Here is a 227220-nt window from a genome sequence, read left to right as displayed (position 1 = left end):
CCTGGCCGACCCGCTGGAGCGCGAACGGCTGCGCCAGGTGTTCGAGCGCGGCCTCGGCGAGGTCATCGGCCATGTGCTGCCCCTGGCCCGCAGCGCCGCCGGCGATGCCTGGGAAAGCAGCAGCTGGTTCCTTCGCGACGAGCACTGCCGGCTGATTCCGGGCGACTCGCCCCTGGGCTACCGCCTGCCCCTGGACTCCCAGCCCTGGGCCCGCGAGACCGACTACCCCTACGTGAACCCGGCGGACCCGAGCCAGGCCTTCCCGCCCCTGCGCCAAGCCGCGCAGATTCGCCGGCAATTGCAGGACGGCGCCCGTAGCCCCCGGAACGAGGACCGCGCGCCGGGCCGTTTCGAGTCCGCCGCCGGGATCACCCGCACCGCGCTCTGCGCCGAGCCCCGGGATGGCCGCCTGTACCTCTTCATGCCTCCCCTGTCGGAGCTGGAGGCCTACCTGGAACTGGTGTCCGCCATCGAGGCCACCGCCGCCGAGCTGGCCTGCCCGGTGCTGCTGGAAGGCTACGAGCCTCCGGGCGACCCGCGCCTGAACCAGTTCCGCGTCACGCCCGATCCGGGCGTGATCGAGGTGAACATCCACCCCGCGGCCAACTGGGAGGAGCTGGTGGAGCGCACCGAGTTCCTCTACGAGGCGGCGCGGCAATGCCGCCTGTCCAGCGAGAAGTTCATGGTGGATGGCCGCCACGTGGGCACCGGCGGCGGCAACCACTTCGTCCTCGGCGGCGCCACCCCGGCGGACTCGCCCTTCCTGCGCCGTCCCGACCTGCTGCGCAGCCTGGTGAGCTACTGGCACAACCACCCCTCGCTGTCCTACCTCTTCTCCGGCCTGTTCATCGGCCCCACCTCCCAGGCTCCGCGTGTGGACGAGGCGCGCAACGACGCCCTCTACGAGCTGGAGGTCGCCTTCGCCCAGATGCCCGAACCCGGCGCCGACTGCCCGCCCTGGCTGGTGGACCGGCTGTTTCGCAACCTGCTGGTGGACGTCACCGGCAACACCCACCGCGCCGAGTTCTGCATCGACAAGCTCTACTCGCCCGACAGCGGCAGCGGTCGCCTCGGCCTGCTGGAGCTGCGCGCCTTCGAGATGCCGCCCCACGCGCGCATGAGCCTGGCCCAGCAACTGCTCCTGCGGGGCCTGGTGGCGCGCTTCTGGAGCGAGCCCTACCAGCCGCCGAAGCTGGTGCGCTGGGGCACCGAGCTGCACGACCGCTTCCTCCTGCCGCACTTCGTCCGCCAGGATTTCGACGACGTGGTCCACGAGTTCAACGCCGCCGGCTACCCGCTGCGCAGCGAGTGGTTCGCGCCGCATTTCGAGTTCCGCTTCCCGAAATACGGCGACTTCCAGGTCAAGGGCATCGACCTGGAGCTGCGCCAGGCGCTGGAGCCCTGGCACGTGCTGGGCGAGGAGGGCGCCAGCGGCGGCACCGTGCGCTATGTGGATTCCTCGCTGGAACGGGTGCAGGTCAAGGTCAATGGCGTGGCGCCGGACCGCTACGTGCTCACCTGCAACGGCGAGCCGGTGCCCCTGCGGCCCACCGGCCGGGTCGGCGAATTCGTCGCCGGGGTGCGCTACCGCGCCTGGCAACCGGCCTCCTGCCTGCAGCCCACCATCGGCGTCCAGGCGCCGCTGGTGTTCGACCTGGTGGACACCTGGATGCAGCGTTCCCTGGGGGGCTGCCAGTACCATGTGGCGCACCCCGGTGGCCGCAGCTACGATAGCTTCCCGGTGAACGCCTATGAAGCGGAGAGCCGGCGCCTGGCGCGGTTCTTCCGCCACGGCCACACCCCGGGCAGGCTCCAGGTGGCCGCACCGGTGGTGAGCGACGAACTGCCGATGACCCTCGACCTGCGCCGCGTCTAGTCGGGCGAGGGTACGCCCGGTCGGCCCCGTGGCGACCGGGCGCCCCGTCGTCCGCTACAGTTTTCCCTGCCGCCCCACTGCCGAGCTTCCTGATGTCCGACCTGCTAGCCCACTACCCGCTCACCGCCACGGCCTACCACGAACTGCTGGACGCTTCGGGCCAGGTACGTCCGCACTGGCGGCGGCTGTTCCGGCAGCTGGAACGCAGCACGCCGGCGCAGATGCGCCAGCGCCAGGAGCTGCTGGCGCGGCAGATCCAGGAGAACGGCGTCACCTACAACGTCTATGCCGACCCCAAGGGCACCGACCGTCCCTGGGAGCTGGACCTGCTGCCCAACCTGCTGTCGGCCGAGGAGTGGCAGCCCATCGCCGCCGGCGTCGCCCAGCGGGCGCGCCTGCTCAATGCGGTGCTGGCGGACCTCTACGGCCCGCAGGCCCTGCTGGCAGAAGGGTTGCTGCCCAGCGAGCTGGTCTACGGCCACCCGAACTTCCTCTGGCCGTGCCAGGGCGTGGCGCAACCCGGCGGCATCTTCCTCCACAGCTACGCGGTGGACCTGGCCCGCGACGCCGACGGGCGCTGGCACGTGCTGGCGGACCGGACCCAGGCGCCCTCCGGCGCCGGCTACGCCCTGGAGAACCGCCAGATCGTCGCCCGCGCCTTGCCGGAGCTCTACCGCGACCTGCGGGTGCAGTACCTGGCCGGCTACTTCCGCACGCTCCAGGAAACCCTGATCCGCCAGGCCCCCGGCGACGGCGAGACGCCCCTGGTGGTGCTGCTGACGCCGGGGCGCTTCAACGAAACCTATTTCGAGCACCTCTACCTCGCCCGCCAGCTGGGCTTTCCCCTGGTGGAAGGCCACGACCTGACGGTGCGCGACGCCACGCTCTACCTCAAGACCCTGGGCGGCCTGAAGCGCGTCCATGCGGTGCTGCGCCGCCTCGACGACGATTTCTGCGATCCCCTGGAACTGCGCACCGATTCCGCCCTCGGTGTGCCCGGGCTGCTGGATGCCGTGCGCCAGGGCCGGGTGCTGGTGGCCAACGCCCTGGGCAGCGGCGTGCTGGAGTCCCCCGGGCTGCTGGGGCTGCTGCCGCGGGTGAGCCAGCGCCTGCTGGGTGAAGACCTGCTGCTGCCCACGCTGCCCACCTGGTGGTGCGGCCAGGGCGACCTGCTGGACAAGTCCCTCGACGGCCTCGCCGGCCTGGTGTTCAAGCCGGCGTTCCCCTCCCAGAGCTTCGAGCCGCTGTTCGGCCACGCCCTCGAGGACGGCGCCCTGGACGCCCTGCGCCGGCGCCTCCAGGCCCATCCCCACGCCTACGTGGCGCAGCGCATGGCGCAGCTGTCCCAGGCGCCGGTCTGGCAGGGGGACGACCGGGGCGGCGAGCTGCAGTCCCGGGCCATCGGCATGCGCGTCTTCGCCGTCGCGGGGCGTGACGGCAACTACTGGGTCATGCCCGGCGGCCTGACCCGCGTGGCCTCGGCGGCGGACGCCGAAGTGGTCTCCATGCAGCGGGGCGGGGCGAGCAAGGACACCTGGGTGCTGGCCGACCTGCCGGTGGTGGGCGAGCCCCTGCGGCCGCGCACCCTGGGAGTGCGCGACCTGATTCGCCAGGACCCCTACCTGCCCTCGCGGGTGGTGGAGAATCTCTTCTGGTTCGGCCGCTACAGCGAGCGTTGCGACGATGGCGCGCGGCTGCTCCGGGTCGTGCTGTCGCGCTATGTGGACGCCGATGGCGACGAACGGGCGCTGCAATCGGCCCTGCGCCTGGCCAGCGCCATCGGCCTGCTGCCCGCCGGCGAAGAGCCCCTGGAAGCGCGCCTGCTGGCGGCCCTGCTGGACGACGGCTGGCTCAGCGGCGTCAGCGCCAACCTCAGGCGCCTGCACTGGGCGGCGGCCCAGGTGCGCGGGCGGCTGTCCCGGGAGAACTGGAACGCGGTGCTGGAGCTGAACCGCGAGGCCCAGGCCCTGGACCCGGCGCGCATGGACCTGGGCGAGGCGCTGGAATTCCTCAATCGGCTGCTGATGTCCCTCTCCGCCCTGTCCGGATTCGCCCTGGACGACATGACCCGTGACGATGGCTGGCGTTTCCTGATGATCGGCCGGCGCATCGAGCGCGTGCAGTTCTACGCCGAGGCCATCGCCGGCTTCCTCGAGGACGGTTCCGCCTGGGATCAGGGGGCACTGGAATGGCTGCTGGAGCTGGGCAACAGCACCATCACCTACCGGTCCCGCTACCTGGCATCGCCGCAACTGATTCCGGTGCTCGACCTGCTCCTGCTGCACGACCAGAACCCCCACGCCCTGCGCTTCCAGTTGCAGGCGCTGGAGCGTTCCCTGGGGCGCCTGCACCAGGAATTCGGCGCACCCCAGGAGGTGCTGCTGAGCGGCCTGATCGGCCGGCTGCTGGCCTTCGACCTGGGCACCCTGGAGAACCCGCTGTTCGGCAATGAAGGGCTGGAGGAAGTGCTTGCCGGACTGGCCGGGTTGCTGCGGGACATCGCCCAGGCCGTCGCGCAGGTCTCCGACCGCCTCGGATTGCGCTATTTTGCCCACGTCGATGACGTCAGCCAGCAAACGGTATCCACCTGATGCACGCCCACGCCCCAGCCCCCATACCCGCCCAGGGCGCCCGCTACCAGGTGTTCCACGACACCCATTACCGCTATTCGGCGCCGGTGTCCCTGTCCCAGCAACTGGTCCACCTCTGGCCCCGGGACTGCCCCTGGCAGCTCTGCAGCGACCGGCAACTGCTGATCGAGCCGGAGCCCACCCTGCGCCGGGACCTGCTGGACGTGTTCGGCAATCCCCTGACCCGGCTGGCCTTCGAGCGCCCCCATGACGAACTGCAGGTCAATGCCCGCCTGCAGGTGGAGGTGCTGCCACGTGGCCCGCTGGAGCTGGCCGACTCACCGCCCTGGGAGGCGATTCCGCAGCGCCTCGCCTTCAGTGGACGGCCCCTGGCGCTGGCGGAGCTGGAAGCCTGCCGCTACCGGGTGGAGTCGCCCTATGTGCGGATCAAGCGGCAGTTCAGCGACTTCGCCGCCGGCTGCTTCCCCGCCGGCCGTCCCCTGTTGCAGGGCGTGTCGGCGCTGATGGAGAAGATCTTCAGCGAGTTCGCCTTCGATGCCGAGGCCACCCAGGTCGCCACGCCGCTGACCGAGGTAATGGAGCGCCGTCGCGGCGTCTGCCAGGACTTCGCCCACCTGATGCTCGCCTGCCTGCGCTCCCGTGGCCTGGCCGCCCGTTACGTCAGCGGCTACCTGCTGACCCAGCCGCCGCCGGGCCAGCCCCGACTGATCGGCGCCGACGCCTCCCACGCCTGGGTCTCGGTCTACTGCCCGCACAATGGCTGGGTGGACTTCGACCCCACCAACAACGTCCTGCCCAACCTGGAGCACATCACGCTCGCCTGGGGCCGCGACTTCTCCGATGTCTCGCCCCTGCGCGGCGTCATCCTCGGCGGCGGCAGCCACGATCCCGAGGTGCGGGTCACCGTGATGCCGCTCTGGGAGCTCGCCGTCTGAATCCTGCGGCGCCCCGTCGGCTGGCGCGCGTTTTGCCCACGAAGTGCTAGCGTTTCCGGAGCCACTTCTCTCCTGCAGGGTGCTTCGCCATGGATGAAACAACCATCGTCAATGTGGGTACCGAGAAGGTCAGCGCGTTCATGACCACCGTCATGCAGTACGCCACCACCTTCGGCGTCAAGATCCTCGCGGCCATCGCCTTCTGGGTGATCGGCCGCTGGCTCATCGGCTTCGCGGTCGGCCTGGTCCAGCGCTCCCTGGAGCGACAGAAGGTCGACCCCACCGTGCTGCGCTACGTGGGGTCCTTCATCACCGTCACCCTGAACATCCTCCTGGTGGTGGGCATCCTGGGCTATTTCGGCATCCAGACCACCAGCCTGGCGGCGCTGATCGCGGCGGTGGGCCTGGCCATCGGCATGGCCTGGTCCGGGCTGCTGGCGAACCTGGCGGCCGGCGGCTTCATCATCGTCCTGCGGCCCTTCAAGGTCGGCGACTTCATCTCCGCCGGCGGCATCACCGGCACCGTGAAGGAGATCGGCCTGTTCGCCACCAGCATCAACACCCCGGACAACGTGATGACCCTGGTGGGCAACAACAAGATCTTCAGCGACAACATCCAGAACTTCAGCCACAACGCCTTCCGCCGCGTGGAGCTCAAGGCCCAGCTGTCCGGCGCTGCCGACTGGCAGGCCGCCGCCGCGTTGCTCAAGGCGCGCATCGCCGCCATTCCCAACGTGCTGGCGGACCCGCCGGTGGATGTGGAGATCCTCGAATTCAACCTGGTGGGCCCGGTGCTGGCGGTGCGGCCCTATTGCCATAACGACGCCTACTGGCAGGTCTACTTCGACACCAACCGGGTGATCAAGGAGGCGCTCGGCACCGACTTCCCGGCGCCCATGCCGGCCCAGACCATCATCGTCCAGCAGCCGCAGGCCTGACCTGCCCCCTCTTCCTTCGGGAGAGGGTTGGGGTGAGGGGAACCGTTGCGCGAGCAGGGGTTCCGCCTTGTCCCCGGGTTTCATCCAGGCGCTACGGGCAGTCTTCCTCGAACCGCAGGTGCAGGATGGGGAAGGGCTTGCCCGAGCCGTCCACTTCCGAACGGGCGTACTGGACGAACCCCAGGTGTCGGTAGAAGCCCATCGCCTGGGGGTTCTGCTCGTTCACGTCGACGCTGCGGGCGCCTCCGGCAAGGGCGTGAGCCATCAAGGCCCGGCCGATGCCCCTTCCATGGCAGGCGGGGTCGACGAAGAGCATCTCCACCTTGTCGTCGGCCGTGCCGACGAAGCCCAGGATGCGGCCTTGGGCATCCCGCAGGCAGGCCAGGCGCACCGAATCCAGGTAGGCGTCGCGGACCAGCGGCTTGAAGAACTGGATGTCATCCTCGCCGAGGAAATGGTGGGTGGCGCGCACCGCGGCCTCCCAGACTTCGGTGAGGCGCTGGCGGTCGGCGGGGGAGAGGGCGTTCAGGGTTTCGATCGGGGTGGTCATTCAATTCACCAGTGGTGTTTGCGTCGGTTCCATCGGTAGAGCAGGCGGGCGAAGGCCTTGTAGCCCAGTTGGGCGAGGCCGTGGATCAGCGGCAGGGAAAACAGCCGGGCCTTCCAGCGCTCCTTCGGCGAGTGGCGCCAGAGCACGATGAAGGCGTCCAGGCCCATGCGCTTTACGCCCCGTTCGTCCAGCAGGTGCAGGCGTTCACGGACGTATTCCAGCGTTTCTCCGATTTCCGTCACCGCCGCGTTGTCCTGGTGGATGTCGGCCCATTCCACCTGGCAGGCGGTGGTCTTGTCCTTCTGCGCCTCTATGCCGGCCCGGCACACCGGGCAGGCGCTGTTGTAGAAGACCTTGATGCGCGCGTCGTTCGCCATGGCCGGCTCCTGGTCAGCGTGGGGCCGACAGAGTGTAGGACCGCACGCGGGCGGCTGTCGCCGGGGTCAGTGGGGCTTGCGGTCGACCCATTTCGGCGCGCTGCTGGGGCGCCAGGCTTCCAGGCGGTCCAGCAGGGTGGCGGGGTGGCCACCCACCTGCAGCATGCCGCGATGCTGGTCGCGGACGAAGCGCTCTTCCACCAGGTGGTCGAGAAAATCGGTGAGCTTGTCGTAGAAGCTGTTCACTTCCAGCAGGCCCAGGGGCTTGCTGTGGTAGCCCAGTTGGCCCCAGGTCCAGACCTCGAACAGCTCTTCCAGGGTGCCGAGGCCTCCGGGCAGGGCGATGAAGGCGTCGGACAGCTCGGCCATGCGGGCCTTGCGGGCGTGCATGCCGTCCACCACTTCCAGGCGGGTCAGGCCCTTGTGGCCGATTTCAGCGTCCATCAGGCTCTGGGGAATCACCCCGATGACCTCGCCGCCGGCCGCCAGGGCCGCGTCCGCCACGGTGCCCATCAGGCCCACCGCGCCACCACCGTAGACCAGGGTGATGCCGCGCTCGGCGAGGGTATGCCCCAGCAGGGCGGCGGCCTCACGGTAGATCGGCTTGGCGCCGGGGCTGGCGCCGCAGAACACGCAGATGGATCGCAAGGTCATGCCGGGGACTCCTGGGGCGAAAAAAGCGCGCAAGAGTACCGGCTTCGAACCCAGGCTCCAAGCTGTGCGGATGGTCAGCTTCCGAACGGTAGGCCCCGCTGCGGGAGGTGAGGCTCAGTCGGCGGTGGCGCCACAGGCCCCGGCGGCGTAGGCGGCGAGCAGGCTTTGCAGGAAGTTCATGGTGCGTCTCCGGGGAGGGGGGAATGACGCAAGCCTAGACGGGCGGCGGGGGCGCCGCCCTTAGATTCTGTCCATGACGGCCATAGCTCAGGCCAGCTTCAGCAGCTCCGCGGCGGTCATCCCCGACAGCCCCAGCAGGCAGAGGCCGCACGCCAGGTAGGTGAGACGGTGCCAGAGGCTGGACGCGGCGCGGCGGAACCAGTCCACCAGGCCGGCGCAGATGAAGCACCAGAGCAATGAGGAGAGCATGAAGCCGGCGAAGAACACCGCCAGGTGGGTCGGCGTCGGCTCGGCCACGCCGATGGCGGCCATGGCGCCCCCCATGGCGGCCCAGTAGACGATGTTCTGCGGGTTGGTCAGGGACAGCGCGGCGCCGGAGGCGAAGGCCCCGCCGCTGGCGCCGCCGTCATCCGGCGAAGGTTGCGGGGGCCGGCGGGCGTCGCGCAGGGATTGCACGCCCAGCCAGGCCAGGTAGAGGGCGCTGGCGATGGTCAGGGGATAGCGCACCATGGCGCTGTCCAGCAACAGGGCGAGGCCGGTGAGGCCCAGGGCCGCCCAGGTGGCGTCCCCCACCAGGGAGCCGATCTGCACCATCAGCGCCGGCCGGTAGCCGTCCCGCAGGCCGCGCCGCAGGGTTTCGCTGAACACGGCGCCGGGAGCGGCGTTGAAGATGAAGCCGAGCAGTACGGCGGCGAGGAAGAAGGACAGCATGGGACGGGTTTCCGGTGGAGGGACGCCTATCCAAGCAGTCCGGCGAAACGATGGCAATGGGACGGGTGCGAAAATCCGTGCCCCGTGCCCGCAGGATTCCTTTTGCGACTGAAAGCGTCGCCTCAGTCCTCCTGGTCCAGCTGCTCCAGCATCCAGCGGACGAAGTCGCGCACCTTGGGCACTTCCGCCGCGTGTTCCGGGTAGGCCAGGTGATAGGCGTTGCGGCTGGGCATGGGGTGGTCCCAGGGGATCACCAGCTTGCCCTCGGCCAGTTCCTCTTCCACCAGGAAGCGGGGCAGCAGGGCCACGCCACAGCCGGCCTGGGCGGCGCGGATACACATGTAGGAGGTATCGAAGCGGGGCCCGTGGTAGCTGTGCTCGGTATGCCGGTCCTGGCTGAGGAACCACTCGTGCCAGGCCTCAGGCCGGGTGGCGTTCTGCAGCAGCACCAGCTCGGTGAGCTGGGTGGGTTCGGTGAAGGGCGTGGCCGGCATCACGCCGGGGGCGCAGACCGGCACCACTTCCTCGCTGAACAGGCGGATGCACTCGGCGCCGGGCAGGGCGCCCTGGCCGAAATAGAAGGCCACGTCGCTGCGACCCTGGGCCAGGGCGTCGGGCTCCAGTTCGTTGCGCAGGTCCAGGTGGATGTTGGGGTGGCGCAGGCGCCAGCCCTTCAGGCGGGGGATCAGCCAGCGAGCGCCGAAGGTGGGCGGCGTGGCCACCCGCAGTACCTCGGTCTCGCCGCCGTAGGACAGCATGTAGTGGGTCGACATCTCCACCTGGGCGAGGATCTTGCGTACCTCGGTGAGGTAGAGGGAACCGGCCGGGGTCAATTGCAGGCGACGCCGCACGCGGCGGAACAGCAGGTGCTGGAGCAGTTCTTCGAGCTGCGCCACCTGCTTGCTGACGGCGCTCTGGGTCAGGCTCAGCTCGTCGGCGGCGCGGGTGAAACTGAGGTGCCGGGCCACCGCCTCGAAGCATTGCAGGGCGGTGATCGACGGCATGTGGCGTTTGAGCATCGGGAAACTCGCGTGGCAGTGCGCAGCATGAATTTTCGGAATGATATGTGTCGGAAAGGTTGCTTGTTGGCAAGCCCTTTTCGCGGCTATTACTGACGCCCATCCGATTCGGCACCGAACCGGTAGGAGCGGGCTGGTCCGCGAAGCCTTCGCCCGCGAGCCGCTCCTGCAGGGTCAGTGCCATTACTCGCCGAAACAGGAGTTCCCATGGTTGCCGCGCTGCTTGACCGCCTCGGTGTCGATCCCTCCCTCTACAGCCAGGGCGATCACGCCGTTCACTCACCCATCGACGGCAGCCGCATCGGCACCGTGCGCCTGGTGGGCAAGGTGGAGGTCGAACAGGCCGTCGGGCGTGCCGCCGAGGCCTTCCAGGCCTGGCGCAAGGTGCCGGCGCCGCGCCGTGGCGAACTCATCCGCCTGTATGGCGAGGCCCTGCGCCAGCACAAGGCCGAGCTGGGCGAACTGGTGTCCTGGGAAGCCGGCAAGATCACCCAGGAAGGCCTGGGCGAAGTCCAGGAAATGATCGACATCTGCGACTTCGCCGTCGGCCTGTCGCGGCAGCTGTACGGCCTGACCATCGCCTCCGAGCGCCCGGGCCACCACATGCGCGAGACCTGGCATCCCCTGGGCGTGGTGGGCGTCATCAGCGCCTTCAACTTCCCGGTCGCCGTGTGGAGCTGGAACACCGCGCTGGCGCTGGTCTGCGGCAACCCGGTGGTGTGGAAGCCGTCGGAGAAGACGCCGCTGACCGCATTGGCCTGCCAGGCCCTGTTCGAGCGCGTGGCGAAGGACTTCAGCGAGGCCCCGGCGCACCTGTCCCAGGTGGTGATCGGCGCCCGCGAGGCCGGCGAGGCCCTGGTGGACGACCCGCGCGTGGCCCTGGTCAGCGCCACCGGCAGTACCCGCATGGGCCGCGAGGTGGCGCCCCGGGTGGCGGCCCGCTTCGCCCGCAGCGTGCTGGAGCTGGGCGGCAACAACGCCATGATCCTCACCCCCAGCGCCGACCTCGACCTGGCGGTGCGGGCGATCCTCTTCAGCGCCGTCGGCACCGCCGGCCAGCGCTGCACCACCCTGCGCCGGCTGATCGCCCACGAATCGGTGAAGGCGGAGATCGTCGAGCGCCTCAAGGCGGCCTACTCGAAGGTCCGCATCGGCCACCCGCTGCAGGGCAACCTGGTGGGCCCGCTGATCGACCGGCAGAGCTTCGAGGGCATGCAGCGCGCCCTGGAGCAGGCCCGCGCCGAGGGCGGCGTGGTCTTCGGCGGCGAGCGCCAGTTGCAGGACCGGTTCCCCGAGGCCTGGTACGTCTCCCCGGCCATCGTCGAGATGCCGGGCCAGAGCGCCGTGGTCTGCCATGAAACCTTCGCGCCTATCCTCTACGTGGTCGGCTACCAGGACTTCGCCGAGGCCATCGCCCTGAACAACGCCGTGCCCCAGGGCCTGTCCTCCTGTGTCTTCACCACCGATGTCCGCGAGGCGGAGCTGTTCCAGTCGGCGGTGGGCAGCGATTGCGGCATCGCCAACGTCAACATCGGCCCCAGCGGTGCCGAGATCGGCGGCGCCTTCGGTGGCGAGAAGGAAACCGGCGGCGGCCGCGAGTCCGGCTCCGACGCCTGGAAGGCCTACATGCGCCGCCAGACCAACACCGTGAACTACTCCCACGAACTGCCCCTGGCCCAGGGCATCACCTTCGACTGACCCGCAGAGCCCTCGCCGATCGGGGAGGGCGGCACCCCCGTGCCTAAGGAACGCCCCATGACGCTGCGCCAGGAATGCCTCTGGGAACAGCTGACCCCGCAACCGCCCGCCGGACCCGAGCTGAAGGGCGAGGTGCGTGCGGACGTCTGCGTGATCGGCGCCGGCTTCACCGGCCTCTCCGCCGCCCTGCACCTGGCCGAGGCCGGGCAGCGCGTCTGCCTGCTGGAGGCCCACAGCCCGGGCCACGGCGGTTCGGGTCGCAACGTCGGGCTGGTCAACGCCGGCCTGTGGATTCCGCCGGACGAGATCGAGGCGGGCCTCGGCCACGAGGTGGGCGCACGGCTCAACCGCACCCTCGGCGCCGCGCCATCCCTGGTGTTCTCCCTGGTGGATCGCCATGCCATCGATTGCCAGTTGCGCCGCGAAGGCACCCTGCACATGGCGCACAACGCCCGTGGCCAGGCCGACCTCGCCAGCCGCTGCGAGCAATGGCAGCGCCGTGGCGCCCCGGTGGAACTGCTCACCGGCCAGGCCTGCCGCGAGGCGACCGGTACCGAGCGCATCGCCGCCGCGTTGCTGGACCGGCGCGCCGGCACCCTCAACCCCATGGGCTACACCCGAGGCCTGGCCCGCGCGGTGCGCGCCCTGGGCGCCCAGCTGTTCGAGCGCTCCCCGGTGCAGCGCCTTGAGCGCCAGGGCGCGGACTGGTGCGTCATCACCGGGCAGGGCAGCGTGGTCGCGCCCCGGGTGGTGATCGCCTCCAACGCCTACACCGAAGGCCAGTGGACCGAACTGCGCCGCCACTTCTTCCCGGGTTACTACTACCAGGTGGCCTCCCGGCCGCTCGCCGGCACCGCCGCCGACCGCATCCTGCCGGGCGGGCAGGGCTCCTGGGACACCCGCCAGGTGCTCAGCAGCATCCGCCGCGACGCCGAGGGGCGCCTGTTGCTGGGCAGCCTGGGCAATGGCGCGGGCAAGCCGGCCTGGTTCCTGAGGGCCTGGGCCGACCGCATCCAGCGGCACTACTTCCCCTACCTGGGCAAGGTGGAGTGGGAATGCACCTGGACCGGCTGCATCGATTTCACCCCCGATCACCTGATGCGCCTCTACGAGCCGGCGCCCGGCCTGCTGGCCTTCACCGGCTACAACGGGCGCGGCGTCACCACCGGAACCGTAGTGGGCAAGGCCTTCGCCGACTTCATGCAAAGCGGCGACGAGCGGGTCCTGCCCATGCCTTTCCAGCCCATGCGCGCGGTCGCGGCGGCGGGGCTCAGGAGTTCGTTGTACGAAGCGGGTTTCTCGCTCTACCACGCGGGCCAGTGCCTGCGCGTGGTGATCTAGCCGATGGCGTCGACAGCGATGTGCCGCGGCGTGACGCAGGTCGCAAAGAAGTGCGCCCCTGTGGCTGTAAGCGCAGGCTTAGTTTCTGCAGGATGGGAGGACGAAACGGGGGGACAGTGACAGTGCAGTGTGGGAAATTTCGCGCACCAAGCGTGTGCAAATAAGTACCGCGAGTCTATTGTTACCTGACGTGCTGGCACACTGGTGTCAGGCGACTGTCGGATTCGCCCGGAAGTTTATTGGTTAAAACTGTAAGGCATTGATTTTAAATAAGAAAAATAAAATACGAGGAGGTGGGATCAGCCTTTTTGAATGCGGGAAAACAACAAGAATTAATGGCACGCCACTTGCTGAATACAAGCGCTAACCCTAAAAACCTCAGGAGCAAAACTCCATGTCGCAGAAGATTTACAGAAAAGGCTTTCTGGCTCTCGCGGTTACCGCCGCACTGGGTATTTCTTCCTTCGTACAGGCCGATGTCGTCATCGGCGTCGCCGGCCCGCACACCGGCGCCAACGCGTCCTTCGGTGAACAGTACTGGCGCGGCGCGTCCCAGGCTGCCGAAGACATCAACGCCGCCGGCGGTGTCAACGGCGAGAAGATCAAGCTGGTGAAGGCCGACGACGCCTGCGAACCGAAGCAGGCCGTCTCCGTCGCCAACCGCCTCGTTGACCAGGACAAGGCCATCGCCGTCGTCGGCCACTTCTGCTCCTCCTCCACCATCCCCGCCTCCGAGGTCTACGACGAAGCCGGCATCATCGCCATGACCCCCGGCTCCACCAACCCCGCCGTCACCGAGCGCGGCCTGTCCGGCATGTTCCGCATGTGCGGCCGTGACGACCAGCAGGGCATCGTCGCCGGCGACTACATCGTCGACGTGCTGAAGGCCACCAAGGTCGCCATCATCCACGACAAGGACACCTACGGTCAGGGCCTGGCCGACGCCACCAAGGCGCAGCTGGCCAAGCGCGGCGTGAAGGAAGTCCTGTACGAAGGCCTGACCCGTGGCGAGAAGGACTTCAACGCCCTGGTCACCAAGATCCGCGCCTCCGGCGCCGAGGTCGTCTACTTCGGTGGTCTGCACCCCGAAGCCGGCCCGCTGGTCCGCCAGATGCGCGAGCAGGGCCTGACCGCCAAGTTCCTCTCCGGCGACGGCATCGTCACCGACGAACTGGTCACCACCGCCGGCGGCCCGCAGTACACCAAGGGCGTGCTCATGACCTTCGGCGCCGACCCGCGCAAGATCGAGGACGGCAAGGCCGTGATCGAGAAGTTCCGCGCCGGCGGCTTCGAGCCGGAAGGCTACACCCTCTATGCCTACGCCACCCTGCAGGCCCTCGCCGCCGGCTTGAACGGCGCGGGCGCCAATGACCCGGCCAAGGCCTCCGAATGGCTGAAGAGCAATCCGGTGCAGACCGTCATGGGCAAGAAGGAGTGGGATTCCAAGGGCGACCTGAAGGTCTCCGACTACGTGATCTACGAGTGGGATGACCAAGGGAAGTACCACCAGCAGTGAGTGGCGGCCAGGATCGGCTGAGCGTGTCCCGCTCGGTGGATCCTGATCCGGCACCTGATTTAGCTCGGCTGACTGGCCTGACGCCATCCGCGTCCGGCCGGTCGGTGCATTCCGGGAAACTGCTGAAGTCCTTATCCGCTTGAGCCGGGAGTCCGCTCCCGTTCTGGTCATTCAGTGGTACCCGTCTGATTCCACTCGCGGGGGCCGGCCGAACCCAAGGCCGGTCCTCCAAAAGACGAGACAGTGAGATGGACGGCATCATCCTGCAACAGCTGATCAACGGGCTGACCCTCGGGGCGGTCTACGGCTTGATCGCCATCGGCTACACCATGGTTTACGGCATCATCGGCATGATCAACTTCGCCCACGGCGAGGTGTACATGATCTCCGCCTACATCGCCGCGATCACCCTGGCCATCCTGGCCTTCTTCGGACTCGAATCCTTCCCGCTGCTGATCCTCGGCACCCTGCTGTTCACCATCTTCGTGACCGGCGTCTACGGCTTCGTGATCGAACGCATCGCCTACAAGCCCCTGCGCAACTCCACCCGCCTGGCGCCGCTGATCTCCGCCATCGGCATGTCGCTGATCCTGCAGAACTACGTGCAGCTCAGCCAGGGCGCCCGCCAGCAAGGCGTGCCCACCCTGCTGGACGGCGCCATCAAGTTCCATGTCGGCGAAGGCTTCGTGCAGCTCACCTACACCAAGGTGTTCATCCTGGTGGCGGCCTTCCTCGGCATGGCGCTGCTGACCTACATCATCCAGCGCACCAAGCTCGGCCGCATGTGCCGCGCCACCCAGCAGGACCGCAAGATGGCCTCCATCCTCGGCATCAACACCGACCGGGTCATCTCCTACGTCTTCGTCATCGGCGCCGCCATGGCCGCCCTGGCCGGCGTGCTGATCACCATGAACTACGGGACCTTCGACTTCTACGCGGGCTTCATCATCGGCATCAAGGCGTTCACCGCCGCGGTGCTCGGCGGCATCGGCTCGCTGCCCGGCGCCATGCTCGGCGGCATCATCCTCGGGGTCGCCGAGGCGCAGTTCTCCGGCATGGTGAACACCGACTACAAGGACGTGTTCAGCTTCTCGCTGCTGGTGCTGATCCTGATCTTCCGTCCCCAGGGCCTTCTGGGCCGCCCGCACGTCGCCAAGGTGTAACCATGTCCTCCGCCATTGCCAGGAAACCCCTGGATCTCAAGAAGAGCCTGGTCGACGCCGTCATCGCCGGCCTGCTCGCCCTCATCGTCTTCGGGCCCGTCATGGGCGTGGTGCTCGACGGCTACGGCTTCAACCTGGAGTTCGGCCGTGTCGGCGTGATGATCGCCGTGGTCATGGTCGGCCGCTTCCTCCTCAGCCTCTACCTGCAGACCGCCCGTGGCGAGGCGCTGACGCAGCGCATCGAGAGTGCCGGCTCCGGCGTTCACGTGCGCGATCCCGGCTACCAGAGCCGCTTGCGCTGGATCATCCCGCTGCTGGTGGTGGCCGCGGTGATCTTCCCCTTCTTCGCCAGCAAGTACCTGCTCACCGTGGTGATCCTCGGCCTGATCTACGTGCTGCTGGGCCTGGGGCTGAACATCGTGGTAGGCCTCGCCGGCCTGCTGGACCTGGGCTACGTGGCCTTCTACGCCATCGGCGCCTACGGCCTGGCGCTGGGCTACGAGCACCTGGGCCTGGGCTTCTGGACCGTACTGCCGCTGGCCGCCCTGGCCGCCGCACTGGCCGGCGCCATCCTCGGCTTCCCGGTGCTCAGGATGCACGGCGACTACCTGGCCATCGTCACCCTCGGCTTCGGCGAGATCATCCGCCTGGTGCTGAACAACTGGCTCAGCTTCACCGGCGGCCCCAACGGCATGTCGGCCCCCAGTCCGACCCTGTTCGGCCTGGAGTTCGGCCGCAGGGCCAAGGAAGGAGGGGTGCCGATCCACGAGTTCCTCGGCATCGCCTACAACCCCACCCTGAAGTTCGTGTTCATCTACGGCGTGCTCTTCCTCACCGTGCTGCTGGTGCTCCACATCAAGCACCGGCTCACCCGGATGCCGGTGGGGCGCGCCTGGGAAGCCCTGCGCGAAGACGAGATCGCCTGCCGCGCCATGGGACTCAACCACGTGCTGGTGAAACTTTCGGCCTTCATGCTGGGCGCCTCCACCGCCGGCCTCGCCGGGGTGTTCTTCGCCACCTACCAGGGCTTCGTGAACCCCTCGTCCTTCACCTTCTTCGAATCGGCCCTGATCCTCGCCATCGTGGTCCTCGGCGGCATGGGCTCCACCGTCGGCGTGGTGATCGCCGCCTTCGTGCTCACCGTGGCGCCCGAGTTGCTGCGGACCTTCGCCGACTACCGAGTCCTGCTCTTCGGCCTGCTTATGGTGGTGATGATGATCTGGCGACCACGTGGCCTGATCCGTGTCAGCCGTGCCGGTTTCGCCCCGCGTAAAGGAGTCGCCCCATGAGCAGCGAAAACATCCTCAGCGTCGAACGCCTGATGATGCACTTCGGTGGCATCAAGGCGCTCAACGACGTCAGCCTGGAGATCAAGCGCGGCTCCATCTCCGCCCTGATCGGCCCCAACGGTGCCGGCAAGACCACAGTGTTCAACTGCCTGACCGGCTTCTACAAGGCCACCGGCGGACGCATCCGGCTCAATGCCCGGGGCGTCAGCACCGATGTCATCAAGATCCTCGGAGAGCCCTTCCAGCCCACCGACTTCGTCAACCCGGCGCAGTTCGGCAGCCGCCTCTGGTACAAGATGTTCGGCGGTACCCACCTGGTGAACCGCGCCGGCCTGGCGCGCACCTTCCAGAACATCCGCCTGTTCAAGGAGATGTCGGTGGTGGAAAACCTGCTGGTGGCCCAGCACATGTGGATCAACCGCAGCCTGCTGGCCGGCGTCTTCAACACCCCGGGCTTCCGCAAGGCCGAGGACGACGCCCTCAACCACGCCTTCTACTGGCTGGAAGTGGTGGACCTCACGGACTGCGCCAACCGCCTGGCCGGCGAACTCTCCTACGGCCAGCAGCGCCGCCTGGAAATCGCCCGGGCCATGTGTACCCGGCCGCAGATCGTCTGCCTCGACGAGCCGGCCGCCGGCCTCAACCCGGCCGAGACCGAGGCGCTCAGCCGGATCATCCGCAAGCTGCGGGACGAGCATGACCAGACCGTCCTGCTGATCGAACACGACATGGGCATGGTGATGAGCATTTCCGACCACATCGTGGTGCTGGACCATGGCGAGGTGATCGCCCAGGGCACGCCCTACGATATCCGCAACGATCCGAAGGTGATCGCCGCCTACCTGGGCGCCGAAGAGGAGGAAGTGGCATGAGCGCGCCCCTCCTGGAGTTCAAGGACGTCGACGTCTTCTACGGCCCCATCCAGGCCCTGAAGAAGGTCAGCCTGCACATCGACGAAGGCGAGACGGTGAGCCTGATCGGCGCCAACGGCGCCGGCAAGTCCACCCTGCTGATGTCCATCTTCGGCCAGCCCCGCGCGGCCTCCGGCACCATCGTCTACCGGGGCACCGAGATCACCCACAGGTCCGCCCACTACGTCGCCTCCAATGGCGTCGCCCAGTCGCCGGAAGGGCGCCGCGTGTTCCCCGACATGAGCGTCGAGGAAAACCTCCTGATGGGCACCATCCCCGTCGGCATGGACCACGCGGACGAGGACATGCAGCGCATGTTCGAGCTCTTCCCGCGCCTCAAGGAACGCCGCAACCAGCGGGCCATGACCATGTCCGGCGGCGAGCAGCAGATGCTCGCCATCGCCCGGGCGCTGATGAGCCGGCCCAAGCTGCTGCTGCTGGACGAACCCTCCCTGGGCCTTGCGCCCATCGTGGTCAAGCAGATCTTCCAGACCCTCAAGGAACTGGCCCAGACCGGCATGACCATCTTCCTGGTGGAGCAGAACGCCAACCACGCCCTGAGGCTCTCCGACCGCGCCTACGTGATGGTCACCGGCGAGATCCGCATGAGCGGCACCGGCGAGGAGCTGCTGGGCAACCAGGAGGTGCGCAACGCCTACCTCGGAGGCCACTGACCGCGCGCCTTCCCCCTCGCCCTCCGGGAGAGGGCGGGGGAGGGAGGAGGGTCCGCGCTCGACTTCCCCAAGGAGACTGCCATGCAATCCCTCCGCTTCTTCACCAACGCCGAGGTCGCCTCGACGCTGGCTTATCCACAGCTGATAGAGGCCCTCCGCCACGGCCTGGCGAACCCCGCCGAGGCGCCGGTGCGGGCCACCCACGCCTTGCCGGACGAGGCTTCGCTGCTGTGCATGCCGGTCTGGCGGAAGGGCCAGGGCGTCGGCGTCAAGCTGGTCACCGTGTTTCCCCACAACGGCGCCAAGGGCCTGCCTTCGGTGTCGGCCCTCTTCACCCTGTTCGACGACGCCACCGGCCAGCCCCTGGCGGTGATGGAGGCCTCCGAACTCACCGCCCGGCGCACCGCCTGCACCTCGGCACTGGCCGCCAGCGCCCTGGTGCGCCACGACGCCAGCCGCCTGCTGGTGGTGGGCACCGGCACCCTCGCGGCGCACCTGGTGCGCGCCCATTGCGTGGTGCGCCCCTATGCACGCGTGGAACTCTGGGGACGCCGGCCGGAAAAGGCCGCCGAACTGGCGCGCAGCCTGGCCGCGGAAGGCTACCCGGTGCAGGCGGCCAGCGACCTGCAGGCCAGCGCCCAGCAGGCGGACTGCATCAGCTGCGCCACCACCTCCACCTCGCCGCTGATCCTGGGCGACTGGCTGCACCCCGGCACCCACCTGGACCTGGTGGGCGCCTTCCTGCCCAGCATGCGCGAGACCGACAGCGCCGCCGTGGCCCGTTCACGCATCGTCGTCGACACCCGCGCCGGCGCCCTGGAAGAGGCTGGCGACCTGCTGTGCGCCATCGCCGAAGGGGCCATCACCGAACAGAGCATCCACTTCGAGCTCACGGACCTGCTTCACGGCCGGGGCCATCGCCAGACCAACAGCGAGATCACCCTGTTCAAGTCCGTGGGCCACGCCCAGGAAGACCTGGTCGCGGCACGGCTTGTGCTGGCCGCGGCGGGCGAATCCTAGCGGCCCGGTATCCCCTCGCCCTCCGGGAGAGGGAAGCCGGAACGGCTGGGTGGCGCGTCTTCCGTCCATTGCGGCGGTGCGCGCGGGCACCCTGCAGGTCGAGCACGGACAGCCCCCTCTCCCTCCGGGAGAGGGTTGGGGAGAGGGAGGCGGGAGCGGATTTCTGTCCCCATTCCCTGTGCAGCACCCTGTGGATAACCTGGTGGCAGTCTTCCCAGGCGGCCAGTTCACGCCGGCTGCAAGCCGTCGATCAACTTTTGCCCAGTGCCTGGCAAATCCCTTGAAAACAGTGACTTGGCGTTTTTCACCAAGGTTGCCCCAGGCGCGGCCACTTGTCGCCGCACGCTGTGCGGAAAGCTGTGGATAAGCTTGGGAATAACCGCTGCGGGGCCCATGGCCGCTGGGCTGGCGCCGGTTGCTCGTTTTTTCGTCAGCGGCGGGATCATCGGGATCGCGTAACCTATGCCGGTCTTATCGCAACGGGCCCGTGCCCCAGAGCAAGGAGAAGAGCATGACTTCCACTGTTTTCATCACCGGCGCCACCTCCGGATTCGGCGAGGCCTGCGCCCGCCGCTTCGCCCAGGCCGGCTGGTCGCTGGTGCTGACCGGCCGCCGCGCCGCCCGTCTGCAGGCCCTCAAGGACGAGCTGTCGGCACTGACCGATGTGCACACCCTGGAACTGGACGTGCGTGACCGCAAGGCCATGGAAACCGCCATCGAGGGGCTGCCGGAGCGCTACGCCAAGGTGCGTGGCCTGATCAACAACGCCGGCCTGGCCCTGGGCGCCGACCCGGCGCCCAAATGCAGCCTGGATGACTGGGACACCATGGTGGACACCAACATCAAGGGCCTGATGTACAGCACCCGCCTGCTGCTGCCGCGCCTGATCGCCCACGGCCGTGGCGCCAGCATCGTCAACCTCGGCTCCGTGGCGGGCAAATGGCCCTACCCGGGCAGCCACGTCTATGGCGCCACCAAGGCCTTCGTCGCCCAGTTTTCCCTGAACCTGCGCAACGACCTGGTGGGCACCGGCGTACGGGTCAGCAACATCGAGCCGGGCCTTTGTGAAAGCGAGTTTTCCCTGGTGCGCTTCGGCGGCGACCAGGCCCGCTACGACGCCACCTACGCCGGCGCCGAACCGATCCAGCCCGAAGACATCGCCGAGACCATCTTCTGGATCATGAACCAGCCGGCGCACATCAATATCAACAGCCTGGAGCTGATGCCGGTGAGCCAGACCTGGGCCGGCCTCTCTATTCATCGCTCAACGACGTGATGCGGGTGGACCGCCCCAGCAGTTGCAGGGCGCGGTCAGGGTAGTCGGTGATCAGCCCGCTGGCGCCCATGTCCAGCAGGTGCCGCATCGCCGGCTGCTCGTTGATGGTCCAGAGCTGCACCGCCAGGCCCCGCTGCCGGGCGGTGTCCATCAGCCCGGGGCTGGCCACCCGCAGGTTGCCGCTGTGTTCGGGGATCTGCAGGGCCTGGTAGGACGGGCTGACCAGGCCACCGAGGCCGATCCAGTCCAGGGCCACCAGCAGGCGCACGGACGTGGGCCCGGCCGCGGTGGCGACCTCCGGGCAGAGGGAACGGAAACGCTTCAGGCTGCGCTCGTAGAAGCTGCCCACCAGGACCTTGTCCCGTTGCCCGTGCGCCTTCAGCAGGTCGCAGAGGGCATCTTCCATGCCGACGTCCGGCACCTTGATCTCCACCACCTTGGGGTAGTCCGGGAAGCGTTCCAGCACCTCGGCGAAGGTGGGGATGCGAATGCCCTGGCCGCGATAGGGATGGCTCTCGCCGCCGTCGGCGCTCCAGCGGTAACCGGCGTCCAGGGCCCGCACCCGGTCCAGGTCCAGCTCGGCGATGGCGCCGCTGCCGTTGGTGGTGCGGTCCACCAGGGCGTCGTGCAGCACCACCAGTTGGCCGTCGCGGCTCAGGCGCAGGTCCATCTCCAGCATGTCCACCTTGAGGGCGGCGGCGCGCTCGAAGGCGAACAGGGTGTTCTCCGGCCAGAGGCCGCGTCCGCCACGATGGGCGATCACCAGGGGCGCCTCGCCGAAGCCGGCGAGTACCGCCGGCCGCTGCGCCGGGCGGCTGGTCAGGGCCAGGGCCAGCAGGGCGACGGCCAGGAGAAGAAGGGGAGCGAGACAGAATCGGGCGAAGCGCTTCATGTTGTTGTTATCCGCAGGGGCGTGGACGGGCGTGCCGAATCAAACGCGGGGACTATGACAAAGACATGAAGGTGGGGCGAGGGGCGGAACGGCGCGATGTGAGCCGTGCCCATCGATTGCCCGGCGCGCCCCGGATCGATGGGGTTCGCCGAGCTCACCCCATCGCCTCTGGTGGCTCAGCCCGCCAGCAGCCACACCCCGGCGCCGGCCGAGGCGCCACCGGCGAGGCGTACCAGCGGCGCGGCGGCCCGTGGCAGGGCGCGGACCAGGCCGTAGCCGGCGGCGTGCAGGGCGGCGGTGGCGGCGACGAAACCGGCGGCGTAACCCCAGGGGCTGGCCAGGTCCGGCAGCTCCAGTCCGTGGGCGACGCCGTGGGCCAGGGCGAACAGCGCGGTCAGGCCCAGCGCCAGCCACAGCGGCGGACGCACCGCCAGGGCCACCAGCAGGCCGAAGGCCAGGACGGAGCCGGCGATGCCGGTTTCCATCAGGGGCATTTCCACGCCGGCGAAGCCCGCCAGGCCGCCCAGCAGCAGGGTGCCGACGAAGACCAGGGGCAGCGCCCAACGGGCCCGGCCTTGTTGTTGCGCGGCCCAGAGGCCGACCGCCAGCATGGCCAGCAGGTGGTCGAGGCCGGCGATCGGGTGGGCCAGGCCCGCCGCCAGGCCGGAGTGATCGTGCCCGGCGTGGGCGAAGGCCAGGGCCGGGGTGAGGAACAGGGCAATGGCGAAGAGGGATTTGCGCAGGTTCATGGTGAAGCTCCTTGTTCACATGAGAGCGAGCGTGGCAGTCGATCACCCTCGCTCCCCCAGTCCCTCTCCCAGAGGGCGAGGGGTGATTGAAGTCAGGCCGTCAGCAGGCCCTGTGTCTCGATGAAGGCGATGATCTCGTCCAGTCCCTGGCCGACCTTTTGGTTGCTGAAGACGAAGGGGCGTTCGCCGCGCATCTTGCGGGCGTCGCGGTCCATCACGTCCAGGGAGGCGCCGACCATCGGCGCCAGGTCCACCTTGTTGATCACCAGCAGGTCCGACTTGCAGATGCCGGGGCCGCCCTTGCGCGGCAGCTTGTCGCCGGCGGACACGTCGATCACGTAGATCGTCAGGTCCGAGAGCTCCGGGCTGAAGGTGGCGGACAGGTTGTCGCCGCCGGACTCCACCAGGATCAGCTCCAGGCCCGGGAAGCGGCGGTTGAGCTGGTCCACGGCCTCCAGGTTGATGGACGCGTCCTCGCGGATGGCGGTGTGGGGGCAGCCGCCGGTTTCCACGCCGATGATCCGCTCCGGCGCCAGGGCCTCGTTGCGCACCAGGAACTGGGCGTCTTCCTGGGTGTAGATGTCGTTGGTCACCACGGCCAGGTTGTAGCGGTCGCGCAGGGCACGGCAGAGGGCCAGGGTCAGGGCGGTCTTGCCGGAGCCTACCGGGCCGCCGATGCCGACGCGCAGGGGTTGGCTGTTCATGGGTGGGTTTCTCCTAGGATCGGAACAGACGGCTGTACTGGCGCTCGTGCGCCATGCTCGCCAGGGCCAGGCCGAAGGCGGCGCCGCCCCAGTGGTTCGGTTGAATCTCGCTGGCCGTGCGCCGCGCCTGGTCCAGCTGCGGCAGCAGGGCCGAGGTGAGGCGCTGGGCGGCCTGCTGTCCCAGGGGCAGGGTCTTCATCAGTACCGCCAGCTGGTTTTCCAGCCAGCCCCAGAGCCAGGCGGCCAGGGCGTCCCGGGGCGGAATGGCCCAGGCGCGCGCGGCCAGTGCCCAGGCCACGGCCAGGCCGGGCTCTCGCAGCGCGCGGAGCAGGGCGCGGGCGGCGTCATCCTGTTCGGGCAGGTCGTCCAGCAGTTGTTGCAGGGAGTAGCCCATCTGCCGGCTTTCCAGGTGCAGTTCGCGGGTCTCGCGGCTGGCGCGGTGCTGGTCCGCCAGCTGCTTCAGGCGTTCCCAGTCCCCGGCGGCGGCGGCTTCGCAATGGGCCAGCAGCAGGGGCGCCTCGAAGCGCGCCAGGTTCAGCGACAGATGGTCGCCGATCCAGCGCGCGGCACTGTCCGGGTCGTGCACCAGGCCACTGTCCACGGCCAGCTCCAGCCCCTGGGAATAGCTGTAGCCGCCGATGGGCAACTGGGGGCTGGCCAGGCGCAGCAGCTGCCAGGCGGCCAGCGAGGGTGCGCCCTCGGTCACCTGCGCACACCGAACTGATGCAGGCGCGGCGCGTAGTTGAAGTCCGCCTCCAACTGATGGGAATGGTGATGGCCACCGCCGTAGGCGCCGTGCTCGGGCTGGAAGCCGGCTTCCACCGCCTCCACCCGCGCACCCAGCTGCTCCAGCATGGCCTGCAGCACATAGTCGTCCAGCAGGCGCAGCCAGCCGTCGCCCACCTGCAGGGCCACATGGCGGTTGCCCAGATGATAGGCGGCGCGGGTGAGTTCGAAGGCGTTGGCGCAGGTGACGTGGAGCAGCGCCTCGGGGCGGGCGCGCACGCGCACCACGCGGCCGTCCTGGGCCTTCAGGAAATCGCCGTCGCGCAGGGGCGGCTGGCCCCGTTCGAGGAACAGGCCGACGTCCTCGCCCTTGACCGTGAAGCAGCGCAGGCGGCTCTTGCTGCGGGCCTCGAAGGTCAGCAGCAGCTCTTCGTCCCAGCTCGCCTGGGCTTCTGTTCGTTCGTGGATGACCAGCATCGGGTGAATCCGGCAGTGTGCAATGCCGGGGCTAGAGCAAGGGGCTTGCCAAGATGGCGGAGGGCCTGATTGGCCGGGGCTTGCGCCTGGCGATGCCTGACGCTGGGGCGTTGCGCGGGTCCGAAATGGTGCGCGGCGCACCGCTGCGGTGCGTCCATCCTGGCGAGTCGGTCAGTTTTCCGGCTTGCCGGGCCCCATCCAGTGCTTGCCGCCGATCATGATGAAGCGCAGTTGCTGGGTGACCTTGCTGGCGGGCAGCAGGTGCGGCGGCAGGTTGTCCGCTGGCGGGTCGATCAGTTCCGGCAGGGTGGCGAACACCGTCTTCACCACCAGGTCCGCCACCAGGTCAAGGCCCTCGTCGTCCAGCTGCGGCATGCGCCTGATCAGCTTGAGGTCGGCGGCCAGGTCGTCGGTGATGCGCTGGCGCAGGGCGCCGATGGCCTGGCGCACCGGCTGCGAGCCGCCGTACTGCTCGCGGGCGAGGAAGAGGAACTGCCCCCGGTTGGCGGCCACCGCATCGAGGAAGATGCGCACCGAGGCCTCGATGATCCCGCCCAGCTCGAACTCGTTGTGGCGCACCATGCGGATGGTGGCGCGGAAGGTCTCGCCCACTTCCTCCACCAGGGCGAGACCCAGCTGGTCCATGTCGCTGAAGTGGCGATAGAACCCGGTGGGCACGATACCGGCGGTGCGGGCCACTTCCCGCAGGCTCAGGCTGCCGAAGCCACGACCGCTGTCCATCAGGAGGCGCGCGGCGTCCATCAGGGCGTGGCGGGTCTGCTGCTTCTGTTCCGAGCGTTGGGTCATGGGACGCGGCCGATTGCGAGGGTGCGGCGCACTCTAGCAAATGGCCTTCGCGGGCGTCGAACCCCGATCCGCAGGGCCTGTCCGAGCGTCACAAACAACAAGCCCGGCATCCGCCGGGCTCTGGGTTTGTAGCGCCAGGGTCCCTCAGCTGACGCGTTGGGCCTGCAGCAGACGGTCGGAGCCGCCTTCGGCGATGCGGTGGGCACCGGTGCGGTCGGAGCCGCCTTCGGCGATGCGGTGGGCACCGGTGCGGTCGGAACCGCCTTCGGCGATGCGGTTGGCACCGGCGCGATCTGAGCCGCCTTCGGCGATGCGGTTGGCGCCGGTGCGGTCGGAGCCACCTTCGGCGATGCGGTGGGCACCGGTGCGATCGGAGCCACCTTCGGCGATGCGGTGGGCACCGGTGCGGTCGGAACCGCCTTCGGCGACGCGATCCAGGACCATGAAGCCGCCTTCGGCTGCGACCGGCTCGTTGACCTGGATGGAGGTGCTTTCCTTGTACTCGCCCAGGATGGGTTGCGAGTCCGCCGGCAGGGCGAAAGCGGTGCTGGTCAGGGCGGTGAAGATCAGGGCGGCGAAGGCTTGGGTTTTCATGTTCTGGGCTCCTCTTGGGGGGCTGGAAACTGGGTACGGAGTCAATCTTACGGACGGCCTGTCGATTAAAAAGTGAACACTCGCGATAGAGCGCATCGACGCCGTTGATAGTTGTAGAAAGCCTTTATAATCAAGGTCTTGCGTCCTTTCTTGGGCCTTTGTAAGCGAGGCCTCCGAACTATATAGGGAGCATCCCCGAGGGATTCAGGGTCGATAGCTCATGGACAACAGGGCACGCCGAAGGGGCGGTCGTGGGAAAAGGGGAGAGGCACATGACACGAGGTCTTCGCATCCTGGCCAGGTCGCTGGTGGCCCTGGTGCTGCTGCTGGCGGCCCTGCTGGTGCTGGTGGATACCTTCGACTGGAATCGCATCCGGCCGGCCCTCAATGAGCGGGTTTCGGCGGAGCTGGGGCGTCCGTTCGCCATCGAGGGCGACCTGCGCCTGAGCTGGCAGCGGGAAACCGGGGAAGGCGGTTGGCGCGCCTGGGTGCCCGGGCCCCGTTTCGTGGCGCAAGGGCTGCGCCTGGGCAATCCCGGGTGGGCCAAGGGCGGGGATTTCGTCCGCCTGCAGCGGGTGGCGTTCCGCGTCGACCCCCTGCCCCTGCTGTGGCGCCAGTTGAGCATCCCGCGCATCGACCTCGCCGGTCCCGAGGTGGAGGTCCGGCGAATGGCCGATGGCCGCAACAACTGGAGCTTCGAGTTGCCGGCCGACCCCGGCGCCGGGGAGCGGCCCTCGGGCTGGAGCCTGGACATCGGCACCATCGGCTTCGACAAGGGGAGGGTGAAGGTGGACGACGCCCTGGGCGGTACCCGCCTGGATATCCAGGTCGATCCCCTGGGCAAGCCCATTCCCTTCGGCGATCTGCTCCCGGCCAAGGGCGTGCGGCCCGCCACCGTCAGCGCCCAGGACTACGCCTTCGCCTGGCGCGCCAAGGGGCGCTACCAGGGCCAGCCCCTGGAAGGCAGCGGCAAGCTGGGCGGGCTGCTGGCGCTGCAGAACGCCGATCTGCCCTTGCCCCTGCAGGCCGAGGTGCGTGCCGGCGGAACCCGCATCGCCGTCCTCGGCACCCTGACCGATCCGCGCCGACTCGGCGCCCTGGACCTGCGCCTGCAGCTGTCCGGCCCGAGCCTGTCCCAGCTCTATCCGCTCACCGGCGTGACCCTGCCGGACACGCCGGCCTATTCCACCGACGGCCGATTGGTGGCGAAGCTGCGGGAACCCGGTGGCGCCGAGTTCCGCTACCAGGGCTTCAATGGCCGTATCGGCGGCAGCGATATCCGGGGCGACCTCCGCTTCGTCGCCGGCCAGCCCCGGCCACGGCTCTCCGGCTCGCTGACCTCGGAGCGACTGCGGCTGGTGGACCTCGGGCCGCTGATTGGCGCCGACTCCAACGCCGCGCAGAAGGCCCGGGGCGCCGAAGGCCGGCAACCGGCGGACAAGGTGCTGCCGGTGGAAGTGTTCCGCACCGACCGCTGGCGGGCCATGGATGCCGACGTGTCATTCAGCGGCAAGCGCATCCAGCACAGCGAGCAACTGCCCCTCACCGACCTCTCCACCCATGTGCGGCTGGAGGATGGCCGACTGCGCCTGGAGCCCCTGCGTTTCGGCGTGGCCGGCGGCGTCCTGGACGCCGTCCTGCTGCTGGATGGCCGCCAGGTGCCGTTGCGTGGCCAGGCACGCCTGGATGCCCGGCGCTTCAAGCTGAAAGCGCTCTTTCCCAGGGTCCAGGCCATGGGCAACAGCTTCGGCGAACTGAATGGCAAGGCGGATATCCGCGGAAGCGGCAATTCCGTGGCGGCCCTGCTGGGCTCGGCCAATGGCGATGTGCAGGTGCTGGTGAACGACGGCACCATCAGCCGCAACCTGCTGGAGATCGCGGGCCTCAACCTGGGGAATTACCTGATGGGCCGGCTGTTCGGCGACGATGAGGTGGCGATCCATTGCGCGGCGGCGGACCTGGGGCTCAAGGACGGCCTGATGACGCCGCGCCTGTTCGTCTTCGACACCGAGAACGCGGTGGTCCAGGTGGACGGCACGGCCAACTTCCGCAACGAACGCCTGGACCTGTCGATCACGCCGGATGCCAAGGGGCTGCGGGTGTTCTCCCTGCGCTCGCCGCTCTACGTCCGAGGGACGTTCAAGCATCCCGAGGCCGGGGTGCAGACGGTGCCGCTGGTGGTACGTGGGGCCGGCATGCTCGCCCTCGGGGTGGCGGTGGCTCCGGCGGCGGGACTGCTGGCCCTGGTGGCGCCAGCGGCGGGGGGCGGCGAGCAGGGCAATGCCTGTGCGTCCCTGCTGAAACGGATGGACAAGCGCTAGCAGGCGGTTGAAAGGCTATCCGGGGTTGCCGGCGCGGCGTTGAAAGCAGGCTCGACAGGCCCGAGCTGCGCTTTATCGCCTCGCCTCGGCTGCCTCGCCAGGCGCCTCTAGAGCTGTTCGCGCTCCGCCTGTTCGCGCTGGCCGCAGGTCATGAAACCCTTGTGGCGGACACGACCGCTGCTGTCGAAGCTGATGTGATAGGGCTGCTGGTGGCCCTTCTCGTTGAGGATGTAGTTGTTGCAGGAGCCGGGGTGCACGCTGCGCTGGACGATGGACGAGGGACGGCCGCCGATGATCAGCACCTGCTGCCGGCTCATGCCGGGCTCCACGTCCCGCACCAGGGGCTGGTCATGGAAGGTGATGTAGTCGGTCGGGTTTTCGATCTTGCTGGCGCAGCCCGCCAACGATGCCAGGGCGCAAGCCGTGACAAGCGCTCGCTTGTACATCCGGGGTCCTCGTGGGTTAACGCAGTTGAATCACTGCGGTTGGAACACGGGAACGCGGCCAGAGTTCGCGGCGAAATGTCAGGATGTGAACCAGGCGATGGACGGCATTGCGCCAGTAGCTGGCGAATGGCCCGGGAATCGGCTGGAGCCCCCGGTCCACGGGGGCTCGGCGGAGTCGATGGTGAACTGATGGCGCGGCGGGAGATGCGCCATCGGCTGGCTCAGTAGCCGCCGCTGGACTCCCTCGCCTTCTCCCGCTCCACCTGCTCCCGCTGCTCGCAGGTCATGAAGCCCTTTTCCTCTACCCGGCCGCTTCCATCGAAGCTGACGTGGTAGACCTGCTGGTGGCCATCCTGATTCAGGACGTAGTTGTTGCAGATCCCGGCGTTCACCCTCCGACGCATCGAGGAGGAGGGAGGGCCGCCGATGGCCAGGACCTGTTTCTCGGTCATGCCGTCTTCCACCTGCTTGACCAGCGGCTGGTCGCGGTAGGTGTAGAAGTCCGTGGGGTTTTCCATCTTGCCGGCGCACCCGGCCAGGGTGGCCAGGGCACAGCCCAGGATCAGCGCGTGCGATTTCATGTCGGCATATCCCTGTCTGGCGCGGGGAAGCCCCGCGATGGGAAAGAGCCTAGACCGTTGGTCGGGCCCGGCCGTGAGGGCCGGGCCGCTTTGCCGATGAACGGTCAGCCGTAGCGTTTCTTCGCCTCGATGGCCAGGCCGCTGCCGATGCTGCCGAACAGGTGGCCTTCCACCAGGCGGGCGTTGGGCAGCATGGCCGCCACGCTCGAGCGCAGGGCCGGGATGCCGCTGGAGCCCCCGGTGAAGAACAGGGTATCCACCTGGTCCGCCTGGAGGCCGGCTTGCTCCAGCAGGCTGGTGACGCTGGCACGGATGCGCACCAGCAGGTCGTCGATGGCGTCCTCGAACAGCGGACGGCTCAGGTCCACGGCGAGGCCGGGCTCGACGCGGGCCAGGTCGATGCGGCGGCTGTCGGCTTCGGTCAGGACGATCTTGCTCTCTTCCACTTCCATGGCCAGCCAGTGGCCGGCGCGCTGCTCGATCAGGCTGAACAGGCGGTCGATGCCGGTGGTGTCGACGATGTCGTAGCGCATGTTCTTCAGCGCCAGCCGGGATTTCTGCGCGTACACCGCGTTGATGGTGTGCCAGGTGGCCAGGTTCAGGTGGAAGCTGGTGGGCATCGGCGCCTCGCTCTTCATCCGGCTGCCGTAGCCGAACAGCGGCATCACGCCCTGCAGGCTGAGCTGCTTGTCGAAGTCGGTCCCGCCGATATGCACGCCGCCGGTGGCCAGGATGTCGGCCTGGCGGTCGGCCAGGTCGCGGCGCTCCGGCGACAGCCGCACCAGGGAAAAGTCCGAGGTACCGCCGCCGATGTCGACGATCAGCACCAGCTCTTCGCGCTGGATGTTCCGCTCGTAGTCGAAGGCCGCGGCGATGGGCTCGTACTGGAAGGACACCTCCTTGAAGCCGAGCTTGTTGGCCACCGCCACCAGGGTGTCCTGGGCTTCGCGGTCGGCCTCGGCATCGTCATCCACGAAGAACACCGGACGACCCAGCACCACCTGGTCGAAGCCCTGTCCGGCGCTCGCTTCGGCGCGCTTCTTCAGCTCGCCGATGAACAGCCCCAGCAGGTCCTTGAACGGCAGCGCACTGCCCAGCACCGTGGTCTCGCTCTTGAGCAGGGGCGAGCCCAGCAGGCTCTTCAGCGAGCGCATCAGGCGCCCCTCGTAGCCCTCCAGGTACTCGTGCAGCGCCTGGCGGCCGTAGGCCGGGCGACGCTCCTCGGTGTTGAAGAAGACCACCGAGGGCAGGGTGACCTTGTCGTCCTCCAGGGCGATCAGCGGTTCGGTGTCCGGGCGCCACCAGCCGACGGTGGAGTTGGAGGTGCCGAAGTCGATGCCCAGGGCCTGGGCGGGGAGGGCGTTGCTCATGTCGCGGGGTTCCGGGAAAAAACGGCCGCGCAGTTTACGCGAGCGCATCGGACGGGTCAGCGCAATTCGTCGTGGCGGCGCCACCGGGCGGCTCAGACATAGGCCAGCAGCCGCCCCGCCGACATCACCCCGCACCAGATCAGGATCGACGACGCCACCTGCAGTCGCCCCAGGAGGGGAGGGCGTCGGTCCCAGTCCGCCAGCCGCGCCGCCCACAGGGCGCGGAACAGCAACGCATTGCCGATGCCCAGCGCCACCAGCAGCAGCTTCAGTTGCAGGAGCGCGTTACCGAGCAGCGGGCCCGCGTCGGCGGCGAACAGGCCGAAACCGGTGATCAGCAGCAGCGCCAGCCCGGCGATGCCGATGGGGGTCAGGCGGCGCGAGGCGGCGTCCACGGGAATCTCCCGGGCCAGGCCCAGCAGCCGCAGATCCAGCAGCACCATGGTGCCCAGCAGCATCACCAGCCCGGCCAGGTGCAGCAGGTTGGCGGCCGGGTAGAGCAGCGTGGACGTCCGCATCAGCTCCCCGAAAGCGGAGGCCTCCAGGCGCTGGGCCCAGGGCAGCAGCCAGTCCACGGCCGTGGCTCAGCGCAGCTCCACGGTGCGGCCGTCGACCATCACCCGTTCGGCGCGGATCTCCGCCGTGCCGTCCTTGCGCGGGTAGCCGACCAGGGTGATGCGCTTGCCGGGCATCAGGTCGGCTTCCGGCAGTCCACGGGCCGCCATGCGGCTGATGGGGGCGAGGACCACGTGCCACTCGCGGCCCTGGTAGTCGATGGTGATGTGGGCGTGGGGGTTGCGGTACGAGAGCGTCTTGACCGGCGCCTCGATGGTCAGGGTCTGGTCGGCGTCGTAGGCGCTCCAGCCGTGGTGGGCGAAGGCGGCGGTGGCCCCGAGCACCAGGGCGAAGAAGGCGACGAGCAGGGCGAGCTTTCTCATGGCGTGAGCCTCCAGTCAGCGACCCGGAAAGCGTAGGCGCTTCGCCGGCACCTCGCCGCCCCTGGGATGGGTGGAGCGGAGCGATACCCATCGAGCGAGCTCCGCCGAGAATGCGTTGGCTCGTTCAGCCCATCCACCCCAGCGTCAGCGCCGCCAGCACCAGGTAACGCCCGGCCTTGGCCAGTATCACCAGCCCCAGGAACACCCAGAAGGATTCCCGCATCACCCCCGCCACCAGGGTCAGCGGATCGCCGATCACCGGCATCCAGGACAGCAGCAGCGACACGCGTCCGTAGCGGTGGTAGAAGCGCTGGGCCTTCTCCATCTGCGCCGGCTTCACCGGGAACCAGCGGCGCTCGCGGAAGTGCTCCACATAGCGCCCCAGGCACCAGTTCACCAGGGAGCCCAGCACATTGCCGAAGGTGGCCACGGCCACCAGCGCCCAGGCGGGCTGGGCCTTGGCCAGCAGCAGGCCGACCAGCACCGCCTCGGATTGCAGGGGCAGCAGGGTGGCGGCGCCGAAGGCGGAGAGGAAGAGGGCGGCGTAGGCGGTGAAGAAGGTCAACGGAGGGCGGAATCGAAGTGCCGGGGGGCGGTCAGTCTAACCCTTCCGGCCTGGCGGTTCCCGCTGTTGGGCATCAAGACATCCTCGATGGCGCACTCGTCCGCTCGAGACGTTTTCTTGGCCCCCGGACGCTTTTTGCGGGTTTTGGCAAGCACCTTGAAAGGGTGAACCCTTAAAATGGGCGCCGTCTGACAATGGAAAAACGGGGGTTCCGGTTCCAGAGTTAGGGAATCGGCCCATCCTGACCCCCACTGATATCGGGTGCCTTTATGCAAAGAGCTTCTCACCACGAGTTGCGCACGGCCTTTCGTGCGTTGCTGGACTCGGATTCCTGCTTCCACACCGCTTCGGTGTTCGACCCCATGTCCGCCCGCATCGCCGCCGACCTCGGCTTCGAAGTGGGCATCCTCGGCGGCTCGGTGGCCTCCCTCCAGGTGCTGGCCGCGCCGGACTTCGCGCTCATCACCCTCAGCGAGTTCGTCGAACAGGCCACCCGCATCGGCCGCGTGTCGCGCCTGCCGGTGATCGCGGACGCGGACCACGGCTACGGCAACGCCCTCAACGTGATGCGCACCGTGGTCGAACTGGAGCGCGCCGGCATCGCCGCGCTGACCATCGAGGACACCCTGCTGCCGGCCCAGTTCGGCCGCAAATCCACCGACCTGATCAGCGTCGAGGAAGGCGTCGGCAAGATCCGCGCGGCCCTGGAGGCCCGAGTCGACCCGGACCTGGCCATCATCGCCCGGACCCACGCCGGTGTGCTCAGCACCGACGAAGTGATCAAGCGCACCAAGGCCTACGAAGCGGCCGGCGCCGACGGTATCTGCATGGTGGGCGTGGCCGACTTCGAACACCTGGAAGCCATCGCCGAGCACCTCAACGTGCCGCTGGTGCTGGTCACCTATGGCAACCCCAAGCTGCGCGACAACGAACGCCTCGCCCGCCTCGGCGTACGCATCGTGGTCAACGGCCACGCCGCCTACTTCGCCGCCATCAAGGCCACCTACGACTGCCTGCGCGACCAGCGCCAGGTCGCCACCGGCGAAGAACTCACCGCCACCGAACTGACCCACAAGTACACCCAGCCCGAGGACTACATCGTCTGGGCCGAGGCCTTCATGAACGTGAAGGAGTAGGCCCCAGGCCGACCTCCGCTTGTCGCCCGCCGACCCCGCCCCTTGCAAAAGCCCCGGCCCTGACCCCAAATCGATGTCATGTGAGTCTTGATCCGATCAGGAGGCCAGCATGGCAAGCGGATGGGCCGGCGACGGCGCGGTCCAGGAACAGATCGACAGCACCATCGAGGACGCCATCGCGCGGGCGCGCAGCCAGTTGCCCAAGGGCGAGAGCCTGACGCACTGCGAGGAATGCGATGCCGTCATTCCCGAAGCCCGCCGCCAGGCCGTCCCCGGCGTGCGCCTGTGCGTCAACTGCCAGGCCGAACACGACCGCGAACAGGCCGCCTACACCGGGTACAACCGGCGGGGGAGCAAGGACAGTCAGTTGCGGTAGTCGTGGAGGCGGGGCTGGCACGTTCATTCCTTGAGCGCTGAAGGCAGGAACTCCAGTTCATAGGTCATCGAGGCTGACTTTCACTCCCTTTTCATGGCTGCGGCTGCGGACGATTTCCGCCAACGCCTGATCATCGAGATGATCCAGCAGTGCCTCGAAGGTCTCGGCTGGAACCATGTAGGCCATCACCCTGTTGTGATTGAGTACCGCGACCGGAGCACCTTTGGCACCAGAAACCACGGCCGAGGGGTTCTTCTTGAGTTCGGAAACGCTGACAGCGACATCGGCGAGAACGTTCTGCATGAGTCTGGCTCCTGAATTTAGTGCCGTATTTTGGTCTTGATTAAGGTCGCATTCAACCCGTCCGGCAGCAGGCCGCCGGACGGGGCGGGTGGCTAGAGGTTATCCAGCAGGCGGCGGAGCACGCCGCTTCGTCTGGCCGGTTGCGTGTCCATCGGCATCAGGCAGGGCACATCCACGAAGCGCACCCAGATATCGTCCTGCCAGTGCAGGGTGGAGAGGTCCGTGTCGACCCAGCGCAGCAGCTGGCGGCGGGGCGCTTGTGGGTGCTCGTTCACCGAGTCCCGCAGCGTGGGTATCACCTCCCGCACCAGCCAGCGGCGCAGGCTCGGGTGTTCCGGGTGGCGGAAGTGCTGGAGCAGCGAGAAGAGCGCCGCATCGCTGATCAGCCAGGTCTGCGCCTCGCCGGTCTGGGTCGACAACCATTCGCGCCGCTTCAGGTCGGCATCCAGACGGTACTCGGCGAGTTGCTCCACGCGACGCCCGATCAGGCAGCCCACATCGTGGGCGGCGAACCAGGGCTGGCCGTCGATCATCAGGGCGCGCAGCGGGCGTTGGTAGCGGAGGAAAACGAGGGGCGTGCGAACGTCTTTGTTCATGGGTGTAGCTCCTACTGAAGGTTGTCAGGAGCTGCCGCCATTCGCCGTCAATCGAATGGGTGGCAGACCACGCAGGGTTGACGGACCGGCAGTAGGGACCGGCAGACCACGAGGATCTCCCTGCGCGATCTGCCATAGAGCGTGCCGTGTAAATGCTACGGCTGTACCAAGGCCTGCAATCGCTCGAAGAGCGTTCGCATGCGCTGGTGGGCGCAATCGCGCCTACTGGACTGGGCCGTCAAACCCGGTCACGGGATTGACCGTGACGGGGCGGACTGTAGCGAGGCGGCAGTGGTGCCGCAAGGTGCGTTGCCCTTCGGATAACGGCACCCTGCGGCGGGAGCGTTATTGGGGAGACCTTTGTCGGAAATGGCGGCAGGAGATGATCAGGATGCCATCCGCCTCGATCAGGAAGACCAGGCTGTAGGGAAACTGCTGGAGCAACGCCCGTCTGGCTTGGCCACGGACCAATGGGTAGGCCTGGGGAAATCGGACGATTCTGTCCAGGCAGTCATCGAGGGCTTCGAGGAATCGGCCGCCCAGGCCGGCGGCGCAGTGTTCGTACCAGGCCAATGCGTCCTGCAGTTCCAGTTCGGCCTCCTGCCGGAACCGGATCTTCACTCAAGCCTCGCCCACAGTTTCTTGCGCACGTCCGTCCAGTCGACGGCGGTCTCCGGGGTTGCCTGATGTTCGGCCAGGCGACGGTCGATTTCGCGGCCTTCATCCTCGGTGAGCGGCGGCATGCTCTCGGGGTGGGCGGCAACGCTTTCCCAGAGGTCTTCGGCCAACTGGATACGTTCGGCCGGAGAGAGCTTGAGCAGTTCGTCGGGCAGGGGGGAATGGTAGCGGGGCATGGCGACCTCCTGAGCCTGGCTGGACTGCGGAATCCTAGCATAGCGCCGCCACCGTTCCGGCATCCCTCTCCCGGAGGGAGAGGGGGCTCCCCTGCGGCGGCGAGGGCTTCAGAACAGGAAATAGCGCTGGGCCATGGGCAGCACGTCCGCCGGTTCGCACCAGAGCAGCTGGCCGTCGGCTTTCACCTGGTAGTTCTGCGGGTCGACCTCGATGGTCGGGGTGTAGTCGTTGTGGATCAGGTCCTTCTTCTGCACGGTGCGGCAGCCCTTCACCACGCCGATCTTCTTCTGCAGGCCCAACTGGGCGGGGATGCCCGCGTCGAAGGCGGCCTGGCTGATGAAGGTGATGCTGGTGGCATGGCGGCTGCCGGCAAAGCTTCCGAACATCGGCCGGTAGTGCACCGGTTGCGGAGTGGGGATGGAGGCGTTGGCGTCGCCCATCAGGCTGGCGGCGATGGCGCCGCCCTTGAGGATCAGGCTCGGCTTCACGCCGAAAAAGGCCGGGCGCCAGAGCACCAGGTCGGCCCACTTGCCCACTTCCACCGAGCCCACTTCGTGGCTGATGCCGTGGGTGATGGCCGGGTTGATGCTGTACTTGGCGATGTAGCGCTTGATCCGGAAGTTGTCGTTGCCGGGGGCGTCTTCGGGCAGTGGGCCGCGCTGCTTCTTCATCTTGTCGGCGGTTTGCCAGGTGCGGGTGATGACCTCGCCGACGCGGCCCATGGCCTGGCTGTCGGAGCTGATCATGCTGAAGGCGCCAAGGTCGTGGAGGATGTCCTCGGCGGCGATGGTCTCGCGGCGGATGCGGCTTTCGGCGAAGGCCACGTCCTCTGCGATGCTCGGGTCCAGGTGGTGGCAGACCATGAGCATGTCCAGGTGTTCGTCGATGGTGTTGCGGGTGAAGGGCCGGGTCGGGTTGGTGGAGCTGGGCAGCACGTTGGAGAAACCGCAGGCCTTGATGATGTCCGGGGCGTGGCCGCCGCCCGCGCCTTCGGTGTGGTAGGTGTGGATGGTCCGGCCCTTGAAGGCGCCCAGGGTGGTCTCGACGAAGCCCGACTCGTTGAGGGTGTCGGTATGGATCGCCACCTGCACGTCGTACTGGTCGGCGACGCTCAGGCAGTTGTCGATGGCCGCCGGTGTGGTGCCCCAGTCTTCATGCAGCTTCAGGCCGATGGCGCCGGCCTTCACCTGCTCGATCAAGGGCTCGGGCAGCGAGGCGTTGCCCTTGCCGGTGAAGCCGATGTTCATCGGGAAGGCGTCGGCGGCCTGGAGCATGCGCGCCATGTGCCAGGGGCCCGAGGTGCAGGTGGTGGCGTTGGTGCCGGTGGCCGGTCCCGTGCCGCCGCCGATCATGGTGGTGACGCCGCTCATGAGCGCCTCTTCGATCTGCTGCGGGCAGATGAAGTGGATGTGGGTGTCGATGCCGCCGGCGGTGAGGATCATGCCCTCGCCGGCGATCACCTCGGTGCTGGCGCCGATGGCGATGGTGACGTCGGGCTGGATGTCCGGGTTGCCGGCCTTGCCGATCGCCGCGATGCGCCCGTCCTTCAGGCCGACATCGGCCTTGACGATGCCCCAGTGGTCGATGATCAGCGCGTTGGTGATCAGGGTGTCGACCACTTCGGCCGCCAGCAGCTGGCCCTGGCCCATGCCGTCGCGGATCACCTTGCCGCCGCCGAATTTCACTTCCTCGCCGTAGGTGGTGAAGTCCTTCTCGACTTCGATCCACAGGTCGGTGTCGGCCAGGCGCACCTTGTCGCCGACGGTGGGGCCGAACATGTCGGCGTAGGCTTGGCGGGAAATCTTCATGCTGGTTCCTGTCCGTAGGATGGGTTAGCCACGCAGTGGCGTAACCCATCGATTGTTGGCTGATGGGTTTCGCGTTGCTCTACCCATCCTACGAATGCGTTTCTAGGGTGATCAGAGGTCGCCCATCACCCGTCCGGCGAAGCCGAATACGCGGCGGGCGCCGGCCAGGTCCACCAGCTCCACCTCGCGGCTCTGGCCGGGCTCGAAGCGCACGGCGGTGCCGGCGGGAATGTTCAGGCGCATGCCCCGGGCCGCGGCGCGGTCGAAGGCCAGGGCGTCGTTGGTCTCGAAGAAGTGGTAGTGCGAGCCGACCTGGATCGGCCGGTCGCCGGTGTTGGCCACGGAAAGGGTCAGGGTGCGGCGGCCGGCGTTGAGTTCGATCTCGCCGTCCTGGATCTGGTATTCGCCGGGAATCATGGGATCACTCCAGGATCAGTTGCATGAAGGTCAGGTCCAGCCAGCGGCCGAACTTGCGCCCCACCTGGGGCATCTGCCCGGTGGTGACGAAGCCGAGGCGCTGGTGCAGGCGGATGGAGGCGGCGTTCTCCGCTTCGATGGCCGCCACCATCACGTGCAGGCCGGCGGCGCGGGCGCGCTGGATCAGCGCCTGCATCAGGGCGGGTCCCAGGCCCTGGCCGCGCTGGTCGCCACGCACGTACACCGAGTGCTCGACGGTGTGGCGGAAGCCTTCGATGCTGCGCCAGGTGCCGTAGCTGGCGTAGCCGAGAACCTCACCGGCGTCGTTCAGCGCCACCAGCACCGGGAAGCCGGCGGCGGTGCGCTCGGCCAGCCAGTCGCGGCGGTTGGCGAGATCCACCCGGGTTTCGTTCCAGATCGCCGTGGTGTGTTCCACGGCGTCGTTGTAGATGGCGAGGATGCCGGGCAGGTCGGTCTCTCCTGCATCACGAATGATCATTTTTCAGGTCTCCAGGAAGTCGTTCAAGGCCGTAGCGAGCGCAGCTCAGGCAAGGCGCAAGTCGACGAGGATGCGGAGTTGACGCCTGTCAATGAGCAATCCGAGGCGACTTGCAACGCAGCGTGGGCAAGCGCAGTAGGCATGGGACGACTTCCTCAGGCGATGGGTTGGTGGACGGTTACTAACTTGGTGCCGTCGGGGAAGGTGGCTTCGATCTGGATCTCCGGGATCATCTCCGGCACGCCTTCCATCACCTGGTCGCGGGTCAGCAGGGTGGTGCCGAAATGCATCAGCTCGGCCACGGTCCGGCCGTCGCGGGCACCCTCCAGCAGGGCGGCGGAAATGAACGCCATGGCTTCCGGGTAGTTGAGCTTCAGGCCACGGGCCAGGCGGCGCTCGGCCACCAGGCCGGCGGTGAAGATCAGCAGCTTGTCTTTCTCGCGGGGCGACAAATCCATCTCAGGTACTCCAGATTCTCGGGGGCTTGGCCTCGCGGCCGAGCAAGGCAGGGCGCAACAGGCGCCAGAGTTCGATGAGCCAGGCGCGGGCCTGCAGGGCCTCGGGGGCCAGGCAGCGGGCCAGCACCAGGCCGGGCAGTTGGGTGAGGTCGCCGCGACCCTGGCAGGACCGCTCGCGGCAGCGCTCCAGCAGCTCGGGGTCGATTTCGCCGGTGGCGATCAGGGTGGCGAACACCGGGGCGCCGGCCAGTCCGATGGGCGAATCGAGCAGGCCGTCGCCGCCGATGATGCGCTGGCGCTCGTGCCAGATCAGCGCGTCATCGCGGCGGATGTCCAGTCGCGCCTGGAAGTGGCCACTGGCGAAGCGCTCGCCGGCGGCGGGGCGGCCGAGGGCGACTATGTCCCAGTGGAACAGCCGGGCGTCGCCGTGCAGGTCGATGCGGGTGTGCAGTTCGGCCTGGGCGCCGTCGTAGAGGATGGTCTCCTGGGGCAGCCACTCCAGGGTGGCGCCGGGCCGGATGTCCAGGTGAATGGCCTGATGCGCCGGGGCGCTGGCGCGGTACCACTTGGCGGCGCCGGGGCTGGTGAGCTGGACCCAGCTGGCTTCGCCGGCGCGGGCGCGGATGTCCAGCCGGTCGCCACCGGCGATGCCGCCGGGCGGGTGGACGATGATGTGCTGGCAGACCTCCGGGCCTTCGGCATGGAGGTGCTTCTGCACCCTCAGGGGGCCGAGGTGGCGGCGATGCACCGGAATGGTGCGATCGCCCTGGCGAGCGTAGGCCAGCTCCAATTCGGCGGGCCAGCTCGGCGTGAACAGGGCGGCAGGCAGGTTCATGGTGCGGTGGCGTTTCTCGGAATAGTTGACCGAGTGGGCAAGCAAGAGGCGTGCCCCGAACCCATTCGGTGCAAGGCGGCCCGCTTCAGATGGCCACCAGTCCCCGCACGCCGTCGGCTTCCATGGTGGCGCCGCGTCCCTGCTGGATGATCTCGCCCCGGCTCATCACCAGGTACTGGTCGGCCAGTTCGGCGGCGAAGTCGTAGAACTGCTCCACCAGCAGGATGGCCATGTCGCCGCGCTCGGCCAGTTTGCGGATCACCGCGCCGATCTCCTTGATCACCGAGGGCTGGATGCCTTCGGTGGGCTCGTCGAGGATCAAGAGGCGCGGCTGGCTGGCCAGGGCGCGGCCGATGGCCAGTTGCTGCTGCTGGCCGCCGGAAAGGTCGCCGCCCCGGCGGTGCTTCATTTCCCGCAGCACGGGGAAGAGTTCGTAGATGGATTCGGGCACCGCCTTGGCCTGGCTGGCGGGAAAGCGGGAGAGGCCCATCAGCAGGTTCTCTTCCACGCTGAGCCGCCCGAAGATCTCGCGCCCCTGGGGCACGTAGGCGATGCCGGCGTGGACCCGCTGGTGCGGTTTGAAGCCGGTGATGGCGCGGCCCTCCCAGTTCACCGCGCCTTCCCTGGCCGGGACCAGGCCCATGAGGCACTTCAGCAGGGTGGTCTTGCCCACGCCGTTGCGCCCGAGCAGGCAGGTGACCTCGCCGATCCGCGCCTCGAAGGAGAGGCCCCGGAGGATATGGCTGCCGCCGTAGTACTGGTGGAGCTGGTCGACTTTGAGCATGTCGATGTCCTTGTTGCCTTGCGGTGCGATTCGGTGCGCGCGGCGCACCCTACGAGTGACGCCGTGCCGGGTAGGGTGCGCCGTGCGCACCGTTCTGTTCAGCGGCCCAGGTAGACCTCGATCACCTGTTCGTTGGCCTGGACCTGGGCGAGGGAGCCTTCGGCCAGGACGTGGCCCTGGTGCAGCACTGTGACGTGGTCGGCGATGGTGCCGACGAAGCCCATGTCGTGTTCCACCACCATCAGCGAGTGCTGGCGTGCGAGGCCCTTGAACAGCTCGGCGGTGAACTCGGTCTCGGCGTCGGTCATGCCCGCCACCGGCTCGTCGAGCAGCAGCAGTTGCGGGTCCTGCACCAGCAGCATGCCGATCTCCAGGAACTGCTTCTGGCCGTGGGAGAGCAGGCCGGCGGGGCGCTGGCGCGAGCCGTCCAGGCGGATGGTGGCGAGCACCTCGTCGATGCGGTCCTTCTGCTCGCCGGTGAGGCGGGCGCGCAGGCTCGCCCACACCGACTTGTCGGTCTTCTGCGCCAGCTCCAGGTTCTCGAACACGGTGAGTGCCTCGAACACCGTGGGCTTCTGGAACTTTCGGCCGATGCCGGCCTGGGCGATCTCCACTTCGCTCATGCGGGTGAGGTCGAGGGTTTCGCCGAACCAGGCCTGGCCGGTGTCGGGGCGGGTCTTGCCGGTGATGACGTCCATCAGGGTGGTCTTGCCGGCGCCGTTGGGGCCGATGATGCAGCGCAGTTCGCCGACGCCGATGTAGAGGTTCAGCTCCCGCAGGGCCTTGAAGCCGTCGAAGCTGACGCTGATGTCCTCCAGGGTAAGGATGGTGCCGTGGCGGGTGTTCAGGCCCTGGCCGGCGGCGCGACCGACGCCGAGTGCGTCGCGGCCGCTGCCGGCGTCGCGGTTGGGGGCGAGGATGGGTTCGAGCATGAAGTCCGGGGTGGCGCGCATCACTTGCCCTCCTTCTTCAGCAGGCCGATCACGCCCCTGGGCAGGTAGAGGGTGACGAGGATGAACAGGGCGCCGAGGAAGAACAGCCAGTACTCGGGGAAGGCCACGGTGAACCAGCTCTTCATGCCGTTCACCAGGCCCGCGCCCAGCAGCGGACCGATGAGCGAGCCGCGCCCGCCCAGGGCCACCCAGACGGCGGCCTCGATGGAGTTGGTGGGGGACATCTCGCTGGGGTTGATGATGCCCACCTGGGGCACGTAGAGCGCGCCGGCCAGGCCGCAGAGCACCGCCGACAGCACCCAGATGAACAGCTTGTAGCCGCGCGGGTCGTAGCCGCAGAACATCAGGCGGTTCTCGGCGTCGCGCAGGGCGGTGAGCACCCGGCCGAACTTGCTCCGGGCCAGGCGCCAGCCCAGCAGCAGGCTGCCCACCAGCAGGGCGACGGTGGCGAGGAAGAGCAGGGCGCGGGTGCCGGGGGCGGTGATGTCGAAGCCGAGGATGCGCTTGAAGTCGGTGAAACCGTTGTTGCCGCCGAAGCCGGTCTCGTTGCGGAAGAACAGCAGCATGCCGGCGAAGGTCAGGGCCTGGGTCATGATCGAGAAGTAGACGCCCTTGATCCGCGAGCGGAAGGCGAAGAAGCCGAACACCAGCGCCAGCAGGCCGGGGGCCAGCACCACCAGGCCCAGGGCCCAGAGGAAGTGCTGGGTGCCGGCCCAGTACCAGGGCAGTTCGGTCCAGGCGAGGAAGCTCATGAAGGCCGGCAGGCCGTCGCCGGCGCTCTGGCGCATCAGGTACATGCCCATGGCGTAGCCGCCGAGGGCGAAGAACAGCCCGTGGCCGAGGGACAGCAGCCCGGCGTAGCCCCAGACCAGGTCCAGGGCCAGGGCGACGATGGCGTAGCAGAGGATCTTGCCCACCAGGGTCAGGGTGTAGGCCGAGACCTGGAAGGGGCTGTCCGCCGGCAGCAGGTGCAGCAGCGGCAGGGCGATGAGCACGGCGAGCACCAGCGCGCCGACGCCCAGGGTGACTCTGGGGCCGGCCTTCTGTGCGGCGGTGAGGGTCAGTGGCTGGTTCATCAGTCGATCACCCGTCCTTTCAGGGCGAAGAGGCCCTGGGGCCGCTTCTGGATGAAGAGAATGATCAGCGCGAGGATGAGGATCTTGCCCAGCACGGCGCCGATCGAAGGTTCCAGGATCTTGTTGGCCACGCCCAGGCCGAAGGCGGCCATGACGCTGCCGGCCAGTTGGCCGACGCCACCGAGCACCACCACCAGGAAGGAGTCGATGATGTAGCCCTGGCCCAGGTCCGGGCCGACGTTGCCGACCTGGGACAGGGCCACGCCGCCGAGCCCGGCGATGCCGGAGCCGAGGCCGAAGGCGAGCATGTCCACCCGGCCGGTGGGCACGCCGCAGCAGGCGGCCATGTTGCGGTTCTGGGTGACGGCGCGGACGTTGAGGCCCAGGCGCGTGCGGTTCAGCAGCAACCAGGTCAGGGCCACCACGAACAGGGCGAAGCCGATGATGACGATGCGGTTCCAGGGCAGGACCAGGTTGGGCAGCACCTGGATGCCGCCGGACAGCCAGGCCGGGTTGGCCACCTCGACGTTCTGCGCGCCGAACACCACCCGCACCAGCTGGATCAGGATCAGGCTGATGCCCCAGGTGGCCAGCAGGGTTTCCAGCGGGCGGCCGTAGAGGTGGCGGATCACCGTGCGCTCCAGGGCCATGCCGATGGCGGCGGTGACGCAGAAGGCCACCGGCAGGGCCACCAGCGGGTAGAGGGCGAGCAGGTCGGGGGCCAGGCGCTGGAAGGCGAGCTGCACCACGTAGGTGGTGTAGGCGCCGAGCATGAGCATTTCGCCGTGGGCCATGTTGATCACGCCGAGGAGGCCGAAGGTGATGGCCAGGCCAAGGGCGGCCAGCAACAGGATGGAGCCCAGGGACAGGCCGCTGAAGGCCTGGCCGAGGAGTTCGCCCAGCAGCAGCCGGCGCTTGACCTGGGCCAGGCTGGTCTCGGCGGCGGTGCGCACGGCGGTATCGGTTTCCACTGCGGGGTCCAGCAGGGCTTCGAGGCGGGTGCGGGCCAGCGGGTCGCCGGTTTCCCCCAGCAGGCGCACGGCGTTCAGGCGCACCGCCGGGTCGGGGTCGACCAGTTGCAGGTTGGCCAGGGCCAGGGACAGGGCATCGCGCACGGCGCCGTCTTCCTCGACCACCACGCGGGCGTTGAGCAGGGCCAGTTGTGCGGGCTTGGCGCTCTTCTGCAGCTGGCGCGCGCCCGCCAGTCGCAGGGTGGCGTCAGGGGCGAGCAACTGATGGCCGGCCTGGGCGGTGATCAGCAGGCCGCGCAGGCGGTTGTTCAGGCGCAGCTTCTTCGGCGTGCCGATGGGCGCGGCATCACCTTCGGCGGCAACGAAGGCGCCGTCCCGTTCGATGAAGGCCTGCTTCGCGTCGATGGCGAAGCGGCCCTGCTGCAGGGCGTCCAGCAGGGGCTGGCGCGCGGCGTCGGGCTCGGCGGCCCAGCGTTCCAGCAGCTTCGCCTGCTGCGCCGGGTTGGCGGCGGCGAAGTCGTTGGCGTCGCCGGCCCGGGCCGCCAGGGGCAGCAGCAGGGCCAGGGCGAGGAGGATTCGGTAGAGGGCTGTCGACATTGGGCGGTCCTGGTTCATGGCGCGAGGAGAGGTCTGTGCCGGCTGACACCGCCCTCACCCCCGCCCCCTCTCCCATGGGGAGAGGGGTGACGTGGCGTCGGACACCGAGCTTCCCCGTGACTCCGAACGGTTCCCCTCTCCCTTCGGGAGAGGGGCTGAGGGTGAGGGTGTCCTGATCCAGCTCAGTTCGTCTTCACCGCGTAGTCCGGCTTCTTGTCGTTGCCGGGGATGAAGGGGCTCCAGGGCTGGGCGCGCAGGGGGCCTTCGGTCTGCCAGACCACCGAGAACTGACCGTCTTCCTGGATCTCGCCGATCATCACCGGCTTGTGCAGGTGGTGGTTGGTCTTGTCCATGGTCAGGGTGTAGCCCGACGGCGCGGCGAAGGTCTGGCCGGCCAGGGCCTCGCGCACCTTGTCGACGTCGGTGGTGCCGGCCTTCTCGACGGCCTGGGCCCACATGTGGATGCCGACGTAGGTGGCTTCCATGGGGTCGTTGGTCACGGCGGTCTGGTAGTTGGGCAGGTTCTTGGCCTTGGCGTAGGCCTTCCACTGCTCGACGAACTTGCCGTTGACCGGGTTATCCACCGACTCGAAGTAGTTCCAGGCGGCCAGGTGGCCCACCAGCGGCTTGGTGTCGATGCCGCGCAGTTCTTCCTCGCCCACGGAGAAGGCCACCACCGGCACGTCGGTGGCTTCCAGGCCCTGGTTGGCCAGTTCCTTGTAGAAGGGCACGTTGGAGTCGCCGTTGACGGTGGAGATCACCGCGGTCTTGCCGCCGGCGGAGAACTTCTTGATGTTGGCGACTATGGTCTGGTAGTCGCTGTGGCCGAAGGGGGTGTAGACCTCCTCGATGTCCTTGTCGGCGACGCCCTTGCTGTGCAGGAAGCTGCGCAGGATCTTGTTGGTGGTGCGCGGGTAGACGTAGTCGGTGCCCAGCAGGAAGAAGCGCTTGGCGCTGCCGCCGTCCTCGCTCATCAGGTATTCCACCGCCGGGATGGCCTGCTGGTTCGGCGCGGCGCCGGTGTAGAAGACGTTGGGGGAAAGCTCCTCGCCCTCGTACTGCACCGGGTAGAAGAGCAGGCCGTTGAGCTCCTCGAACACCGGCAGCACGGACTTGCGGGACACCGAGGTCCAGCAGCCGAAGACCACATCGACCTTGTCCTGGGTCAGCAACTGGCGGGCCTTCTCGGCGAACAGCGGCCAGTTGGAGGCCGGGTCCACCACCACGGGTTCGAGTTGCTTGCCGTTGACCCCGCCCTTGGCGTTGATCTCGTCGATGGTCATCAGGGCCATGTCCTTGAGGGAGGTCTCGGAGATGGCCATGGTGCCGGACAGCGAATGCAGGATGCCGACCTTGATGGTCTCGGCCGCCTGGAGGGTCCAGGACATGCCCATGGCGGCAATGGATGCGGAAAGGGTGAAGGCCTTGATCAGGCTGCGACGTTGCATTGGGCGATCTCCGTTCTGGTCCAGCTTCTTGAATTGACTGCGTTCGGTGATTGTTCTTGGGGCAGTGTTCAAAGGGTCTTCCACGTCACCCTTGGTCGGGCTGCGGACGTTGCCGAGCGCTGTGCAACATGTGCAGGGTGATCTTGCGTACTTCAGCCTTGCTGACTTCGATGTGGGTCTTCAGCAAATGCTGTGCCTCTTCGCGGTTTCGATCGGCGATCGCCTGGAGAATCGCCCCGTGCTCGGCATAGGTGGCCTCGATGCGCGGGGCCTGGGTGAAGTCCAGGCGGCGGATGATGCGGATCTTTTCGCTGACTTCGCGGTGGATACGGGCCATTTCCCGGTTGCCCGCCGCTTCCACCAGTTGGCAGTGGAAGGCCTCGTCCAGGCGCGAGACTTCCGGGCCATCGTTCAGGCGCTCCCGCACCACCCAGGTGCGCGCGAGTCGGTCCAGTGCGTCCGGCTGATCCGTCGCGGGGCGCTGGCAGAGCCGGCGCACGGCCTCCAGTTCGAGGACGATGCGCAGCTCGTAGAGCTCTTCGAAATGCTCGAAGTCGAATGCCTTCACCTGCCAGCCACTGCGGAAGCGCACCTCCAGGTAGCCCTCGCGCTCCAGGCGGTGCAGGGCCTGGCGCACCGGGGTGCGGCTGGCGGCCATGCGTTCGGCCAGTTCGCCTTCGCTGAAGCGGTCCCCGGGGAGCAGGCGGAACTCGCCGATATCGGCCTTGAGCCGGGCGTAGATGCTGCTCGACAGGCTTTCGGGGCGCCCTTTCCTGGCGCTGGCCGATGTCATGCGTCAGCGCGCCTGGCTGGCGATGAAGGCGCGCCAGCCGCCGAAGCCGGTGATGTCGCGGGCGCCGTCCAGGGCGTAGGGCTCGCAGATGAAGCCCTTCACCCAGCGACCGTCGGCCAGTTGCAGGTTGCCGATGCCCAGCGGTGGCGGGATTTCCGCGACGAATTCGCCGAAGCGCGCCTGGGGGATATCCCAGAGCTCGACGATGATCTCGGCGCCGTCTTCCGCCACCCGTGCCAGGCCCGGCTTGGGCGGCAGGGTGCCGGGGAGGGCATAGAGGCGGTATTGGGCGGCGCTGGTGGTCTGTTCCACCAGCACGGCATCGCGGCTAGTGAGCTGGAAGTTCAGCGGCATGCCGCTGAGGTGGGCGCCCACCACGGCGACCCGCACGCTGCCGGGGGCCGGCGCCGGGTTCGTCGCCTGGGACGGCAGGGGGCGGCCGGTGGCGCCCAGGGGCAGGGCCAGGGCCTCTTGCCAGCGCTGGCCCAGGGCCGCCAGGGCGCTGTCGTGCCAGGCGGGGGCGATCAGGGTGATGCCGGCCGGCAGGCCATCGGCGCGGAAGCCGGCGGGCAGGGCCAGGGCGGAGAGGTCGGCGAGGTTGGTGAAGTTGGTGTAGGTGCCGAACTGGCTGTTGAACAGCACCGGTTCGGCGTCCATTTCCGCCAGGGTGCGCAGGGTGGGCGAGGTGGGCACCACCAGGGCGTCGAAGCCGGCCAGGGCATCGTTGATGCGGCGGCTCAGTTCGGCGCGGATGTATTCGGCCTTGTAGGCATCACAGGCGCTGTACTTGTGCCCGTTCTCGACGATGCCGCGCACCACCGGGTTGATCGCTTCAGGGGGCACGTCTTCCACGGCGACGCTGCGCTCGGCGACCCAGGGGCCGTAGTAGAGCTGTTCGGCCAGTTGCCGGAAGGGCGCGAAGTCGATCTCCTCCAGTTCGGCACCCAGTTCGCGCAATCTGCCCAGCGCCGTCTCGTAGACGGCCTGGTTCCGGCTGTCGCCGAAGAACTCGGGGTTGGCCGGCACCGCCAGGCGCGGCTTGGCCGGCATGCCGACCTTGGCGCTGTTCGGGTTCTGGCGGCTGTAGGCGTCGGCGGCGTCATAGCCACCGGCGATGTTGGCCACGACCAGGGCATCGCTGACGGTCAGGGCGAACACCGAGATGCAGTCGAGGCTGCGGCAGGCCGGCACCAGCCCGGTGTTGGGCAGCCAGCCCTTGGTGGGCTTGAGCCCGACGATGTTGTTGAAGCCCGCCGGCACCCGGCCGGAACCGGCGGTATCGGTGCCGAGGGAAAAGGGCACCAGGCCCCGGGCCACGACGCTGGCGGAGCCGGAGCTGGAGCCGCCGCTGATGTAATCCGGGTTGAAGCTGTTGGGCACCGCGCCATAGGGCGAGCGGGTGCCCACCAGACCGGTGGCGAACTGGTCGAGGTTGGTCTTGCCGATGAGGATGGCGCCGGCGGCCCTCAGGCGGGCGACCACGGTGGCGTCCGCCCTGGCCTCGTAGGCGAAGTCGGGGCAGGCGGCGGTGGTGGACCAGCCGGCGGCGTCGATGTTGTCCTTGATGGCGAAGGGCACGCCGTAGAGCGGCAGGCGGTCCCGCTGGCCGTCCACGGCGTCGAGGCGCGCGGCCAGTTCGGCCAGTTGGGCGTCGAGCTGTTCGGCGCTGGCCAGGCTGATCCAGGCGTTGTCCTCGAGCGACAGCCGCTGGCGCAGGGCGTGCAGCAGGTCGGCGGGGTTCAACGGCTCGCGGTAGGCCTGTCGCCAGTCGGCCAGGGTGAAGGCGATGGGGGCGTCGGACATGCTCTGGGGTTCCATCTTGTATCCAAGTTGGAATCACCCGAGCAACGATGGTGCCAGTTTTCAGAACACCCCTGTTTCCGGGCGTTCAGGCGGTTCATGGCGCTGCGGCCGGGCCTTGCGGCGGTGGGCGGTGCACCGCAGTGGGGACCGCCGTGCATGCCGATGGTGCGCCCATCAGCCATGGCCCGCATGGGTTTCGTGCCTCGGCCCATCCTGCGGAGCTACCGGCGGCGCCTGGGGTCAGGGCACCAGGTAGTTCTTCACGCCGGTGAAGATGATCTGCGCCGCCAGGGCGCAGACGAAGAGGCCCATGAGGCGGCTGACGATCTGCAGGCCCTGGTCGCCGAGGATGCGCTCGATGCGGTCGGAGAGGTAGAGGATGGCGCCCACGGTCACCGAGGCGATGGCGATGGCGGCCAGCGCGGTGAGCTTGTCGTCCCAGTGCACGTGGCCGGCGCCCATCACCAGCATGGCGCCGATGGTGCCGGGGCCGACGGTGAGGGGGATGGTCAGCGGCACTATGGTGACGTCCTGCTGGACGTTGTCGGCCTGCACCGCCGGCTTGCCCTGGGCCATGCCGAGGGCGGAGATGAACAGCACGGTGCCGGCGCCGATGCGGAAGGCATCGATGGTGATGCCGAAGACGTTGAAGATGGCCTGGCCGAAGAGGTAGAGCAGGGCGCTGGCCACCAGGGTGCCGAGGGCGACCTTCCAGGCGAGCTTCTTGCGCTCCTTCACCGTGTAGCCACGGGTGAGGGCGATGAAGCAGGAGAGCACGAAGAAGGGGCTGTAGAGCACCAGCATCTTCAGGTACAGGCTGGACAGGCTTTCGAGCATGCAGGGGCATCCATTCAGGGGGCTGGCGGGCCGCTCGCTCAGTGTAGAGGCTGCACCGCCGTTGGGCGCGCCAGTGTAACGCCGGGCCGGGTCTCGGCTATACCTTCCCCACCGGATTGTTGCATCGCCCTGGGAGCGGCCGATGGCGCGCATCGCCTTTACCCCCAACCTGCAGCGGCACCTCGAAGTGCCGGAGGTGACGGTGGACGCCCGCTCCGTGGCGGATGCGCTGGAGGCGGCCTTCGTCGCCAATCCCCGGCTGCGCAGCTATCTGCTGGATGACCAGGGACGCTTGCGCCGGCATGTGGCGATCTTCGTCGATGCCCGGCAGGTGAACGACCGGCAGCGGCTGTCCGACCCGCTGGGGCCGGACAGCGAAGTCTTCGTGGTACAGGCGCTGTCCGGCGGCTGAGCCGGGACAAGGAGAGGGACCATGAGCCGTTGCATCCATGTGGCGACCCGCAAGGGACTGCTGCGTTTCGAGGACGAGGGCGCCGGTTGGCACCTGGCCCGCCAGGATTTCCTCGGCGAGCCGGTGAGCATGGTGCTGGAGGACGTGCGCGACGGCGCGCTCTACGCGGCGCTGCATCTGGGGCACTTCGGCCCCAAGCTGTGGCGCTCGCGGGATCGGGGCCAGCATTGGGAGGAGTTGCCCGCGCCGGCCTTTCCGGCGGCGGACGGCGACGATGCGCCTTCGGTGGAGATGATCTGGTGCCTGGAGGCCGGCGGTTTCGACCAGCCCGGCACGCTCTGGGCGGGCACGCTGCCCGGCGGGCTGTTTCGCTCCCAGGACCACGGCGCCTCCTGGGCCCTGGTGGAGAGCCTGTGGCAGCGGCCGGAGCGGGCCCACTGGTTCGGCGGCGGCTATGACCAGCCGGGCATCCACTCCATCAGCGTCGATCCCCGGGACAGCCGTTGCCTGACCCTGGCGGTGTCCTGCGGGGGCGTCTGGCACAGCGAGGACGAGGGCCTGAGCTGGAGCTACCGCACCCGGGGCATGCGCGCCGCCTACATGCCGCCGGAGCGCGCCGAGGAGCCGGAAATCCAGGACCCGCACCGCCTGGTGGCCTGCCCGGCGAACCCCCAGCGGCTCTGGGTGCAGCATCACAATGGCATCTTCACCAGCGAGGATCGCGGGCTGAACTGGCGCGAGATCACCGAGGCGGGGCCTTCCACCTTCGGCTTCGCGGTGGCGGTGCACCCCACCGACCCTGATTGCGCCTGGTTCGTCCCGGCGATCAAGGATGAATGCCGGGTTCCGGCCGACCAGCGCCTGCGGGTGACCCGCACCCGGGACGGCGGCGGCAGCTTCGAGGTGCTGGAGCGGGGCCTGCCCCAGACGCTGTGCTACGACCTGGTGTACCGCCACGGCCTGGATGTGGACGACGATGGCCAATGCCTGGCGATGGGGTCCACCACCGGTCACCTCTGGCTGTCCGAGGACCAGGGGGAGAGCTGGAACCTGCTGGCGGGGCACCTGCCGCCGATCTTCGCGGTGCGCTTCGGCTAGGGGAAGGGGCGCTGTCGAAGGCCCGCCGCCTAGTGGGTGTGCAGCGCCTGGCCTTCGCGGCTTTCCTTGTCGGCCACCCAGTACTGGATCAGTTCCCGCAATTGCGACAGCTCCACCGGCTTGGCCATGTGGCCGTCCATGCCGGCCTGGCGGGCGCGTTCCTTGTGTTCGCTGAGGATATGGGCGGTGAGGGCCACCACCGGGGTGCGGGTGCGCTGTTCCTGGCGCTCCCAGGCGCGCAGCAGTTCGGTGGCGGTGAAGCCGTCGAGCACGGGCATCTCGCAGTCCATCAATACCAGGTCGTAGTGCCGGGCCTTCATGGCGTTGAGGGCTTCCTCGCCATTGCTGGCGGTGTCCGGCTCCAGGTTGAGCTTGCTCAACATGCCGCGGATGACCTTGGTGGAGATGCTGTTGTCTTCGGCCACCAGGATGCGGAAGTCATTGGGCACCTGGAGCGGCTCGCTGACCTGGGAACCCGGCAGGGAGAAGGCACCGCCGGCCCTGCGCTGGTTCAGTTCGTCCGCGAGGGTGGTCTTCAGGGTGTAGCCGGCCACCGGCTTGGCGAGGATGCGCTTGATGCCGGCGTTGCGGGCGATGATCTTGCTCGGCGCGTTGCTGATGCCGGTGAGCATGATGATCAGGATGTCGTGGTTGAGGCTCGGGTCTTCCTTGATCTTGGCGGCCAGTTGCATGCCGGTCATGCCGGGCATGTCCTGGTCCAGCAGGACCACGTCGAAGTACTCCCGCAGGTGCGCCTTGGTGCGCAGCAGGGCCAGGGCTTCCTTGCCGGAGGGCACGGCGCTGACCTGCAGGCCCCAGGCGCTGCATTGTTGCAGCAGCACCTTGCGGCAGGTGTCGTTGTCGTCCACCACCAGCAGGCGCGCGCCTTCCAGCGGGCTGTCGAGGTCGGCGGCGGCGCGGATCAGGTACTGGCTGTCCAGGGGCAGGGTGAGCCAGAGCGTGCTGCCTTGCCCCGAGCCGCTCTGGATGCCGAAGTCGCCCCCCATCAGGCGCACCAGCTGGCGGGCGATCACCAGGCCGAGGCGCCCGCCGAGCTTGGAGGTGGCGAGGAAGTCGCTGGTCTGCAGTTCGGCGTTCAGCAGCGCCTCGCGCTCGGCCGCCTCCAGCGGACGGCCGCTGTCCTGCACGGCGATGCGCAGGCGCGGCGTGCTGGCACTGTTGTCGAGGGCGACGACGAGAAGGATTTCGCCCTCGTCGGTCTGCTTGAAGGCGTTGTCCAGCAGGCTCAGGAGGATCTGCCGCAGGCGCGTGGGATCGCCGCTGACGACCCGGGGAACCTGGGGCTGCATGAAGCTGATGAGCTCCACCCGCTGCTGCTCGGCCTTGGCGCGGAAGATGTCGAGGCAGTCGTCGATCAGGGCGTTGAGGTCGAACTGCACGTCATCCAGTTCGATCTGCCCGGACTCCAGCTTGGAGATGTCGAGGATTTCGTTGATCAGCGTGAGCAGTTCGTTGCCGGAGCTGTGGATGGTCTGCACGTAGTCCCGTTGCTTGGCCGACAGCGGCGTGCCCAGCAACAGCTCGGTCATGCCCAGCACGCCGTTCATGGGGGTGCGGATCTCGTGGCTGATCTTGGCGAGGAACTCGCCCTTGGCCTTGAGTTCGGCGGAGTTGGCGGCCTTGGCCCGGCTGGCGCGGAAGACTTCCATCTGGATGCGCCGCTGGCGCTCGCTCAGGGCCATGCTGAGCAGCATGCCGCTGAGGGCGCAGATGGTCAGGAGGGCGTAGGCCAGCCACTCGGACTGCAGGCGCCAGTAGCCGAACAGCGCCGGCAGGGCGCCGAGGATGGCGAGGCAGAACAGGCCCAGCGCCAGGGTGAAGAGGCGGGCCGGAGGATAGCCCTGGTGCCAGTGGTGGGCGGCGAGGCTGAACATGCTGAGGCTGGCGATGGCCGACAGCACGTAGACCAGTTGGTTGAACTGCAGCTCGGTGACGATCAGCAGCAGGGTGCCGGTCAGGCCGATGAGCACGATTTCCCCCAGCAGCAGGCCGTTCAGCCAGGTGCCGGGGGTGACCTTGTGGAAGAAGCTGAGGGTGAAGGCCAGGGCGCAGATCATCGCCAGCAGCATGGAGAGGTTGGCGATCTGCGGCTGGGCCCCCTGCCAGTCACCCAGCCAGGGCGAGGCGATGCCCAGCAGGCTGAGTCCGGTGACCAGCAGGCAGGCCTGGGCGGCGGCCAGCCAGAGGCTGACGGGGGCCCGGGAATAGGCGAAGCGCATCAGGTTGTAGTAGACGAGCATGCCCAGGCCGCCGAGCATCAGCCCGAACAGCAGCGGGCGGCTGTCGTCGGCGGCCATCTGGGCCGCGGGCTGCAGGGACAGCGTGGGGCGCAGGGCGTGTTCCGAGGCCATGCGCAGGTAGAGGTCCAGGGGTTCCTGCGCCAGGGGCAGCGGCAGGAGGAAGTCGCGGCTGGGCAGGGGCCGTTCGCTGTAGGGCAGGCGGCTGCCGGTACGCTGGTGGGCGATCAGCTCGTCGCCCTTGAGGACGTAGAGGTCCAGGTAGGACAGGTAGGGCGCGAAGACCCTCAGCAGCTGTTCCTGCTGGTGGGGCGGCAGCCGGTAGTGCAGCCACAGGGCGCTATTGCCGCCGGGGGTGTAGAGCTGGTCGAGATGGGTCGGGGAAAACTGGGAGAGGGCCCGCTGGGCGCGAACATCCTCCAGTTGCAGGCTGGCGCCCGGATCGAGCAGAAGGCTCCATTGCCGGTCTTCGGCCGCCTGGGCAGGCAGCATGTAGAGAAGGACCAGCAGCAGGCTGGCGATCAATCCTGTGGCATTCCTGAGCCGATGCACGGGCGAGGTCCCTTCGTGGGTGAGTGGCCGGATTATAGCCAAGCGCCTGGGTGCGGAATATGACCGGGGCGGCCGCTGTCGGGCGGTCCGCCCCGGTCTTCAGGTCCCTGCCTGATCCTTACCCTTCGCCGCGTTCGCGGGCGATGGCGCGGTAGCCGATGTCCTTGCGGTAGAAGCAGCCGTTCCAGCGGATCTTCTCCGCCAGGCGGTAGGCCTGTTGCTGGGCGTCGGCCACGCTGGCGCCGATGGCGGTGGCGCAGAGCACGCGGCCACCGGCGGTGACGATCCGGCCGTCCTTCTGCGCGGTGCCGGCGTGGAACACCTTGCCGTCGAGCGCGGCGGCGTCGTCCAGGCCTTCGATCAGGTCACCCTTGGCGTAGTCGCCCGGGTAGCCGCCGGCGGCCAGCACGACGCCCACGGTGGGGCGCGGGTCCCAGGTGGCTTCCACCTTGTCCAGGGCCTGGGCCAGGGCGGCCTCCACCAGCAGGACCAGGGAGGATTCCAGGCGCACCATGATGGGCTGGGTTTCCGGGTCGCCGAAGCGGCAGTTGAACTCGATGACCTTGGGCGCGCCGGCCTTGTCGATCATCAGGCCGGCGTAGAGGAAGCCGGTGTAGACGTTGCCTTCCTCGGCCATGCCGCGCACGGTCGGGTAGATGATCTCGTCCATCACGCGCTGGTGCACGGCCGGGGTCACCACGGGGGCGGGGGAGTAGGCGCCCATGCCGCCGGTGTTGGGGCCGGTGTCGCCGTCGCCGACGCGCTTGTGGTCCTGGCTGGTGGCCATGGGCAGCACGTTCTTGCCGTCCACCATGACGATGAAGCTGGCTTCCTCGCCGTCGAGGAACTCCTCGATCACCACGCGGGCGCCGGCGTCGCCGAAGGCGTTGCCGGAAAGCATGTCGCGCACGGCGTCCTCGGCTTCGGCCAGGGTCATGGCGACGATCACGCCCTTGCCGGCGGCCAGGCCGTCGGCCTTGATCACGATGGGCGCGCCCTGCTGGCGCAGGTAGGCCAGCGCCGGCTCGACTTCGGTGAAGTTCTGGTAGTCGGCGGTGGGGATCTGGTGGCGGGCCAGGAAGTCCTTGGTGAAGGCCTTGGAGCCTTCCAGCTGGGCGGCGCCGGCGGTGGGGCCGAAGATGGCCAGGCCGCGCGCGCGGAACAGGTCCACCACGCCCTTCACCAGTGGCGCCTCGGGGCCGACGATGGTCAGCTGCACGTTCTGCGCGGCGAAATCGGCCAGTTGCTCGATGGCCAGCACGTCGATGGCGACGTTCTCGCACTTGGGCTCAGTCGCGGTGCCGGCGTTGCCCGGGGCGACGAAGACCTTGGCGACGCGCGGGTCCTGGGCCACCTTCCAGGCCAGGGCGTGTTCACGACCGCCGCTGCCGATGATCAGTACGTTCATTGCGTTTTCCTCAAGGAGGCGGGCCAGGGGCCCCGATGGTGGATGAAAAGAGCGTCATCCACCCTACGTAAATGGGCGACCCCGGAGTCGAGGTCGCGATCGGGCAGGCGAGTGCCTGCCCGAGTGCGGCCTTCAGTGGCGGAAGTGGCGCATGCCGGTGAACACCATGGCAATGCCAGCCTCGTCGGCGGCGGCGATCACTTCGTTGTCACGCATGGAGCCACCCGGCTGGATCACGGCGGTGATGCCGGCCTTGGCGGCGTTGTCGATGCCGTCGCGGAAGGGGAAGAAGGCATCGGAGGCCATGACCGCGCCCTTCACTTCGAGACCGGCGTGCTCGGCCTTGATGGCGGCGATGCGGGCGGAGTTGACGCGGCTCATCTGGCCGGCGCCGACGCCGACGGTCTGGCGGTTCCTGGCGTAGACGATGGCGTTGGACTTGACGAACTTGGCCACTTTCCAGGCGAAGATCAGGTCATGGATTTCCTGCTCGCTCGGCGCGCGCCGGGTCACCACCTTGAGGTCGGCGGCGGTGATCATGCCGATGTCGCGGCTCTGCACCAGCAGGCCGCCGTTGACGCGCTTGAAGTCCCAGCCCGGGGCGCGCTCGGCCGACCACTCGCCACATTCCAGCAGGCGTACGTTGGCCTTGGCGGCGACCACTTCGCGGGCGGCGGCGGAGACCTTCGGGGCGATGATGACTTCGACGAACTGGCGATCGACGATGGCCTGGGCGGTTTCGGCATCCAGTTCGCGGTTGAAGGCGATGATGCCGCCGAAGGCGGATTCGGTGTCGGTGGCGTAGGCCAGGTCATAGGCCTTGCGGATGCCGCCCTCGTCTTCCGGTACCACGGAAACGCCGCAGGGGTTGGCGTGCTTGACGATGACGCAGGCCGGCTTGACGAAGCTCTTCACGCATTCCAGGGCGGCGTCGGTGTCGGCCACGTTGTTGAAGGACAGTTCCTTGCCCTGCAGCTGGGTGGCGGTGGCGACGCTGGCCTCGGCCGGCCGGGCTTCCACGTAGAAGGCGGCGCTCTGGTGCGGGTTTTCGCCGTAGCGCATCTCCTGGGCCTTGATGAACTGGCTGTTGAAGGTGCGCGGGAAGGCGCCACGGCCTTCGGTGGAGAGGGTGTCGCGGGCCTGGTCGATGGTGCCCAGGTAGTTGGCGATCATGCCGTCGTAGGCCGAGGTGTGCTCGAAGGCCTTGAGGGCCAGGTCGAAGCGCTGGGCGTAGGTCAGGCCGCCGGCCTTGAGGCCCTCGAGGACGCCGGCGTAGTCGCTGGCGTTGACCACGATGGCGACGTCCTTGTGGTTCTTCGCCGCGCTGCGAACCATGGTCGGGCCGCCGATGTCGATGTTCTCGATGGCGGTGGGCAGGTCGCAGTCAGGCTTGGCGACCGTGGCTTCGAAGGGATAGAGGTTGACCGCCACCAGGTCGATCGGCTTGATGCCGTGCTGGTCCATCACCGCGCCATCCAGGTCGCGACGGCCGAGGATGCCGCCGTGGATCTTCGGATGCAGGGTCTTCACGCGGCCGTCCATCATTTCCGGGAAGCCGGTGTAGTCGGCGACCTCGACGGCGGCGATGCCGTTGTCCTTGAGCAGCTTGTAGGTGCCGCCGGTGGAGAGGATCTCCACGCCGAGGGCTGCCAGCTCACGGGCGAATTCGACGATGCCGGTCTTGTCGGAAACGCTGATAAGGGCGCGGCGAACGGGAAGGCGAAGGGTTTGGTCGGTCATAACGTTTCCATCGATGAGAAGACGCTGGAGGCCAGTGGCCGAAGGCTGGAGTGCAGAAGCGGGTCCGGCTTTCAGCGTTCAGCGGCCTGTTCGGCGTTTAGAGGAGGTCGTACTGCTTGAGCTTCTTGCGCAGCGTGCCGCGGTTGAGGCCGAGCATCTCGGAAGCCTTGGTCTGGTTGCCCTTGACGTAGTTCATCACGGTTTCCAGCAGTGGCGCTTCCACTTCGGAAAGCACCAGGTTGTACACATCCGTCACGGTCGCGCCCTCAAGATGGGCGAAGTAGTTGTGCAGTGCCTTCTCGACGCTGCCGCGCAGGGTCTGACCCTCCGCGGTCGGTGCCGTCAGGTGCTGCTTCAGGTTGGCGTTGTCGCTCACGGGTGTTGCCCCATCAAAAAAATTCTCGGTCATCGTCGTCATGCGGCCTTTTCCCCTTCGTTGTGACGCTCGGCGAAAAACTCGCGAACGTTGGCGCACTGCGCGTCCGTGGACTCCAAACGATTGAACTTGGCGCGAAACTCCCTGGCGCCGGGCAGGGTTGCCAGGTACCAGCCGACATGCTTGCGGGCGATGCGTACGCCCATCACTTCGCCGTAGAAGGCGTGCAGTGCGGCCAGGTGCTCCAGCAGTATCCGTTCCACCTCGATCAGCCCCGGCGCCGGCAGGATCTCGCCGGTGGCCAGGTAATGCGCGATCTCGCGGAAGATCCAGGGTCGCCCCTGGGCCGCTCGACCGATCAGCAGGGCATCGGCGCCGGTGGCGTCGAGGACCTGTTTCGCTTTGTGCGGCGAGTCGATATCGCCATTGGCGAAGACCGGGATCGACACCGCCTGCTTGATGGCAGCGATGGTGTCGTACTCGGCTTCGCCGGTGTACAGGTCGGCGCGGGTCCTGCCGTGGACCGCCAGGGCCTGGATGCCCGCCTGTTCGGCGATCCGCGCCACGGTGATGCCGTTCCTGTTCGATCGATCCCAGCCGGTCCTGATCTTCAGGGTGACGGGTACGTCGACGGCCTTGACCACGGCGTCGAGGATGGCGGCCACCAGGGCCTCGTCCTTCATCAGCGCCGAGCCGGCGGCCTTGTTGCAGACCTTTTTCGCCGGGCAGCCCATGTTGATGTCGATGATCTGGGCACCGAGCTCGACATTGGCCCTGGCCGCTTCCGCCAGCATGTCCGGGTCGCCCCCGGCGATCTGGACGGAGCGGGGCTCCGGGTCCCCCTCATGCAGCAGGCGCAGCCGGGATTTGCGGCTGTTCCACAGGCGCACGTCGCTGGTGACCATCTCCGAGACCACCATGCCGGCGCCGAGGCGACGGCAAAGCAGACGGAACGGCCGGTCGGTCACACCCGCCATGGGGGCGAGTATCACCGGATTGGGCAAGGCATAAGGGCCAATGCTGACCGACGACATAGTCTTCCCTGTTTGGGCCTGCTCAGTTGATTGCACGGTTCAATACGAAACGGGCGGCGTTAGCCGGTGTTTCGTAAGCCTGGGGGAGTTCGAAAAAGGGTGGGCATGATACCCGCTCCCGATGACGGGATAAAGGCTGTTTTGAACAAATTCTGAACAGCGGCGGCCTTATCGCCAGGTGCGAGTTGACAGCTGGAGGCGCCGTGTTACGGCGCCTCCAGCTTAATCGGGGGAGTGGAAGCTGAGGCTGTAGTTCACGGCCTTGGTGCCGGGGTCGAGGATGTCCAGGCTGATGTGGATGGGGGTTTGCGGGGGCATTTCCGACTGTCCGGCCAACTCGCCGGAGAGGTATTCGCCCGGCTTGAACCGACGACTGGCCAGCAGTTGGCCGTTCATGTCGGCGAAGCGCAGTTCCAGCAGCGGGAAGGGCTGGGCGAAGGCGGCGCGGTTGTAGAGGATGGCGTCCACCACCAGGGCGCCGGAGAACTCGGGGTGGCTGCGCACCACGAGGTTGCTGCTCTTGATCAGGTTGATGTCCACCTTGGACGGCAGCTGGCAGCCGATCTCCGGGCAGATCTGCTGGAACCAGGGGCGGTACTGGTCCTGCCGGGCCAGTTCATCGAAGTGGTACCAGACGTACTGGGTGGCCAGGGCCAGGGCGGCCAGGAGGTTCAGCGCCAGCCAGCCGATCCAGCGACCCCAGGGGCGACGGGATTCCTGCCAGTCCAGTTGCAGCGGCTCGTCGTTGAGGTTGAGCAGGGCTTCCTCGCGCAGGCCCGGCTCGTTGCGCTTGTGGGCGGCGGTCCGGGGCGCGTCCGGCTGGTGGGGCTCGTCGTGCTCCTCGTCGTCCTCGTCCGGCAGTTGCCCGGGCTCGTCGTCGCGGGCGGCGCCCAGCGTGAAGTCGGGGCCGGGCTCATCTTCCACCAGGTCCATGCCCAGGCTGGGTTCGGTGCGGGAGGTGGGGCTGGCCGGCTCGGGCGGCGTCGGAGCGACGGCCTCTTCCTCGGGTTCGGCGCGCAGTTCGAAGTGGGTTTCCGGCTCGATCTCGGGCTCGCGGGCGTGCAGGGACTCGGGGGCGGCCTCGTGCTCCTCGGCGGCGACGAGGGCATCGGCCCAGCGTTCGTCGGGCTCCGCCGCAGGGGCGCGGTTGTCGGCGCGCAGGGGGGCGTCCGGGCCCAGCAGGTCACGGGAAAGGCGCTGTTCTTCCTGCTCCAGCTTGGCCAGTTCCTCGTCGAGGTCGAGGCTGTCCAGGTCCAGGTCGTCGTGGATCCACAGGGCGTCGCTGGCGGCGGGCGCCTTGCTCGCGGGAGCGGGCGAGGTCGCTGGAATGGGGGCCAGCGGCGCGGCGGGCTGCTTGAGCACGGTGGCGACGCTGGGGACCGCCGGGGCCGGGGACGGCGGCGCCTTGGGCGGTGCGGCCGAGGGTTTGGCGCTGGGAGCCCTGGGTTTCTCGGCCGCAGCCTGCTCCCGAGCCGCCAGCAGTTGCTGCGCCGCGTTGAACACGTGCAGGCAGGCGCCGCAGCGAACGGCGCCGTGGGCCACCGCCAATTGGGCGCGGCTGACACGGAAACGGGTCTGACATTGCGGGCACTGGGTGACGAAACTGTCGGTCATGCGGCGATCCGGTCGAAACGAAAGGCTATTTTACTCGATCCACTGAGTGTCCAGCGCCTCAGCGGCGAACGCCACTGATGCGTACCCAGCCATCCTTCTCCGCCGTCGGGTCCAGCTCGAAGGCGTCGGCGTAGGCAGCACGGACTTCTTCGGCCTGCTCGGCGAGGATGCCGGACAGGGCCAGGCGACCGCCCGGCGCCACCAGGCTGGTGATTTGCGGAGCCAGGGAGACCAGGGGGCCGGCGAGGATATTGGCCACCACGACGGCGGCGGGCCTGGCCGGCAGGTCGGCGGGCAGGTAGACCGGGAACTGCGCCGGGTCGATGCCGTTGCGGCTGGCGTTGTCGCGGGAGGCTTCCAGGGCCTGGGGGTCGATGTCGGTGCCCACGGCCTGGCGGGCGCCCAGCAGCAGGGCGGCGATGGCGAGGATGCCGGAGCCACAGCCGAAGTCCAGCACGTCGCAGCCGGTGAGGTCCTGGCCATCCAGCCATTCCAGGCACAGCGCGGTGGTGGGATGGGTGCCGGTGCCGAAGGCCAGGCCCGGATCCAGCAGCAGGTTCACGGCGTCCCGCTCGGGGGCGTCGTGCCAGCTGGGGACGATCCACAGGCGGCGGCCGAAGCGCATGGGCTTGAAGTTGTCCATCCAGCTGCGTTCCCAGTCCTGGTCCTCGACGCGCTCGATCTGGTGCTCGGGCAGCGCGCCGCCGGTGAGCAGTTCGAGGTGCGCCACCAGGGCGGTCTCGTCGACGTCGGCCTCGAACAGGGCCAGCAGATGGGTGTGGGACCAGAGCGGGGTGGTGCCGAGGTCGGGCTCGAAGATCGGCTGGTCTTCGGCGTCCATGAAGGTCACGGAGACGGCGCCGACTTCCAGCAGGGCGTCTTCGTAGGTCTCGGCCTGTTCCGGGGTGATGGCGAGACGGACTTGTAACCAGGGCATGGCGGAACCTCTTGAATGTATCGGCGTGCGCGGACGGCAGGCGCGCAAGCTTACTTGAGCACCGGCCGGAAAAACACAAGGGCCGCCTGATGGCAGCCCTTGTGTCGTGGATCAGGCACCGATGGTGATCAGTGCTTGTCCATGCCGAGTTTCTTCTCGAGGTAGTGAATGTTCACGCCCCCCTTGCAGAAACCCTTGTCGCGGGTGAGGTCGCGGTGCAGCGGCACGTTGGTCTTGATGCCGTCCACGACGATCTCGTCGAGGGCGTTGCGCATGCGCGCCATGGCCTCGTCGCGATCCTTGCCATAGGTGATCAGCTTGCCGATCAGCGAGTCGTAGTTCGGCGGAACCGCGTAGCCGCTGTACAGGTGGGAGTCGACGCGGACGCCGTTGCCACCCGGGGCGTGGAAGTAGGTCACCTTGCCCGGGGAGGGCATGAAGTTGTCCGGGTCTTCCGCGTTGATCCGGCATTCCAGCGCATGGCCACGGATGACCACGTCTTCCTGCCGGATGGACAGCTTGTTGCCGGCGGCGATGCTGAGCATTTCCTTGACGATGTCGATGCCGGTGACCATTTCGGTGACCGGGTGCTCCACCTGCACGCGAGTGTTCATCTCGATGAAGTAGAAGCGGCCGTTCTCGTAGAGGAACTCGAAGGTGCCGGCGCCACGGTAGCCGATCTCGATGCAGGCCTGGACGCAGCGGGCCAGCACTTCGGCGCGGGCCTTCTCGTCGATGCCGGGGGCGGGGGCTTCTTCCAGCACCTTCTGGTGGCGGCGCTGCAGGGAGCAGTCGCGGTCACCCAGGTGGATGGCGTTGCCCTGGCCGTCGGAGAGGACCTGGACTTCGACGTGGCGCGGGTTGGTGAGGAACTTCTCCAGGTAGACCATGGAGTTGCCGAAGGCCGCACCGGCTTCGGTACGGGTCAGCTTGGCCGACTTGATCAGCTCGTCGGCGCTGTAGACCACGCGCATGCCGCGACCACCGCCGCCGCCGGCGGCCTTGATGATCACCGGGTAGCCGACGTCCTCGGCAATGGACAGGGCGGTCGATTCGTCTTCCGGCAGCGGGCCGTCGGAACCCGGAACGGTCGGTACGCCGGCGCGCTTCATGGCGTCCTTGGCGGACACCTTGTCACCCATCAGACGGATGGTGTCCGCCTTGGGGCCGATGAAGGCGAAGCCGGACTTCTCCACCTGCTCGGCGAAGTCGGCGTTCTCGGCGAGGAAGCCGTAGCCCGGGTGGATCGCGGTGGCGCCGGTAAGCTCGGCGGCACTGATGATCGCCGGGATGTTCAGGTAGGACTGGGCAGCGGGTGCCGGGCCGATGCACACGGTCTCGTCGGCCAGGGACAGGTGCATCAGTTCGCGGTCGGCCGTGGAGTGCACCGCCACCGTCTTGATGCCCAGCTCCTTGCAGGCGCGCAGGATGCGCAGGGCGATCTCGCCACGGTTGGCGATCAGGACTTTTTCCAACATCGCAGGCTCTCCGCGGTTCAGACGATGGTGAACAGCGGTTGGTCGTACTCAACCGGCTGGCCGTTCTCCACGAGGATGGACTCGATCACGCCGCTGGCTTCGGCTTCGATGTGGTTCATCATCTTCATCGCTTCGACGATGCAGAGAATGTCGCCTTTCTTCACGGTCTGGCCGACTTCGGCGAAGTTCGCGGAGGTCGGCGAGGCGGCGCGGTAGAAGGTGCCGACCATCGGCGAGCGCACCACGTGGCCGTTCAGCTTGGCGGCGGCCGGGGCGGCGGCTTCAGCGGCGGGCGCCGGAGCGGCGGCGGCCACGGGGGCGGCGACCGGAGCCGGGGCGGCGGCATAGATCGGCTGGGCAGCCATCGCCTTGTTGCTGTGACGGCTGATGCGAACGGACTCTTCGCCCTCGCGGATCTCCAGTTCGTCGATCCCGGATTCTTCCAGCAGTTCGATCAGTTTCTTGACTTTACGGATATCCATTAATCATCAACTCCCAAGGGTGAGGTCAGGGGCGTTCAAGGTGTTCCAGTGCCGCGTCCAGGGCCAGGCGGTAGCCGGTGGCTCCCAGACCGCAGATCACTCCCACCGCAACGTCGGAGAAGTAGGAGTGATGGCGGAAAGGCTCTCGTTTGTGCACGTTGGACAGGTGCACTTCGATGAATGGGATGCTCACTGCGAGCATCGCGTCACGTAGGGCGACACTTGTATGGGTGAAAGCAGCAGGATTGATGATGATGAAGTCCACGCCTTCACCACGTGCCGCGTGAATCCGGTCGATCAGTTCGTACTCGGCGTTGCTTTGCAGGACCATCAGGTGGTGGCCTGCCTCGCGGGCGCGGCGCTCCAGGTCCTGGTTGATCTCGGCCAGGGTGGTGGCACCGTACTTGTCGGGTTCGCGGGTGCCCAGCAGGTTGAGGTTGGGGCCATGCAGAACGAGCAGGGTGGCCATGGGGTGTCTTCCTTATTGGAGGCCAGGCGGCACTATGCCGGATAGCGGGAAAGGCTGTCCAGATGTCAACAATAGTCGACAAGATGCCCGGTTTTTACGGCAAATATATGACGTTGCATGCATCAGCGCGATGCGTGCGCCTGCTGCAGGCGGGCGGCGAAGGCCTTGGCATCGACTTCACCTACGACACGCAGATCGGCCAATTCGTCACCCTGGCCGTCGAAGAACAGGATGGCGGGTGGGCCGAACAGCCTGTAGCGGTCGAGCAGGGCGCGTTGTTCCGCGTTGCTCTCGGTCATGTCGAAGCGGATCAGCCGATAGCCGCCCAGCTGAGAGGTCACCTCCGTGGCGGTCAGGACTTCACGTTCGATGACCTTGCAACTAATGCACCAGTCGGCGTACCAGTCCAGCAGCAGCGGCGTGCCAGAGCCCCGCGCGTCGGCGAGGACGGCATCGAGCTGGGCGGGGGTCTTGATGGTCTGCCATTCCCCGGCGGCCTGTCCGACGGACGGTGCACCAGCCAGGTGCGTGCGCCCCAGGGGACGCAGCGGGTCGGATTCCCCCTTCAGTGCGCCGGACCAGGCGGCCACGGCGTAGACCAGCAGTACCAGGCCGGCCAGTTGCGCCAGGCGCTCGCGGGGCGCCTTGGCGGTGAATTCCAGGGCCCCGAGGAACAGCGCCACGCCACCCGCCAGCAGGCCCCAGAGGGCCAGTGCGAGCGGGCCGGGCAGGACCCGTTCGAGCATCCACACCGCCACGGCCAGCAGCAGCACGCCGAAGGCATTGCGCACGGCTACCATCCAGTGCCCGGCCTTCGGCAGTAGCGCGCCGCCACCTGTGGCGAACAGCACCAGTGGCGCGCCCATGCCCAGCCCCAGGGCGAACAGCTTCAGGCCGCCGCCCAGTGCGTCGCCGCTGGCACTGATATAGAGCAGGGCGCCGGCCAGGGGCGCGGAGACGCAAGGCGAGACCAGCAGGCTGGACACCACGCCAAGCAGGGCCGCGCTCCAGATCGAACCGCCCTTGGTGCTGCCCGCCAGGGTATCCAGCGGGCCGCTGATGAAACGCGGCAGGCGCAGTTCATAGAGGCCGAACATGGCCAGGGCGAAGGCGGTGAAGAAGGCCGCGAAAGGCACCAGCACCCAGGGCGACTGCAGGCGCGCCTGGAGGTTGAGTTCGGCGCCGAACAGCCCCATCAGCGCACCCAGCAGGGCGAAGCAGGCGGCCATGGGCAGCACGTAGGCCAGGGACAGCACCAGGCCGCGTCCGCCGCCGGCCTGGCCGCGCAGCACCACGCCGGAAAGGATCGGCAGCATGGGCAGTACGCAGGGGGTGAAGGTCAGGCCCAGACCGGCGAGGAAGAACAGCGCCAGCTCATGCCAGCCCCAGCCCGCTCCGGTCACGCCGCTGCCCGTCTGCCCGCCATTGGCGGCGCTGCCGGCGGCGAGCTGGATCACCTCGGTCTCCGGCGGGTAGCACAGGCCCTTGTCGGCGCAGCCCTGGTAGGTCACCCGCAGGGCGGTCGGCGGCTTGCGGGCCGGGTCCAGGGGCAGGTCCAGGTCCAGTACGCCGTAGTAGACCTCGACATCGCCGAAGAACTCGTCAGTCTTGTGTTTGCCGGCGGGCAGCACCGGCTGGCCCAGGCCGCTGTCGGCGGGTTCGGCCTGGAACTGGAAACGGTGCCTGTAGAGGTAATACCCCTCGGCGTTGGTGAAGCGCAGCTTCACCTGGCTGGCGGTGCTCTCCACCAGGCTGAGGCGAAAGGCCTCGCGAACCGGCAGGAAGTCGGCGCTGTTGTTGAGGGGGGCGCCCAGGGTGGAACTGGGGCGATTGTCCAGCAACCCTGCGCCGGCGGGCAGGGCCACCAGCAGCAGGATCAGGCTCAGCAGGCGGCGCATGGAAGTCTCTTGAGCGGAAAGTGCCTGCATCATAACGGACCTTGGTGCTTTCCTGCAGGCGCGCGGCTGTAAGCGGTTTTGTCACCTGACCGAAAGGTCGCGTCCCGGGCGCGTCGGACCGGGGGCGATGGCCGCGACAATGAGTCGCGGCGACTTCAGACGCGGAAGGCCTGCACCGCGGTATGCAGTTCGCCCCCGAGCTGCATCAGCCGTTCGCCCTGGCTGCGGCTTTCGCCGATGCGCGCCAGGTTGGTGCCGCCCAGGACGTGGATCTGTTCGCTGTGGTCGCGGATGTCGCTGACCGCGCCGCTCTGCTGGGCGGTGGCGTCGGCGATGCGCTCGGCCATGCTGGCGATGGTGCGGATGGCCTCCACCACCTCCACCAGGGCGCCGTCGGCGGCGGCGGCCTGCTGGGCGCTGGTCTCGGCGTGCTCCACCTGGATGCGCATGGCCTCCACCGACTGCCGCGCGGCCTGTTGCAGGCGCGCGATCAGTTGCTGGATCTCGCTGGTGGCGCCTGTGGTGCGCTGGGCCAGGGAGCGGACTTCCTCGGCCACCACGGCGAAGCCCCGGCCCATCTCGCCGGCCCGGGCGGCCTCGATGGCGGCGTTGAGGGCCAGCAGGTTGGTCTGCTCGGCGATGCCACGGATCACCGTCAGCACCTTGTCGATGGTTTCGGTTTCCTCGGCGAGGCGCTCCACCGCCTGGGCGTTGTTCTGCACCTCGCCCACCAGCTGGTGCAGGCCGGCCAGGCTCTGGTCGATCACCCCCTGGCCCTGCTCCACGGCGCGCCCGGCGTCGCGGCTGGCGTCGGCGGCGAGGCTGGCGTCGCCGGCCACCTGCTGGATGGTGGCCTCCAGTTCGCCGAGGGCATCGCGGATCTGCGCGGTGCCGCCGGCCTGGTCCTCGGCGCTGGCATGCAGGCCGTTGTTCAGGTGGGTCAGGGTGGTGCTGCTGCCGGCCACCTGTTCGGCGTGCTGGCGGATGGTGCCCACCAGTTCCCCCAGGTAGTCCCGCAGGCGATTCAGGGATTCCTCGATGCGCCGCAGGTCCAGGGTGTTCGAGCCCAGGGCCATGGGCCGGCTGAAGTCGCCGGCGGCCCAGGCGCCCAGGGCTTTCACCAGATGGCCGAGCACCTGGGTCAGGCGGCGCTGGATGCGGTCGATGCCCAGGGCCAGCAGCAGGATCAGGCCGATCATCAGGCCCTGGATCAGGCGCACCTCGCCCTGGATCCGGCCGTGCTCGGCGCGTACCCGGGGTTCCAGGGCGGCGAGGGCGCCCTGCAGGGCCTCCAGGCGGTGGGCGGTGGCGCGGGCCAGTTCGACGCGTCGCTGGATCAGCTCGCGGGTACGGGCCAGCTCGCCGGGGTAGCGCTTGAGCAGGCCTGACAGCTCGCGCTTGAGGGCGATGCCGCGGTCCTCCGCCTGGCTGGTTTCGCCCTGGCTCTCCAGGCCCATCATGGCGGCGAAGTCGTCGGCGGCGGAGGCGCCGCTGTCGGCGACGCCCAGCAGGGGCAGGGCATCCAGCGCGGCGCTGTCCCGGGTCAGGGCTTCCAGCTCCCGCTCCACGTCGACCGCCAGTTCGTCACGGCCGCTTTCCACCAGCTTGGCGCGGGCCTGGCTCAGGCGGTTGAGGTGCTGGGCGCCGATGAACAGCGGTGCCCGGTAATCGGCGGCGGTCGGGCTGGCGGATTCGTCGGCGTAGCGGGCCAGTTGGTCAAGGGCGCCGGCGATCTCCCGTTCGGCCTGGATCAGCAGTCCCTGGGGATCGCCCGCCAGCTTGCCGGCGGCCAGCAGTTCGCCACGGGTGAACTCCCGCAGTTCGTTGAAGCTGGGGCGCAGGTCGTCGGCGAGGTCGTCGGGCAGTTGGTCGAGGCGTTGCTCCAGGCTGTCGATGCCCTGGCTGGCGGCGCTGTGACGCAGGGCGTCGCCGCTGGCGAGGTAGCCCTGGACATTGTCCGCCACCTCGCCACGGAAGCGCTGGGCCAGCTCCAGGTACTGCTCCATGAGCTGGTAGGGCCGCTCCAGCGCCCGCTGCGACCACCAGAGGGTGGCGCCCAGCGCCAGGCAGACGGTGACCAGCAGCAGGGTTATCAGGTTGGTGAGCAGTTTCAGGCGCATCGGGAACCTCGGCAGACAGTCAGCCCGCAGGGTCCGCCCGGCCGTTCCGGCCACCTGCGGAGCCGCTCGGGCTCTGGGAGATGGCCGGATGATATTGCCGTTTGGTGACAGTCCCGTGACGACGGGCTTCAGTCCCGGTGCAGTTCCACCCGGTTGCGCCCGCCGTGCTTGGCGCGGTAGAGCGCCTCGTCGGCCAGCCTGGACAGCTGGTTGATGTCCTGGTCGTCCCGCAGTTGGGCGATGCCGCAGCTGAAGGTGCAGCTCAGGTCATGGGGTTGGGCCGGGTAGCGGATCTCCGCGAAGCGTTGGCGGATCCCCTCCAGCACCCGTCGTGCCGCTTCCAGGTCGGTGTCCGGCAGCACCACGGCGAACTCCTCGCCGCCGTAGCGGCCGATGAAGTCGGTCTTGCGCAGGCGCTGCTTGAGGAACAGGGCGAGGCTCTTGATCACCCGGTCGCCCATGGGGTGGCCGTAGGTGTCGTTGACCCGCTTGAAGTGGTCGATGTCCAGCATGGCGAAGCACAGCGGCTTGCCTTCCCGGCGGGTGCGGGAGCTGGCGTCCTCGAGCAGTTGCAGGGTGTGGGTGTGGTTGAACAGGCCGGTGAGGCTGTCGCGCACCATCCTCGCCTTGAGGCTGCGGGCGCGCGTCGCCCGGGTGCGCACGGTGGCGATCAGGTGGCGCGGCTTGATGGGTTTGGTGAGGAAGTCGTCGCCGCCCTCGCTCATGGCGTCGAGCTGCTTGTCCAGGTCGTCTTCGGCGGACAGGTAGATGATCGGCACGCTGACGTAGCGCTCATGCTGGCGGATCACCTTGGCCAGTTCGGTGCCCAGGCATTCGGGCATGTACATGTCGAGGATGATCAGGTCCGGCTGGAAATCCGCCAGGACCGAGAGGGTCTGGACCGGCTCGGTGACGACCCGGGTGACGATGCCCGCGGCGTTGAGCACCAGCTCGGTGTGGGTGGCCTGGGCGCGGGAGTCGTCCACCACCAGCACCTTGAAGGGGTCGTAGTGGGCGGTGCGGGTCAGGGTTTCCAGCTTCTCCAGCAGGCTGGAGGCGTCCAGGGCGCCGGTGAAGAACTCCTGGCCGCCGGCACGCACCGCCGCCAGGCGGGTCTGGGCATCGGTATCCTCATGGCTGAAGAAGATCACCGGCAGCTTCTGGTCCAGGCCCTGCTGGGCTTCCCGGGCCAGTTCCAGGCCGACGCCGGGACCGGCGAAATCCACTTCCATGACGATCGCCGAGGGGTGGCGCTCCGCCATCGAGGCGCGAAAGGCATTGGCGCTTTCGCATCGCTGGGCGTTGAGGCCGAAGAACTCCAGCTGCTGGGTCAGGCGTTCGGCGCGGTCCGTGCTCTGCAGGGCCAGGTAGACCGGCTTGCGCAGGGGCGGCAGGAAGGTCTGCTCGAACGGGTCGCCCTGGCGCAGGCCGGTGCGCGACAGGCGCTGCATCAACAGGCTGAGCTCGGTGATCAGGTCGCTGGAGAGGCGTCCGCGATTCTCCTCGACACCCCGCAGGCAATTGCCGATGGCCTGCGCCAGGTGCCTGTGCTCGGGTTGCTCGAAGCGTTCGGCGTAGCGCTGCAGGTTGAGGCTGGCCTCGGCCAGCTCGGCCATGCAGGCGGCGCTCCATTCGCTGCGCTGCAGGCGCTGCCAGATCTCCAGCACATGCCGCGCCTGGTTGATCACGCGCTGGGCGAAGTGATGCTTGAGCCGGTCGCGGCTGGGATCTTCTTGCTCGGTCATGGCCGGGAGGTCGCCTGGAGACGATCTAGATGATGGCGCCATGCTATCAGCTTATCGTCGGTACGCCAGTGCCATCTGTCCCGGCCCCGCGAAAAGGCGGATGCCCCCGGTGCGTCGCCTTGTCGGAAAGCGGCATTCCTGGTTCCACCTGCGATGGGTTTGACCCGTGACGCCTGCGCGCCGACCGCGCTTCCCTTATAGTGCTGGACTCGACCACAACCTCTGCGACAGGGCGTGGTCAAACCTCTCCGTGCTGATCGATATTCGAAGGACACTGCCATGCTGGACTGGAAGAAGCGTATGGGCGAGGCGCGCGAGCGCGTCGACGACTCGGTGGACGATGTGCGCAGCTATGTGGGAGGCGTCTGGCTGAGCCGTGCCCTCGGCAGCCTGGTGCTGATCTACCTGCTGGCCTGCCTGGTGGTGGGCTGGTACTGGAGCCGCGAGCCCGAGCTCTTCCCGGTGCAGCAGAACGCCCAGGCCGCCGCCGAGCGCGCCGGCCGGCAGATGGTCAGCGGCTACACCACGGTGGAAACCCTGAAGACCGTCGGCCAGACCCTGCTGGACAAGAGCGGCGGCTACCTTTCCAACGACCTCGCCCCGCCCGGCCTCTGGCTCGACAACATGCCCAGCTGGGAATACGGCGTGCTGGTGCAGGTGCGCGACCTCTCCCGCGCCCTGCGCAAGGACTTCGCCCGCTCCCAGTCCCAGTCCACCGAGGACGCCGACCTGGCCCGTGCCGAGCCGCGCTTCAACTTCGACAACAAGAGCTGGGCGCTGCCCGCCTCCGAAGCCGAGTACAAGGAAGGCATCCGCTCCCTTGACCGCTACCTCGCCCGCCTGTCGGACCCGAACCAGCCCGGCGCGCAGTTCTACACCCGCGCCGACAACCTGAACAACTGGCTGGGTGACGTCGCTACCCGCCTCGGCTCCCTGTCCCAGCGGCTGTCCGCCAGCGTCGGGCGGGTGCGCCTGAACACCGACGTCAACCCGGAGGCCGCCGTCGCCTCCGGCAAGGTGCCGGATGTCAGCGAAGAGATCGTCGAGACGCCCTGGCTGCAGATCGACAACGTCTTCTATGAAGCCCGTGGCCAGGCCTGGGCCCTGTCCCACATCCTGCGGGCCATCGAAGTGGACTTCGCCGATGTACTGGCGAAGAAGAACGCCACCATCAGCGTGCGCCAGATCATCCGTGAGCTGGAGGCCGCCCAGGAACCCCTGTGGAGTCCCATGGTGCTCAATGGCAGCGGCTATGGTGTCCTCGCCAACCATTCCCTGGTGATGGCCAACTACATCTCCCGCGCCAACGCCGCCGTGATCGACCTGCGCCAGCTGCTGGAGCAGGGCTGATGATCCTCGACCCACGCGAGGCGGCCCATCGCGCCGCCTCCGACGCCGAACGGGTGGCCTGGGTCGACGAGCAGGACCGCCCCCTCGGCGGCCTGCCCCGGGCCGAGCTGCGCGAGCGTGGCTTGATCTCCCGGGGCACCTTCATCCTGCTGTTCAACTCCGTCGGCCAGCTCTGCGTGCATCGCCGCACCCTGAGCAAGGCGCTGTATCCGGGCTACTGGGACGTCGCCGCCGGCGGCATGGTGCAGGAAGGGGAGGACTACGCCCTGTCCGCCGCCCGCGAGCTGGAAGAGGAGCTGGGCATCGCCGGCGTACCGCTGCAGGAGCACGGCCGCTTCTTCTTCGACGAGCCGGGCAACCGCCTCTGGGGCGCGGTGTACTCCGCCGTCTCCGATGCGCCGCTCAGGCTGCAGCCGGAAGAGGTACTGGAGGCGCGGTTCATGAGCCTCGACGAGGCCCAGGCGCTGGAGAGCTGCTGCCCGGATTCGCTCAAGGCGTTGCGTCTTTATCTGGCGTCGCTCTAGAGGGGCATGGCGTCCCTTGCTGGGGGCATCGAAGCCTAGCTGATTAGCGAGCTTTGCTGATGTCTTTGGTTTCACCCTCCCGGGCGAGTCCCTTTTGGCAGTCGCCCCAAAAGGAACCAAAAAGGCTTGCCCCGACATCCGGCCCCGGCTGCGCCGGGGTTCCCTCCCTCCGCCGTCGTTCCGGGGGCCGTCGCGATCGGCCATCCATGGCCTGGCGCGCCTCTCGCGGCATCCATGCCGCTCGTCCCCCTGCACAACGGCTGCGCTCGGCCTCCTGAAGGGGCTCTGTTCCCGCCCCACCATTGGAGTCACGCTCTGTTTCAGAGTGTGCGCAGGATCTGCTGTTTCCTTCCCACGGGAAGAGGTTGGAACCCACGCCCGGCGCGGGTTTGTGCAATATTCCGGACCCTTTCGTGCGTGATGCCGAACAGGGTCGCCAATCTGTCGATCATTGGCGCATTTTCGTACTTAGCATTTGCGCCGAATGCTGATAAATTGCGCCGCCTTTCAAGCCCGGACACCCCATCCGGGTTGCGCTGCCCCTGCCAGAGTGGGGCTTCGCGGTCGGCCCCCCGCCGACCAGTCGCTATCCTGACCCCTACGAGGAAAGCCGGTGGTCAAGAAAGCTTCGTCCTTCGCCGCCCTGGGCGGCCTGGTGTACTCCACCGACAGCGGCCGGCATTGCCCGGATTGCCGCCAGCCCATCGATGCCTGCATCTGCAAGCAAGCCACCGCGCCTGCCGGCGACGGCATCGCCCGCGTTCGTCGCGAGACCAAGGGCCGGGGCGGCAAGACCGTCACCAGCGTCAGCGGCGTGCCGCTGGCCGGCGATGAGCTGAAGGAGCTGGCCAGCGCGCTGAAGCGTCGCTGCGGCACCGGTGGTGCATTGAAGGACGGCGTGATCGAGATCCAGGGCGACCACGTGGACCTGTTGCTGGAAGAGCTCGCCAAGCGCGGCTTCAAGGCCAAGAAATCCGGCGGCTGAGCCCCGGTTTTCTAAACTGACCGTCATCGAGGCGGTCAACACTGCAACGTCACACGACCGAACTAACCTGACCAGGCCCGCCCGGCATGCACCGGTGGGCGTGGTCCTTTTCATCCCACAGGGGGAACACGATGTCTGCACGACGCACGCGCAAGGACGATGGCACCAGCTGGACCGTGGCCGACAGCCGCAGTGTCTACGGCATCCGTCACTGGGGCGCCGGTTACTTCGCCATCAATGACGCCGGCCGCGTCGAGGTGCGCCCGCGTGGCGCCGGCAGCGAGCCGGTGGACTTCTTCCAGCTGATCGGCGACCTCCGCGAGGCCGGCCTGTCCCTGCCGCTGCTGGTGCGCTTCCCCGACATCCTGCAGGACCGCGTGCGCCAGCTGACCGGCGCCTTCGACGCCAACATCGCGCGCCTGGAATACCAGAGCCGCTACACCGCGCTGTACCCCATCAAGGTGAACCAGCAGGAGGCGGTGGTGGAGAACATCATCGCCACCCAGAACGTCTCCATCGGCCTGGAAGCCGGCTCCAAGCCCGAGCTGCTGGCCGTGCTGGCCCTGGCGCCCAAGGGCGGCACCATCGTCTGCAACGGCTACAAGGACCGCGAGTTCATCCGCCTGGCGCTGATGGGCCAGAAGCTCGGCCACAACGTCTTCATCGTGATCGAGAAAGAGTCCGAGGTGGAGTTCGTCATCGAGATGGCCGCCGAGCTCAAGGTGGCGCCCCAGGTCGGCCTGCGCGTCCGCCTGTCCTCGTTGTCCTCCTCCAAGTGGGCGGACACCGGTGGCGAGAAGTCCAAGTTCGGCCTCTCCGCCGCGCAGATCCTCTCCGTCGCCGAGCGCTTCCGCAAGGCCGGCCTGGACCAGGGCGTGCGCCTGCTGCACTTCCACATGGGCTCGCAGATCGCCAACCTCGCCGACTACCAGCACGGCTTCAAGGAAGCCATCCGCTACTACGCGGAGCTGCGCAACCTCGGCCTGCCGGTGGACCACATCGACGTCGGCGGCGGCCTGGGCGTGGACTACGACGGCACCCACTCGCGCAACGCCAGCTCCATCAACTACGACATGGACGACTACGCCGGCGTGGTGGTGGGCATGCTCAAGGAGTTCTGCGACGCCCAGGGCCTGCCGCACCCGCACATCTTCTCCGAGAGCGGCCGCGCCATGACCGCGCACCACGCGGTGCTGGTGACCCAGGTGACCGACGTGGAGCGCCACAACGACGCCGTTCCCGTGGTGGAGAACCGCGAGGAGCAGCCGGAGATCGTCCGCTGGCTGCTGGACCTCCTGGGCCCGACCGACGCCGAGATGGTCACCGAGACCTACTGGCGCGCTACCCACTACATGGGCGACGCCGCCGCCCAGTACGCCGAAGGCAAGCTGAGCCTGGCCGAGAAGGCCCTGGCCGAGCAGACCTACTTCGCCATCTGCCGCCGCCTGCACAACCAGCTCAAGGCCCGCCAGCGCTCCCACCGCCAGGTGCTCGACGAGCTCAACGACAAGCTGGCGGAGAAGTACATCTGCAACTTCTCCGTGTTCCAGAGCCTGCCGGACACCTGGGCCATCGACCAGGTGCTGCCGATCATCCCGCTGCACCGCCTGGACGAGGAACCCCTGCGTCGCGCCGTGCTGCAGGACCTGACCTGCGACTCCGACGGCAAGATCAACCACTACGTCGACGAGCAGAGCATCGAGACCAGCATGCCGGTGCACGACGTGCGCGACGGCGAGGACTACCTGCTGGGCGTGTTCCTGGTGGGCGCCTACCAGGAAATCCTCGGCGACATGCACAACCTGTTCGGCGACACCGACTCGGTGAACGTCTACCAGCACGAGGACGGCAGCGTGTACCACGCCGGCATCGAGACCCACGACACCATCGAAGACATGCTGCGCTACGTGCACCTGTCCCCCGAGGAGCTCATGGCCCACTACCGCGACAAGGTGGCCAGCGCCAAGCTCAGCCCCCGCGAGCGGACCCAGTACATCGACGCCCTGCGCCTGGGCCTGACCCGCTCGTCCTACCTGTCGTCCTGACGTCTCGCGCCCGGGGATCAGCAGATCCTTGCCGGCGCGATCCCCCCTCTCCCTCCAGAGAGGGGGGAGGGATGCCCCAGACAGCCTGGCGCTCTGGCCCGCTGGGTCAGGGATGGCGCGCCCTGATCTGCAAAACGCTTCTGCAGGCAGCGTCTTCCCCTACGCGCCGTCGGCTCAGCCGCCGAACACCCCGTAGCCACGGGCCATCAGCGCCGCCAGCAGCGGCATGACCAGCGCCAGCAGCAGCTCCAGGCGGATCACCATGATCACCGCCCGCGCCTTGCCGGGGCTGACCTGGGGCACCTGGCCGGCCTTCAGCTCGTTGCGCCAGTTGAGGAAGACGAAGGTGGGGAAGGCCGAGAGCAGGGCGATCAGGACGAACAGCCCCACCTTGGCGTGGAACAGCGAGTTGTGCAGGTAGTAGTCCAGTCCCTTGCCGTACCAGACCACCCGAGCGAGGCCTGTGGCCAGCACGGCGCCGGCCGACAGGCCGTAGGCGATGTCCACGCGGATCAGGCTGCGGGCGCGCTCCAGGTCGAGCGGCAGCTTGAACAGCCGGTGCTCGAGGGTGAGCAGGGCGAAGAGCACGAAGATCGCGAGAAAGTGCAGGTAGGCGGCGATGGCTTGTCCCATGGGGCTTCCTTGAGGTCGGTGATGGTTTCCGGTGTCGTCAGGTGGCGGAGCGTCCTTCCACCCGGTTGCGGCCGTTCTGCTTGGCCAGGTAGAGGGCCTGGTCGGCGCGCGCCAGCGCTTCGGCCTGGGACTCTCCGCACAGGGCGAGGGTCACTCCGAAACTGGCGGTCTGGGCCAGGGCCTGGGTGTCCAGCGCCATGGGCGCCTGCCCGATGGCCAGGCGCAGGCGTTCGGCCACCCGCATCAGCTCCGCTTCGTCATGCACCGCCACCAGGGCGACGAACTCCTCGCCGCCCGGGCGGGTCAGCAGGTCCTGGGGGCGCAGGGCGGCCGTCATGCGCCGGGCGCTTTCCCAGAGCACCTGGTCGCCGGCGCCATGGCCGTGCTGGTCGTTGACCTTCTTGAAATGGTCCAGGTCGCAATAGATGACCCCCAGGCGCAGACCGGCGTCCTGTACCCGCGCCTGCTCCAGGGGGTAGAAATGGTTCAGGCCGCCCCGGTTCCACAGCTGGGTCAGGGGGTCCAGCAGGGCCTTGCGCTGCTCCCGGTCCACCGCCTCCCGCAGGCTTCGGGTCTGCTGGCTCAGGGCGCGCATCTGCAGGTAGCCCTCGGCCAGGGTGGCGAGGTCCCGCAGGTGGCGGATACCGGCGGCATCGAGCTGGCGCGGCGAGGCGTCGGCGATGCACAGGGTGCCGATGACCTGGCCGTCGGCCGCGTGGATCGGTTGGCCGGCATAGAAGCGGATATGGGGCGGCCCCAGCACCAGCGGGTTGTCGGCGAATCGTGGGTCGAGCCGGGCATCCGTCACCAGCAGCAGGTCCGACAGCAGGATGGCGTGGCCGCAGAAGGAGATGTCCCGGGGCGTCTCCGCCTGCAGCAGGCCGGTTCGCGCCTTGAACCATTGCCGGTCCTGGTCGACCAGGGTGATGAAGGCGGAATTGACGAGGAACAGGTCGCGGATCAGGCGTACCAGTGTGTCCAGGTAGTGCTCCGCCGGCGTGTCCAGCAGGTCCTGGTCACGCAGGGTCTGCAGGCGGCGGGGTTCGTCGGGGTGAAGTGGGGCTGGCTGCATCCTTTACTCCTTATCCGTGACCGGTCGCGAACCAGGCGTCGCGCCGGTGCAATCGCCAGGCCAGGGCCCCCAGGCTGAGTCCCCGTATCGCCATGAAGGCGAGGAAGGCCAGCCAGAGGCCGTGGTTGCCGAGAAACTGTAGCCCCCAACCCAGCGGCAGGCTGAGCGCCACCGCCAGCAGCATGGCGTCGCGCATCTCGCGCGCGCGGGTGGCGCCGATGAACAGGCCGTCCAGCAGGTAGCTCCAGACCGCGACCAGCGGCAGCAGCGCCAGGTAGGGCAGGTAGACATGGGCCACCTCGCGCACCACCGGGATATCGCTCTGCAGGTCGATGAACAGGCCACCGGCCAGCAGGAAGAACAGCGCGAAGCCCAGGCTTGCCAGCAGCGACCAGGCGCCCGACACCAGCAGCGCGCGGCGCAGGCCGGCGCGGTCGCCGGCGCCGATGGCGTGGCCACAGAGGGCTTCCACCGCGTGGGCCAGCCCGTCCAGGGCATAGGCGGTCACCAGCAGGCCGTTGAGCAGCAGCGCATTGGCCGCCACCGTAGCGTCCCCCAGGCGCGCGCCCTGCACCGTCAGCAGGAAGAACACCAGTTGCAGCGCCAGGGAGCGGATGAAGATATCCCGGTTCACCATCAGCAGCGGCCGCCAGTTGCTCCAGCGCCGCAGCACGCCCGACGCGATGCGCCCCGGATGACGACGCAGGGCGCCCCGGGCCAGGGCCAGGCCGATGGCCGCCCCGCACCATTCCGCCAGCACCGCCGCCTTGGCCGCGCCGGCCACGCCCCAGTCCAGCCCGATGACGAACCCGAGCACGAGGGTGATGTTCACCAGGTTGGTGCCCAGCAGGATCGCCAGGGGCGCACGGGCGTTCTGGGTGCCGAGGAACCAGCCCACCAGCGCGTAGTTGGCCAGGGCCGCCGGCAGCCCCAGCAGGCGCAGGTGGAAGAACTCCCGGGTGAGCTGGTCCAGCTCCGCCGAGGGCGTCATCAACCCCAAGGCGAAGCCGCTGAAGGGCACCGCCAGCAGCCCCAGCGCCAGGGCCAGCAACAGCGCCAGCCCCAGGCCCTGCAGCAGCACCTGGCGCAGGGCGCCGCCATCGGCACGGCCGGCAGCCTGGGCGGCGAACCCGGTGGTGCCCATGCGCAGGAAGCCGAGCACCCCGATCATCAGGGTGTAGAGCGTGCTGCCCACGGCCACGGCGCCCAACTGGTGGGCGTGGGGCAGGTGGCCCACCACGGCGCTGTCCACCAGGGCCACCAGCGGCACCGAGATGTTCGAGAGGATCATGGGGGCGGCCAGGGCCCAGACCTTCCGGTGGGTCGGGTGATGGCGCCAGGCGTCGGCGAAATGGCTCATGGAGGGCTCCAGTCAAGCCGCGCAGTATAGCGGCGCGAGCGCTCCGGAAGGCCGCCCGAACCCACCGTCATCCGGCCGCGCGCGCACCCCCCGCCCTGGTCTATAGTTCGCGCCTTGAATGCACTCCCCTTGAGAGCCTGCCATGCCGAAGAAAGGACTACTTCTGGCCCTGGCGCTGAGCCTGCTCAGCGCCTGTGATTCCTCCACCCCCGAGCACGAGGCGAGCCCATCGCCGCCCGCCGCCGAGGCCGTCGCGCCGAAGTCCGCCGCCGATACCCGGGCCCTGGCCCAGCGCTATGCCGGCCGCGAGCTGAAGGTGGTCGATGTCTCCGAGGTGCAGCTGGACGGCGCCAGCGCGCTGTCGGTGACCTTCTCCGTGCCCCTGGATCCCGAGCAGACCTTCGCCGAGCGGCTGCACCTGGTGGACAGCAAGAGCGGCAAGGTGGATGGGGCCTGGGAGCTGTCCGACAACCTGATGGAGCTTCGCCTGCGCCACCTGGAGCCCAAGCGCAAGCTGGTGCTGACCATCGACCCCGGCCTGCGCGCGGTGAACGACGCGCGGCTGGCCGACGAGCATGTCAGCCGCCTGGAAACCCGTGACCTGCAGGCCACCGTCGGCTTCGCCAGCCGTGGCTCGCTGCTGCCCACCCGCCTGGCCGAGGGCCTGCCGGTGATCGCCCTCAACGTGGACAAGGTGGACGTGGACTTCTTCCGGGTGAAGGCCGAGGCGCTTCCCGGCTTCCTCGCCCGCTGGGGCAAGCGCGGCACCCTCGACCTCTGGGAGTCCCGTGAGCTGCTGAAGCTGGCGGACCTGGTCTACACCGGCCGTTTCGACCTCAACCCCGCGCGCAATACCCGGGAAACCCTGCTGCTGCCCATCGCCGGCCTGGAGCCGATGAAGCAGCCCGGCGTCTACCTGGCGGTGATGAAGCAGGCTGGCAGTTACGACTACTCCAATCCGGCTACCCTGTTCACCCTGAGCGACATTGGCCTCTCCGCGCACCGCTACAGCGACCGTCTGGACGTCTTCACCCAGGCCCTGGAAGGGGGCGCCGCCCAATCCGGCGTCGCCCTGGAACTGCTCAACGGCGAGGGCCTCGTACTGGCCGAGGGCAAGACCGACGACAAGGGTCACGCCGAACTGGCGCTGCCGCCCAAGGCCGAGGTGCTGATCGCCCGCCAGGGCGAGCAGACCAGCCTGCTGCGCCTGTCCGCGCCGGCCCTGGACCTGGCCGAGTTCGACATCGCCGGCCCCGCCAGCCACGCCCTGCAGTTCTTCGTCTTCGGCCCCCGCGACCTCTACCGGCCGGGCGAGACCGTGCTGCTCAACGCCCTGCTGCGGGATGCCGATGGCCGCGCCGTGAAGGCCCAGCCGGTGACCGTCGAGGTGCGCCGGCCGGACGAGCAGGTCAGCCGCCGCTTCGTCTGGGAACCCCGGGAGGACGGCTTCTACCAGTACCGCCTGGAACTGGCCGCCGAGGCCCCCACCGGACGCTGGCAACTGCTGATGGACCTGGGTGACGGCAAGCCGCAGCTCCATGAGTTCCTGGTGGAGGACTTCCTGCCCGAACGCATGGCCCTGGAACTCAAGGGTCGCGACCGGCCCTTCACACCGGGCGAGGCTGCCCGCTTCCAGGTGGAGGGCCGCTACCTCTACGGCGCCCCGGCCTCCGGCAATCGCCTGACCGGCCAGCTCTACGTCCGCCCGCTGCGGGAGGCGGTCAAGGCCCTGCCGGGTTACCAGTTCGGCTCCGTCACCGAAGGCGAGCTGAAGCAGGACATCGAGCTGGACGAAACCCAGCTGGATGCCGACGGCAAGGCCACCCTCGACATCGAGACCCGCTGGAGCGAGGCCCGGTCGCCGCTGCAACTGATCCTCCAGGCCAGCCTGCAGGAGTCCGGCGGCCGGCCCATCACCCGCCGCCTGGTGCAGCCGGTATGGCCCGCCGAGCGCCTGCCCGGGCTGCGCGCGCTGTTCGACGGCGAGGAAACCGATGCCGACAGCCTCGCCGAGTTCGAGCTGCTGGTGGCCGACGCCGAGGGCAACAAGCTGGCCGCCGACCACCTCAAGGTGCGCCTGGTGCGCGAACGCCGCGACTACTACTGGAACTACTCCGAGAACGACGGCTGGACCCACCATTTCAACGAGAAGTACCTGAACCTCGCCGAGGAGCAGGTGCCGGTGGCCGCCGGCGGGACCGCCAAGGTCAGCTTTCCGGTGGAGTGGGGGCCCTATCGCGTGGAAGTGGAGGACCCGGCTACCGGCCTGGTCAGCAGCCTGCGCTTCTGGGCCGGCTACCGCTGGCAGGACAACGCCGAAGGCGGCGCCGTGCGCCCCGACCAGGTCAAGCTGGCCCTGGACAAGCCCGCCTACGCCGAAGGCGACAGCGCCCGGGTGACGGTCACCCCGCCCAGCGCCGGCAACGGCTACCTGCTGGTGGAGTCGTCCGAGGGCCCGCTCTGGTGGCAACCCATCGAGGTGCCGGCCGAGGGCAAGACGTTCGAGATTCCCCTGGCCCGTGACTGGGCCCGCCACGACCTCTATGTCAGCGCCCTGGTGATCCGCCCCGGCGAGCGCAAGGCCAGCGTCACGCCCAAGCGCGCCGTCGGCCTGCTGCACCTTCCGCTGGACCGGGCGCCGCGCAAGCTGGCCGTCAGCCTCAGCGCCCCGGAGAAGATGCGGCCCAGGCAGCCGCTGAAGGTCCAGGTCCAGGCCCGCAACGCCGACGGCAGCGTGCCCGCCCAGGTGCGGGTGCTGGTGGCGGCGGTGGATGTCGGCATTCTCAATATCACCTCCTACGCCACGCCCGACCCCTTCGCCAACCTGTTCGGGCGCAAGGCCTACGGCGCGGACCAGCTGGACGTCTACGGCCAGTTGATCGAGGCCGGGCAGGGGCGCCTGGCGACCCTGGCCTTCGGTGGCGACGCCGCCCTGGCCGGTGGCGGCAAGCGCCCGCAGACCAGCGTCACCATCGTCGCCCTGCAGAGCGCGCCGGTGACCCTGGACGAGCAGGGCCGGGGCGAGGTCAGCCTCGACATCCCCGACTTCAACGGCGAGCTGCGGCTCATGGCCCAGGCCTGGACCGACGAACGCTACGGCATGGCCGAGGCCAGAACCCTGGTGGCCGCGCCCCTGGTGGCGGAACTGGCCGCGCCGCGCTTCCTCGCCGGCGGCGACCAGACCACCCTGGCGCTGGACCTGACCAACCTCTCCGGCAAGCCCCAGCGCCTGGATGTGAACCTGGAAAGCGGCGGCCAGCTGAATCTGGTGCAGAGTGGCGCGGGCCAGGCAGCGGCCATCCAGCTCGCCGACGGCCAGCGCACCACCCTGCGCATTCCGGTGCGCGCCGTGGGCGGCTTCGGCCAGGGCAACCTCAAGGTGACGGTGAACGGCCTGGAACTGCCCGGCGAGAACCTGCCGGCCTTCAGCCGCGACTGGACCCTGGGCGTGCGCCCGGCCTACCCGGCGCAGTTGCGGCAGTTCCGTGCCGTGCTCAAGGGCGATGCCTGGAGCCTGCCGGCCGGCACCCTCGACGCCTTCGAGCCCGACGGCCGCGAAGCCCTGCTGCAGCTCTCCAGCCGACCGCCGTTGAACCTCGGCGAGCAGGTGCGCGCCCTCAAGGCCTATCCCTATGGCTGTGCCGAGCAGACCACCAGCGGCCTCTACCCCTCGCTCTATGCCGATGGCGCCACCCTCCAGCGCCTGGGCATCGAGGGCGAGTCCGAGGACAAGCGCCGCAGGGCCATCGAGATCGGCGTCGAGCGCCTGCTGGGCATGCAGCGCTACAACGGCAGCTTCGGCCTCTGGAGCGCTGACGGCGAGGAGGAGTACTGGTTGACCGCCTACGTCACCGACTTCCTCCTGCGCGCCCGCGACCAGGGCTTCGCCGTGCCGCCCGAGCCCCTGAAGAAGGCCAGCGAGCGCCTGCTGCGCTACCTGCAGGAGCGCAGCCTGGTGGAGGTCGGCTACAGCCAGAACATCGACCACAGCCGCTTCGCCGTCCAGGCCTACGCCGGCTACGTCCTCGCCCGCAGCCAGCAGGCGCCCCTCGGCGCCCTGCGCAGCCTCTGGGAACGCCGCGCCGACGCCCGCTCCGGGCTGCCCCTGGTGCAGCTGGCGGTGGCCTTCAGGCTGATGGGCGACGCCCCCCGCGCCGACCAGGCCCTGGAACTGGGACTGCGGGTGCAGCGGCAAGGCCGCGACTGGCTGGCCGACTACGGCAGCCCGCTGCGGGACCAGGCGCTGATCCTCGCCCTGCTGGAGGAGCACGACCTGGCCAAGGGCGTCCGCGAGGAGCGGCTGTTCGGCCTGTCCGACCTGCTGGCCGGCGAACGCTGGCTCTCCACCCAGGAACGCAACGCCCTGTTCCTCGCCGGTCGCGGCTTGCTGGGCAAGCCCGAACCCGCCTGGAGCGCGCGCCTTGTGGCCGGGGACCAGCAGCGCGAGCTGAGCGACCAGCAACCGGGCCTCAAGCTCGACGGTGCCCTGCTGGCCGAGCCCCTCAGCGTGACCGCAAGCGGCGGCGACCCGCTCTACCAGCAGCTGACCCTGTCCGGCTACCCGCGAGTGGCGCCCCGTGCCGGTGGCGACAACCTGGAAATCCGCCGCGAGTTCCTCGGCGCCAACGGCCAGCGCGTCGATCTGGACAACCTCGACAGCGGCGAGCTGGTGTTGGTGCACCTGGCGATCTCCGCCCGCGAGCGGGTACCCGACGCCCTGGTGGTGGACCTGCTGCCGGCGGGCCTCGAACTGGAGAACCAGAACCTGGCCCAGAGCGCCGCCAGCCTCGACGACGCCAGTGGCGCGGTGAAGGAGTGGCAGAAGTCCATGCAGAACGCCGCGCTCAAGCACCAGGAGTTCCGCGATGACCGCTACGTGGCGGCCCTGGACATCAGCGAGTACGACACCACCCACCTGCTCTACCTGGCCCGCGCCGTCACCCCCGGCACCTACCGTGTCCCGCCGCCCACCGTGGAGTCCATGTACCGGCCGAACTGGCAGGCCATCGGCGAGACGCCGGAGCGGCTGGTGGTGAAAGGGAAGTAGGGGAGGATCGCACCGGGCCACAGGGGCGGACCTGCGGCCCGGACGCAATCCGGGGAGCCGAGCGACAAGGAGGTCGCAGGATGGTCCGATTCCACCCGGAGCTCAGGCAGGCCCTGAAGTCGGCCATGGCCCGAGAACCCTTTGGATTGCCGGCAATCGTGGTGCTGCCCGACCACCTGCATAGGCTGATGGCGCCGCCGCCCGGTGATAGCGGGTTCTCGTCGCGGGTGCGTCGGTTGAAGTCCGCATTCGTCTCATCGCTCCGTGGCCAGTTGGAGGCAGGTGTGGCATTCAACGACAGGGGGGAGGCGAACCTGTGGCAGCGGCGGTTCTGGGAACACATGATTCGAGACGAACGCGACTACGCAGCCCATGTCGACTACATCCATTTCAATCCCGTCAAACATGGCCTGGTGGCGAAGGTGAGTGACTGGCCGCTGTCCAGCTTTCATCGATTCGTCGAGCGGGGCGAGTTGCCGGTCGATTGGGCGGGCGGTGCGGCGTCCGATGTGAAAGGAGCGGGAGAGTGAGGGCTCGGCGGAGTGATCGGAATCGGTTCGCGGGGTCGCCATTCCTGGATTGCATCCAGGCTACGCAGCTCCCGGCATTGGTAGCCCGGATGAAATCCGGGGCAGGATCGAGCCGGTATGCGTGCCCGTAATCCCATCAACCTACGCCGCCCCTGGCTCGCCATCCCGCTGGCCCTGCTGGTCCTGCTCTGGGCCGCCGACCGGCTGTTCCCGCTGCCGCTGCCCGAGGACGACCTGGCGCGGGTGGTGCTGGCGGAGGATGGCACGCCCCTCTGGCGCTTCGCCGATGCCGAGGGCGTGTGGCGCTACCCGATTCGCCAGGAGGAGGTTTCGCCCTTCTACCTGCAAGCCCTGCTGACCTACGAGGACCGCTGGTTCTACCGGCATCCCGGGGTGAACCCCCTGGCGCTGGCGCGTGCCGCCTGGCTCAACCTCAGCGGCGGCCGCGTGCTCTCCGGCGGCAGCACCCTGTCGATGCAGGTCGCGCGCCTGCTGGACCCGCATCCCCGGACCCTGACCGGCAAGCTGCGCCAGCTCTGGCGCACGGCGCAGCTGGAATGGCACCTGTCCAAGGACGAGATCCTCGCCCTCTACCTCAACCGCGCACCCTTTGGCGGCACCCTGCAGGGCGTGGCGGCGGCGAGCTGGGCCTACCTCGGAAAACCACCCTCGCAACTGACCCGCGCCGAGGCCGCGTTGCTCGCGGTGCTGCCCCAGGCCCCCAGCCGGCTGCGCCCCGACCGCCACCCGGGGCGGGCGCAAGCGGCAAGGGACAAGGTGCTGCGGCGCCTGGCGCGGTTCGGCGTCTGGCCCGAAGGCGCGGTGACCGAGGCCATCGAGGAGCCGGTGCTGCTGGCGCCCCGCCAGGAGCCGAGCCTGGCGCCACTGCTGGCCCGTCGCCTGAACCGGCCCGGCAGCCCGCCGCTGATTCGCACCACCCTGGACGCCGCCTTGCAACGGCGCCTGGAAGACCTGCTGATGGGCTGGCGGGCGCGACTGCCGGAGCGCACCTCGGCCGCGATCCTGGTGGTGGAGCACGAGAGCATGGCGGTGCGGGCCTACCTGGGCTCCGTCGATATCGCCGACGAGAAGCGCTTCGGCCATGTGGATATGGTGCAATCCCTGCGCTCGCCGGGTTCCACCCTGAAGCCCTTCCTCTACGGCATGGCCCTGGACGCCGGCCTGATCCACTCCGAATCCCTGCTGCAGGATGTGCCCCGGCGCTACGGCGATTACCGGCCCGGCAACTTCGCCGCCGGCTTCATCGGCCCGGTGTCCGCCAGCGAGGCCCTGGGCATGTCCCTCAACCTGCCGGCGGTGCAGCTGCTGGAGGCCTATGGGCCCAAGCGATTCGCCGGCGAGCTGCGCAACGTCGGCGTGCCCCTGGCGCTGCCGGCGGCGGCCGAGCCGAACCTGGCGCTGATCCTCGGTGGCGCCGGCAGCCGGCTGGAGGAGCTGGTCAGCGGCTACAGCGCCTTCGCCCGTGCCGGTCGGGTCGCCCGGCTGCGGCTGCAACCCGGCGATGCGCTGCAGGAACGTCGCCTCCTGTCACCGGGCGCGGCCTGGATCGTCCGCCGCATCCTTTCCGGCCAGGCGCGTCCGGACCGCGACCCCCTCGCCCGGTTGACCCAGCGTCCGGTGCTGGCCTGGAAGACCGGCACCAGCTATGGCTTCCGCGACGCCTGGGCCATCGGCGTCGGGCCGCGCCACCTGATCGGTGTGTGGATCGGCCGTCCCGACGGCACGCCCGTGCCCGGCCAGTTCGGCCTGGCCTCGGCGGCGCCGCTGTTGCTGCAGGTCCACGACCTCCTGGTGAACCGCGACGCCCAGCGCGGTCTCGCGCCTCCGGCCGACCCGCAGCCGGTCGAGGTGGGAGTAGCCGCCATCTGCTGGCCCCTGGGCCAACCCATGGCGCGGGACGACCCCAACTGTCGCCGCCAGCGCTTCGCCTGGACCCTGGAGGGCACCACGCCGCCCACCCTCATGGCGGCCGACCAGCCCCTGGGGCTCGGTCTGCGCCAGCGCCTCTGGACGAACGCCCAAGGCCAGCAGGTGGCCTCGGACTGCCCGGGCGCCACGGCCCGGGAGCTGGTGCTCTGGCCGGCCCCGCTGGACCCCTGGCTGCCCCGGCGTGAGCGCCGCAGCGCGCGCCTGCCCGCCCTCTCGCCGAGCTGCCCTCCACGGTTGCCGCCGCCTGCCGCGCCGCTGTCCATCGTCGGTGTCCGGGAGGGGGACCTGGTGCGCCGGCCATCGGCCAGCACCGAGCCCCTTCGCCTGACGCTGTCGGCCCTGGGGGGCAGCGGTCGGCGCTGGTGGTTCCTCGATGGGGTGCCGCTGCTCTCGACGGCACCGGACGAGCGCTTCGAGCAGGCGTTGCGGCGAAGCGGCCGGCACCAGCTGAGCGTGCTGGACGAGGGCGGAGAAACCGCTCGTCTGGAGTTCAGCGTCTCCGACTGATCGAGCGGTCAAGTTCTGCGCGGCCCCTGCCGATAATGACTGTCTGCAAAGGGATGGAATTTTTGTCTCATTGTTTGTATACAATTTCCGCCCCGCCTCGCCTCCAGAACAAGACCCTCCAAAGGAGACAACTCCATGCGCCTCTGGCAACGCAGTATTCAGTGGCAGCTGATCTTCAGCATGGGCACCGCCCTGCTGGCCGGCATCCTTGTCGTCATCGGCATCTACTCGGTCCTGATGAACCGCCTGACCGAACGCTTCCTGCTCGATGAAGCCCTGCCCGCCCGCGTCGAAGCCATCGGCAACGCCCTGGAGCGGACCCTGGCGGCGCCTATCACGGCCAACGCCAGCATCGCATCGAACGCCCTGGTGCAGGACTGGCTCGCCGAAGGCGAGGACCCGGCGCGGGCCGAGGCCTTCGCCCGTTACCTGGAAAGCGTCCGCGCCGAGCAGAACGCCACCACCACCTCCATCGCGGTGCTGGACAGCGGCCACTACCACACCGGGCAGGGCCTGGTCCGGACCATTTCCCGCAGCCAGCCGGAGAACCAGTGGTTCTACCGCCTGGTGGACAGCGACCGGAACCGGGTGCTGGAGATCGACATCGACAAGGGCACCCGCCAGCCCACGCTGTTCATCAACCAGCGCATCACCCGTGACGGCCGCACCCTGGGTGTGTCCGGCCTGGGCTACAGCCTGCAGTCCATGTCCGAGATGATCCGCGACTTCCGCTTCGGCGAGCGCGGCCGGGTCTTCCTGATGGACCGCGAGGGCACCATCAAGGTGCACCCGGACGCCAACCTGAACGGCAGCGGCCGCCTTGGCGAAGCGTTCGGCGCCGAGGCCGCCGGCGAACTGATGGCGTCCGCCGGCAAGGCCATCCGCTTCAAGCGCGATGGCGAGGATTTCCTCGCCCTGGCCCGCCCGCTGGAAAGCGTCGGCTGGCTGCTGGTGAGCGAGGTGCCCGAGGCGGAAATCTACGCTGAGGCGCGCAAGGCCATGTGGACCAGCAGCCTGGCCGGCGTCGCGGTGCTCGCCATCTGCCTGCTGCTGGTGGTGCTGCTGGCGCGCGGGCTGGTGCGGCCGATCCGGCAGGTCACCGCCGCCCTGGTGGAGATCGGCGGTGGCGGTGGCGACCTGACCCGCCGCCTGGACGATTCCCGCGCCGATGAGCTGGGCGACCTGGCACGGGGCTTCAACCGCTTCCTGGAAAGCCAGCGCAGCCTGATCGGCGAGGTACTGGAGACCAGCCAGCGCCTGCACAAGGTGGTGGGCGAGGTGTCCACCGTGGTGGACAACACCGCCAGCCGCGCCGGCCAGCAGCAGGAAATGACCGATATGGTCGCCACCGCCGTACACGAGATGGGGCTGACCGTGCAGGAGATCGCCCGCAACGCCGGCACCGCGGCCCAGGCCTCCCAGCAGGCCCGGGACGAATCCCTGGAGGCCCGCCGCGTGGTGGGCGAGTCCGTGGGGCATATCGAGCGGATGTCCAACGAGATCGGCGTCGCCGCCTCGGCGGTGGGGGAGCTGGCCACCCAGGTCGCCTCCATCGACCAGGTGCTGGCGGTGATCCGGGGCATCTCCGAGCAGACCAACCTGCTGGCCCTCAACGCCGCCATCGAGGCCGCCCGGGCCGGCGAGATGGGTCGGGGCTTCGCCGTGGTGGCCGATGAAGTCCGTACCCTGGCCAGTCGCACCCAGGCCTCCACCGACGAGATCCAGCAGATGATCCAGCGCCTCAAGCAGGGCGCGGAAACGGCGGTGCATTCCATGCACGCCGGCCAGTCCGCCACCGGCACCGGGGTGGAAGCGAGCCAGCGCACCGGCACCTCCCTGGGGGCCATCACCGACCAGGTGGAGCGCATCAGCGACATGAACCACCAGGTGGCGGCGGCCACCGAGGAGCAGTCCTCGGTCACCGAGGAGATCAACCGCAACGTCCAGGGCATCGCCGACCTCGCCCACGCCACCGCCCAGGAAGTGCGCGGTTGCCGCGAGGAGTGCCAGGCCCTGAGCCGCCTGGCCGGCGACCTGGCGCAGCAGGTGGGCAAGTTCCGCCTGTGATGCCACGCAGCCCCTCTCCCGCCGGGAGGGGGCGCTCGAAGTCCAGGCGAATGAAGTGACCGGTCCGTCCGGGCCCGGCCCGCGTCAGGCCCGCGACAGCTCCAGGCGGTCGCGGCCCAGCGTCTTGGCCCGGTAGAGGGCGTCGTCCACCCGCTTGAAGAAGGCCTCCGCGCCGCCGTCCAGGCTCGGGTCGAAGGTCCCCACGCCCAGGCTGGCGGTAAGCGGCAGTTGCCGGTCGCCCAGTTGCAGGCCTCGATTGGCCAGGTCTTCACGGAACAGCTCCGCCAGTTGGCGAGCCTGTTCCAGGCTGGTGTCCGGCATCAGCACACCGAACTCCTCGCCACCCAGGCGCAGCAGCGCATCGCTGTCGCGGCGGAAGAATTCGCGCATGCGCTCGCCGAAGGCCCGAAGGCAGTCATCGCCGACGCTGTGGCCGTGCTGGTCGTTGATCCGCTTGAAGAAGTCGATGTCCATCAGCAGCAGCGACAGCTGGCCGCCGTGGCGCCCGGCGTTGGCGCACATGGCCGGGAACAGGTTGTTGAACTGGTATCGGTTGCCCAGTTGGGTCAGCACGTCGGTGCGGCTGAGGGTGTCCAGGCGCTGGCGCTGCTCCAGTAATTGCAGCTCCAGGGCCAGCATGGCCTCGTACTCGCGATGGCTGCGGTTCAGCGCCAGGATCAGGTAGCTGAGGTAGCAGGCGAGGGTGACGAGTTCGGCGCGGGTGCCTTCATTGCCCAGCGCCAGCGCGGTGAGGCCCGGGAGGTAGAGCAGCAGGATGCCCAGGGCGGCGCGGCGTCGGCGCATGGCGAAGTTGAAGGCCATGGCGGTGCTGAAGGCCACCGTGGCCAGGGTGGCGATCAGGCTCGAGGGTTGGAGATCCGGGGTGAGCAGCACCCAGGCATGGGCCAGGCCCCAGCCCAGCGAGGACAGCAGGATCACGCCCCAGTGCCGGTCGAGCCAGCGCTGCAACTCCGCCTCGTCCCCGGCTTCAGGTGGGCGGTGCAGCAGGCGCGCGGCCAGCAGCAGGGCGAAGAAGGCGAGGCCGCCGAGGCCCACCGCCAACTGCTGGGTGGGCGCGGTGCCGAACAGCCAGCAGAGCAGCCAGGCCAGCAGGTAGTAGAAGCCGCCGAGTCGGGTACGTGTGCGGGTGTCCTGCACTTCGCGCCAGAGCCTGAATCGCTCGGGCGCCTGGGGGGGAACGGCGTCAGTCATCTTTCTGTGATCACAGAAACAGCAGAGGTCGCCTGAGCTTAGTCGTTCTCTTTTGGCAATGACATCAGAATGATACTGCTGCCGCTCATCCCCGACGAATGAGCCAGACGCCACCGACGATGAGCGCCAGTCCGGCCAGTTTGCCGAGGCTGATGGGGGCTTCGCGGTAGCCGGCCCAGCCGAAGTGGTCGAGGGTCAGGGCCATGCTCAGTTGCCCGGCCAGCACCAGCGCCATGAACAGCAGGGCACCGATGCGCGGCCCGGCGAAGGCCGCCGTGGCGATGAACACCGCCCCCAGCAGGCCGCCGCACCATTGCCACCAACTTACCCCCTTGAGGGCGTCCAGGGTGGGCACTTCCCGCAGCATCAGCACCACCGCCAGCAGCGCCAGGGTGCCCACCAGGAAGGAGATCAGCGCAGCGCTCATCACGCTGGAGACCTGCTTGGCCAACTGGCCGTTGATGCCGGCCTGCAACGGCAGGAATGCGCCGGCGACGAAGGGGAGGGCGAGCAGCCACCAGGCCTTGGACATGAAGAACTCCGGATTCCGAGGGGCGCACAGTATGCCCGAGATGGTCGCCGCGCGCGGGGGCTGCCGCTGGACCACCCGGCCTGGAACCGGACCGGAAACAGGCTGCAAAGGCCTCGTACCGGTTCGCTTTGCCGGTGGCTTTCTGGCATTAGCCCCCACCCCTGACTACCCTTGCACAGGATATGCCCGGCCATGTACCGGGCACCGTCTGCCTGATGAGGGAGAACACGATGGACATGAACCGTCGACAGTTCTTCAAGGTCTGTGCCCTGGGCCTTGGAGGATCGAGCCTGGCGGCGCTGGGGGTGGCACCCCCGGCAGCCTTCGCCGACCAGGTGCGTCATTTCAAACTGGCGCGCAGCATCGAGACGCGCAACACCTGCCCCTACTGCTCGGTCGGCTGCGGCCTGATCATGTACAGCCAGGGCGACGGCGCGAAGAACGTCGCGCAGAACATCATCCACATCGAGGGCGACGCCGATCACCCGGTGAACCGCGGCACCCTCTGCCCGAAAGGCGCCGGCCTGCTGGACTTCGTCCACAGCCCCAACCGCCTCAAGTACCCGCAAGTGCGCGAAGCCGGCTCCAGCGAGTGGAAGCGCATCGAGTGGGACGAGGCGCTGGACCGCATCGCCAAGCTGATGAAGGACGACCGCGACGCCAACTTCGTCGCGCAGAACGCCGCCGGCCAGACCGTGAACCGCTGGCTCACCACCGGCTTCCTCGCGGCGTCCGCGTCCTCCAACGAAGCGGGCTACATCACCCACAAGGTGGTGCGTTCCCTGGGCATGCTGGGGTTCGATAACCAGGCACGTGTCTGACATGGCCCGACGGTAGCAAGTCTTGCTCCGACGTTTGGCCGTGGCGCCATGACCAACCACTGGACCGACATCAAGAATGCCGACCTGGTGCTGATCATGGGCGGCAACGCTGCCGAAGCCCACCCTTGCGGCTTCAAGTGGGTCACCGAGGCCAAGGCGCACAACAAGGCGCGGCTGATCGTGGTGGACCCGCGCTTCACCCGTTCGGCGTCCGTCGCCGACTACTACGCACCTATCCGCACCGGGACCGACATCGCCTTCCTCGGCGGGTTGATCAACTACCTGCTGGAGAATGACAAGATCCAGCACGAGTACGTGCGCAACTACACCGACGTCAGCTTCATCGTCCGCGAGGGTTATGGGTTCGAGAACGGCTTCTTCAGCGGCTACGACGCCGAGAAGCGCAGCTACACGGACAAGTCAGGCTGGGGCTACGAGATCGGCGAGGACGGTTTCGCCAAGGTCGACCCGACCCTGAGCCATCCGCGCTGCGTCTACAACCTGCTCAAGCAGCACTACAGCCGCTACACGCCGGACGTGGTGAGCAACATCTGCGGCACGCCCAAGGAACAGATGCTCAAGGTCTGGGCCGAGGTCGCCGAAACCTCGGCGCCCGGCAAGGTCATGACCATCATGTACGCCCTGGGCTGGACCCAGCATTCGGTGGGCTCGCAGATGATCCGCACCGCCGCCATGGTCCAGCTGCTGCTGGGCAACATCGGCATGCCCGGCGGCGGCATGAACGCCCTGCGCGGTCACTCCAACATCCAGGGCCTGACCGACCTGGGGCTGCTCTCCAATCTGCTGCCGGGTTACCTGACCCTGGCCGGTGACGCCGAGCAGGACTACGCCGCCTATATCGCCAAGCGCACCACCAAGCCGCTGCGGCCCGGGCAGCTGTCCTACTGGCAGAACTACGAGAAGTTCCACGTCAGCCTGATGAAGTCCTGGTTCGGCAAGGCCGCCACCGTCGAGAACAACTGGTGCTACGACTGGCTGCCCAAGCTGGATATCCCCGGCTACGACGTGCTCAAGGTCTTCGACCTGATGCACCAGGGCAAGGTCAACGGCTACTTCTGCCAGGGCTTCAACCCCATCGCCTCCTTCCCCAACAAGGCCAAGGTCGTGGAGAGCCTCTCCAAGCTGAAGTACCTGGTGGTGATGGACCCGCTGGCCACCGAGACCTCGGAGTTCTGGCGCAACGCCGGCGAGTTCAACGACGTCGACACCGCCAGCATCCAGACCACCGTGTTCCGGCTGCCCACCACCTGCTTCGCCGAGGAGGACGGCTCCCTGGTGAACAGCGGTCGCTGGCTGCAATGGCACTGGAAGGGCGCCGAGCCCCCGGGCCAGTGCCGCACCGATATCGCCATCATGGGCGGGCTGTTCCATCGCCTGCGCACGGCCTACCAGAAGGACGGCGGCGCCTTCCCCGACCCCATACTCGGCCTGGACTGGAACTACCTGCGCCCGGACGAACCGGGGCCGGACGAAATCGCCCGGGAGTTCAACGGCAAGGCCCTCGCCGACCTCATCGACCCGGCCACCGGTGCCGTGCTGGCCAAGGCGGGCGAGCAACTGCCCGGCTTCGCCCTGCTGCGCAATGACGGCAGCACCGCCAGCGGCTGCTGGATCTTCTGCGGTTCCTGGACCGCCGCCGGCAACCAGATGGCCCGTCGCGACAACGCCGACCCCTACGGCATGGGCCAGACCCTCGGCTGGGCCTGGGCCTGGCCGGCGAACCGGCGCATCCTCTACAACCGCGCCTCGGCGGATACCACCGGCAAGCCCTGGGACATGGAGAAGAAGCGCCTGGTGTGGTGGAACGGCAAGGCCTGGGGTGGCACCGACATCCCCGACTTCAAGGCCGATTCACCACCGGAAGCCGGCATGAACCCCTTCATCATGAATCCCGAAGGGGTGGCGCGGCTGTTCGCCGTGGACAAGATGGCCGAGGGCCCGTTCCCCGAGCACTACGAGCCCTTCGAGTCGCCCATCGGCCGCAACCCCCTGCACCCGGAGAATCCCAAGGCCACCAGCAACCCGGCCGCGCGGGTCTTCGCCGCGGACTGGGACACCTTCGGCAAGGCCGACAAGTTCCCCTACGCGGCCACCACCTACCGGCTGACGGAGCATTTCCACTTCTGGACCAAGCATTGCCGGCTCAACGCGATCACCCAGCCCGAGCAGTTCGTCGAGATCGGCGAAGCCCTGGCCGAGGAGTTGGGCATCGTCGCCGGGCAGAAGGTCAAGGTGTCCTCCAACCGGGGCTTCATCAAGGCCGTGGCCGTGGTGACCAAGCGCATCAAGCCCCTGCAGGTGGACGGCAAGACGGTGCACCAGGTGGGGATTCCGTTGCACTGGGGCTTCTCCGGCGTGACGCGTGCAGGGTTCATCACCAACACCCTCACGCCCTTCGTCGGCGACGGCAACACCCAGACGCCGGAGTTCAAGTCGTTCCTGGTCAACGTGGAAAAGGCATGAGGAGCTGAGCCATGGCATCACAAGACATCATCGCCCGCTCCGCCACCACCACGCCCAGCCCCTCGGTCAGGGAGCTGGACGAGGTGGCCAAGCTGATCGACGTTTCCAAGTGCATCGGTTGCAAGGCCTGCCAGGTCGCCTGTTCGGAATGGAACGACCTGCGCGACGAGGTGGGCCAGAACCACGGCACCTACGACAACCCCACCGACCTCACCGCCGACTCCTGGACGGTGATGCGCTTCACCGAGCACGAGAACGACGCCGGCAACCTCGAATGGCTGATCCGCAAGGACGGCTGCATGCACTGCGCCGAGCCGGGCTGCCTCGCGGCCTGCCCGAGTCCCGGCGCCATCGTGAAGTACGCCAACGGCATCGTCGACTTCAACCAGGACAAGTGCATCGGCTGCGGCTATTGCATCACCGGCTGCCCCTTCGACATCCCGCGCATCTCCCAGAAGGACCACAAGGCCTACAAGTGCAGCCTCTGTTCCGACCGGGTGTCCGTGGGCCTGGAGCCTGCCTGCGTGAAGACCTGTCCCACCGGGGCCATCGTCTTCGGCAGCAAGGAGGCCATGAAGGAGCACGCCGCCGAGCGCATCACCGACCTCAAGTCCCGGGGCTTCGAGAAGGCGGGCCTGTACGACCCGGCGGGCGTCGGCGGCACCCACGTCATGTACGTGCTGCACCATGCCGACCAGCCCTCGCTCTACGCCGGCCTGCCGGCCGATCCGGCCATCAGCCCCATGGTCAGCCTGTGGAAGGGCATCACCAAGCCCTTCGCCCTGCTGGCCATGGGCGCGGTGGCGCTGTTCGGCTTCTTCCACTACGTGCGGGTGGGTCCGAACCGCGTGGAGGAAGACGAGGCGCCCCAGGGCGATGCGGCGGTCCACAAGGTCGACCCGTCCGTGCATGAGGTCGACCCCAAGGCACCGAGTTGAGGCGACTTTTACCCCCTCTCCCCCCGGGAGAGGGCAGGGGCGAGGGTAGCCCGCCCCAAGAACGGAGTCAGACATGAACAAGCACATCCAACGCTACACCTCCTCCGAGCGCAGCAACCACTGGGCGGTGGCCATCCTCTTCGTGCTTGCCGGGCTCTCCGGCCTGGCGCTGTTCCACCCGGCCCTGTTCTGGCTCACCCACCTCTTCGGCGGAGGGGCCTGGACGCGCATCCTGCACCCCTTCCTCGGCGTGGCGATGTTCCTCTTCTTCCTCTTCATGGCGATGCGCTTCGCCCACCACAACCGCTGGGAGAAGAACGACGGCCAATGGCTCCGGCAGTGGAAGGACGTGGTCGCCAACCGAGAGGACAAACTGCCGGAAGTCGGCCGCTACAACGCCGGACAGAAGATCCTCTTCTGGGTGCTGCTCCTTTCCATGCTGGTGCTGCTGGCCACCGGCGTGGTCATCTGGCGGCAGTACTTCAGCCACCTGTTCGGCATCGACCTCATCCGCCTCGCCGCGCTGCTCCACGCCTTCGCCGCCTGGGTGCTGATCTGCAGCATCATCGTCCACATCTACGCCGGCATCTGGGTCAAGGGCTCCATCGGCGCCATGCTCTACGGCTGGGTCAGCCGAGGCTGGGCCCGCAAGCACCACCCGGGCTGGTACAAGGAGGTCAGCAAAGGGGAGAGCGGCAAGCACTGATCGCCTTCGGGTTCAGTCCACCGCCTTCCGGCGCTCCACGCCGATACCCCGATCAACCCCATTCTCCCGGGCAGCCAGGCCGCCCGGGCCCAACCCAGCAAGGAGTCCTGCGTGTCAGGCCAGATACTCGAACCCGGACAGATCGAAGCTGCCGCCAACATCCCCCCCTTCCTCCACCTGCCGGGGCGCGATCTCTTCATTCGCCGCGCCGAGCGGCTACGGTCGCTTGCCCAGGGCCATCCGCTGGCGGGCTACCTGCTGCTGATCGCGAACCTCTGTGAGGCCCAGCAACAGGTGCTGGACAATCCGCCCCCGCTGCCGGGCCCCGCGCCTGCGGCCATCGCCCGCAGTCGCGAGCACCGCATGCCGCCGATACCCTTCGAAAGCCTGGTGCGCGCCGATGGCTGGCTCGCCGCCGTCGACGCCCTGCTGGAGCGCCTCCAGGGGGCGGCCAATCCCGCTGTCGGCGAGGCACTGGCGCAGCTGCGCGGCGCCGATCCCGACCAGCGCAAGGCCTGGGGCGTGAGCCTGCTCAGCGGCCAGTTCGACCTACTGCCCCCGGCCATCGCCCCCTTCATCGGTGCCGCCCTGCAAGTGGCCTTCAGCCATTGGCTGCTGGCCCTGCCCGAAGGCGCCCTGGTGGAGAACGACACCAGGACCCTCTGTCCGGCCTGCGGCTCGCCGCCGGTCGCGGGCATGATCCGCCACCGTGGCAAGCACAACGGCCTGCGCTACCTGTCCTGCTCCCTGTGTTCCTGCGAATGGCACTACGTAAGGCTGAAATGCAGCCACTGCCAGGAGAGCAAGCACCTCGCCTACTTCTCGCTCGAACGCCTCGGCCGCACGGCGGAGCAGGCGCCCCTGCGCGCCGAGACCTGCCCCGGCTGCCAGAGCTACCTCAAGCACTGCTACCTGGAATTCGATGCCGACGCCGAGGCCCAGGCCGACGACCTCGCCAGCCTCGACCTCGACATGCGCCTGGCCGACGAAGGCTACCTGCGCCGCGCGCCCAACCTGCTGCTGGCGCCCGGCGGAGAGTGAGCGCCTAGACTGATCAATGGACCCGAACGCCCCGCGCTAAGGAATGCCCATGTCGGCCCCACGCCTGCCCTCCGTCGACCGCCTGCTGCGCAGCCCGGCCTGCGCGCCGCTGCAACAGCGCTACGGCCGCGAGCCCCTGCTGAAAACCCTGCGCGACCTGCTGGATGAACTGCGCGAACCCGTGCGCCAGGGGCACCTCGCCGCCGTCGAACTCAGCGAAGCCGTGCTCGCCGGACGCGCCGGCGAACGCCTCGCCGCCTGGCACGCCAGCCGCGTGCGCCGGGTGTTCAACCTCACCGGCACCGTCCTGCACACCAACCTCGGCCGCGCCCTGATGCCGGACGAAGCCATCGAGGCCATCACCCTGGCCGCCCGCTACCCGCTGAACCTCGAGTTCGACCTCGCCAGCGGCAAGCGTGGCGACCGCGACGACCTCATCACCGGCCTGGTCCGCGAACTCACCGGCGCCGAAGCCGTCACCGTGGTCAACAACAACGCCGCCGCCGTGCTGCTCGCCCTCAACAGCCTCGGCGCGCGCAAGGAAGGCGTCATCAGCCGGGGCGAACTGATCGAGATCGGCGGCGCCTTCCGCATCCCCGACATCATGGCCCGCGCCGGCGTGAAGCTGGTCGAGGTGGGCACCACCAACCGCACCCACGCCAAGGACTACGAGGCCGTCATCAACCCCCGCACCGGCCTGCTGATGCGCGTGCACACCAGCAACTACAGCGTGCAGGGCTTCACCGCGAGCGTCGCCACCCCCGAACTCGCGCGCATCGCCCACGCCCATGGCCTGCCCCTGCTGGAAGACCTCGGCAGCGGCACCCTGGTGGACCTCACCCGCTGGGGCCTGCCCAGGGAACCCACGGTGCAGGAAGCCCTGCGCGACGGCGCCGACATCGTCACCTTCAGCGGCGACAAGCTTCTCGGCGGCCCCCAGGCCGGGCTCATCCTCGGCAGCAAGGAACTGATCGGCCGCATCAAGAAGAACCCCCTCAAGCGCGCCCTGCGGGTGGACAAGCTCACCCTCGCCGCGCTGGAAGCGGTGCTCGCCCTCTACCGCGACCCCGAGCGCCTCGCCGAACGCCTCACCACCCTGCGCCTGCTCAGCCGCCCGCAGCCCGACATCCTTGCCCAAGCCCAACGCCTGGCTGCGCCGCTGGCCACCCAGCTTGGCGGAGCCTGGCAGGTCAGCGTCGAACCCGCCCTCGGCATGATCGGCAGCGGCGCCCAGCCCGTGGCCCGGCTGCCCAGCGCCGCCCTCTGCCTGCGCCCGCAGCAGCCCAGGCGACTGCGCGGCCGCGCCCTGCGGCAGCTGGAAGAAAGCCTGCGCACCCTGCCCATCCCGGTGATCGGCCGTCTCGACGACGACGCCCTCTGGCTCGACCTCCGCCAACTGGACGACGAGCCCGCCTTCCTCGCCCAGCTGCCTCACCTCGACGGGGGCATGGCGTGATCGTCGGCACCGCAGGCCACATCGACCACGGCAAGACCGCCCTGCTCAAGGCCCTCACCGGCCAGCAGGGCGACCGCCGCCCCGCCGAGCGCGAGCGCGGCATCACCATCGACCTCGGTTACCTCCACGCCGACCTCGGCGACGGCCAGAGCACCTCCTTCATCGACGTGCCGGGCCACGAGCGCTTCGTCCACAACATGCTGGCCGGCGCCTGCGGCATCGACCTGTTGCTGCTGGTGGTGGCCGCCGACGACGGCGTCATGCCGCAGACCCGCGAGCACCTCGCCATCGCCGAGCTGCTGGGCATCCGCCGCGCCCTGGTCGCCCTCACCAAGGTCGACCGCGTGTCCGCCGAGCGCCTTGCGCAGGCCCGCGCCGAAGTCGCGGCGCTGCTGGCGCCCGGCCCTCTGGGCGGTGCGGAGATCTTCCCGGTGGATAACCTGGGCGGGCAGGGCATCGAGGCCCTGCGCGGCGCCATGCTCGCGGAAGCCGCCCACGCCGCCAGCCGCAGCGAGCGCGGCCACTTCCGCCTGCCCATCGACCGCGCCTTCAGCGTTTCCGGCGCCGGCGTGGTGGTGACCGGCACCGCCTTCGCCGGGCAGGTGCGGGTGGGGGACGAACTGATCCTCGCGCCCTCCGGGAGGACACTGCGCGTGCGCGGCCTGCGGGCTCGCGACCAGGCGGTGGAGCAGGCCGGCGCCGGCCAGCGCCTGGCCCTCAACATCGCCGGCGAACGCCTCGCCCTGGAACAACTGCACCGGGGCGACTGGCTGCTGGCACCGGCCCTGATGGCGCCCACCACCCGTGTCGACATCGACCTGCACCTGCTCCCCGGCGAGCCCCATGACCTCGCGCACTGGACGCCGGTCCACATCCACCTCGGCGCCCAGGACGTCACCGGCCGCGTGGCCCTGCTGCAAGGCAACAGCCTCGCCCCGGGCCAGCGCGCCTTCGCCCAGGTGCTGCTCAACGCCCCGGCTCATGCCGTGCACGGCGACCGCCTGGTGCTGCGGGACCAGTCCGCCCAGCGCACCCTGGGCGGCGGCCGCGTCCTCGATCCCTTCGCCCCGGCCCGCAACCGCCGCACGCCGGAGCGTCTCGCCCAGCTGCAGGCCCTGCAAGGCGACGGCCTGGAATCCGCGCTGCCGACGCTCCTCGCCACGGCCCACAATGGCCTGGACCCGCAGTCGCTGGAGCGCCAGTTCAACCGTCCGCGTGGCGACTGGTCGTTGCCGGATGAGGTTATCGAAGTCACCACCCGCCAAGGCCCGCGCCTCTTCGCCAAGGCGCGCTGGCAGAACCTGGAAGACCGGTTGCTGGACGGCCTCGGGCGCTTCCACGCCGAACTCCCCGACGAACTCGGCCCCGACCGCGACCGCCTGCGCCGCTACGCCCTGCCGGAACTGGAGCGCCCCGTCTTCATCGCCCTGCTGGACAGCCAACTGGCCAGCGGCGCCGTGCAGAGCAGCGGCCCCTGGCTGCACCTGCCCGGTCACCAGGTCCGACTGAGCGACGCCGACGAAGCCCTGCGCCAGCGCCTCTGGCCCCTGCTGGAAGCCGGCCGCTTCGACCCGCCCTGGGTCCGCGACCTGGCCCGGGAGCTCCAGGTGGACGAAGGCGCCATGCGCCTGCTGCAACGCAAACTCGCCCGCCTCGGACTGCTGCATCAGGTGGTCAAGGACCTCTTCTATCCCGACAGCACCATCCGCCAACTGACGGCCCTGGCCCAGCAACTGCAGCAGCAACAGGGCACCATCGGGACCGCCGCCTGGCGCGACCACATCGGCCTGGGGCGCAAGCGCAGCATCCAGCTGCTCGAATACTTCGACCGGGTCGGCTTCACCCGGCGCATCGGCAATGAACGTCGGATCAGGGAAGACTCGGGGCTGGCCCACGCCACGGCGGGTAGTGCTTGAGTGCAGGTCGTTCAGCTGATGGAAGGGACGTTCGCGCGGTAGCGGGGCGGGGTTAAAATTCCGATCGCTGTCCGTAGTGGTCGGTAGTAACCGACCAGGAGCGGGCGTCCTTGACGGGGTGAAATCGGCCAGGAGCGGCCGGCGAGAAGCTCGAACTACGTAATGGCGTTGAGCGCAGCGATACCCATCCTCAACCCGCTGAATGCGCCTCGTCGTATTCGGGGCTGGTTTGGCCCTTTTCGGGAATGATTTCGCCGCTGGCCAACCACAGGGCGTACTGGGGGAAGGCTTTCACCAATACGTCGATCTCTTCGCTGCTGACGCGGACGGCTCCTTTGCTGACGTTCAGCCATCTGCTGTGGTCGGTTTCGCTCAAGACGCTGAGCTTCTTCGGCCCGACCTTCTTGATCAATAAGCGCGCTCTATCTGCCGAGCTATCCATATAGCTAAGTTCAACCGTGTTAATCAGGGTAACTATTGACTCGGTGAGGTAATGGGTCAATAATTGACTTGGGGTAATTATTGACTTGAGTTTCACTCAAGCCCATCAAAGACCGACATGGTGCAATAAAGGCCAAGGATGTGGAAGGAACCAATCTGACGCTCAACGACCTGCTCAGCCCACCGCCACTGATGCCCAGGCGCGTGTTCGCCGACTGGATAAGGATGGGCGACGAACACAACATCGTTTGGGGATGGATCCGCAACGGCTCCATCCCCTCCCACCAGGTCGGCAAGCACCTGATGGTCAACGTCGCGTTGCTGACCTGCGAACTGCTGAAAAAGGAGTGGACCCCATGAGCAAGGATGAAAGCCTGGCCCTGTGCAGCGTGAAGACCTTCGCCGAAATGACCGGCGTATCCATCGAAGAGGCCATTGCCTGGGTGGACGACGGCACCATCCCGAGCCTGAAGCTGGCCGGCTTCCGCATGGTCAACCTCGCCCGTCTGCGGGAAGACCTGCTCAAGGGCAAAACCGAGTTCTCGGCGGGGGACTACTGACATGTCCAGCCAGTGCGCCGCCATCGACAGCGCCACCGCGCTGTCCTGCCTCGGGCAAACGGTGCTGATGGAACTGGGCTGGGACGAAGACCCGGAGTCCGTCTGGCGCTGCCTCCATGTGCTGGGCGTGGTGCTGCCGAAGGAGGGCATCTACGAGCATGGGCATTTCGTGGTGGTCAACGCCCTGGACCCGAAGGCGTTTCCCCATGAAGTCTTCTGGGCCTACATCCGTTCCCTGCAGCCGATTCGCGAGCCGGGCTGAGAACTACCTTGGGCCCGACTGAGCCCAGTCGAGCATTCCCCGGTGAGTTCAGCGCGTTGCGCCAGGCCACTTCCAGGACGTTCTGGAATACGGCCCCACCAGGGATTTTCGACAGTTCTTCACTGCTTCTCCGCTCGCCCAGAAGGAATCCTCGCAATCGTGAGGATTTTTCAAGCCAGGTCTATTCTGCGACTATAATCCTCTCGTTCGTGAGGATTATTATTGGCCAAGCCTCTTGATCGATGTAATCCTCACGACTATGTGGTTTTTTCAGCTTGGTTCAACGTTGCTCATCTTTTCCTTATGGGCGTGGGGATTTTTCAGTGAATGTGCCTATCGATTCTCCCAAAGCCTTGGGCCACCTCATCCGGGCCTGTCGAAAGGCCATGAACATGCGCCAGGACGTGGCCGCTGGTGTTATCGGTGTGAGCGAGAACTTCCTCGGCAAGGTCGAACGCGGCGGTGAAACCGTGCAATGGGGGCTGCTCTTCCAGGTCATGCAGGAACTGGGGCTGAAAGTGTCGGTGGAGGTTCCCGATGAGATTGCCGGGGAAACGAGAGCTCAGATCGTTCGAGCATTCAACAAACCGGCCATGACGATGAGCCCCAGCACGAGCACGTCGAGTTCTGATGACTTGGGGCGCTTGATGTTCGCCATTGAAAAGTCCCTGAGCGACAAGGCGCGCTGATGGATCGCCAACTGTACGTCTGGATCAACTTCGATCAGGTCGGTGTTCTGGCCGAACGCAATGGCTTATGGACATTCACCTATACCCAGGACTGGCTGAGCAATCGTGATGCCTACGCCATCAGCCCGAGTTTGCCGCTGAGGGTGGAATCCTGCGTTGACGGTGCAAGCGACCGTCCCGTTCAGTGGTTCTTCGACAACCTGCTCCCGGAAGAAGGGCAACGCCAGCTCATTGCCGCAAGTGCCGGCGTGGGGGGTGAGGATGCATTCGGGATGCTGCAGCACTTCGGTGCCGAATCGGCCGGGTCCATCACCTTGCTGCCCCCTGACCAAGTGCCCGAGCCAGGTGAGCTACGAGCGCTTGCGTTTGATGCGATGGCTGAGCGCATTCGGAAAATGCCTCGAATCCCCTTGGCCGAGCAGTCCTTCAAACGGATGTCGCTGGCCGGGGCACAACACAAAGTCGCGCTCCGTGTTGAGGAGGGTGAGTTCCTGGAACCAGGCGGCAACGAACCCTCGACACACATCCTCAAGCCGGATCACCCGAGCGGCGACTTTGCCCATTCGGTGATCAACGAGTGGTTCGTGATGACGCTCGCCAGGAAGGTGGGCCTGCCTGTTCCGGTCGTGACCCGAAAGTACATTCCCATGCCGGTCTACCTGGTCGAGAGGTTCGATAGGACTCGTACTGCTAGCGGGTGGACAAGGCTTCACTGCCTGGACGCCTGTCAGGTCCTCAATCTGGATAGGACGACCAAGTACCACGCGGGGAGCGTCGAGCGCTTGGGTGAGTTGAGCGCGATGTGCCGCATTCCCGCCAGAGCCAGGCTGCAGCTTTTCCAATGGCTGACGTTCAATGTCCTGGTCGGCAACACCGATGCACACTTGAAGAACCTCAGCTTCTTCATGAAGCCTGGTGGGCTGGAGCTGGCACCCTTCTATGACCTGCTGAGTACCGCCGTCTGGACCACCAAGGCCTTCGACAAGGACCATTGGCCGGGCGCAGTGACCATGGCCTGGCCGATAGCCGGTGAAGATCGTGTGGAGCGCATGAGCCTGGAGTTGCTGGTCGAGGCGGCCGGGATACTCGCGATCAAGCCGGCCACGGCGAGAACACAGGTGATCCAGTTGGCTACTGCCGTTCGCAGAGGTGCTGAGCAACTCATTGACCAGGTGCAACGTGAAAATGAGGAGATAGCCAGGCTGCAGCCCGAGGTCGGGCATGCATTCCCCGGGGAGATGAGAGCGTTGCGCAGCATCGATTCGATCGTCATCGCTGAAATGTCGCGCAAGCTGCTCCCGTGAGCCTGGTCACTCTGCGCTAGGCTGGCGTTGCGCCAGGCCACTTCCAGGATGTTTTCCGGTATGGTCCGCATCAGGATTTTCGACACTACTTCGACACCGACCCGCTTGCACAGCAGGTAGGCACGGAAAAAGCCTTATAGATCAACATGGAAGGCAAGCACGCCCGGTGGCGTGGCCGGGCTTCAAACCCGGTGGGGGACGGCAGCCGTTCCTGGGTGGGTTCGACTCCCACTGCCTTCCGCCAATTACCTATCTGAAAGCCCCGCCATTCGGGGCTTTCGGCTATTCGGAGGTGGCTGTTTCGGGCTGGATGTCGAAGAAGTGTCGAAAATCCCGGATCGCCCCCTGCAAAGCCTGCCGGTCAGCCTGGCAGGGCCAGCAAGGCGAAGGCGAGGCTGATGATGCCCCCTGCTGGCGCTGTACGAGGAGCTAGAGACAGTGGCGGGTCTGGATGGCGATACCCAGGACGATATCTACAAGGCGATCGATACCTTCGGCCCGTTATTGGCGCTGATTCCCAGGTGAAGGACTGTGTTTCGGGGACGCCTCTCGCAATGCCGTTTCCAAGTTTTGTAGCCTTTATAGGATTCTTTTAAATAAGTTGCCTTTATAGGCTACTGTTGACTTGTTTTTTCTTGTCAGGAGCCTCCATGACGATCAAGGCAGTGTTGACCGGTGATCTGGTTCATTCCCAGGCGGCTCGCGACGTCTTGGCCTATGTCGATGGCCTCCATGAAGTCCTGCGCAAGCTGGAGGGGCGTTTCGCCTTCCAGGCCGAGACATATCGAGGCGATGGATTTCAACTAGTCCCGGGGGACGCCAGTGAGGCGATGCGTTGCGCCGTGCTTCTGCGCGCCGGGCTGATCGCCGCGAGTCCCGCCACAGAGCGCTGGGATGCGCGGATTGCCGTTGGCTTGGGCCAGGTGGATGCTCGGGGGGGATTTGGCGAGGCATTCGTGTTGTCCGGCCGGGGCCTGGATGGCATGAAGAAGAGCCGCCTGGCGCTATTCAGCCGCGATGAGCGCTTGTTGGAGCGCCTGGAGCTGGCCACCGAGTTTGTGGCGGCAATCATCGACGGATGGACTGCCGTTGAGGCGCAAACCTACTTTCTCCAGACCCTGGCGGGGCTGGATCAGCAAGGCACCGCGGACTTGCTCGGAAAATCCCGCGTCACGGTAAACAAGGCTCTGCAACGAGCGAATGCTCGCCTGGTTGAGCGCTATCTGGAGTGCTCCAGAAAATGGATCGAGGAGTTGTTACGACATGGATGAGTCACGGCTGTTATTGCTGTTCCTGATACTGGGCTTCCTGTTGCTGGAGTTCGTATGTCCATTGCGACGCCAGCAGGAGCGGGTCTCCTGGCCCAGGGTCTTTCCGGTGGTGTCAGCTTTACTGCATGGGCTTTGCGTCGCCGTGCTGTTGCTGGCATTTGGAAGCACCTGGTCGTTCGCGTCGGCCGCCGGCATGGCATTCGCGCTCTACCGCTGGCTGCTTGGTCACGGTGTCGTGCAGTTCGGAGCTGGGGTTGCTGCAGGGCTGGCTGTCGAACTCATAGGCAATCTTTTGGGGCTTCTGGTGATATGGCTGACCAACGAACACTACTGGCTCGAGTTGCCGATCCTCCTCAAAAACACCCTGACCCTGGAGCTTCTGGTGATTGTGCTGGCGTATATCGCGATGTTGCAGCCGGCTTCCAGAATCATCGCAGCCATGCTGCAGCCCTGGATGGCTTCGCTTACCGGGAAAGATGATGGGTCTCTGAAGAATGCGGGGGCGCTTGTCGGATACCTGGAACGCTCGATGATTCTTACATTCGTCTTGTTGCAGCAGTGGGAGGCCGTGGGATTTCTTCTGACGGCCAAGAGCATCCTGCGGTTCAACGAGGTGAAGGGGGCCAATCACCACGCCCGTAGTGAATACATCCTGCTGGGAACATTGCTGAGTTTCAGCATCAGCATTGGTGCCGGGCTGATGACGTTGCTGGCCCTTGGAAAGTCCCTGGCTTGATGTCATCACTCAGGACCGCTTTGGAACTGTCGTCCTCGGATGGAGAAGACAGTATCCACAAGGCGACTCCTATCGTTCGCCCTGTAGCGAAGCCCTGCGTGGCTCCGCTGCATCGCATCCCGTGGCGGCTCAAATAATCACGGCATTCGTGTGTTTTAGCTTTTTCAGTATTTTCAGTGGCTTGCGTTTTCTTCTTAGTGTCGAGACTGAAATTGCGACGGACGGTCGAGCCATTCGGATGCATGAGGCTTGCGGCATTCCATACTGATTAGCACTATTCGCGACAGTTCTTCCGGGTGCGGCATCGCCCGGAAGCAGGCAGTTGCAGGTGGATTGCCTGATCATTCGAATGATCTGCACAGCAAAAGCGTTGACCGCTCCAAGGCAGCGCCTCACAGAAGGCGCACTTGCGCGAAGGCGATATATAAGGAGTTGAGATGAGCATCCGATTCGCACTGGGTAGCGTCCTGGTCCTGATGGCCAGCGTCAGCTTCGCGGCCACGCCTGCCGCCAAAGGCGCCAAGGAAAGCAACAACTACTACCTGAACTGGCAGGAGCGCAACGGCGCCATCGCCCTGGATTCGGTGTGCAGCAAGAACGAGAAGGGCACCAAGCAGTTCCAGAGCTGCCAGAAGCACGCCCAGGTGATCTTCCGCAACTCCTGCACCCGCTCCAAGGACCCGGCGAGCAAGTGGTGCGTGGCCCAGGCGCAGTACAAGCCCTGATCGACCCAGGCGATCCACAGACACAAGGCCCCGATTCGGGGCCTTGTCGTTTCAGGAGGGCGAAGCGCCCCCTTGCGGCCCGGCGTTTCCGGCTACTGGTGATCGGCAACCGGGGGCCATGGCGCCTCCGGGTACTCGACTCCGGCTCACTCGCAGAGCTTGCCGCTTTTTGCTTCCGGTATCAGCGCCATGTATTGCTTGCCGCTCATGTGCACCAGTTCGTCGTGTCGGCCGGACTCGAAGTAGATGTCCGGCTGTTCGGCGAGGGACTGGTCCACCAGGGTGTCGAGGCCGAAGAGGTTGCCAACGGCGGGGATGGCACCCAGTTCGCAGTCGGCGAAGCGTTTGCCGAAGTCCTGTTCGCGTACCAGGCGCCAGTGGCGGTGGGTGAGCTTGTGGACCTTGCCCAGATCGACATGGCGCGAGGCAGGCACCACGGCCATCAGCCAGTGGCCCTGGAAGTCGTCGAGGATCACCGGTTTGGCCATCTGTTGCGGCGGGATGCCGGCGCGGCGCGCGGCTTCGCGGGTGGTCATGGACGGAGTGTGGCCGAGTACGTCGAACCGGGTCTTGTGTTGCGCGAGGCAGCTTTGCAGCTGGGTGATCATGGTCATGGGACACCTCCTGCCAGGGGCCGGCTGGTCACTCCCGAGAAGTCGGCGTTGTCGGCATGCATGGAGGAGCTTCCCGCTCCCCGTCGGGCACGCTGGGTGCCATGTGGATAAGTCTAGTGGCGAGGGCCGTCGGAGGGGCGCAAGGCGCTGATCGGTTCAGTCGAGGCGCAGGGCCTTGTCCATCTGCACCAGGGCGACCCGCTGGCCGTCGGGGGTGCGGCGTTCGACGATGCTGCGGGGCTGGTAGCCGAGGCGGCTGTAGAGCAGCAGGCCACCGGTGTTGGCGTTGAAGCAGGAGATTTTCATCAGGGGGGCCCTGTACTGCTCGCGGGCCTGGCGCTCCATGGCGCGGATCAGGTACTGGGCGACGCCCTGGCCCCGGGCCCAGGGGGCCACCATCATGTTGCCCAGGGCGCAGTACTCGCCGTGCTGCCATTGGTAGAAGTTGGCGAAGCCGGCCACCTGGCCGTCCAGCAGGGCGACGGTGCTGCCCCGGCGCTCGGCCATGGCGGCGGCGAGCTGGCCGACGGTGAGCGGCCAACTGGCCTTGGGGTAGGCGTAGAAGAGTTCGTCCGCATCCTGGGGAAAGCGGACGATTTCGGCGAGGTCTTCGGTGCGGGCGGGGCGATGCTGCAGCTCGGGCATGGGGTTCTCAGCGGGGCGGGTATTGTTCGATGACTTTGGCCACTGTCTCGCGGATGGCGGCTTCGCGCTCGGCGGGGCTGGGGGGCGCGCTCTTCATGATCTGTTCGGCGCTGCCGCGCCAGACCAGCTTGCCGTCCTTGCCGTCGAACAGGTCCACCTGGAGGGTAGCGACCTTGTAGTGGTAGGTGCGGGTTTCGGTGTAGGCCGGGCCGCCCCAGTAGCCGCCCCAATAGCCTCCCCAGTAGCCGCCGTAGTTGTAGCTGGTCTGCTGCTGGCGTTCGTCGACGATGAGCCAGGCTTGCACGGTGAGGTCGGCCGTGCCCTTGGCGGCCGGGCGCAGGCCACGCTGGTCCAGTTGCTGGCCGACGGCCTCGCGGATGCGTTGCTCGGTGAGGTCGCTCTTGATGCGCGGATCGTCGGGGCTGTACTGCAGGGCGGGTTCCTTCCAGGCCCAGCTGCGGTAGGCGCCGAAGTCGCGTGAGCTGTCGTAGTCGCGGTTCACTTCGTAGCTCTGGCAGGCGGCCAGGAGCATGACGCTGGCGAGCAGAAACGTGCGGCGGAACATGGTGGAGCCTCCTGTGCCGGAACCCTTATCGAAGCGCATGGCAGAGCGGCCGGCAAGGGCTTTGTGAACGCCCGGACGCGGGCCGGTGAGCGTCTCCGCCAGGCTCCCGCTCAGTGGGGCGGGTAGCCGTCGAGCGCCTCTTCCACGGCCTCGCGCAGGGCGTCGACGTTCTGCGATCGACTGCCGTTGGCGCGGGTCTCGGCGCTGCCGCTCCACACCGGCTGGTTGTCGCGGGCGTCGTAGAACTCCAGGTAGACCACGCCCACCTGTTCCTCGTAGGTGCGGACGATGGGCACCGAGGCCCAGGCGCCGTACTGGTCGCGCCAGGGACCGTTGCCGTAGTAGGCGCCGGCATAGTCGTCGTACTGCCGCAGGCGCCTTTCGTAGCGCAGGGTGGCGCTGACCTTGAGGTCCGCTTCGGCGGGATTGCGGGCCTGGCGCAGGCCGTGCTGGTCGAGGCCGGCGTTGACCATCTCGGCCATCTGCTCGGGGGTGGACCAGTGGGTGCCGGCGGGCAGGCGGCCGTCCGCCCAGGTCCAGCTGCGGTAGCGGCCGAAGTCCCGGGGCGCGGCGGGGTAGGCGCTGCTGTCGAAGGTGGTGGCGGCCTCCGGGGGCGCGGGCGGCAGCGGGCGGGATTCGGCCTTGTACGGGTTGGGGCTCTGGCAGGCCGCGAGCAGCAGCGAGAGGGCAAGCAGGATGGGCGGTTTCATGGGGCCTCCTTTCAGAGCGGCCGGCAGATCCAGTGCAGGTAGCGGCCCAACCCCCGATAGCTCGGATGACGACGGTAGGCCAGCTCCATTTCCAGCAGGTCCACCAGCTCGGCCTTGGCCTGGAATTCCTGGGGCATGTAGTCGTGGAAGACCCGCACGCCGCTCTGGTTTTCGACTCGCCAGAGGCCATCGAGTTGCGCCGCCAGGTCGCGCGGGTCGAGGGGCTGCTGCGGGGTCAGGCTCTGGCCCTCGCCGGCGAAGCGATGCTTGCGCAGCTTGCGGAAATGGCCCTTGAGCAGGTTGCGGTAGATCAGTGCGTCCTTGTTGTAGAAGGCCAGGGACAGCCAGCCGTCGGCGGCGGTGAGCTGGTGCAGCACGGGGAGGATGGCGTGGGGCTCGGCGAGCCATTCCAGTACGGCGTGGCAGAGCACCAGGTCGTAGGGTTCGGTGAGCTGGCCCAGCAGGTCCTGCCAGGGCGCCTGGATGAAGGTGGCCGGCTGGCCGGCGTCGGCGAAGCGCTGCCGGGCACCTTCGAGCATGGGCTCGGCGGGCTCGGCGAGGGTCACCTGATGGCCGCGTTGGGCCAGCCAGAGGCTCATGTGGCCGAGGCCGGCGCCCACGTCCAGCACCCGCAGGGGGCGGTCGGGCAGGGTTTCGGCGAGGTCCGCCTGGAGCACGGCGAGGCGGATGGCGCCCTTGGCGCCGCCGTAGATCTTCTCGGCGAAACGGGTCGCCAGTTCATCGAAGTGACGGTCGCTCATGTGAAGCGCCTTTCGCTGTCGGCGAGCTTGGCGCGCACCACCTCTTCCATGTCCAGGCCCAGCTCGGCGCAGAGCAGCAGGAGGTAGAGGACGATGTCGCCCACTTCCTGGCCGGCGTGGGCGAGCGTCTCGGGTGGCAACTGGCGGGACTGGTCTTCGGTCAGCCACTGGAAGATTTCCACCAGTTCGGCCATTTCCACGCTGGCGGCCATGGCCAGGTTCTTCGGGCTGTGGAAGGGGCGCCAGTCGTTGCGGTCGCGGATGGCGTGCAGGCGCGCGGTGAGTTCGTCGAGGTTCATGGGGCTCTCCTTGGAGCCGCCAATGGTCCCGCCGCTCAGGCCGCCGCGCAAGGGTCAGGCAAGGCGGCGCCAACTGCCCGCCATGTGCGGCGTGTCGTCCTTGCCCAGCAGCGCCAGCTGGCCGCTGGGGGCCTCGGCGCTGGCCAGGAGGGTGAGTTCGGCCGGCAGCAGCACGGGTTTCTGGAAGCGCACCGCCACTTCGTAGCCGGCGGCGGGCAGGTGGATCTCCAGCGCCGCCAGGCTGCGGGCCTTGTTCCACAGGCCGTGGGCGATGGCACGGGGGAAGCCGAACAGCCGCGCACTCGCGGCCGACAGGTGGATGGGGTTGCAGTCGCCGGCGACCCGGGCGTAGCGACGGCCGATGCCGGCGTCGGCGTACCACTGGTCCAGGTGGTGCAGGGGCAGGCTGTCCTCCGATTCCCGGGGCGCCGGTTCGCCGGGCAGGCGCAGGCCACGGAAGAGGATGCGGCTGTCGCCTTCCCAGACCAGGCCGAGCTGGTCCTCCAGGCGAGTGATCAGGCTGAAGCTGGCGCCTTTCTCGTGGGGGCGCAGGTCGTCGACCTGGACGCTGAGGGCGAAGGGGCCGAGGCCGCCCAGGGCGCGCAATACGCGGATGCGGTTCTCCAGGTGGACCAGGCCCAGCAGCGGGAAGGGGAAGCGCGGGTCGGTGAGCAGGCGCATCTGCAGCGGGAAGGCGAGGATGTGCGGGTAGGTGGCCGGCAGCAGGCCCTTGTCGCGGAAGCCACAGACCTGGCGGTAGCGCGCGAGGTGGCCGGGGTCGACGCTCGCCTGGCAGCGCACGCCCATCTCGGGCAGGGCAGTGCCACGGGTTCCACGGCGCAGGACGGCGCGGGCGAAGAGGCCGGGGAGGGCGGGAGGCGCGGGCAGGTCGAGCCAGTCGATGGCCATCGGGTTGTCTCCTTGAGGCGAATGGGGCTCAGCATAGCCAGCCTGCCCCGACCTGCATGGACCGGCGCTTTCCCGGGCGCGGCGGGTCAGCCGATCCCGGCCTTGAGCGGTGGGGATAAAGCTGCATAAGATGGCCGCGCCTCGCAGACAATAAGAAAACTCCGAAAATGATGCGTGATCCGACCGACGATGTGGCGCTGATGCGCCCCGTGATCGACGCCCTGCGTGCCAGCGGCACCGATCCGGACAAGGTGCTGGTGCGCGTGGGCCTGCCACCGGGCGGACTGCCCGCAGGCCGTTTCCCCCATGCCGCGCAAGCCCTGTTCTGGAAGGCCGCCGCCGACGAGTGCGGCGAGGAACATATCGGCCTCTACCTGGCCGGCCACCTGCCTGCGTTCAATGGCCTGCTGCTCGAATACCTCTTCCTCTCCAGCGGCACCTTCGGCGAAGGGCTGCGCCACGCCCTGCGCCATGTGCGACTGCTGTCCGACACCCTCTGCGCCGACCTGGACGTGGAGGGCCCTCGTGCGGTGCTTTCCCTGGGCCGGCAGCCCGGCGGCAACCGGCATTTCCCGGAGATGCTGGCGGGCGCGCTGATCCGCCTCTTCCATGCCCTGACCGAGGGGCGCTTCAAGCCCCACGAGGTCCGGCTGATGCATGCCGAGGGTGCGCCGGCGGAGCGCTACCAGGCGGTCTACGGCTGCCCGGCGGTGCTCGGCGCCGAGCGGTACGCGCTGATCTTCGATGCCGAGGTGCTGGACACCCCGTCCCGTCACGCCTCGCCGGACCTGTTGCGCATGCACGAGTCCCTGGCTCGCCGCCAACTGGCGGTGGTGGAGCGGCTGGACCTGGTGCGCCAGGTGCGCGAGCTGATCGGGGAATTGCTGGTGGATGGCGGCGCCACCCTGGAGCAGGTGGCCGCGCGCCTGGACATGCCGGCCCGCCGCCTGCGGGAGCGCCTGGCCAACGCCGGCGTGCGCTTCAACGACCTGGTGACCGACTACCGCTGCCGCCTGGCCAAGGAGCTGCTGCTGAAGACCGACGAGCGCATCGAGGTGATCGTCGAGCGCACCGGCTTCTCCGAACCCAGCACCTTCTACCGCGCCTTCAAGCGCTGGGTGGGGGAGACCCCGGTGGAGTTCCGCAGGAAGGGGCGCCAGGACAGCTGACGGCGGGGTGAACCCGGCGGGCAACGGGCCGACCCCGGTCGTAGGGTGGACCACGTTTCATCGGTCCACCGTTCGAGGCCCGGCTTCGCGCCGCTGGTGGATGCAAAAGCGCCATCCACCCCACCAACCAGGGTGCGCCGCGCGTTCCGGCGCTAGGCCCCCAGCAGGCTCTGCCCGCACACCCGCAGCACCTGGCCGGTGACGGCGCCGGAGCCCGGCTGGGCGAACCAGGCCACGGCTTCGGCCACGTCCTGGGGCAGGCCGCCCTGGCTCATGGCGTTCATGCGCCGGCCGGCCTCGCGGAGGGTCAGGGGAATGGCGGCGGTCATCTGGGTTTCGATGAAGCCGGGGGCCACGGCGTTGATGCTGATGCCGCGCTTGCCCAGGGCCGGGGCCCAGTTCTGCGCCAGGCCGATGACGCCGGCCTTGCTCGCCGCGTAGTTGGTCTGGCCCAGGTTGCCGGCGATGCCGCTGATGGAGGCGATCAGCACCACGCGGCCGTTGTCGTGGAGCTTGCCGGCCTCCAGCAGCGCCTGGGTGAGCACCTGGGGCGCGCGCAGGTTGACCTCGATCACCGCGTTCCAGAAGTCGTCGCTCATCTTGGCGAGGGTCTTGTCGCGGGTGATGCCGGCGTTGTGTACGACGATGTCCAGGCCGTCCGGGAGGGCCTCGACCAGTTGGCGGGCGGCGTCGGCGGCGGTGATGTCCATGGCCAGGGCGCGACCGCCCAGGCGGGCGGCCAGGCCTTCGAGAGCCTCCCGGGCGGGCGGCACGTCCAGCAGCACCACATCGGCGCCGTCACGGGCGAGGGTTTCCGCGATGGCCGCGCCGATGCCCCGGGAGGCGCCGGTCACCAGGGCGCGCTTGCCGGCGAGCGGGCGGGTCCAGTCCCGGACCTTCTCGGCGCAGGCCGCCAGGCGCAGCACCTGGCCGGACACGTAGGCGCTCTTGGGCGACAGCAGGAAGCGCAGCAGTCCCTCCAACTGGTCCTCCGCGCCCTGGCCGACATACACCAGCTGCACGTTGCCGCCCCGGCGGATCTCCTTGCCCAGGGAGCGGGTGAAGCCTTCCAGGGCGCGTTGCACCGAAGCGGCTTCCAGGTCCTCGATGGCCTCCGGTGCGCGGCCGAGGACCACCACCTTCGGACAGGTGCCGAGCCCCTTGAGCGCCGGCTGGAAGAAGTCCCGCAGGGCGATGAGCTGGTCGAAGCGGGCCAGGCCGCTGGCGTCGAAGACCAGCGCCTTGAGTTTCGGACCCTGCCCGGCGGTCCAGCGGGGCAGGCCGAAGCGGCCTTCCTCGTCGGCGAAGTTCTGGTCGGTGAGCTTGTTCAGCACGGCGCTGGCGGCCTCGGCCAGGGGGCCTTGGCCGCCGAGCAGCAGGGCGCCGTCCACCGGCCGCGCGCGCCCGGCCACCCAGCGTTCCAGGCGCAGCGGCGCCGGCAGGCCGAGGGCGCCCACCAGGCGACGCCCGGCGTTGGAGTTGGCGAAGGCGAGGTAACGGTCGTTCATGGGGGCGCTCCTGCTGCGGCATCGAAAGTGGGCCCACTCTACGCAGGTGCGGGGTTCGCGCAACTGACCGCGCTGACCCGCCACCCGGCAAGGCGGCCAATCCAGGCGTCTAGTCTTGTACCGGACACTGCAACCTGCCAACGCTCATTCGCAAGGAGTCACCATGGTCCAGACGCGCCGGGTCGCCATCGTCGGCGGCAACCGCATCCCCTTCGCCCGCTCCAACACGGTCTACGCCACGGCCAGCAACCAGGACATGCTGACCAGCGCCCTGGAGGGGCTGGTGGAGCGCTTCAACCTCCACGGCGTGCGCGTCGGCGAGTTCGCGGCGGGGGCGGTGCTGAAGCACTCCCGGGACTTCAACCTGGCCCGCGAATGCGTGCTGGGCTCGCGCCTGGCGCCGGAAACCCCGGCCTACGACATCCAGCAGGCCTGCGGCACCGGCCTGGAGGCCGCGCTGCTGGTGGCCAACAAGATCGCCCTGGGGCAGATCGAGTGCGGCATCGCCGGCGGCGTGGACACCACCTCCGACGCCCCCATCGGGGTCAACGAGGGGCTGCGCCAGATCCTTCTGCAGGCCAACCGCGCCAAGTCCACCGCCGACAAGGTCAAGGCGCTGCTGCAGGTGCGCCCGCGCCACCTGGCGCCGCATATCCCGCGCAATGGCGAGCCGCGTACCGGGCTGTCCATGGGCGAGCACTGCGAGCTGATGGCGCAGACCTGGGCCATCCCCCGCGACGAGCAGGACCTGCTCGCCATCGCCAGCCACCAGAAGCTGGCGGCGGCCTATGCCGAGGGCTGGCACAACGACCTGATGACGCCCTTCCGTGGCCTGAACCGCGACCAGAACCTGCGCCCGGATATCGACGCGGGGAAGCTGGCCGGCCTGAAGCCGGTGTTCGAGAAGGGCCCGCGCGGCACCCTCACGGCGGCCAACTCCACCCCGCTCACCGACGGCGCTTCGGTGGTGCTGCTGGCCAGCGAGGACTGGGCCAGGGCGCGGGGGCTGCCGGTCCTCGCCTACTTCCGCGACGGCGAGGCGGCGGCGGTGGATTTCGTCAGCGGCGAGGAGGGGCTGCTGATGGCGCCGGTCTACGCGGTGCCGCGCCTGCTGGCACGGAACGGCCTGTGCCTGCAGGACTTCGACTACTACGAGATCCACGAAGCCTTCGCCGCCCAGGTGCTCTGCACCCTCAAGGCCTGGGAGGACGCCGACTACTGCAAGACCCGTCTGGGCCTGGACAGGCCCCTGGGCGCCATCGACCGCAGCCGGATGAATGTAAAGGGCAGTTCCCTGGCCGCCGGCCACCCCTTCGCCGCCACCGGCGGACGCATCGTCGCCAACCTGGCCAAGCTGCTGTCGGTAGCCGGGGAGGGCCGTGGGCTCATCTCCATCTGCGCCGCCGGAGGCCAGGGTGTGACCGCGATCCTCGAACGGTAATCCAATACCCGTGGCTTCACGTCATCGGGGCCACGCGATGTAAGCAACTCCGTGATTTGGGGCGGCCCGCACTGTCGGGGCCGCCCTTTTTTTCGTTCCCGGAAGGCCTCAGATATCCCGCAACTCACCGTCGCACACGATCTTCACCCGCTGGTGACGCTCCAGCCGCACGGGGTCTCGACCGGTGATGCTCCAGCCCTTGGCCAGCAGCGCTTCGATGCGCTGGCGCACGACAGGGAAGCGACGACGCTCCGGGGGGGCGTCCCGGCGACGCTTGAGCACCACCCATTGACCCGCCACGTATTCGATCCAGGGCGCCTGCTCCGGCTCCCTGCGATCCTCCCTGGACGGGATATTGCTCCGGAACAGGATTTCGTCCGGTTCTTCGGGACGCAGCCACTCATCGTGGCTCAGCTCGGGTTCGTACAGCAGCCTGGAGTCAGCCATTCGAATTGAACCTCCCTCTCGTTCGATCACCTGCAGCCACCTGGGCCTGCACCTGGGGGTAAACTCGTTGCACAGGACCTGGAGCAACGGCTGTGCCATATGTCGCGAGTCGCTCTGGGGCGGGCGTTTCCAGCGTCGAGCGTGGGCCGTTGGCCGGGCCGCTGGGGAATGGCACGCAGGAGTGGGGACACGCGGGGGCATGCGCTGTCGTAACATGCGTCCCCGGCACGTCACTCCGTCGTGTCGTGGATAGCCGAAGCCGGCGGCATACCGTATAAAGTCGGCCCATCCCGCCCCCGTTCCCGAGAGAGTCCACCGCGTCGCATGAAGACCCCGAAACGCCTCGAACCCCTGCTTGAAGACGGCCTGATCGATGAAGTGATACGCCCGCTGATGAGCGGCAAGGAGGCGTCCGTCTACGTCGTGCGCTGCGGCAGCGAACTGCGTTGCGCGAAGGTCTACAAGGAGGCCAACAAGCGGGGTTTCCGTCAGGCCGCCGAGTACCAGGAAGGCCGCAAGGTCCGCAACAGCCGCGATGCCCGGGCCATGGCCAAGGGCTCGAAGTACGGCCGGCGCGAGCGCGAGGAGACCTGGCAGAACGCCGAGGTGTCGGCGCTGTTCCGCCTGGCCAACGCCGGCGTGAGGGTGCCCAAGCCCTATGACTTCCTCGATGGCGTGCTGCTGATGGAAATGATCGGGGACGGCGAGGGCGACGCCGCGCCGCGCCTGAACGATGTCGACCTCACCCCCGAGGATGCCCGCGAGTTCCACGCCTTCATGATCGGCGAGATCGTGAAGATGCTCTGCGCGGGTCTGGTCCACGGCGACCTCTCCGAATTCAACGTGCTGCTCGATCCCCAGGGGCCGGTGATCATCGACCTGCCCCAGGCGGTGGACGCCGCCGGCAACAACCATGCCTTCCGCATGCTGGAGCGGGACGTCGGCAACATGGCCGCCTATTTCGGGCAGTTCGCCCCCGAGCTGCTGTACACCCGCTACGCCAAGGAAATGTGGGCGCTCTACGAGGACGGCAAGCTGACGCCGGACTCCCCGCTCACCGGCGAGTTCGCCGAGCCCGAGGACGCCGCCGACCTGGATGCGGTGATGCGCGAGATCAGGGCCGCCCTGGCGGACGAAGCCCGCCGCCAGGCCGCGCGGGCGGAAGCCGATGCACCCGCTGGTCAGGAGGAGCCGACGCCGCCCTGGCTGCAGCATTGAGCGGGCTTGACCGCTGTCCGGCTGCGCACGATCCTTGTCCATTGGTTTTTACAGGAGATGTGCAGATGCAAGGCCAAGCCGAAGTCGTGGAATACCTCAAGGACCTGCTGCGCGGCGAACTCGCGGCCCGTGACCAGTACTTCCTGCACTCGCGCATGTACCAGGACTGGGGCTTCACCAAGCTCTACGAGCGCATCAACCACGAGATGGAGGAGGAAACCCAGCACGCCGACGCCCTGCTGCAGCGCATCCTCTTCCTGGAAGCCACGCCGGACATGCGTCCCCGCGCCATCCATCCCGGCGCCACCGTGCCGGACATGCTGCGGGCCGACCTCAAGCTGGAGTACGAAGTGCGCGCGGCCCTGAGCAAGGGCATCACCCTGTGCGAGAAGCACAAGGACTACATCAGCCGCGACATCCTCACCCTGCAACTGAAGGACACCGAGGAAGACCACGCCTACTGGCTGGAGCAGCAACTGGGCCTGATCGACCGCATCGGCCTGGAGAACTACCTGCAGTCCCAGGCCTGAACGGCATTGGCGTGAACCAAGAAGGGCCCGCGCGAGCCCTGTGGTCAATCTGTTGAGAATCTGAGGTGGATAGCCCTGGATGAGGCTATCCACCTCATCTTTTCAGGAACTGGCCCAGGGAAGAAGTCTTCCCCAGGCCAACAGTTGGTCAAGTCAAGACGCCACGATCGGCAGATCATCTGGCGGAGAAAAAGCGGGTAGATGGCTGTTCAGCGGTATACGTCTCGGCGGTTGCCTAGCTGGACAACCAGGATGTGTAGCGAGCCATCCTGAATGTCGCATATCACGCGAACATCCCCTATTCGATACCGCCACAAGCCACCCAGTGGGCCGGTGAGAGCTTTTCCCGTACTGCGCGGGTCAGCCCTGCCGGCGACACGCTCGTCCAAGAAATCAAGAATGCGTTTGGCAGTTTGCTTGTCGAGCTTACGTAACTGAGTTCTGGCGGTGTCGGTGTAATCAATCGTCCAGACCAAGGTCTTTCCTCACGTCCGCTGCCGAATGGACTGATTCCTGACCTTTGCGTACCCGCTCAAGAACGTCAGCCGCGAGGTAGTAGTCCTCCATATCGGTTAGGCCGTGGTCGATGATTTCCCGGAGGTAATAGGCCTTGGTACGCCCGGTGCTAGCCGCCAAGAACTCCAACCGCCGTTCGGTTTCAGGGGAAAGTCGAATTGAAGTAGCCATTTCGGTGCCTCATTGCGATGCGTGTATTCACTGTATCACGGGTGGGCAACTGCGGCGTAGCGGCTGCTGGATATCAGGCGAGCGGCGCTGAAATGCGAGCTCAAAGGACCGCAAGGCCGACCAAGCGCCTCAGATTGGACAAAGGCCCGGTGAAGTAGGGGACAGCCCCTCTCCCCCGACGAAGCTCCAACAGTTTTCCCCGTCATCTGTATCCATACATTTCCGTCATCGGCTGCTAGCGTGGGAGGACCTTGCCGGAGTCCTCGCCATGCCCTTGCCCCATATCCTGCTCGCCCTGCTGGTCACGCTGATCTGGGGCGTCAACTTCGTGGTGATCAAGGTCGGGCTGGCGGATTTTCCTCCGCTGCTGTTCTGCGCCCTGCGTTTCGCCCTGGCGGCGCTGCCGTTGCTGTTCCTGCGTGGGCCGATGCCGGCGCCGTTCGGGCGCATCGTGCAGATCGGCCTGCTGCTGGGCGTGGTGAAATTCGGCCTGCTCTTCGTCGGCATGCACCTGGGAATGCCGGCCGGGCTGTCCTCCCTGGTGCTACAGGGGCAGGTGTTCTTCACCCTCCTGATCGCCGCGTTTTTCCTCGGCGAGCGACCCAGTCCACGGGCGCTGCTGGGGCTGGCGCTGGCGGCGCTCGGGCTGATGCTGATCGGCTTCGGGCGGCCCCTGGGCGACAGCCTGCTGGCCTTCCTGCTGGTGGTCGCCGCGGCCCTGGCCTGGGCCTTCGCCAACATCGCCACCAAGCTCGCCGGCGCCACCGACATGCTGCGGCTGATCTGCTGGGTCAGCCTGATTCCGCCCCTGCCGCTGCTGGCGCTGTCCTGGGTCTTCGAGGGGCCGGACGCCATCGCCGCCGCCCTTGCCCAGCCCAGCTGGGGCGGTATCGGCGCCTTGCTCTACATCGCCTTCCTGGCCACCACCCTGGGCTTCGGCCTCTGGAGCTTCCTGCTGCAGCGCTACCCGGCGAGCCTGGTGACGCCCTTCGCCCTGGCGGTGCCAGTGTCCGGGCTGCTGTCCGGCTGGCTGCTGCTCGGCGAGGCCTTGAGTCCCGCCGGCTGGCTGGCCTGCGTGCTGGTGTTCGTCGGGCTGGCGATCACGGTGCTGCCCAAGGGCGCGCTGCCGCGCCTGTTCAGTGGCAACAACCGCCTGACTCCAGGTCCCTGAGAATCGGGCAGTCGGGGCGATGGTCGCCCTGGCAGTGGTCCACCAGCTCCTGCAGGGTGTCCCGCAGCCCCGCCAGTTCGGCGATCTTGCGGTTCAGCGCGTCGATATGGTCCCGCGCCAGGGCTTTCACATCGGCGCTAGCGCGCTGGCGGTCCTGCCAGAGTTCCAGCAGCCGCCCCACTTCCTCCAGGGAGAAGCCCAGGTCCCGCGATCGCCTGATGAACGCCAGGGTGTGCAGGTCCTGGGCGCTGTACTGGCGATAGCCGCTGTCGCTGCGACCGGCCTCGGGCAGCAGGCCGATGCTCTCGTAGTAGCGGATCATCTTGGCGGTGAGGCCGCTGCGTTTCGCGGCTTGGCCGATATTCATGCCGGTGTCCTCGTGTCTTCTCGCGCCCCTTCGGCGCGCTTGGCGGACGTCGTCGCCTCGTCGGGCCTCCAGGTCTTCAGCAGCAGGGCGTTGCTCACCACGCTGACGCTGGAGAGTGCCATGGCGGCGCCGGCCACCACCGGGCTGAGCAGGCCGGCGGCGGCCAGGGGAATGCCCACCAGGTTGTAGATGAAGGCCCAGAAGAGGTTCTGGCGGATCTTGCCGTAGGTGCGCCGGGCGATGTCCAGGGCCGCCGGCACCAGGCGTGGATCGCCACGCATCAGGGTGATGCCCGCCGCATGCATGGCCACGTCGGTGCCGCCGCCCATGGCGATGCCCACGTCGGCGGCGGCCAGGGCCGGGGCGTCGTTGATGCCGTCGCCCACCATGGCCACCACGGCGCCGTTCGCCTTGAGCGCGGCGACGGTGGCGGCCTTGTCCGCCGGCAGCACTTCGGCGTGGACCGATTCGATGCCCAGGGCCTCGGCCACGACGCGGGCGCTGCCCCGGTTGTCACCGGTGATCAGGTGGCTGTGGATGCCGCGCCGGTCCAGGGCGGCGATGGCGTCCTCCGCGCCGGGTTTCAGGGTGTCGCCGAAGGCGAACAGGCCGAGCACGCGGGGCGTGGGTTCCCGTTCCAGCAACCAGGACAGGGTGCGCCCTTGCGCCTCCCAGTCCTGGGCGCAGGCGGCCAGTTCACCAGCCGGCAGGCCCAGTTCGTCCAGCAGCCGGCGGTTGCCCAGGGCCAGCACGCGGCCGTCCACCCGACCCTGGATGCCCCGTCCCGCCAGGGCCTGGCTGGCCTCCACCGGCGGGGTGTCCAGGCCGCCGTCGGCGCAGGCGTCCAGCACGGCCTTGGCGAGCGGATGCTCGCTGCCGCGCTGGAGGGCGCCGGCCAGTCGCAGCAGCTCGTTTTCGCTGAGGGTGACGGCGGCCAGGTGGGCGATGCGCGGGGAGCCGGAGGTGAGGGTGCCGGTCTTGTCGAAGGCTACGGCGCTGACGGCGTGGGCCACCTCCAGGGCTTCGGCGTCCTTGATCAGGATGCCGTGGCGGGCGGCGACGCCGGTGCCGGCCATGATCGCCGTGGGTGTCGCCAGGCCCAAGGCGCAGGGGCAGGCGATCACCAGCACCGCCACGGCGTTGATCAGCGCCGTTTCCAGCGCCGCGCCGACCAGCAGCCAGCCGCCGAGGGTGGCCAGGGCGATCAGCAGCACGGCCGGGACGAACACCTGGCTGACCCGGTCCACCAGTTTCTGGATCGGCGCCTTGGCGGCCTGGGCGTCCTCCACCAGGCGGATGATCCGCGCCAGCACGGTTTCCCCGCCCAGGGCGGTGGTGCGAATCAGCAGGCGGCCTTCGCCATTGATGGCGCCGGCGGTGACCCGATCACCCGGGGCCTTGGGCACCGGCAGGCTCTCGCCGCTGATCAGGGCCTCGTCGGCGTGGCTCTGGCCTTCGCTCACTTCGCCGTCGGCGGGGAAGCGCTCGCCGGGCTTCACCACCAGTAGGTCCCCCCGTTGCAGGGCGGCGATGGCGACGTCCTCCTCACGGCCGTCCACCAGGCGGGTGGCGCGTTCCGGGCGCAGGGCTTCCAGGGCGCGGATGGCGGCGCTGGTCTGGCGCTTGGCGCGGCTTTCAAGGTACTTGCCGAGCAGCACCAGGGCGATCACCACGGCCGAGGCTTCGAAGTAAAGGTGCGGGACGTGGCCGGGGTGGGCCGCCCACCACTGGTAGAGGCTGAGGCCATAGCCGGCGCTGGTGCCGATGGCCACCAGCAGGTCCATGTTGCCGGCGCCGGACTTCACCGCCTTCCAGGCGGCGCGGTAGAAGCGCGCGCCGAGGATGAACTGCACCGGGGTGGCCAGGACGAACTGGGCCCAGGCGGGAAGCATCCAGTGGCCGCCGAACGCCTCCATCAGCATGGGGAGCACCAGGGGCGCGGCCAGGGCCAGGGCCAGCAGCACGGTCCAGCTTTCCCGGCGCAGGCGTTGCGCGGCGTCGTCACCTGTCGGCGCCGCGTCGTCCAGCGCCTGCGCGGAGTAGCCGGCAGCTTCCACGGCGCGGATCAGGGGCGCGCTGTCGGCGGGACCGTACAAGCTCAGGTGGGCCCGCTCGCTGGCCAGGTTCACCGTCACCTCGGCCACGCCCGGGACCTTGCGCAGGGCGCGCTCCACCCGGCCGGCGCAACTGGCGCAGGTCATGCCGCCGATGGCCAGTTCCAGACGCTGCGCCGGCACCTGGTAGCCGGCCGCTTCCACCGCCGCCACCAGGGCGGGCAGGGTGTCGCCGGGGGCCTGGACGCGGGCCTGTTCGGTGGCGAGGTTGACGCTGGCGGCCTGCACGCCGGGCACCTTGGCCAGGGCACGCTCGACACGGCCGGCGCAACTGGCGCAGGTCATGCCGGCAATGGGCAGGTCGAAGGAAATCGCTTGGTTCATGGGGGTGTCCTCCTTGCTGCCGCCAAGGATCAACCTTCCCATATGGTCAAGGTCAAGTGCCCGTTCATTGAACCGCAGTGGTCGGCACCAGATAGAGCCCCTCGGTGCCCTGTGCCAGGCGGTATTTGCGCACCTCGCCGGCCTCCAGGGTGACGCTCTGCTGGCGCAGTTGCTCGATGCCCGGTTTGCAGCGGCCGGGGCCCAGCAGGCCGAGGCGGATGCTCAGGGGGCCGGGCGGCAGGTTGAAGGAGACGATCTGCCCCTGTACCAGGCGGGCGGCCAGCTGGTCCTCCAGATAGACGCCCACGTCGCAGGCGGTGGCCAACTCCACCCGTTCCCGGGAGATCACCAGGACGCCGTAGTCGATGGGCGACTGGGCCTGGCAGGGGGCGGCGAGCAGGGCGAGGAGAGCGGTGCTGACGGGCTTCATGGCGCAGGTCCTCTGCGGTCGACCCGCTCAGTGTAGAACGCCATTGACCTTGACCTGGTGGCAAGGTCGAGACTGTCGCCAGATCGTCAACCAGAGAGGAGATCCACCATGCAGGTATTCAAGGTTCAGGGCATGTCCTGCGGCCATTGCGTCCGCGCCGTCACCCAGGCCGTGCAGGCCCTCGATCCGGCCGCCGAGGTCCAGGTGGACCTGGCCAGCGGCGAGGTGCGGGTCAGCAGCCGGCTGGCCGATGGGCAGGTGCTGGAGGCCATCCGCGAGGAGGGTTACGCGGCGGAGGTGGCCTGACGCACCCGGCCGGAGCACGTCCTTCGCCCCGGCCCTCTACAGGCTCCAGTCCTTCACCATGCCCCGGAACAGGGCGTCCACCATGGGCTCGGTGTCGACCAGCGGGTCGAACAGCCGGTCATCCCGCGTCCAGTCGCTGAAGAGCCCGACGATCAGCGCATGCACCGCCCGGGAGGCCTGCAAGGGGCTGATGCCGGCGTGCAGCCGTTCGCGGCACGCCGGGCGCTCGAACAGGGCTTCGCACAGCCGGATGAACTGGTCGACGAAGGCATAGTGGCGCTCCTCGGCTTCCCGCAGTTCCTCGGTGAACTCGCAGCGGTGCAGGAGGATATTGAATACCCGTTTGCGCTGCTCGTCCCGGGCCAGGTTGAGGATGGCTTCCACGCACAGGTCGCGCAGGGCGCGGATGGGGTCCTGGCCGTTGCAGCCGCACAGGCGCTCGGTCATCTGCTCCTGGGGCAGCCGGACCTGGGACAGCATGTCGTTGAACAGGTGGGCCTTGTTCTGGAAATGCCAATAGACCGCCCCCCGGGTGACGCCGGCGGCGCGGGCGATCTGTTCCAGGGAGGTATGGGCCACGCCGTTCTCCAGGAACAGGTGCTCGGCGGCGGCGAGTATCGCCCCCCGGGTTTTCTCGGCTTCTTCTTTCGTCTTGCGCATAGCGGTCAGGCCAATAGTGTCTAGGCTTCTTGTTTGGGGAACGGAGTGTACCGATTTTGCAAGGAGTACAACCGTTTACGAACACCTATGAATGTAATCGAAGCCGCATGCGTCGCATGCCGGTCCGGCGCCGTATGGAGACACCCTATGCCGTTTGCTCGCAGCCTCCCTTTCAGCCTTGCACTCTTTGTCGCGGGCGCCAGCCTTCCTGGGCTCGCCGGCGCCGCCGATGCCCCGGCCGGTGCGCCGCCTGCGCCTGAGGTGATAGTGGAGACTGCCAAGCCCGCCCCCTTGCCCCTGATCCTCGAGTACGCCGGGCGGACCGCCGGTTACCGCGAAGTGGAGGTGCGCGCCCAGGTCAGCGGCATCCTCCAGCAGCGCACCTACCTGGAAGGCAGCAAGGTGAAGCAGGGCCAGGTGCTGTTCCGCATCGACCCGCGTACCTACGAGGCGGCCCTGGCGCGTGCCAAGGGGGCCCTGGCCCAGGAGCAGGCGCGCTACCGCCAGACCGAGCGCGACCTCAAGCGGGTGCGCGAGCTGCAGAAGAAGGGCTACGCCAGCGAGAGCGAGCTGGACAACGCCATCTCCAACTTCGAGCAGAGCAAGGCCAACGTGGAAGCCGCCCAGGCCGAGGTGAAGGCACGGCAGATCGACCTCGACTACACCACGGTGGAGGCGCCCATCTCCGGGATGACCAGCAAGGAGACCCGTTCCGAGGGCAGCCTGGTCGTGGCCGGCGATCCCAACGGCAGCCTGCTGACCCAGCTCACCCAGCTGGACCCTATCTACGTCAACTTCGCCTACCCGGACACCGAGGCCGAGCGCCTGCGGGAGGGGGTGAAGAACGGCACCATCGAACTGCCCCCGGACGGCCTGCTGAGCGCCGACCTGCGTTTCGGCGACGGCAGCAACTACCCGCTCTCCGGCCGCGTCGACTTCACCGACAGCTTCGTCAACACCGGCACCGGCACCGTGAGCGCACGGGCCGTGGTCCCCAATCCGGAGCAGAAACTCCTGCCCGGCATGTTCGTACGGGTGCTGGTGAAGGGCTTCACCCGGCCCCAGTCCATCACCGTGCCGGAGCGCGCCCTGGCCCAGGGACCGCGCGGCACCTTCGTCTACGTGGTGGACAAGGACGGCATCGCGCGGGTGCGCCAGGTGAAGACCGGGGATACCCGCGATGGCCGCTGGGTGATCGAATCCGGCGTCGGCGAGGGGGATCGGGTGATAGTCGAGGGCTTGCCCAAGGTGCGTCCGGACTCTCCGGTGAAGGCGGTGGAGGCCAGCAAGGCCCCCGCCGAACAAGCCGCCAAGCAGTCCTGAAGAAGGAGCGACCATCGTGATCTCGCGCTTCTTCATCGACCGGCCGGTGTTCGCCGCGGTCATCTCCATCGTCATCGTGCTGGCGGGGCTCGCCGCCATGCGCACCCTGCCCATCGCCCAGTACCCGGAAATCCTGCCGCCCCAGGTGTCGGTGTCGGCCGTCTATCCCGGCGCCAGTTCCCAGGTGATTGCCGAGACCGTGGCCGCGCCCCTGGAGCAGCAGATCAATGGCGTCGAGGGGATGATCTACCAGCTGTCCAACTCCGACAGCAGTGGCGCCATGAGCCTGACCGTCTACTTCGAGGTGGGCCGCGACCCGGACCAGGCCACCATCGACGTCAACAACCGCGTCCAGGCGGCCCTGGCCAAGCTGCCGGAGGAAGTGCGCCGGCAGGGTGTGAAGGTGGAAAAGAAATCCTCCGACATCCTCCAGGTGGTCACCCTCTATTCCCCGGACGACTCCCGCGATCCGATCTTCATCAGCAACTACGCGCTGATCAACGTGATCGACGAGCTGAAGCGGATTCCCGGTGTCGGCGACGCCAGCCAGTTCGGCTCCAAGGACTACTCCATGCGCATCTGGCTGCGGCCGGACAAGCTGGCGCAGTACGACCTGACCCCCTCCGACGTGGTCAACGCCATCCGCGAGCAGAACTCCCAGTTCGCCGCCGGCAGCTTCGGCCAGCAGCCCCTGAACCAGCCCCAGGACTTCACCTACACGGTGACCACCCAGGGCCGCTTCACCGATCCCAAGGAGTTCGAGAGCGTCATCCTGCGCTCGGACGCCACCGGCGCCAGCCTGCTGCTCAAGGACGTCGCCCGGGTGGAACTGGGGGCCCAGGACTATTCCCTGATGACCTCCCTGAACGGCCAGCAGAACGCCGCGTTCGGCATCTACCTGCAGCCCGGCGCCAACGCCCTGGATACGGCCGAGGCGGTGAAGGCCACCATGGAGCGGCTGGCCAAGCGCTTCCCGAGTGGCATCGCCTACAAGATCCCCTACGACACCACCAAGTTCGTCGAGGTCTCCATCGAGGAGGTGATCCACACCTTCTTCGAAGCCCTGGTGCTGGTGGTGCTGGTGGTCTTCATCTTCCTGCAGAACTGGCGCGCCACCCTGATTCCGGTGCTGGCGATCCCGGTGTCCCTGGTGGGCACCTTCGCCGGCATGTACCTGCTCGGCTTTTCCATCAACCTGCTGACCCTGTTCGGCATGGTGCTGGCCATCGGCATCGTGGTGGACGACGCCATCGTGGTGATCGAGAACGTCGAGCGGGTGATGGCGACCAAGAAGATCGGCCCGCGCGAGGCCGCCATCGAGGCCATGGAGGAGGTGACCGGCCCCATCATCGCCATCGTGCTGGTGCTTTGCGCCGTGTTCATCCCGGTGGGTTTCCTGGGGGGGCTGGCCGGGCAGATGTACCAGCAGTTCGCGATCACCATCGCGGTGTCGGTGGTGATCTCCGGCATCGTCGCCCTGACCCTGTCGCCGGCCCTCTGCGCCCTGATGCTCAAGCCCGGCCATGGCCAGCCGGCGGCGCCCTTCCGCTGGTTCAACACCTTCTTCGACCGCATGACCGCGGGCTATGGCGCCGGGGTGCAGTTCTTCCTCAAGCGCGCGACGCTGGGCCTGCTGCTGTTCGGCGGCATGATCGCCCTGATGGTGGTGCTGTTCGGCCGGGTGCCCGGGGCGCTGGTGCCGGATGAGGACCAGGGCTACGTGCTCAACGCCTACTTCCTGCCGCCGGCGGCCTCGCTGACCCGCACCGAGCAGCTCACCAGCACCATCGACCAGCAGCTGATGAAGCACCCGGCGGTGCAGGACGTGGTGACCTTCGCCGGCTTCGACATCCTCACCTTCGGCACCCGCAGCAACGCCGGCGTGTCCTTCGTGCCCCTCAAGGACTGGAGCGAGCGCACCACGCCGGAGCTGGACGCCCGCAACCTGACGCGCACCTTCATGGGCATGGGCGCGGCGGAGAAGGACGGCATCGTGCTCTCGTTCAACCCGCCGCCCATCACCGGTATGAGCACCACCGGCGGTTTCGAGGCCTACATCCAGGACCGCAGCGGCGGGACCGTGCAGCAACTGGAGCAGGTGGTGCAGAAGTTCGTCGCGGCGGCGTCGAAGCGGCCGGAGCTGGCGGGGGTGAACACCACCTTCAACGCCAACGTCCCGCAGTACTACATCGACCTCGACCGCACCAAGGCGCGGGCCCTGGGGGTGGCCATCAACGATGTGTTCACCGCCATGCAGTCCACCTTCGGCAGCTACTACGTCAACGACTTCACCCTCTACGGGCGTACCTGGCAGGTGAGCCTGCAGTCGGAGCCGGAATTCCGCCGCAAGCCGGATGACCTCAACCAGGTGTACGTGCGCTCGGCGTCCAACGACCTGGTGCCGCTGTCCTCCCTGGTGCGGGTGGAGCGCATCCTCGGCCCGGACTCCTATGCCCGCTTCAACGTCTACCCGGCGGCCAAGGTGCTGGGCGGGCCGGCGCCGGGCTACAGCTCCGGCCAGGCCCTGGAGGCCATGCAGGAGGTGGCCAACGAGGTGCTGGGCGAGGACTACAGCCTGGGCTGGATCGGCTCGGCCTACCAGGAACTGGCCACCCACGGTTCCGGCAGCATTGCCTTCGTCTTCGGCCTGATCATGGTGTTCCTCATCCTCGCCGCCCAGTACGAGCGCTGGACCCTGCCCCTGGCGGTGGTCACCGCAGTGCCCTTCGCGGTGTTCGGCGCCATCCTCGCGGTGTGGCTGCGGGGCATCCAGAACGACGTCTACTTCCAGGTGGGCCTGGTGACCCTGATCGGCCTGGGGGCGAAGAACGCCATCCTCATCGTCGAGTTCGCCGTGCTCTGCCGCGAACAGGGCATGAGCCCGGCGCAGGCGGCGCTGGAGGCGGCCAAGCTGCGCTTCCGCCCCATCATCATGACGTCCCTGGCCTTCATTCTCGGTTGCGTGCCGCTGGCCATCAGCTCCGGCGCCGGCTCGGCGAGCCGCCACTCCATCGGCACCGGGGTGATCGGCGGCATGCTCGCGGCGACGCTGCTGGCGACCTTCCTCATCCCCATGTTCTTCATGCTGGTGGAGAAGGCCTCGGAATGGCTGGACCGCAGGAAAGCGCCCAAGGCGGAGCAGGTGCACGAGGGCTAGCTTCGTCGTTGGGGGCGAACTCGCCCCCACGGCGTCGGAAATAGCCTGTTACCATCTGGCGCTTTCCTCGCTAGGGATGGCGCCAGCGACCACCATGACCTTCCGCATCCTCCTGCTCCTCGGTGCCCTCAGCGCCTTCGGCCCCATGGCCATCGACTTCTACCTGCCCAGCTTCCCGGCCATGGCCGAGAGCTTCGCCACCGACGTCGAGCACGTCCAGCTGACGCTGGCGTCCTACTTCATCGGCCTGGCCCTGGGGCAGCTCCTCTACGGCCCGCTGGCGGACCGCTTCGGCCGGCGTCCCCCGCTGCTGCTGGGCGTGACCGTCTTCACCCTGGCCTCGGTGGGCTGCGCCCTCGCCCCCAGCCTCGAGTGGCTGATCGGTGCGCGTTTCGTCCAGGCCCTCGGTGGCTGCGCCGGGATGGTGGTGTCGCGGGCGGTGGTGCGCGACCTCTGTGACCCCATCGCCTCGGCCAAGGCCTTTTCGCAATTGATGCTGGTGATGGGGCTGGCGCCGATCCTGGCCCCCCTGGGCGGCGGACTCCTGCTGGACCTGTTCGGCTGGCAATCCATCTTCTGGGCGCTGACCCTGTTCAGCGCCCTGGTGCTGGTGGGGCTCGGCACCTGGCTGCCGGAAACCCTGCCGACGGTGGGCGCGCGTCCGCCCCTGCGCGGTGCCCTGGGGCAGTACCGGCGGCTGTTCGGCGATGGCCAGTTCCTCGCCTACGGCATGACCGGCGGCCTGGCGATCGCCGGCATGTTCGCCTACATCGCCGGCTCGCCCTTCGTCTTCATCCAGCTCTACGGCGTGCCGCCCGAGCACTATGGCTGGCTGTTCGGCGCCAACGCCGCCGGCTTCATCCTGATGGCGCAGGTGAACGCCTTGCTGGTCCGTCGGCACGGCCCGGCCTATTGGATGCGGCGCATGGTCTGGTTCTACATGGCCTGTGCGGCGGCCTTGCTGGGGGTGTCCCTGGCGCGTCCCGACAGCCTCTGGCCGCTGATGCTGCCGCTGTTCGGCTGCATCGCCAGCCTCGGCAGCATCCTGCCCAACGCCTCGGCCTGCGCCATGGCCGGGCAGGGGCGCCATGCCGGGAGCGCGTCGGCGCTGATGGGGAGTCTTCAATTCGGCGTGGCGGCGGGCGCCGCCTTCCTGGTGGGGGCGCTGCACGACGGCAGCGCCATGCCTCTCGCCCTGGTCATCAGCCTGTGCGGCTGCGGTGCGGTCGCCTGCGCGCTGCTGACCTGGCGCCTCGACCGCGATGGCCGGCCGCCCCTGGGCTAACTGGCGATACGTCGCGCGGTGTCGGGCAGCGGGTGGGGCGCCTTCAGGCGTGTCTCCAGGACGCTGACGAACTGGCGGGCTTCGGCTTCACTGCGGAAGCTCACGGCGTGCTGGTCGAGGCATACCTGCCAACCTGAGCCCTGTGGCGTGGTGGTCTGACGAACGAGAATCTTCACCTCAGTCATCTCCCAAAAGTGTGGCGGGAATCTGAGTGTAGACCTGGCCGGTTGCCGGAAAATGACCTGGATCAAACAGCCGACTAACGGTTTTTGCCATTCGTCCGCAGCCCTTTTTCCGCGCAGTTCGCAAGCCTTGCCCGGGGCCGTCGGCAGGCTCCGGGCAGGGTTCCGGACACCGACTCAGGCGAAGCCTTCGAGGACGATCTTGCCCTTGGCCTTGCCGCTTTCCAGCAAGGCGTGGGCACGGCGCAGATTGGCCGCGTTGATGGTGCCGAAGTGCTCGCCGACGGTGGTCTTCAGCACGCCGGCGTCGATCAGTTGGGCGACCCGCGCCAGCAGGCGGTGCTGTTCGAGGATGTCCGGGGTCTGGAACATCGAGCGGGTGTACATGAACTCCCAGTGCAGGGACAGGCTCTTGCGCTTGAGCCGGGTCACGTCGAGGGACGCCGGGTCGTCGATCAGGCCCAGGCGGCCCTGGGGCGCCAGGGCTTCCACCAACTGGTCCAGGTGCTGGTCGGTCTGGGTCAGGCTGGCCACGTGGGTGACGCTGGACAGCCCAGCGCGCCGCAGTTCCTCGGCCAGCGGCTGGCGGTGGTCGAGCACCTGGTGGGCGCCCAGCTCGCGGACCCAGGCCTGGGTTTCGGGACGGGAGGCGGTGCCGATCACGGTCAGGCCGGTGAGCTGCCGGGCCAGTTGCACCAGGATCGAGCCCACGCCACCGGCGGCACCCACCACCAGCAGGCTCTGGCCCAGGCTGGCGTCGCCCTGGGCGATCTGCAGCCGGTCGAACAGCAGCTCCCAGGCGGTGATGGAGGTCAGCGGCAGGGCGGCGGCCTGGGCGAAGTCCAGGGACCGGGGCATGGGGCCGACGATGCGCTCGTCCACCCGATGGAACTCGGCGTTGCCGCCGGGACGGGTCAGGTCGCCGGCATAGAACACCCGGTCACCGGGCCGGAACAGGGTGACCTCGCTGCCCACCGCCTTCACCACGCCCGCCACGTCCCAGCCCAGCACCCTGGGCTGGCCCGCTTCCGGGGCGGCGTTGCGGCGCACCTTGGTGTCCACGGGGTTGACCGAGATGGCGCGGACCTCCACCAGCAGGTCGCGGGGACCCGGCTGGGGCTCCGGCAGGACGATGTCCTGAAGGGATTCAGGGTGGTCGATGGGGAGGTTCTGGAAATAGGCGATGGCTTTCATCGGGGGCTCCGGTCGGGGACGTGATGAGGCGCATCTTGGGTTATTTCGCAGGCGAGAAAAATCGGCTAGAAAACGACAGTCTTTCAAAGGAGCGTTGAAAATGCTGCGCCTCGACGACCTCGCCCTGTTCGTCAACACCGCCGACCACGGCAGCCTCTCGGCGGCCGCGCGCAAGCTGGACGTCTCCCCCGCCGTGGCCAGCGCCGCCCTCAAGCGCCTGGAGCGGCAACTGGAGGCCCGGTTGTTCGTGCGCTCCACCCGCAGCCTGCGGCTGACACCCGAGGGCGAGCAGTTCCTGGTCCACGCCCGCAATGCCCTGGACAGCCTCGCCGAAGGCCAGCGCCAGTTGCTCGGCGGACGTGAGGACATCGCCGGGGTGCTGCAGCTTTCGGCGCCTTCGGATTTTGGCCGCAACGTGCTGCTGCCCTGGCTGGACGCGTTCCAGCAGGAGCACCCGCGCCTCGCCTTGCGCCTGCACCTGAGCGACCGGGTGGCCGACCTGTTCCGCCAGTCCGTGGACATCGCCATCCGCTACGGGGAGCCGGAGGACTCGAGCCTGGTGGCGCTGCCCCTGGCGCCGGACAATCGCCGGGTACTCTGCGCCGCGCCGGACTACTTCGCCCGCCGGGGTCGTCCCGACACCCCCGAGGACCTGGCCGGGCACAACTGCCTGCTCTACCAGCTCGGTGGCCGCGTCCACGACCGCTGGAGCTTCAGTGAAGGCCGGCGCGAGCAGGTGGTGACTGTGGGTGGCGACCGGGCCAGCGACGATGCCGACGTGGTGCGGCGCTGGGCGGTGGCGGGGCAGGGCCTCACCTACAAGTCCTGGCTGGACGTGGCCGGCGACGTGCGCGCCGGCCGTCTGCAACTGGCGCTGTCCCGCTACCGGGGCGAGGCCACCCCGCTGAACCTGATCTGCGCCCACCGTGCCCAGTTGAGCAAGCCGGTTCGGCTGCTGCAGGCGTTCGTCCAGGCGCGTTGCAGCGCCTTGCTGGCGGCGGCTCCCTGGTCCTGAGCCCGCGCCCTTGAGGGGCTGAAACAGCCTGTTACAGGCTGCCTGAGCAGAACCCGGTCGTATCGCTGTCGAAGATTTCCGTTACCGTCCGGCGGTTGGATTGCAGCCCGGCGGTGATCACCTAATCTCCTTTCTCACGGCGGTGAATGAGACGCCTTGCCATTGCCGTTTGCCAACTACCTGCACGAACCGAGGTCATCGATATGCGCAAGCTCCTGCTCCTCTCCCTGATCGCCGTCAGCCCCCTGACCTTCGCCAAGACCGAATGCACCACCGCCGACAAGGCCACCTGGCAGGACCAGGGCAAGTTCCAGGAGGACCTCAAGGCCCAGGGCTACGACATCAAGAAATTCAAGGTCACCGAAGGCAACTGCTACGAGATCTACGGCTGGGACAAGGACAAGCGCAAGGTCGAGATCTACTTCAACCCGGTGGACGGCCAGGTGGTGAAGCAGGAGATCGAGGACTGACCCCGTGAGTGTCGGAACCGTCCGCCTCTGGGACCCGGTGATACGCATCGGCCACTGGTCCCTGGTGGCGGCCTTCGTCGGCGACTACTTCCTCAACGAGGCGGGCGATGGCTGGCACCGCTGGCTCGGCTACTACGCCGTGGCGGTGGTGCTGGTGCGGCTGGCCTGGGGCTTCGTCGGCCCCCGGCCGGCACGCTGGGCGGATTTCTGGCCCACCACGTCGCGCCTGATCGCCCATGGCCGGGCGCTCCTGCGCGGCGGCCACATGCACCGCCTGGGCCACTCGCCCCTGGGCGGACTGGTCATGATCCTCATGCTCGCCCTGATGCTCGGGCTGGGAGTCAGCGGTTTCCTGATGGAGGAAGTGGACTACTTCTGGGGCGAGGACCTGCCCCGGGATATCCATGTCCTCATGGCCGACAGCCTCCTGGCGCTGGCCGGCCTGCATGTCCTCGCGGCGCTGGTGGAAAGCGTGCGCATGAAGGAGAACCTGCCCTGGTCGATGGTGACCGGCAGGCGCAAGCCGCTTCGCGACTAGCCAAGCCGGGGCGGCCGGTACTCGACCTGTAGGGCTGTCCGTACACGACCTGTAGTCCGTAGCCTGGATGAAATCCAGGGACAAGGTGGAACCCCGCTCCCGGATTGCATCCGGGTTACCAATGCCCGACCCCTGGGGGCGGTCCGCAGGTGGCCGGCAACGGGGCTGCACATTTTTTCGCCAATCCGTCTTTTCCTGACGCTGGGGTCAAGTTAGAATGCGCGCCGCTCCGGCATCCCGCCGGGGCATGGGTTCCCTCACCCCATCGGCGAAAAAGGATCGAATCCCCCATGCCCGTCGCGTTTCCCGCGGCCTGGCGCCCTGCGCTGGCCGGACTGATCGCTTTCCACATCCTCATCATCATCGCCAGCAACTACCTGGTGCAGTTGCCCATGACCCTGTTCGGCTGGCACACCACCTGGGGTGCGTTCAGCTTTCCCTTCATCTTCCTGGCCACGGACCTGACCGTGCGGCTGATGGGCAAGGCGGCGGCGCGGCGGGTGATCGCGCGGGTCATGGTGCCGGCGCTGCTGGCCTCCTACGTCGTCTCGGTGCTGTTCCAGGATGCCGCCTTCCAGGGCTTCGCCGCCCTCGGCGAGTTCAACCTCTTCGTGGCGCGGATCTCGCTCGCCAGCTTCCTCGCCTATGTCCTCGGCCAGTTGCTGGACATCCAGGTCTTCGACCGCCTGCGCCAACTCCGCCAATGGTGGGTCGCGCCCACCGCCGCCATCATCGCCGGCAACCTGCTGGACACCTTCGCCTTCTTCTCCGTGGCCTTCTGGCGCAGCGACGATCCCTTCATGGCGGCGAACTGGGTGGAGATCGCCACCGTGGACTACGGCGTCAAGCTGGCCATCAGCCTGATGTTCTTCGTACCCCTCTACGGCATGCTGCTGGGCGCCATCATGCGGGTCATCGCCCCACGGCCGCTGAACGCCGCCTGATCCCTCACTCCAGCTCCAGTGCCAGCCGCGCGCGGGCCTGGGCCTCGGCGTCCACCTGCAGGTCCAGGGCGGTGGCTTCCACCCCCTGGGCGGCGAGCCGTTCCAGCCAGCCCAGCAGTTCACGCAATCCACCTTCCAGGCTCAGCTCCACGCGCCCCGGGCCCTGGTTGTCCATGCGCTCGACGTTCAGGCCGGCCTCGGCGCTGCTGCGCGCCAGCAGGCCGGGCAGCGCCTCCGCGTCCGGGCCAGGCGCCCGGGCGGCGCCCGTGGGCAGGCGCTGCAGTTCGTGCTGCAGCAGCAGTTCGTCCAGGTAGCGTTGCTGCGCCGCCTCCAGGGCGCGCGCCTGGGGCTGGAGGACGAGGCCCCAGGCGACCAGGGGCGCGAGGGTCGCCGCCAGCGCGGCGAGGGCGCGGCGCTCCCGGGGAAGCAGGCGCTGCCAGCGGGCGCGCAGGGGTATGAGCAGGGTGGGCATGTTTCAGTCCTTGATCTGGAAGCGGGCGCTGACGCCCCGGTTGTCGCGTTGGGCGGAATCGGAGCGGACCTCCAGCCCCTGTTTCGCCAGGGACTCCCGCAGGCGTTCGAGGTCGGCGAAGGCCGGGGCGCTGACCTGCAGGGTCCAGCCCTCGCCGGCCTGGTAGTCCAGGCGCTGGAGACGGGCCAGGGCGCCGCCGCCGTCGCGCCACTGGCGGGCCAGGTGTTCCAGGCGCCGGGCCAGGTCTTCCCGGGGGCGCCGTTCCTGCTGCAGGCGCGCACTCACCTGGCGGGCCAGGTCGAGGGCCGGCTCGTCCGGCACCTTCTGCCGCCAGGTGGCCAGGTTCTCCTGGCGCACCTGCTGCAGATGGCGTTCCAGCACCCAGCGCTTGCCCAGGTCGGCGCCGCCCTGGGCCAGCAGGGCCGCCAGCGCCATCAGGGCGAGGAACCGCCAGGCCCTAGGACCACCGGCCTGGCGGGCGAACTCGCCCTGGCGCAGGTCGATGGCCTCGGCGGCGCCTCGCTCCAGTACCGGCCAGGGGGCTTCCCCGTCCGGGCGTGTCGCCTCGGGCAGCAAGGGGCGCAGTTGCTCCAGCGCCTCCTCCCCCAGGGCCAGGTGCGGCCCCGCGCCCCCCAGCAGCCAGCGCCCTTCGCAGAACAGCGCGGCGGGGCCCGGGGCGGACAGGCAGTCGGCATCCAGGTGGATGCGCGTCGGGTCCAGGCCCTGGCCGGCCAGGCGCTCCAGGCGCTCCCGCAGCCAGGTCCGGTCCAGGGCCAGGACGCTGCACGAGCCTTTGTTGCGCAATGGTCCCAGGGCGAGGTGCAGGCGGCCCGGATCATCCAGCAGGCGTTCCTCCAGCAGCGCCAGGATCGCCGGGCGCAGCCAGCGGCCGCTGCGGGCGGGCACTTCCACGTCGTGGCGGCTGGCGACCTCCATGGGCAGCAGCAGGGTCAGCGGCAGCCTGCCCAGGGCGGCGGCGGCCCCGGCCAGGTCGCCCCGGGTCGGCGTGTCGCCATCGCGCCACCAGAGGCAGGCGTCGGGTTGGTCGGGGCGTGAGAGGTAGAGCCAGGCATGCACGGGGGTCAGTCCTCCGAGGTGGGTTCGGGCGCCAGCAGGGTGCGGCGCAACAGCTCGACGCGGCCGTCATCGTGGGTGCGGAAGTCGCTGGCCAGGCGCAGGCGGCGGTCCCCCAGGCTGACGTCCAGGCAGGCGCGGAAGTGCCGGCTGGAGAGGCCCAGGCCGAGGCGCTCGATGGGCCGGCCGTGGAGCGCCGGCTGTTCGAGGAAGGCCTGCAGGCTGGGCCAGCCCTCACGCGGGCGCGCCGCCACCAGGGCCTGGGCGCTGGCCAGGTCGAGGCCCTCCAGGGTGGCCAGTTGTATCGCCGGCGCGGTGTTGAGGTTCAGCGCCTCGCCGCCGAGGGTGGCGACCTGGGGACGCAGGCGTCGCAGTTCGGCCGCATCCAGGGCGTCCAGCCGTGCCAGCTCGCTGCTGTCGGCGAAGCCCAGGAGGCCGCCTCCGGCCGCCGGGGGCGCCGGCAATCGGGCGGGGTCGTGTGGCGGCACCTCGAGCAGGGCCAGCAGGCGCTGGTAGCGGGCGCGCAGGGTGGCGTCGGGGGCCAGGCGCAGGCTGTCCAGGTCGAAGCGCGCGGAGAGGTCCTCCAGGTGGACGCGGACCTGTCCGCCGCCGATGTCCAGGGTGCCGCCCCGGGCCCAGCCCTGCGCCAGGTTGACGCTATGGGGCTCGGCCTGCGCGTCGGCGGCGGGGGTGTCGCTGGCCGGCCGCCGGGCCTTGTCCCGGGCCTCGGCCAGGTCGGCGCGCAGCCGCTCGCGGGCCCAGGCCTCGCCGCTCAGGGCCATCTGCCAGAGTTCCAGTTGCCGCATCTGGCTGGCGCTGCTGACCAGGGTCAGGCGCTGGCGCGCCAGCATGTCGCTGACGATCAGGGTCACCAGGGCGGTGATGAGCAGGACGCTGATCAGCGCCACGCCTCGTTCACGCAACCTAGTCATCGCGCGTGGGCTCCGTATCGGCGCCGGGCAGCAGGATCACCCGGCGCAGCTCGGGAAAGCCCGGGGCGTCCAGCTCCAGCACCAGGGCGCGGGGCAGGGACAGGGGCTCGCCAGCGGCCGGCCAGGCGTCCTGGAGCCGCCCTGCGGCGTCCACGTACTGCAGGCGCCGGAGCGTCACGCCATCCAGCAGGCGCTGCCGGCGCAGGACGCCCCCTTCCAGCGGGCGGAACTCGCGCCACCACTGGCCCTGTTCCCAGCGATGCTCGACCGCCAGCACCTCGCTACGGGCTTCCAGCAGGGGATTGGCCCAGCCGCCACGCACCAGGCGGACCCGGTCGGCGCGGCCGATCAGCGCCTGGCGCCGGCTAGGGTCGTCGGGCAGGGGATGGGCCATGGCCTGCCAGAGGTCCCGTTGCAGCAGGTCCATGGCTCGCTGCAAGCGGCGCCACTGGCGCTCGTGCTGCTGGATGCGCTGCTCGCCGTGGGTCACCCGCTCCAGCAACTGGTAGCAGGCCAGCCCCAGCAAGCTGAACAGGGCCATGGCGATCAGCACTTCCAGCAGGGTGAAGCCGCGCGGCCTCATGGCGCGTCCCCCAGCAGGCCTTCCAGGTGCGCCCGCTGGCGCGGTGGCGTGCCGGGCAGCGCCACGTCCAGGGCCACCCGCAGCAGGTGCGGGGACCGGGCGCCGCCGGTCTCGCTGAACAGCAGCCACTCGCGGCCGGCGAAGGTGATGCGCTCCTGCTGCAGGCCGGCCCTGGGGCGCTCCAGGCCGCAGCGCAGCTCGTTCATACGGTTGTCCGCCAGCCACTGGGCCAGGCCGCGCTCGGTCAGGGCGCTGCTGGTGCCGGCGATGTGGCCGGCGGCGCTGTAGAGCGCGACGGACAGGGTGGCGAGGATGGCCAGGGCCACCATCACTTCCAGCAGGGTGAAGCCCGCCGCGTGCTCAGGGCTGTTCAAGGCGCACCTCCTCCAGGCCATCGCTGGACAGGCTCAGCAGGGGCTGGCCCCTGAATTCCAGGTGCAGGGTGAAGGGGGTCATTTCATCACTGGAGAGCACCAGCAACTGCGGCCCCGCTTGCTCGCCAGGGCGTTCCGGCGCGGGTTCCAGCCGAAGGCGCAGGTCGTCCGGCAGGCGTTGCGGGCGATAGGCCGGATCGGGTCGCCAGCGGCCAGTGCCATCCAGGCGCCAGACGCTGTAGCCATCGACATCCAGGCGCAGGCCATGCTGGCGCTGGTGGCTGACCGCATCGTCCCGCAGCAGGCCGATCAGCCCGCGCAGCCGATCCGCCTCATGGCGCGCCCGGCGGCTGTCCTGGCCGCCCTGGGCGAGCCCCACCAGGCCCGCCATCAGGCTCACCAGCAGGATCACCACCAGTACCTCCAGCAGGGTGAACCCGGCCGGGCTGCGGCGGAAAGCGGCCTCGCCCATGGTCAGAGGTCCCAGTTGCCGATCTCGGCATTCACCCCCTCGCCGCCGGCCTGGCCATCGGCGCCGAAGGAGTAGAGGTCATAGGCGTTGCCGTGGCTGCCGGGGGCCAGGTACTGGTAGGGGCGGCCCCAGGGGTCCAGGGGCAGGCGCTTGAGGTAGCCGTCGGGGTTCCAGTTGCGCGGCGCCGGCGTGCCGCCGGGCTTGCTCACCAGGGCTGGCAGGCCCTGCTGGGTCGTGGGGTAGCCATGGTTGTCCAGCTTGTAGATGTCCAGGGCCATGGCGATGGACTTGATGTCGCTGCGGGCGGCGGTGGCCTTGGCCTGGTCGGGACGACTCATGATCTGCGGCACCACCAGGGCGGCGAGGACCCCGAGAATCACCACCACCACCATGATTTCGATCAGGGTGAAACCCCGTTGCTGCGTCGGCTTGTGCATGCGTGTTCCTGCCTTTCAGGCGATCAGTTGGTTGAGGCTGAGGATGGGCATGAGGATCGCCAGCACGATGAGCAGCACGCTGGCGCCCATGAACACCAGCATGGCGGGCTCGAACAGCCCCACGAGCATCGCGATGCGGTTGGCGAGCTGGCTTTCCTGCTGGCGGGCGGCGCGGTCGAGCATGGCGTCCAGCTCGCCGGAGCGTTCGCCGCTGGCGATCATGTAGAGCATCATCGGCGGGAACTGGCCGCTGCGCTCCAGCGCCCGGGTCAGTCCGCCACCTTCGCGCACGGCACGGGCGACGTCTTTCAGACAGGTCCTAATCTGCTGGTTGGCCACCACTTCGGCGGCGATCTCCAGGGCGTCCACCAGGGGCACGCCGCTGCGGCCCAGGATCGCCAGGGTGCTGGTGAAACGGGTGCAGTTGCCGGCGCGGATCACCCGCCCCAGCAGCGGCAGGCGCAGTTGCAGGCGGTGCCAGGCGAGGCGCATGGCCGGGCGCCGCAGCAGCGCCCGGGTCCCTCCGAGCGCCCCGGCCAGCGCCAGCAGCAGGTACAGCCCGCTGGCCTGCAGCCCCTGGCTGGCGGCGATCAGCAGGCGGGTCAGCCAGGGCAGCTCCTGACCGCTGTCGACGAACACCTTGACCACGTCCGGCACCACGAAGCCCAGCAGGAAGCCGACGATGCCCACGGCCGCCACCAGCAGGATCGAGGGATACAGCAGGGCCAGCTGGATCTGCTGGCGGGCCGCCTGGCGCGACTCGGTGTAGTCGGCCAGCTGCATCAGGACCTGGCCCAGGTGCCCGGCCCGCTCCCCGGCGGCCACCGTGGCCCGGTACAGCGGCGGAAAGGCGCGGGGGAACTCGGCCATGGCCCGGGCCAGGCCGTGGCCCTCCAGCACCCGCGCGCGGATCGCCAGGACCATGGCCTGCTGGCCGCGCTTCTCGCACTGGGCGGCCAGGGCCGCCAGCACCTCCTCCAGGGGCAGGGCGGCCTGCACCAGGGTGGCCAGTTGCCGGGTGAGCAGGGCCAGCTCGGCGGCGCCGAGACCCCGGCGGCTGGAACCGCCGCGACGGTCGCCTCGGGTGGGACGCAGGCGCAGGGGGATCAGCTGGCGATCCCGCAGCAACTGGCGGGCGTGGCGTTCGCTGTCGGCCTCCTGCACGCCCCGGCGCCGGCGTCCGGCGCTGTCCATGGCGAGGAATTCGTAGGCGGCCATCTCAATCCTCCCGGGTCACGCGCAGCAGTTCTTCCAGGCTGGTGACGCCGGCCAGCACCTTGTCGCGGCCATCCATGAACAGGCTGGGGCCATGGCGGCGGGCGTGGCGGGTCAGTTCGGCCTCGCCGGCGCCCTGGTGGATCAGCTGGCGCAGCGGCTCGTCCAGCAGCACCAGTTCGTAGAGACCCTGGCGACCGCGATAGCCGCTCTCCTGGCAGGCCGCGCAGCCCACCGGCTGCCACAGCCGTGGCGGCCGCCCGGGGTCCAGGCCGAGGTGCCGGCAGGCGGCGGCATCGGCCGTGACCTCGGTCCGGCAGTCGGGGCACAGGACCCGCACCAGGCGCTGGGCCAGCACCCCCACCAGGGAGGTGCAGAGCAGGAAGGGCTCGACGCCCATGTCCACCAGGCGGGTGACCGCGCCCACGGCGCTGTTGGTGTGCAGGGTGGAGAGCACCAGGTGGCCGGTGAGGGAGGCCTGGACGGCGATCTCGGCGGTCTCGCGGTCACGGATCTCGCCCACCATCACCACGTCCGGGTCCTGGCGCAGGATGGCCCGCAGGCCCCGGGCGAAGGTCATGTCCACCCGGGTGTTGACCTGGGTCTGGCCGATGCCGGGCAGGTGGTACTCCACCGGGTCCTCGATGGTGAGGATGTTGCGGGTCTGGCTGTTGAGGCTGGCCAGGCCAGCGTAGAGGGTGGTGGTCTTGCCGGAGCCGGTGGGGCCGGTGACCAGGAGGATGCCGTGGGGCCGCGCCAGGGCGCCTTCCAGGCGCGCGCGGGTGGCGGCGTCCATGCCCAGGCGTGTGAGGTCCAGGCGTCCGGCCTGCTTGTCCAGCAGGCGCAGCACCACCCGCTCGCCATGGGCCGAGGGCAGGGTGGAGACCCGCACGTCCACCTCGTGGCCGGCGATGCGCAGGGCGATGCGGCCATCCTGGGGGATGCGCTTCTCGGCGATGTCCAGCTTCGCCATCACCTTGATCCGCGACACCAGCAGTCCCGCCAGCTCCCGGCGCGGCCGGAGGATCTCCCGCAGCAGGCCGTCGATGCGCAGGCGCACCGAGAGGTGCTGCTCGAAGGTCTCCAGGTGGATGTCGGACGCCCGCGCCTTCACCGCCTCGCCCAGGATGGCGTTGATCAGGCGGATGATCGGTGCGTCGTCCTCCTGCTCCAGCAGGTCGGTGGTGGCCGGCAGCTGCTCGGCCAGGCTGGCCAGGTCGTCGCCGCCGGCCATGGCCTCGCCCAGGCCTTCGGCCACCTGCTGGGCGTCGCCCTGGCCGTCCTGGTAGTGGGCGGCCAGGCGCGCGGCGAAGGCCTCGGCGTCCAGCGCCCGGTAGCGGGACGGCTCGCCATGGCGGCGGCGCACCTCGGTGAGGATGGCCAGGGGCGTGTCGGCGCGGCAGAGCAGTTCGCCGTTCTCCAGCAGCAAGCCGTGGCGCCGGGCGTAGCCGAAGGGCAGGCGCGCGGCGCTCATGCCCCGGGCTCCCCGCGCATGTCCAGCACCGGGCCGTCGTCGGCGTCGAACAGCTGGTGCGGGTCATCCGGCAGGCGCAGGCCGCTGGCGCCGCGCTGGCCATTGCCCAGGCGCCGCAGGTGGTCGTAGCGGCGCTGGCCGAGGTCCGTGGCCGAGGCGCTGCTGCGCAGCAGGGTCGGGCGCAGGAAGACCATCAGGTTGGTCTTTTCGGTCACGTCCTTGCTGGAGCGGAACAGCCGGCCCAGCAGGGGGATGTCGCCCAGCAGCGGCACCTTGCTGACCTGGGTCTTGACGTTGTCCTTGATCAGGCCGCCGATGACGATGATCTGCCCGTCGTCGGCGAGGATGGTGCTCTTCACCGAACGCTTGTTGGTGATCACGTCGCTGGTGGAGATGCCGGCGGGGGCGGAGGCCAGCTCGGAGCTCTCCTGTTCCACCTTCAGGCGCAGGGTCCTGCCGTCGTTGATGTGCGGGGTGACCTTGAGGGTGATGCCGATGTCCTTGCGCTCCACCGTGGTGAAGGGGTTGGAGGCGCCGGCGCTGTCGGTGGTGTAGGAACCGGTCTGGAAGGGCACGTTCTGGCCCACCAGGATCTCCGCCTGCTCGTTGTCCAGGGTCAGCAGGCTCGGGGTGGACAGCAGGTTGTTGTTGGAGTCGCTGGACAGCGCCGTCACCAGGGCGGCGAAGTTGGCGCTGCCGAGGCCGATCACGGTGCCGTCGGGCAGGGCCGGGCGCTTGCCGTCGGCCAGCCTGTCCAGAAGCGAGCCGATGGCCAGGCCGGTGCCGCTGGACTGGCTGACGCCGGCCAGGTTGCCGGAGCGGGCGGCCCACTGCACGCCGAGGGCGTCGTTGATGTCGCCGCTGACCTCGACGATGGCCGCCTCCACCAGCACCTGGGCGCGGGGCTGGTCGAGCTGGCCGATCAGGGTCTCGAAGACCCTGAGCTGGCTGGGCTCGGCCATCAGCACCAGGGCGTTCTGGCTCTCGTCGGCGCTGATCAGGATGGAGCCGGCGCGTCCCTCCTTGCCGCCCTTGCCCACCTCCATGCGCTTGCCGATGCCGGCCAGCAGCTCGGCCAGCTGCTTGGCGTCGCTGTGATGCAGGCGCACCACCCGTGCCCCGTCGGCGGCGTTGCCGGGGACGTCGAGCATCCGCGCCAGGCGTTCCATCTGCGCGCGCGCCTGGCCCGGTCCGATGAGGATCAGGCGGTTGCTGCGGGCATCGGCCACGGCGCGGGCCCCGGCCGGGCCGCCGTTGGCCTGGCTGACGCTGTCGGAGAGAGTCTGGGCCAGGTCGCCGGCCCAGGCGTGTTCCAGCTTCAGGGTGGTGAAGGCGCGCTGGCCGGCGCCGTCCAGTTCCTCCACCAGATGACGGATGCGCTCGACGTTGCCGGCGCTGTCGGTCACCACCAGGGCATTGGCGCTGTTGGACGGGGCCACGTAGCCATCCACCGCCACCAGGGGCCGGACCACCGCCGCGACTTCGGACGAGGCGGCGTTGCGCAGGGGCAGCACCGCCGTGATGAAGGCGTCGCCGGCGGTGCCGGCCTGTCCGCTGGCGCGGCTCTTGGCATCGGCCACGGGCACGATCAGCACCCGGTCGCCCTGGTCCAGCGCGGCGTAGCCCTGGCTGCGCAGCACGCTGAGGAACAGGCTGTAGATGCCCGCCTGGTCCAGGGCGGCGTTGGATTGCACCGTCACCTTCCCGCTCATGCGCGGGTCCAGGACCATGGTCTTGCCGGTGATTTCGCCCACCTCGCTGACCAGGTCGCGGAGTTCGGCGTCCTTCATGTTCAGGGTCCACTGCCGGGGCGCGGCGGTGTCGGCATGGCTGGCCAGGGGTGAGAGCAGGGTGCCCAGCACCAGCAGGGCGCCGGTCAGTCGGGGCAGGTTCATGGCGATTTCTCCGGCAGGGATGAGGGCGCCCCGGCCCTGGGGGCCAGGGGCAGGAAATGGCGGTTGGCGCGCTGGGGGAAGTCCAGGCGGTATTCGCGGCCGTCGCGCTCGATCAGCACATGGTCGGCGGCCACCGCGCGCAGCACGGCGCCTCCGGGCAGCGACTGGCCCGGGCGGTAGAAGGCGCTGCCGGCGCTGGAGGCGAGCAGGGCCCGGGAGTGTTCGGGGCGTGATTCGGCGAAGCTCGCCAGCAGGCTCAGGGACAGCGCCCGGGCGGTTTCCTCGGCGCTCATGCGCGGCCCTGGCGGCAGCACGCCGAAGAGTTGCGCCACCAGGGCGTGGTCCAGGGGGGCGCTGGCCGTCCGCTGCACCTCGGGCGAGGCGAGGACCTGGGGCCGGTGGGCGGCGATGGCCGCGCGGTAGTGCCAGGCGTCCTGGCCCAGCCAGGCCAGCCAGGCGCCGAGGGCGAGGGCGCCGAGGGCCGGCAGGACCCGCAGCGGCAGGCGACGGAGGCGTTGGAGGCGGGCCATGGTTCAGGGCTTCATCCGCGCCAGCACCCGGTGCCCGTGCCACTGGTGGATCAGCACGGCACCCACATGGCCGCCCACCAGCAGGGCGAGGACCAGGCAGGCGTGGTGGTGGACGCTGTTGAAGAAGTCGAGCAGCACCGGCTCGGCCAGCGGCTGCGGCAGGCTGGCCTGGCCGAAGAGGTCGATGGGGCGGTCCATCATCAGCACGCCGCTCAGCAGCACGGCAGCGGTGGCGACATACAGCGCCAGGTGCCCGGCCCGCGCGAGGAAGCGGCCGAGGGCGCCGGCGTGGACCCCGTCGTCCGGGCCTGGCTGGGCCAGGGCGCAGGCGATGCGCAGGAGGAAGACCGGGATCAGCAGGGTGGTCAGGGCCACATTGAACTGGCTGATGCCCCGGGCGATGGGGCCGGGCAGCGGCCAGGCGGCATTGGCGTAGCCCGACAGGCTGGCCCAGAGGATGACCAGGGCGGAGCTCCAGTGCAGGAGCGCCCGGGGACGGGAATAGCGGGTAGGGGACATCGGATCGGTTACCGGCTGGGGGAAGGTGGCGCCGTGCGCCACCTTCCGGTCTCGCTTGGGGGGAAGCCTGTCAGAGGCGTTTCCAGGCCATCGTCCAGCTGCTGCCTACGCCCGGCTCGAACTGGTTGGCGCCGGGGGTCCACTGCTTGCAGTAGCCGCTGCTGGGGAAGTGCAGGCACTGGTAGGTGTGACCATCCTTGGCCAGCACGACGGTATCGTCGGTGTACTTGGCCAGGCCATCGGGGAACGCATAGTCGTACTGGACACCCGGGCCCGGATTCCCGCCGTCGCCAGGGTTGCCACCGTCGCCGGTATTGCCGCCATCACCGGGCGTCTCGCCGCCCTGTTCGGCCAGCAGGCTGAAGCTGTGGGTCTTCTGCAGCGGCTCGCCCTTCTTCGGCGTGGCGAGCACCACCAGGTCGTAGCGGCCGGCCTTCGCCGGGTCCAGGGTCAGGTGGAAGTGCGGGGCGTTGTTCTGTGCCTGGTGCTGGCGGGCGATGCTCTCGCCCTTGGCGTTGTAGACGGTGGCGTCCATCTGGAACTCGCCGCCCTGGGCGATGGCGGTGAAGTGCAGGTCGGCCTTGCCGTCCTTGATCGGGTAGCTCGGTGCGAGTCCGGTCAGCTCCAGGCTGGAGGGGATGCTGGGCTGCTCCTTCTGGATCTCCACGCGCACCACGTCGCTGTCGGCCTTGACCTGGATGCCGTTGCGGCCATGGTTCGGCACCACCTCGCCGTCCTTGTTCAGCTCGCCCATCTTGTAGCCCAGGTTGGCGGCGTTGACCTTCCGGGCCAGCAGGTAGGGCCAGTTATCGGCCTGGGCCTGGTCCTCGTTCTCGATCCGCAGCTGGGTCTGGCGGCCGGGCTGTTCACCGGCCTTGGTGAACACGCGGGTTTTCACGGTATCGCCCACTTCCAGCGGTTCCGGCTGCACGGCGCCGATGACGTTCCACGTGGGTGCCGGCGGGGTCACGCCGCCACCCGGTTTCTCGATGTTCACATCGACGGTCTGGTAGAAGGTGTTGGCGGTGTCGGCGATGCGCCAGGTGGCCAGGATCACGTGGTAGCCGCTGCGGTCGGCCGGGATGTTCAGGCGGTGGGTGGAGGTCCCCTGGGACACCGGCTTCTCGTTGAGGCCCTGGCTGAAGTCCTCGTGGAGCAGCGGGGTGGGTTCGAAGGCATCACGGGTCAGGGGTTGGTTGGGGTTCCAGTCCTTCTTGGTGATGTAGAACTCCCAGTAGGCGGTGGCGTGCCCGGCGGTGTACTTCCAGACGAAGTCCATGGGGCCGGGCTTGATGGTGGTCTTGGTCCAGCGGGTGGCGGTCTGCTCGTTCAGCGGACCGTACTGTGGGATGCCCCCGGCGGCGATGAAGCCGTCGGCGGGGCCGCATTCCATGAAGCTGCCGCCGCAGTAGGCGCCGTTGTTGTGGTGGGCCACGGCGGGGCCGTACTCGATGCTCTGGGGCTCCCACTGGATCGCGCCGCAGTTGGCGTTCTGGTTGCCGCCAGCGGCGGCGCAGAGCATGGCGCGGGATTTCGGGCTCTGGATGTAGCCGTGGGAGAAGGCCTGCTGCGAGGCCAGGGTGGCGAGGCCGATGGCCAGGGCCAGGGGCAGTCTGCCCAAGGAGCGCTTGCGATTGCTCATGGTGTTCCTTTGCTCGGGGATTCCGGGGTTGCTTGGCGCCAACGGACCCGGCTGGCCGGGAAGCGAAGGCGGGGTGCAGGATGCCGCCGCCGTTCCCGTCGAGGTATTGGACAAGTCCGAGTGTGACCGTCCGGTTCGCAAACCCCGGGAGAGCCCGGGGGAAAAGCCGGGAGCGTGGCGCGGGGCGCCACGCTCCGGAGGTTGGCAGGGGGGATTCAACGGCCCGTCAGAGGCGCTTCCAGGCCATCTTCCAGTAGAGGCCCACACCCGGCTCGTACTGGTTGGCGCTGGGGCTCCATTGCACGCAGTAGCCGCTGTTGGGGAAGGGCAGGCACTCGTAGCGGTTACCGTCCCTGGCCAGCACGGTGGTGCCCGCGGTGTAGCCCTTCAGGCCCTCGGGGAAGACGTGCTGGTAGTGGCCGCCATGGCCCGGCTGCTCGACTTCGCCCGGATCGCGGTCGTCGCCCGGCTGGTCGTCCGGGACCGGCGGTTCCACGCCCTGCTCGGCGAGCAGGGTGAAGCTGTGGGTCTGCTGCAGCGGATCGCCCTTCTTCGGCGTGGCGATCACCACCAGGTCGTAGGCGCCGGCTTCCGCCTTGTCCAGGGACATGTGGAAGTGCGGGGTGTTGCCGCGATCCTGGTGCTGGTAGGCGATGCTCTCGCCCTTGGCGTTGTAGACGGTGGCGTCGACGGTGAAATCGCCGCCGTGGGCGATGGCGTTGAAGTGCAGGTCGGCCTTGCCGTCCTTGATCTGATAGCTCGACGCCAGGCCGGTCAGGTCCAGGCTGGACGGGATGCTCGGCTGCTCCTTCTGGATCTCCACGCGCACCACGTCGCTGTCGGCCTTGACCTGGATGCTGTTGCGGCCGTAGTTCGGCACCACCTCGCCGTCCTTGTTCAGCTCGCCCATCTTGTAGCCGAGGTTGGCGGCGTTGACCTTCTGCGCCAGCAGGTAGGGCCAGTTGTCGGCCTGGGCCTGGTTGTCGCTTTCGATCCGCAGTTCGACCTGGCGGCCGGCCTGCTCGCCCGCCTGGGTGAACACGCGGGCCCTGACGGTATCGCCCACCTGCAGGGTCTCCGGCTGCACGGCGCCGATGACGTTCCACGTGGGCGCCGGCGGGGTCACGCCGCCGCCCTGTTTCTCGATGTTCACATCCACCGTCTGGTAGAAGGTGTTGGCGGTGTCGGCGATGCGCCAGGTGGCCAGGATCACGTGGTAGCCGCTGCGATCGGCGGGGATGTTCAGGCGGTGGGTGGAGCGGCCACCGTCGCGCGGCTTCGGGTTGAGGCCCTGGCTGAAGGCCTCGTGGAGCAGCGGGGTGGACTCGAAGGAATCACGGGTCAGGGGCTTGTTGGGGTTCCAGTCCTTCTTGGTGATGTAGAACTCCCAGTAGGCGGTGGCGTGGCCGGCGGTGTACTTCCAGACGAAGTCCATCGGGCCGGGCTTGATGGTGGTCTTGGTCCAGCGGGTGGCGGTCTGCTCGTTCAGCTGGCCGATGCCGTTGAGGCCGCCGGCGGGAATGAAGCCGTCGGCAGGGCCGCATTCCATGAAGCTGCCGCCGCAGTAGGCGCCCTTGTGCTGGTGGGCGGCGTGGGGGCCGTATTCGATGCTCTGGGGCTCGTACTGGATCGGGCCGCAGTTGGCGTTCTGGTTGCCGCCCACCGCCGCGCAGAGCATGGCGCGGGATTTCGGGGTCTCGATGTAGCCGTGGGAGAAGGCCTGTTGCGAGGCCAGGGCGGCGAGGCCGACGGCGAGGGCCAGGGGCAGCTTGCGCAGGGAGCGTTGGGTGTTGGACATGATCTTCCCTTGTTGGATTTCCGGATTGTCGGGGCCCACGGCGCCGGCGAACCCCCTGGGTCCGGCCGTCTCCGTAGGTGCCGGCAGGATGCCCTCGGGACCCCGCGTGGCCCATGTGACAAGTCCGAGTTCACGCGGCGGCTCAGGTCCCGCCACGCCGGCGGCGCAGGCCCGCCAGCAGTTGCTCCAGGCGCCGGCGCAGCAGGGACCGGGCGCGCGCCAGGGCCTGCGGGTCGCCGGCCCGCTCTAGTTCGCGGCAGGCCCCCAGCAGTTCGGGCGCGTCAATGGTGCAGGCCAGGCCGCTGAGGCGATGGGCGTCCTGGGCGATGGATTCCGCCCGGTCGCCGGGCGGGCAGGCGTCGAGGGCGGCCAGCTCCGCCTGCAGGGTGCGCTCCAGTTCGTCGAGCAATCGCTCCAGGGCCTGGGCATCGAAGCCCGGCAGGCGTTCCAGATGGCCCAGGTCGAAGCCGGCGGCGACCTCCCGGGGGACGATCGCGGGCAGCACCTCCCGCAGCGCGGCCAGGGTCACCGGCTTGATCAGCAGGTCGTCCATGCCCGCCCGCTGGCAGCGTTCGGCTTCCTGGGCCACGGCGCTGGCGGTGTAGCCGATGAGGGTGGCCGGCGCGCGCCCCTGTTCGCGCTCCCAGGCGCGCACCGCGCTGGCCAGGGCGTAACCGTCGAGGCCGGGCATGTTGCAGTCGCTGATCAGCACGTCGAAACCGCCGCCCTTCCAGGCTTCCAGGGCCTCGCGGCCGCAGTCGAGGACCCGGGCGTCGTGGCCCAGGGCCGCCAGTTGCTGCTGCAGCACCAGGCCATTGACCGGGACATCGTCCACCACCAGCACCCGCAGTCCGGCGGCGCCGGGTTCGCCCGCCGGTGCCGGCGACGGCGCCAGGGCCTGCATCGCGACGCCGCCCTGCTCCCATTCCGCCTCCAGGGTGAAGCCGATCCGGCAACCCTGGCCGGCGTCGCTGTCCAGGTGGATGCGTCCGCCCATCAGCCGCACCAGCTGGTCGCAGATCTTCAGGCCCAGGCCCGAGCCCTTGCCGAGGGAGGAGATCTCCCCGTGGGCCTGGCGGTAGGGCTCGAAGATGTGGGGCTGCACGTCCCGGGGGATGCCGATGCCGGTGTCGCTGACGCGGAACTCCAGGCGGCTCAGGCCCGGGCCGCCGTCACGGGCCCGCACGGCCAGTTCCACATGACCGCTGGGGGTGAACTTCAGGGCGTTGCCCAGGAGGTTGTGCAGCACCTGGCGCAGGCGCAGCGGGTCGAGGCGGTAGCGGCGCTCGGCGGGCAGGGCGCAGCGCAGGCGCAGCGCCACCCCGCGCTGGCGGGCCTGGGCGGCGAACAGTTCGCGGCTGCCCTCCAGCAGGGGCACCAGGTTCGTGGGGCGGGGCTGCAGGTGCATCTGCCCTGACTCGATCTTGTCCAGGTCGAGGATGTTGCCGATCAGCTCCATCATGGCGTTGGCCGACTGCTGGGCCACCCGCAGGTTCTCCGAGGGTGCCGGGGTCCGGGTAACCTCCAGCTCCAGCAACCCCACCAGGGCGTTCAGCGGGGTGCGCAGCTCGTGGCTCATGGCGGCGAGGAACTCGCCCTTCGCGGCGCTGGCTTCCAGGGCCTGGCGACGGGCTTCGCGGAGCGCCAGCTCCAGGCGCTTGCGCTCGCTGATGTCGATCCAGCCGCCGAGCAGGCCCTGGAGGCGGCCCCGGGCGCTGTAGAAGGGCACCAGCCACTGGTAGACGTGGTGGGGCCTGCCGTCGCGCTCGATGCAGCAGTCGAAGTAGCGCGGCTGGCGATGCTCCAGCAGCCGCTGGTGCTCCTGTTCCAGCAGTTCGGCGAGCCCCGCCGGGGCCAGCGCCTGCTCCTGCACCCGGGTGCCCCGCAGCGCTTCGAGGGTGCTGCCGAAGAAGGTTTCGTAGGCGCGGTTGCAGGTGGTCAGACGGCCCTCCAGGTCGCGCACGTAGAGGGGCGTCGGCAGGCCGTTGAGCAGCGAGAACTGGAAGGCCAACTGGTCCTGGAGCAGGTTCTGGGCGGCACGGCGCTCGCGGATCTGGACCTGCAGGCGCCAGTTCCACAGCAGCGACAGCACCACCACCAGGGTGATCAGCAGCAGCGTCTGCCAGACCCCGGTGGGCAGGTGCCTGGCCTCCTCAAGGAGGACGCCGGGCCGGGGCAGGCGCGTGGGCAGCGGAAGCGCCCAGCAGGTCAGGGGCAGCAGGCAGGCGCAGGCCGGCATCGGTCGTCGGAAGCGCCGGAGGCGGGAAGGCATCGAGGTTCTCCGAGCGGCTCAGGCCAGGCCATGTTCCTGGATATAGAGGTACAGGGCGGCGTTGGTATCCAGGCCCAGCTTGCGCATGGCGCTGGTCTTCTGCGCGCTGATGGTCTGCTTGGTGCGTGCCAGCTGGCTGGCGATCTCGCCGATGCTGAGGCCGCTGCCGTACAGGCGCAGGACTTCCACTTCCCGTGGCGATAGGCCGTCGGCCTCGGCCAGGGGCTTGCCGTACTCGGCCTCGCCGAGGGCCAGCAGGCGGCGCAGGGAGGGGGACAGGTAGGGCGCGCCGCGACGGCCGCGAATGGCATGGGGCAGGTCCTGGAGCAGGCCGCGCTTGCTCACCAGGCCCTGGATGCCCAGGCGCAGCAGGGTGGTGATCAGGGCCGGGTTGTCGAGCATGGTGACGACGATGATCGCCAGCTCCGGGTAGCGCCGGCGCAGCCGCTGGATCAGGCGGATGCCGTCCACCTGGCGGCTGCCGGGCATCATCAGGTCGGTCACCAGCAGGTCGCAGTCCTGCTGTTCCAGGCGCTCGAACAGGGCGTCCGCGCTGTGGGCCTCGGCGACCACCTCAAGGTTGTCGCAGGTGGTCAGCAATGCACGCATGCCGATCAGGGTGATGGGATGGTCATCGACGATGAGGGTTCGGGTTCGCATGGCAGGTAGGTCCTTGGTATTCGTCGAGGAATGATCGGAATCCGACAGGCAGCGGAAGGCTGCCGAATGGTGTTCGGATCAAAGAAACGAATTTTCGGACGCATCTTATGTGACCCAGGTACCGGGTCAGACTGGCCGTCTATGCCGACCTACCGGGTTATGAGTTCTTTCCTACAAACCTGCTTCCAGGTCGAAGGCATCCCGGCCGGATCGGCCGGGGGCAGGGGGCTCATTTCACCAGGCGGGCATCGAGGCTGTTCTGCGCCAGGCGGCGGGCCTGGTCCTGGGTCATGCCCAGGTGTTGGTGCAGGGCGGCGAAGTTCTCGGTGACGTAGCCGCCAAAATAGGCGGGATCGTCGGAGTTCACCGTCACCTTCACGCCGCGTTCCAGCATGTCGAGGATGTTGTGCTGGCCCATGTGCTGGAACACGCAGAGCTTGATGTTGGACAGCGGGCAGACGGTCAGGGGGATCTGCTCGTCGATGATGCGCTGCATCAGGCGCTCGTCCTCGATGGCGCGTACGCCGTGGTCGATACGTTCGATCTTCAGCAGGTCCAGGGCTTCCCAGATGTACTCCGGCGGGCCTTCCTCGCCGGCGTGGGCGACGGTGAGGAAGCCTTCGGCGCGGGCGCGGTCGAACACGCGCTGGAACTTGCTCGGCGGGTGGCCTTTCTCGGAGCTGTCCAGGCCCACGGCGATGAAGGCGTCACGGAAGGGCAGGGCCTGGTCGAGGGTCTTCTGGGCCTCTTCCTCGGAGAGGTGGCGGAGGAAGCTGAGGATCAGGCCGCTGCTGATGCCCAGTTGTTCGCGGCCGTCTTCCAGGGCCTGGCGGATGCCGCTGAGCACCACCTCGAAGGGGATGCCCCGGTCGGTGTGGGTCTGGGGGTCGAAGAAGGGTTCGGTGTGGATCACGTTCTGCGCCTTGCAGCGCTGCAGGTAGGCCCAGGTCAGGTCGTAGAAGTCCTGCTCGGTGCGCAGGACGCCGGCGCCCTGGTAGTAGAGGTCGAGGAACTCCTGCAGGTTGTTGAAGGCGTAGGCGCTGCGCAGGCTTTCCACATCGGCCCAGGGCAGGGCGATCTTGTTGCGCTCGGCCAGGGCGAACAGCAGTTCGGGTTCCAGGGAGCCTTCCAGGTGCAGGTGCAGTTCGGCCTTGGGCAAGGCGTTGAGCCAGTCGTACATGGTGGTTTCTCGTGATCGGGCGGGGATGGGGCAAGTTTAACCGCCCAGCCGCTGCGCGGAGCACCCTGGGGATCGAGCATGGGTAGCCGGATGCAATCCGGGAGCGGGGATCAGCCTTGCCCCTGGATTTCATCCAGGCTACGGACTGAAGGGGCCATGTCGCCGCCCCACCTTCCAGGTCATGCCTGCGCTCAAGGTGCGCTTTAGCTGTCTTGAGGCCAGCAGCCTTTCAAACAGGTTCAGGTCGTCTCCTCCCGCCGGTAGGCATAGGTGTCGGCGAAGCGCGAGAGCAGGTAATCGGCGCTGGTCACCGGCGGGTACCTGGGCGGGTTGCCGGGGCCCGAGCAGTTGGGCAGGCAGCTGATCACCGTGTCCGGATGCGGCTCGGCGAAGAAGGGCATGGAGTAGCGGTCCACCCCCAGCGGGCTGATCACCCGGTGCGGGGTGGATCTGTACCTGTCGTTGCTCCAGCGCGCCATCATGTCGCCGAGGTTGACCACGAAGCTCCCCGGGATCGGCGGCGCGTCGATCCACTCGCCCCGGACGTCGCGTACCTGCAGTCCACCGGCATCGTCCTGGTAGAGCAGGGTGATGCAGCCGTAGTCGGTGTGGGCGCCGGCTCCCGGCTGGTCGGCGGAGCGCGCGGTGTGGCGCGGCGGGTAGTGGATCATGCGGAACACGCTGATGGGTTCATTGAAACGCTGGTCGAAGAAGTCGCGCTCGATGCCCAGCGCCAGGGCGATGGCCCGCAGCAGGGTCTGGGCCAGGGCCTGCATGTCGGCGTAGTGCCGCTCCAGCAACGTCGCCCAGCCGGGCAGGTCGGGGTGGCGGTTGGGGCCACGCAGGGGCTTGCCGGCCAGCACTTCGGGGTGGTCGGCGCCCAGGTGGAAGCCCATGTCGAAGGTTTCCTTGAGGTCGCTGGGCTGGTTCGGGTCCAACTGCTCGGTGGCGATGGCGCCGTAGCCCCGGTGGTGGGCGGTGCGGGTGATGTCGATCTTCAGCTTCTCCGCTTCGGGCAGGGCGAAGAAGGTTTTCGCCGCGTCCAGCAGGTCCTTGAAGCGGGCCGGGCCGATGGGATGGCCGGTGATGTAGAAGAAGCCCCGGTCGCGGCAGGCGGCGTCGATCTGCTCGGCCACCTGCTGCCAGGCCTGGTGGTTGTCGCCATAGAGCGGGGCGATGTCGATGAGGGGAAGCGGGTTCATCGGGTAGTCCTTCGGGTGCGCAGGTCGGTGCCCTCTCCCCGCGAGCGGGGAGAGGGGCCGGGCTCACTTCGGCAGTTCCGCCTTGAGGCCTTCGACGTAGTAGTTCATGCCCGCCAGGTCGGCGTTGGTGGCGACCACGCCGTCGGCCAGCTTGAGGGCGCCGTCCTGGTCCTTGATCGGGCCGGTGAAGGGGTGGAACTCGCCGCTCCTGATGCGGGCGATGATCTGCTCGGCCTCGGCCTTCACCTCGGTCGGCACCAGGTCGCTGATGGGCAGCTGGAGGGTGTCCTCGGCCAGGCCGCCCCAGTAGTCCTGGGGTTTCCAGGTGCCGGCCATCACGCCTTCGGCGGCCTGGATGTAGTGCGGGCCCCAGTTGTTGACGATGGAGGTGAGCACGGCCTTGGGCCCGAAGTGGGCCATGTCCGAGGCGTAGCCCACGGAGTACACGCCACGGCGCTCGGCGGCCTGGATCGGCGCCGGGCTGTCGGTGTGCTGGAAGACCACGTCCACGCCCTGGTCGATCAGCGCGTTGGCGGCGTCGGCCTCCTTGCCCGGGTCGAACCAGGAGTTGACCCAGACCACCTTGATCTCGGCCCCCGGGTCGTACTTGTTCAGGGCCAGCTGGATGGCGTTGATGTCGCGGATCACCTCGGGGATGGGGAAGGAGGCGATGTAGCCGATCTTGTGGCTCTTGGTCATCTTCGCCGCGAGGAAGCCGCCGACGTAGCGGCCCTCATAGGAGCGCGACAGGTAGGTGCCGAGGTTCCTGTCCTGCTTGTAGCCGGTAGCGTGCTCGAAGGTGACCTTGGGGAACTGCCTGGCTACCTTGGCGGTGGGGTTCATGTAGCCGAAGGAGGTGGTGAACACCAGGTCGTAGCCGCCCTTGGCCATGTTGCGGATGACCCGCTCGGCGTCCGCGCCCTCGGCCACGTTCTCCACGTAGGTGGTTTCCACCTTGTCGCCCAGCCTGGCCACCAGGGCCTTGCGGCCTTCCTCGTGCTGGTAGGTCCAGCCGTGGTCGCCGATGGGACCGACATAGACGAAACCGACTTTCAGCGGGTCGGCGGCGCTGGCGGACAGGATGCCGCTGAAGCCGATGGCGGCGGCCAGGGTGCGCAGCAGGTTCTTCCGGAGGGGCTTCTGCATCACGGGTGGAGCTCCTTGTTGGGTGTGTTGGCGTGTGTCTGCCGGGGCGATTGCAAAAAGCTGACCAACTGGACAGAAGGCCCGTGCCGGCGGCCTGTTGCGGGAACCGGCCCGCCCGAAACGCAGAGGCCCCGCATGGAGCGGGGCCTCTGTTGGTGCAGCGCGCCTCCTGCTGGTGCGTCAGTGACCGGCGCGCCACGGCTGGCCGAGGGACACCGGGGCGAACAGGCGGGTGCGCAGGGCGTCGCGGGAGAGCAGCACCAGCACCAGGATGGTGGCCACGTAGGGCAGCATCGCCAGCAGGTTGGCGGGGATCGCCAGGCCCACGCCCTGGGCCACCAGGTGGAGGATGCTGGCCAGGCCGAAGAGGTAGGCCCCCAGCAGCACGCGGAACACCCGCCAGCTGGCGAAGACCACCAGGGCCAGGGCGATCCAGCCGCGTCCGGCGGTCATGTTCTCCGCCCACATCGGCGTGTAGGCCAGGGACAGGTAGGCGCCGGCCAGCCCGGCCATGGCGCCGCCGAAGAGCACCGCCAGGGTCCGCACCCCCATCACCGGCAGGCCCATGGCGCTGGCGGCGTCGGGGTTCTCGCCGACCGCCTGGATCACCAGGCCGATGCGACTTTTCAGCAGCACCCAGGCCACGGCGGCGAACAGGGCGAAGCTGAGGTACACCAGCAGGTCCTGGGCGAAGAGCATGGGCCCCAGCAGCGGGATATCGGCCAGCAGGGGAATGGCCAGGGGCTCGAAACCGGCCAGTGGCTTGCCCACCCAGGCGGCGCCGACGAAGGACGACAGCCCCACCCCGAAGATGGTCAGGGCCAGGCCCGTGGCCACCTGGTTGGCGTTGCAACCCAGCGCCACCAGGGCGAAGAGCGCGGCCAGCAGCATGCCGGCGGCCATGGCCAGCAGGACGCCGAGCCAGAGGCTGCCGGTGGACAGGGCGACGATGAAGCCGATCACCGCGCCGAACAGCATCATCCCCTCCTGGCCGAGGTTGAGGACGCCGCTCTTCTCGCAGACAAGTTCGCCGAGGGCCACCAGCAGCAGCGGCGTGCCGCAGCGGACCATGGCGAAGAGGATGTTGCTGATCAGGTCGAGGTCCATGGGGCGCTCCGGCAGGGTTGAAGGGCGTGGTCGCTGAGGGGAAAGGGCATCGGGGCTGCGTTCACGCCATCGCCTCCCGTACGCGCTCCCGCCGTCCCCAGCGCAGCGCCAGGCGCGGCCGGTAGAGGATCAGCACGTCGCAGGCGAGGAGGAAGAACAGCATCATGCCCTGGAAGAGTTCGGTGATGGACTGGGGCAGGTTCATGGCCATCTGGGCGTTCTCGCCCCCCAGGTAGAGCAGCGCCATCAGCAGGCCGGCCAGCAGGATGCCGAAGGGGTTGAGGCGACCGAGGAAGGCCACGGTAATGGCCGCGTAGCCGTACCCCGGGGACACCTGGGGCACCAGTTGGCCGATGGGGCCCGTGACCTCGCCCACCCCGGCCAGGCCCGCCAGGCCGCCGCTGACCAGCAGCACCAGCCAGACCAGCCGCTTCTCGCGGAAGCCGACGAAGCCGGCGGCGCGCGGGTCCAGGCCGAGCACCTTGATCTGGAAGCCGAGGAAGCTTCGTTGCAGCAGCACCCAGACCACCACCAGCGCGGCCAGGGCGAAGTAGAGGCCGACGTGGACCCGCAGGTCCTCCAGCAGCGGCGGCAGGCGGCTGGCATCGCCGAACATCGCCGACTCGGGGAAGTTGAAGCCGGCCGGGTCCTTCAGGGGGCCATGGACGCAGTGCAGCAGCAGGTTCAGGGCGATGTAGTTGAGCATGATGGTGGTGAGGATTTCGTTGGCGTTGAAGCGGGTTCGCAGCCAGGCCGCCAGGCCGCCCCAGGCGGCACCGGCGAGGGTGCCGGTGGCCAGTACCGCCGCCAGTGCCCAGCGGCTCTCCCAGTCGATCAGGTTCACCGCCACGGCGCTGCCGGCCAGGGCGCCGATCAGCAACTGGCCTTCGGCGCCGATGTTCCACACCCGGGCCTGGTAGGCCACGGCCAGGCCCAGGGCGCAGAGCAGGATGGGCAGGGCCTTCACCAGCAGTTCGGAGAGGCCGTAGAGGTCGCTGACGGGCGCGATCAGCAGGGTGTGCAGGGTGTCCAGCGGGTCATGGCCGAGGGCGGCGAAGAGCAGCGCGCCGCTGGCCAGGGTGAGCAGGCCGGCCAGCAGCGGCGACAGGGCGAGCATGGCGCGGGACTGCTGCTGGCGGGGTTCCAGGGATAGCAACATGAGGGGCTCTCGTTCAGGCGGCGGCTTGGGGGTGGTCGAACTGACCGGCCATCCAGCGGCCGACCTCCACCGGGGTGGTGGCGGCGCAGGACTTCAGCGGCGACAGGCGGCCGCCACAGAGGGCACCGATGCGGTCGCTGATCTGGAAGAGTTCGTCGAGGTCTTCGGAGATCACCAGGATCGCGGCGCCGGCATCGCGCAGGGCGATCAGCGCCCTGTGGATGGCCGCCGCGGCACCCACGTCCACGCCCCAGGTGGGGTGCGCGGCCACCAGCAGTTTCGGCGCCTGGAGGATTTCCCGGCCGAGGATGAATTTTTGCAGGTTGCCGCCGGACAGGCTGCGGGCGGGGGCCTGGGCGTCCGGGGTCTTCACGGCGAAGCGGCGGATGATTTCGTCGGCGAAGGCCAGGACCCGGCCGCGGCGGATCAGGCCACGGCTCAGCAGGCCCTGGCGCGAGGCGGTGAGCAGGGCGTTGTCCGCGAGGCTCAGTTCCGGCACCGCGCCGTGGCCCAGGCGTTCCGCCGGGACGAAGGCCAGGCCCCTGGCGCGGCGGGCGTCCGGACGCAACGGGCCGACGGCGCTGCCGGCGAAGCGGATGTTGCCGGCGTCCTCGCCGGTGAGGCGCCGCTCCCCGGACAGCAGGGCCAGCAGCTCATCCTGGCCGTTGCCGGCGACACCGGCGATGCCGACGATTTCGCCGCTGCGCACCTCCAGTTGCAGGTCGGCCAGGGAGACGCCGAAAGGATCGGGGTTGCGCCAGGACAGTCCCGAGAGGGTGAGGAAGGGCGCGCCCCCGGACACCTTCGGGTACTGCGCCGACAGGCCCTCGGCGTCGCCCACCATCAGCCGCGCCAGTTCCAGGTCGCTGCACTGGGCGGGGACGCAATGCCCGGCCACACGGCCCCCGCGCAGCACGGTGGCGCCCTGGCAGAGGGCGCGGACTTCCCCCAGCTTGTGGCTGATGAAGAGGATGCTGCAGCCCTCGGCGGCCAGGTGGCGCAGGGTGACGAAGAGTTCGTCGGCCTCCTGGGGCGTCAGCACCGAGGTGGGTTCGTCGAGGATCAACAGGCGGATGTCCTGCATCAGGCAGCGGACTATCTCCACCCGCTGGCGCTCGCCGATGGACAGCCCGTGGACCAGGCGCTCCGGCTCCAGGGCCATGCCGTAGCGCCGCGACACCTCGCGGATGCGTGGCTCCAGCTGCTTCGGCGTGCCGGCGGAGGCGCCCAGGGCCAGGGCGATGTTCTCGGCGACGGTCAGGGTCTCGAACAGGGAGAAGTGCTGGAACACCATGCCGATGCCCAGCTCCCGTGCGCGCGCCGGGTCGCGGATCTCCACCGGTTCGCCCTGCCAGCGGATCTCGCCGGCATCCGGCTGGGTGACGCCGTAGATGATCTTCATCAGGGTGCTCTTGCCGGCGCCGTTCTCCCCCAGCAGGGCGTGGATCTCCCCGGGTGCGATGCACAGGTCGACCCGGTCGTTGGCCAGGCAGCCGGGGTAGCGCTTGGTGATGCCGCGCAGTTCGAGGCGGGGTGGCGGGTGGGGGCTGTGCATGGCGGACATTCCTGTGGAAAAGGGCAATGCCGGTGGCTTAGCAAAAAGCTGGCCATCGAGTCAGGAATGAACGCGGGCCCCGTGGTTGCTGGCGTTTGCCGGGCGGCGCGGTTCGCTACGGGGAAAATCATGCCCGCTGCTGGTGCAGGGGCGCGTCATGGGGGGCGCGGGCTGGTGGTTTTTTGAGCGATGGACCGGAAGCGCCGCCGGACCTGGGGCGCAGCGGATATTCCCAAGCTTATCCACAGTCTTTTCCCCGTCCACCGTGGACAAGCCAAGGCTCCCGGCCTGCCCGGTGCGCCCTCATGGTGCAGATCGAAAGACGGGGTAAATCAGTGGGTTATCCGCTGGTGCAGGACATGACGGAGCACTGGACAAAAGGCGAACAGTTCTCGCTAAGCCGCGCCGCTGCGGCGTTCCAGCCAGGAGTCCACGAGTTATCCACAGCAGGCTCCACAGAAATTGTGGGTAGGGTGCGCTTGGCAGGCCCTGCGCGCTACAGCCGCTTGAGCGTCATCCGCCCCCGGCTGATATCCCGCAGCACCTGGGCCAGGGCGTCGATTCGGGCCTCGGGCAGGGCGAGGACCAGTTCGGCGCCGTCGGCGTCGAAGGCCTCGCTTTCCACCAGGGCCTCGAACTCCGCCAGGCGTGCCTTGACCAGGGCCAGTTCGGCGAAGGCCGGGTGGCAGCGGACGCGGCTGCGGGCCACCAGTTCCACGCGCTCGGCGCCCTGCAGGCATTTGGCGGCTCCACCGCCGTAGGCGCGGGCCAGGCCGCCGGTGCCGAGCTGGATACCGCCGTAGTAGCGGATCACCAGGACCGCCACCTGGTCGCATTCCTGCCCCTCGATGGCGGCGAGGATGGGACGGCCGGCGGTGCCGCCGGGCTCGCCGTCGTCGTTGAAACGGTACTGGTTGCCCAGCTTCCAGGCCCAGCAGTTGTGGGTGGCGGCGGGATCGGACATCTGCGCGAGGAAGGCCTGGGCGTCCTCCACGCTGCCGATGGGGGCGGCGTGGGTGATGAAGCGGCTCTTCTTGATCTCCTCGCGGTACTCGGCGGGAGCGGACAGGGTGTAGGGCATCAGGCGCTGGGCGGGGTGAGGCCGCACCCTTTGAGGATGATCTGGATGAGGTTACGGGTGGCCGCCTCGAAGTCGTCGCGGGTCAGGCGCTTGCGGCCGGTGACGCGGCAGATCTGGGTGTTGAAGTCGGCGTAGTGCTGGGTGCTGGACCAGAGCAGGAAGATCAGGTTCACCGGGTCCACCGGGTCCATCTTGCCGGCGGCGATCCAGGCTTCGAACACCGCCGCGCGGCCCTTGAACCAGCTGCGGTAGTCCTGGTCGTAGTGCGCTTCCAGGCAGCTGCCGCCGCTGATGATCTCCATGGCGAAGATCTTCGAGGCCAGCGGGTGGCGGCGGGAGAATTCCATCTTGGCGCGGATATAGCGGGCCAGGGCCTCGGCGGGGTCGTCCTCGACGCTGAGGGTGTTGAAGGTGCTGTCCCAGAGCTCCAGGTGGTTGCTGAGCACCGCGATGTACAGGCCCAGCTTGTTGCTGAAGTAGTAATGCAGGTTGGCCTTCGGCAGCCCGGCGCGCAGGGCGATGGTGTTCATGCTGGTGCCCTTGAAGCCGTGGCGGGCGAACTCTTCCTCGGCGGCGGCCAGGATCAGCTCTTCATTCTTCTGGCGAATGCGGCCGGCGGGCCTGGCGGAAGGGGTCGGGCTGTGGGCGGGCACCAGAGAGGTCATAGGCTTCCTGAATCACGGGGTGGTTGGCGACTGCACTGATAACCCAGGACGGCCTGTCCGACAAGCCAAAACTGCGTGGACGGCCAGGATTTTCGCGGGCGGGGCGGCGGCTGCACCCGATTGGGGCGGGGTTGCCCCGGAGCGGCTCGGCCGCCGCGGCCCGCAAGGGGGCAGTGCCGCCCGGCCCGGCGCTTCAGCCGGTGCTCGCCAGCGCCTCCAGGAAGCTTTCCAGCACCAGGTTCGGCCGGCGGCCCTTGCGGGTCACCGTGGACAGCGAGAGGTCATAGAAGCGGCTGCCGGGTTTCAGCGCCCGCAGGCGGCCCTGCTGCACCCAGAAGCTGGCGTAGTGGTCCGGCAGGTAGCCGATGTAGCGCCCGGTGAGGATCAGGAAGGCCATGCCCTCGCGGTCCGAGGCGCTGGCGGTGCAATGCAGCGCCTGATAGTGCGCCTGGTTCTCCGCCGGCAGGCGGAAGGTGGGCGCGATGGCGTCCTGCTGGTTCAGGCGCTCGTCGCTGAGCTGGGTGTCGTCGACGTAGAACAGCGGGTGGCCCACGGCGCAGTAGAGCAGCGAGCGCTCGTCATACAGGGGCTGGTATTCCAGGCCGGAGAGGGCGGCGGTCTGCGGCACCACGCCCACGTGCAGGCGGCCGTCGAGCACCCCTTGCTCCACTTCGCTGGGCGGGGTCATGCGGATGTTGATCTGCACGTCCGGGCCGCGTTCCTTGAGCCGCGACAGGGCGTGGGTGATGCGCATGTGGGGCAGGGTCACCAGGTTGTCGGTGAGGCCGATGTTCAGCTCGCCACGCAGGTTCTGGTGCAGGCCGTTGACCTCGGTGCGGAAGGTTTCCATGGCCGCCAGCAACTGCATGGACGACTGGTAGACCTCGCGGCCTTCCTCGGTCAGGGCGAAGCCGGCGCGACCCCGCTGGCAGAGGCGCAGGCCCAGGCGCTGCTCCAGGTCGCTCATCTGCTGGCTGATGGCCGAGCGGCCGATGCCCAGCACGCTCTCGGCGGCGGAGAAGCCACCGCATTCCACCACGCTGCGGAAGATGCGCAGCAGGCGGATATCGAAGTCGCTGACCTGCCCCAGGGGCTCGGGACGACGAAGGCTCATGGTTTAGCGACCTCTAACCTGAAGATATGAAAAGTTGAATTTTCGTGACTTTATGCCCGTGGCAATGTCGTCGGCAAGTAGCCCGTCGTTCATCCGAACCAGACACTTCAGAGGCCAGACATGAACATGCCGCAGACCGCCCAGCTTCCCCTTGCCAGCCAGCTCAAGCTGGACGCCCACTGGATGCCCTTCTCCGCCAACCGCAACTTCCAGCGCGATCCCCGTCTGATCGTCGCCGCCGAAGGCAGCTGGCTGATCGATGACCAGGGCCGCCGTGTGTACGACAGCCTGTCGGGCCTGTGGACCTGCGGCGCCGGCCACTCCCGCAAGGAAATCCAGGAAGCCGTCGCCAGGCAGCTCGGCACCCTCGACTACTCCCCCGGCTTCCAGTTCGGTCACCCGCTGTCCTTCAAGCTGGCCGAGAAGATCGCCAGCCTGACCCCCGGTGAGCTGAACCATGTGTTCTTCACCGGTTCGGGCTCCGAATGCGCCGACACCGCCATCAAGATGGCCCGCGCCTACTGGCGCCTGAAAGGTCAGCCGCAGAAGACCAAGCTGATCGGCCGCGCCCGTGGCTACCACGGCGTGAACGTCGCCGGCACCGCCCTGGGCGGCATCGGCGGCAACCGCAAGATGTTCGGCCAGCTGATGGACGTCGACCACCTGCCCCACACCCTGCAGCCGGGCATGGCCTTCACCCCGGGCATGGCCGCCACCGGCGGCGTGGAACTGGCCAACGAGCTGTTGAAGCTGATCGAACTGCACGACGCCTCCAACATCGCCGCCGTGATCGTCGAGCCGATGTCCGGCTCCGCCGGCGCCATCGTCCCGCCGGTGGGTTACCTGCAGCGCCTGCGGGAGATCTGCGACCAGCACGGCATCCTGCTGATCTTCGACGAAGTGATCACCGGCTTCGGCCGCATGGGCAAGTGGACCGGCGCCGAGTTCTTCGGCGTGACCCCTGACCTGATGAACGTCGCCAAGCAGATCACCAACGGCGCCATCCCGCTGGGTGCGGTGATCGCCAGCCGCGAGATCTACGAGACCTTCATGAACCAGGCCACCCCGGAATACGCGGTGGAGTTCACCCACGGCTACACCTACTCCGCGCACCCGGTCGCCTGCGCCGCTGGCCTCGCCACCCTGGACCTGCTGGAGAAGGACAACCTGATCCAGCAATCCGCCGAACTGGCCCCGTACTTCGAGAAAGCCATCCATGGCCTGAAAGGTGCCCGGCACGTGGTGGACATCCGTAACTGCGGCCTGGCCGGCGCCCTGCAGATCGCCCCGCGCGACGGCGACGCCATCGTCCGTCCGTTCGAGGCCGGCATGGCCCTGTGGAAGGCCGGCTTCTACGTCCGCTTCGGCGGCGACACCCTGCAGTTCGGGCCCACCTTCAACGCCAGGCCGGAAGAGCTGGACCGGGTGTTCGATGCCGTCGGCCAGGCCCTGCAGGGCATCGCCTGATGAGCGGGCGCCCCCAGGCCGTGCCCACCGTGCAGGTGGACAACGCCGAGGTGATGGTCACCGAGTGGCGCTTCGCCCCGGGCGCCGAAACCGGTCGCCATCGGCACGGCTGCGATTACGTGGTCGTGCCCATGACCGACGGCACCCTGCTGCTGGAAACCCCGGAGGGCGAGAAGCTCGCCCCCCTGGTGGCCGGGCAGGCCTACTTCCGCAAGGCCGGCGTCGAGCACAACGTGATCAACGCCAGCGACCACGAAGTGGTTTTCGTGGAAACCGAATTGAAATAACCCGCGGATCATCCTCTCCCGCCGGGAGAGGGCCGGGGTGAGGGTAGCCTCCACCCCTCGAGCGTTCCGCTGTCAAGACAAGAGCCCTACAAGAGACCCCACCCATGAGCCTCATTCCGCACCTGATCAACGGCGAACGCGTCGCCGACCAAGGCCGCACCGCCGACGTGTTCAACCCGTCCACCGGCGAAGCCATCCACAAGGTCGGCCTGGCCAGCCGCGAAACCCTGCAGAAAGCCATCGATGCCGCCAAGGCCGCCTTCCCCGCCTGGCGCAACACCCCGCCGGCCAAGCGCGCCCAGGTGCTGTTCCGCTTCAAGCAACTGCTGGAAGCCAACGAGGCCGAGATTTCCCGCCTGATCAGCCAGGAGCACGGCAAGACCCTCGAAGACGCCGCCGGCGAACTCAAGCGCGGCATCGAGAACGTCGAGTACGCCTGCGCCGCCCCGGAAATCCTCAAGGGCGAGTACAGCCGCAACGTCGGCCCGAACATCGACGCCTGGAGCGACTTCCAGCCGGTCGGCGTGGTCGCCGGCATCACCCCGTTCAACTTCCCGGCCATGGTGCCGCTGTGGATGTACCCGCTGGCCATCGCCTGCGGCAACACCTTCATCCTCAAGCCCTCCGAGCGCGACCCCAGCTCCACCCTGTTCATCGCCGAACTGTTCGAGCAGGCCGGCCTGCCCAAGGGCGTGCTGAACGTGGTGAACGGCGACAAGGAAGCCGTGGACGGCCTGATCGAAGCGCCCGAAGTGAAGGCCATCAGCTTCGTCGGCTCCACCCCGATCGCCGAATACATCTACAGCGAAGGCACCAAGCGCGGTAAGCGCGTCCAGGCCCTGGGCGGCGCCAAGAACCACGCCGTGCTGATGCCCGACGCCGACCTCGACAATGCCGTCAGCGCACTGATGGGCGCCGCCTACGGCTCCTGCGGCGAGCGCTGCATGGCCATCTCCGTGGCCGTGTGCGTGGGCGACCAGATCGCCGATGCGCTGGTGGAGAAGATCGTTCCGCAGATCAAGGGCCTGAAGATCGGCGCCGGCACCAGCTGCGGCCTGGACATGGGCCCGCTGGTCACCGCCGCCGCCCGCGACAAGGTGGTCGGTTACATCGACGACGGCGTTGCCGCCGGCGCCAAGCTGGTGGTGGACGGCCGTGGCTACCGCGTGGCGGGCCATGAAGACGGCTACTTCGTGGGCGGCACCCTGTTCGACAAGGTCACCGCCGACATGCGCATCTACCAGGAAGAGATCTTCGGCCCGGTGCTTTGCATCGTCCGCGTCGGCAGCCTGGAAGAAGCGATGCAGCTGATCAACGACCACGAATACGGCAACGGCACCTGCATCTTCACCCGCGACGGCGAAGCCGCCCGCCTGTTCTGCGACGAGATCGAAGTGGGCATGGTCGGCGTCAACGTGCCGCTGCCGGTGCCGGTCAGCTACCACAGCTTCGGCGGCTGGAAGCGCTCCCTGTTCGGCGACCTGCACGCCTACGGCCCGGACGGCGTGCGCTTCTACACCCGCCGCAAGGCCATCACCCAGCGCTGGCCCCAGCGCGCCAGCCACGAGGCCGCGCAGTTCGCCTTCCCGAGCAACGGCTGAGTGATCCGGTGAGATGAAGAAAAGGCCAGTCATGTGACTGGCCTTTTCGCTGATGCACAACCCTTCACCCTTCTCCGGCACCTCTCTCCATCTCCTCTCCATCACCCGCCCAATCCAGCGGCAGGATTCCTTCCTTCACGTATCGATGGAAGGACGACCAGCGCCAATCGGCCACCCGCTCGACATGGCCGTGCTTGCGCGGGTTGTGGTGGATGTAGTCCACATGACGGGCAAGATCCTCGTCGTCGCGGATGCGATGTTCCCAGAAACGGCGCTGCCAGATGCCCCGTTCCCCCTTGCGCTTGCGGCTGCTCGAAAGAGGTTCTGCACAGGGCAGCGCGCGGGAAAAGCCGCCCTTGATCAGGCGCCAGCGGAGGGCGTAGTCGGTGTCCCCCGGTGGCAATGTGCACAAGGCGTGGAGGTGTTCCGGGAGGATGACGATGGCGTCGATACGCCAGGGATGACGTCGCATCACAGCGCGGAAGCTGGCGCGCAGCAGGTCGATGTGATCGGTGAGCAGGCTGGCGCTGCGGTCGGAGAGGTTGAGCGTGAAAAACCAGGTCGAACCCGGTGTGAGATCACGACGGTAGTTGGTCATCGGCTGGCGTCCTTGCCTGAGAATGGGGGAGTTCCATCCTACGAACGCCTTGCTCTCTCGGTGTCCCGTGAGGGTGACCGATGCGTCCTGGAATTTTGTGGTTGATGGGTTTCGCGGGCTCTACCCATCCTACGGCGGACGCCAGTGCATCTTCGTAGGATGGGTAGAGCGAAGCGAAACCCATGCTGCCAGCGCCCAGGTAAGAGCAACTGCAACGGGCGGACATCTGATGGGTTTCGCGGGCTCTATCCACCCAACGGCGGACGCCAGTGCACCTTCGTAGGATGGGTAGAGCGAAGCGAAACCCATGCTGCGCTGGTCACGCGGTTCGTCCTGTGGATGGGGCATGGTGGCGACCAGGCCCGTCAGACGCGCATGGGCGATCCCCTCGCGCGCCGTTACTTGCCGCCCTTGCGGTTGCGCACGTAGAGCGACTCGCCGCCGCTGGCGCTGCTGCCGCGCACCTGGACTTCGAAACGCTTGTTCTGGCTCTTGACCAGGTCGCTGAGTTTGCGGAAGCCGTAGAGTCGCGCGTCGAATTCGGGACGGATCCGGGTGATGTTCTGGCCCAGGGCGCCCAGCTGGATCCAGCCATCCTCATCGGAGAGGTCGTCGATCAGCTTGGCGATCAGGTCCACCGGCACCTTCTGCGGCTTGGACTTGCTGGCGGGCTTGGCCGGTTCGCCGGCGGGCTGCTTGTCGGGAGCGGCAGGCGGGGCCTCAGGCGCCTCCTCGCGAAGGATCTCGGTATAGATGAACTTGTCGCAGGCCGAGACGAAGGGCTTCGGCGTCTTTTCCTCGCCGAATCCGTAGACGGTCAGGCCTTCTTCCCTCAGCCGGGCGGCGAGCCGGGTGAAGTCGCTGTCGCTGGAGACCAGGCAGAAGCCGTCGAAGCGGCGGGTATAGAGCAGGTCCATGGCGTCGATGATCAGGGCGCTGTCGGTGGCGTTCTTGCCCTTGGTGTAGGCGAACTGCTGGATCGGCTGGATGGAGTGGTCCAGCAGCACCTTCTTCCAACTGCCCAGTTGCGGGCCGGTCCAGTCGCCGTAGATGCGCTTGACGCTGGCCACGCCGTACTTGGTGATCTCCTCGAACAGGCCCTCGATGATGGAGGCCGGGGCGTTGTCGGCGTCGATCAGCACGGCGAGGTGCTTCTGCTGGCGGGGTGTCTGCTGCTTGATGGCCATGGTTCGTCCTTGGAGGGGGGAGCGTTGAACATACTGCGAACCCGGTAGCCGGTGCCAACCTATCTGCCGGCGTGAGTTGCGCTTTGCTTGCTGGTGGTTACTATAACCACCGTAATCGCGCCAAGGACCGGACGTGAACAGTCGACAACTCGTGGAGCTGATCGAGGCCGATGGATGGTTTCTGGTCAGGGTCAGGGGCAGTCACCACCACTTCAAGCACCCGAGCAAACCGGGGTTGGTGACTATTCCCCATCCGAAGAAAGACCTGCTGCCCAGAACGGTGGCCAGCATTCTCAAACAGGCGGGGCTCAAATGATCCCGCTGCACCTTTCCGGAGGTTTCACCATGCTGTTCCCGATCGCAATACTGCCTGGCGACGATGGGCACGCCTGGGGCGTGGAGGTGCCGGACCTGCCGGGCTGCATCTCGGCGGGCGATGACCTGGACGATGCGATGGCCATGGCCCACGAGGCCATCGAGGGGCACCTGGAGTTGCTGGCGGAGGAGGGGGCGCCGATTCCGGTGGCGAGGAAGCTGACCTTCCATGCGGCGAACCCGGACTACACAGGATGCACCTGGGCGCTGGTGGATATCGACGTGACGCGCTACATGGGCAAGGCGGAGAAGCTGAACATCACCCTGCCGGGCCACCTGCTCACTCGCATCGATGCGTATGTCCGCAGCCATCCGGAGCAGAAGAGCCGCTCGGGGTTCCTGGCTGCGGCGGCGTTGAAGGTGTTGCAGGAGGAGCATTCGTAGTTCCGAGCCCAGGTTCATCGCCTGGCGGCAAGAGGCGATAGCCGCTCATCCCGCATCCGCCAGTTGCTGGCGCGCCTCTTCCAGCGCCTCGATAAAGCCCGCCAGCGCGGTCTTGGGCTCCTGGCCCTGGCGGGTGATGCAGTGGAACAACGAACGGTAGGCCAGCCGCTCCGGCAGCAACGCGCGCAGTTGGCCTCGGCTGACCCAGTGGGCGGCGTAGTGGGTCGGCAGATAGCCCAGGTAGGCGCCGGATAAGACCAGGGTGGCGATCGCTTCCATGGCATAGGCGCTGACCGTCTGGGTGAAGTGCAGGCCATGGGGGCGCTGGTTTTCGGTCATATAGCCACGGCCCACGTACTCCGCCGCGCAGATGTCCTCCAGGCTTAGACAGGTGTCGGCACGCGTGAACAGCGGGTGGTCGGCGGAGCAGTAGAGGTTCTGCTCTTCCTCGAACAGCGGTTGGTAGTTGAGGCCGGACAACTGGTGGTGGAAGGCGCCGATGGCCAGGTGCAGGCGCTCTTCCAGCACGGCCTGTTCCAGCTCGTCGGGGCGCAGCATGTGCAGGTTCAGGCGCACCTCGGGCAGGCGTCGGCGGAACAGCCGCACGGCCAGTGGCAGGGGCGCGCATTCGAGGCTGATGAGGCTGTCCACCGTGCCGATCTGCAGGCTTTCCCTGGCCAGCCCGCCGAGGCGGTTGGCCTGCTGGCGGAAGCGCTCGATGTCCCCGAACAGCAGTTGCGCCATGTCGAACAGCTCCTGGCCTTCCTCGGTCAGCTGGAAGCCGCTGCTGCCGCGCCGGCAGAGGGAACAGCCAAGGCGCTCCTCCAGGTCGCGGACCACCACGCTCAGCCGCGACAGGCTGGTATTGAGTCGGGCCTGGGCCGCGGTGAAGCCGCCCGCTTCGACGATGGAGCAGAAGACCCGCAACATGCGCAGGTCGATATCGGAAATGTTGCCCAGCATGCCCACCTCCAGGCTGGTTGCCGGGACCGTCGGGGGCGCGGTCCCGGCACGAGCCTAGCAACTCGTATCGGCGAGGTCAGCGACTGGCGATGGATTCGGCGAGTATGCACATCAGCTCGAACATCATGGTGGCGCCCACCAGGGCGGTGGCGCCGCCCTGGTCGAAGGGCGGGGAGACTTCCACCACGTCGGCGCCCACCAGGTTCAGGCCGCGCAGGCCACGGATCATCTGCTGGGCCTGGAGGGTGGTCATGCCGCCGATTTCCGGGGTGCCGGTGCCGGGGGCGAAGGCCGGATCGAGCACGTCGACATCGAAGCTGATGTAGGTGGGGCCATCGCCCACCACGCGCCGCGCTTCCGCCAGGGTGGCCTCGACGCCGATCTCGGCGAACTCCTCCATGTGGATCACGCGGATGCCGCATTCCTCGGCGAAGGCCTCGTCCTCGGCGGAGTAGATGGAACCGCGAATGCCGATCTGCACCGTGCGCCGGGGGTCCAGCAGGCCTTCCTCCACCGCACGGCGGAAGGGGGTGCCATGGGTGTAGGGGTTGTCGCCGAAGTAGCGGTCGTTGGTGTCGGAGTGGGCGTCGAAGTGGATCATGCCGATGGGGCGATGGCGGGCCAGAGCGCGGAAGATCGGCAGGGTCACCAGGTGGTCACCGCCGACCGCCAGCGGCACCGTGCCGGCGTCGTGGATCTCGCGGAAGAAGGCCTCGATGCGCGTCAGCGAGTCGATCAGGTCGATGGGGTTGACCGGCGCGTCGCCCAGGTCGCCGATGCGCACCAGTTCGTAAGGGGCGATGCGGCTGACGTGATGCACCTTGCGCATCAGGCTGGACAGGTTGCGCACCTCGCGCGGGCCGTGGCGGGCGCCGGCGCGGTTGGTTGTGCCGCCGTCCCAGGGCACGCCCACCAGGGCCAGTTGCAGGTCGGCAGGGTCGCTGAAGATCGGCAGGCGCATGAAGCTCGGGATGCCGGCGAAACGCGGGATCAGCGCGGCATCGAGCGGCTGTGGGAAGTCTCGGGTCATGGGCTTTCTCTCACGGGTGGAGGGCGCCGTCGCGGCGCCCTGGGGATGTTCAATCGGCTGCGGTGCGTAGCTCGGGAGCGGGCTGTGTCAGCAGGCTGACGATGACGAAGGTCACCAGGCTGACGCCCAGGCCGTAGTAGATGGGGGTGTTGGCCAGGATGCCGTCGCGGACCATGAAGGCGATGACGGTCAGACTGCCGGTGACCATGCAGGCCATGGCGCCCTGGGCCGAGGCACGGCGCCAGAGCAGGGCGCCCATGATCGGCACCAGCAGGCCGCCCACCAGCAGGTTGTAGGCGATGGACAGTCCGGCGATGACGTCATTGACCAGGCAGGCCATGGCCAGCATCGCCGCGCCGAGGCCGAAGGTGATCCAGCGGCTGCTGGCGAGGTGGTCTTCGCCGCTGCGATTGAGGAAGCGGCTGTAGATGTCTTCCTTGAGCACGGTGGCGGCGGCCAGCAGGCAGGCGCTGGCGGTGGACATGATGGCGGCCAGGGCGGCGGCCACTACCAGGCCGCGCAGGCCGGCGGGGAGCACGCCACGGGCGACCTCGGCGAAGGCGTTCTCGGCCACCTCAAGGTCCGGCAACAGCAGCTTGGCGGCCGCCCCGATGAGGGCGCAGGCGGCGCCATAGAGCATGCAGTAGAACCCGGCGCCGAGGCCGGCGTAGCGCACCACCCGTTCGCTACGGGCGGTGAACAGGCGCTGCCAGATGTCCTGGCCGATCAGGGCGCCGAAGAAGTACAGCAGGAAGTAGGTGAGGATGGTGTCCAGGCCGATGTTGCCCAGCTCGAAGAAGCCCGTCGGCAGGTTGGCCTGCATGGCGCTCAGGCCACCGGCCTCGCCCAGGCTCATGGGCAGCAGGACGAAGAAGATGCCGACGGTCATGATCACGAACTGGATGATGTCGGTGAGGGTCAGCGACCACATGCCGCCGATCACCGAGTAGAAGATCACCAGGCCGCCGCCGCAGAGGATGGCGGCAATGCGCGGGATGTCGAAGACCACCTCGGTGACCGAGCCGATGGCGATGGTGGCGGTGACGGCCACCATCAGGTCGTAGGCCACCATGACCACGCCGCCGATCAGGCGCGAGGAGGCCTGGTAGCGCTGTTCGAGAATCTGGGTGACGGTGAAGACCCGCAGTTGCGAGATCTGCCGGGAAAACACCAGGCTGAGGATGATGATGCCCAGGCCCAGCATGAACACCAGCCAGAGGCCGGAGATCCCGTACTGGTAGCCCAAGCGCACCGAACCGATGGTGGAGGCGCCGCCCAGCATCACCGCCGAAAGCGTGCCGAGGTAGAGGGCCGGTCCCAGGCGGCGCCCGGCCAGGAGAAAATCATCGCGGGTCCTGGCCTTGCGCATGCCCCACCAGCCGAGGCCGGCCATCACCAGCACATAGATCAACATCGTCATGTAATCGATTGCCATCACCCTGCTCCACTGTTGTTGTTCCAAGCACATGGGGCCGCTCTATTGGCGGGTTTGGCGAGGATAGGTGGGCGCGCGCGGACGAAGACATCACCAGGGTGGCAAGCTGGGTTTCGCCAGGCGGTAAGTGGGGCGGGACACGGCAAATGAAAAGGCCCGGCATGAACCGGGCCTTTGTGTGATGGGGGCGTGCGGCTTACACCTTGCGCACGAACTCCGACTTCAGCTTCATCGCGCCGATGCCGTCGATCTTGCAGTCGATGTCGTGGTCGCCGTCCACCAGGCGGATGTTCTTCACCTTGGTGCCGACCTTCACCACCAGGGACGAGCCCTTGACCTTGAGGTCCTTGATCACGGTGATGGTGTCGCCGTCCTGGAGGACGTTGCCGACGGAGTCCTTGATCACCTTCTCGTCGCCGGCTGCTTCGTTGTTGCCGTCGGCCGACCACTCATGGGCGCATTCGGGACAGATCAGCTGGGCGCCGTCCTGGTAGGTGTATTCGGAGTTGCACTTGGGGCAGGGCGGCAGGGCGCTCATGGGAACCTCTCGGGTCGTCTTCACGGAAAAACCACGCATTGTATGAGGTTTTGCCCTCGCTTTGCCTCTTTGTGCGAACTCATGGCCGGAATGCATTCGGCGGCGTACCGGAGATGACCCTCCCTGCATCCTCCAGGGACATCCGGTTGCTCGCCAGGGCGCTCCTGTCCGGCGTGCCACCTCCTACGGCGTATCCCGGGGCTCCGGCAGGCTGAGCACGCCCGCGTCGCTGAAGCGGCGGGTGCCCCAGAGGCCACCGCCCAGCTTGCCGCGCAGGGCATAGGGGACGTTCTGCAGCGGGGCGCCGCCGCCGAGATTCCAGGCCTGGCGCAGGACCGAAAAGGCCGACAGGGTCACTGGAACCTCGATCAGGGTTTCCCCGAACCCCGCCACGGTGCCGCCCTGGCTGCTCACGCCGCTGGCCAGGGGCAGGTCGTTCACCTCCAGTTCCAGGGCCACGCCGCTGTAGTGGATGGCGCTTTCATTGGGGTTCTGGACCCGCAGCTTGAGCGTGAAGCGCACCTCCAGCCCCTCGCCGGCCAGGGGTTCCATACCGGCCAGGTCCACCTGCAGCGGGTCGCGGCCGCCGAAGCTGGAACAGCCGGCCAGTACCAGGGCCCAGAGCAGCAGGAATAGGCGGGTGGCGGACATGGGGAAATCCCTCGGTGGCTTGCCAGGAAGTAAAGAACAGTCCCGGAGGACTGTGCTCACAATTTCTGTGGAAGGGGCTGTGGATATCTTCTGGATGGATGGCGCTGATGCCCGTTCCAGGCGGCTTCGGCACGGTTGCTCGTTTTCTCGGCGAAGGGGTGCAACCGGCCGCCGCAAAGCCGGCTCGGGGATACCCACGGTTTCTGTGGGGCAAGCTGTGGATAGCTTTTGGGTGAATGGCTGCAGGCCACGGTTTGCAAGGTATTCAGCAGGCTGGTCGAATTTCGATCAACCGCTCCGGGTGTTCGTGGGCGGTTGCGATCGAGCCGCTGATCCACCGCAAGTCCCGCTTGCAGGGCAAGGCCGCAAGGACTGAGCCGATGCTCTGGGGCTCTGTTGATAACTTTGTGGGTATCTCCGGGATAACTCTCTGGAGCGCCGATGAAGGCCGGGCTCCAGGCGTGCCCGGCTCCCGGCGTCAGTCGTACTCGGCGGGCTCGTGATCGCCCAGAAGACGGCGTTGGCGCGGCGTACAGGCGGCCAGCACCGCCGGGGAGAACTGGAAGGCGAGGTAAGGGGAGAACTTTTGCGCCACCATGCGCCGGCCATAGTGGATCTGCAGCAGGTAACGGCTGCGGTTCGGGCTCAGGTTGCGGCTGCCGGCATGCCAGAGCTCGCTGCGGAACAGCAGCAGGTCTCCGGCCCTGCACAGCACGGCCTCGGGCTCGCGGCCGCGCCAGTGGGTTTCCCCTGGCCGGGGCCGGCGTCCGGCCCGGTGGCTGCCGGGAATGACCCGGGTAGGGCACAGGTCGGGCGTGATGTCGTCCAGATACAGGTGGGCCGTGCAGATCTGCATGGGCAACTGGAAGGCCGGGTCGTCCAGCAGGCGTTCCGGCAACTCCATCACCAGGTGATCCAGGTGCAGGTCGGCACCGATGAAACCGGGGCGACTGCGCCAGGCGGTCTGGCCGATCACATGGCAGTCGGCCCCGAGTGCGGCTTCGGCGACCTCGATCACCCCCGGCAGGTCCAGGTAGGGCAGCCATTCCGGTCCCCGGTTGAACACGCACTTGAAATGATCGTCCAGCAGGCCGAGGTAGTCCCAGTGGATGGGTCGCAGGCGGTCAATCCGCTCGCGCAGGGCGGCGACTGCGCGGGTGTCGAGCACGCTGGGAAACAGGGTGAAGCCCTGCTCGTGCAGGGCCCGGAGGTGATCGGCGGTCGACATGGGACGCCCTCGAACGCACGTCGTTACCGGCAAGGGTGGACCTGGCCGCAGCGCTCCGCCAGCCGGGGGATCGCCCGGCCGGCGAGCGGCATCCCCCCTAGGCGAGCAGCCCCGCCAGCCGCGCCCGCAGCGGCTCGACCTCGTCGTCGCTCAGGTCCAGCAGGAAATCGCCCCTGAGCACCGCCACCAGCTCCTCGGCCTCTTCGATGACGCGGCTTTCCAGCCGGCCGTCGCGGTGGCGGCGGTTGAAGGTGCCGTTGGCCAGGGTCAGGCGCCACTCGCCCTCGCTTCGGGCGGTCATCAGCATGCGCCGGAAGACGCTGTCGGGGTGGGTGGAGGTGTACCAGTTGCGGGGGATGCAATCGACCCAGGGCGCGCTGTCCAGGGTGAAGCGGTAGCAGGCGGCCCAGCCCGACTCGGCGCGGTAGGCTTCCAGCTGGACCTCGCCGCTGCCATCGTCCTGGGGGCTCAGGCGGTAAGGGAAGTCCGGCAGCGACCGGCCGTCCAGGGGCATGGCGCGCCAGGGGGTGGCGGAGCCGAAGCCCACGTCCGCCAGGAAGGGGCCTTCGGGCAGGCGTACTCGCAGCATCAGGTGCGACAGCATGGTCTGCGGCGCGTCCAGGGGCAGGCCCCAGCGCACCCGTCCGGCCAGCAGTTCGACGTCGTAGCCCAGGGCCAGCAGCAGGCGGGCGAAGAGGTTGTTCAGCTCGAAGCAATAACCGCCCCGTCCGCGTTCCACCACTTTGGCGAAGACGCCGTCGGCGTCGATGGCGATGGGGCGGTCCAGCAGCACGTCGAGGTTCTCGAAGGCGACGCGGCGCTGGTGCGCGGCGACCAGTCGGTCGAGCCCGGCGAGGTCGGCGTTCGAGGGGGCGGGGATGTCCAGGTGCCGCAGGTAGGCGGCGGTTTGCTGGGGGTTCAGCGCATGCATGCGGTGCGGCTCCTTCGGGGGACCGCAGGATGCTAGCAGATGCTTTTCGGTGCCGCGAAAACGATAGGCAGGTGTCTTTGATTCACAACGGATGGGTGTAAAAAATTCAGAACTGACAGGTCACGACTGTACATCGTCAGGTCGCTTCAGTCGGCCATTCAGGACAAGTTCGAGGTTTGTGGTCGAGAGGCGTTCTGTCGATTTTTTTGCTCATTCATGACGTAATCGTTTGACATATTTTACGTGTTTGGCAGACTGCCCGCCGTGGTACCTGCCGGCTTCGCACGGTGACGGGCCCCTCCGAGTCAATAACAAAAACTCCGTCCGCCACGGCGCACCCCACCTTTGCGCCTGGCCCCGATGGGCGTGCCTCTGGAACAAGAACAAATGCTGATCTGGTTTGTTGCGATTTACCTGCTGATCACTGTGGGTGTCGGTTTCTACGCTTCCACCCGTGTCAAAAACTCCAAGGACTTCGCGGCCGGCGGCCGGAGCATGTCCTTCCCCCTGGTCGCGGCGATGGTGTTCGCCACCTGGTTCGGCTCGGAGGCCGTCCTGGGGATCCCCGCCACCTTCATCGAGGAAGGCTTCGCCGGGATCATCGAAGACCCGTTCGGCTCCTTCGGTTGCCTCATGCTGGTGGGCCTGGTGTTCGCCCGGCCGCTCTACCGCATGAACCTGCTGACCATCGGCGACTTCTTCCGCAAGCGCTTCGGTCCCCATGTCGAGACCTTCACCAGCCTGGTGATCATCGGCTCCTACCTGGGCTGGGTCGCGGCGCAGCTCACCGCGCTGGGCGTGGTCTTCAACGTGCTCTCCGACGGCTCCATCACCACCACCCAGGGCATGATGATCGGCACCTTCATCGTGCTGCTCTACACGCTGTTCGGCGGCATGTGGTCCGTGGCGCTGACCGACTTCATGCAGATGATCATCATCGTCGTCGGCCTGCTCTACCTGACCTGGCTGATCGGCGACATGGCCGGTGGCGCCGACGTGGTGATCAGCCATGCCGCCAGCGAAGGCAAGTTCGCCCTCATGCACAGCTTCGAGCCCAGGGACATAGTGGCCTTCATCGCCGCGGCGGTGACCATGATGTTCGGCTCCATCCCGCAGCAGGACGTCTACGCCCGGGTGATGTCGGCCAAGACCGAGAACATCGCCGCCCGCGCCTCCATGACCGGCGCCGTGTTCTACCTCTCCTTCTGCATGCTGCCGATCTTCCTGACCTACGCGGCTTCGCTCATCGATCCGGCCATGGTGCAGAAGTGGCTGGCCGAGGATTCGCAGATGATCCTGCCGCACCTGATCATGGAGCGCACCCCGCTGTTCGCCCAGATCATGTTCTTCGGCGCGCTGCTGTCGGCCATCATGTCCACCGCCTCCGGCACCCTGCTGGCGCCTTCGGTGACTTTCACCGAGAACATCCTCAAGCGCTTCATGCCCGACATGAACGATCGGCAGTTCCTGCTGGCCATGCGGATCAGCGTGGTCGCCATGACCATCGCCACCTCCACCTTCGCCCTGTACTCCGACGCCAGCATCTACGAGATGGTGGGCAACGCCTACAAGGTGACCCTGGTGGCCGCCGTGGTGCCGCTGTTCGCCGGCCTGTTCTGGAAGCGCGCCACCACCCAGGGCGCGCTGATGGCCATCGCCTTCGGCCTGCTGTCCTGGGTCTGGCTGGAGTCCACCTACGTGGAAACCGACTTCTGGCCGCCGCAACTGGCCGGCCTGCTGTTCAGCGCCCTGGGCATGCTGGTGGGCTCGCTGCTGCCGCAGTTCGTGCGCAGCCGCCGCGAGAGCCTGGAGCCGAGCGCCGCCTGATCGGTCGATCGCCACGCCGAAGCCCCGCCCCGCGCGGGGCTTTTTCGTGTGCGTGACGGCCAGGGCCCTGCAGGCGCGCGCTCGCTCGCGAATCGGTACGCAGGATTCGCCGGCAAGCCGGCTCCTACAGGCCCAGCCCCGTCTCTTCGTAGGAGCGAGCTTGCTCGCGAAGCGTTTCGAGGTTCGCCGGCAAGCCGGCTCCTACAAGCCCGGCCCTGTCTCTTCGTAGGAGCGAGCTTGCTCGCGAAGGTGGCGGCTCAGGCCACCAGTTCCACCACGCCGCGCAGCACGGTGAGGCCGACGAAGGCGCTCATGGCGATGGCGCTGCCACGGGGCAGGTTGTCGCAAAGGCTGCGGGCGTTGCTGAGGGGGGAAAGCAGCAGCTTCGGCCAGCAGGCGAAGGCGGTGCAGAGGGCGCTCAGGGAGAGCAGTGCCAGGCCGGCGGAGACGTCGAGGGGCTCGCTGGAGAACAGGCTGTTGAGGGGGATGATGACCGCCAGTGCGATCCAGCCTCCGGTGACCAGTTTTTCGCCTCGGGAGCGTGGAGCGGCTGGCGCGCTGTCACTGGCCATGGGGGTTCCTTGTCTGACTGCAGGCTGAGACTGTCGCGCATTCTCCACCCGCGTTTTCCACCGCGCAAGACGGAAGGGCCCGTCTCCAGGACGGGCCCCTCGCCCATCAGAAATGCACCTTGGCCAGCAGGCTGAAGGTGTTCTGGTCGGTGCCGCCGAGGATCTCGTCGCCGAGGAAGCTGTTGTCGTCGATGGCGTACTTGTTCTTCCAGTAGTCGTACTCGATGCCGACGTAGAAGTGCTTCACCGCGCTCCAGCCCATGGCCTTGCCCAGGTCGTACTTGATCTGCGGGTTGAAGTGCAGGTTGGCGTGGAGGTCGTTGGGGCGGCTGGAGGTGGCGTCCTTGTTGTTCCACACCCAGTCCATGAAGCCGTCGATGACGAGGTCCGAGTTGCCCACCGGGATGGTGTAGGACCAGACCGGGGTGACCTGCCACTGGCCGGACGGGTTGTTGGTGATGCCGTCGGGCTTGCGGTAGTAGAAGTTCAGCTGGAAGTAGTCGAAGCCGGGGAGCTTCAGGTCGAAGCCCGGGCCGACCAGGTAGTTCTGGTTGCGGTTTTCGCCGCGCTCGTAGGTGGCGGCCAGCAACACGTCGCTGATGGGGCCGAATTCCAGTTTCTGCTCGAAGACCTTGCCGAAGGACAGGCGCGGGGAGAACTCGCCGTAGTAGGTGTTCTTGCCGGCGTTGGCGTCTTCCTCGCCGTTGTAGTTGATCTGGTCGACGAAGACGAACAGGTCGCCCCAGGTCCAGCCGCTGGCGTGTTCGAAGGTGAAGGTCTGCTGGATCTCCGGGTTGATCTTGAAATCCTTGCCGTAGAGGTAGGTCAGGCTGTTGTCCTGCCACAGCAGGGGGCCGTCGGCCAGGGCGGTGCCGGTCGCCAGCAGGCTGCCGGCGAGCATCAGGGAGGAAAGGGCGCGGTTCATCAAGGGCTCCAATGGTTAGCGAAGTTCCATCTCTGTGGAACTTGTCTGGTTGGTCAGGCTTGCTGGCTTGAGCAAGAAAGGCGCCAAGTTTTCACGACGCCTGGCCGGGCGCGGGATTATCGAGGGAATGCGCCATTTTTCAAGGACTTGTCGGACGTTTGCGGGTTCTTGACGCGTCCGGAAGCTGGGCGATTCGCACAAAACTGGTGAGAGAAACTGACCTTGCGGGCAGGTTCGCCTCCTATTGGGGCGTAGCGGGCGGGCGGCGGGGCCCGGTCCGGCGATCACGCCGCTCGCCGTGCGCGGTGCGCCGTTTATCAGGCCATCGGCCGTCGTGTCGGGAGGTGCGCGCGCGGCGAGCAAATCCCTTGCCACCTCTCGTCGAGCGCTCTGCCACGGGGATGCGCCGGCGGCGCCCGCGTCCGTCGTCGTGGGGCTCGCGGCGGAACCTGGGGACCCAGGCCCCACAAGTGGGTAAAAAATGGGTGGGGAAGTGGGGGTTTCCCGGCACTACCGTCCAGCGGTCGCCGAACGGTAGCGCCCGGCGCCGTTGGGCCTGGGCTATAACTAAGCCTACGTTTGCGCAGGACGCGCCAACCGGGTGACGGGCCAACTTCTCGCCCACCTTGTGGGTGAACCCTCAGCCAGAGAAGGGGAGGACTCAATGAAGATGCTGCTGGCGGCCAAGCCCTTCAACCTGTTTCGCTGGTTCTCCCTGGTGAGCCTGGTCATCATCCTGGCGGTGGCGATCCTGCTCGGCTCGGCGGCGACCCGCTTCCTCATGAGCGAGAGCATCGACCGGGATGCCATGCTCAGCGCCCAGTTCATCAAGTCCATCGCCGACGTCGAGGTCATCCACGGCAACTTCTCCCCTGGCCTGACCCTGGGCGAGTTCCTCGACAAGCGCGTCGACGGCGACCGCCTTGGCGTGTCCCACGAACAACTGGCGAAATCCCACGAGGAATTCTTCGACCACATCGTGCGCCTGCCCGATGTGCTGCTGGCCAACGTCTATGCGCCTGACGGCATCGTGATCTGGTCGACCAACCCGAAGCTGATCGGCGGGCGTTCGCTGGAGAAGGCCAAGCTGGAAGAGGCGATGCGGAGTCGCGACACCGTGACGATGGAACACTTCGGGCCGGACGCCTGTCCCGCTGAAGACTATTTCATGCGCAGTCCCGACAGCCTCTACCTGGAAAGCTTCATCCCGCTCAAGGATGCCAACGGCAACCTGATGTCGGTGATCGAGATCTACAAGGAGCCGGTGGACCTGATCGCGCGTATGAACCGGGGCCTGATCCTGCTCTGGATCGCCACCGCCCTGGGGGGAGCGGCCATCTACCTCAGCCTGTTCTGGTTCGTGCGCCGCGCGTCCCGCCTGCTGGACGACCAGCAGCGGCAACTGGTGGAGAACGAGACCCTGGCGCTGCTGGGGGAAATGTCCACCGCCGTCGCCCACAGCCTGCGCAACCCGCTGGCGTCCATTCGCTCCAGCGCCGAGCTGGCCCTGGAAGTGGACCCGGGCCCGCTGCACAAGAACCTCGGGGACATCATCACCCAGGTGGATCGCATGTCGAAGTGGGTGCGCGAGCTGCTGATGTCGTCCCGGCCCCTCGCCGGTGACCAGGAGCCGGTGAACCTCACCGCCGCGCTGGAGGAAACCCTGGCCGCCTACGAGCCGCAGATCCGTCACGCCGGCATCCAGGTGGACTGGACCACGCGCGAGGCGCCCAGGGTGGTCAGCCATCCGGTGCTGCTGCAACAGTTGCTCGGCAGCGTGCTCTCCAACGCCATCGAGGCCATGCCCCGGGGCGGGCGCCTGGCCATCTGCCTCGAACCCGACCAGCGCCGCCAGCTCCTCACCCTCACCATCAGCGACACCGGCAGCGGCATGACGCCGGCCATGCTGGAGATGGCCTTCAAACCTTTTCACACCACCAAGCGCGGTGGCCTGGGCGTCGGCCTGGTGCTGGTGCGCAAGATCATCGAGCGTTTCGGCGGTGCCGTCAGCATCGACAGCCGGGAAAACGCCGGTACCAAGGTGCACCTGACCTTCAGGGCCACGGCAGGGGGATAAGAAGAAATGGGCAACAGCATTCTGATCGTCGAGGACGACGAGATACTGGCGGACAACTTCTGCACCTACCTGCAGAGGCGCCAGTTCGAGGTGATGGTCTGCAGCTCCGCCGAGGAGGCGCTGACCCTGATCGAGGCCCAGCACCCGGACCTGGTCCTGACCGACTACTGCCTGCCGGGCATGAGCGGGTGCGACCTCATCAGCCGAGCCCGGGCGCTGGACGAGCAGCTCAAGGTCATCATGATCACCGGTCACGGCAACGTGCAGGGCGCGGTGGAGGCCATGAAGGCCGGCGCGGCCGACTACCTGACCAAGCCGGTGGCCCTGGCCGAACTCAAGCTGGTGGTGGACAAGGCGCTGGAGGCCGGTCGCCAGGAGCGCCAACTGACCTTCTACCAGCAGCGTGCCGCCCAGGATGCCGGGCTCTCGGCCCTGATCGGCGATTCGGCGCCCATGCGCTCGATGAAGGACATGGTGCGCCAGGTGCTGGCGGCCGAAGAGCGCATGAGTGGCGAGGACCTGCCGGTGGTGCTGATCGAAGGCGAAACCGGCACCGGCAAGGAACTGGTGGCCCGCGCCCTTCACTTCGACGGTGCCCGCAGCAAGGGGCCCTTCGTCGAGTTCAACTGCGCCTCCATTCCTTCCCACCTGCTGGAAGCCGAGCTGTTCGGCCACGAGAAGGGCGCCTTCACCGATGCCAAGGATCGCCGCGTCGGGCTGGTGGAGGCCGCCGACGGTGGCACCCTGTTCCTCGACGAGGTGGGCGAGATCGACCTGCTGCTCCAGGCCAAGCTGCTGAAACTGCTGGAGGACCGCACCATTCGCCGGCTGGGCTCGGTGCGCGAACGCAAGGTCAACCTGCGCATCATCAGCGCCACCAACTGCAACCTGGAGCAGATGGTGCAGGAGGGCAAGTTCCGCCGCGACCTGTTCTTCCGCCTGCGCATCATCACCATCAAGGTGCCGCCGCTGCGGGCACGGGGCGATGACATCCTGATCCTGGCCGAGCATTTCGTCGCCCAGCACGGCAAGCGCTACGGCAAGACGGGGCTTCGCTTCAGCCCGGAAGCCCGGGCCCTGCTCAAGGGCTACAGCTGGCCGGGCAACGTGCGCGAACTGCGCAACATGCTGGAGCAGACCGTATTGCTGGCCCCGGGCGAGGTCATCGGCCCCGAGCAGCTCACCATCTGCCGGAGCCTGCTGGCGGGTGCGGGCGTCACCGAGGCCGTCGAGCCGGAGCTGGCCGGCAGCGGCCTGGGCCTTGAGGACGAGAACCTGAGCCTGTCGGATGCCGAGCGGGACCTGGTGGTGAAAGTGCTGGGCAAGACCGACTGGAACATCTCCAAGTCCGCCCGCATGCTCGGGCTGACCCGCGACATGCTGCGCTACCGCATCGACAAGCTGGGCCTGGAGCGCCCGGACCGCCATCCGCATTGAACGGGTCCCGATAACGGGCGAGCCCCCGACCAATGTCGGGGGTTTTTTCATACTGGAACCTCCGCTCCGATCTAGACTCTAGTGATCATCGGCCCGGGCGGGTCGACGCAGCCTTGGCTCGGAAGCTGCAAGGGTGCAAGCAGCGGCCAGCCTGGCCGCCGTTCCGACCTCCTGACAGGGGAGCAGCCGCAGTGTCGAAGAAAGTAATGATTGTCGACGATGAAGACATCCTCGCCGGGAACTTCCAGACCTACCTGGAGATACTGGGCTGCGAGGTGCGCACCGCCTCCAACGGCGCCCAGGCGCTGGAGAGGGTGGTGGCCTTCAAGCCCGACCTGCTCGTCCTGGATTACCGCCTGCCGGACATGACCGGGTTCGACGTCTTCGACGCCATTCGCACGCTGCACCCCTGCGAGGCGGTGCTGATGACCGCGCATCCCAGCATCGATGTGTGCAACCGCGCCATCGAGCGCCACATCGACATCATCCTGCTCAAACCCTTCCCCTTGCATGAACTCGGCAATGTCGTGCTCCACGGCCTGCCCTCGGCGGCCTTGAACGAGGAGCAGGGCGGCGCGGCGCAGCCGGTCCAGCCGGAGCGCCGCAAGGGCGGCGACGTGAGCTTCCCGCTGAAACTCTACGACGGCGCCTGGGTGCTCTCCGACCGTCGCCGCTCGTCCGGTGATACCGCGCCTCCAGTGCTCCAGAGCAAGAAGGCGACCTGATCGACCGGCGCCCGCCGGAAACGAAAAAGCGCAGGCAGGTCCTGCGCTTTTTGTATTGATCGGCTGTCGCGAATGAGTTCCCGCAGTGAGCCTGCGTAGAGGCCCAACGAACCTCCGGCACTTCGTTTTCCCTGGGGAGGCTCAGCCGATTCCCACAGGTCAACCGCATTGCCGCTTCCCTCTCCCCAGCCCTCTCCCGGAGGGAGAGGGGGCTGTCCGTGCCCGATCCGTAGGGTGCGCCGCGCGCACCGGCGCGGCGGGTGGAAGGCTCGCCAGCGTACCGTGCCTGCTTCCCTCTCCCGGAGGGAGAGGGGGCTGTCCGTGCTCGATCCGTAGGGTGCGCCGCGCGCACCGGCGCGGCGGGTGGAAGGCTCGCCAGCGTGCCGTTCCCGCTGCCCTCTCCCCCGCCCTCTCCCGGAGGGAGAGGGGGCTGTCCGTGCCCGATCCGTAGGGTGCGCCGCGCGTACCGGCGCGGCGGGTGGAAGGCTCGCCAGCGTGCCGTTCCCGCTGCCCTCTCCCGGAGGGAGAGGTGGCTGTCCGTGCCCGATCCGTAGGGTGCGCCGCGCGCACCGGCGCGGCGGGTGGAAGGCTCGCCAGCGTGCCGTTCCCGCTTCCCTCTCCCGGAGGGAGAGGGGGCTGTCCGTGCCCGATCCGCAGGGTGCGCCGCGCGCACCGGCGCGGCGGGTGGAAGGCTCGCCAGCGTGCCGTGCCTGCTTCCCTCTCCCGGAGGGAGAGGGGGCTGTCCGTGCCCGATCCGTAGGGTGCGCCGTGCGCACCGCGTCCGGCCCTACTGGATGCTCGATGCCAGCTCGAAGATGGGGATGTACATCAGGATCACGATCACCCCGATGATCAGCCCGATGAAGGTCATCAGCAGCGGCTCGAACAGGCGCACGAACCACTCGATCCAGCGCCCGGTCTCCTCGTCATGGAAGTCGGCGGTGCGCTCCATCATCGCCCCGAGGTTGCCCGACTGCTCGCCGGCGCGGAGCATCCGCGAGGACACCGGCGTCGCCAGGCCCTGCTCTTCCAGGGCGCGGGACAGGGCCTGGCCCTCGCGGATGCGCAGGGCCGCCTGGTCCAGGCGGGGGCGCGAGGCCGGCCCCAGCAGGCCGCGCACCATCTCCAGGGCGGTGAGGATGGGAATGCCCCCCTGCAGCAGGATGCCCAGGGAGCGGTAGAAGCGCGCCAGTTCGTAGACCTTGATGCGCTCGCGAATCGCCGGCAGGCGCTCCACTTGCCGGGCTAGGGCGCGGCGCACGGCTTCCTGGCGCAGCAGCACCACCAGTGCCAGCAGGCCGAACGCCGCGCCGCCGAACACTTCCGCCTGGTGTCCATGGAGGAACAGGCCGCTGTGCAGCAGCACCCGCGACAGCCAGGGCAGGTTCGACCCGAGCCCCTCGAACACCAGACTGAAACGCGGCACCACATAGCCCACCAGGAACAGCAGCACGGCGCAGCCCACCAGGAACAGCAGCACCGGATAGACCGAGGCGCTGATGACTTTCTGCCGCACCTCGTCCATCCGCGTGCGGTAGGCCACGTAGCGGCCCAGCGCATCGCCGACGGCGCCGGTCTTCTCGCTGGACTGCACCAGCGCCACGTAGAGGGCGGGAAACACGGAGGGAAAACAGGCCAGGGCCTGGGACAGCGACTTGCCCTCATAGAGCAGGCGCACCAGGCCGCCCAGCACCTTGCGCGCCTGCGGATCGGCCTCCTTCTCCGCCAGGCTTTCCAGAGCGTCGATCAGGGCCAGGCCGGCGTTCAGCAGGGTGGTCAGCTCCTGGCTGAACAGCAGCAGCGGAAAGCCGTCGCGGCGCCGCCATCCCGCCAGGGACCAGCGTCGCTCCCGGGCCAGGGCCAGCACCCGCAGTCCCTGGGATTCCGCCTGGCGGCGGGCGTCCTCCGGGTTGGCCGCGTCCACCACCATCGCCACCACGCCGGACGGGGCGCGAACCGCCTTCACCTGGAAGCGCATGGCGGTCACTGCCAACTGGTGACTTCGGCGTTTTCGCCGTCGCCGCCCGGTTGGCCGTCCTTGCCCAGGGTCAGCAGGTCGAAATCGCCGTTCTCCCCCGGCGAGCGGTAGACATAGGCCCGGCCCCAGGGATCCTGCGGAACGCCTTTCTGCAGGTAGGGCCCGGCCCAGCGCGGTTCATCGGTGGGAGCGGCCACCAGCGCCGTCAGGCCCTGCTCGGTGGAGGGGTAGCGGCCCACCTCCAGGCGGTAGATATCCAGGGCCTTCACCAGCCCTTCGATCTGGGCCCGGGCCACCTTGGTCTCGGACTTGCCCAACTGGTTGAAATACTTGGGTGCGACGATGCCGGCCAGCAGGCCGAGCACCACCAGCACCACCAGGAGCTCCAGCAGGGTGAAGCCCCCTTGGGGTCGATGCGGCGTCTTCATGGGAACCTCCGTTTCGGGTCGCTTAAGGCGGCTATGCAAGAGCTGTGCACGACGAGCGGGCGAGAAGGGCGACCTGATGCCGGTCACATCGACGGGCACGTGCTTTGCTGAGGTGGCAGCACCGAGAAACCCGAAGGGCATTGGCCCGCACAGGGGAGAACGACAATGAACCTGATGGCCCTGGCGCTGTTCAGCATCCTTGCATCCATTGCCTTCGAGGTCCGCGCCGATATCTACCAGGTGGTGTCCGCCAACGGCTCCATCACCCTCACCAATATCTACAGGACCGACCGCAAGCAGGTCCGGGTCGCCCGCGAGCGTGCCGTGGCGAACCGCGTCGTCGCGCCCAGGGCCTTGCCGGCGCCGTCCGCCAGACGTTCGCGCTACGGCCTGATCGTGGCCCAGGCGGCCTTCGACTACGGCCTGCCGGCGGAGCTGCTCCACGCGGTGATCCAGACCGAATCCAACTACGATCCCGTCGCCCTCTCGCCCAAGGGCGCCGCCGGCCTGATGCAGCTGATGCCGGATACCGCGCGGGACCTGGGGGTGCGCGACGTCTTCGACCCCACCGCCAACGTGCGTGGCGGCGCGCGCTACCTGAAGCGCCTGATGCGGCAGTTCGACAATGACCTCAGCCTGGCCCTGGCCGCCTACAACGCCGGTCCCGGCGCGGTCCTGGCCCATGGCCGCGCCATTCCTCCCTACCCGGAGACCCAGCGCTACGTCCCCAGCGTCCTGGGCCACTACCAGCGCCTCCAGGCGGCCGGGAATCGTCCCCGCTAGTGGGGAAATCCCCCAGTTGCGGGGGTGATTCCGCTGGCCTCCAGACCTCGTCTTGCTGATCCATCGACCCCATCCATGACCCCTTCGGCCCGCCCCGGGAAAAACGGGGAATTGGGTGGGGAATCGGGTGGGGAAATACTGGCCTGTTCTGGGTTTCTGCACGCAACTAATTGAAAGAAAAGGTCTTTCGATGATGGCACAGGCATTGCTCGGACTGCCTTGCCCTCATTGGCATCCCTGCACCTGAGACCGAGGTCAGCCAAGATGAAACGGACCTGCGTACCGAGCCGAGAACCCACCCGTCGAACCCTGGTTCCGGGCCCTTTCCTTCTTCTTTCCGGCGTGCTGGCGCTGCTTGGCGTCACCTGGCCGGGAGGGAATACCGAGGCGGCGCAGTGCCAGCGCAATGTGGTGGCCAACGTGGTGGCCCTCGACCAGCCGCTGATGTTCAACCGCCTGGGGGCGCAGAACGTCAACGGCATGATGTTCGCCCTGCGCCGCGACGTGGTGGACCGCAACGAGGTGCCCCTCACCCAGGGCGGCGCCGCGGTGCCCGGCGAGGTGGCCCTGCGCCCGGACAAGCGTCCGCGCCCGCTGGTGCTGCGGGTGGCCGCGGGTGACTGCCTGACCATCAACCTGCAGAACCTGCTGGCCTACCAGGCCAACCCCAACAACCCGGACGACCCGCTGTTCAAGAAGGACGAGCAGGTGGCCGACCGCCATGTGGGGCTGCAGGTGAACGGCATGCAGGCGGTGAACGCGGCGGGGGATATCGCCAGCAACGCCGGCCGCAACGACAACAGCCTTATCCCGCCCGGCGGCAGCCGCAGCTACACCCTCTATGCCGAGCGTGAAGGCGCCTTCGCCGCCAGCAGCTACGGCGCCACCTTCGGCGGCGAGGGCAGCGGCGGCAACACCGCCAACGGCCTGTTCGCCCAGGTGGTGGTCCTGCCCAGGGGCGCCCGCACCTACCGCAACGTAATCACCGAAGAAGAGATGCGCCTGGCCACCACCGGCCGCACGCCGGCCGGCCAGCCCATCATCGACTACGAGGCCCGCTATCCCCAGGCGTCGCCCTGGACCGAGGAAGGCAAGGGCGGACTGCCCATCATCGCCATGATGGACAACGGCGAGATCGTCGCCAGCGATACCGATGCCGTGGTCATGGGCCCCAATCCCGACGGCAGCTTCCCGGCGAGCACCTACCCGCTGGAAAGCTATGGCAAACGCAATCCGGCGCTGCCCAACCGGCTGGAGCCCTTCCGCGACTTCTCCTCGGTGTTCCATGACGAGAACGCCGTGGCCCAGGCGTTCCCCGGCTACTGGAACGACCCGGTGTTCGGCCATGTCCTGGAGCCCACCCGCGACTCCTTCATGATCAACTACGGCGCCGGCGGCATCGGCGCCGAAGTGGTGGCCAACCGCCTCGGCGTCGGTCCCATGCACGACTGCCTGTCCTGCGCCTACGAGGAGTTCTTCCTCAGCGCCCACACCGTGGGCGACATCGCCATGCAGGTGGACGTGCCCGCCAACGTCGGCCTGGAGAGCATCCTCCCCGGCCAGGTTCCGCCGGAAGGCACCACCGGGGTCAAGGCCACCATGGCCCTGTTCCCCGCCGAGCCCTCCAACGTCGCCCACAGCTACATCGGCGATGCCGTGCGCTTCCGCAACAGCCACAACGGCTACGAGCAGCACGTGTTCCACCTGCACGGGCACCAGTGGCTGTTCAACCCCAATGACGACAACTCCGACTACATCGACGCCCAGGGCATAGGCCCGGGCTCGGGCTACACCTACGAGATCGCCAACGGTGGTTCCGGCAACCGCAACCGCACCTCCGGCGACGCCATCTACCACTGCCACTTCTACCCGCACTTCGCCCAGGGCATGTGGAGCATGTGGCGGATCCACGACGTCTTCGAGGAAGGTACCCGCCTGGCGGTGTCGGAGGAGGGCGAAGACGGATTCCACGAGGAACCCTTCGAGCTGCGCAGCGGCCTGCCGGCCCCGGGTGCCCGCGCGCTGCCGGATGGCGAGATAGTCGCCGGCACCCCGATCCCCGCCATAGTCCCGCTGCCGGGCAAGGCCCTGCCGCCCATGCCGGGCAAGGTGGTGGTGGTGCCCAAGTACGGCGAGGAGCTGCTGGCCGACGAGGACGATGACGACGAGCACGATGACGACGATTCCTACAGCACCGACGAACGCCGGGCCGTGGGCTCGGTCGCCCTGGTGGACCGCAGCGAGGCCAACCGCAACGCCGACGGCAGCCTGAAGAACCCCGGCTTCCCGTTCTGGATCGCCGGTATCGAGAGCACCGTCGGCCAGCGTCCGCCGACCCCGCCGCTGGACATGCTGGACACCGCCAAGGCCCAGGCCCTGAAGGATTCCGGCGACGCCCTCTGGGCCAACATCGACCCGGCCCAGGCCGGAGGCTGGGACGGCGGCCTGCCGCGTCACGCCCTGGACGGCGTGTCGGCCGGCGGCGAGGCCGAGGTGGTGACCAGCGCCCTGGACTTTTCCAAGGTGGTCCACCGCGCCAAGGCGGTGTTCTTCCCCGAGGAAGGCAACGACGTCGAGCAGTCGGCCATGGCCTTTCACGCCCAGGCCAGCCACCCGAGCTTCTCCGTATTGCCCGACGGCGCCGTGCAGCCCGGGCTGTTCCGCACCAACGGCTCCCTGCCGGTCGGCGGCGCCCCCTACAACGAGCCCTGCCTGGACGACACCGGCAAGCGCCTGACCCAGTCCAGCGGCCCCGGCCGCTACAACAGCGGCGAGACCGGCAGCGGCCAGAGCTTCATGGGCAGTTCGGTGTTCACCGCCGATCGGCCGCGCATCTACAAGGCCGCCAACATCCAGTTCGACGCGGTGTTCAACAAGGTGGGCTACCACTTCCCGCAGACCCGCATCCTCGCCCTCTGGGAGGACGCCTGGCCGGTGATCAACAAGCAGCAGCCGCCGGAGCCGCTGGTGATGCGGATGAACACCTTCGACTGCACCCTGTACCAGCACACCAACCTCATCCCGGCGGTCTACGAGCTGGATGACTACCAGGTGCGCACCCCCACCGACGTCATCGGCCAGCACATCCACCTGCCGAAGTGGGACCTGACCTCGTCCGACGGCTCGGCCAATGGCTGGAACTACGAAGACGGCACCCTCTCGCCGGCCAGCGTGGTGGAGCGCATCCACGCCATCCGCGCCTACAACCAGTGCACCGAGGGCGATGCCCGCGACGGCACCGCCGACTGCCCGGTGGCCAAGCAGCACCCGTACTTCGGCCAGTTCGGCCGGGCCGACTGGCTGGGGGCCCGCACCACCCTGCAACGCTGGTTCGCCGACCCCCTGGTGAACACCCATGGCGTCGACCGGGGCCTGGGCAACATCTTCACCCACGACCACTTCGGTCCCTCCACCCACCAGCAGGTGGGCCTGTACGCCACCGTGCTCACCGAGCCGGCCGGCTCCAGCTGGTACCACGCCGAAACCGGCCAGCCGCTCTACAGCAGCGCGCGCCAGGACGGCGGCCCCACCTCCTGGCAGGCGGTGATCGCCACCGGCGACCTGGACGGCGACGGCAAGAACGACAGCTTCCGCGAGTTCTTCCTGGAGTACAGCGACTTCCAGCATGCCTACGAGGCGGGCGTCTATGTCGGCGCCGGACCTGACGGCATCCCCGATGCCGCGGCCTACCCCACCTCGGCCGACAGCTTCCGCTACGCCATCAACCCGCCCGTGCGCCAGTCCGGCCCGAACCTCTTCGAGTCGGTGCGCGAAGTCGCCGGCGGCCAGGTCCTCGGCTGCCCGAGCCGGCCCTGCCCGCAGGCCATCTCCGTGGACGACCCGGGCATGTTCGTCGTCAATTACCGCAACGAGCCCGTGGCCCTGCGGGTGTTCGACCCCAACAAGCCGGCGCCGGACGGCAAGCCCGGCATGCAGGCCGACGGCCTGGCGGGCGATCTCGCCTACGCCCTGCAGACCCGCACCGACCGCGCCATCCCGGCCCTGAACCTGGCGCCCAGCGCCATCACCACGGCCACCGGGCCGACCGGGGCGAGCACCGGCTTCCCGCCCCATATCAACCGGGGCGGCGACCAGCCCGGCGACCCCTTCACGCCCATGCTGCGGAGCTACTCCGGCGACAATGTGCGCCTGCGCCTGCACGCCGGCGGCCATGAGGAGGAACACAACGTCACCCTGCACGGCGTGAAGTGGCTGCACAGCGGCACCGGCTTCGGCAGCGCCGGCAACTCCGGCTGGAAGGCGTCGCAGATGGTGGGCATCTCCGAGCAGTTCGGCTTCGTCGCCCCGGTGACCATGATGTCCGGCACCCCCTACGAGGCGGCGGACTACCTGTACAACATGGACGCCTCCATCGAGGGCTACTGGAATGGCATCTGGGGCGTGATGCGCAACTACACCACCCCGCGCGCGGACCTCTTCGCCCTGCCCAACAACCCGCGCCCGGTGGCCTCGCGCAACACCACCCAGTTCGACGGCGTGTGCCCGCGCACCTCGCCGAACCCCAGTGGCATCGGCACCCGCACCACGGTGAAACGCAACTACGAGATCGTCGTGGCCCTGGCCAACGACATCCTCGCCAACCCCCTGGGCCTGACCATCGGCGACCCCGCCGGTGTCGACCAGCACGCCGGTGGTCCCTTGAATCCGCAGGGCGGCACCCTGGTGTTCAACCCGCGACCGGTGACCATTCCCCAGGTCACCGTGGTGGACGAGGAAGATGGCGAGGTCTTCACCATCGGCGGCCAGTCCGGCCCGCTGCATGACCCCACCGCCATCCTCTACGTGCGCAAGGCCGACCTGGACCCGGTCACCGGCAAGCTCAAGCCCAACGTTCCGGTGGAGCCCCTGGTGCTGCGCGCCGCCGCTGGCGACTGCGTGAACATCACCCTGGAGAACCGCCTGCCGCCGGTCATGCCGGACCTGCCCACCTACGCCGTGCTGCAAGGCGTGGTCAAGCGTGACCGCGACAGCCCGCAAGGCCCCACCACCTTCAACAACAACATGCTGCGCCCCTCCAGCCACGCGGGCATCCACACCCAGTTGCTGGCCTACGACGTCACCCAGGCGGACGGCTTCAACGTCGGTATCAACCCGGTGCAGACCGTCGCGCCCCGAGGCGCCTCGGGCGGCTCCTGGCCCACCAGGGCCTACAAGTTCTACGTCGGCCACCTGGAGCGTGAAGGCAAGCCGGTGACCCAGTTGGGCCGCGCGGTGGACAACATCACCGCCACGCCCATCGAGTTCGGCGGCTTCAACCTGCTGGCGGCCGATCCCGTCAAGCAGGGCCAGAAGGGCCTGGGCGGCGCCATGAGCATCGTGCCCCTGGGCGCCACCTGGACCGAGGACGCCGGCATGCGCGCCGCCGCCACCGTGACGCCGCTGTCCGGCACGCCGTACCGGGACTTCTCCCTGGTCCTGCACAAGTCGCTGAACCTGCGCTGGGCCAACGGCCGGCCGGTGGAGAACATGGCCTCCGAGGGCTTCGGCGTCCCGGCCGATCCCAAGGACAACTCCGGCATGGCCGTGAACTACAAGAGCGAACCCCTGTGGTACCGCTTCGGCAAGGCGCCGGACGCGCCCTTCGGCCGCGCCCAGGGCCAGGGTTGGGGCGACGTGCCCAACGCTCACCAGGCCTACAGCAACGCGCTGGTGGGTGGAGACCCGGTGACCCCGGTGCTCAAGGTCAAGCCGGGGCAGCCGTTCCGCACCCACGTGACCATGCCCTCGGGTGGCAGCCGTGGCATCACCTTCCAGCTGGATGGACACCTCTGGGCCTTCAACCCCTTCCTGTCCGAGAAGCTGGATGTCTGGGGCTATCCGGAGAAACTGTCCGGCATCGGCTCCACCCGCTTCGGCCTGAACCCGGCGGCCCTGTACATCGGCGCCCAGGAAAGCGTGCTGCCGGCCGCCCACTTCAGCCTGATGCTGCCCAGCGCCGGCGGCGCCAACGCCATCCCCGGCGACTACCTCTACCGGGACTACGCGGCCTTCGGCAACGCGGGCGGCATCTGGGGCCTGCTGCGGGTGACCAACGAGCCCTGAGGCGCGGTTGCGCGCAGCGCACCCTACGGATGGGAAGGACTGTCCGTAGGGTGCGCCATGCGCACCACCAACCCCCACAACAGGGGAATCCTGTGGGGAATGCCCTGGGGAAAATCCCGCTCGAACAGGGCAACCCACTGATCCCAATGGTTTTTCCCGCCTGGCACAGGCATTGCTCCTGCATCGGTGCAGGGTCCAGAAGAGGGGAGGAATGCCAGGTGAATACCCTACCGATCGCCGCAAGCCTGCTGCTGGTCACCGCCGCGCTGGCCGCCCAGGCCGAACCTCCGGGGGATTCCCCCAATCGCCTGGTGCGGGATGGCGTCGCCATCGAGTTCGAGGCGGTGCCCCTGGGCAGCGACGGCGTGCTCACCGAAGGGATGTTCGCCGACATCCGCCTGCGCCTCAGCGATGCCACCACCGGCCAGCCGCTCTCCGGCCAGACGCCCGGCGCCTGGCTCGACCAGGCCCTGCCGGAGGCCCAGGCCGGCCAGTGCAAGATGCGCATCGGCACCTACCTGAAGGGCGTGCTCAGCGCCCGGGCCCTGGTGGACCTGAACAGCTACTACCTGGTGGTGATGAACAAGGACTCGGCCCTCACCGTCATCGATCCCATCACCTCCGTGGGCGGCATCACCAGCACCCTGTCGCGGATCCCGCTGAAACGCCCGCCCATGGACTGGGTCGCCAGCGAGGACGACCGCCTGCTCTACGTCTCCATGCCCAGCGCCGGCGAAGTGGCCGTGGTGGACACCAGCGAGTTCAAGGTGGTCGCCAGCCTGGACGCCGGGGCCGAGCCGGTGCGCGTGGCCCTGCAGCCCGATGGCCGCTACCTCTGGGTCGGCAACAATGCCCGGCGTGGCGAGCGGGGCGGGGTGACCGTGATCGACACCCGGAGCCGCGAGACGGTGGCCAGCCTGGCCACCGGCGACGGGCACCACGAGATCGCCTTCAGCGCCGACTCCCGCCACGCCTTCATCAGCAACCGCGAGGCCGGCGGCGTGAGCGTGGTGGACATCGCCAGCCTGAAGAAGCTGGCGGACATCCCCACCGGCCCCAGCCCGCTGTCCCTGGCGGTCTCCGCCCTGTCCGGCGCGCTCTACGTCAGCGACGGCCAGGCCGGCACCCTCACCGTGATCGACGCCCGCAGCCTCAAGGTGCGCAAGGTGATCGAGGCCGGCAAGGGGCTTGGGCCGCTGCGCTTCACCCAGGACGGCCGCTTCGGCCTGGCGCTGAACAGCCTGGAGGACCGGGTGCTGGTGGTGGACGCCGGCAGCGACGAGATCGTCCAGCGCGGCGAGATCACCGCCGAGCCCTATCAACTGGTCTTCACCCGTGACTACGCCTATGTGCGCGGCCTGGCCTCGCCCAAGGTGAGCATGATCAACCTGGAGTCCCTCGGGGCCGGCAAGCAGCTGATCATCCAGGGTTTCGAGGCGGGGCCGGCGGCGCCCAAGCTGGCCGGCGACCTGCCCATCGCCGATGGCCTGGCCCAGGCCCGCGACGAGGGCGCGGTGTTCGTGGTCAACCCGGTGGACAACACCACCTACTTCTACATGGAGGGCATGAACGCCCCCATGACCGGCTACCTCAACCGGGGGCACAGCTCCCGCGCCGCCCGGGTGGTGGACCGCAGCATGCGCGAGGTGGAACCCGGGCTCTACAGCAGCCGGGTGAAGCTGCCGGCTCCGGGCGAGTTCGACCTGGCGGTGGCCCTCAACCAGCCCAATATCGCCCACTGCTTCCGCACCGAGGTCAAGGCCAACCCGGTCCTCGCCGCCCAGCGCGACCGGCCCCGGGTCGAGTTCCTCCTCGATCAGGGCCGGGTGACCCTGGGCGAGCCCGCCAAGGCCCGCTTCCGGGTGGTCCAGGGGACCGCCGGCGAACCCCGTGCCGGGGTCGGGGACCTGCGGGTGCGCTATTTCCGCGCCCCCGCCTCGCGGCCCGCCGAAGTGGCCGCGGTGGAGGTGGAGAAGGGCGTCTACGAGGCACCGCTGCAACTCGACCAGGCCGGCGCCTACTACCTGCACGTGGGCTCCGTTTCCCTGGCGATGCCCTTCGGTTCGCAACCCTACGCCAGCCTGCGCGCCGTACCGGCCCAGGCCACACCCTGAGGAATACGCCATGGATTCCCTGACCTCCGTTTTCCGCGTCGCACTGCTTTCCCTGGGGCTGCTGGCGGGCGCCGCCGCCGCTCACTCTCCCGAGGAACATGCCGCGCTCGTGGCGGCCAACCCGGGCGCCCACGCCCCCGAGACCCGGGTCACCCTGGCCGACGTGCCCCTGGTGGACCAGGAGGGCCGCCCGGTGAACCTGTCCCGGGAGCTGGCCGGGGACCGCATCAGCGTGGTGGGCTTCGTCTACACCCAGTGCACCACGGTCTGCCCGGTGATCTCCGCCATCCTGCAGAAGCTGCAGAAACAACTGGGCGAGCGTGCCGGCCGCGAGGTCCAGCTGGTGTCCCTGAGCATCGACCCGCAGCGGGACACGCCCGAGCGCCTCAAGGAATACGCCGACCGCTTTTCGGGCGGCGAGGGCTGGCGCTGGGTCACCGGCAGCCAGGAGGCGATCACCGAAACGCTGAAGGGCTTCGGCACCTTCACCCCGAACTTCGAGGAACACCCGCCGCTGATCATGGTGGGCGACGGCCGGACCGGGCAGTGGACGCGTTTCTACGGCTTCACCGACCCGGCCGTGCTGCTGGCGCGGGTGGACGAACTGCGTGCGGCCCGCGAGGCGCTGGCCGCCCAGCCCACCGCCAGGGCCCTGGCCGGCGGCGGCACCCGTGACGCCCAGTCCTATTTCACCGACACCCTGCTGAAGGACCAGAACGGCAGGGAGCTGCGCTTCTACAGCGACGTGCTCAAGGGGCGGCGGGTGATGCTCAACGTGATCTTCACCCACTGCGACGACGCTTGCCCGCTGATCACCCGCAAGCTCAAGGCGGTGCGCGAGGCCATGGACGAGGACCTGGCCCGCGAGGTGTATTTCATCTCCCTCACCAGCGATGCCGAGCGCGACACCCCCGAGGTGCTCAAGGCCTTCGCCACCCGGCACGGGGTGGACTCGCCCAACTGGATCTTCCTCACCGGCGCCAGGGCCGACATGGATCTCGTGCTGGCTCGCCTCGGCCAGCTGGGTGAAACCCCTGAAGGCCACTCCACACTGCTGATCGCCGGCGACGTGCCCAACAAGCGCTGGAGCAAGATCCGCCCCGACGCGCCGGTGGAGGCCATCGCCCAGCGCCTGCAACTCATGGGCCTGCCCCCCGTGGCCGGGCGCTGAGGAGCCCGTCATGTGGCGTGCGCTGCTGCTGGTCGCCTTGCTCGGCCAGGCCGGCCTGGCTCCGGGGCTGGAGCTCACGCCGGAGGAAGCGGCGGGCCGGCGCATCTACCTGGAGGGCGTCGGCTCGGCCAACGGCGAGATCAGCGCCCGGGTCGGCGCCGCCGACACCCTGGTGCCGGCCAGGGTGATGCCCTGCGCCAACTGCCACGGCGCCGATGGCCGGGGCCGCCCCGAAGGCGGCGTGCGGCCGCCGGACATCACCTGGAGCCGCCTGACCCGGCCCTATGGCCAGTCTCGCGCCAACGGCCGCAGCCACGGCCCCTACGACGAGGGCGCCCTGGCCCGGGCGGTGGGCGAGGGCCGCGACCCCGCCGGCAACCGCCTCGATCCCGCCATGCCGCGCTTCGTCATGTCCCTGCGCGACATGGCCAGCCTCACCGCCTACCTCAAGCGGCTGGAGGACGATCGCGACCCCGGCGTGGCGGAAACCGAGCTGCGCCTGGGCACCCTGTTGCCCACCCGGGGCCCGCTGGCCGACCTGGGACGGACGGTGGAAGCGGTGCTGCGGGGCGCCTTCGAGCGGGTCAACGCGGCGGGGGGCATCCACGGTCGGCAACTGACCCTGGTGGTGCGCGATCCGGGCACGGACCGGCGGAGCACCGGGCAGGCCCTGCAACGGCTGCTGGAGGAGGATGGCGTGTTCGCCCTGGTGGCGCCCCTGGTGCCGGCGCGGGATGGCGCCCTCGCGGCCCGGGTGGCCGAGGCCGGCGTGCCCCTGGTCGGTCCCTTGCTGCCGGCCGCGGGCGAGACCGCCAACCCGCTGGTGTTCAACACCCTGCCGGGCCTGCGTGAACAACTCTTCGCCCTGGCCGGCTACGCCAGCAGCGACCTGGGCCTGGAGCGGCCGGAGGCGCTGGTGGCCTATCCCCGGGACGCCGACCAGCGTCCCCTGGCCGAAGCTCTGGCGCTGCACCTGATGGACCAGGGGTGGGCGCAGGTCAGGCTGCTGGGCTACGACGGCGGCGCGGACACCCTGAACCATGCCGCGAAGGGAGTCGAGGGCCTGTTCTTCCTCGGCCAGTCCGAGGACTTCGCGCGCCTGGCCGATCAGCTCCGGGCGGACCTGTCGCCCTATCTCTTCGCCGTCTCGGCCCAGGTGGCCGGCGCCGCCCTGCGCCTTCCGCCGCGCTTCTCCGGACGGACCTTCCTCGCCTATCCCTTCATGCCCGGCGACTGGACAGCCGAGGGCCAGGCGGCGCTGCTGGCGATCCGCCGCAGCCAGGGCCTGGGCAACCAGCACGCGGCCTTGCAGGTGGGCGCCTACTGCGCCGCCATCCTGCTGGAGGAGGGGCTCAAGCGCGCCGGCCGCGAGGCCAGTCGGAAAAAGCTGGTCAGCGCACTGGAGGGCCTGCACGGTTTCCAGACCGGCCTGACCCCGGCCCTGAACTTCGGCCCCGGCCAGCGCACCGGCCTGGCCGGCGCCCATATCGTCACGGTGGACCTGGCCGGCGGCGGTTTCCGTCCCCTGGGTCGTTTCATCAAGGTGGACAGGAGGATGTAGCCCATGAAAGGCAATCCCTGGCTGGGCCTGGTGCTGGGCCTGCTCACCCCGCTGGTGCTGGCGGGCGAAACCGGTGTCGCCGCGCGGGTCAATGGCACCGAAATCAGCAACTTCCGCCTGGATCGCCACTTCGCCGACTACCTCCGGATCCAGGGTCGCCAGGTGGGGGCCATCCGCAGTCCGCTGGCCTACAAGCGGCTGAAACGCGAGGCCCTGCAGCAGCTCATCGACAAGGAGCTGCTCTGGCAGGAAGCCGGTCGCCTGGGCGTCAGGGTCTCCGACGAAGAGCTGGACGCCAGCCTGGCGGAGATGAAGGCCGCCTTCCCGGACACCCAGGGCTTCGCCCGTGCGCTGGGCGAGGCCGGTTTCGACGAGCCCGGCTACCGCGAGTACCTGCGCCACGAACTGGCCGCCAGCCGCATGCTCGACCTGCTGGCCGACTACCCGCTGCCCGGCGACGAGGATGTGAATGCCGCCTACCAGAGCCTGAAACCGCAGCTGGACCCCACCCTCGACGAAGCCCGCGCCCGCAGCCTGGTGCGCCAGTACCTGATCGGCCAGCGCGTGGCCGAAAGCCGCGAACAGGCGCTGGAGGCCCTGCGGGAAAAGGGCAGGGTGGAGGTACTGGTGGGGTTGTAGGCCAAACGATGGGCATCCCATGCGTCCCGTTCCCCACATCTGGGGGATGGCATCTGGCCAATACCGGACCTTTCCCCGTTTTTGGGGGAGCCCCCGTCAGTGGGGAAAACATCCCCATTTGAAATCAGCCACTTAGCGCCTCTCTCGCGGTCGCCGACGGCTGGCACGATGCGTGCGTATGTCCAGGCGAAGGCGAGATCCCGGTCCACCGGCTCGCCAGGCCCCTGGAGGGACGACCATGGACAGCCACAGCTTCGCTGCGCAGACCCAGGCGGAACGCTTCGATCCGGAGCTGATGCGCGCCGCGCGCAAGCGCTCCCTGGAGCGGGGGCAGCGCCTGGTGGACGTCCTGGACGAGCTGGCCGACCTGCCACCGGATGAGTTCGCCCGTCGCCTCGGCGCCACCCTGCATTACCCGGTGCTGCCCTTCGAGTCCCTCGGCCGTGGCGTGCCGCTGTTCGAGCGGGTGCCGCTGGCCCTGGCGCTGAAGCGCGAGTTCGTGCTGCTGGAACTGGACGGCGCCACCCTCGGGGTCTTCGCCGACCCCTTCGACGAGGCGCGCCTGGCCTGGGTCGAGGAGCAGCGCCGGGGGGCGTCGCTGCACCTGGTCCATCCCCGCGAGCTGGCGGCCTTCCTCGAACGCCATGAAGAGGGCTTCCACGCCGTGGAGTCCCTGCAGGCCGAAGCCGGTTCGGTGCAGGAGCACGAGGCCCTGGAAACCCTCTCCCTGGCCCGGATCAGCGAAGACGCCAGCGTGGTGGTGAAGCTGGTCAACTCCACCCTCTACGACGCCCTCAAGCTGCACGCCAGCGATATCCACCTGGGCATGACCGGCAGCGGCCTCTCCATCAAGTACCGCATCGACGGCGTGCTGGGCGGCTCCAGCCGGGTGCCCGGGGCGGAGCTGGCGGAGCAGGTGATTTCCCGGGTCAAGGTGATGGCCGAGCTGGACATCGGCGAGAAGCGCGTGCCCCAGGACGGTCGCTTCAAGATCGGCATCAACGGCCGGCAGATCGACTTCCGCGTCTCCATCATGCCCAGCATCTTCGGCGAGGACGCGGTGCTGCGGGTGCTGGACAAGCAGGACCTGGCGGACCAGGTCCAGGGCGTGCGCCTGGAGGCCCTGGGCTTCGAGGACGCCACCCTGCGCAGCCTGCGCCGGCTGGCCGCCGAGCCCTACGGCATGGTGCTGGTCACCGGCCCCACCGGCAGCGGCAAGACCACCACGCTCTACGCCATGATCACCGAGATCAACCACGGCATGGACAAGATCATCACCATCGAAGACCCGGTGGAGTACCAGCTTCCCGGCGTGTTGCAGATCCCGGTGAACGAGAAGAAGGGCCTGACCTTCTCCCGGGGGCTGCGCTCCATCCTCCGCCACGACCCGGACAAGATCATGGTGGGCGAGATCCGTGACCCCGACACCGCGCAGATCGCCGTGCAGTCGGCCCTCACCGGCCACCTGGTGTTCACCACCATCCACGCCAACAACGTGTTCGACGTGATCGGCCGCTTCACCCAGATGGAGGTGGACCCCTACAGCTTCGTCTCCGCCCTCAACGCCGTGCTGGCCCAGCGGCTGATCCGCCTGGCCTGCCCCCACTGCGCCGAGGCGGTGCAGCCCGACGCGGACGAACTGGCGCTCTCCGGCATCGACCCGGCCAGCGCCGACGCCTACCGCTTCGTCCGCTCGCCGGGCTGCGGCCACTGCCGGGGCACCGGCTATCGCGGGCGCACCGCCATCGCCGAGCTGCTGCGCCTGGACGACGACCTGCGCCAACTCATCATCGAGCGCCAGCCCATCAGCCGGATCAAGGAACTGGCGGTCCAGCGCGGCCTGCGCCTGCTGCGCACCTCGGCCCTGGACCTGGTCCGGGAAGGCCGCACCACGCTGGAGGAGATCAACCGTGTCACTTTTGTGGCCTGAGGCCCTGACCGCCGTGATCGGGCCCCGCAGCCTGGGCCTCTACCGTCGCGACCTGTGCCTGGGGCACGCGGTGTTCGAGGCGGCCGGCGGCCCCGCCTGGCCCGCCGCACTGGAGGCCCTGGAGCCGCTGCTGGCGCGCCCTGCGCCGGGCCGTGCCCGCCTGCGGGTACTGCTCTCCAGCCACTACACCCGGTTCTGCCTGGTGCCCTGGAGCGACGCCATCGGCAGTCCCGCCGAACTGGAGGGCTACGCCCGGCTCTGTTTCGAGGACCTCTACGGCGCTCAGGGCGAAGGCTGGAGCCTGCGCCTGTCGCCGGAGGCCGCGGGCCTGCCGCGCCTGGCCGCCGCCGTGCCGGAGGAGCTGCTGGCCCGCCTGCGGGCCCTGGCCAGGGGCGCCCGGCTGCGGCTGGAGTCGGTGCAGCCCTACCTGATGGCCGCCTTCAACCGCCATCGCGCCGCCATCGGCGTCGACGACTTCCTCTTCCTGGTGGCGGAGCCGGAGCGGGGCAGCCTGCTGCAGGCCCGGGGCGGGCGCTGGACTTCGGTGCGCTCGGTGGCCCTGGGCGCCGACGAGTCCGCCCTCGACGACCTGATCGCCCGGGAATGCGAGCTGCAGGCGCTGGACGCCGATACGCCCCTGCGCCTCTTCCTCCACGCCCCGGGGCGCCAGGTCGACAGGCTGCACGACGCCCGGCGACTGGACCCGCCCCTGGCGAGCCGGGATGACGGCGATCCCCTCCAGGCCATGGCCATGACGGTGAACTGAGATGCGCGCCCTCGACCTCGACTTCCAGCACAACCCCATCGCCAGCCGCCCCGGCTGGGGCCTGCTGCTGGCCGGCCTGGCACTGGTGGCCGCCGGCGTGGTGATGCAGCTGGACCTGGACCGGCGACTGGCGGAGGTCCGCGCCGATCTCGACCGGGTGGAGCAGCGCCTCCAGGCCCGTGGCCTGCGCCAGGCGCCGCTGTCGGCCGCCGACGAGAAGCTGCGGGCCGCGAGCCAGGTCGAGCTGCGTCGCATCACCGCCCAGATGAACCTGCCCTGGGACGGCCTGTTCGCCACCCTGGAAGCCCAGCCGCGCAAGGACATCGCCCTGCTGGCCCTGACCCCGGACGCCCGCAAGGGCCAGCTGCGCATCACCGCCGAGGCCCGCGACCTGGCCGCCATGCTGGCCTTCCACCGCGAGCTGGAAGCCAGCGACGCCCTCCGCGACGTGTCCCTGCTCAACCACGAAACCCAGGCCGAACAGGCCGAACAGCCCATCCGCTTCAACCTGGTGGCCACCTGGGAGGTGCAGGATGCGCGTCCCTAGGCTGGTCCTCCTCGAACAGGCCCGCCGCCTCGGCTGGCCGGGCCTGGCCGGCGCGATCCTGCTGGCCCTGGCCCTCGGGCACCTGCTGCTGGGCCTGTTGCCTGGCCGCCAGGACCTGACCGCGAGCGAGCGCCGGCTGGCGGCGGACCGTGCCCAACTGGCCGCCGCCGTGACCCCCGGCCGCACCGCCGGCCCCGTGTCTTCGGGGCAACTGGACGAGCTGCGCCGCAGCCTGCCGGCCCAGCTCGACGCCACCGGTGCCTTCGACCGGCTCTACACCCTGGCCCAGCAGGAGGGCATCACCCTGGCGCGGGCCGAATACGCCCTGGGCCTGGACCCCAAGACCCGCCTGGCGCGCTACCAGGTGCTGCTGCCGGTACGGGGCAGCTACCCGCAGCTGCGCCGCTTCCTCCATGGCCTGCAGGCGCAACTGCCGGCCATGGCCCTGGAAGAGGTGGACCTGCAACGCAAGCAGATCGCCGACTCGCAACTCGAGGGGCGCATCCGCATGACCCTGTATCTGGCGAGGTGACCATGGCACGCCGTCTGTTCTGGTTGGCATTCCTCGGCTCGGCCGCCGCCCTGGCGGTGGTTCCCGAATTCCTCGGCGAGCGCGCCGAACCCCGGGCCATGCCCCACAGCCAGGCCCCGGCCGCCGCCCCGCGCCTCGACGCGCCTTCGGCGCCGGCGGCCGGCGAATCCCCGGAAGCCCCCCCGGCCCTGGTGCCCGCCGCCGACCTGTTCGCGTCCCAGAGCTGGTTCGTGGCCCCGCCGCCGCCCCCGCCGGTGGCCGACCAGGCGCCGCCCCCGGCGCCGAAGCCCACGGCCCCGCCGCTGCCTTTCCGGTTCATCGGGCGCATGGACGACCGGCTTCAGCAGCAGGTCTTCCTGTTGCGCGGCGAGGAGGTGCTGGTGGTGCGCGAGGGCGACCTGATCGGCGATACCTACCAGGTCCGGCGCATCGAGCCCGAGCGCATGACCCTGGTCTACCTGCCCCTGGACAAGGCCCAGACGCTGACGGTCGGGAGGTCGAAATGAACCGCTTGGCCGCGTGTCTCGCCCTGGTGCTGCTGGCCGGTTGCGCCACCAACCTGGCCCAGCGCGAGGGGCTGGACCTGATCGACGCCGGCCAGTTCGAGGAGGGCCTGGCCAAGCTCGAACAGGCCGCCCGCGACGCCCCTCGTGACGTCGGCGCGCAGATGGCCCTGACCACCCAGCGCGAACGGGCGGTGAAGGCCCTGCTGAGCAACGCCGATCTCGCCCGCAGCCAGCGTGATTTCGCCACCGCCAACCTGGGCTATCAGCGGGTACTGCGCATCGAGGCGCACAACCAGCGCGCCCTCGACGGCCTGCACCTGATCGAGCAGCAGCGCAACATCCAGGACATGCTGCGCCAGGGCCAGACCGACCTGCGCCGGGGCGATGTCGTCGGCGCCTCGCGGCAGGCGCGCGGCATCTTCGCCCTCGACCCGCAGCACGAAGGCGCGCGGGAACTGCAGCGCAGCATCGAAATGGTCCAGGCCCGCGCCGCCGTGCCCTACCCGCAGCTGCGCTCGCGCCTGGACCGGCCGGTGACCCTGGAATTCCGCGATGCCAACCTCAAGGTGATCTTCGAGGTGCTGGCGCAGACCTCGGGCCTCAACTTCATCTTCGACAAGGATGTGCGCCCGGACCTGAAGGCCACCATCTTCGTCCGCGAGGTGCCCATCGAGGACGCCGTGGGGCTCCTGCTGCAGCAGAACCAGCTGCACCAGCGGGTGGTGAACGACAACACCATCGTCATCTACCCGGACTCGCCGCAGAAGCTGAAGGACTACCAGGACCTGGTGATGCGCACCTTCTACCTCACCAACACCGACGCGGCGACCGCGATGAACCTGGTCAAGACCCTGCTCAAGACCCGCGACGTGTTCATCGACGAGCGCCTCAACACCCTGACCATGCGCGATACGCCCGACGCGGTGCGCATGGCCGAGAAGCTGTTCCAGGCCCAGGACCAGTCCAACCCCGAGGTGGTGCTGGAAGTGGAGGTGATGGAAGTGTCCCGCCAGCGCATCCTCGACCTCGGCCTGCAATGGCCCAACACCTTCGGCGTGCTCAACGACGCCGGCCAGCCGGTGAGCATCCTCGACCAGCTCAAGGGCATCAGCTCCGACCGCATCAGCATCTCGCCGTCGCCGCAGCTGAAGATCAACGCCCAGGACAACGACGTGAACACCCTGGCCAGCCCGGTGATCCGCGTCAGCAACCGCGAGCAGGCGCGGGTGCATATCGGCCAGCGGGTGCCGGTGGTCAGCGCCACCTCGGTGCCCTCGACCCAGGGCCCTGTGATCACCGAGAGCATCACCTACCTGGACGTGGGCCTGAAGCTGGAGGTGCAGCCCACCGTCCACCTGAACAACGAGGTGGCCATCAAGATCGCCCTGGAGGTGAGCAACGCCACGCCGCTGGCGCCCACCCAGCAGGGCACCATCCCGGTCCAGGTGGACACCCGCAACGCCCAGACCACCCTGCGCCTGCGTGATGGCGAGACCCAGGTGCTGGCCGGCCTGGTGCGCAACGACCAGGCCAACGCCGGCAACAAGATCCCCGGCCTCGGCGACATTCCCGGCCTGGGCCGGCTGTTCGGCAGCAACAAGGACACCATCGGCAAGTCCGAGCTGGTGCTGTCCATCACCCCCCGCATCGTCCGCAACCTGCCCTATCAGAGCCCCTACGACATGGAGTTCCCCTCCGGCACCGAGAGCAGCATGCGGGTGCCGACGGTGCGCACCCCGGTGGAAGCCCTGGGCGTGACCCTGCCCGATGCCCCGGCGGTGGTGGCCAGCCCCGACCCCCTCGGCGGGAGGCCCTGAGCCATGCAGCGCCAGGCCGCCTTCTCGCTGATCGAGCTGGTGATCGCCATGGCCATCCTCGGCCTGCTGGCGAGCATGGCCGCGCCGCTGGCGGAAACCGTCATCCGCCGGGGCAAGGAGCAGGAACTCAAGGCCGCCCTGTACCAGATCCGCGATGCCATCGACGCCTACAAGCTGGCCGCCGATGCCGGGCACATCGAGAAGTCCGCCGCCGGCTCCGGCTACCCGGCGTCGCTGCAGGTGCTGGTGGACGGCGTGCGTGACGTGCGCAGCGCCAAGGGCGAGCGCCTCTACTTCCTCCGCCGCATCCCCCGCGACCCCTTCGCCGACGCCCGCCTGGAACCGGCGGAAACCTGGGGCCTGCGCGCCTACGGCAGCCCGGCCAACGACCCGCGCCCCGGCAGCGACGTCTTCGACGTCCATTCCCAGGCCCGGGGCAATGGCCTCGACGGCACGCCCTACCGGGAGTGGTGAAGATGCGCCAGAGAGGCTTCACGCTCATTGAACTGCTGGTGGTCATGGCCATCATCGCCACCCTCATGACCATCGCCGTGCCACGCTATTTCTCCAGCTTTGAACACTCCAGGGAGACCACCCTGCGCAACAGCCTGGCGGTGATGCGCGAGTCCCTGGACCAGTACTACGGCGACACCGGCCGCTACCCCGATTCCCTCGAAGAACTGGTGGCCCGGCGCTACCTGCGGGCCCTGCCGGTGGACCCCATGACCGAGCGCAGCGACCTCTGGCAGGTGCTGCCACCGCCGGACGGCGCGCCCGGCACCGTGTTCGACGTGAAGAGTGGCGCCCCCGGACGGGCGCGGGACGGGAGCCTCTATGCGGACTGGTGAGCGGGGCTTTACCTACCTCGGCGTGCTCTTCCTCGTCATGCTGATGGGGATGGCACTGGCCGGCGCCGGCCAGCTCTGGTCCACCACCAGCCAGCGGGCCCGGGAGCGCGACCTGCTCTGGGTCGGCAACCAGTACGCCCAGGCCCTGCGCAGCTACTACCGCGCCTCCCCCGGCGTCGCCCAGTACCCGGCCAGCCTCGAGGACCTGCTGGAGGACAACCGCTTCCCCTCGCCCCGCCAGCACCTGCGCCGGCTCTACCCCGACCCCATCACCGGCCGCACCGACTGGGGCCTGGTACGGGCCTTCGACGGCCGCATCGCCGGGGTCTACAGCCCCTCGCGGCAGGCGCCGCTGAAACAGGCGCGCTTCCCCGCCGAGTGGGTGGAGTTCGAGGGCCTGCGCAGCTACGCCGACTGGCGCTTCGTCGCCGAGAAGGCCTTCATGGAGGGCACGCCGGGGAGGACCACGCCATGACCCGGCGCCTCGCCCTGACGCTGCTGCTGATCGCATGCCTGTCCGGCGCGGCGCGGGCCGAGGAGGAGGAGATCATGGGGTTCATCGTTGACCACACGGTGTCCCACATCGGCCACGAGTTCTACCGCGCCTTCAGCGAACGCCTGCGGGACACCAGCAAGCTGGATTTCAACCTGGTGGTCCGCGAGCGCCCCGACGCCCGCTGGGGCAGCCTGGTCTGGGTGGAGTACGAGCAGCGCCTGCTCTACCGCCAGTTCCTGCCGCCCAACACATCCGAACTGAAACCCACCGCCTACGCGGCGGCGGACCTGGTGCTGGAGGCCATCGCCCAGCAGAAGCTGCAGCGCCTCCTGCAAGACACCCACGATCTGGAGAGGGACGAGCTATGAACAAGAACCGCCTTGCCGGGTACTGCCTCCTGTGCGGCCTGTCCGTTTCGGCCCCGGCCACGGAGCTGGTCTACACCCCGGTCAACCCGTCCTTCGGCGGCAACCCGCTGAACGGCACCTGGCTGCTGAACAACGCCCAGGCGCAGAACGACCACGACGATGGCGGCAGCGGCTCCAGCGCCAGCCGGCAAAGCGCGCTGCAACGCTTCACCAGCACCCTGGAGTCGCGCCTGCTGTCGCAGTTGCTGACCAATATCGAGGAGGGCAACACCGGCAGCCTCACCACCGACGCCTTCATCATCAACATGATCGACGACGGTGGTCAGCTGACCATCATGATCACCGACCGCGCCACCGGCGAAGTGTCCGAGGTCATAGTCGACGGCCTGCTGCCCAACTGAGGTCCAGGAGTGGATGCCATGAGCCCGAACAGAGTGCTGATGCTGGTTGCGATGCTGGCCTCCCTGCAGGGGTGCGGCGTACGCGAGCCGATGCCGGCGGAGACCGAAGGCGAGATCCCCACCCTGACGCCGCGGGCGTCCACTTACTACGACCTGCTCAACCTGCCCCGGCCCAAGGGGCGCCTGGTGGCGGCGGTGTACGGCTTCCGCGACCAGACCGGCCAGTACAAGCCGACGCCGGCCAGTTCCTTCTCCACCAGCGTGACCCAGGGCGCCGGCAGCATGCTGGTGGACGCCCTGCAGGCCAGCGGCTGGTTCATGGTGCTGGAGCGCGAGGGCCTGCAGAACGTGCTCACCGAGCGCAAGATCATCCGCGCCTCGCAGAACAAGCCCAACACCCCGGCCAATATCCAGTCCCAGCTGCCGCCCCTGCAGGCCGCCAACCTGCTGCTGGAGGGCGGCATCATCGCCTACGACACCAACGTGCGCAGCGGCGGCGAAGGGGCCCGTTACCTGGGCATCGGCGCGTCCCACGAATACCGGGTGGACCAGGTCTCGGTGAACCTGCGGGCGGTGGATGTGCGCAGCGGCATGGTGCTGGCCAATGTGATGACCACCAAGACCATCTACTCCGTGGGCAAGAGCGCCAGCGTGTTCAAGTTCATCGAGTTCAAGGAGCTGCTGGAGGCCGAGGCGGGCTACACCACCAACGAACCGGCGCAGCTCTGCGTCCTCTCCGCCATCGAGGCCGCCGTGGCCCACCTGATCGCCCAGGGGGTTGAGCGGCGCCTGTGGCAGGTGTCCGGTGGCGAGCCGGTGGACCAGACCTCGCTGAAGAAATACCTGGGGGCCCAGGCGTCGATCGAATGAGCCCGATGAGGTCCGAGTGTCGGCCCGGCTTCCCTCACCCCCGGCCCCTCTCCCAGTGGGAGAGGGGTGACGCGAGGCCCAGCCCTTGTGTGGATAACCCCCTCTCCCTTCGGGAGTAGTAGTCCGCCCTAGGGGTTGAGCTCGCCTGTGGCAGGTGTCCGGTGGCGAGCCGGTGGACCAGACTTCGCTGAAGAAATACCTGGGGGCCCAGGCGTCGATCGAATGAGCCCGATGAGGTCCGAGTGCCGGCCCGGCTTCCCTCACCCCCGGCCCCTCTCCCGGTGGGAGAGGGGTGACGCGAGGCCCAGCTCTTGTGTGGATAACCCGCTCTCCCTTCTCTCCCAGCGGTAAGAAGAACGCGAGGCCCAGCCCCCGTGCGGACAGCCCCCTCTCCCTTCGGGAGAGGGCTGGGGTGAGGGCTGCCGCCGGAGCCCGCTGATCAACGTTCGCAGGGCATCACTCGATGATCACGCGCCTTTCCACCGGCGCCTGTTCCACACCGTCCAGCCACCAGACCAGCCTCGCGTCCACTTGGGTGGAGGCGGGCAAGCGGAGGTCGTTCCGCACGGGGCAGGGACGGTCGGCGGTGCCCTGGTGGCGGCTGCGGCTGCGGCCGGCGGGACCTTGGGTGGTGACCAGGAGTTCGTAGCGGATCGGTGCGTCGGGGCGGTCGAAGCACAGGCGCAGGCTGGCCTGGCCGGGGCCTTGGGAGCTGAGCTGGAGGCTGGCGCTGGCCAGCAGGGCGGCGAGGAGCATGGGGAGGGGACCGCCGCCCGGCATGGGCGGCGGTTGCGGGGGTCATTGCTGGGTGACGGTGGCGGAGTTGCCGGTGCCGGTCTGGTTCAGGGTGGCGGTCATGTTGAGTCCGCTCTGGGTGACGGTGGCGATGTTGTCGAAGCCTGCCTGGTTGACCAGCGCCATGTTGTTCATGTCCGCCTGGGTGACGCTGGCGAAGTTGCCGCCGCCGCTGCTCTGGAAGGTCTGGCTCAGGTTGTCGCTGCCGGACTGGTCGACCTCGACGCTGTTGCCGTCGCCTTCGCTGGTGCCCTCGGCGAGGTTGCCACCATCACGCTGGGCGACCACCAGGCTGTTGTCATTGCCGACCTGCTCGAAGTACAGCTCGTTGTAGTTGCCTTCCTGGGTGAAGTTGGCGGTGTTGCCGCTGCCGTTCTGGTCCAGCACCGCGACCTGGTCGGTGCCGAACTGGCCGCCTGCCTGGTCGCCTTGCCAGTTGCTGGCGAAGACGGTGTTGCCGTCGCCAGTCTGGTTGACGGTCAGGTCCAGTGCGTCGCCGGACTGGTAGGTCAGGCTGAGGTTGGAATTGCCCACCTGGTTGACCGTGCTCACGGAGTTGGTGGATTCGAACTGGTCGGCCCAGGCGGCGTTGGTGTCGCCTTCCTGGAGCATGCTGGCCGTGTTGTTGCTGCCGAAACTCTGGTCCACCACGAGCTCGTTGAGGGCGCCGTCCTGGTTCACGGTGACCCGGCCGCCTTCCTGCTCGGACTGCCAGACCTCGATGTAGCTGGTGTCCCCGCCCTGGAAGACGTCCACCTGGTTGTCGCTGCCGACGCCGCTCTGGTCGACATAGGTCTCGTTGAAGGTGCCCGATTGCTGGATGCCGATGCGGCTGCCGGACTGGTCCATCTGCCAGGTGCCGGCCTGGTTGCCGGTCCCGCCCTGGCTGATCTCCGTGCTGTTGCCGGTGCCGAACAGCTGTTCGGCGTCGGCGCGATTCTGCTGGTCCATCTGGTTGATGGTGATGACGCTGGCGACCTCGGTGTCCTGGTAGCTGAAGGCCTCGTTCTCGTCGCCGTTCTGGGTGACGTTGGCGCCGCTGTTCTGGCTGAACCACTGCTCGCTATGGGCCTGGTTCCAGCTGCCGGTCTGGTCGTGGGTGATCTGGCTTTCGGTCACGGAGGCCTGGACGCCGGTGGAGGCGTTGTAGTCGCCGTTCTGGGTCTGGGTGATGGTGCCGGTGCCGCCGGACTGATCGGCGAAGGCGTTGTTGTACTCGCCTTGCTGGTCCTGGACGACGCTGCTCATCGAGGCGTCGCTCTGCAGGACCTCGCCGACGTTCTCCAGGCCGTTCTGGACCTGGGTCGAGGTGCTGTCGTCGGCGAACGCCTGGACGGCGATCAGGGTCAGGACGGCAGCGGCAAGCGGTTTGTACTGGAACATGTTGAAGCCTCCTGGGGATGGTCCCCCACAGATTCGTTCAGGGTTTGTCCGTGCCTTCAGTGCTGGATCACCTGCACGTTCAGGCCGTTTCCGTACTGGTTGATACTGCTGTTCAGTCCCTCCCCGGACTGCACGATCGAAGCGCTGTTGTAGGCGCCAACCTGGGTGATGTCGGCCCGGTTGTTCGCCCCGTTCTGGGAGATGTAGGCCTGGTTGCCCTGGCCTTGCTGGGTGATGAAGGCCAGGTTGTCCGCGCCAGCCTGGAGGATGTAGGCCTCCTGGTCGCTGCCCTCCTGGACGATCCGTCCCAGCAGTGATTGCCCGTTCTGGCTCAGCAGCGCCAGGTTCCCATCCCCCAGTTGGCGCACCAGGGCCTCGGTGGCCAGGGGCGCGCTGCTGGGCGTGAGGTCCGGGTTGCCGCCGGCCAGGTCGTGGTTGTCCATCAGGTCCGCCGCCTGCGGCGCACCGCCGGCCAGCCCGAGGGCCAGGAGCAGCGCGGTGCGAGGCAGGACGGCGGCGTTCACCTCGGCCTCCTAGCGGGTGCTCAGGGGAACGGTGCGGACCGTGCCCTGGGAGGTGGTGATGGTGGCGGTCGGGTTGGCGCTGGGCACCAGGCCGGTGGTGGTGGCCGAGAACCGCCAGCGTCCGCTACCCAGCACCGTCGTGGTGCCGATGTCCACCAGGCCGGTGGTGGTGGTGACCTGCACCCTCACGCTGTTGCCGGTGGTGACCGAGGATTGGCCGTCCAGGCTCCAGGTGACGCGGTTGTTGGAGCGCAGGACGAACTCGGCGGTGCCCACGGTGAAGGTTTCCGCGGCCGGTTGCGGCGACACCTGGACGCTGACGCCGACCGGGCCGGAGCGGGCGCCGAAGGCGTCCTGGACCTGGTAGGTGAAGCTGGCGGTGAAGCTGTTGGTGACGTTGGCCGGCGGCGTGTAGGTGACGCTGGTGCCGTCGGTGCTCACGCTGCCCTGGCCGGCGGCCGGCTGGGTCAGGTTGACCACGCTGAGCGGCACGTTCCCTTCCGGATCGCTGTCATTGGCCAGCACGTTCAGGGTCAGCGGTACGCCCAGGGTGGCGCCGGTATCGGCCACGCCCACTGGCGGCTGGTTCGGGCTGACGCTGACGGTGACCGTGGCCGGCGCCGAGGCTTCGCCCCGTGCATCCACGGCACGGTAGGTGAAGGTGGCGGTCAGCGGGGTGTTGACCACCGGCGGCGGGGTGTAGACCACGCTGGTGCTGCCGTTCAGGGCGACGGTGCCCAGCCCGGCGTCCGGCTGGGTGAGCCCGCCGATGGTCAGCGGCAGGTCGCCGTCGGCGTCCGTGTCGTTGGCCAGTACGGCGATGGTCACCGGGACGCCGAAGCTGGTGCTGGCGCCATCGTCCCCGGCCACCGGCGGCGTGTTGGGCGTCGGTGTCGGCGCGCTGCCCACCACGACCACCGGCTCGGTGTCGGCACCGCCCGCAGCGGACTTCACCGTGACCACGGCTGGCGGCTGGGACAGGTCGGTCACCCGCAGGGTCTGCAGGGTGCCGGCCTTGGTCAGGCGGCCGAAGCCCTGGGCGGCGAGGTCGGGGACCTGCACCTCGTCGCTGGAGCTGGCCTCGATGGTCAGCGAGCGATCGGCCCAGGAGTAGCGGGCGGTGCTGATCTTGACCAGGTCGGTGACATCGCGGGACAGCGAGGTGGTCCGGGTGGTCCCGGTGGGGTCGGTGGCGGTCACCACCACGAAGGGCGGGATCACCGCCGGCGCGGGGTTGTGGGCGAAGAAGTAGCCGTTGCCGTCGTTGACCATCTCCTGGAGGCAGGCCGGGTCGGTGCCGCCTTCCACCAGTTCCAGGGTCTCCCGGTAGCAGAGCTCGGCATCGGCCGGGCCATTGGCGAACACTTCCAGGCGGGTGCCTTCGCTGGTGCGGCGGTAGCTGGCGCGCTCGATCGCCACCGGCGTGGCGGCGCGGGAATCGAAGACCTTGCCGGAGACCAGGAACAGGTTGTTCTCGATGGTTCCCGCCGGCCCTTCGATGCGCACGAAGTTGTTTCCGCTGGGGCTGCCGGTGACCGGCTCGGCGATGTTGGGGTCACCGACGAAGGTTTCCACTTCGCCGGTTTCCGGGTTGGTCTCCTGGACCGGGCCTCCCACGCGGGTGAGGAAGGGCCCGACATCGCCGGTCAGGGCGCCGGTGTAGACGCCGGGGGCGCCGATGCCGATGTCGCGGGTCATGTTGATGGCGCGGCGGCCACCCCGCGCGGCGATATCGGCGGCGGTGACGTTGAAGACCTCCACGCCGTAGGGGTGGGTCACGGTGTAGGTGCCGGGCACGGGAATGCTGGCGCGGATGCGGATGCGGGCGAAGCTGACCTGGTCGCCGTTGACCGGTGCGTCACCGCCGAAGGCGGCCTCGATGGCGGCGGTGTAGACCTCCAGCTCATAGCCGTTGCCGGCATCGGGAATGCTGGTCTCGGCGATGAACCAGAACAGCTCGCTGGGCCAGTTGTTGGGGAAGATCATCGGCTGGGTGTCATCGAACACCCCGGGCTCCGGGATCAGGGTGCACATATAGCCGCCGACGCGGGAGCTGACGGCCTTGGACTGGCAGAGCTCCAGGGCCAGGTCGTCATGGTCCTGGTACCACTGGGGATAGTGGCCGGTCGCGGCCGTGTAGGGGCCGGGGTGCACGGCCTTGAGTTCGGCCTGGGCCAGGCCGATACCACCGATGGCGAGACCCAGGGTTGAGAGGAACAGGCGGGACCACGTGTTCATGTTGCCTCCTGGCGCTATAGCGCTTGGCTCCGGGTTCGCTTAGGGAAGGATGACCACTTCTTCGGTATCGCTGCCGCCATGGGCCGAGGTCACGATGACGCTGGCCGGCGGGTAGGGCGTGATACCGGTGGTGAGGGTCTTGGTCGCGCCGTCGCCGGTGAGGCTGCCGATCGCGGCCCCGCTGCTGGCGGTGGCGCTGAGGGCGGGGGGCGACACCTCATCGCTGCTGCTGGCCACCAGGGTCAGCTGGCCGGAGGACAGGCTGTATTCCGCGCGCTCGATCCGCACCAGGTCCACCAGCGGCGAGGCCAGGGTGGTGGGGGTGCTTTCCGGGATGGCGGCGCTGTTGTCGGCGGTGATCTCCACGCTGGCCGGCAGGCTGGGACTGGCGGTGGACTGGCCGTACCAGTTGCCGGTGGTGTTGGCTTCGGTCATGGGCACCGTGGCCCCGGCGGTGTCCGCGTACTCGGCGGTGCCGGGGGGCGGCGGGGCCATGGCGAAGACGTCCTGCTGGCTGCTGGCGCCCTCTTCACCGGTGCTGCGGGAGTAGGTGGCGCGCTGGACGATCACCGGGGTCGGGCGGACCAGGTTCGAGAGCTTGCCGGAGATGGCGAACAGGTTGGTCTGCAGGTCGATGCCGCCCGGGCCCTGGATGCGCACGAAGTTGGTGGCGAAGGGGCTGCCGGTCACCGGTTCTTCCAGGTTGGGGTCGCCGATGAAGCGTTCCTCCGCGCCGCTCTCCGGGTTCACCTCGACGTAAGGGCCGTTGACGCTGCGCAGGAAGGGGCCGATGTCGCCGGTGAGGGCGCCTGTGTAGGTCTTCGGCGCGCCGATGCCGATGTCGCGGGTCATGTTGATGGCGCGGCCGCCATCGGTGCCGAAGTCGTCGGCGGTGACCTCGAACACTTCCACGCCGTAGGGGTGGGTCACGGTGTAGGTGCCGACGCTGGGAACATCCACCCGGATGCGGATGCGGGCGAAGCTGACCTGGTCGCCCTCGGCCGGGTTCTCCACCGCGAAGGCCGCTTCCAGTGCCGCGCCGTAGCTGAGGTCGATGCCGCTGTTGGCGTCGACTATGGCGGCGTCGGCGGTGAACCAGAAGGCTTCCGGCGGGAAGTTGGTGGGGAATACCAGGGGTTGGGTGTCGTCGTAGACACCGGGTTCCGGCAGCAGCGAGCACATGTAGCTGGGCGCCCCTGGTGTGCCCGGAACCCGCGAGCTCTGGGTCTTCGACAGGCAGAGGTCCAGGGTGCGCCCGTGGGTGTCCTGGTACCAGGCGGCGAAGGAACCGATGGCGGGGTCGTAGGGGCCGGGGTCGACGTCGAACAGTGCGGCCTGGGCGTGGCTGGCGGTGATGGCCAGGAGAAGCGTGGTGGCCTTGGAAATCGTGCGTTGCATGAGCATGTCCTCTTGCAATGTGGGCGCCTCCCTTGGGTTTTGGCGGCCCCGCAGGCTGGCTGATCGCCCCTCCGCAACGACCGTGCCAGTGTCTCCTGAGCACCGTTGAAAGCCATCTCCCACGAGGCTTTCAGCGAATCGGGAGGGGGTTGCCAGGACCGCCGCAAGGGTGGGGGAGTCCCCCCATAACTGGGTGAATTTGGGGGCGGTTGGGGGCACTGGGGAATGCTGGGGAAAGTGGGGCAAGCCTTCTGTGGAGGGGCTTTGCGCAGGGCCGGAGAAAGTCGGCCTGGTTTATGCAACGGCACCAGCGTCCAAGGCCGTCCCGGTTGGTTCGACGGGTCGAACCCATCACGCACCGCATAGGAAGGTTTCCATGAGCGCTCTGTCTGTGATCTGGGATAGGTACACGACTGGCAAGACCGGCGATTCGCCGCCTCCGGAATTCAACCTGCTGCGCTGGTTCTCGCTGGTGAGCCTGGTGGTCATCGCCAGCGTGGCCATCGGCCTCGGCGTCATTTCCACGCGCTTCGTGCTGACCGAAAGCATCGAGCGCGACGCCATGCTCAGCGCCCAGTTCATCCAGTCCATCGCCGACGCCGAGACCCGCCACGTGGCGCTGCCGGCCAGCATGACCATGGGCGAGCTGCTGGACGCCCGGCAGGACGCCTACCACCCGCAGTCCATGCTGGCGGCGCGACAACGGGCGCGGAGCGAGTTCCTCGACCACATCGCCCTGCTGCCCGATGCGCTGCTGGCCAATGTGTACGGCGCCGACCGGGTCATCGTCTGGTCCACCAACCCCTCGCTGGTGGGCAAGGACCTGAGCGGCCACGACGACCTGGAGCAGGCCTTCGCCCATCCCCGCCAGGTGGCCACCAGCTACGACGCGGTGAGCGGCAGCCGCAGCGAGCAGAAGTTCCTCCGCGCGCCGCGCACCCTGTTCATCGAGAACTACATCCCGCTGCTGGATGACCAGGGCAACGTGGCCACGGTGGTGGAGATCTACAAGGAGCCCCGGGACCTGGTGAGCCGCATCCAGCGCGGTTTCATGCTGATCTGGCTGGCCAGCGCCCTCGGTGGCGGCCTGATCTACCTCGGGCTGTTCTGGATAGTGCGCCGCGCCTCGCTGCTGCTGGCCCAGCAGCAGAGCCAGCTGATCGCCAACGAGACCTTCGTCGCCCTGGGGGAAATGTCCTCGGCGGTGGCCCACAGCCTGCGCAATCCCCTGGCGTCGATCCGCTCCAGCGCGGAGCTGGCCCAGGATATGGTGGATCCCCCGGTGCGCAAGAACATCACCGACATCATCAGCCAGGTGGACCGCATGTCGAAGTGGGTGCGCGAACTGCTGATCTCGGCACGCCCCATGTCCGGGGAGTTCGAGGCCGTGGAGCCCATCGCGGCGATCCACGAGGCCCTGCACGGCTTCGATCAGCAGATCCGCCATTCCGGCGTGCGGGTGGAGTTCCGGGCCGAGGCCGCGCCGGCGGTGATCAGCCACCGGGTGCTGCTGGCCCAGGTCCTCAACAGCCTCCTGGCCAATGCCATCGAGGCCATGCCCAATGGCGGCCTGCTGCGCATCGAGGTGACCCCCGACAGCAGCGGCAAGCGCCTGGCCCTGGCCATCACCGACACCGGCCAGGGCATGAGCCGCAAGCAGGAAACCCTGGCCTTCAAGCCCTACTACACCACCAAGCAGGGTGGACTGGGGGTGGGGCTGGTGATGGTGAAACGCATCATGGAACGCTTCGGTGGCCAGGTCAGCCTGACCAGCCGCGAACGGGAGGGAACCCGCATCTGCCTGAACTTCAAGGTGGCGGGGGAGCGTGGATAAATGGAGCACAGCGTACTGATCGTCGAAGACGACGAGCTATTGGCCGGCAATATCAGGACCTACCTCGAGCGGAAGAATTTCGAGGCCCTGGTCTGCCACTCCGCGGAAGAAGCGCTTGAGCTGCTGCAGGAGCAGGTGCCCGATGTGCTGCTGACCGACAACTCCCTGCCGGGCATGAGCGGCCATGAACTCATCCGCGAGGTGAGCCACCGGGTGCCGCAGGTCAAGCCGATCATGATGACCGGCTACGGCAACATCGAGGATGCGGTGCAGGCCATGAAGGCCGGCGCCTTCCACTACCTGACCAAGCCGGTGGCGCTGGCCGAGCTGAAGCTGCTGCTGGACAAGGCCCTGGATGCCCAGCGGCTGGAGCACAAGCTGGACTTCTACCAGGCCCGCGCCGCCCAGGACGCCGGGCTGGAGGCGCTGATCGGCGAGTCGGCGGCGATGCTGGAGGTCAAGTCCATGGTCCGCCAGTTGCTGGACGCCGAGAGCCGCATGGTCGACGCCGAGTTGCCGGCCGTGCTGATCGAGGGCGAGACCGGAACCGGCAAGGAACTGATCGCCCGCGCGCTGCACTTCGACGGCGCGCGTTGCAAGGGGCCCTTCGTCGAGTTCAACTGCGCCTCGATCCCCGCGCACCTGCTGGAGGCGGAGCTCTTCGGCCATGAGAAGGGCGCCTTCACCGACGCCAAGGACCGCCGCCTGGGCCTGGTGGAGGCGGCCGACGGCGGGACCCTGTTCCTCGACGAGGTGGGGGAGATGGACCTGGTGCTCCAGGCCAAGCTGCTCAAGCTGCTGGAGGACCGCACCATCCGCCGCATCGGCTCGGTGAAGGAGCGCAAGGTGAACCTGCGCATCATCAGCGCCACCAACTGCAACCTGGAGCAGATGGTGCAGCAGGGGCGCTTCCGCCGGGACCTGTTCTTCCGCCTGCGGATCATTTCCATCAAGGTGCCGCGCCTCTATGCCCGCGAGGGGGACGTCCTGCTGTTGGCCCGGCATTTCCTCAAGCTCCACGGCAGGCGCTACGGCAAGCCGGGGCTGCACTTCTCCAGCGAGGCCGAGCACCTGCTGCAGGGCTATAGCTGGCCCGGCAATGTGCGCGAGCTGCGCAACATGCTGGAGCAGACCGTGCTGCTGGCCCAGGGCGACCTGGTCACCGCCGCGCAACTGCATATCTGCCCGACCCTGGTGGAGGGTGAACACTACCGCACCCAGGCCAGGGGGCACGGCCCGGGCGATGGCGAGCCCGATTCGGAGCGGGACATGGTCATCCGCATGCTCGACAGGACCGACTGGAACGTCACCAAGTCCGCCCGGCTGCTGGGGCTGACCCGGGACATGCTGCGTTACCGCATCGAGAAACTGGGCCTGGTGAGGCCGGATCGTCACCACTGATCCGCCCTGGGACCCGGCGCGCCAGCGCCACGATTCCCTGGCACTCCCTCTCGCCTGTACGGGAGGTGGAGATCCTTGTGGACGGGTTGCGATCCTGCTCGCATCGCCCCATCGTCCACCGGGGCCGGTGCCCCTCACACCGGCCCCGATTTCTTTTCTTCTCTTCAGGCGCCAAGACCGCTGCGCATGCTCATTACGTAGACATCATGGATTGACCTGCCCCACCTCGAAAGCGCGGGTTATGTTTTCGGGGTGGAAACACCTCCAACACAGAGCCGCATCGAGGGGGACAGGTCATGAACGAGTTTAACCAGGTCTATGTAGGTTTGGACGTTCACCAGGCGACGATTGCTGTCGCGGTGGCACGGCCGGGGCGCGGTGAGCCGGACTATCACGGCACCATCGAGAACCGCGACAGCGCGCTGCGCAAACTGCTCAAGCAGCTGAGCCGGCAGGGCGAGGCGTTGAGCTTCTGCTACGAGGCCGGCCCCTGCGGCTACGGCCTTTACCGTGAGCTGACAGCGCTGGGCCATGGTTGCGTGGTGGTGGCGCCCTCGCTGATTCCGCGCAAGGCGGGCGAGCGGTTGAAAACCGACCGTCGGGACGCCCTGATGTTGGCGCGCCTGCATCGGGCGGGCGAGCTGACGGCGGTGTGGGTGCCGGATCAGGAGCAGGAAGCGATCCGCGACTTGACGCGCGCCCGGGAGGACATGAAGTCCCTGGAACTGAAGTGCCGGCAACGCCTGGGCGCGTTCTTGCTGCGTCATGGGCACGTCTATGCCGGTAAAAGTCGCTGGACCCAGGCCCATTTCCACTGGTTGGCGAGCGTGAAACTTGACTCGCCGGTGCAGCAGATCGTCCTGCAGGAGTACCTCGACACCGTTAAATCGATGCAACGGCGGGTGGCCGATCTGGAAGCGCAAATGCACGAAGCGCTGGCCGGCTGGTCGCTGGGTACGGTGGCGCAAGCCCTGATGGCGTTGCGCGGGGTGAGCCTGATCACGGCGATGACGGTGTTGGCGGAGTTGGGCGACCTCAGTCGCTTCGACTCGCCGCGCGAGCTGATGGCCTACCTGGGACTGGTTCCCAGCGAGCACTCCAGCGGTGGCTCACGCCGCCAGGGCCGCATTACCCGCACGGGCAATGGCCATGTCCGGCGGGTGCTGGTGGAAGCGGGGTGGAACTACCGTTTCCCGGCACGCAAGACACGCGTCATCGAGGCGCGCGCGGCGAAAACCTCGGCGGTGGTTCAGGCCATCGCCTGGCACGCGCAGATGCGCTTGTGCGGTCGTTATCGAGCGCTGCTGGCGGCGGGCAAGCTCAAGCAGCAGGTCACCACCGCCATCGCCCGGGAGCTGGCGGGATTCATCTGGGCCATCGCCTGCGCGGTGGCGGGCAAGGCACACGGTAGTAAGGCCGTGGCATGAACCCGCAGCAGTGGCTTCGGTTCAGGGGGTGGAGGGCCGGTGAGGAGAACCCCTGGCGCTCCTATGTGGCGTCCTCTGCGAGGAGGACAGACCCACGACCGTAGAGAAGGGCAGCTCCGCGACGAAGTGAAGTCAGGTCGGTAACCAACCCACGTATATCAGAGTGATCCACCGTCGCCTAATCGCCCTCCACCCCCTGAACCGAAGCCACTGGCGGAGAAGAACAAAACGAAAGAATAGACCCAGAGTTGACAGGTCAATCCATATCAGGAGCGGGCTCGCCCGCGAAGCTGTCCGCGCGTTCGCCGGCAAGCCGGCTCCTACGGCGAACCTGTTCGCTCATTTGCTGTAGGAGCGGGCTCGCCCGCGAAGCTGTCCGCGCGTTCGCCGGCAAGCCGGCTCCTACGGCGAACCCGTCCGCGCATTTGCTGTAGGAGCGGGCTCGCCCGCGAAGCTGTCCGCGCATTCGCCGGCAAGCCGGCTCCTACGGCGAACCTGTTCGCGCATTTGCTGTAGGAGCGGGCTCGCCCGCGAAGCTGTCCGCGCATTCGCCGGCAAGCCGGCTCCTACGGCGCTCGCTGCTCGATCGCGATCGACGACGCTCCTGATCGACGCCCACACATCGGCATCCTGCTGGGGACGTTCGAGGACGCGGGTATTACGCCATCGCCGGCTGTTGCTCCAGCAGCGACCAGCCGCCCTGTCCGTCCACCTCCAGGCGATGGGTGTGGAACTGGGTGAGGGTGGCGCGGTGGCCGACGCTCACCAGCAGGGTATCGCCCAGCTCTTCACGCAGCAGCGAGTAGAGGGCGTGCTCCAGGCCTTCGTCCATGGCGGAGGTGGACTCGTCGAGGAAAACGATGCGCGGCTGGTTGAACAGCACCCGGGCGAAGGCCAGGCGCTGCTGTTCGCCGATGGAGAGGATGCGCGTCCAGTCCTGGCTGAGGTCCAGGTGCTCCGCCAGGTGGGCGAGGTTGACCCGGCGCAGGGCCTGCTTCAGGCGTTCGTCGTCGGCCGGGGTGCTGGTGTTGGGGTAGGCGATGGCGGTGCGCAGGTCGCCCAGGGGCAGGTAGGGGCGCTGGGAGAGGAACAGCGCCTGGTGCCCGCCGGGGCGCTGGACCTTGCCCTCGGCGTAGGGCCAGAGGCCGGCCAGGGAGCGCAGCAGGGTGGTCTTGCCGCTGCCGGAGGGGCCCCTGATCAGCAGCGCCTGGCCGGGTTGCAGCGCGAGGTTCAGGTCCGCCAGCAGCCGGTGGCCGTCCGGGCGCAGCACGTCCATGCCTTCGATGCGCAGGCTGTCCGCCGCATCCTGGGTGATGACCCGGGGCAGCTCGCGGGCGTCCTCGTTGGCGTCGAGGAAGCCGGTGAGGCGGTCGAGGGTGGCGCGGTACTGGGCGAAGGTGTCGTAGGAGCTGCGGAAGAACGACAGCGAGTCCTGCACCTGGCCGAAGGCCTGGGAGGTCTGCATCACGTCGCCCAGCTTGATGGCGCCGCTGAAGAAGCGCGGCGCCTGGAGGATGAAGGGGAAGATCACCGCCACCTGGCTCACCGCCAGGTTGAAGCCGTCGAACTTCAGGGTCCGGTAGACCAGCGCCCAGACGTTGCCGATCAGCGCGGAGAAGCGGCCGAGCAGGGTGCCGCGCTCGATCGCGGTGCCCTGGTAGAAGGCGACGTTCTCGGCGTATTCCCGCAGGCGCATCAGGGCGTAGCGGAAGTTCGCGGTGAGCTTCTCGTTGAGGAAGTTCAGCCGGATCAGCGGACGGCCCAGGCGGAAGGCGATCCAGGTGGCGACTATCACGTAGATGTAGACGGCGAAGACCATGGCCCGGGGAATCTCCACGCCACCCAGCTCGAAGGGCGCCGACAGGCCCCAGAGGATGCCGGTGAAGGCCACCAGGGAGACCAGCGCGCTCACGGCGCCGAGCGCCAGGGAGACCGAGCCGTTGACGAAGGAATTCACGTCCAGCTCGATACGCTGGTCGGGGTTGTCCACCGGCTCGGCGAGGAACTGGCCACGGTAGTAGGCGTCGCCCTTCATCCAGTCAGCGGTGAGCCGGTCGTTGAGCCAGACCCGCCAGTGGATATTGAAGGCCTGGGTCACGTAGTAGGTGAACAGCGCCCGCAGCACGTGGATGGTGGCCAGCACCGAGAAGATCCCGAGGAAGTACCAGAAGGCCTTCTGGTCCAGCCCCTGGAGGGCGCTGTAGAAACCGTTGTACCAGAACGAGAAGAGCACGTTCATGCGTACCGAGAACAGGGTCAGCACCAGCAGCAGGGTGAACGCCAGCAGCGGTCGCCAGCTGCGTTTCGGGCTGAGATAGGGGCCGGCGATCTGCCAGAACTGGCTGCCCCAACGGGTGAACTTCACTGCTGCGGCACCGGCCGCGGCGAAGGCAACGATGGTGATCAGGGACGCGATGGCAAGCCAGCCGAGGCTTTCTTGCAGCGCCTTGCTCCAATCCATTTCCATGCTGGGTATCCGTGGTTCTTCAGGGGGATAGGGCGGGGATGCGCTTGCCAGGGACCGCGACGGGCCGCCGGCAGTGCGGGGCGATAGTAGCACCGCCGCATCCCTGGCCAGCAGTGAGACCGTCTTTGCGGCAGGGTGTTCATCTGGCTCGACATCGGGACGTTTGGGGCCGGAGTGGTCGGGAAGCGGCTCAGCTCGGCAAGAATCGGCGTGTATCCGGAGACGACTGAAATTCTGACGAGTCCTGGTGTGAAGTGCGGATCAATTGGTGCCGGTCAGATAGGGGGCGGTTCACATGTTCAATAAGCTTTTTCGCATTCGAAGAGCCGCCTGCTTTCCCGATCTGCGGCTGTCGATTTCGCCCCCTCCGCAACCGCTGCGCGGCTCAAGTTCCAGCCTGCAGCGGCTGATTTCCACTTATGGAGCAACAATGGCTCGTGTTCTTGGTTCGTTTATCGCTGCAGTGTGCCTGAGTGTTCAGGCCGTTAGCGCCTCGCCCGCCCACTGGTCCTATCGAGGTGACCAGGGGCCCGATCATTGGGGCGAGCTGGGGGACAAACTCTGCTCCACCGGGCAGATGCAATCGCCGGTAAACATCGATTGGCGTGAGGTGACCTCCCGTAGCGTCGACTCCGATGCCTTGCGCGTGGACTACCAGGTGCTGCCGATGGAGGTCCTCAACAACGGCCATAGCATCCAGGCAAAGCCGATGGGGGAAACCGGTTTGAGCTATATGGGGCGGCACTATCGTTTGATGCAGTTCCATTTCCATACGCCCAGCGAGCACCAGTTCGATCAGCGCGAGTACCCGATGGAGATGCATCTGGTCCACCAGGCCGATGATGGTGGTTTGCTGGTGCTGGGCGTGATGATCGAGCAGGGAGAGGCGAACGATGAACTGGCCGATCTCTGGGACGTCCTGCCCGAAGAAGAAGGGGGTGAGGCGAGGCTTGGCCTGCTGATGGCACCGCAGCTGCAAAGGCTGCTCCCCGCCACCGGGCATCATCTGTTCTATGACGGCTCTCTGACCACTCCGCCCTGTACCGAGGGCGTGAAGTGGGTGCTGTATGAGCAACCCATTCAGCTATCCGCCAGCCAGATCCAGCGATTCCGGGAGTTGTTCCCCGACAACCATCGCCCGGCTCGCGCTCTTGATGGGCGCGAGGTGGATGAGGACTGAAGCCGGGTGTCGGGTTGGATACGCCTTCGTCGAATGGGCGACGCGCGCCGCGATCTGCTGGCGCGTACCTTGTGAGGAAAGTCGGGCCCGCATGGACGCAAGGCCCGTCCCGGCCCTTGGCGCAGAAAACAAAAAACCCCGCACCAGGCGGGGTTTCTTGTGGGTAAGGCGTGCTTACTCGGCGCGAACGGCTTCGGCTTGCGGGCCTTTGGCGCCGGCAGTAACCAGGAAGCTTACGCGCTGGCCTTCGTCCAGGGACTTGTAGCCGGTGGACTCGATCTGACGGAAGTGAACGAATACGTCCGGACCTTGCTCAGGGGTGATGAAGCCGAAACCTTTCTCGGCGTTGAACCACTTAACGGTACCGGTTTGACGTGCGGACATGATGTGTCTCCAAGGTAAATTGAATGCTAGCCGGGCAACTTGCCAGGCCATGACTGTATGCGTAGTGAAGCGAGCCGAGGAGATGGAACATCGAAAGGACAGATCATCAAGCCGGTGCCGCGAGACTGTGCAGGCAGTGGCGGCAGGATACAGGGTCTGACGAGATTGGATAGCTTTTTCTTTCGGTTGCTGCGGTTTTTTGTTCGGATCGGGGACGGGCGGTCGATTGTTCACGCGGCTGGCGAGCGAGCCTGTATAGTCCCTCGTCCGGGCGCACATCATGACGCCCCGCGACTAAAAGGTGACGTTCATGTCCGATTTCGAGACGAACCGCGCAAGATCCCAACTCGATGAGCAGACCCGGGCGTTCCTTGAGAAGGGCGGGGCGATCACCAAGGTGCCTACCGGCAAGTCCGGCTGGGACCCGGACCGCAAGAAGTCCCAGTGGTCGAAGGCCCAGCCCAAGCCCCCCGCCAGCTGACAGGGGGCCACGGCTCCCGTGGTCCCGCCGTCCCCGCCGCCACTCAGCACTCCGGTGAATTGAACACCGGCGCATCGAAACCATCGAAGCGCAGGATGCCTTGCAGCGCGCGCTCCGCCGCGTGGGTCGCCTCGGACAGTTGCGCGAAGCTGGTGCCGTCATACACCAGGTGAAAACGTGCTTCCTTGCGCGGATTGCGCGGCTGGACCGCGACGAAGGCCAACGCATGGTCGCCGTTCATGCGCGCTTCGCTCCAGGCGATGTGCTCGGGGAATTCTCGTTTCATGGCCACCTCGCTCGAAGGTCGAAGGGGGTGAAAAATTTACTATCTACCCATAGAACGGCAATTACCCTGCCTGGGTGGAACTTTCTGACCGGAGGTCGCCGACGAGTGGTCGTTTCACGACTGCCGTGCCGTGACTGGGGGGAGGAAAAGGCGCAGGGCGGGTGAAAAAGGGGGCCGCAATCAGCAGGGCGGGAGCCTGAACACCATCCAGGGTGGTACTGATTGCGGCCCTAACTCGTTGATGATTTCAATTGCAATGAGTACTGAGCCTTGCAAGCCCATTTAACAGTCCGTGGTGCTGGGGAAGATATAGAACGAGTTCGGAAGTTCTCGTCAGCGCAGCGTTTCGCGTTCCGGCACCTGGCCCTGGAGTCGCGGCATGTCCTCGTAGCGAATCCACAGCGTGCCCTGCCACTCCATCAGGGTCAGCGGCTGGCCCTGCCAGCGCAGTAATCGCCGGCGCGGTTGCTGACCCGCCGTCCCTTCGCGGCTGAGGGCCGGCACCACCTCGTCGCTGATCCAGCGACGCAGCCCGCGATGTTCCGGGTGGTAGTAGTGCACCAGCAGCAGCTGATGCAGGCCGCTCTCGTTCACCAGCCGCTCCAGGCGGAAGCCGCCGTCCTCCAGGCGGATCACCTCGTCGCGCCATTGGTCCTCATCCAGCTTGCGGGTGAAGTCCGTGTCGGTGCGGATGCTGGCCAGCTTCGCCAGGTCGCGGGCGACGAACCAGGGGCGGTCGTCGATCAGCAGGGCGCGCAACGACAGGCGAAAGCGCAGGAAGCGCGTGGGGGTGAGGTAGTCAGTCATGGCGCACCTCCTGGCGGAGGCGGGGGGAAAGGGCGCCTTTGCGGCGCCGAGGCAGGGTTGGGGCTCTCATGTTCAAACTCCTTGTCTGGAACCGAGTAGCCGCCACCGTGAAGGAGGGTGGCGGACCGTGCAGGGTTAGAACCCCGGCCGCGAAGCCAACAACCGGATGGGCATGAGCCCACCCTGCACGGTCCGCCATAGACTGCCAGGGGCGGCGAGTCGACAGAGCGGCTCGCTGATCCTGCTTATGGCGCTATTGGCTTCGCGATACATCTACGGGGGTTCTAATCCCGGTCGCAGCCGAAGCCGCAACGGGGCGAGACGCTATCGAGGGGCCTTGTAGGACTGCAAGGCGGTTGGCGGGTAGGACTGTTCGTAGGGTGCGCTGCGCGCACCGGCCAGGTTCACAGGGGCACCCTGCTGGCGAAGGTTCAGCATCGCTCGACATCGGTTCGATTCGCGAGTCCCGGGCACCTACAGCCCGCCAAAAATCGTCCAGTACTCAGACGTTTCGAGCGCCTTTCCAGATTCCTCTGATTTCCCCACCCAAGCGTTATCGGCCTAGATAACCGCCGTCCCGCCGGCTTCCGGCTCCAACGACGAAGCCCGTTACCCACTCGCCCTGGAGCCGCGCCAGGGCCAGAAAGGAGACACTCGATGAGACCCGCCAACGCCAGGCACCCCGAAATCGTCGTACCCATCGCCCTCCAGCACACCCACGAAGCCGTCTGCAGCACGCCCTGGTTCGTCTGCGATACCGAGTACCGGCCCTGGCCCGCCAGCTACAAGCCCCTGATCAATGGCGAGGAGGCCTTTCGTGCGGTGCACCAGGCCATCGCCGAGGCCCAGCGCTCGGTCGACATCATCTGCTGGGGCTTCCAGCCCTCGATGCACTTCATCCGCGATGGCAGTGACGACCGCTGCATCGGCGTACTGCTGGAAGAGAAGGCCCGGCAAGGGGTGCGGGTGCGCATCCTGGGGTGGGAGATGCCGCTCAATGCGGCGGGGATGGCCGGTGAAGCCAACCTGCCCGGCAAGGGCGGTCTCGCCGACCGGGCAGGACAGACCTCCAGCGATGAGCAGTACGCCTACGACCGCCAGTGGTTCAAGCAATACGCGGTCGCCGATGACAAGGCAGCCGACTTGGCGGATGCCCATATCCCGCTGTTCGTCAGCCGTGACTTCAGCCTGTCCGAGCGTACGGAAATCGCCCACCAGCTCAAGCTCAGGCGCCTTGACCCGGAGCTGGCCAAGCGCTCCGCCTTCGTCATGCGTCACACGGTGACCCACCACCAGAAGTCCGTGCTGGTCGACTTCGAATTGCCGGAGCGGGCCATCGGCTTCGTCATGGGCCACAACATGCTCGATGAATACTGGGACACCGACCACCATTCGGCCCTCTGGCGGCCCGATCCCAAGCGCCCCGATGCGAAGACCCACGCCCCCAATCGTGGCCCCCGCGGGGCCTTGCCGCGCCAGGACATTTCCTGCCAGATCACCGGCCGGATCCTCAGGGACCTGCACCACAACTTCGCCACCGCCTGGGCCAAGGAAACCGGCGAAGACCTGCTGCGCTCACGCAACGCCTATGAGGTGGCCGTGCAACTGCAACCACGCACGGAATGCGGGACTGCGCTGATGGCCCAACTGTTGCGCACCCAGGCCCAGGAACGGGGCGGGATTCGCGATATCCAGGCGGGCTACCTGAAGGCCATCAACAACGCCACCCAGTTCATCTACATCGAGAACCAGTACTTCCGCTGGCCGCCCCTGGCAGAGGCCATTCTCGAGGCCGCCAAAGTACAGACCAACAACGGGCGCGATCCAGGCATACATGGCGCGTTGCACCTGTTCGTGGTCACCAATGTCACGGACGAAGGCATCGGCAAGGGCACCGTCAACACCCAGCGCATGCTGGAAAGCCTGGGACGGGCCGACACCATTCCCAAGGTCACCAAGGAGTTGCGTATCAAGCGAGCCGAACGGGACATGCCACCCAAGCCTCGCCCGGATGGCGCCAATGACTGGCATGGCAAACAGGAGCTGGCCAAGTGGCAGAAGGAGCTGGATGAGCAGATCAAGGAGATTGAAGACGAAGACCTGATCCCCGAGACACGCCCTGGCCTGAAAGTCCACGTCTGCTCCCTGGTGGCCCCCGATTCGCCGGCCGGCAAGCCCTGGGTACCGGTGTACATCCACTCCAAGCTGATGATCGTCGACGACGTGCTCACCACCCACGGCTCGGCCAACATCAACACTCGCAGCATGCAGGTGGACAGCGAGCTGAACATCCTCCACGAGTGGCACGAGGTGACCCAGGCCATGCGCCGGCGGCTCTGGAATCTGCATACCGCTGGCCAGGGTGTGCAGGACAATCCGAAGGATGCATTCAAGGCCTGGGAAGAGCTCATCAAGAAGAATAAGGAGCGCCAGTCAAAAGATCTTCCACCAGATACTCCTGTAGTGGAATTCCTCTACGACAAGACCACCCTGAGCAATCTCGACTGATGCGCACCCTACTCCTGCTGATGACCCTGCTGCTGGCCGCCTGCGGCGGCCATGGACTCAAACTGAAAAAGGACACCGCCGTGGACCCGCTCTCCCAGATTCGCGCCAACCTGGCCTTCACCTGCCGTCACGAGCGCATCCCCGAGGCCTCGGCCGACAGCGACCTGCTGTTCAAGTACGCCCGCTGGCAGCAGAAGCACAACCAGCTCAAGGAAGACCCGGCGGTGGACGCCGAGGTCGAACGCCTCTACCGCATTGCCGCCGAGCACCAGCACTACAAGGCCAGCATCAACCTGATCAACGGCGCCTTTCGTGGCCACTTCAAAGTGCGCGGCGAGGAGCGCTTGCGTCTGAGCCAGGAGCTGATGGATGCCGGCGTCGCCAGTGGCTACTACTTCGTTGGCCTATTCCTGCAACGTGGCTCTGCCGGCCTGCGGGAGAACCCGGAAATGGCCCTGCGTTATTACCGCAAGGCCGCCGACGAGGGCAGTGCACTGGCCCAGGCCTTGGTAGCGGACAAGTTGGCGCCTATCAGATTCGCACCGGATATCGCCCGGCAGATGCGGCGATGTGCGGCGGAACAAGGGCATGGCGATGCGGCGACGGACCTCGGCGTAGATTTAGCTGGGGATGGTCACTATCAAGAGGCAGTCGAAGCCTTTCAACTGGGCGTCGCAGCAGGCGATGAAACATCTGCAGGCTTTCTGGATGAAGGCTTTCGTGGCCCCACCCCAACGAACACTCTCCATTATCTAGGCCAAGAGAAAGACCTCGAACGCGCTGAACGCTACAAAGCAATCTGGAGCATCCTTGCGGACTACTCCTATGCCTCTCCCAAGGTCCCCGAGATCAACGACATCCTCCCGCTGCCCCCCGCCGAGCTGCCGCCCTGGGACGGCAAGCTCCAGTGGCTGGAGGAACGCAAGGCCAATATCCCGCCGCCCAAGCCCAGCGAGGCGCTGATCCACCAACTGGCCAGGGACAAACACCTCGATCCCGCCACCGGCCGCCCAACGCCGGAGTCCCCCCACTTCGTCTACCTGGATTCGCCGCCCATCTGCGTCAGCGGCGAGCCCTGCCCACGCGCCGGCTACTGGGAGGCGATGGATGTGAACTTCTTCTGGATCACCGTGAAGGACAAGGCCCGCCGCCGCTTCCGGGAGGGCGAGATCCTGCCGACACTGACGCTGGAGCGACGCACGGCCCGCCTCTGGCCACTGCCACCCAAAGTCACCGAGGGCCCGGAGCGGGTCAGGTGGAGGATGCTCGGTGAGGTCTAGAACCTGGGGGCTGGCTGTTCCGTTTGTGCTGCTGGCCGCCTGCGGCGGCCATGGACTCAAACTGAAAAAGGACACCGCCGTGGACCCGCTCTCCCAGATTCGCCCCAACCTGGCCTTCACCTGCCGTCACGAGCGCATCCCCGAGGCCTCGGCCGACAGCGACCAGTTGTTCAAGTACGCGCGCTGGCTGCAGAAGAACAACCAGCTCAAGCAGGACCCGACAGTGGATGTCGAAGTCGAGCGCCTCTACCGCATTGCCACCGAACACCAGCACTACAAGGCCAGCATCAACTTGATCAACGGCGCCTTTCGTGGCCACTTCACGTTGCGCAGCGAGGAGTTCCTGCGCCTGAGCCAGGAGTTGATCGACGCCGAGGTGGCCAGCGGTTACTACTTCATCGCCATCCTGCTGCAACAGGGGGCGGCCGGCCTGAGGGAAGACCCTGAAATGGCCCTGCGTTATTACCGCAAGGCCGCCGACGAGGGCAGCGCCCTGGCCCAGGCCTTGGTAGCGGACAAGTTGGCGCCAAGCGATATCGCACCGGATATTGCCCGACAGATGCGGCGCTGTGCCGCAGAGCAAGGGCACGGTGATGCGGCTTCGGATCTCGGTGTAAATCTAGTTGGAATTCGCCGCTATCAGGAGGCACTAGAAGCCTTTCAACTGGGAGTCGCAGCAGGCGATGAATCTTCTGCAAGCTTTCTGGAAGAAGGCTTTCGAGGCCCCCTCCCGACTGACACTCTTTACTACCTGAACCAAGAGAAAGACCTCGAACGCGCTGAACGCTACAAGACCATCTGGCGCATTCTCGCCAGAGCCTCCTACGCCTCTCCCAAAGTCCCCGAGATCAATGAAATAGTCCCGCTGCCCCCCGCCGAGCTGCCGCCCTGGGACGGCAAGCTCCAGTGGCTGGAGGAACGCAAGGCCAATATCCCGCCGCCCAAGCCCAGCGAGGCGCTGATCCACCAACTGGCCAGGGACAAGCACCTCGATCCCGCCACCGGCCGCCCAACGCCGGAGTCCCCCCACTTCGTCTACCTCGATTCGCCGCCCATCTGCGTCAGCGGCGAGCCTTGCCCACGTGCCGGCTACTGGGAGGCGATGGATGTGAACTTCTTCTGGATCACCGTGAAGGACAAGGCCCGCCGCCGCTTCCGGGAGGGCGAGATCCTGCCGACACTGACGCTGGAGCGACGCACGGCCCGCCTCTGGCCGCTGCCGGCAAAAGTCACCGAGGGTCCGGAGCGGGTCAGGTGGAGGATGCTCGGTGAGGCCTAGAACCTGGGGGCTGGCTGTTCCGTTTGTGCTGCTGGCCGCCTGCGGCGGCCATGGACTCAAACTGAAAAAGGACACTGCCGTGGACCCGATCTCCCAGATTCGCGCCAACCTGGCCTTCACCTGCCGTCATGAGCGCATCCCCGAGGCCTCGGCCGACAGCGACCTGCTGTTCAAGTACGCCCGCTGGCTGCAGAAGAACAACCAGCTCAAGGAAGACCCGGCGGTGGATGCCGAGGTCGAACGCCTCTACCGCATCGCCGCCGAACACCAGCACTACAAGGCCAGCATCAACCTGATCAATGGCGCCTTTCGTGGCCACTTCAAAGTGCGCGGCGAGGAGCGCTTGCGTCTGAGCCAGGAACTGATGGATGCCGGCGTCGCCAGTGGCTACTACTTCGTTGGTCTATTCCTGCAACGTGGCTCTGCTGGCTTGAGGGAAGACCCTGAAATGGCCCTGCGTTATTACCGCAAGGCCGCCGACGAGGGCAGCGCACTGGCCCAGGCCTTGGTGGCGGACAAGTTGGCGCCGATCGATATCGCCCCGGATATTGCCCGGCAGATGCGGCGCTGTGCGGCGGAGCAGGGGAATGGGGAAGCGGCTAGAGCACTTGGCGTTCATCTGTCCGTAGCACATAGCTATCAAGAGGCAGTGGAAGTCTTTCAATTGGGTGTCGCAGCAGGTGATGAAAGCTCAGCAGGGCGCTTGTGGAAAGCATTTGAGGGGCCGCCTCCGACGGACACACTCTACTACCTGAACCAAGAGAAAGACCTCGAACGCGCCGAACGCTACAAAGCGATCTGGAGCATCCTTGCGGACTACTCCTACGCCTCGCCCAAAGTCCCCGAGATCAACGATATCCTCCCGCTGCCCCCCGCCGAGCTGCCGCCCTGGGACGGCAAGCTCCAGTGGCTGGAGGAACGCAAGGCCAATATCCCGCCGCCCAAGCCCAGCGAGGCGCTGATCCACCAACTGGCCAGGGACGAACACCTCGATCCCGCCACCGGCCGCCCAACGCCGGAGTCCCCTCACTTCTCCAACCTGGATGAGCCCCGGAACCGAGGCTCGTTCAACGGTTTTCCTGCACATGAGAAGGCCCCGCCGGCGCGTGTCCGGCGGGGCCTTGCTTGGGGTCAGAAGGTGTTGGCGAGGTCGATGCCGGACTTGCCGGGCGCGAGGATGTTGTTCGGGTCCAGGGCGCGCTTGATGGCGTGCTCCACCTTGCGCTTGACCGTGCCGTAGCTCTGCGCCACCCGCTCCTGGAAGGCGGTGTTGACGCGGTACACGGCGTAGCCGTGCTGCTCGAACACGTCCAGCAGTTCGGCGAAGCAGGCGTTGGCGCGCTGGGTTTCCTCGGGGTTGGTGCGGTCGTAGAGCACATCGATCACGTGGTGCATGTCGCGCCAGCCGACGATGAATTCGCCGACGTAGTCCAGGCCGTGCTTGTTGAGGACCTTCTTGGCCAGCGCCTGCTGCTTCTCGCACTCGCTGCCCCGGGCCTGGCTGACCGGCGCGAACCACATGGAGCCGCCGCCCCCACGCCAGTTGTAGAGGCCGAACTCCTGCAGGTTGGGCACGCCGGACATGAGCTGGGCGCGGTACTTGAAGGGCTGGGTATCGCCGGCCTCCTCCTGGGTGACGATCTTGCCCTTGCCCAGTTGCTTGAGGGCGCCGGTGACGATCTTCCAGTTCACGTCCACCTGCTCCTGGGTGCCGTAGAGGGCGGCGTAGACGTTCCAGGCGCCGAGGTTCTTGTCCTTCTGGATCTGCTTGAGGATGGCGTCCGGGGTGGCGCCGGGCTCGGTGGTGTAGTCGCTGCGGCGGGTGTTGCAGGTGGAGGCTTCCCAGAGCACGCCGGCGATGACCACAGAGTTGGGGATCACCTGGGCGATGCGCAGCGGGCGGATGAATTCGACGATCTCGGCGATGTCGGACTCGTTCTCGAACTTGATCTCGAAGGGCTTGAACACCGGCGGCTTGGGCATCAGCCAGAAGCCCATCTTGGTGCAGATGCCGTAGTTGGCCTGGGTGAACATCCCGTCCAGGGTCGGGCCGTAGCCCCATTTGAAGACCTGCCAGGCGTTGTCGCCTTTCACGCCGCCCATGCCGGTGCGGTAGATGTCGCCGTTGGCCAGCACCACTTCCATGCCGCACTGCATGAGGAAGTGTTCGCCATAGGGGGTGTAGCCCACGCCACGGTCCATGGTGTTGCCCAGGGGACCGGCGATGGCCGAGGGCGCGGAAAAGGACAGCATCAGCGGCAGGTTGTTTTCCTGGATGTAGTCGTACAGCTGGCCGTAGGTGACGCCCGGCTCCACCAGGGCGGTGCAGAGTTCCGGATCGACGTGGAGGATCCTGTTCATCTTCTTCAGGTCGAGGATGACCTGGCCGCGCTGGCCGGGGGCCGCCGAGCCGTAGCCGAAGTTGCGGCCGGTGGAGATGGTCCACACCGGGATGCCGTGCTCGTTGCAGATCTTCACCACGCCCTGGACCTGCTCCACGCTGGTGGCGGTGACGGCGGCGGAGGGCGCGTGTTCGGCATTGTCCACGGCCATCATGATCTTGTTGTAGGGGATCAGCTGATCGTCCCTGACCAGGACGTTGTCCTCGCCCAACAGCGCGCGGAACTTGGCCAGGGCTTGCTGGAAGTTGGCGTGGTCGACGCCACGGGGAAGCAGGGTGCTTGGGGTTTGCTCGGTCATGTTCAGCTCCTTCAAGCCTCGATCGAGAACGAAACGAAATGGCCCGCCAGGGCCGGGTGGCGTTGGGCGATCCGGGGCGCTGGGGCGATGTCGGTGCCGCCGAGCCCGGCCAGGCTGTGGCCGAGGGTGGCGGCCCACTGGGCGCTGGCGTCGCCCCCGCGCGGCGCGGCGGCCAGGTTCAGGGAACGCTGGCCCTGCTGGCGCTGGGCGGTCAGGTCGAAACCGCCGCCGCAGGCCTGCAGTTGCCGGCCCAGTTGCAGGGCGCAGGCGTGGGCGCGCTCGGCGCTGAGTACCTGGTGGCGGGAGCCGGCGGCGCCGACGCTGTGCTGGCCGAGCCAGTGGATCCGTGCGCCGCTGCTGCGGGCCAGGTCGAGGACCAGCGCGGCGCTGGCGTCGTCCACCAGGCCGATGATGCGTTGCGGCTGGCCGCTGTCCAGGCGCCGCTGCAGGGCCAGGATGAAGTCCAGGCCGAGGTCGCTGTGCAGGGCATCGGCGTGGCGTGCCATCGGGCTGTGGCGGACGCCTTCGAGGAAGGCGGCGCCGGCGTCGCCCTTGACCAGTACCAGGGTCGGCAACGCCTGGGCCCGGCCACCCAGGATGGCCTTGCCGAGAGACAGGCTGGACGCGCCCATGGCCGCGCCGGCAATACCGCCCAGGGCCAGGCCCTTGAGCAGGGATCGACGTTCGATGTTCATGCCGGGCACCTCAGGGCTTGGCCGCCGGGGCGGCGGACTTGGCGATGTAGTCGGCGACCTGGCCCAGGGCCTTGTCGTCGATGAAGGAGGCCGGGAAGGCGGGCATGGCGCGGAAGCCGTTGCGGACCACCGCGATGCTGTACTGCGGCGGCAACTGACGGCCCTTGAGGTTGGGGCCGATGTTGGTTTCGTGGCAGTGGCCGCAGACCTTCTGGTAGACGTTCTCGCCGCTCTTCCAGACGCCGTCGCCATCGGCGAAGGCCTGGCCGGCGAGCAGCGCGAGGGGCAGGGCAAGGCAGGCGGCCAGGCGCGATTTCACAGCTCGGCTGTTGAGGAGTGAAGGCATTTCAGGCTCCGTTTCTTATTGGTGGGGTGCGGGTTTCGGGGCGGCCGTCTCAGAACGGATAGGGCCGCGGGCTGTGTTGCAGGGTGATCCAGTGGTCGGTGGTGAACTCCTCGATGGCCCAGTCGCCGTTGAATCGGCCGAGGCCGGAGTTCTTCTCGCCGCCGAAGGGGGCGTTGGGTTCGTCGTTGACCGGGATGTCGTTCACGTGGGTCATGCCGGCGTGGATGCGCCGGGCGAACTGCACGCCGCGCTCCAGGCTGCCGGTGAACACGGCGCTGGAAAGGCCGTACTCGCTCTGGTTGGCCAGTTCCAGGGCGTGCTCGGCGTCGCGGGCGGACTGGATGCCCACCAGCGGGCCGAAGATCTCTTCGCGGGCGATTTCCATATCGGCGGTGACGTTGCCGAAGACGTGGGGCGGCAGGACGTTGCCCTGGGCCTCGCCGCCCGCCAGCAGGGTGGCGCCTTCGGCCAGGGCGGTGGCGACCTTCTCCTTGAGGCCGGCCAGTTGCCGGGCGTTGATCACCGGGCCGACCACAGTCTCGGGCCTGCTTGGATCGCCATAGGGCAGGGCCTTGACGCGCTCGACGAAGCGGCGGGTAAAAGCCTCCAGCAGCGGCGCCTCGACGATGATGCGGTTGACCGCCATGCAGATCTGGCCCTGGTGGAGGAACTTGCCCACCACGGCGGCGTTGACCGCCTGTTCGACGTCGGCGTCGGCCAGGACCACGAAGGGGCTGTTGCCGCCCAGCTCCAGGGCCACGTGCTTGAGGTGCTCGCCGCCGCTGGCGATGCGGCCGATGCCACGTCCCACCTGGGTGGAACCGGTGAAGGAGATGAACGCCGGGATCGGGTGCTCGACGAAGGCGTCGCCGATTTCCGCGCCGGAACCCACCACCACGCTGAGTACCCCGGCGGGCAGGCCGGCTTCCTCGAAGATGCGCGCCAGCAGCAGGCCGCCGGTGACCGGGGTGTCGCTGGCGGGCTTGACCAC

General features: G+C 68.1%; 211 protein-coding genes, 1 tRNA gene and 1 pseudogene (2 of these 213 only partly in view). 91 read left to right on the top strand and 122 right to left on the bottom strand.

Annotated elements, in window-relative coordinates; all coding sequences use genetic code 11:
- The 4 genes from KF707C_RS26005 to KF707C_RS25990 all read left to right on the top strand — a co-directional run.
- Positions 1-1876, top strand: the 3' portion of a protein-coding gene (locus tag KF707C_RS26005) for a transglutaminase family protein (RefSeq protein ID WP_003452970.1). Its footprint begins 1412 nt before the window's first position; only the last 1876 of its 3288 coding nucleotides appear in the window; the start codon falls outside the window, past its left edge; it ends in the stop codon at positions 1874-1876.
- Between the two features lie 92 nt (positions 1877-1968).
- A complete protein-coding gene (locus KF707C_RS26000; RefSeq protein ID WP_003452969.1) occupies positions 1969-4467 on the top strand; it encodes a circularly permuted type 2 ATP-grasp protein in 2499 nt (832 codons plus the stop codon).
- The gene (locus KF707C_RS25995; protein WP_003452967.1) at positions 4467-5402 is read left to right on the top strand and encodes a transglutaminase family protein; all 936 of its coding nucleotides are present in this window, start codon (positions 4467-4469) and stop codon (positions 5400-5402) included. The genes KF707C_RS26000 and KF707C_RS25995 overlap by 1 nt, the downstream gene beginning before the upstream one ends.
- Positions 5403-5491: 89 nt before the next feature.
- A complete protein-coding gene (locus KF707C_RS25990) occupies positions 5492-6340 on the top strand; it encodes a mechanosensitive ion channel family protein (RefSeq protein WP_003452966.1) in 849 nt (282 codons plus the stop codon).
- Between the two features lie 91 nt (positions 6341-6431).
- On the opposite strand, the gene KF707C_RS25985 is transcribed toward KF707C_RS25990, so the two are convergent.
- From KF707C_RS25985 to KF707C_RS25965, 5 genes are all read right to left on the bottom strand, one after another.
- Complete coding sequence (locus KF707C_RS25985) at positions 6432-6890, bottom strand: GNAT family N-acetyltransferase (protein ID WP_003452965.1); 459 nt, start codon at positions 6888-6890, stop codon at positions 6432-6434.
- A gap of 5 nt (positions 6891-6895) precedes the next feature.
- A complete protein-coding gene (locus KF707C_RS25980) occupies positions 6896-7267 on the bottom strand; it encodes a thiol-disulfide oxidoreductase DCC family protein (RefSeq protein WP_003452963.1) in 372 nt (123 codons plus the stop codon).
- 66 nt (positions 7268-7333) lie between these two features.
- Entirely contained in the window at positions 7334-7921 is a 588-nt protein-coding gene (locus KF707C_RS25975) for an LOG family protein (protein WP_003452961.1), read from the bottom strand.
- Positions 7922-8188: 267 nt separating this feature from the next.
- Positions 8189-8812, bottom strand: a complete 624-nt coding sequence (locus KF707C_RS25970; protein ID WP_003452959.1) for a LysE family transporter — start codon at positions 8810-8812, stop codon at positions 8189-8191.
- Between the two features lie 122 nt (positions 8813-8934).
- Positions 8935-9831: a LysR substrate-binding domain-containing protein gene (locus KF707C_RS25965; RefSeq protein ID WP_003452956.1), complete on the bottom strand. Its 897-nt coding sequence runs from the start codon at positions 9829-9831 to the stop codon at positions 8935-8937.
- A 207-nt stretch (positions 9832-10038) separates the two neighbouring features.
- On the opposite strand from KF707C_RS25965, the gene amaB reads away from it, so the two are divergent.
- The 9 genes from amaB to KF707C_RS25920 all read left to right on the top strand — a co-directional run bounded on the left by amaB (position 10039) and on the right by KF707C_RS25920 (position 20719).
- Entirely contained in the window at positions 10039-11529 is a 1491-nt protein-coding gene (gene amaB / locus KF707C_RS25960; RefSeq protein ID WP_003452953.1) for an L-piperidine-6-carboxylate dehydrogenase, read from the top strand.
- Positions 11530-11586: 57 nt separating this feature from the next.
- Positions 11587-12870: an L-pipecolate oxidase gene (gene amaA / locus KF707C_RS25955; RefSeq protein WP_003452952.1), complete on the top strand. Its 1284-nt coding sequence runs from the start codon at positions 11587-11589 to the stop codon at positions 12868-12870.
- Positions 12871-13264: 394 nt separating this feature from the next.
- Positions 13265-14386 (top strand): branched-chain amino acid ABC transporter substrate-binding protein, encoded by a 1122-nt coding sequence (locus KF707C_RS25950; RefSeq protein WP_003452947.1) that lies wholly within the window; start codon positions 13265-13267, stop codon positions 14384-14386.
- 248 nt (positions 14387-14634) lie between these two features.
- Positions 14635-15549: an ABC transporter permease subunit gene (locus KF707C_RS25945; protein WP_003452941.1), complete on the top strand. Its 915-nt coding sequence runs from the start codon at positions 14635-14637 to the stop codon at positions 15547-15549.
- 2 nt (positions 15550-15551) lie between these two features.
- Positions 15552-16838 (top strand): high-affinity branched-chain amino acid ABC transporter permease LivM, encoded by a 1287-nt coding sequence (gene livM / locus KF707C_RS25940; RefSeq protein ID WP_003452940.1) that lies wholly within the window; start codon positions 15552-15554, stop codon positions 16836-16838.
- Complete coding sequence (locus KF707C_RS25935) at positions 16835-17710, top strand: ABC transporter ATP-binding protein (protein ID WP_003452937.1); 876 nt, start codon at positions 16835-16837, stop codon at positions 17708-17710. Before livM ends, KF707C_RS25935 begins: the two co-directional genes overlap by 4 nt.
- Positions 17707-18423, top strand: coding sequence for an ABC transporter ATP-binding protein (locus KF707C_RS25930; protein WP_003452936.1), 717 nt, complete (start codon positions 17707-17709; stop codon positions 18421-18423). The genes KF707C_RS25935 and KF707C_RS25930 overlap by 4 nt, the downstream gene beginning before the upstream one ends.
- Before the next feature lie 81 nt (positions 18424-18504).
- Positions 18505-19443 carry an ornithine cyclodeaminase family protein gene (locus KF707C_RS25925; RefSeq protein ID WP_003452934.1) on the top strand — a complete coding sequence of 313 codons (939 nt, stop codon included), beginning with the start codon at positions 18505-18507 and terminating at the stop codon, positions 19441-19443.
- 511 nt (positions 19444-19954) lie between these two features.
- Positions 19955-20719, top strand: coding sequence for an SDR family oxidoreductase (locus KF707C_RS25920; RefSeq protein WP_003452929.1), 765 nt, complete (start codon positions 19955-19957; stop codon positions 20717-20719).
- On the opposite strand, the gene KF707C_RS25915 is transcribed toward KF707C_RS25920, so the two are convergent.
- The 7 genes from KF707C_RS25915 to KF707C_RS25885 all read right to left on the bottom strand — a co-directional run bounded on the left by KF707C_RS25915 (position 20697) and on the right by KF707C_RS25885 (position 25668).
- The gene (locus tag KF707C_RS25915; protein ID WP_003452926.1) at positions 20697-21611 is read right to left on the bottom strand and encodes a glycerophosphodiester phosphodiesterase; all 915 of its coding nucleotides are present in this window, start codon (positions 21609-21611) and stop codon (positions 20697-20699) included. The genes KF707C_RS25920 and KF707C_RS25915 overlap by 23 nt on opposite strands.
- Before the next feature lie 176 nt (positions 21612-21787).
- Positions 21788-22360 (bottom strand): HupE/UreJ family protein, encoded by a 573-nt coding sequence (locus tag KF707C_RS25910; RefSeq protein WP_003452906.1) that lies wholly within the window; start codon positions 22358-22360, stop codon positions 21788-21790.
- Positions 22361-22452: 92 nt separating this feature from the next.
- On the bottom strand, positions 22453-23064 hold the full coding sequence (gene ureG / locus KF707C_RS25905) for an urease accessory protein UreG (RefSeq protein WP_003452898.1): 612 nt from the start codon (positions 23062-23064) through the stop codon (positions 22453-22455).
- 13 nt (positions 23065-23077) lie between these two features.
- The gene (locus KF707C_RS25900) at positions 23078-23749 is read right to left on the bottom strand and encodes an urease accessory protein UreF (protein ID WP_036993278.1); all 672 of its coding nucleotides are present in this window, start codon (positions 23747-23749) and stop codon (positions 23078-23080) included.
- A 17-nt stretch (positions 23750-23766) separates the two neighbouring features.
- Complete coding sequence (gene ureE / locus KF707C_RS25895) at positions 23767-24267, bottom strand: urease accessory protein UreE (protein ID WP_003452888.1); 501 nt, start codon at positions 24265-24267, stop codon at positions 23767-23769.
- Positions 24268-24438: 171 nt separating this feature from the next.
- Positions 24439-25074, bottom strand: a complete 636-nt coding sequence (locus KF707C_RS25890) for a TetR family transcriptional regulator (RefSeq protein WP_003452885.1) — start codon at positions 25072-25074, stop codon at positions 24439-24441.
- A gap of 144 nt (positions 25075-25218) precedes the next feature.
- The gene (locus KF707C_RS25885) at positions 25219-25668 is read right to left on the bottom strand and encodes a hypothetical protein (RefSeq protein ID WP_003452883.1); all 450 of its coding nucleotides are present in this window, start codon (positions 25666-25668) and stop codon (positions 25219-25221) included.
- 272 nt (positions 25669-25940) lie between these two features.
- Between KF707C_RS25885 and KF707C_RS25880 the strand changes: the two genes are divergently transcribed.
- On the top strand, positions 25941-27989 hold the full coding sequence (locus tag KF707C_RS25880; RefSeq protein ID WP_003452880.1) for an AsmA family protein: 2049 nt from the start codon (positions 25941-25943) through the stop codon (positions 27987-27989).
- A 107-nt stretch (positions 27990-28096) separates the two neighbouring features.
- Here the strand turns inward: KF707C_RS25880 and osmE (KF707C_RS25875) are convergent, their stop codons facing one another.
- From osmE (KF707C_RS25875) to KF707C_RS25850, 6 genes are all read right to left on the bottom strand, one after another.
- Entirely contained in the window at positions 28097-28435 is a 339-nt protein-coding gene (gene osmE, locus KF707C_RS25875; RefSeq protein ID WP_003452877.1) for an osmotically-inducible lipoprotein OsmE, read from the bottom strand.
- A 221-nt stretch (positions 28436-28656) separates the two neighbouring features.
- Positions 28657-29016, bottom strand: coding sequence for an osmotically-inducible lipoprotein OsmE (gene osmE / locus KF707C_RS25870; RefSeq protein ID WP_003452875.1), 360 nt, complete (start codon positions 29014-29016; stop codon positions 28657-28659).
- Positions 29017-29120: 104 nt separating this feature from the next.
- The gene (locus KF707C_RS25865) at positions 29121-30386 is read right to left on the bottom strand and encodes an Hsp70 family protein (protein ID WP_003452874.1); all 1266 of its coding nucleotides are present in this window, start codon (positions 30384-30386) and stop codon (positions 29121-29123) included.
- Between the two features lie 92 nt (positions 30387-30478).
- Positions 30479-30961 carry a DUF6644 family protein gene (locus tag KF707C_RS25860; RefSeq protein WP_003452873.1) on the bottom strand — a complete coding sequence of 161 codons (483 nt, stop codon included), beginning with the start codon at positions 30959-30961 and terminating at the stop codon, positions 30479-30481.
- Positions 30962-30970: 9 nt separating this feature from the next.
- Positions 30971-31324, bottom strand: a complete 354-nt coding sequence (locus KF707C_RS25855; protein ID WP_003452872.1) for a DUF6152 family protein — start codon at positions 31322-31324, stop codon at positions 30971-30973.
- Positions 31325-31448: 124 nt separating this feature from the next.
- On the bottom strand, positions 31449-31889 hold the full coding sequence (locus KF707C_RS25850; RefSeq protein ID WP_003452871.1) for a YqaA family protein: 441 nt from the start codon (positions 31887-31889) through the stop codon (positions 31449-31451).
- Between the two features lie 269 nt (positions 31890-32158).
- Between KF707C_RS25850 and KF707C_RS25845 the strand changes: the two genes are divergently transcribed.
- Positions 32159-33025: an isocitrate lyase/PEP mutase family protein gene (locus tag KF707C_RS25845; protein WP_003452870.1), complete on the top strand. Its 867-nt coding sequence runs from the start codon at positions 32159-32161 to the stop codon at positions 33023-33025.
- A gap of 109 nt (positions 33026-33134) precedes the next feature.
- On the top strand, positions 33135-33401 hold the full coding sequence (locus KF707C_RS25840; RefSeq protein WP_003452869.1) for a DksA/TraR family C4-type zinc finger protein: 267 nt from the start codon (positions 33135-33137) through the stop codon (positions 33399-33401).
- A 57-nt stretch (positions 33402-33458) separates the two neighbouring features.
- On the opposite strand, the gene KF707C_RS25835 is transcribed toward KF707C_RS25840, so the two are convergent.
- The 17 genes from KF707C_RS25835 to KF707C_RS25755 form a co-directional block, all read right to left on the bottom strand.
- Positions 33459-33704 (bottom strand): type II toxin-antitoxin system Phd/YefM family antitoxin, encoded by a 246-nt coding sequence (locus KF707C_RS25835; protein ID WP_003452868.1) that lies wholly within the window; start codon positions 33702-33704, stop codon positions 33459-33461.
- Between the two features lie 92 nt (positions 33705-33796).
- On the bottom strand, positions 33797-34300 hold the full coding sequence (locus KF707C_RS25830; protein ID WP_003452867.1) for a BRO-N domain-containing protein: 504 nt from the start codon (positions 34298-34300) through the stop codon (positions 33797-33799).
- A gap of 345 nt (positions 34301-34645) precedes the next feature.
- Entirely contained in the window at positions 34646-34921 is a 276-nt protein-coding gene (locus KF707C_RS25825; protein ID WP_003452865.1) for a type II toxin-antitoxin system RelE/ParE family toxin, read from the bottom strand.
- The gene (locus tag KF707C_RS25820) at positions 34918-35154 is read right to left on the bottom strand and encodes an addiction module protein (RefSeq protein WP_003452863.1); all 237 of its coding nucleotides are present in this window, start codon (positions 35152-35154) and stop codon (positions 34918-34920) included. The genes KF707C_RS25825 and KF707C_RS25820 overlap by 4 nt, the downstream gene beginning before the upstream one ends.
- 108 nt (positions 35155-35262) lie before the next feature.
- Positions 35263-36963 (bottom strand): urease subunit alpha, encoded by a 1701-nt coding sequence (gene ureC / locus KF707C_RS25815; RefSeq protein WP_003452862.1) that lies wholly within the window; start codon positions 36961-36963, stop codon positions 35263-35265.
- 111 nt (positions 36964-37074) lie between these two features.
- A complete protein-coding gene (locus tag KF707C_RS25810) occupies positions 37075-37380 on the bottom strand; it encodes an urease subunit beta (RefSeq protein ID WP_003452861.1) in 306 nt (101 codons plus the stop codon).
- Positions 37381-37384: 4 nt separating this feature from the next.
- Complete coding sequence (locus KF707C_RS25805) at positions 37385-37879, bottom strand: GNAT family N-acetyltransferase (RefSeq protein ID WP_003452860.1); 495 nt, start codon at positions 37877-37879, stop codon at positions 37385-37387.
- Between the two features lie 155 nt (positions 37880-38034).
- Positions 38035-38337: an urease subunit gamma gene (gene ureA / locus KF707C_RS25800; protein WP_003452859.1), complete on the bottom strand. Its 303-nt coding sequence runs from the start codon at positions 38335-38337 to the stop codon at positions 38035-38037.
- 1 nt (position 38338) lies between these two features.
- The gene (locus KF707C_RS25795) at positions 38339-39172 is read right to left on the bottom strand and encodes an urease accessory protein UreD (RefSeq protein WP_036993276.1); all 834 of its coding nucleotides are present in this window, start codon (positions 39170-39172) and stop codon (positions 38339-38341) included.
- Between the two features lie 85 nt (positions 39173-39257).
- A complete protein-coding gene (gene urtE, locus KF707C_RS25790) occupies positions 39258-39956 on the bottom strand; it encodes an urea ABC transporter ATP-binding subunit UrtE (protein WP_003452857.1) in 699 nt (232 codons plus the stop codon).
- A 98-nt stretch (positions 39957-40054) separates the two neighbouring features.
- Positions 40055-40909, bottom strand: a complete 855-nt coding sequence (urtD, locus tag KF707C_RS25785) for an urea ABC transporter ATP-binding protein UrtD (RefSeq protein ID WP_003452856.1) — start codon at positions 40907-40909, stop codon at positions 40055-40057.
- Complete coding sequence (urtC, locus tag KF707C_RS25780) at positions 40909-41985, bottom strand: urea ABC transporter permease subunit UrtC (RefSeq protein WP_003452855.1); 1077 nt, start codon at positions 41983-41985, stop codon at positions 40909-40911. Before urtC ends, urtD begins: the two co-directional genes overlap by 1 nt.
- Positions 41985-43553, bottom strand: coding sequence for an urea ABC transporter permease subunit UrtB (gene urtB, locus KF707C_RS25775; RefSeq protein ID WP_003452854.1), 1569 nt, complete (start codon positions 43551-43553; stop codon positions 41985-41987). Before urtB ends, urtC begins: the two co-directional genes overlap by 1 nt.
- A gap of 182 nt (positions 43554-43735) precedes the next feature.
- A complete protein-coding gene (gene urtA, locus KF707C_RS25770; protein WP_003452853.1) occupies positions 43736-45001 on the bottom strand; it encodes an urea ABC transporter substrate-binding protein in 1266 nt (421 codons plus the stop codon).
- 85 nt (positions 45002-45086) lie between these two features.
- Positions 45087-45794 (bottom strand): GntR family transcriptional regulator, encoded by a 708-nt coding sequence (locus KF707C_RS25765; RefSeq protein WP_003452852.1) that lies wholly within the window; start codon positions 45792-45794, stop codon positions 45087-45089.
- 3 nt (positions 45795-45797) lie between these two features.
- A complete protein-coding gene (gene atzF / locus KF707C_RS25760; RefSeq protein ID WP_003452850.1) occupies positions 45798-47597 on the bottom strand; it encodes an allophanate hydrolase in 1800 nt (599 codons plus the stop codon).
- A gap of 240 nt (positions 47598-47837) precedes the next feature.
- Positions 47838-48434: a MarC family protein gene (locus KF707C_RS25755; protein ID WP_003452847.1), complete on the bottom strand. Its 597-nt coding sequence runs from the start codon at positions 48432-48434 to the stop codon at positions 47838-47840.
- A gap of 142 nt (positions 48435-48576) precedes the next feature.
- Here KF707C_RS25755 and KF707C_RS25750 point away from each other — a divergent pair, with 142 nt between their 5' ends.
- Complete coding sequence (locus KF707C_RS25750) at positions 48577-48846, top strand: ubiquitin family protein (RefSeq protein ID WP_003452845.1); 270 nt, start codon at positions 48577-48579, stop codon at positions 48844-48846.
- A gap of 21 nt (positions 48847-48867) precedes the next feature.
- The gene (locus KF707C_RS25745) at positions 48868-49944 is read left to right on the top strand and encodes a WD40/YVTN/BNR-like repeat-containing protein (protein ID WP_003452842.1); all 1077 of its coding nucleotides are present in this window, start codon (positions 48868-48870) and stop codon (positions 49942-49944) included.
- A gap of 29 nt (positions 49945-49973) precedes the next feature.
- Here the strand turns inward: KF707C_RS25745 and KF707C_RS25740 are convergent, their stop codons facing one another.
- From KF707C_RS25740 to KF707C_RS25680, 13 genes are all read right to left on the bottom strand, one after another.
- On the bottom strand, positions 49974-52754 hold the full coding sequence (locus KF707C_RS25740; protein ID WP_231992294.1) for a response regulator: 2781 nt from the start codon (positions 52752-52754) through the stop codon (positions 49974-49976).
- Positions 52755-52872: 118 nt separating this feature from the next.
- The gene (purD, locus tag KF707C_RS25735; RefSeq protein ID WP_003452837.1) at positions 52873-54162 is read right to left on the bottom strand and encodes a phosphoribosylamine--glycine ligase; all 1290 of its coding nucleotides are present in this window, start codon (positions 54160-54162) and stop codon (positions 52873-52875) included.
- A gap of 132 nt (positions 54163-54294) precedes the next feature.
- Positions 54295-55902, bottom strand: a complete 1608-nt coding sequence (gene purH / locus KF707C_RS25730) for a bifunctional phosphoribosylaminoimidazolecarboxamide formyltransferase/IMP cyclohydrolase (protein ID WP_003452834.1) — start codon at positions 55900-55902, stop codon at positions 54295-54297.
- A gap of 97 nt (positions 55903-55999) precedes the next feature.
- Positions 56000-56320 carry a DNA-binding transcriptional regulator Fis gene (fis, locus tag KF707C_RS25725; RefSeq protein ID WP_036993178.1) on the bottom strand — a complete coding sequence of 107 codons (321 nt, stop codon included), beginning with the start codon at positions 56318-56320 and terminating at the stop codon, positions 56000-56002.
- Entirely contained in the window at positions 56317-57312 is a 996-nt protein-coding gene (dusB, locus tag KF707C_RS25720; RefSeq protein WP_003452827.1) for a tRNA dihydrouridine synthase DusB, read from the bottom strand. Before dusB ends, fis begins: the two co-directional genes overlap by 4 nt.
- 222 nt (positions 57313-57534) lie before the next feature.
- A complete protein-coding gene (locus KF707C_RS25715; RefSeq protein WP_003452826.1) occupies positions 57535-58926 on the bottom strand; it encodes a DUF3426 domain-containing protein in 1392 nt (463 codons plus the stop codon).
- A gap of 58 nt (positions 58927-58984) precedes the next feature.
- Positions 58985-59863, bottom strand: coding sequence for a 50S ribosomal protein L11 methyltransferase (gene prmA, locus KF707C_RS25710; protein ID WP_003452825.1), 879 nt, complete (start codon positions 59861-59863; stop codon positions 58985-58987).
- 128 nt (positions 59864-59991) lie between these two features.
- The gene (accC, locus tag KF707C_RS25705) at positions 59992-61341 is read right to left on the bottom strand and encodes an acetyl-CoA carboxylase biotin carboxylase subunit (protein WP_003452824.1); all 1350 of its coding nucleotides are present in this window, start codon (positions 61339-61341) and stop codon (positions 59992-59994) included.
- 17 nt (positions 61342-61358) lie between these two features.
- Positions 61359-61823 (bottom strand): acetyl-CoA carboxylase biotin carboxyl carrier protein, encoded by a 465-nt coding sequence (accB, locus tag KF707C_RS25700; protein WP_003452823.1) that lies wholly within the window; start codon positions 61821-61823, stop codon positions 61359-61361.
- A 25-nt stretch (positions 61824-61848) separates the two neighbouring features.
- Positions 61849-62292, bottom strand: a complete 444-nt coding sequence (gene aroQ / locus KF707C_RS25695) for a type II 3-dehydroquinate dehydratase (RefSeq protein WP_003452822.1) — start codon at positions 62290-62292, stop codon at positions 61849-61851.
- Between the two features lie 122 nt (positions 62293-62414).
- Entirely contained in the window at positions 62415-64190 is a 1776-nt protein-coding gene (locus KF707C_RS25690) for a protein-disulfide reductase DsbD (protein ID WP_003452821.1), read from the bottom strand.
- 155 nt (positions 64191-64345) lie between these two features.
- A complete protein-coding gene (locus KF707C_RS25685) occupies positions 64346-66310 on the bottom strand; it encodes a methyl-accepting chemotaxis protein (protein WP_003452820.1) in 1965 nt (654 codons plus the stop codon).
- Between the two features lie 128 nt (positions 66311-66438).
- Complete coding sequence (locus tag KF707C_RS25680; RefSeq protein WP_036993175.1) at positions 66439-68055, bottom strand: response regulator; 1617 nt, start codon at positions 68053-68055, stop codon at positions 66439-66441.
- Positions 68056-68334: 279 nt separating this feature from the next.
- Between KF707C_RS25680 and KF707C_RS25675 the strand changes: the two genes are divergently transcribed.
- From KF707C_RS25675 to speA, 4 genes are all read left to right on the top strand, one after another.
- Positions 68335-69405, top strand: coding sequence for a DUF2333 family protein (locus KF707C_RS25675; protein WP_003452818.1), 1071 nt, complete (start codon positions 68335-68337; stop codon positions 69403-69405).
- Positions 69405-69929 (top strand): NUDIX hydrolase, encoded by a 525-nt coding sequence (locus KF707C_RS25670; RefSeq protein ID WP_003452816.1) that lies wholly within the window; start codon positions 69405-69407, stop codon positions 69927-69929. Before KF707C_RS25675 ends, KF707C_RS25670 begins: the two co-directional genes overlap by 1 nt.
- A 613-nt stretch (positions 69930-70542) precedes the next feature.
- Positions 70543-70914 (top strand): translation initiation factor Sui1, encoded by a 372-nt coding sequence (locus tag KF707C_RS25665; protein WP_003452813.1) that lies wholly within the window; start codon positions 70543-70545, stop codon positions 70912-70914.
- Between the two features lie 131 nt (positions 70915-71045).
- Positions 71046-72959 (top strand): arginine decarboxylase, encoded by a 1914-nt coding sequence (gene speA / locus KF707C_RS25660; RefSeq protein WP_003452810.1) that lies wholly within the window; start codon positions 71046-71048, stop codon positions 72957-72959.
- Positions 72960-73133: 174 nt separating this feature from the next.
- Here speA and KF707C_RS25655 read toward each other — a convergent pair whose 3' ends face one another.
- From KF707C_RS25655 to KF707C_RS25645, 3 genes are read right to left on the bottom strand one after another with little or no spacing between them, the layout of a single operon-like run.
- Complete coding sequence (locus tag KF707C_RS25655; RefSeq protein ID WP_003452807.1) at positions 73134-73592, bottom strand: DUF2214 family protein; 459 nt, start codon at positions 73590-73592, stop codon at positions 73134-73136.
- Between the two features lie 37 nt (positions 73593-73629).
- Positions 73630-74664, bottom strand: coding sequence for a GGDEF domain-containing protein (locus KF707C_RS25650; RefSeq protein WP_003452805.1), 1035 nt, complete (start codon positions 74662-74664; stop codon positions 73630-73632).
- Positions 74665-74674: 10 nt separating this feature from the next.
- On the bottom strand, positions 74675-76024 hold the full coding sequence (locus tag KF707C_RS25645) for an MATE family efflux transporter (RefSeq protein WP_003452804.1): 1350 nt from the start codon (positions 76022-76024) through the stop codon (positions 74675-74677).
- A 142-nt stretch (positions 76025-76166) separates the two neighbouring features.
- Here KF707C_RS25645 and KF707C_RS25640 point away from each other — a divergent pair, with 142 nt between their 5' ends.
- From KF707C_RS25640 to KF707C_RS25625, 4 genes are all read left to right on the top strand, one after another.
- Complete coding sequence (locus KF707C_RS25640; protein ID WP_003452802.1) at positions 76167-81071, top strand: alpha-2-macroglobulin family protein; 4905 nt, start codon at positions 76167-76169, stop codon at positions 81069-81071.
- Between the two features lie 80 nt (positions 81072-81151).
- A complete protein-coding gene (locus tag KF707C_RS25635) occupies positions 81152-81601 on the top strand; it encodes an REP-associated tyrosine transposase (RefSeq protein WP_231992293.1) in 450 nt (149 codons plus the stop codon).
- Positions 81602-81718: 117 nt separating this feature from the next.
- Positions 81719-84058, top strand: coding sequence for a peptidoglycan glycosyltransferase PbpC (gene pbpC, locus KF707C_RS25630; RefSeq protein ID WP_003452799.1), 2340 nt, complete (start codon positions 81719-81721; stop codon positions 84056-84058).
- A 135-nt stretch (positions 84059-84193) separates the two neighbouring features.
- Positions 84194-86125 carry a methyl-accepting chemotaxis protein gene (locus tag KF707C_RS25625; protein ID WP_003452798.1) on the top strand — a complete coding sequence of 644 codons (1932 nt, stop codon included), beginning with the start codon at positions 84194-84196 and terminating at the stop codon, positions 86123-86125.
- 84 nt (positions 86126-86209) lie between these two features.
- Here KF707C_RS25625 and KF707C_RS25620 read toward each other — a convergent pair whose 3' ends face one another.
- Complete coding sequence (locus tag KF707C_RS25620; protein WP_003452797.1) at positions 86210-87337, bottom strand: GGDEF domain-containing protein; 1128 nt, start codon at positions 87335-87337, stop codon at positions 86210-86212.
- Between the two features lie 85 nt (positions 87338-87422).
- Positions 87423-87869: a DMT family transporter gene (locus KF707C_RS25615; protein WP_003452795.1), complete on the bottom strand. Its 447-nt coding sequence runs from the start codon at positions 87867-87869 to the stop codon at positions 87423-87425.
- A 230-nt stretch (positions 87870-88099) separates the two neighbouring features.
- On the opposite strand from KF707C_RS25615, the gene fdnG reads away from it, so the two are divergent.
- From fdnG to selB, 6 genes are all read left to right on the top strand, one after another.
- Positions 88100-91174, top strand: a complete 3075-nt coding sequence (fdnG, locus tag KF707C_RS25605; protein ID WP_145959073.1) for a formate dehydrogenase-N subunit alpha — start codon at positions 88100-88102, stop codon at positions 91172-91174.
- An 11-nt stretch (positions 91175-91185) separates the two neighbouring features.
- Positions 91186-92112 carry a formate dehydrogenase subunit beta gene (gene fdxH / locus KF707C_RS25600; RefSeq protein ID WP_003452790.1) on the top strand — a complete coding sequence of 309 codons (927 nt, stop codon included), beginning with the start codon at positions 91186-91188 and terminating at the stop codon, positions 92110-92112.
- Positions 92113-92185: 73 nt separating this feature from the next.
- On the top strand, positions 92186-92818 hold the full coding sequence (locus tag KF707C_RS25595; RefSeq protein ID WP_003452788.1) for a formate dehydrogenase subunit gamma: 633 nt from the start codon (positions 92186-92188) through the stop codon (positions 92816-92818).
- Positions 92819-92929: 111 nt separating this feature from the next.
- Positions 92930-93859: a formate dehydrogenase accessory protein FdhE gene (gene fdhE / locus KF707C_RS25590; protein ID WP_003452787.1), complete on the top strand. Its 930-nt coding sequence runs from the start codon at positions 92930-92932 to the stop codon at positions 93857-93859.
- Positions 93860-93908: 49 nt separating this feature from the next.
- Positions 93909-95315: an L-seryl-tRNA(Sec) selenium transferase gene (gene selA, locus KF707C_RS25585; RefSeq protein ID WP_003452786.1), complete on the top strand. Its 1407-nt coding sequence runs from the start codon at positions 93909-93911 to the stop codon at positions 95313-95315.
- Positions 95312-97231: a selenocysteine-specific translation elongation factor gene (selB, locus tag KF707C_RS25580; protein ID WP_003452785.1), complete on the top strand. Its 1920-nt coding sequence runs from the start codon at positions 95312-95314 to the stop codon at positions 97229-97231. Before selA ends, selB begins: the two co-directional genes overlap by 4 nt.
- Before the next feature lie 190 nt (positions 97232-97421).
- On the opposite strand, the gene KF707C_RS25575 is transcribed toward selB, so the two are convergent.
- Positions 97422-97643, bottom strand: a complete 222-nt coding sequence (locus KF707C_RS25575; protein ID WP_003452784.1) for a hypothetical protein — start codon at positions 97641-97643, stop codon at positions 97422-97424.
- A gap of 170 nt (positions 97644-97813) precedes the next feature.
- On the opposite strand from KF707C_RS25575, the gene KF707C_RS25570 reads away from it, so the two are divergent.
- The 9 genes from KF707C_RS25570 to KF707C_RS25530 all read left to right on the top strand — a co-directional run bounded on the left by KF707C_RS25570 (position 97814) and on the right by KF707C_RS25530 (position 103219).
- On the top strand, positions 97814-98032 hold the full coding sequence (locus tag KF707C_RS25570; protein WP_096368066.1) for a hypothetical protein: 219 nt from the start codon (positions 97814-97816) through the stop codon (positions 98030-98032).
- Complete coding sequence (locus KF707C_RS25565; RefSeq protein WP_088190885.1) at positions 98029-98232, top strand: hypothetical protein; 204 nt, start codon at positions 98029-98031, stop codon at positions 98230-98232. The genes KF707C_RS25570 and KF707C_RS25565 overlap by 4 nt, the downstream gene beginning before the upstream one ends.
- A gap of 1 nt (position 98233) precedes the next feature.
- On the top strand, positions 98234-98494 hold the full coding sequence (locus KF707C_RS25560) for a hypothetical protein (RefSeq protein WP_003451083.1): 261 nt from the start codon (positions 98234-98236) through the stop codon (positions 98492-98494).
- Positions 98495-98880: 386 nt separating this feature from the next.
- Positions 98881-99183, top strand: coding sequence for a helix-turn-helix domain-containing protein (locus KF707C_RS25555; protein WP_003451086.1), 303 nt, complete (start codon positions 98881-98883; stop codon positions 99181-99183).
- Complete coding sequence (locus KF707C_RS25550) at positions 99183-100487, top strand: HipA domain-containing protein (protein WP_003451088.1); 1305 nt, start codon at positions 99183-99185, stop codon at positions 100485-100487. Before KF707C_RS25555 ends, KF707C_RS25550 begins: the two co-directional genes overlap by 1 nt.
- 148 nt (positions 100488-100635) lie before the next feature.
- Positions 100636-100731 (top strand) — tRNA-Sec (locus KF707C_RS25545).
- Between the two features lie 406 nt (positions 100732-101137).
- The gene (locus KF707C_RS25540; RefSeq protein WP_003451090.1) at positions 101138-101758 is read left to right on the top strand and encodes a hypothetical protein; all 621 of its coding nucleotides are present in this window, start codon (positions 101138-101140) and stop codon (positions 101756-101758) included.
- Positions 101751-102494, top strand: a complete 744-nt coding sequence (locus KF707C_RS25535) for a hypothetical protein (protein ID WP_036992573.1) — start codon at positions 101751-101753, stop codon at positions 102492-102494. The genes KF707C_RS25540 and KF707C_RS25535 overlap by 8 nt, the downstream gene beginning before the upstream one ends.
- Positions 102495-102931: 437 nt before the next feature.
- The gene (locus KF707C_RS25530) at positions 102932-103219 is read left to right on the top strand and encodes a hypothetical protein (RefSeq protein WP_003451096.1); all 288 of its coding nucleotides are present in this window, start codon (positions 102932-102934) and stop codon (positions 103217-103219) included.
- A gap of 146 nt (positions 103220-103365) precedes the next feature.
- Here KF707C_RS25530 and KF707C_RS25525 read toward each other — a convergent pair whose 3' ends face one another.
- The 7 genes from KF707C_RS25525 to KF707C_RS25495 form a co-directional block, all read right to left on the bottom strand.
- Positions 103366-103833, bottom strand: coding sequence for an aminoacyl-tRNA deacylase (locus KF707C_RS25525; RefSeq protein WP_003451098.1), 468 nt, complete (start codon positions 103831-103833; stop codon positions 103366-103368).
- Positions 103834-103989: 156 nt separating this feature from the next.
- Positions 103990-104478: a GNAT family N-acetyltransferase gene (locus tag KF707C_RS25520; RefSeq protein ID WP_003451100.1), complete on the bottom strand. Its 489-nt coding sequence runs from the start codon at positions 104476-104478 to the stop codon at positions 103990-103992.
- Between the two features lie 7 nt (positions 104479-104485).
- Positions 104486-105043: a DUF4136 domain-containing protein gene (locus KF707C_RS25515; RefSeq protein ID WP_003451101.1), complete on the bottom strand. Its 558-nt coding sequence runs from the start codon at positions 105041-105043 to the stop codon at positions 104486-104488.
- Between the two features lie 110 nt (positions 105044-105153).
- Positions 105154-105753: a DUF4136 domain-containing protein gene (locus tag KF707C_RS25510; protein ID WP_003451105.1), complete on the bottom strand. Its 600-nt coding sequence runs from the start codon at positions 105751-105753 to the stop codon at positions 105154-105156.
- Positions 105754-105764: 11 nt separating this feature from the next.
- Entirely contained in the window at positions 105765-106514 is a 750-nt protein-coding gene (locus KF707C_RS25505; RefSeq protein ID WP_003451107.1) for a methyltransferase, read from the bottom strand.
- Positions 106511-106813 carry a MazG-like family protein gene (locus tag KF707C_RS25500; protein WP_003451110.1) on the bottom strand — a complete coding sequence of 101 codons (303 nt, stop codon included), beginning with the start codon at positions 106811-106813 and terminating at the stop codon, positions 106511-106513. Before KF707C_RS25500 ends, KF707C_RS25505 begins: the two co-directional genes overlap by 4 nt.
- A 54-nt stretch (positions 106814-106867) precedes the next feature.
- Entirely contained in the window at positions 106868-107722 is an 855-nt protein-coding gene (locus tag KF707C_RS25495; RefSeq protein ID WP_003451112.1) for a MaoC family dehydratase, read from the bottom strand.
- 170 nt (positions 107723-107892) lie between these two features.
- On the opposite strand from KF707C_RS25495, the gene KF707C_RS25490 reads away from it, so the two are divergent.
- Positions 107893-108891 carry an AraC family transcriptional regulator gene (locus KF707C_RS25490; protein WP_036992580.1) on the top strand — a complete coding sequence of 333 codons (999 nt, stop codon included), beginning with the start codon at positions 107893-107895 and terminating at the stop codon, positions 108889-108891.
- 152 nt (positions 108892-109043) lie between these two features.
- Here the strand turns inward: KF707C_RS25490 and KF707C_RS25485 are convergent, their stop codons facing one another.
- Positions 109044-110399 (bottom strand): 3-oxoacyl-ACP reductase, encoded by a 1356-nt coding sequence (locus tag KF707C_RS25485; RefSeq protein ID WP_003451117.1) that lies wholly within the window; start codon positions 110397-110399, stop codon positions 109044-109046.
- A gap of 163 nt (positions 110400-110562) precedes the next feature.
- On the opposite strand from KF707C_RS25485, the gene KF707C_RS25480 reads away from it, so the two are divergent.
- Entirely contained in the window at positions 110563-111840 is a 1278-nt protein-coding gene (locus tag KF707C_RS25480) for an acetyl-CoA C-acetyltransferase (RefSeq protein ID WP_003451118.1), read from the top strand.
- 108 nt (positions 111841-111948) lie between these two features.
- On the opposite strand, the gene KF707C_RS25475 is transcribed toward KF707C_RS25480, so the two are convergent.
- Positions 111949-112287 (bottom strand): hypothetical protein, encoded by a 339-nt coding sequence (locus KF707C_RS25475; protein ID WP_003451119.1) that lies wholly within the window; start codon positions 112285-112287, stop codon positions 111949-111951.
- Between the two features lie 324 nt (positions 112288-112611).
- Between KF707C_RS25475 and KF707C_RS25470 the strand changes: the two genes are divergently transcribed.
- Complete coding sequence (locus KF707C_RS25470; protein WP_004421417.1) at positions 112612-113505, top strand: PA4780 family RIO1-like protein kinase; 894 nt, start codon at positions 112612-112614, stop codon at positions 113503-113505.
- Between the two features lie 65 nt (positions 113506-113570).
- The gene (bfr, locus tag KF707C_RS25465) at positions 113571-114035 is read left to right on the top strand and encodes a bacterioferritin (protein WP_004421420.1); all 465 of its coding nucleotides are present in this window, start codon (positions 113571-113573) and stop codon (positions 114033-114035) included.
- A gap of 209 nt (positions 114036-114244) precedes the next feature.
- On the opposite strand, the gene KF707C_RS25460 is transcribed toward bfr, so the two are convergent.
- Together KF707C_RS25460 and relB are read right to left on the bottom strand one after the other, a co-directional pair.
- Complete coding sequence (locus KF707C_RS25460; protein ID WP_081608072.1) at positions 114245-114511, bottom strand: type II toxin-antitoxin system RelE family toxin; 267 nt, start codon at positions 114509-114511, stop codon at positions 114245-114247.
- Positions 114495-114722, bottom strand: a complete 228-nt coding sequence (relB, locus tag KF707C_RS25455; RefSeq protein WP_004421422.1) for a type II toxin-antitoxin system RelB family antitoxin — start codon at positions 114720-114722, stop codon at positions 114495-114497. Before relB ends, KF707C_RS25460 begins: the two co-directional genes overlap by 17 nt.
- A gap of 268 nt (positions 114723-114990) precedes the next feature.
- Here relB and KF707C_RS25450 point away from each other — a divergent pair, with 268 nt between their 5' ends.
- Positions 114991-115893, top strand: a complete 903-nt coding sequence (locus KF707C_RS25450; protein WP_004421424.1) for an EamA family transporter — start codon at positions 114991-114993, stop codon at positions 115891-115893.
- Here KF707C_RS25450 and cueR read toward each other — a convergent pair.
- From cueR to KF707C_RS25435, 3 genes are all read right to left on the bottom strand, one after another.
- A complete protein-coding gene (gene cueR / locus KF707C_RS25445; protein ID WP_004421425.1) occupies positions 115859-116260 on the bottom strand; it encodes a Cu(I)-responsive transcriptional regulator in 402 nt (133 codons plus the stop codon). The genes KF707C_RS25450 and cueR overlap by 35 nt on opposite strands.
- On the bottom strand, positions 116257-118698 hold the full coding sequence (locus KF707C_RS25440; protein WP_004421427.1) for a heavy metal translocating P-type ATPase: 2442 nt from the start codon (positions 118696-118698) through the stop codon (positions 116257-116259). Before KF707C_RS25440 ends, cueR begins: the two co-directional genes overlap by 4 nt.
- 64 nt (positions 118699-118762) lie before the next feature.
- On the bottom strand, positions 118763-119128 hold the full coding sequence (locus tag KF707C_RS25435; RefSeq protein WP_004421429.1) for a hypothetical protein: 366 nt from the start codon (positions 119126-119128) through the stop codon (positions 118763-118765).
- A gap of 108 nt (positions 119129-119236) precedes the next feature.
- Here KF707C_RS25435 and KF707C_RS25430 point away from each other — a divergent pair, with 108 nt between their 5' ends.
- Complete coding sequence (locus KF707C_RS25430) at positions 119237-119434, top strand: heavy-metal-associated domain-containing protein (RefSeq protein WP_004421431.1); 198 nt, start codon at positions 119237-119239, stop codon at positions 119432-119434.
- A 36-nt stretch (positions 119435-119470) separates the two neighbouring features.
- On the opposite strand, the gene KF707C_RS25425 is transcribed toward KF707C_RS25430, so the two are convergent.
- Positions 119471-120094, bottom strand: coding sequence for a TetR family transcriptional regulator (locus KF707C_RS25425; RefSeq protein WP_004421433.1), 624 nt, complete (start codon positions 120092-120094; stop codon positions 119471-119473).
- A 147-nt stretch (positions 120095-120241) separates the two neighbouring features.
- Here KF707C_RS25425 and KF707C_RS25420 point away from each other — a divergent pair, with 147 nt between their 5' ends.
- The 3 genes from KF707C_RS25420 (at position 120242) to KF707C_RS25410 (ending at position 125859) form a co-directional block, all read left to right on the top strand.
- On the top strand, positions 120242-121417 hold the full coding sequence (locus tag KF707C_RS25420; protein WP_036992576.1) for an efflux RND transporter periplasmic adaptor subunit: 1176 nt from the start codon (positions 120242-120244) through the stop codon (positions 121415-121417).
- A gap of 16 nt (positions 121418-121433) precedes the next feature.
- Entirely contained in the window at positions 121434-124574 is a 3141-nt protein-coding gene (locus KF707C_RS25415) for an efflux RND transporter permease subunit (protein WP_096368065.1), read from the top strand.
- 94 nt (positions 124575-124668) lie between these two features.
- A complete protein-coding gene (locus KF707C_RS25410) occupies positions 124669-125859 on the top strand; it encodes a multidrug effflux MFS transporter (RefSeq protein ID WP_003451807.1) in 1191 nt (396 codons plus the stop codon).
- On the opposite strand, the gene KF707C_RS25405 is transcribed toward KF707C_RS25410, so the two are convergent.
- On the bottom strand, positions 125856-126044 hold the full coding sequence (locus KF707C_RS25405) for a hypothetical protein (protein WP_003451809.1): 189 nt from the start codon (positions 126042-126044) through the stop codon (positions 125856-125858). The two genes, KF707C_RS25410 and KF707C_RS25405, sit on opposite strands and share 4 nt — an antisense overlap.
- 174 nt (positions 126045-126218) lie before the next feature.
- The gene (locus tag KF707C_RS25400; RefSeq protein ID WP_003451811.1) at positions 126219-127235 is read right to left on the bottom strand and encodes a zinc-binding alcohol dehydrogenase family protein; all 1017 of its coding nucleotides are present in this window, start codon (positions 127233-127235) and stop codon (positions 126219-126221) included.
- A gap of 100 nt (positions 127236-127335) precedes the next feature.
- Here KF707C_RS25400 and KF707C_RS25395 point away from each other — a divergent pair, with 100 nt between their 5' ends.
- From KF707C_RS25395 to KF707C_RS25380, 4 genes are all read left to right on the top strand, one after another.
- Positions 127336-128250, top strand: a complete 915-nt coding sequence (locus KF707C_RS25395) for a LysR family transcriptional regulator (RefSeq protein ID WP_003451815.1) — start codon at positions 127336-127338, stop codon at positions 128248-128250.
- Between the two features lie 203 nt (positions 128251-128453).
- A complete protein-coding gene (locus KF707C_RS25390; RefSeq protein ID WP_003451817.1) occupies positions 128454-128720 on the top strand; it encodes a PepSY domain-containing protein in 267 nt (88 codons plus the stop codon).
- Between the two features lie 4 nt (positions 128721-128724).
- Complete coding sequence (locus KF707C_RS25385) at positions 128725-129258, top strand: cytochrome b/b6 domain-containing protein (protein WP_003451820.1); 534 nt, start codon at positions 128725-128727, stop codon at positions 129256-129258.
- Between the two features lie 290 nt (positions 129259-129548).
- Positions 129549-130202, top strand: a complete 654-nt coding sequence (locus KF707C_RS25380) for a 7-cyano-7-deazaguanine/7-aminomethyl-7-deazaguanine transporter (protein WP_003451822.1) — start codon at positions 129549-129551, stop codon at positions 130200-130202.
- A 4-nt stretch (positions 130203-130206) separates the two neighbouring features.
- Here KF707C_RS25380 and gspM read toward each other — a convergent pair whose 3' ends face one another.
- The 25 genes from gspM to KF707C_RS25255 all read right to left on the bottom strand — a co-directional run bounded on the left by gspM (position 130207) and on the right by KF707C_RS25255 (position 156760).
- Complete coding sequence (gene gspM, locus KF707C_RS25375; protein WP_003451824.1) at positions 130207-130674, bottom strand: type II secretion system protein GspM; 468 nt, start codon at positions 130672-130674, stop codon at positions 130207-130209.
- A 3-nt stretch (positions 130675-130677) separates the two neighbouring features.
- Complete coding sequence (gspL, locus tag KF707C_RS25370) at positions 130678-131751, bottom strand: type II secretion system protein GspL (RefSeq protein ID WP_003451827.1); 1074 nt, start codon at positions 131749-131751, stop codon at positions 130678-130680.
- 5 nt (positions 131752-131756) lie between these two features.
- Positions 131757-132680, bottom strand: a complete 924-nt coding sequence (gene gspK / locus KF707C_RS25365) for a type II secretion system minor pseudopilin GspK (RefSeq protein WP_003451830.1) — start codon at positions 132678-132680, stop codon at positions 131757-131759.
- Positions 132673-133263: a type II secretion system minor pseudopilin GspJ gene (gene gspJ / locus KF707C_RS25360; RefSeq protein ID WP_003451833.1), complete on the bottom strand. Its 591-nt coding sequence runs from the start codon at positions 133261-133263 to the stop codon at positions 132673-132675. The genes gspK and gspJ overlap by 8 nt, the downstream gene beginning before the upstream one ends.
- Entirely contained in the window at positions 133260-133637 is a 378-nt protein-coding gene (gene gspI / locus KF707C_RS25355; protein WP_003451836.1) for a type II secretion system minor pseudopilin GspI, read from the bottom strand. Before gspI ends, gspJ begins: the two co-directional genes overlap by 4 nt.
- Entirely contained in the window at positions 133624-134109 is a 486-nt protein-coding gene (gene gspH, locus KF707C_RS25350) for a type II secretion system minor pseudopilin GspH (protein WP_003451838.1), read from the bottom strand. Before gspH ends, gspI begins: the two co-directional genes overlap by 14 nt.
- A gap of 2 nt (positions 134110-134111) precedes the next feature.
- On the bottom strand, positions 134112-134546 hold the full coding sequence (gspG, locus tag KF707C_RS25345) for a type II secretion system major pseudopilin GspG (protein ID WP_003451841.1): 435 nt from the start codon (positions 134544-134546) through the stop codon (positions 134112-134114).
- A 15-nt stretch (positions 134547-134561) separates the two neighbouring features.
- Complete coding sequence (gene gspF / locus KF707C_RS25340; RefSeq protein WP_003451844.1) at positions 134562-135764, bottom strand: type II secretion system inner membrane protein GspF; 1203 nt, start codon at positions 135762-135764, stop codon at positions 134562-134564.
- Position 135765: 1 nt separating this feature from the next.
- Positions 135766-137235 (bottom strand): type II secretion system ATPase GspE, encoded by a 1470-nt coding sequence (gspE, locus tag KF707C_RS25335; RefSeq protein WP_003451848.1) that lies wholly within the window; start codon positions 137233-137235, stop codon positions 135766-135768.
- Positions 137232-139130, bottom strand: coding sequence for a type II secretion system secretin GspD (gene gspD, locus KF707C_RS25330; RefSeq protein WP_003451851.1), 1899 nt, complete (start codon positions 139128-139130; stop codon positions 137232-137234). Before gspD ends, gspE begins: the two co-directional genes overlap by 4 nt.
- Positions 139127-139660, bottom strand: coding sequence for a type II secretion system protein N (locus tag KF707C_RS25325; protein ID WP_003451854.1), 534 nt, complete (start codon positions 139658-139660; stop codon positions 139127-139129). The genes gspD and KF707C_RS25325 overlap by 4 nt, the downstream gene beginning before the upstream one ends.
- Before the next feature lie 3 nt (positions 139661-139663).
- Positions 139664-140179, bottom strand: coding sequence for a cytochrome b (locus KF707C_RS25320; RefSeq protein ID WP_003451858.1), 516 nt, complete (start codon positions 140177-140179; stop codon positions 139664-139666).
- A gap of 70 nt (positions 140180-140249) precedes the next feature.
- A complete protein-coding gene (locus KF707C_RS25315; protein WP_096368064.1) occupies positions 140250-141821 on the bottom strand; it encodes a lytic polysaccharide monooxygenase in 1572 nt (523 codons plus the stop codon).
- Positions 141822-142047: 226 nt separating this feature from the next.
- Positions 142048-143619 (bottom strand): lytic polysaccharide monooxygenase, encoded by a 1572-nt coding sequence (locus tag KF707C_RS25310; RefSeq protein WP_096368075.1) that lies wholly within the window; start codon positions 143617-143619, stop codon positions 142048-142050.
- A 142-nt stretch (positions 143620-143761) separates the two neighbouring features.
- Positions 143762-145891 carry an ATP-binding protein gene (locus KF707C_RS29980; protein ID WP_081608090.1) on the bottom strand — a complete coding sequence of 710 codons (2130 nt, stop codon included), beginning with the start codon at positions 145889-145891 and terminating at the stop codon, positions 143762-143764.
- Positions 145892-145909: 18 nt separating this feature from the next.
- Positions 145910-146551 carry a response regulator transcription factor gene (locus KF707C_RS25300; protein ID WP_003452720.1) on the bottom strand — a complete coding sequence of 214 codons (642 nt, stop codon included), beginning with the start codon at positions 146549-146551 and terminating at the stop codon, positions 145910-145912.
- 229 nt (positions 146552-146780) lie between these two features.
- Positions 146781-147731, bottom strand: coding sequence for an adenosine deaminase (locus KF707C_RS25295; protein WP_003452718.1), 951 nt, complete (start codon positions 147729-147731; stop codon positions 146781-146783).
- Positions 147732-147970: 239 nt separating this feature from the next.
- Positions 147971-148933 (bottom strand): 2-oxoglutarate and iron-dependent oxygenase domain-containing protein, encoded by a 963-nt coding sequence (locus KF707C_RS25290; protein WP_003452716.1) that lies wholly within the window; start codon positions 148931-148933, stop codon positions 147971-147973.
- 63 nt (positions 148934-148996) lie between these two features.
- Complete coding sequence (locus KF707C_RS25285) at positions 148997-150079, bottom strand: BMP family ABC transporter substrate-binding protein (protein WP_036993127.1); 1083 nt, start codon at positions 150077-150079, stop codon at positions 148997-148999.
- 180 nt (positions 150080-150259) lie between these two features.
- Entirely contained in the window at positions 150260-151186 is a 927-nt protein-coding gene (locus KF707C_RS25280; RefSeq protein ID WP_003452712.1) for an ABC transporter permease, read from the bottom strand.
- 61 nt (positions 151187-151247) lie between these two features.
- Positions 151248-152345 carry an ABC transporter permease gene (locus KF707C_RS25275; protein ID WP_003452703.1) on the bottom strand — a complete coding sequence of 366 codons (1098 nt, stop codon included), beginning with the start codon at positions 152343-152345 and terminating at the stop codon, positions 151248-151250.
- Between the two features lie 13 nt (positions 152346-152358).
- The gene (locus KF707C_RS25270; RefSeq protein WP_003452702.1) at positions 152359-153900 is read right to left on the bottom strand and encodes an ABC transporter ATP-binding protein; all 1542 of its coding nucleotides are present in this window, start codon (positions 153898-153900) and stop codon (positions 152359-152361) included.
- A gap of 496 nt (positions 153901-154396) precedes the next feature.
- Entirely contained in the window at positions 154397-154981 is a 585-nt protein-coding gene (locus tag KF707C_RS25265; RefSeq protein WP_003452699.1) for an IMPACT family protein, read from the bottom strand.
- Positions 154981-155646: a TetR/AcrR family transcriptional regulator gene (locus KF707C_RS25260; RefSeq protein ID WP_003452688.1), complete on the bottom strand. Its 666-nt coding sequence runs from the start codon at positions 155644-155646 to the stop codon at positions 154981-154983. Before KF707C_RS25260 ends, KF707C_RS25265 begins: the two co-directional genes overlap by 1 nt.
- A 193-nt stretch (positions 155647-155839) precedes the next feature.
- Positions 155840-156760 (bottom strand): LysR family transcriptional regulator, encoded by a 921-nt coding sequence (locus KF707C_RS25255; protein ID WP_003452685.1) that lies wholly within the window; start codon positions 156758-156760, stop codon positions 155840-155842.
- 120 nt (positions 156761-156880) lie between these two features.
- On the opposite strand from KF707C_RS25255, the gene KF707C_RS25250 reads away from it, so the two are divergent.
- From KF707C_RS25250 to KF707C_RS25240, 3 genes are all read left to right on the top strand, one after another.
- Positions 156881-158227, top strand: a complete 1347-nt coding sequence (locus tag KF707C_RS25250) for an aspartate aminotransferase family protein (RefSeq protein ID WP_003452682.1) — start codon at positions 156881-156883, stop codon at positions 158225-158227.
- Positions 158227-158514, top strand: coding sequence for a cupin domain-containing protein (locus KF707C_RS25245; protein WP_003452680.1), 288 nt, complete (start codon positions 158227-158229; stop codon positions 158512-158514). The genes KF707C_RS25250 and KF707C_RS25245 overlap by 1 nt, the downstream gene beginning before the upstream one ends.
- Before the next feature lie 104 nt (positions 158515-158618).
- Entirely contained in the window at positions 158619-160115 is a 1497-nt protein-coding gene (locus KF707C_RS25240; RefSeq protein WP_003452678.1) for a CoA-acylating methylmalonate-semialdehyde dehydrogenase, read from the top strand.
- A gap of 64 nt (positions 160116-160179) precedes the next feature.
- On the opposite strand, the gene KF707C_RS25235 is transcribed toward KF707C_RS25240, so the two are convergent.
- A complete protein-coding gene (locus KF707C_RS25235; protein ID WP_003452677.1) occupies positions 160180-160713 on the bottom strand; it encodes an REP-associated tyrosine transposase in 534 nt (177 codons plus the stop codon).
- Between the two features lie 398 nt (positions 160714-161111).
- Complete coding sequence (locus KF707C_RS25230; protein ID WP_003452676.1) at positions 161112-161900, bottom strand: NYN domain-containing protein; 789 nt, start codon at positions 161898-161900, stop codon at positions 161112-161114.
- A gap of 133 nt (positions 161901-162033) precedes the next feature.
- On the opposite strand from KF707C_RS25230, the gene KF707C_RS25225 reads away from it, so the two are divergent.
- Complete coding sequence (locus KF707C_RS25225; RefSeq protein WP_003452675.1) at positions 162034-162216, top strand: type II toxin-antitoxin system HicA family toxin; 183 nt, start codon at positions 162034-162036, stop codon at positions 162214-162216.
- A 29-nt stretch (positions 162217-162245) separates the two neighbouring features.
- On the top strand, positions 162246-162659 hold the full coding sequence (locus tag KF707C_RS25220; RefSeq protein WP_036993140.1) for a type II toxin-antitoxin system HicB family antitoxin: 414 nt from the start codon (positions 162246-162248) through the stop codon (positions 162657-162659).
- Positions 162660-162704: 45 nt separating this feature from the next.
- On the opposite strand, the gene KF707C_RS25215 is transcribed toward KF707C_RS25220, so the two are convergent.
- From KF707C_RS25215 to KF707C_RS25185, 7 genes are all read right to left on the bottom strand, one after another.
- On the bottom strand, positions 162705-163622 hold the full coding sequence (locus tag KF707C_RS25215) for a LysR family transcriptional regulator (RefSeq protein WP_003452673.1): 918 nt from the start codon (positions 163620-163622) through the stop codon (positions 162705-162707).
- 76 nt (positions 163623-163698) lie between these two features.
- Positions 163699-164652 (bottom strand): agmatinase, encoded by a 954-nt coding sequence (gene speB, locus KF707C_RS25210; protein ID WP_003452672.1) that lies wholly within the window; start codon positions 164650-164652, stop codon positions 163699-163701.
- Positions 164653-164701: 49 nt separating this feature from the next.
- Positions 164702-166087, bottom strand: a complete 1386-nt coding sequence (locus tag KF707C_RS25205; RefSeq protein WP_036993114.1) for a sodium:solute symporter — start codon at positions 166085-166087, stop codon at positions 164702-164704.
- 196 nt (positions 166088-166283) lie between these two features.
- Positions 166284-166625: a zinc ribbon domain-containing protein YjdM gene (locus KF707C_RS25200; RefSeq protein ID WP_036993112.1), complete on the bottom strand. Its 342-nt coding sequence runs from the start codon at positions 166623-166625 to the stop codon at positions 166284-166286.
- Positions 166626-166808: 183 nt separating this feature from the next.
- Positions 166809-167276, bottom strand: coding sequence for an LEA type 2 family protein (locus KF707C_RS25195; RefSeq protein WP_003452668.1), 468 nt, complete (start codon positions 167274-167276; stop codon positions 166809-166811).
- Positions 167277-167754: 478 nt separating this feature from the next.
- Positions 167755-168504, bottom strand: a complete 750-nt coding sequence (locus KF707C_RS25190) for a phytanoyl-CoA dioxygenase family protein (protein ID WP_003452667.1) — start codon at positions 168502-168504, stop codon at positions 167755-167757.
- A gap of 97 nt (positions 168505-168601) precedes the next feature.
- Positions 168602-169435 carry an arylamine N-acetyltransferase family protein gene (locus tag KF707C_RS25185; protein ID WP_003452666.1) on the bottom strand — a complete coding sequence of 278 codons (834 nt, stop codon included), beginning with the start codon at positions 169433-169435 and terminating at the stop codon, positions 168602-168604.
- A 387-nt stretch (positions 169436-169822) separates the two neighbouring features.
- Here KF707C_RS25185 and KF707C_RS25180 point away from each other — a divergent pair, with 387 nt between their 5' ends.
- The gene (locus KF707C_RS25180; RefSeq protein WP_003452664.1) at positions 169823-171262 is read left to right on the top strand and encodes a sodium:solute symporter family protein; all 1440 of its coding nucleotides are present in this window, start codon (positions 169823-169825) and stop codon (positions 171260-171262) included.
- A 257-nt stretch (positions 171263-171519) separates the two neighbouring features.
- Here KF707C_RS25180 and KF707C_RS25175 read toward each other — a convergent pair whose 3' ends face one another.
- Both KF707C_RS25175 and KF707C_RS25170 read right to left on the bottom strand, forming a co-directional pair.
- Complete coding sequence (locus KF707C_RS25175; protein WP_003452663.1) at positions 171520-171834, bottom strand: hypothetical protein; 315 nt, start codon at positions 171832-171834, stop codon at positions 171520-171522.
- 106 nt (positions 171835-171940) lie between these two features.
- Positions 171941-172759, bottom strand: a complete 819-nt coding sequence (locus KF707C_RS25170) for an outer membrane protein OmpK (RefSeq protein WP_003452662.1) — start codon at positions 172757-172759, stop codon at positions 171941-171943.
- Positions 172760-173423: 664 nt separating this feature from the next.
- Here KF707C_RS25170 and KF707C_RS25165 point away from each other — a divergent pair.
- The 3 genes from KF707C_RS25165 (at position 173424) to KF707C_RS25155 (ending at position 176998) form a co-directional block, all read left to right on the top strand.
- Positions 173424-174836 (top strand): sensor histidine kinase, encoded by a 1413-nt coding sequence (locus KF707C_RS25165; protein WP_003452660.1) that lies wholly within the window; start codon positions 173424-173426, stop codon positions 174834-174836.
- 6 nt (positions 174837-174842) lie between these two features.
- A complete protein-coding gene (locus tag KF707C_RS25160) occupies positions 174843-176273 on the top strand; it encodes a sigma-54-dependent transcriptional regulator (protein ID WP_003452658.1) in 1431 nt (476 codons plus the stop codon).
- Between the two features lie 191 nt (positions 176274-176464).
- Positions 176465-176998 carry a response regulator gene (locus tag KF707C_RS25155; RefSeq protein ID WP_003452656.1) on the top strand — a complete coding sequence of 178 codons (534 nt, stop codon included), beginning with the start codon at positions 176465-176467 and terminating at the stop codon, positions 176996-176998.
- A 787-nt stretch (positions 176999-177785) separates the two neighbouring features.
- Here the strand turns inward: KF707C_RS25155 and KF707C_RS25150 are convergent.
- Positions 177786-178976 (bottom strand): type II secretion system F family protein, encoded by a 1191-nt coding sequence (locus KF707C_RS25150; protein WP_003451915.1) that lies wholly within the window; start codon positions 178974-178976, stop codon positions 177786-177788.
- Between the two features lie 5 nt (positions 178977-178981).
- Positions 178982-179404, bottom strand: coding sequence for a type II secretion system major pseudopilin GspG (gene gspG, locus KF707C_RS25145; protein WP_003451917.1), 423 nt, complete (start codon positions 179402-179404; stop codon positions 178982-178984).
- 165 nt (positions 179405-179569) lie between these two features.
- Here gspG (KF707C_RS25145) and KF707C_RS25140 point away from each other — a divergent pair, with 165 nt between their 5' ends.
- The 19 genes and pseudogenes from KF707C_RS25140 (at position 179570) to KF707C_RS25055 (ending at position 200816) form a co-directional block, all read left to right on the top strand.
- On the top strand, positions 179570-180187 hold the full coding sequence (locus KF707C_RS25140) for a lytic transglycosylase domain-containing protein (protein WP_003451919.1): 618 nt from the start codon (positions 179570-179572) through the stop codon (positions 180185-180187).
- Between the two features lie 264 nt (positions 180188-180451).
- Entirely contained in the window at positions 180452-186250 is a 5799-nt protein-coding gene (gene mnxG, locus KF707C_RS25135; RefSeq protein WP_003451921.1) for a manganese-oxidizing multicopper oxidase MnxG, read from the top strand.
- A gap of 218 nt (positions 186251-186468) precedes the next feature.
- Entirely contained in the window at positions 186469-188364 is a 1896-nt protein-coding gene (locus KF707C_RS25130; RefSeq protein WP_003451922.1) for a YncE family protein, read from the top strand.
- A 10-nt stretch (positions 188365-188374) separates the two neighbouring features.
- Positions 188375-188983 (top strand): annotated as a pseudogene (locus KF707C_RS29845) (SCO family protein); the annotation flags it as partial.
- Entirely contained in the window at positions 188960-189535 is a 576-nt protein-coding gene (locus tag KF707C_RS29550) for an SCO family protein (protein WP_394296132.1), read from the top strand. The pseudogene KF707C_RS29845 and the gene KF707C_RS29550, both read left to right, overlap by 24 nt.
- 10 nt (positions 189536-189545) lie before the next feature.
- Positions 189546-191096: a cytochrome c/ABC transporter substrate-binding protein gene (locus KF707C_RS25120; protein WP_003451926.1), complete on the top strand. Its 1551-nt coding sequence runs from the start codon at positions 189546-189548 to the stop codon at positions 191094-191096.
- A 3-nt stretch (positions 191097-191099) separates the two neighbouring features.
- Positions 191100-191735 carry a SurA N-terminal domain-containing protein gene (locus tag KF707C_RS25115; protein WP_003451928.1) on the top strand — a complete coding sequence of 212 codons (636 nt, stop codon included), beginning with the start codon at positions 191100-191102 and terminating at the stop codon, positions 191733-191735.
- A gap of 238 nt (positions 191736-191973) precedes the next feature.
- Positions 191974-193665 (top strand): GspE/PulE family protein, encoded by a 1692-nt coding sequence (locus KF707C_RS25110; RefSeq protein WP_003451935.1) that lies wholly within the window; start codon positions 191974-191976, stop codon positions 193663-193665.
- Positions 193646-194431: a hypothetical protein gene (locus KF707C_RS25105; protein ID WP_003451936.1), complete on the top strand. Its 786-nt coding sequence runs from the start codon at positions 193646-193648 to the stop codon at positions 194429-194431. The genes KF707C_RS25110 and KF707C_RS25105 overlap by 20 nt, the downstream gene beginning before the upstream one ends.
- A 1-nt stretch (position 194432) precedes the next feature.
- On the top strand, positions 194433-194978 hold the full coding sequence (locus KF707C_RS25100; RefSeq protein ID WP_003451938.1) for a PilN domain-containing protein: 546 nt from the start codon (positions 194433-194435) through the stop codon (positions 194976-194978).
- Entirely contained in the window at positions 194965-195510 is a 546-nt protein-coding gene (locus KF707C_RS25095) for a GspMb/PilO family protein (RefSeq protein WP_003451940.1), read from the top strand. The genes KF707C_RS25100 and KF707C_RS25095 overlap by 14 nt, the downstream gene beginning before the upstream one ends.
- 2 nt (positions 195511-195512) lie before the next feature.
- Positions 195513-196016 (top strand): hypothetical protein, encoded by a 504-nt coding sequence (locus KF707C_RS25090; protein ID WP_003451942.1) that lies wholly within the window; start codon positions 195513-195515, stop codon positions 196014-196016.
- Positions 196013-197833 carry a type II secretion system protein GspD gene (locus tag KF707C_RS25085; RefSeq protein ID WP_003451944.1) on the top strand — a complete coding sequence of 607 codons (1821 nt, stop codon included), beginning with the start codon at positions 196013-196015 and terminating at the stop codon, positions 197831-197833. The genes KF707C_RS25090 and KF707C_RS25085 overlap by 4 nt, the downstream gene beginning before the upstream one ends.
- Positions 197834-197836: 3 nt before the next feature.
- Positions 197837-198307: a type II secretion system protein gene (locus KF707C_RS25080; RefSeq protein ID WP_003451946.1), complete on the top strand. Its 471-nt coding sequence runs from the start codon at positions 197837-197839 to the stop codon at positions 198305-198307.
- A gap of 2 nt (positions 198308-198309) precedes the next feature.
- Complete coding sequence (locus KF707C_RS25075; protein WP_003451948.1) at positions 198310-198681, top strand: type II secretion system protein; 372 nt, start codon at positions 198310-198312, stop codon at positions 198679-198681.
- Complete coding sequence (locus KF707C_RS25070; protein ID WP_003451950.1) at positions 198668-199156, top strand: type II secretion system protein; 489 nt, start codon at positions 198668-198670, stop codon at positions 199154-199156. Before KF707C_RS25075 ends, KF707C_RS25070 begins: the two co-directional genes overlap by 14 nt.
- Positions 199153-199545, top strand: coding sequence for a curli production assembly/transport protein CsgE (csgE, locus tag KF707C_RS25065; RefSeq protein WP_003451951.1), 393 nt, complete (start codon positions 199153-199155; stop codon positions 199543-199545). The genes KF707C_RS25070 and csgE overlap by 4 nt, the downstream gene beginning before the upstream one ends.
- On the top strand, positions 199542-199946 hold the full coding sequence (locus tag KF707C_RS25060; RefSeq protein ID WP_003451954.1) for a curli assembly protein CsgF: 405 nt from the start codon (positions 199542-199544) through the stop codon (positions 199944-199946). Before csgE ends, KF707C_RS25060 begins: the two co-directional genes overlap by 4 nt.
- 18 nt (positions 199947-199964) lie before the next feature.
- Positions 199965-200816, top strand: a complete 852-nt coding sequence (locus tag KF707C_RS25055; RefSeq protein ID WP_003451957.1) for a CsgG/HfaB family protein — start codon at positions 199965-199967, stop codon at positions 200814-200816.
- 456 nt (positions 200817-201272) lie between these two features.
- Here KF707C_RS25055 and KF707C_RS25050 read toward each other — a convergent pair whose 3' ends face one another.
- Genes KF707C_RS25050 through KF707C_RS25030 form a run of 5 tightly spaced genes read right to left on the bottom strand, consistent with a single transcriptional unit; the run spans position 201273 to position 207154 of the window.
- Complete coding sequence (locus KF707C_RS25050; RefSeq protein WP_003451959.1) at positions 201273-201572, bottom strand: hypothetical protein; 300 nt, start codon at positions 201570-201572, stop codon at positions 201273-201275.
- 42 nt (positions 201573-201614) lie between these two features.
- A complete protein-coding gene (locus KF707C_RS25045; protein ID WP_003451962.1) occupies positions 201615-202994 on the bottom strand; it encodes a hypothetical protein in 1380 nt (459 codons plus the stop codon).
- 56 nt (positions 202995-203050) lie between these two features.
- Complete coding sequence (locus KF707C_RS25040) at positions 203051-203518, bottom strand: Minor curlin subunit CsgB (RefSeq protein WP_003451964.1); 468 nt, start codon at positions 203516-203518, stop codon at positions 203051-203053.
- Positions 203519-203527: 9 nt separating this feature from the next.
- Positions 203528-205756 (bottom strand): Ig-like domain-containing protein, encoded by a 2229-nt coding sequence (locus KF707C_RS25035; RefSeq protein ID WP_003451965.1) that lies wholly within the window; start codon positions 205754-205756, stop codon positions 203528-203530.
- A 39-nt stretch (positions 205757-205795) separates the two neighbouring features.
- Positions 205796-207154 (bottom strand): hypothetical protein, encoded by a 1359-nt coding sequence (locus KF707C_RS25030; RefSeq protein WP_003451966.1) that lies wholly within the window; start codon positions 207152-207154, stop codon positions 205796-205798.
- A gap of 376 nt (positions 207155-207530) precedes the next feature.
- Here KF707C_RS25030 and KF707C_RS25025 point away from each other — a divergent pair, with 376 nt between their 5' ends.
- The 3 genes from KF707C_RS25025 to KF707C_RS25015 all read left to right on the top strand — a co-directional run bounded on the left by KF707C_RS25025 (position 207531) and on the right by KF707C_RS25015 (position 211816).
- Positions 207531-208988: a sensor histidine kinase gene (locus KF707C_RS25025; RefSeq protein WP_036992744.1), complete on the top strand. Its 1458-nt coding sequence runs from the start codon at positions 207531-207533 to the stop codon at positions 208986-208988.
- Complete coding sequence (locus KF707C_RS25020) at positions 208989-210389, top strand: sigma-54-dependent transcriptional regulator (RefSeq protein ID WP_003451969.1); 1401 nt, start codon at positions 208989-208991, stop codon at positions 210387-210389. It abuts the gene before it with no gap.
- 296 nt (positions 210390-210685) lie between these two features.
- Complete coding sequence (locus KF707C_RS25015) at positions 210686-211816, top strand: IS110 family RNA-guided transposase (RefSeq protein WP_096368012.1); 1131 nt, start codon at positions 210686-210688, stop codon at positions 211814-211816.
- 658 nt (positions 211817-212474) lie between these two features.
- Here the strand turns inward: KF707C_RS25015 and KF707C_RS25010 are convergent.
- Positions 212475-214283 carry an ABC transporter ATP-binding protein/permease gene (locus tag KF707C_RS25010; RefSeq protein WP_003448607.1) on the bottom strand — a complete coding sequence of 603 codons (1809 nt, stop codon included), beginning with the start codon at positions 214281-214283 and terminating at the stop codon, positions 212475-212477.
- Positions 214284-214578: 295 nt separating this feature from the next.
- On the opposite strand from KF707C_RS25010, the gene KF707C_RS25005 reads away from it, so the two are divergent.
- Positions 214579-215463 carry a carbonic anhydrase gene (locus tag KF707C_RS25005; protein ID WP_192817688.1) on the top strand — a complete coding sequence of 295 codons (885 nt, stop codon included), beginning with the start codon at positions 214579-214581 and terminating at the stop codon, positions 215461-215463.
- A gap of 174 nt (positions 215464-215637) precedes the next feature.
- Here the strand turns inward: KF707C_RS25005 and KF707C_RS25000 are convergent, their stop codons facing one another.
- Positions 215638-215847: a cold-shock protein gene (locus KF707C_RS25000; RefSeq protein WP_003448611.1), complete on the bottom strand. Its 210-nt coding sequence runs from the start codon at positions 215845-215847 to the stop codon at positions 215638-215640.
- Between the two features lie 310 nt (positions 215848-216157).
- Between KF707C_RS25000 and KF707C_RS29500 the strand changes: the two genes are divergently transcribed.
- Positions 216158-216328 (top strand): hypothetical protein, encoded by a 171-nt coding sequence (locus tag KF707C_RS29500; protein ID WP_003448613.1) that lies wholly within the window; start codon positions 216158-216160, stop codon positions 216326-216328.
- Positions 216329-216371: 43 nt separating this feature from the next.
- Here the strand turns inward: KF707C_RS29500 and KF707C_RS24995 are convergent, their stop codons facing one another.
- Both KF707C_RS24995 and KF707C_RS24990 read right to left on the bottom strand, forming a co-directional pair.
- Positions 216372-216614 (bottom strand): hypothetical protein, encoded by a 243-nt coding sequence (locus KF707C_RS24995; RefSeq protein ID WP_003448614.1) that lies wholly within the window; start codon positions 216612-216614, stop codon positions 216372-216374.
- 333 nt (positions 216615-216947) lie between these two features.
- Positions 216948-217421: a BRO-N domain-containing protein gene (locus tag KF707C_RS24990; RefSeq protein WP_003448615.1), complete on the bottom strand. Its 474-nt coding sequence runs from the start codon at positions 217419-217421 to the stop codon at positions 216948-216950.
- A gap of 657 nt (positions 217422-218078) precedes the next feature.
- Between KF707C_RS24990 and KF707C_RS24985 the strand changes: the two genes are divergently transcribed.
- From KF707C_RS24985 to KF707C_RS24970, 4 genes are all read left to right on the top strand, one after another.
- Positions 218079-219929, top strand: a complete 1851-nt coding sequence (locus KF707C_RS24985) for a phospholipase D-like domain-containing protein (protein ID WP_003448617.1) — start codon at positions 218079-218081, stop codon at positions 219927-219929.
- Positions 219929-221209 (top strand): SEL1-like repeat protein, encoded by a 1281-nt coding sequence (locus KF707C_RS24980; protein ID WP_096368063.1) that lies wholly within the window; start codon positions 219929-219931, stop codon positions 221207-221209. Before KF707C_RS24985 ends, KF707C_RS24980 begins: the two co-directional genes overlap by 1 nt.
- Positions 221199-222488, top strand: a complete 1290-nt coding sequence (locus KF707C_RS24975; RefSeq protein WP_331251401.1) for an SEL1-like repeat protein — start codon at positions 221199-221201, stop codon at positions 222486-222488. Before KF707C_RS24980 ends, KF707C_RS24975 begins: the two co-directional genes overlap by 11 nt.
- A 79-nt stretch (positions 222489-222567) precedes the next feature.
- Positions 222568-223728, top strand: a complete 1161-nt coding sequence (locus tag KF707C_RS24970) for an SEL1-like repeat protein (RefSeq protein WP_231992292.1) — start codon at positions 222568-222570, stop codon at positions 223726-223728.
- Here the strand turns inward: KF707C_RS24970 and KF707C_RS24965 are convergent.
- The 4 genes in view from KF707C_RS24965 to pchA are tightly spaced (at most 49 nt apart) and all read right to left on the bottom strand, a layout consistent with a single transcriptional unit that may run on beyond the window.
- Positions 223620-225188 (bottom strand): FAD-binding oxidoreductase, encoded by a 1569-nt coding sequence (locus KF707C_RS24965; RefSeq protein WP_003457371.1) that lies wholly within the window; start codon positions 225186-225188, stop codon positions 223620-223622. The two genes, KF707C_RS24970 and KF707C_RS24965, sit on opposite strands and share 109 nt — an antisense overlap.
- An 11-nt stretch (positions 225189-225199) precedes the next feature.
- The gene (locus KF707C_RS24960) at positions 225200-225883 is read right to left on the bottom strand and encodes a hypothetical protein (RefSeq protein WP_003457367.1); all 684 of its coding nucleotides are present in this window, start codon (positions 225881-225883) and stop codon (positions 225200-225202) included.
- 10 nt (positions 225884-225893) lie between these two features.
- Complete coding sequence (locus KF707C_RS24955) at positions 225894-226229, bottom strand: c-type cytochrome (protein ID WP_036994485.1); 336 nt, start codon at positions 226227-226229, stop codon at positions 225894-225896.
- Positions 226230-226278: 49 nt separating this feature from the next.
- A protein-coding gene (gene pchA / locus KF707C_RS24950; RefSeq protein WP_003457363.1) for a 4-hydroxybenzaldehyde dehydrogenase crosses the window boundary here: on the bottom strand, positions 226279-227220 show its 3' portion. The gene runs 534 nt beyond the window's last position; the window shows 942 of its 1476 coding nt (coding positions 535-1476); the start codon falls outside the window, past its right edge; the stop codon is at positions 226279-226281.

The organism is Pseudomonas furukawaii (assembly GCF_002355475.1).
In the GTDB taxonomy this organism is placed as follows: Bacteria; Pseudomonadota; Gammaproteobacteria; order Pseudomonadales; family Pseudomonadaceae; genus Metapseudomonas; species Metapseudomonas furukawaii.
Note: the sequence above shows the minus strand (reverse complement) of the source record. Positions and strands in the feature narration are given on the sequence as shown.

Bases quoted from the DNA above. Each gene is read 5' to 3' on its own strand.
- KF707C_RS26000 (WP_003452969.1), top strand. From the start codon at position 1,969: ATGTCCGACCTGCTAGCCCACTACCCGCTCACCGCCACGGCCTACCAC.
- KF707C_RS25995 (WP_003452967.1), top strand. From the start codon at position 4,467: ATGCACGCCCACGCCCCAGCCCCCATACCCGCCCAGGGCGCCCGCTAC.
- KF707C_RS25990 (WP_003452966.1), top strand. From the start codon at position 5,492: ATGGATGAAACAACCATCGTCAATGTGGGTACCGAGAAGGTCAGCGCG.
- KF707C_RS25985 (WP_003452965.1), bottom strand. From the start codon at position 6,890: ATGACCACCCCGATCGAAACCCTGAACGCCCTCTCCCCCGCCGACCGC.
- KF707C_RS25980 (WP_003452963.1), bottom strand. From the start codon at position 7,267: ATGGCGAACGACGCGCGCATCAAGGTCTTCTACAACAGCGCCTGCCCG.
- KF707C_RS25975 (WP_003452961.1), bottom strand. From the start codon at position 7,921: ATGACCTTGCGATCCATCTGCGTGTTCTGCGGCGCCAGCCCCGGCGCC.
- KF707C_RS25970 (WP_003452959.1), bottom strand. From the start codon at position 8,812: ATGCTGTCCTTCTTCCTCGCCGCCGTACTGCTCGGCTTCATCTTCAAC.
- KF707C_RS25965 (WP_003452956.1), bottom strand. From the start codon at position 9,831: ATGCTCAAACGCCACATGCCGTCGATCACCGCCCTGCAATGCTTCGAG.
- amaB (WP_003452953.1), top strand. From the start codon at position 10,039: ATGGTTGCCGCGCTGCTTGACCGCCTCGGTGTCGATCCCTCCCTCTAC.
- amaA (WP_003452952.1), top strand. From the start codon at position 11,587: ATGACGCTGCGCCAGGAATGCCTCTGGGAACAGCTGACCCCGCAACCG.
- KF707C_RS25950 (WP_003452947.1), top strand. From the start codon at position 13,265: ATGTCGCAGAAGATTTACAGAAAAGGCTTTCTGGCTCTCGCGGTTACC.
- KF707C_RS25945 (WP_003452941.1), top strand. From the start codon at position 14,635: ATGGACGGCATCATCCTGCAACAGCTGATCAACGGGCTGACCCTCGGG.
- livM (WP_003452940.1), top strand. From the start codon at position 15,552: ATGTCCTCCGCCATTGCCAGGAAACCCCTGGATCTCAAGAAGAGCCTG.
- KF707C_RS25935 (WP_003452937.1), top strand. From the start codon at position 16,835: ATGAGCAGCGAAAACATCCTCAGCGTCGAACGCCTGATGATGCACTTC.
- KF707C_RS25930 (WP_003452936.1), top strand. From the start codon at position 17,707: ATGAGCGCGCCCCTCCTGGAGTTCAAGGACGTCGACGTCTTCTACGGC.
- KF707C_RS25925 (WP_003452934.1), top strand. From the start codon at position 18,505: ATGCAATCCCTCCGCTTCTTCACCAACGCCGAGGTCGCCTCGACGCTG.
- KF707C_RS25920 (WP_003452929.1), top strand. From the start codon at position 19,955: ATGACTTCCACTGTTTTCATCACCGGCGCCACCTCCGGATTCGGCGAG.
- KF707C_RS25915 (WP_003452926.1), bottom strand. From the start codon at position 21,611: ATGAAGCGCTTCGCCCGATTCTGTCTCGCTCCCCTTCTTCTCCTGGCC.
- KF707C_RS25910 (WP_003452906.1), bottom strand. From the start codon at position 22,360: ATGAACCTGCGCAAATCCCTCTTCGCCATTGCCCTGTTCCTCACCCCG.
- ureG (WP_003452898.1), bottom strand. From the start codon at position 23,064: ATGAACAGCCAACCCCTGCGCGTCGGCATCGGCGGCCCGGTAGGCTCC.
- ureE (WP_003452888.1), bottom strand. From the start codon at position 24,267: ATGCTGGTCATCCACGAACGAACAGAAGCCCAGGCGAGCTGGGACGAA.
- KF707C_RS25890 (WP_003452885.1), bottom strand. From the start codon at position 25,074: ATGACCCAACGCTCGGAACAGAAGCAGCAGACCCGCCACGCCCTGATG.
- KF707C_RS25885 (WP_003452883.1), bottom strand. From the start codon at position 25,668: ATGAAAACCCAAGCCTTCGCCGCCCTGATCTTCACCGCCCTGACCAGC.
- KF707C_RS25880 (WP_003452880.1), top strand. From the start codon at position 25,941: ATGACACGAGGTCTTCGCATCCTGGCCAGGTCGCTGGTGGCCCTGGTG.
- osmE (WP_003452877.1), bottom strand. From the start codon at position 28,435: ATGTACAAGCGAGCGCTTGTCACGGCTTGCGCCCTGGCATCGTTGGCG.
- osmE (WP_003452875.1), bottom strand. From the start codon at position 29,016: ATGAAATCGCACGCGCTGATCCTGGGCTGTGCCCTGGCCACCCTGGCC.
- KF707C_RS25865 (WP_003452874.1), bottom strand. From the start codon at position 30,386: ATGAGCAACGCCCTCCCCGCCCAGGCCCTGGGCATCGACTTCGGCACC.
- KF707C_RS25855 (WP_003452872.1), bottom strand. From the start codon at position 31,324: ATGAGAAAGCTCGCCCTGCTCGTCGCCTTCTTCGCCCTGGTGCTCGGG.
- KF707C_RS25845 (WP_003452870.1), top strand. From the start codon at position 32,159: ATGCAAAGAGCTTCTCACCACGAGTTGCGCACGGCCTTTCGTGCGTTG.
- KF707C_RS25840 (WP_003452869.1), top strand. From the start codon at position 33,135: ATGGCAAGCGGATGGGCCGGCGACGGCGCGGTCCAGGAACAGATCGAC.
- KF707C_RS25835 (WP_003452868.1), bottom strand. From the start codon at position 33,704: ATGCAGAACGTTCTCGCCGATGTCGCTGTCAGCGTTTCCGAACTCAAG.
- KF707C_RS25830 (WP_003452867.1), bottom strand. From the start codon at position 34,300: ATGAACAAAGACGTTCGCACGCCCCTCGTTTTCCTCCGCTACCAACGC.
- KF707C_RS25820 (WP_003452863.1), bottom strand. From the start codon at position 35,154: ATGCCCCGCTACCATTCCCCCCTGCCCGACGAACTGCTCAAGCTCTCT.
- ureC (WP_003452862.1), bottom strand. From the start codon at position 36,963: ATGAAGATTTCCCGCCAAGCCTACGCCGACATGTTCGGCCCCACCGTC.
- KF707C_RS25810 (WP_003452861.1), bottom strand. From the start codon at position 37,380: ATGATTCCCGGCGAATACCAGATCCAGGACGGCGAGATCGAACTCAAC.
- KF707C_RS25805 (WP_003452860.1), bottom strand. From the start codon at position 37,879: ATGATCATTCGTGATGCAGGAGAGACCGACCTGCCCGGCATCCTCGCC.
- ureA (WP_003452859.1), bottom strand. From the start codon at position 38,337: ATGGATTTGTCGCCCCGCGAGAAAGACAAGCTGCTGATCTTCACCGCC.
- KF707C_RS25795 (WP_036993276.1), bottom strand. From the start codon at position 39,172: ATGAACCTGCCTGCCGCCCTGTTCACGCCGAGCTGGCCCGCCGAATTG.
- urtE (WP_003452857.1), bottom strand. From the start codon at position 39,956: ATGCTCAAAGTCGACCAGCTCCACCAGTACTACGGCGGCAGCCATATC.
- urtD (WP_003452856.1), bottom strand. From the start codon at position 40,909: ATGCGCGCCACCCCGGACTTCATGCTCGAACCCATCCTCGCCCCCAAC.
- urtC (WP_003452855.1), bottom strand. From the start codon at position 41,985: ATGAACCAGCCACTGACCCTCACCGCCGCACAGAAGGCCGGCCCCAGA.
- urtB (WP_003452854.1), bottom strand. From the start codon at position 43,553: ATGTCGACAGCCCTCTACCGAATCCTCCTCGCCCTGGCCCTGCTGCTG.
- urtA (WP_003452853.1), bottom strand. From the start codon at position 45,001: ATGCAACGTCGCAGCCTGATCAAGGCCTTCACCCTTTCCGCATCCATT.
- KF707C_RS25765 (WP_003452852.1), bottom strand. From the start codon at position 45,794: ATGACATCGGCCAGCGCCAGGAAAGGGCGCCCCGAAAGCCTGTCGAGC.
- atzF (WP_003452850.1), bottom strand. From the start codon at position 47,597: ATGTCCGACGCCCCCATCGCCTTCACCCTGGCCGACTGGCGACAGGCC.
- KF707C_RS25755 (WP_003452847.1), bottom strand. From the start codon at position 48,434: ATGCTCGAAAGCCTGTCCAGCCTGTACCTGAAGATGCTGGTGCTCTAC.
- KF707C_RS25750 (WP_003452845.1), top strand. From the start codon at position 48,577: ATGGCGCGCATCGCCTTTACCCCCAACCTGCAGCGGCACCTCGAAGTG.
- KF707C_RS25745 (WP_003452842.1), top strand. From the start codon at position 48,868: ATGAGCCGTTGCATCCATGTGGCGACCCGCAAGGGACTGCTGCGTTTC.
- purD (WP_003452837.1), bottom strand. From the start codon at position 54,162: ATGAACGTACTGATCATCGGCAGCGGCGGTCGTGAACACGCCCTGGCC.
- purH (WP_003452834.1), bottom strand. From the start codon at position 55,902: ATGACCGACCAAACCCTTCGCCTTCCCGTTCGCCGCGCCCTTATCAGC.
- fis (WP_036993178.1), bottom strand. From the start codon at position 56,320: ATGACGACGATGACCGAGAATTTTTTTGATGGGGCAACACCCGTGAGC.
- dusB (WP_003452827.1), bottom strand. From the start codon at position 57,312: ATGTCGTCGGTCAGCATTGGCCCTTATGCCTTGCCCAATCCGGTGATA.
- KF707C_RS25715 (WP_003452826.1), bottom strand. From the start codon at position 58,926: ATGACCGACAGTTTCGTCACCCAGTGCCCGCAATGTCAGACCCGTTTC.
- prmA (WP_003452825.1), bottom strand. From the start codon at position 59,863: ATGCCCTGGTTACAAGTCCGTCTCGCCATCACCCCGGAACAGGCCGAG.
- accC (WP_003452824.1), bottom strand. From the start codon at position 61,341: ATGTTGGAAAAAGTCCTGATCGCCAACCGTGGCGAGATCGCCCTGCGC.
- accB (WP_003452823.1), bottom strand. From the start codon at position 61,823: ATGGATATCCGTAAAGTCAAGAAACTGATCGAACTGCTGGAAGAATCC.
- aroQ (WP_003452822.1), bottom strand. From the start codon at position 62,292: ATGGCCACCCTGCTCGTTCTGCATGGCCCCAACCTCAACCTGCTGGGC.
- KF707C_RS25690 (WP_003452821.1), bottom strand. From the start codon at position 64,190: ATGCGCCGCCTGCTGAGCCTGATCCTGCTGCTGGTGGCCCTGCCCGCC.
- KF707C_RS25685 (WP_003452820.1), bottom strand. From the start codon at position 66,310: ATGCGCCTGAAACTGCTCACCAACCTGATAACCCTGCTGCTGGTCACC.
- KF707C_RS25680 (WP_036993175.1), bottom strand. From the start codon at position 68,055: ATGACCGAGCAAGAAGATCCCAGCCGCGACCGGCTCAAGCATCACTTC.
- KF707C_RS25675 (WP_003452818.1), top strand. From the start codon at position 68,335: ATGCTGGACTGGAAGAAGCGTATGGGCGAGGCGCGCGAGCGCGTCGAC.
- KF707C_RS25670 (WP_003452816.1), top strand. From the start codon at position 69,405: ATGATCCTCGACCCACGCGAGGCGGCCCATCGCGCCGCCTCCGACGCC.
- speA (WP_003452810.1), top strand. From the start codon at position 71,046: ATGTCTGCACGACGCACGCGCAAGGACGATGGCACCAGCTGGACCGTG.
- KF707C_RS25655 (WP_003452807.1), bottom strand. From the start codon at position 73,592: ATGGGACAAGCCATCGCCGCCTACCTGCACTTTCTCGCGATCTTCGTG.
- KF707C_RS25650 (WP_003452805.1), bottom strand. From the start codon at position 74,664: ATGCAGCCAGCCCCACTTCACCCCGACGAACCCCGCCGCCTGCAGACC.
- KF707C_RS25645 (WP_003452804.1), bottom strand. From the start codon at position 76,024: ATGAGCCATTTCGCCGACGCCTGGCGCCATCACCCGACCCACCGGAAG.
- KF707C_RS25640 (WP_003452802.1), top strand. From the start codon at position 76,167: ATGCCGAAGAAAGGACTACTTCTGGCCCTGGCGCTGAGCCTGCTCAGC.
- KF707C_RS25635 (WP_231992293.1), top strand. From the start codon at position 81,152: ATGGTCCGATTCCACCCGGAGCTCAGGCAGGCCCTGAAGTCGGCCATG.
- pbpC (WP_003452799.1), top strand. From the start codon at position 81,719: ATGCGTGCCCGTAATCCCATCAACCTACGCCGCCCCTGGCTCGCCATC.
- KF707C_RS25625 (WP_003452798.1), top strand. From the start codon at position 84,194: ATGCGCCTCTGGCAACGCAGTATTCAGTGGCAGCTGATCTTCAGCATG.
- KF707C_RS25620 (WP_003452797.1), bottom strand. From the start codon at position 87,337: ATGACTGACGCCGTTCCCCCCCAGGCGCCCGAGCGATTCAGGCTCTGG.
- KF707C_RS25615 (WP_003452795.1), bottom strand. From the start codon at position 87,869: ATGTCCAAGGCCTGGTGGCTGCTCGCCCTCCCCTTCGTCGCCGGCGCA.
- fdxH (WP_003452790.1), top strand. From the start codon at position 91,186: ATGGCATCACAAGACATCATCGCCCGCTCCGCCACCACCACGCCCAGC.
- KF707C_RS25595 (WP_003452788.1), top strand. From the start codon at position 92,186: ATGAACAAGCACATCCAACGCTACACCTCCTCCGAGCGCAGCAACCAC.
- selA (WP_003452786.1), top strand. From the start codon at position 93,909: ATGTCGGCCCCACGCCTGCCCTCCGTCGACCGCCTGCTGCGCAGCCCG.
- KF707C_RS25565 (WP_088190885.1), top strand. From the start codon at position 98,029: ATGAGCAAGGATGAAAGCCTGGCCCTGTGCAGCGTGAAGACCTTCGCC.
- KF707C_RS25560 (WP_003451083.1), top strand. From the start codon at position 98,234: ATGTCCAGCCAGTGCGCCGCCATCGACAGCGCCACCGCGCTGTCCTGC.
- KF707C_RS25555 (WP_003451086.1), top strand. From the start codon at position 98,881: ATGAACATGCGCCAGGACGTGGCCGCTGGTGTTATCGGTGTGAGCGAG.
- KF707C_RS25550 (WP_003451088.1), top strand. From the start codon at position 99,183: ATGGATCGCCAACTGTACGTCTGGATCAACTTCGATCAGGTCGGTGTT.
- KF707C_RS25540 (WP_003451090.1), top strand. From the start codon at position 101,138: ATGACGATCAAGGCAGTGTTGACCGGTGATCTGGTTCATTCCCAGGCG.
- KF707C_RS25535 (WP_036992573.1), top strand. From the start codon at position 101,751: ATGGATGAGTCACGGCTGTTATTGCTGTTCCTGATACTGGGCTTCCTG.
- KF707C_RS25530 (WP_003451096.1), top strand. From the start codon at position 102,932: ATGAGCATCCGATTCGCACTGGGTAGCGTCCTGGTCCTGATGGCCAGC.
- KF707C_RS25525 (WP_003451098.1), bottom strand. From the start codon at position 103,833: ATGACCATGATCACCCAGCTGCAAAGCTGCCTCGCGCAACACAAGACC.
- KF707C_RS25520 (WP_003451100.1), bottom strand. From the start codon at position 104,478: ATGCCCGAGCTGCAGCATCGCCCCGCCCGCACCGAAGACCTCGCCGAA.
- KF707C_RS25515 (WP_003451101.1), bottom strand. From the start codon at position 105,043: ATGTTCCGCCGCACGTTTCTGCTCGCCAGCGTCATGCTCCTGGCCGCC.
- KF707C_RS25510 (WP_003451105.1), bottom strand. From the start codon at position 105,753: ATGAAACCGCCCATCCTGCTTGCCCTCTCGCTGCTGCTCGCGGCCTGC.
- KF707C_RS25505 (WP_003451107.1), bottom strand. From the start codon at position 106,514: ATGAGCGACCGTCACTTCGATGAACTGGCGACCCGTTTCGCCGAGAAG.
- KF707C_RS25500 (WP_003451110.1), bottom strand. From the start codon at position 106,813: ATGAACCTCGACGAACTCACCGCGCGCCTGCACGCCATCCGCGACCGC.
- KF707C_RS25495 (WP_003451112.1), bottom strand. From the start codon at position 107,722: ATGGCCATCGACTGGCTCGACCTGCCCGCGCCTCCCGCCCTCCCCGGC.
- KF707C_RS25490 (WP_036992580.1), top strand. From the start codon at position 107,893: ATGCGTGATCCGACCGACGATGTGGCGCTGATGCGCCCCGTGATCGAC.
- KF707C_RS25485 (WP_003451117.1), bottom strand. From the start codon at position 110,399: ATGAACGACCGTTACCTCGCCTTCGCCAACTCCAACGCCGGGCGTCGC.
- KF707C_RS25480 (WP_003451118.1), top strand. From the start codon at position 110,563: ATGGTCCAGACGCGCCGGGTCGCCATCGTCGGCGGCAACCGCATCCCC.
- KF707C_RS25475 (WP_003451119.1), bottom strand. From the start codon at position 112,287: ATGGCTGACTCCAGGCTGCTGTACGAACCCGAGCTGAGCCACGATGAG.
- KF707C_RS25470 (WP_004421417.1), top strand. From the start codon at position 112,612: ATGAAGACCCCGAAACGCCTCGAACCCCTGCTTGAAGACGGCCTGATC.
- bfr (WP_004421420.1), top strand. From the start codon at position 113,571: ATGCAAGGCCAAGCCGAAGTCGTGGAATACCTCAAGGACCTGCTGCGC.
- relB (WP_004421422.1), bottom strand. From the start codon at position 114,722: ATGGCTACTTCAATTCGACTTTCCCCTGAAACCGAACGGCGGTTGGAG.
- KF707C_RS25450 (WP_004421424.1), top strand. From the start codon at position 114,991: ATGCCCTTGCCCCATATCCTGCTCGCCCTGCTGGTCACGCTGATCTGG.
- cueR (WP_004421425.1), bottom strand. From the start codon at position 116,260: ATGAATATCGGCCAAGCCGCGAAACGCAGCGGCCTCACCGCCAAGATG.
- KF707C_RS25440 (WP_004421427.1), bottom strand. From the start codon at position 118,698: ATGAACCAAGCGATTTCCTTCGACCTGCCCATTGCCGGCATGACCTGC.
- KF707C_RS25435 (WP_004421429.1), bottom strand. From the start codon at position 119,128: ATGAAGCCCGTCAGCACCGCTCTCCTCGCCCTGCTCGCCGCCCCCTGC.
- KF707C_RS25430 (WP_004421431.1), top strand. From the start codon at position 119,237: ATGCAGGTATTCAAGGTTCAGGGCATGTCCTGCGGCCATTGCGTCCGC.
- KF707C_RS25425 (WP_004421433.1), bottom strand. From the start codon at position 120,094: ATGCGCAAGACGAAAGAAGAAGCCGAGAAAACCCGGGGGGCGATACTC.
- KF707C_RS25420 (WP_036992576.1), top strand. From the start codon at position 120,242: ATGCCGTTTGCTCGCAGCCTCCCTTTCAGCCTTGCACTCTTTGTCGCG.
- KF707C_RS25410 (WP_003451807.1), top strand. From the start codon at position 124,669: ATGACCTTCCGCATCCTCCTGCTCCTCGGTGCCCTCAGCGCCTTCGGC.
- KF707C_RS25405 (WP_003451809.1), bottom strand. From the start codon at position 126,044: ATGACTGAGGTGAAGATTCTCGTTCGTCAGACCACCACGCCACAGGGC.
- KF707C_RS25400 (WP_003451811.1), bottom strand. From the start codon at position 127,235: ATGAAAGCCATCGCCTATTTCCAGAACCTCCCCATCGACCACCCTGAA.
- KF707C_RS25395 (WP_003451815.1), top strand. From the start codon at position 127,336: ATGCTGCGCCTCGACGACCTCGCCCTGTTCGTCAACACCGCCGACCAC.
- KF707C_RS25390 (WP_003451817.1), top strand. From the start codon at position 128,454: ATGCGCAAGCTCCTGCTCCTCTCCCTGATCGCCGTCAGCCCCCTGACC.
- KF707C_RS25380 (WP_003451822.1), top strand. From the start codon at position 129,549: ATGCCCGTCGCGTTTCCCGCGGCCTGGCGCCCTGCGCTGGCCGGACTG.
- gspM (WP_003451824.1), bottom strand. From the start codon at position 130,674: ATGCCCACCCTGCTCATACCCCTGCGCGCCCGCTGGCAGCGCCTGCTT.
- gspK (WP_003451830.1), bottom strand. From the start codon at position 132,680: ATGACTAGGTTGCGTGAACGAGGCGTGGCGCTGATCAGCGTCCTGCTC.
- gspJ (WP_003451833.1), bottom strand. From the start codon at position 133,263: ATGAGGCCGCGCGGCTTCACCCTGCTGGAAGTGCTGATCGCCATGGCC.
- gspH (WP_003451838.1), bottom strand. From the start codon at position 134,109: ATGGGCGAGGCCGCTTTCCGCCGCAGCCCGGCCGGGTTCACCCTGCTG.
- gspG (WP_003451841.1), bottom strand. From the start codon at position 134,546: ATGCACAAGCCGACGCAGCAACGGGGTTTCACCCTGATCGAAATCATG.
- gspF (WP_003451844.1), bottom strand. From the start codon at position 135,764: ATGGCCGCCTACGAATTCCTCGCCATGGACAGCGCCGGACGCCGGCGC.
- gspE (WP_003451848.1), bottom strand. From the start codon at position 137,235: ATGAGCGCCGCGCGCCTGCCCTTCGGCTACGCCCGGCGCCACGGCTTG.
- gspD (WP_003451851.1), bottom strand. From the start codon at position 139,130: ATGAACCTGCCCCGACTGACCGGCGCCCTGCTGGTGCTGGGCACCCTG.
- KF707C_RS25325 (WP_003451854.1), bottom strand. From the start codon at position 139,660: ATGGCCCGCCTCCAACGCCTCCGTCGCCTGCCGCTGCGGGTCCTGCCG.
- KF707C_RS25320 (WP_003451858.1), bottom strand. From the start codon at position 140,179: ATGTCCCCTACCCGCTATTCCCGTCCCCGGGCGCTCCTGCACTGGAGC.
- KF707C_RS25315 (WP_096368064.1), bottom strand. From the start codon at position 141,821: ATGAGCAATCGCAAGCGCTCCTTGGGCAGACTGCCCCTGGCCCTGGCC.
- KF707C_RS25310 (WP_096368075.1), bottom strand. From the start codon at position 143,619: ATGTCCAACACCCAACGCTCCCTGCGCAAGCTGCCCCTGGCCCTCGCC.
- KF707C_RS29980 (WP_081608090.1), bottom strand. From the start codon at position 145,891: ATGCCTTCCCGCCTCCGGCGCTTCCGACGACCGATGCCGGCCTGCGCC.
- KF707C_RS25300 (WP_003452720.1), bottom strand. From the start codon at position 146,551: ATGCGAACCCGAACCCTCATCGTCGATGACCATCCCATCACCCTGATC.
- KF707C_RS25295 (WP_003452718.1), bottom strand. From the start codon at position 147,731: ATGTACGACTGGCTCAACGCCTTGCCCAAGGCCGAACTGCACCTGCAC.
- KF707C_RS25290 (WP_003452716.1), bottom strand. From the start codon at position 148,933: ATGAACCCGCTTCCCCTCATCGACATCGCCCCGCTCTATGGCGACAAC.
- KF707C_RS25285 (WP_036993127.1), bottom strand. From the start codon at position 150,079: ATGCAGAAGCCCCTCCGGAAGAACCTGCTGCGCACCCTGGCCGCCGCC.
- KF707C_RS25280 (WP_003452712.1), bottom strand. From the start codon at position 151,186: ATGGACCTCGACCTGATCAGCAACATCCTCTTCGCCATGGTCCGCTGC.
- KF707C_RS25275 (WP_003452703.1), bottom strand. From the start codon at position 152,345: ATGTTGCTATCCCTGGAACCCCGCCAGCAGCAGTCCCGCGCCATGCTC.
- KF707C_RS25270 (WP_003452702.1), bottom strand. From the start codon at position 153,900: ATGCACAGCCCCCACCCGCCACCCCGCCTCGAACTGCGCGGCATCACC.
- KF707C_RS25265 (WP_003452699.1), bottom strand. From the start codon at position 154,981: ATGCCCTACACCCTGTCCGCTCCCGCCGAGTACCGCGAGGAGATCAAG.
- KF707C_RS25260 (WP_003452688.1), bottom strand. From the start codon at position 155,646: ATGACCTCTCTGGTGCCCGCCCACAGCCCGACCCCTTCCGCCAGGCCC.
- KF707C_RS25255 (WP_003452685.1), bottom strand. From the start codon at position 156,760: ATGAGCCTTCGTCGTCCCGAGCCCCTGGGGCAGGTCAGCGACTTCGAT.
- KF707C_RS25250 (WP_003452682.1), top strand. From the start codon at position 156,881: ATGAACATGCCGCAGACCGCCCAGCTTCCCCTTGCCAGCCAGCTCAAG.
- KF707C_RS25245 (WP_003452680.1), top strand. From the start codon at position 158,227: ATGAGCGGGCGCCCCCAGGCCGTGCCCACCGTGCAGGTGGACAACGCC.
- KF707C_RS25240 (WP_003452678.1), top strand. From the start codon at position 158,619: ATGAGCCTCATTCCGCACCTGATCAACGGCGAACGCGTCGCCGACCAA.
- KF707C_RS25235 (WP_003452677.1), bottom strand. From the start codon at position 160,713: ATGACCAACTACCGTCGTGATCTCACACCGGGTTCGACCTGGTTTTTC.
- KF707C_RS25230 (WP_003452676.1), bottom strand. From the start codon at position 161,900: ATGGCCATCAAGCAGCAGACACCCCGCCAGCAGAAGCACCTCGCCGTG.
- KF707C_RS25220 (WP_036993140.1), top strand. From the start codon at position 162,246: ATGCTGTTCCCGATCGCAATACTGCCTGGCGACGATGGGCACGCCTGG.
- KF707C_RS25215 (WP_003452673.1), bottom strand. From the start codon at position 163,622: ATGCTGGGCAACATTTCCGATATCGACCTGCGCATGTTGCGGGTCTTC.
- speB (WP_003452672.1), bottom strand. From the start codon at position 164,652: ATGACCCGAGACTTCCCACAGCCGCTCGATGCCGCGCTGATCCCGCGT.
- KF707C_RS25205 (WP_036993114.1), bottom strand. From the start codon at position 166,087: ATGGCAATCGATTACATGACGATGTTGATCTATGTGCTGGTGATGGCC.
- KF707C_RS25200 (WP_036993112.1), bottom strand. From the start codon at position 166,625: ATGAGCGCCCTGCCGCCCTGCCCCAAGTGCAACTCCGAATACACCTAC.
- KF707C_RS25195 (WP_003452668.1), bottom strand. From the start codon at position 167,276: ATGTCCGCCACCCGCCTATTCCTGCTGCTCTGGGCCCTGGTACTGGCC.
- KF707C_RS25190 (WP_003452667.1), bottom strand. From the start codon at position 168,504: ATGTCGACCGCCGATCACCTCCGGGCCCTGCACGAGCAGGGCTTCACC.
- KF707C_RS25185 (WP_003452666.1), bottom strand. From the start codon at position 169,435: ATGCATGCGCTGAACCCCCAGCAAACCGCCGCCTACCTGCGGCACCTG.
- KF707C_RS25180 (WP_003452664.1), top strand. From the start codon at position 169,823: ATGCTGATCTGGTTTGTTGCGATTTACCTGCTGATCACTGTGGGTGTC.
- KF707C_RS25175 (WP_003452663.1), bottom strand. From the start codon at position 171,834: ATGGCCAGTGACAGCGCGCCAGCCGCTCCACGCTCCCGAGGCGAAAAA.
- KF707C_RS25170 (WP_003452662.1), bottom strand. From the start codon at position 172,759: ATGAACCGCGCCCTTTCCTCCCTGATGCTCGCCGGCAGCCTGCTGGCG.
- KF707C_RS25165 (WP_003452660.1), top strand. From the start codon at position 173,424: ATGAAGATGCTGCTGGCGGCCAAGCCCTTCAACCTGTTTCGCTGGTTC.
- KF707C_RS25160 (WP_003452658.1), top strand. From the start codon at position 174,843: ATGGGCAACAGCATTCTGATCGTCGAGGACGACGAGATACTGGCGGAC.
- KF707C_RS25150 (WP_003451915.1), bottom strand. From the start codon at position 178,976: ATGCGCTTCCAGGTGAAGGCGGTTCGCGCCCCGTCCGGCGTGGTGGCG.
- gspG (WP_003451917.1), bottom strand. From the start codon at position 179,404: ATGAAGACGCCGCATCGACCCCAAGGGGGCTTCACCCTGCTGGAGCTC.
- KF707C_RS25140 (WP_003451919.1), top strand. From the start codon at position 179,570: ATGAACCTGATGGCCCTGGCGCTGTTCAGCATCCTTGCATCCATTGCC.
- mnxG (WP_003451921.1), top strand. From the start codon at position 180,452: ATGAAACGGACCTGCGTACCGAGCCGAGAACCCACCCGTCGAACCCTG.
- KF707C_RS25120 (WP_003451926.1), top strand. From the start codon at position 189,546: ATGTGGCGTGCGCTGCTGCTGGTCGCCTTGCTCGGCCAGGCCGGCCTG.
- KF707C_RS25115 (WP_003451928.1), top strand. From the start codon at position 191,100: ATGAAAGGCAATCCCTGGCTGGGCCTGGTGCTGGGCCTGCTCACCCCG.
- KF707C_RS25110 (WP_003451935.1), top strand. From the start codon at position 191,974: ATGGACAGCCACAGCTTCGCTGCGCAGACCCAGGCGGAACGCTTCGAT.
- KF707C_RS25100 (WP_003451938.1), top strand. From the start codon at position 194,433: ATGCGCGCCCTCGACCTCGACTTCCAGCACAACCCCATCGCCAGCCGC.
- KF707C_RS25095 (WP_003451940.1), top strand. From the start codon at position 194,965: ATGCGCGTCCCTAGGCTGGTCCTCCTCGAACAGGCCCGCCGCCTCGGC.
- KF707C_RS25090 (WP_003451942.1), top strand. From the start codon at position 195,513: ATGGCACGCCGTCTGTTCTGGTTGGCATTCCTCGGCTCGGCCGCCGCC.
- KF707C_RS25085 (WP_003451944.1), top strand. From the start codon at position 196,013: ATGAACCGCTTGGCCGCGTGTCTCGCCCTGGTGCTGCTGGCCGGTTGC.
- KF707C_RS25080 (WP_003451946.1), top strand. From the start codon at position 197,837: ATGCAGCGCCAGGCCGCCTTCTCGCTGATCGAGCTGGTGATCGCCATG.
- KF707C_RS25075 (WP_003451948.1), top strand. From the start codon at position 198,310: ATGCGCCAGAGAGGCTTCACGCTCATTGAACTGCTGGTGGTCATGGCC.
- KF707C_RS25070 (WP_003451950.1), top strand. From the start codon at position 198,668: ATGCGGACTGGTGAGCGGGGCTTTACCTACCTCGGCGTGCTCTTCCTC.
- csgE (WP_003451951.1), top strand. From the start codon at position 199,153: ATGACCCGGCGCCTCGCCCTGACGCTGCTGCTGATCGCATGCCTGTCC.
- KF707C_RS25060 (WP_003451954.1), top strand. From the start codon at position 199,542: ATGAACAAGAACCGCCTTGCCGGGTACTGCCTCCTGTGCGGCCTGTCC.
- KF707C_RS25055 (WP_003451957.1), top strand. From the start codon at position 199,965: ATGAGCCCGAACAGAGTGCTGATGCTGGTTGCGATGCTGGCCTCCCTG.
- KF707C_RS25050 (WP_003451959.1), bottom strand. From the start codon at position 201,572: ATGCTCCTCGCCGCCCTGCTGGCCAGCGCCAGCCTCCAGCTCAGCTCC.
- KF707C_RS25045 (WP_003451962.1), bottom strand. From the start codon at position 202,994: ATGTTCCAGTACAAACCGCTTGCCGCTGCCGTCCTGACCCTGATCGCC.
- KF707C_RS25035 (WP_003451965.1), bottom strand. From the start codon at position 205,756: ATGAACACGTGGTCCCGCCTGTTCCTCTCAACCCTGGGTCTCGCCATC.
- KF707C_RS25030 (WP_003451966.1), bottom strand. From the start codon at position 207,154: ATGCAACGCACGATTTCCAAGGCCACCACGCTTCTCCTGGCCATCACC.
- KF707C_RS25025 (WP_036992744.1), top strand. From the start codon at position 207,531: ATGAGCGCTCTGTCTGTGATCTGGGATAGGTACACGACTGGCAAGACC.
- KF707C_RS25020 (WP_003451969.1), top strand. From the start codon at position 208,989: ATGGAGCACAGCGTACTGATCGTCGAAGACGACGAGCTATTGGCCGGC.
- KF707C_RS25015 (WP_096368012.1), top strand. From the start codon at position 210,686: ATGAACGAGTTTAACCAGGTCTATGTAGGTTTGGACGTTCACCAGGCG.
- KF707C_RS25010 (WP_003448607.1), bottom strand. From the start codon at position 214,283: ATGGAAATGGATTGGAGCAAGGCGCTGCAAGAAAGCCTCGGCTGGCTT.
- KF707C_RS25005 (WP_192817688.1), top strand. From the start codon at position 214,579: ATGTTCAATAAGCTTTTTCGCATTCGAAGAGCCGCCTGCTTTCCCGAT.
- KF707C_RS25000 (WP_003448611.1), bottom strand. From the start codon at position 215,847: ATGTCCGCACGTCAAACCGGTACCGTTAAGTGGTTCAACGCCGAGAAA.
- KF707C_RS29500 (WP_003448613.1), top strand. From the start codon at position 216,158: ATGTCCGATTTCGAGACGAACCGCGCAAGATCCCAACTCGATGAGCAG.
- KF707C_RS24995 (WP_003448614.1), bottom strand. From the start codon at position 216,614: ATGAAACGAGAATTCCCCGAGCACATCGCCTGGAGCGAAGCGCGCATG.
- KF707C_RS24990 (WP_003448615.1), bottom strand. From the start codon at position 217,421: ATGACTGACTACCTCACCCCCACGCGCTTCCTGCGCTTTCGCCTGTCG.
- KF707C_RS24985 (WP_003448617.1), top strand. From the start codon at position 218,079: ATGAGACCCGCCAACGCCAGGCACCCCGAAATCGTCGTACCCATCGCC.
- KF707C_RS24980 (WP_096368063.1), top strand. From the start codon at position 219,929: ATGCGCACCCTACTCCTGCTGATGACCCTGCTGCTGGCCGCCTGCGGC.
- KF707C_RS24965 (WP_003457371.1), bottom strand. From the start codon at position 225,188: ATGACCGAGCAAACCCCAAGCACCCTGCTTCCCCGTGGCGTCGACCAC.
- KF707C_RS24960 (WP_003457367.1), bottom strand. From the start codon at position 225,883: ATGAACATCGAACGTCGATCCCTGCTCAAGGGCCTGGCCCTGGGCGGT.
- KF707C_RS24955 (WP_036994485.1), bottom strand. From the start codon at position 226,229: ATGCCTTCACTCCTCAACAGCCGAGCTGTGAAATCGCGCCTGGCCGCC.